This is a genomic window from Vespertiliibacter pulmonis (assembly GCF_013377275.1).
Lineage (GTDB): Bacteria > Pseudomonadota > Gammaproteobacteria > Enterobacterales > Pasteurellaceae > Vespertiliibacter > Vespertiliibacter pulmonis.
This window is the reverse complement of record NZ_CP016615.1, coordinates 346,030-576,715: the sequence shown is the minus strand read 5'-3', so window position 1 is coordinate 576,715 and position 230,686 is coordinate 346,030. Positions and strand designations below refer to the sequence as shown.

Below are 230,686 nucleotides of genomic sequence, written 5' to 3'. Positions count from 1 at the left end.
CAACAAGCGGTTAATGTTATCATTGGGATTGCACAAGCTTTTGCTGATTACCCATTTGAAGCTGAAGAAATATAGCTAGATTTCATATACCATAAAACAAGCGGTAAGTTTAGTGTGATTTTTTGCAACTGAAGCCTAGAGCGAGTAAACTAGCTCAATGCAAAATTTCATTTAAATTTAACCGCTTGTTATGTCTTTTACACTTCAATTTACCTTGCCACAATCAGACGGCAAATATCAAGATCACCAAACACTTGGCTCACTGGTTGGGCATTCTGATACTTTAGCGATTGCTCAAGCAAGTGAACAGTTTAACGGTTTAAGTGTGGTTGTTACGCCAGATACTCGTACTGCATTACGCCTTGAAAAGAGCCTACCGCAATTTTGTGATATGCCAATTCAGATTTTCCCTGATTGGGAGACGTTACCCTACGATAACTTCTCCCCCCATCAGGATATTATTTCTGCACGATTATCTGCACTTTTTCAGTTACAACAGAGTAGAAAACAGATTTTTCTATTGCCAATTAGTACCTTACTGCAAAAACTTTGTCCGCCTAGCTATTTAGCAAATAATGTTTTACTGATTAAAAAAGGCGATCGCTTTTCGATCGAAAAATTACGCTTACAGCTAGAAAATGCAGGTTATCGAGCGGTTGAGCAAGTTTTAGAGTATGGTGAGTATGCTGTGAGAGGAGCATTGCTTGATCTTTATCCAATGGGGAGTGAACTACCGTATCGGCTAGATTTTTTTGATGATGAAATTGATACAATCCGCACTTTTGATGTAGATAGTCAGCGAACGATTGAGGCTATTGACGAAATTAATTTGTTGCCCGCTCACGAATTCCCAACAGATAATCAAGGCATTGAATTTTTCCGAGGGCAGTTTCGGGAACAATTTGGTGAGATCCGCCGTGAGCCAGAACATATTTATCAGCAAGTTAGCAAAGGCATTTTGAATGCAGGGATAGAGTACTGGCAACCACTATTTTTTGAAAAAATGGCAAGTTTTTTCGACTATTTACCTAAATCAACCCTTTTTATCACTCTTGGGGATTTAGCATTTAAGGCGGAACAATTTGAGAAAGATACAGCACAACGTTTTGAAAGCCGTCGAGTTGATCCAATGCGTCCGCTGTTACCGCCCGATAGATTGTGGTTTAAATTTGATGAAATCAGCCGAGAGCTAAAAAATTACCCACGATTAAGTTTAACGTCAGATAAAGTACGAAAGTCAGCCAATAAACAGAATGCAAACGTGCTACCTTTGCCAGATATTGCGATCAATTCCCAGTTGAAAGAACCTTTTCAAGCCTTCCAACAATTTCATCAAACATTTAATGGCAACATTTTATTTTCAGTAGAAACGGAAGGCAGACGAGAAACACTCCTCGAGATCCTTGCTCCATTAGGAATAAAACCAACACAAATTCGCCATATTAGTCAAATAGAACAACGCTATTCTTTGATGATCGGGCAACTTGACCAGGGCTTTATTATTACTGAGACAAGCGGTCAAATCTTAGCTATTATTTGCGAAACGGATCTGCTTGGTGAAAAAATTCAACAGAGCCGTAGCCGTGATAAACGTAAAGCGGTAAACCCTGATACATTGATCCGCAATCTAGCAGAGCTAAAAATTGGGCAAGCCGTTGTCCATTTAGAAAATGGTGTTGGACGCTATGGTGGCTTGGTTACTCTTGATACGGGCGGTATTGTTGCTGAATATTTAGTCTTACATTATGCTAACGACGCTAAACTTTATGTACCGATTTCTTCGTTACATCTAATTAGCCGTTATATTGGCGGAAGTGATGAAAATGCTCCTTTGCACAAATTAGGATCGGAAGCGTGGGTAAAAACTCGTCAGAAAGCGGCAGAAAAAATTCGTGATGTAGCGGCAGAATTACTTGATGTGTATGCAAAACGAGAATCGCAGAAAGGCTTTGCATTTGAATATGACAGAGAGGCATTTCAACAGTTTAGTGCTACATTCCCTTATGAAGAAACCGAGGATCAGAAAATAGCGATCAATGCGGTAATCAGTGATATGTGCTTACCAAAAGCGATGGATCGGCTTGTTTGTGGTGATGTTGGATTTGGGAAAACGGAAGTGGCAATTCGTGCAGCATTTTTAGCCATAATGAATCAAAAACAGGTGGCAATTTTAGCACCAACGACTTTATTAGCCCAGCAACACTATGAAAATTTCAAAGACCGATTTGCAAATTTACCTGTTTATGTTGAGGTCCTTTCCCGTTTTAAAACAGCAAAAGAGCAGAAAGATATTCTAACAAGAGCGGAAGAGGGAAAAGTTGATATTCTAGTTGGAACGCATAAATTACTGCAAGATGATGTGAAATTTAGCGATCTTGGGTTATTAGTGATTGATGAAGAACACCGTTTTGGTGTGCGTCAAAAAGAGCGTATTAAGCAGTTGCGTGCGAATGTCGATATTTTAACTCTCACAGCAACGCCGATTCCAAGAACCCTCAATATGGCATTAAATGGAATGCGAGATTTGTCGATTATTGCGAGTCCACCTGCTCGCCGTTTATCGACCAAAACTTTTGTTCGACAAAACGATGATGTTGTTATTCGAGAAGCGATTTTGCGTGAAATTTTGCGTGGCGGACAAGTGTATTACCTACATAATGATGTCGCTACAATTGAAATGTGTGCAGAAAAATTAGCGGAACTCGTGCCAGAGGCTCGCATTGTGATCGGACATGGACAAATGCGAGAGCGTGACTTAGAACGAGTAATGTCAGATTTTTATCACCAACGTTTTAATTTATTAGTGTGTACGACCATTATTGAAACAGGTATTGATGTGCCAACCGCTAATACGATTATTATTGAACGTGCAGATAAATTTGGTTTAGCACAGCTACATCAGTTGCGTGGGCGTGTTGGGCGTTCACACCATCAAGCCTATGCTTATATGCTTATTCCAAATCCAAAAACATTGACGAAAGATGCTAAACAGCGGCTAGAGGCAATGAGTACAATTGATAATTTAGGCGCAGGTTTTGTGCTGGCAACCCACGATTTAGAAATTCGAGGTGCTGGCGAATTATTAGGCAGTGAGCAGAGTGGTCAGATTGAAAGTATCGGGTTTTCACTGTATATGGATCTTCTTGAAAATGCGGTTAAAGCATTGCAAGAAGGACGAGAACCAACGTTAGAAGAGATCACCCAACAGCAAGTCGAAATTGAATTGAGAATTCCAGCCTTATTGCCAGAAAGCTATGTTCCCGATGTAAATATACGTCTTTCTTTTTATAAACGTATTGCGAGTACGGAAAATGATGAGGCGTTGAATGTGTTAAAAGTGGAATTGATTGACCGCTTTGGGGAATTACCTGATGCGGCTAGAAATTTATTCCAAATCAATAAGTTACGTTATATTGCGAAAGATTTAGGGTTAAAAAAAGTAGAAGCGGGTATAAACGGTGGTTATCTTGAATTTAAACCAAATGCAACGCCTGATCCGCTTAAATTTTTGCAACTTATTCAAAAGGATAAAAATAGCTTTAAATTTGATGGTCCATTGAAATTTAAATTTATGCAACGGTTTGAAGATTCCGCAGAGCGGTTACAATTTGTTACTCAGCTACTGGATCAATTATCAAAAGATCATTAAACAAGCGGTTAGTTAAGACAAAAATTTTGCAAATTTTCAACAATAAGCGTGAATTTTCGGCTAATAGAAAATTTTTTGAAATTTCTGTTTGACAGCTAAATTTAATTCGTTAGAATACGCCACATCAAAACGCTACTAATTTGTAGCGTTTTTAGCGGGAATAGCTCAGTTGGTAGAGCACGACCTTGCCAAGGTCGGGGTCGCGAGTTCGAGCCTCGTTTCCCGCTCCAATTTTTAAATGAAAATTTAAAAAGCGTCTTGCCCGAGTGGCGGAATCGGTAGACGCAAGGGATTTAAAATCCCTCGCCTTTCGGGGCGTGCCAGTTCAAGTCTGGCCTCGGGCACCATTTTTATATAGTACCATCTCAATGCGGGAATAGCTCAGTTGGTAGAGCACGACCTTGCCAAGGTCGGGGTCGCGAGTTCGAGCCTCGTTTCCCGCTCCAATTTTTAAATGAAAATTTAAAAAGCGTCTTGCCCGAGTGGCGGAATCGGTAGACGCAAGGGATTTAAAATCCCTCGCCTTTCGGGGCGTGCCAGTTCAAGTCTGGCCTCGGGCACCATTTTAAAATTTATTTTACTAAAGACTTTTTGTTTTTATTTAATATTTAAGTTTGAACACCTACATTATTTCCTTTCTATTCTATTTTTCCTTCTCTTATTTCTATTCATAATTCAAGGTTTAACTTTATGGGTAAATAGAGTACAGTATTCTTTTTTCAGCTTTTACAACTTTAATGTTACGTAGATTTACTCAATTTTCTGCTTGGTCTGTTTATATTGCCGTGCTGGCACTTTATCTGTTTAGCCTATATTCGTTATTTGAATATCGGGCAGAAAGTTCTATCTGGTCTTTTGCTGATGTATATCCCATTCTGAAATATAGCCTGTTGCAAGCGGGTCTTTCTGCTATTTTTTCAATGTTATTAGGCGTTTTACTTGCTCGTAGTTTTTTCTATTTGAAATTTTTGGGGAAATCTTTTCTCTATAAAATCATTACTTTTGTATGGGCGTTGCCTGCATTAGTAGTGATTTTTGCTGTTATTGGTGTATGGGGAAATTCAGGTTGGTTAGTGCAACTATGGCAATATTGGGGTTGGGAATGGCCGTTTCAGCTTTATGGTTTGCAAGGGATTTTGATTGCTCATTTATTGTTGAATATTCCGTTAGTTGCTAAATATTGTTTAGAGGGGTTAAGTCTTATTCCGAGCAGTCAGCATCAGCTAGCCGCACAACTAGGGCTAAAAGGTTGGAGTTATTTTCGGATTGTAGAATGGCCAATATTAAAGAACATCATTCCCTATGCGTTCATTACGGTTTTTCTGCTCTGTTTTACCAGTTTTCCTATCGTGTTAATGCTTGGTGGTGGACCTAAATATAGCACACTGGAAGTGGCTATTTATCAAGCGGTTACATTTGAATTTGATTTTGCAAAAGCAGTTATGCTGATTATTATTCAAATTATTATCGGTATTGGTTTGCAATTTGTAATGGATCTTACGACCCGTTTGGGGTTTCAAAAACTGAAAAATAATTTAATGCCGATTGATACTATTTGGACAGCTAAACTTTCTGGCTGGCAGAAGTGGCGTATGCAAGCGGTAATTTGGGGAATAAGTTTTGTTATTGTTCTGCCATTAGTTAATGTCGTTTGGCGTGGGCTAACTGTGGAGAAGTTGGGGCAGAGGTTAGCCAATCCTCTATTATGGGAGTCAGTGTTATTTTCGTTGTTGTTGAGCTTGATTGCATCTTTCACTGTCATCGTTGTGGCATATCTTATTGCTCTTGAAACTCGCCAGCTGGCTTATCATCATCGAAAAGTCGCTCAAAGTATTTTGAGTAGTGTGAGCTTTTATCCTTTAGTGATGCCTATTTTTATGTTGGCTGTGGGGCTATTTTTATTGTTGATTGATATTGAATTGACACAATGGCATAAATTGATATTAGTGGGTATCTGTAATGGCTTGATTTTATTACCTTATATTTATCGGCTGATATTTGGTGCAATGTGGGACGTACTTATTACACAGGATAAATTGGCTCGAAGTCTTGGGCTAACAGGGATTCGCCGTTGGTGGATTGTGGAAAAAACATATTTGATCCGACCGCTTGCTAATGCATTTGCATTAGCTATGTCGTCAAGTTTAGGAAGTTTTGCGGTGATTGCATTTTTTGGCAGCCCTGATTTTAGCACTTTACCTTATCTACTTTATCAGCAATTAGGCAGCTATCGAATGGACGATGCAGCAGTAACCGCATTAGTATTGATGTGTTTTGCTTTTTTTCCTTTTCTACTGATTCAGAATAAAGAGGTTCAGTCGTGATTTATTTAAATGTAATTTTTCATTACCGTGAGTTTACAATGGATTTTCAGCTGAATGTGAAACAAGGAGAACGAGTTGCAATTATTGGTGAAAGTGGTGCAGGAAAAAGTACGTTATTAAATTTAATTGCTGGTTTTGATCAGGCTGATTCAGGCGAAATTTGCTTGAATGGCCAAAATTATTTTAATAGTGAACCCGCAAAACGCCCAGTTTCAATGCTTTTTCAAGATAACAATTTATTTCCACATTTAACCGTAAAGCAAAATATTGGGTTGGCCCTCGTATCGAGTTTGCGATTTAATGCAGATCAGTCTGAAAAGATTATGCAAATAGCCACTGAAATGGGAATTGATGATTTATTAGAACGGAGAGCAGATCAACTTTCTGGCGGACAAAAACAACGTGTCGCATTAGCTCGTACTTTACTACGAGATAAGCCGATTTTATTACTTGATGAACCATTTTCAGCCTTAGATCCGAACCGACGTAATGAGTTACAAAAAGCGGTTGCTAAACTCTGCCAAGTAAGAAATTTGACGTTGATTATGGTTACCCATCAGTTTAATGAAGTAAAGGGCTTGTTTGATTATGCCTTAAGGGTTGATCGAGGTAGAATTGTAGAGAGAATTAACTTAATTGAATTCTAAGTTTATTTATCACCATTCCTAGTCAAATGTCCTTTTTTTTAGTAGTATTCGTTGAAAATATTATCTGTTAGACATAGAGGTTATTGTGCCAAATCGTGATTACGCTGCTCGCTCTAAATCCCAAAAAAGTGGAAATAAACTGCTCATTTTGATGATTATTGTTTTATTGTTATTGCTAAGTGGAGTGGCTTTATGGTTCTTATCAAGTAAAGAACAACCACAAAAAAATATTGAAGTTAAGGCAGTTGTGGAACATAAGAATGAATTGCCGAGTAAACCAGAAGAAATTTATAGCTATATTCGTGATTTAGAAACCAGAGAAGTGCCAATTGATAAGAATTCAAAATTAGCTCAATTAACGAAAGAACAAGAGAAACAAATTCTGCAAAAGCAGCAGGAGGAAAAATTGAAGTTAGAACTGCAAGCACAACAAGCACAAGCAGTCTCGCCAATTTCAACTCAAGACACCGTTTCAGTTTCTAAAGCAAATACAGAAAGTAATGCAACTATGATTGTGTCTAAGCGTTCAGAGCTTACACCAGAGCAACAGGCGGAAAAAGTTGCAAAAGAGAAAAAAGCGTTAGAAGAGCGTAAGCAAGCTGACTTGAAAAAACAAGAGTTAGCGAAGAAAGCGGAAAAAGAAAAACAGAAAGCTCAAACCAAAATTGTAGCGGTCGCAAAACCTGCGTCGGAAGCACCAAAATCTATGGGTAAATATGGATTACAGTGCGGAGCATTTAAAAATAAAGCTCAGGCCGAAAATATGCAGGCACGTCTTGCAATGGCGGGCTACAACGCTCGTATTAATTCCAGTGCAGACTGGAATAGGGTTATTGTTGGACCGATTGGTGATCGAGCAGCAGCTTCTGCTGCTCAATCTAATGCTCGCAGTGTAGCAGAGTGTTTAATTGTAGGTATGTAAGGATAGATATGCAGTTTAAAGATTATTTAGCCAGTTTCCCTGATATTTCATCTTTGGCAGGAATAGATGTATTAGATGAAAAAGGTGAAGTTATTCATCATATCCCTGCGATCGAAGGTAAGCTAGGTTCATTGAAGTTATATAATGCGTTATTGGAACAGTTTGATCATCAGCTTAATGAAGAAGCTGCCCAACAAGGGTTAATATGGTTTGCAGAACATGTTGATGATGCTAAACAAAATGCAGGTAAACACCCTAATATTGATTTATTGTTTAAGGTATTAGAACATCATTATCAATGGCAGCTAAAAGCACTTCATAAATAATGATTAGTTGACCAAAAGAGAACAAGCCACTGGAATTCAGTGGCTTTTCTTTTGTTTATTAGAGGTATAGCAAGCGGTTCTTTATTACTATTTTTTGCATTCATTGATTTATTTAGTGTAATGATATGAGATATAAAAGAGAAACTAAATGTATGCAAGCAACAAGTTGGAATAGCTATTTTGCTAATGAAAATAATAAGAGAGGGCGTGAAACTACGCCCTCAGGATAAAAAATATTAGTAGCTTGAGTTGATTAACACTTCTTCGCCATATCCACCCGCTTGTGGGAATGGAGTGTAAGTAGAGTTCGTTGCACGTAATAAACGAATACCACGAATCCCTGCTTCTTTTGCCGCTAAAATATCATCATCACTATCGCCATAATGTAATTTCACGTTATTTTTCAAAATGCCTGCAGCTTTGTTATATTTAGTTTTTAACACATCTTGACCATGACCACCCATAAAGTTTACAGGGTGCATATTTTTAATGCCAAATGTTTTAGCTAATAGTGGGGTTACTTGATCGTCTTTTCCTGCGGTACGCCCAGTAATGAAGAAAATTTGATCGCCTCGTTCTTGGTGCATATTGATTAAATCACGAGCAGCCTGTTTTGGAATAGAGTATTTATCGCAACCAGCGTTAATTTCATCCCAAAATTCTTGATTTTTAAGGTAGCTAAAATCATTTGGAGAATATTTTTGTTGACCATAATAGAAACAGCCACTACTTGCAAGTACAGTATCATCAATATCAAAACTAACATTCATTGGTGGTTGATTTTTTAAGCTCTCTTTGATTTGTGCAACAGAAACCCAGTGGATTGGTGCTTGCTGTTCTTCTACTGCACGGGTGTTAAAGCCTGCTTGGGTATAAGGCTCTTTTGGAGATGCTTGAGCAGAAAATGCAACGAGTGTTGCCAGTAATGTCAATGCTGTTTTAGTGATTAATTTCATAAAGACTCCTTTAGTCGTGATTGAAACTATTGAAAAAACTGTATTTTATACTGAATTAGTCGTTAATTTGTAGAGAAAATGTGAGTTTTTTGATTTATTTAAAATACATCTATCGAAAAGTAATGTTACAAAGCGTAAAATAATGTCAATTTATTATTGGGTGTGAGGTTATTATGCTTTATTTTGAGTTTGTTCTATTACTTGCTTTTCTTTATGTTGGAAGCCGTTATGGCGGTATTGGGCTTGGTGTTGTCTCAGGTATTGGGCTATTGGTTGAGGTATTTGTGTTACGAATGCCCCCAACTTCCCCACCGATCAGTGTAATGCTAATTATTATTGCTGTAGTAACTTGTGCCTCGGTACTTGAGGCTGCAGGTGGTTTGAAATTTATGTTGCAAATTGCTGAGCGTATTTTACGTAGAAATCCAACAAGTGTTACTTTTTTAGGGCCATTAGTAACCTATGTAATGACGTTGATGCTCGGAACAGGGCACGCAGTTTATTCAATAATGCCAATTATTGGTGATATTGCATTGAAAAATGGTATTCGCCCTGAGCGTCCAATGGCAGCAGCTTCTATTGCATCGCAACTAGGTATTACAGGAAGTCCAATTTCTGCTGCAGTAGTCTATTATTTAGGGCAGATTGTTGAGTTGCAAGGCTTTGAGCATATCTCTTTATTAAGTATTGTGTTAGTGACTATTCCTGCGACATTTATCGGGGTTGTTGCATTATCACTGTGTAGCTTAAAACGAGGAAAAGAGCTACAAGATGATCCTGAATATCAACGCCGTTTACAAGATCCAATGTGGAAAGAACGTATTGCGACCACAACTGCTACATCATTAAATGAGCAACTTCCTACTTCAGCAAAACGTGCAGTATTGCTATTTTTACTTGCGTTGGGCGTGATTGTTGCGATTGCATTATTACCTGAAATTCGCACGATTGGTGATGCTAAAAAACCAATTGCGATGAGTGCAGTGATCCAAATGGTAATGCTAGCTTTTGGCGGGATTATTTTACTTGCAACAAAAACCGATGTGCAGAAAATTCCAAATGGGGTGGTTTTCAAATCGGGTATGGTTGCAGCGATTGCAATTTTTGGTATTGCTTGGATGAGTGATACCTATTTTACCTATGCAATGCCTTCATTTAAAAATGGTATTACAGAAATGGTGCATACTTATCCGTGGACATTTGCTTTCGCTTTATTTGCAGTCTCTGTCGTTATTAACAGCCAAGCAGCAACAGCCAAAATGTTATTGCCTGTGGGGATTGCAATGGGCTTGCCAGTACCATTATTGATTGGTTTATTGCCTGCAACTTATGGCTATTTTTTCATTCCAAATTACCCATCAGATATTGCAACTGTCAATTTTGATGTAACGGGTACAACAAAAATTGGAAAATATTATTTTAATCATAGCTTTATGATGCCGGGTTTAGTGGGAGTGATAACAGCCTGCTGTGTAGGTGTATTCTTAGCTAATATCTTAATTTAGAGCTAGTCCCCCCTGATGGGGTAGTGTGACAAAATTAGTGTAAAGGGTTATACTGATTATCTAAATGAATAAGACTAGGGGCAATTATGCGTATTGATACTTCTGAACTTTGTGATCTGTATTCCGATCAAGTTGATGTGGTTGAGCCAATTTTTTCAAGTTTTGGCGGGCGTTCAACCTTTTTTGGTAAAATTACCACAGTAAAATGTTTTGAAAGCAACGGATTGATTGCAGAAGTGCTAGAAGAAGAGGGGCAAGGACGAGTATTATTAATTGATGGCGGTGGTGCTGTTCGCCGAGCATTGATTGATGCAGAATTGGCCCAGCTTGCACTGGATAACGGATGGGAAGGCATTATTATCAATGGTGCAGTACGTCAGCTTGATGTGCTTGAGACGTTGGATATCGGTATTCAAGCACTTGCCCCGATTCCCGTAGGAGCTGATGATACGATGATTGGAGAGGTTGATACTCCTGTTAATTTTGGTGGAGTGAGTTTTCTGCCTGAAGATTATGTGTATGCAGATTTAACAGGAATTATTCTTTCGCCTGAGTTACTTGAAATTGAAAATATAAACTAGAAAGAACAGTTAATTAGGGGTAATTGTTAGGATTACCCCTTATTTTTTGCTAAAAATTGAGATAAAAATCTTGAGTTAGCCTTTTAAATTCTGAAGTATATTGGTTATTTTCTTGGTAAATTGTTACTGTTTTTTCAATATAGGATAATTTTGTAGGGCTAAAGGTAATAATTGCTCGTTTCGGTAATTTACTGATTTTAGTATAGACTAGCCATTTCTCAATACAATATAGCCCGAGAGATTGCGCTTGTTCAATGAGTTTTTCTGCTATATCAAGCGGTAAGATAAAGCAGATTTTTCCCTTCGTTGTGATCCAATTTGCAGCTTGTTTTAACCACGCAAAATTACTTTGTATTGCTTGGCGGGCAAGATTTCTCTGTGGGTTATTGCTATTTAGGCTTTGCTCAAAATAGGGCGGATTAGAGACAATTAAATCAAACTTTATTGCAAAATTTAGTTGGAAAATATCCGCTTGTTGAATAGTAATTTGTTTTCCAAAAGGACTATTTATTGCATTTCTTTTTGCTTGTTGAAAGGCATCTTCATCTAGTTCTACGGCAATAATATTGGCATTACAAGCGGTTCGTTGAGCTAACATTATTGCAATTAAACCAGATCCCGTTCCTAGATCGAGTATATTTTGTGCTTGCGAAATATTAGCTAACGCTCCGAGTAAAATACCATCAGTATTTACTTTCATTGCACAGCAATCGTGGGCAATAAAAAATTGCTTAAATTGAAAACCTATAGAATTTTTTGCCATTTTATTTTCGTAATTTGACTGTTTGAACAGCGTGATCTTCACCTTTAACTAAAATTAAATTTGCTCTCTCTCGGCTAGGTAAAATATTATTACGTAAATTTAGCCCATTGATCTCATTCCAAATTTTTGTGGCTATGCTAATTGCTTCTTGTTCGGATAATTTAGAGTAGTGATGGAAATAAGAGTTTGGATCAGAAAATGCACTGCGACGAAATTTCAGAAAGCGGTTGATATACCATTTTAATAAGAGCTCTTCATCAGCATCAACATATACTGAAAAATCGACAAAATCAGATACAAATATATTATGTGGATTACTTGGATAATGAATTCCTGCTTGTAACACGTTTAGCCCTTCTAAAATTACAATATCGGGCTGATCAATTTCATTAAATTTATCAGGAACGATATCGTAGGTTAAATGCGAATAGATAGGGGCTTTTATTTTACGTTTTCCAGCTTTAATATCCGAAATAAATTGAATTAATCGATGTGTATCATAAGATTCAGGAAAGCCTTTACGCTTAAGTAAGTTTTTTTCTTCCAAGATAGAAAGGGGGTATAAAAAACCATCGGTAGTTACTAAGGACACTTTACGTTCTGTGGGCCAGCTGGCAAGCAGTGCCTGTAAAATCCGTGCAGAAGTGCTTTTCCCAACAGAAACACTGCCTGCAATGCTAATAATGTAAGGGACTTTTGGAGAGGCTAAATCCAGAAATTTATGTAAAACTTGCTGACGTTGAATATTTTCATCAATGTAATAATTGATTAAGCGGACAAGAGGAAGATAAATTGTACGAATTTCATCAAGAGAAAGATCTTCATTAAAACCTAAGAGAGGCTTTAAGTCTTTTTCTGTTAGGGTAAGTGGAACAGATTTGCGTAATTCTGCCCATTGCTGGCGTTCAAAAGTTAAAAAGGGTGTGATTTTTGTGTTTTCGCATAAAAGCATTATGAATTTCTCAAAATTTGCACAGATTATAGAACTTAAGTTCTCCTAAGTTCCTATTTAAGGTGTGAAATATACAATAGAAATAGTGAAATCAGACAGACTATCCAAGAAAAATCATAGAAAATATCTAAAAAATAATCATCTTGATTGTTTTGACATCAAAAGAACGTTTTTTTTAAATTTTTTTGAAAAAAGTACTTGCAAGGTTTTTTGAAAACCCTATAATGCGCATCACTTGCTTACGACGCGCAACGCCGACTTAGCTCAGTAGGTAGAGCAACTGACTTGTAATCAGTAGGTCACCAGTTCGATTCCGGTAGTCGGCACCATTACTGCAAAGTAATCAAGTACTCAATTAATGTGGAGGGGTTCCCGAGCGGCCAAAGGGGGCAGACTGTAAATCTGTTGGCTCAGCCTTCGAAGGTTCGAATCCTTCTCCCTCCACCACTTCTTAATTGAGTCCTATGGGACAGACGAATTTAGAACAGCGGGCATCGTATAATGGCTATTACCTTAGCCTTCCAAGCTAAAGATGCGGGTTCGATTCCCGCTGCCCGCTCCAGCGCTGATATAGCTCAGTTGGTAGAGCGCACCCTTGGTAAGGGTGAGGTCGGCGGTTCAAATCCGCCTATCAGCACCATAAATTCTAGTTTCATCTCTTCCTTAGTTAAATAAATATTGTATTAATTTCTACATTTGGTTAATGTGGTAACGTACCATCGTAACCGTGTTTGTTTAGAGGGACTTTATAATGTCTAAAGAAAAATTTGAACGTACAAAACCGCACGTAAACGTGGGTACAATTGGCCACGTTGACCACGGTAAAACAACTTTAACCGCAGCAATTACTAGCGTATTAGCAAAACACTATGGTGGTGCAGCACGTGCATTTGACCAAATCGATAATGCGCCAGAAGAAAAAGCACGTGGTATTACTATCAATACTTCACACGTTGAATATGATACACCAACCCGTCACTATGCACACGTTGACTGCCCAGGACACGCGGACTATGTAAAAAATATGATTACAGGTGCGGCACAAATGGATGGTGCAATCTTAGTAGTTGCAGCAACTGATGGTCCAATGCCACAAACTCGTGAACACATCTTATTAGGTCGCCAAGTAGGTGTTCCTTACATCATCGTATTCTTAAACAAATGCGATATGGTAGATGATGAAGAGTTATTAGAATTAGTTGAAATGGAAGTTCGTGAACTTCTTTCACAATATGACTTCCCAGGTGATGATACGCCAATCGTACGTGGTTCAGCATTACAAGCATTAAATGGCGTAGCTGAATGGGAAGAAAAAATCTTAGAATTAGCAAGCCACTTAGATTCATATATTCCAGAGCCAGAGCGTGCAATCGACAAACCATTCCTATTACCAATTGAAGATGTATTCTCAATTTCAGGTCGTGGTACAGTAGTAACAGGTCGTGTTGAGCGTGGTATTATCCGTACAGGTGAAGAGGTTGAAATCGTTGGTATCAAAGATACAACGAAAACAACGGTAACAGGCGTTGAAATGTTCCGTAAATTACTTGACGAAGGTCGTGCAGGTGAGAACGTAGGTGCATTATTACGTGGTACAAAACGTGAAGAAATCGAACGTGGCCAAGTATTAGCGAAACCAGGTTCAATCACACCACATACTGATTTTGAATCAGAAGTGTATGTATTATCAAAAGAAGAAGGTGGTCGTCATACTCCATTCTTCAAAGGTTACCGTCCACAGTTCTACTTCCGTACAACAGACGTGACAGGTACGATTGAATTACCAGAAGGTGTTGAGATGGTAATGCCAGGCGACAACATCAAAATGGTAGTAAGCTTAATTCACCCAATCGCAATGGACGAAGGTTTACGTTTTGCGATTCGTGAGGGTGGCCGTACAGTAGGTGCAGGCGTAGTAGCGAAAATCATCAAATAATTAAATTAGATTATTGATAATTTACTAATAATTAAAAAGGCGTATCGAAAGATACGCCTTTTGTTTTTTCAAAGAGAAATTAATTTAGTATATTTAAGTAAATCTAAAAACTAAGTATGATACTACAATTTGAATTAGTATATTTTTTGTAACCTTGATTTATATTTAATCAAATTATTTTGAGATTTGTTGATTTAAATGAGAAATTTTGGTATAAATTACACAAGAAAGGCTTATGAGCCTTTTGTATACAAAAGGGGAATTTTCATTATAATGAAAATTCAAAAATTTAGAGTGTCTTTACTCAACTAACTCTTATATAAGGTTATGATTTTATGAACAAAAACACGTTTGTTAAATTTAGTTTAACGTTAGTATCAGCTGCTGTATTAGCAGCTTGTTCTTCAAGCGGTGGTGGTGATGATAATGCTGCTAAAGCTAAGCAACAAGAAATTGCTCAAAAGGCAGAAGTGGCTAAAAAAGCAGCAGAAAAAGCAGCAGCAGAAAAAGCAGCAGCAGCAGAAAAAGCAGCAGCAGAAAAAGCAGCAGCAGAAAAAGCAGCAGAAGAAAAAGTAAAATCAACTTTAGAAGTTGGTCATAAATTTGTACAAAAGAATCAATCTAATATGAACGTAGGTAAGGGGACTGAAGTTAACAATGATGCTTCTACATCAATCACCTCTATGCGTATTGATTTAGATCCAAGTTTAGATACTATCGTAGTAGCTATTCCATTAGATAAAAATGGTAATGCAGATCCTAAAGGGAAACAGGCATATTTAGAAGATTTTGATTTCCGTAAATCTGCCGAAGGTGCAGTTGCATCTAATAAGACAGGCTTTACTGTTCTTGAGCATATATATGTAGGTAAAAATACTAAAAATGGTGCTGTGCGTGACGTTGAAGTTCAACATTTAACGAAAACTCAAACTAAAGGTCAGGATAAGGGTGCAGCATTTGTATACGAGCAAGGTCGTTTAAATTATACTGATTATGAAGGTGATAATGTAGTTGATCCTAAATATAAACGTACTCAAGCAGTATTAAAATCAGCAGATGTTGATGGACGTGCTAATTATACTCAAGTGCAAGATGGAAGAGGTTCTGTAGCAGAAGTTTATGGTTATAGAACATTTGCTTTAGGTAATTCAGAAATTGATGGTGAAAAACAACCTGTAGTTGATGCTAAACTTAATAATGCGCCATTTACTCGTTTAGTGAATGAAAAAACTCAAAGCTATGCAGATGGACAATTAAAACATGTACAATATGGTCGTGTAACATCTGCTTTACATGCTGCTGATGAACGTAATTTTAAAGATGGTAAATATTTAGGCGATTTTGGTACTAAAGTTGCTGGTTTTGGTAAATATGGTTCTAAAGGTACTGAAAACCACTATTTCTATCGTGGTATTGATGATACTAAATATAGCGCAACTTTAGCTGCTGATTTGACTAAACATTACTATGGTGATAAAGCGAGCAGCGGTAGCTTACAATATCAAGGTCATGCTGTAACTTATGGTATTGATCATAAATTTAATGCTACAGATGGTATTCCAAATGCTATCGGTTACAAACAAGAGTTAGTATCTGGTACTCATGTGTTTGCTAATGTTGATTTAGCAACTAAATCTGTAACAGGTAATTTATATGATGTATGGCGTCATGGAAACCGTACAGATAAAGGATTCAAAACGGAGAAAGTTGAGCTTGCTAACTTTGATGGTAAATTAGAGAATAATGGTAGCATCGCTGGTAAATCTACTCGTAAAGCAGATGGCGATAAGGGTACATTTAATGCTAACTTATTTGGTGCTAAAGCTGAGGAGTTAGGTGGTGCAATTAGAAGTGAGAAAGGTGAGAAACATTGGGGGGCAGTGTTTGGAGCAGAGGTACAAAATGCTGCATATCAAGCACCTGCTAATAAACCAGTAGCTAAGCCAACTCCAGTTCCAGCTTGGGGTGAAAGTACAGACCAAAAAGATACTAATAGCCCAATTAAAAAATAATGGTTTATTTTATCTTTAAATAATTAATAGCAGTCCACTTCGGTGGACTGCTTTTTATGATTTAATAAGGAAGGTTTATGAAGACGTCAGTATTGTTATCTTTTGCATTATCTGCTCTTACAATTAATTTAGCTTATGCTAATAATATTATTAATAAAGATCCACGCCAAACAGATATAGATGCATCATCGTCTATTGATAAAGATTTACAGTCTGATTTATTAAGAAAACAAAAGTTATCAACATCCAATAGTGCTATTAATAATGATGTTGCTAGGCTTACAGGGAAAGAATTGGTTGAAAATCCAGCTATATTAGAAAACTTATTTTTAGAGGCATTAATTACGCCTAATAATAAAATCTTACCTATTTATATAAAATTATATAAATTAACACCAGATCCAGATTTATCGCTTATTGAATGGGCAGATGCTATTTTATTAAGAGATCAAAATTTGAATGATTCAGTTACTGCTTACCGTAAATTGCAATCTAATTTTCCTGAGAATGATTTTATTCGTTTCCAATTAGCTGAAACGTTATTTTATAATCAAGAATATAATGCATCTAAAACACAGTTTGAAAAATTAAGAGCTTCTAAAAATGTTTCTTCGGAAGATATTACAGTATTCGATAATTATTTACAGGCTATTAATAGTAAAGAGGACTGGAATTTTTCTTTTGGTACTTCATTTTTGAATGACAAAAATTTGTCGAATGCTGCTAAACAAGGAACTAAAGTTATTTTGCCTAATGGCAATATTATTTCTTATTCTTCTCCACAGCAAAAAGGACAGGGGATTTCTGCTTGGCTTGGTGCAAATAAGCAGTGGAGTTTAAGTGGTGGGAAATATTTAGCTTTTGATTCTAATGTGGCAAGTAAATATTATTGGGATAATAAATCTTATAATGAAATTAATGGACATATTGGGCTAGGATTAGGATATTCAGATGCGCGTTTAAATATATCATTTATTCCTTATATTGATAGACGTTGGTATGCAGGCGGTATTAACTCTGGAAAAGCATTAAAACGTTATTCAAGTACTTATGGGTCTGCTTTATCTTTCTCTTATTGGTTGAATCAAAGTATAAAGTATAGTTTTTTATATGATTATGGTTATGAAAAATATGATAGAAACGCATATAGTAGTCAATATGATGGCTCAATCCATACTTTAATTAATTCATTAACTTATATTCATAGTGCTACTCAGTATTGGTCTTTATCTTTAGATGCGAATAAAAAATTAGCCAAAGATAAATCAAATGCTTATGATAGATTAGGTTCTCGTCTTACTTGGGGACAGGAATGGCCTTTAGGTTTATCAACATCTTTAACATTTGGTATTGGTAAACGTAATTATAAAGATATTACATTTTTTGGACCTAAACAAAAAAATACAGAATATTCAACTTCTTTATCGTTATGGCATAAAAAAATTCATTTTTTAGGATTTACTCCAAGAATTACGTTTAATTATACTAAAACAGACAGTAATATTCCTATTTATTCTTATGATAAAAAACAGATCTTTTTTAATGTAGGAAAATCTTTCTAATCATATATAGAATATTTAATTTTAGAAATTTAATCTGGCTATTTCCTTATTTAAAATTTGTGTGTAAGTCAGATTAATTTTTAATTCTTTTCTGTTCAAATTTACTTATTCTTAAGCAATTTATTTATTAAATTTTACAAAATATTTCGTCTTAACAAATTATATAAAGATAATAGTATACGAGAATTAGTTTGAGTTAGTCTAAATTTTTTAGATTATTAAATAAGATTCTCAGATACTATTTATCTGATATGTCTATATTTAATATAAATCTTATTTTTATCATAATATTTTATACTTCTTTTAAGTTTATAAGTAATATTAGTAAACTAATAAAGGAATATTTTTAGGTTTTTGATGCTATATATTAAGGAATGAAGTAAGATTTTTACTATAAATTTATAAGGATAGTTAGGTATCTATTTATGAAAATAGATGTGCATAACTAAAATATTATTTAGCTAAAATTATGATTTAGTTGAAATGAATAGAGTATGTTCTTATATGGAAAAGTAAAAAAAACCTTTGAATAATCAAAGGCTTTTTTATCAAATTGATTGGCGGAATGGACGGGACTCGAACCCGCGACCCCCTGCGTGACAGGCAGGTATTCTAACCAGCTGAACTACCACTCCGCTGTGAACGAGACGTATAATAATAATTTCGTTTTTATTCGTCAAATGGTTTTTAGGTTTTTTTATGCGACTGCTTTTTTTATCTACAAGTCGTTGTTTTTTAGCTCACTGTTTGAGTAATACTTTGCTGACGGAGCATCCATAAACAGTTCCCTTTTGATTTTTTATCTAATAAAGAGAGGTATTCTAAATGAGCTTTGGATTCATCATCATCAGCCTGAAGTACAATAAGTTTATTGGTATCAATATCAAGTGAGATATCAATAATCTCTTCACTTACTACTTTTTTTTCTGGTTCTTCATCAACGAGTAGAGCAATTTGCCCCCCTGTCATTAGTAAGAATACATCTGCAAGAATTTCCGCATCAAGTAATGCGCCGTGTAATACTCGTTTGCTATTATCAATGCCTAAACGGTCACAAAGTGCATCTAAATTATTGCGTTTGCCGGGATACATTCGGCGGGCAAGTTGTAAGCTATCGGTGACCGTACACATTTCAGCTATTTTAGGTGGTGGTGTGGGTAATGTGGAACATTCTTGATCGATAAAGCCCACATCGAAGGGAGCATTATGTATAATGAGTTCTGCACCATCAATAAACGCTAGAAATTCAGGGGCGATTTCCGCAAAGGTAGGTTTATCGGCAAGCATTTCATTCGTAATACCGTGAACTTTTATCGCATCTTCATCAACGGTTCTTGGCGGTTTGATATAGACGTGATAAGTTTTGCCAGTTAAACGGCGATTAATGACTTCCACCGCCCCGATTTCAATAATATTGTGTCCAAGATGGGGAGCTCCACCGTTAAAATTCATTCCCGTTGTTTCTGTATCAAGCACGACTTGGCGTAATATTGGTTGTTCACTCATTTGAATGTCCTGTAATATTTCATTTCTGGAAGTATAGAATTTTAATGATCATCAATAAAGCACAAGCGGTTATGCTGCTTTTAATTCTTCAATAGCTTTTTTGTCAAAAAAGTATTGTGTTCCACAACATTCACATTGCATATCAATAACGCCATTTTTTTCTGCTAGCATTTCTGCGATTTCTTCATCAGGTAATAGCATAATAGCAGCACCAGAACGTTCACGAGAGCAACCACATTTGAATTCAGTATTTTGAGGTGGGTAGATCTCGACTGTTTCTTCGTGGAATAGGCGATAGAGTAATTCTTCTGCGGTAAGTCCAAAAAGTTCTTCATTTTTGATGGTGCTAGCCAAGGTTGTTAAATGTTCGAAATCATCAGGTGTGCCTGTACCATCGGGCATAATTTGCAATAGTGTGCCACCAGCAACGGGTTTTCCTTCAAATTCACCTATATGAATGGTTAAGCTTGTTGCAAGTTGTTCAGAGCGAGCAAAATAGTCTTCTAAGCATTCACTAATCGTTGGTTTATCTAAACTGATAACGCCTTGATAGCGTTCTCCTTGTGTTGGAATAATTGATATAACTAATACGCCATTACCTACCATTTCGTGTAAGCTCATTGTGTTGTTAATATCACCATCAACACGGGCAAGAGCACGAAATTGTTGTTCATCATTACCATTAACTACGGCGAGTTTTAATGGTCCATCACCTTGAATTTGTACAGTAATTGTTCCTTCAAATTTAAGGGTGGCAGTAAGCAAACTTGTTGCAACTAGCATTTCACCCAATAAATTTTGTACTGCTTTTGGGTAATGGTGGCTATTTAGTGTTTCGTTAAAGGTTTCGTTTAAGCGAACCCATTCACCCCGTACCGCACGGTCTTGGAATAAAAAGCGGTAAAGTTTGTCATTGTCTTGAGTGTAATTCATAAAGTTTCCGAGTTAATATGTTTAAAATTTACGAGATCTCGCCGTTCTTTTTTAGTTGGGCGGCGGTCTGGGTGTGGCATTGATAACGAATTTGCTTTGCGTGCAAATGCAATTTTCTCTCGTGTCGCAATACTTATCTCTGTTTCTTGATAAAGCGCTTGTGCCTCAGTGGCACCACGACGTTGGCTACTAAGCGAAATAACTTCAACTTCTTTCTCATCACTGCCTTGACGTAATTTAATTAAGGCACCAATTTCAACCAGTTTACTTGTTTTTGCTCGTTGCCCATTATAATGAACTTTTCCTCCTTCGATCATTGCTTTGGCTAAACTGCGAGTTTTATAAAATCGAGCTGCCCAAAGCCATTTATCTAAGCGGACTTCATTTTCATTGTGATCAACATTATGTTGCTTCATTTTTATTTCCTTTTCCTTATATCGGAAAAACGATAGCCAGTAAGATATGGTAACTTTTGCATTTTTCAAGAGTAATGTTAGAAACAAGCGGTTAGATGGAAGAAAAAGTTTGCAAATTAAAGAATTCTGCTGTATTCTTCAACACTCAATTCCCAACTAAAGTACTTAGTTAATTCCACTGAATTTATTCTTTGTAACCCAATCTCACATAAATAATAAAACATTTCTATGCATCTTACAGAATTAAAAAATACGCCTGTATCGGAACTTGTCCGTATTGGCGAAGAACAAATGGGGTTAGAAAATTTAGCCCGTTTACGTAAACAAGACATTATTTTTGCAATACTTAAACAACACGCTAAAAGTGGTGAAGACATTTTTGGACAAGGCGTGTTAGAAATTTTACCAGATGGTTTTGGTTTCTTACGTTCAGGTGATAGCTCTTATTTAGCTGGTCCTGATGATATTTATGTTTCACCAAGCCAAATTCGTCGTTTTAATTTACAAACTGGGGATTCTATTGGCGGTAAAATTCGCCCTCCGAAAGAAGGTGAACGTTATTTTGCATTGTTAAAAGTTGATCGTGTTAATGATGACAAACCTGAGGTTTCTCGCAGTAAAATTCTTTTTGAAAACCTTACTCCTCTTCACGCTAATTCTCGTTTAAGAATGGAGCGGGGAAATGGCTCAACAGAAGATTTAACTGCCCGTATTTTAGATTTAGCTTCTCCGATTGGTAGAGGTCAGCGTGGTTTAATTGTAGCCCCTCCCAAAGCAGGTAAAACAGTTCTTCTGCAAAATATTGCACAAAGTATCACCCATAATTACCCTGAATGTGTATTGATTGTATTATTGATTGATGAACGTCCAGAAGAAGTAACTGAAATGCAACGTTCAGTAAAAGGCGAAGTTATTGCATCTACATTTGATGAACCAGCTTCTCGCCACGTTCAAGTTGCTGAAATGGTGATTGAAAAAGCTAAACGTTTAGTTGAGCATAAAAAAGACGTGGTAATTTTACTGGATTCTATTACTCGTTTAGCCCGTGCGTATAATACGGTTACACCTGCGTCAGGCAAAATCTTATCAGGTGGGGTTGATGCAAATGCTTTACATCGCCCTAAGCGTTTCTTTGGGGCAGCTCGTAATGTAGAAGAGGGTGGAAGTCTAACGATTATTGCGACTGCACTTGTTGATACAGGTTCAAAAATGGACGAAGTTATTTTTGAAGAATTTAAAGGAACGGGGAATATGGAACTTCATCTTTCTCGTAAAATTGCGGAACGCCGTGTATTCCCTGCAATTGACTTTAACCGTTCAGGCACCCGTAAAGAAGATCTACTCACAACGCCAGAAGAACTCCAAAAAATGTGGATTCTTCGTAAAATTCTTAATCCGATGGGTGAAGTGGAAGCGATGGAATTTTTAATTGATAAACTTATGGTGGCAAAAACCAATGATGAGTTTTTTGAAATAATGAAACGATCATAAGATGAATAAAACGGCACATAACGTGCCGTTTTTTACATAGGAAGTTAAATGAGAGTTCTATTAATTTTTTTTAGTTATTTATTTGTTTTTTCTGCTCAGGCTCTTGAACCAGAGGCTAGAGTAATGCCTTCGAATGGCATTGATAAAGCCTTATTAGGGCAAATTCTCTTTTTTGATACAACGCTATCAAAGAATAACCGCTTAAACTGTGCAAGCTGTCATCATCCAGATCACGCATTCATTGATGTGAGAAAAAATAGTGCGGAGGGTATGGTTTCACAGGGTGATGATCCTTACCGCTTTGGAAGACGTAATAGCCCAACGATGCTTTATGCAAAATATACGCCAGAATTTCATTTTGATGAGGCTTCACAAGCTTATGTTGGCGGGTTATTTTGGGATGGACGAGCTAAAGATTTGCAACAGCAGGCGGGGAATCCTCCGCTTGATCCCGTTGAAATGGAAATGCCAGATAAGCGTTCTGTTGCTGAAAGACTATGGCAAAATCCAATGTATGCGAGATTATTAACATTTCATTACGGACAGGAAGTTTGGGATAGTGTGGAACAAGTTTATACAGCTATGGAAAATGCATTAGCTACGTTCCAGAGAGAGAAACCTTTACTTGCTCCTTTTGATTCAAAATATGATAAGTTTTTAAAAGGTGAAATAGCACTTACGCCATTAGAAAATCAAGGGCGAGCACTTTTTTTTGATAAAAACGGAGCAAATTGTGCGAGTTGTCATCAGTTACGGTCTACACAAACCGCAATGGAAGAAACTTTTACAAATTACCACTATTATAATATTGGCGTACCAAAAAATCGACAGTTACTCATTCATAACCATTTAGCAGAAAATACGGTAGATTTAGGGTTATTTGAAAACCCATTGGTAAATGGCGATGAAAAGCAAAAAGCAAAATTTAAGGTACCAACGTTGAGAAATGTTGCCGTTACCTCTCCTTATATGCATAACGGGGTATTTAAAGAATTGCGTACGGTACTGTTATTTTTAGATCATTTTAATCATTCAGATCGACAAATAAATCCTGAAACTCACCGCTTGTGGGACGAGCCTGAATATGCACCAACGGTTAATTATAATGAGTTAAAGGCAAAAGCGCTTACAGATCAAGAAATTGATGCATTAGAAGCCTTCTTAAGAACATTAACCGATGAACGGTATGAACCATTATTATCTCAATAGTTGGAGTATGGCTCTTTATTTAGGTGCTTAGCCAATTCCGTAAAATTTGTTCACCAAATTCAGTAATAAAAGATTCAGGGTGGAACTGTACGCCGTAAAGACGTAAATTCTGGTGTTTAACTGCCATTAGCACATTTTGGTCACAAAATGCGGTTGCAACAAGCGGTGTGTTTTCAAGGGAATTTTGCGAAATTGCCCAAGAATGATAGAGCCCGATATTAAATTGTTTGGGTAAGCCTTCGAATAATGGATTATCCAAAATTTGGGTGAGAGAGCGTTGTTGCCCGTGACGGACATTATCCAAGTTATACAGCGTTCCACCAAAAAATTCACATAACGTTTGGTGTCCTAAACAAACGCCTAAAATCGATTTCGTCTGTTGATAACGCTCTAGCATCGCAAAAAGTTGTGGATAAGCACTTGGTACATCAGGCCCAGGTGAAATCATAATGTGGCTGAAAGCATTGACTTCCTCTAAATTTAATGTTTCAACGGATACAACTTTCGTTTCAACCCCAATTTTACGCAGTAGATCGACTAAATTAAAGGTAAATGAGTCGTGATTATCAATCAGTAGTAGCATTTTGTTGCTCCTGTTCTATTGCTTTCTCGGTAACTAATGTAAGCCGTGTTGTGTCCCAATCGGTTTCAAGCAATTCTACTTGCGGAAGCACTTGGCTGGCTTTACTAGAAAGTTGTTGGAAGCGTTCTACTTTGCCAACAAGTCCTTGTTTGCCAACCAATGAAGTTACAGTTTGATTATATTGATTGCTCGCTGTACTGAGAGTGTTGCCTAATTTTGTTAAACGTTCAGCAATTACACAAACCTGGTTATAAATATCGCCTGCTTTTTCACTGATTTCCCGAGCTTCGACATTACCTCGCTCAATTCTCCATAGATTAGCAACAGTGCGTAAAATAGGCATTAACGTTGTATGAGATACTAAAATGACGTTACGTTCGTAGCCGTAGTTAAAAAGCTGTGGATCGTGCTTCATTGCTTCAATATAGGCAGGTTCAATCGGGATAAACATTAGCACAAAATCAGGACTTTTAATGCCAATTAAACGGCTATAATTTTTCTTAGAAAGTCCATCAATATGGTTACGCAAAGAACGGCAATGATCATCAAGGGCTTTTTGAATTGCAAAATTATCTTCAGATCTCACCGCTTGATCGTAGGCAACAAGCGATACTTTGCTGTCTAAAATCAAATGTTTATTATCGGGTAGTTTAACTACAAAATCAGGCGCAAAGCGTCTTCCTTCATCATCACGGTAACTTGCTTGAGCAAGATAGTGCTCGCCTGAAAGTAGCCCCGCCATTTGTAACGCACTCTCTAACTGAACTTCTCCCCAGTTCCCCGCCACTTTGTTATTGCCTTTTAAGGCTGTGGTGAGATTTTGAGCATCTTGTGACATTGAAAGCCCAATTTCAAGCACACGTTTGATCTCGGTTTCTAAATTAGCATTGCCTTTTACTGCTTCGGTATGTACTTCATTTACCCGTTTTTGAAAACCTTCAATTTGCTCTTTAAACGGTTTAAGTAGCATATCTAATGCCGATTGATTAGTTTGAGCAAACGATTTACTTTTTTCATCCAAAATTTGTTGAGCTAAATGTTGAAATTCAGCATTCAATTGCTGACGCATATCAAGAAAATTTTGTTGCTGTTGCTCAAAATTTTCCTGTTTTTCTGATAATGTTGTACGAAGTTTCATTAGCTCTTGCTGAACTTCTGAGAGTTTACTATACAGTTCCTGATTTTCATTTTCCTTCAATTCGAATTGATGGCGACTAATATTGAGCTGTTGGTTTAAGCTGTCTGCTTTGGCTTGTGCAGAGCCAATGCGTTCTTGTAAGTGATTGATATGTTCTTCTAGCTGATTTTCCTGTTCTTCAGCGTGTGTAATTTTCTGTTGTAGATAAGCGATATGGTTATTACGCTCAGTTAAACGCTCAAGGGTTGATTCGGCACGGGTTTGTTGCTGAATGGCGATTTGCTCTAGCTGATTTTTTTCATTGGAAAGTTGTTCATATTTTTGTTCGAATTGTGCAAGAGAATTTTTATCCCGTGATTGCAGTATAATGAGAAAAATTACAGCACAAATTAGCACAATAAGGGTAAGATAAAGCCAAAGATCGTCAGAATTCATAGGTACTATTCTCTTCTAAAATACTGTAAAAAATTATAGGTATTTTACCGATTAAATCGGCATTGTGAAGTGTAAGCGGTCGAATTCTTACAAGATTTTGTGATTTGTAGAAATTTTGGTGAAAGAATTAAAATGAAAACTGAGCATTTGCTCAGTTTTTCTAGATATGTTTATTTATTAGCAAGCAACATTGCCCGTAGATTAGCAATGTTATTTGAGACTTTTTGCTGTTTTTGTTGTTCAGTAAGTGGTGGTTTATCTCGTTCCCATTGCAAATCATCTTGTGGAAGCTCTAGTAGGAAACGGCTTACTTCGGGTTTAATTATTTCACCATACTGACGCCGTTCTTTACATAGTGAAAAGGTTAGTGTTTGTTGTGCTCGTGTAATGCCAACGTAAGCTAAACGGCGTTCTTCTTCTACATTATCTTCATCAATACTTGTTTGGTGAGGCAAAATGCCTTCTTCCATACCGATTAAAAAAACGTGGGGAAATTCTAGCCCTTTGGAGGCGTGTAGCGTCATTAGCTGAACTTGATCGCTTTCGCTATCACTTTCGCCTCGTTCTAACATATCCCGTAAGGTCAAATTAGCTACCACCTGGCTTAGTGTCATCGGTTCATTGAGTTCATCACCTTCCAGCATTTTTTGTACCCATTCAAATAGCGTTTGCACGTTACGGCTTTGCATTTCTGCGGCTTTAGGCATTGTCGCATTTTCATATAAATAGGCTTCATATTGAAGCTGTGCCAGCATTTCTTTAATGGCAGATTGTGGTTCGGATCTCACCGCTTGATCGGAGAGTTCCACAATCCAGTGAGCAAAATTTTGCAATGATTGATAAGGTTTTGGGCTAAGACGTTGAATGAGTTCAAAGTCAAAAATTGTTTCAAATAAACTAGTCTGTTTTTCATTAGCGAGTTGCCCTAATTTTTCGAGAGTTACTGCGCCAATTTCTCGTTTGGGCGTGTTTACAATGCGTAAAAATGCAGCGTCATCATCTTGATTAACTAATAAACGTAGATAGGCCAACATATCTTTAATTTCGGCTTTAGCAAAAAATGAAGTACCGCCTGAAATTTTGTAAGGAATTCGGTTGAGCATTAGTAATTTTTCAAGCAAGCGGGATTGATGATTGCCTCGATATAAAATAGCGTAATCTTTATATTTAGTCTTGCGTGAATAGCGGTGAGCAATCAGTTCGCCAATAATTCTTTCAGCTTCGTGTTCTTCACTTTTAGCTTCAATGACATTGAGTTTTTCGCCTTGTTCTAGTTGGGAGAAAAGGCGTTTCTCAAATAAGTGATCGTTGTTATCAATTAAAATATTGGCACAATGTAAAATCCGTTGGCTTGATCGATAATTTTGTTCTAATTTGATCACCTTGAGGTTTGGAAAATCTGTATTCAGCCGTCCAATATTTTCGGGTTTTGCTCCTCGCCACGAGTAAATGGACTGATCATCATCGCCCACAACGGTAAAATTACCGTGCTGAGCGACTAGTAATTTGATCAATTCATATTGGCTCGTGTTTGTATCTTGATATTCATCAACCAATAGATAGCGGATTTTATTTTGCCAACGAGCTTTAGCCTCGGGAAATTGGCGGAGCAATAACGTTGGAAGCATAATTAAATCATCAAAATCTAAGGCATTATAGGCTTTGAGCTGATTTTGATATTGAGAATAGAAATGGGAAAACACACGATCTCGTTCACTTTGAGCTTGTGCAATTACTTGTTCAGGGCTGAGTAGTGTATTTTTCCAATGAGAAATTGCTGAAATCAAATTTTTCAGTAAGTCTTTATCTTCCGTAACTTTTTCAGGCAGTAAATGCTTGAGTAGTGCAATTTGATCGTGTTCGTCAAACAGGGTCATTCCACTTTTATAGCCAAGTAGTTTATGCTCTCGTTTTAGAATTTCAAAACCAAGCGTATGGAACGTAGAAATAGTTAAGCCACGGCTATTTTCTCTGCCAATGGAATGGGCAACCCGTTCTCGCATTTCTCGAGCTGCCTTATTGGTAAATGTAACGGCGGCAATCTGTTTTGGTGAATAATTACCCTGAGCGATCAAATAGGCAATTTTATTGATAATGACCCGAGTTTTACCAGAACCCGCACCTGCAAGAACGAGGCACGCTCCCGTAATATATTCAACGGCTTGTTGTTGTTGTGTATTGAGTTTCATTGAGTATGAATGCTTTAGATATGTGGTGCTATTGAGCAATAGCATAACACGGAATGAGAAATGATAGGGGACGTTTTCTGCTCTCTAATAAGTAAAATAATGAATAAAACTGACCGCTTGCACAGAGAGTGATAAAATAGCAAAAAATTTCCTCTAAATGATATAACCAATGAATATTCTCAATCCAATCTCAATTCCTTTAAATCAAGCAAGTTTAATTGAAGCATCGGCTGGCACGGGTAAAACCTATACAATCGCAAATTTATATCTGCGTTTAATATTAGGCATAGCGTGTGAGCCGATGATGGTTGAGCAAATCTTAGTGGTTACATTTACTAAAGCGGCAACGCAAGAACTGCGGGATAGAATTCGCCTTAAATTAAAAGAAACTGCAAAAATATTTAGTGATCCAAACAGTGAAAAATCACAATTGGCATTTGCAAAAGATCCGTTTATGCAAGAACTTTATCAGTTGGTTGCGACAAATTTATCCGAAGCGTTGTTGCGATTAAGTATTGCTGAACGAGAAATGGATCTCGCAAGTATTTTTACGATCGACAGTTTTTGTCAAAAAATGTTATTTCAGTATGCTTTTGATTCAGGGGTTCGTTTTGATATTGATTTACAAGCAGATGAACGAGATCTTTTGATTCGGTTGAGTGAAGAAACGTGGCGGGAGCTTTTTTATCCTACTTCATTGCTTGAAGCACAGTTAGTTACAGATATTCTGAATTCACCTGAAAAAGTATTAGAGAAATTATCGGCCTATTTATCTGAAGAGCTACCGCCTTTGAACCCATCTCAACAACAATGGCTGGCGGAAGATTATATACAACAAGCGGTGAGATTTGAGCAATTTCTTGCAACCGCTCGGCATTACTGGAAAGAGAATGAAACGCAAGTTATTGAAATTATTCAACAGGTTTTTGATCGCCAGCGTGCAGAAGAAATTAAAATTTTAAATGGCACAAGTTATAAAGAAACGAGTTTCCAACAAAAGTGGTTACCCGAAATCAATCAATGGGTAGAATCGAAAGCATTATCTTTCCCAGAAAAAACGTTGAGTTATTTTAGCCAATCAATGCTGGAAGCTAAAGCAATTAAAGGGGCTGAAATTGTCCGTAGTTCTCATTTTGAGCGGTGGGATCAATTTATTGATGAATATCAGCAATTTAAAAATTTCTATTCACAAATTGAAGCTAAATTGCTTTACCGCTATTTACAGCATTTACGCCATAAACTTGCAGAGTATAAAAATAGCCATATAGAAAAGAATTTCAATGATATGTTGAATTATTTTCATCAGGCATTGACGGGTGAAAATGGTGATGAATTAGCCAAAAAAGTGCGTCAGCAGTTCCAATTTGCAATGGTTGATGAAACGCAAGATACCAACCTGATTCAGTACCAAATTTTTCAACGGATTTTTATTGATAATGCCGAATCCCACGGTTTTATTATGATTGGCGATCCTAAGCAGTCAATTTACAAATTTCGTGGTGCAGATATTTTTGCTTATCTTACCGCTTCACAGCGAGTGGCGGAAACTTTTACGCTATCGAAAAACTGGCGATCACTGCCGAATGTGGTTGAAGGTATCAATAGGCTGTTTACTTTACCTAAAGATCAACCGCCATTTCTTTATGATGATATTCATTTCTATCCTGTTGAAAGCAATGAAACAGAAACGAATTTGTTAAATGAACAGCAGGCGATAAATTTATACCTTTTGCAACAGGACTATAAAGCAGAGCAAGCTGCCGAACATTGTGCGGATCAAATTCAGCAAAGCCTTAGTCGAGCAATGCAAGGAGAGCTATTTATACAAGAAAAAGATGGGAATGGCGAAATTCAGCAACGTGTATTACAACCAAAAGATATTGCGATTTTAGTTCGTTCACATAGTGAAGCAGAGCAGATCAAGCGGTCACTTTCTGCAAGAAATTTGCAATCTGTATTTTTATCTGAACGGAAAAGCGTTTTTGAAAGTGAAGAAGCAAAAGATTTGGCGTTAATTTTAACAGCGTGTTTAACTCCGTTTTCTCAAAAAAATGTATTATCTGCATTAGGAACGGCCTTATGGGGGCTAACGGCACGAGACATTTATCAGCTTAAAAATAGTGAAAATATATGGGAAAACTATGTTGAACAGTTTATTGGCTATCAACAAATCTGGCAAACACAGGGTGTATTACCTATGTTACATCAGCTTTTTATTGAGCAACAGATTGTTGCTCGTTTAAATGGAGGACGTAATGCAGATCGCCGTTTGACTAATATTTTGCATTTAGCAGAGCTGTTGCAGGAAAAAATGGATAGCGTTGAAAATGAGTCAGCGTTATTACGTTGGTTTACGCAACAGATTAAAAAGCCAAGCAATAATAATGATGGGCAGATTTTACGTCTTGAAAGTGAAGATGCTTTGATTAAAATTATTACAATCCATAAATCTAAAGGCTTGGAATACCCCGTGGTATGGTTGCCATTTGTAGCAAAATCCGCTAAAAGAACCGACTCTAAAGCGATGACAATTTACCGTGATGAACAAAATAACCTTTGTTGGGATTTTAATAGTGATGATAAAAAGATTAAACAAGGGATAGAAGAAGCAGAGCGAGCGGAAGACTTACGTTTGTTGTATGTGGCTTTAACCCGTGCGAAATATCAGCTTCATTTGGTTTTACCAACACTGTGGAGTGATAAATGGAATGCACTGCTTTATTTATTAAGTGATGGGGATATTGTTAAAAATGGTTCAACGACAGATTATTTTAAACGTAAGGGGATTACATATAAATCTACGCCTTTAGCGGATCAGGCAGAGCAAACAGCTTTTGTGATGCCAAGTGGTGAGGAGCAGGAGATCACTGCAAAAGAATTTACAGGAACTATTCGGGAAATAGGGCAGATTACTAGCTTTACTGCTTTACAGGCACAGAATGAAAGGCTTAGAAATCCACTTAACACGGCATTGGGCGATACTGCACAGGATTATGATAGCGGTGTATTATTTGAAAATTTTGCAGAATTAACAGAGCAAGAAAACGGACATTTTTCGCCGTATAATTTCCCACATAGTACCCGAGTAGGGAATATTTTACACCGCTTTTTTGAAGTATTAGATTTTCAACAACCGTTGGAGACTAAAGCAATTCAGCAACTATGTGAACAATTTTCATTAAATGACGAATGGATTGAACCTGTTCAGCAATGGTTTGAACAAGTATTACAAACGCCATTTGGCGATAATTCGCTTTTTTGTTTAGCCGATATTCCACTTAACAAGCGGTTAAATGAATGGCAATTTTACCTACGTCTTAAAAATCCGAAGGCATTAGTTAAAATCAATCAGTTGTTGAGAAAGCATAGCCGATTAGCCAAGCGGCTGCCAGATCTTCAATTTTTCCAATTTGAGGGATATGTCCGAGGTTTTGTAGATTGTATTGTAGAAATTAATCAACAATATTATGTGCTTGATTATAAATCAAATTTTCTTGGCTATTTGACTCAGGATTATTCAATTGAGAAAATTGAAAAAACAATGGCACAGTATCGTTACGATTTGCAATATTTGCTATATACCCTTGCTGTTCACCGCTATTTACGTTATCGCTTAGGGGAACATTATGATTACCAGCGGGACTTTGGCGGTGTGGCTTATTTATTTTTACGAGGAATGAATGGCGCTGAAAATTCAGGGGTTTATTTTGATAAACCAAGTCTAGAATTAATTGAGGAACTTGATCAACTTTTTGGTTGATGAAGTAGATTTTTCTTTAACACTATTTTATTTGTATATTTTTTAGGACTTTTATGAAGAAATTACTTGGTGCATTTTTGTGTTATTCGCCGATTGCATTGGCAACGGTTTATTCTGATTCACTAACAACAACGCATTTATATGAGCTAACAGAAAATTATAATCTTATTGCCCCCAAAGGGTCGAAAGGTAAAACTCAGTTATGGATCCCTATTCCATTTAATAGCGATTATCAGAAGGTTAAATCAATCCAATTTGAGGGGGATTACCAGCAAGCATATATCACCGAAAATAATCAATATGGAGCCAAAACCTTATATGCAACCTGGGACGAAAAAGCTGATAAACGGAACTTAAATTTAACATTATTAGTTGAAACAAAAGACCGTGAGCCAATGCTTCAAAAAGCGTTAGCAGATTATAAAGTGCCAGAAAAAATTACCTATTCAATTGATGTTTTAGCGTATTTAAAACCTACGGCTCACATTAAAATTGATGGTATTGTGAAAACTTATGCGGATAAAATTGTGGGTACAGAAACAAACCCATTAAAAAAAGCAGAGTTAATACATCATTGGATCGTAAATAATATGGAACGAGATGAATCATCGTTAGGCTGTGGTGATGGTGATGTAGAAAAAATATTGACAACAGGTGTGCTTAAAGGAAAGTGTACGGATATAAATTCCGTTTTTGTCGCTTTAGCTCGTGCTGTGGGAATTCCTGCTCGTGAAGTGTTTGGGCTTCGTTTAGGACAAGCGGTTAAAATGGGTAAATTTTCGCAAAAAGCATTTGGAAGTGCGAATGAACAAGGAGTAGCGAATGTAAGTGGTGGGCAACATTGCCGAGCTGAGTTTTATCTAGCTGGATTTGGCTGGGTCCCAGTTGATTCTGCAGATGTCGCTAAAATGCGGTTAGTTGAGAAAAAAGTGGTGCAAGATCCAGAGGTGAAAGAAGTAGCTAATTATCTTTTTGGAAATTGGGAAATGAATTGGATTGGGTTTAATCACGCCCGAGATTTTGATCTCTATCCTACACCAGAAATTACCCCAATGAATAACTTTGGCTATCCGTATGCAGAAATTGGTGGTGATCCATTTAATTCTTTTGATGCGAATGAGTTTAAGTATGAATTTATCTCAGAACAACGCTAATCGAACATTTATAGCAAGCTGTATTACTGCAGTTGTAGCAGCGGTTAGTTCAACACTTTGTTGTGTTGCACCTTTAATTTATCTGCTATTTGGCGTATCTTCCAGTTGGCTGATCGAATTAAGTGAATTTGAATATCTGCGTATTCCAATGCTCATTGTCTCATTAGGGGCATTTGGCTATGGTTTTTGGTTATTAGTAGGATCAAAAAAAGTGATCTGCACAAAATATCTCTCTCGCCGAATGCTTTTAATTCTTTACTGGGTAATGTTTGCCATTATTTTATTTTTACTTTTTTACCCAATTTTATTACCTTGGATTTTAGAATGAAAAAATTTCTTAGTGTATTATTAATGTTTATATTATTTTCATCTGCACAAGCAAATGAACATCAAGCAGATGAAAAAAATGTAGTGATTTATATTAAAGAGATGAATTGCCAACTTTGTGTTTACCTTGTTAATAAAGAGTTACGCAATATTGATGGCGTAGTGTTTACTAAAGGTAATATTAATGATCATCAAGTTAAAATTGTGGCAAAAAAGACTGTAGATAATGAACAGTTAATACAGGCAATCACGAAATTAAAATATACCCCTGAAATTGTGCAGGTTCAGTAATATTAAAAAAGCACGCTTTTAAGCGTGCTTTTTTATATCTCAAATTAATTCGCAATACCTTTGTGTTTTAATAACGCATCTAGGCTTGGCTTTCTACCACGGAAACGTTCAAATAAAACCATTGGCTCTTCTGAACCTCCACGGGTTAGAATATTTTGTAGGAATGATTCCCCTACGTTTCGGTTAAAAATACCTTCTTCTTCAAAGCGTGCAAAGGCATCAGCAGACAGTACTTCTGCCCATAAATAGCTATAATAGCCAGCAGCATAACCGCCTGCAAAAATATGGCTGAAGCTATGTGGTGTACGCACGAATGTTGGAATTTCTACCACAGCAACTTGCTTTTTCACATCTCGTAGAATATCTAATACAATATTGTCGTAAGGGGCTGCCATATGTAGGCGGAAATCGAAAATCCCAAATTCTAATTGACGCAGTACAAACATTGCTGCTTGGTAATTTTTTGCCTTAAGTAATTGAGTTAGCTTCTCTTTTGGTAATGGTTCGCCTGTTTGATAATGCCCTGAAATAAAGGCTAAGGCCTCTTCTTGCCAACACCAGTTCTCAAGGAATTGGCTTGGTAATTCTACTGCGTCCCACGGCACGCCATTGATACCAGCGACATCTGCAACATCGATTTCAGTTAGCATATGATGAATACCGTGTCCAAATTCGTGGAATAGGGTAGTTACTTCATCGTGGGTGAAAAGCGCTGGTTTATCGCCAATCGGTTTATTGAAATTGCAGGTAAGATAAGCTACGGGTTTTTGTAGTGAGCCATCAGCAAGGCGTTTTTGTCCAATACAGTCGTCCATCCAAGCTCCACCTCGTTTATTCTCACGCGCATAGAGATCAAGATAGAAAGAGCCACGCAAACGGTCAGTTTCATCAAAAATATTGAAAAAGCGAACGCTTTCATCATAAACATCAACGCCTTTCTGTTCGACTATTTTCAGCCCAAATAAGCGCTTCATTAGCTCAAATAAGCCTGAAAGTACACGCTCTTCAGGGAAATAAGGGCGAAGCTCTTCATCATTGATGGCATATAGTGCTTGTTTTTGCTTTTCACTGTAAAAAGCAATATCCCACGGCTGTAAATCGGTTACATCAAATTCTTTTTGGGTAAAGGCTTTTAGTTCAGTCAGCTCTTTTTCACCTTGAGCTTTTGAGCGATTTGCTAAATCTTCTAGAAAATCAATTACTTGCTTAGGGTTTTCCGCCATTTTAGTTGATAAGGAATAATCTGCATAGCTTTCAAAGCCAAGTAAATTCGCCAGCTCTTGGCGAAGTTGCAGAATTTCTAACATAATTGCAGAGTTATCCCATTTCCCCGCATTTACGCCTTGATCAGAAGCTCGGGTATTAAAGGCTTCGTACATCTGTTGGCGTAATTCACGGTTTTCGCAGTAGGTCATTACTGGCAGATAGCTAGGAAATTCAAGAGTAAAGCGGTAACCCGTTTTTCCTTTACTTTCAGCAGATAATTTGGCGGCTTCTAAGGCAGATTCAGGTAAACCTTTTAGCTGTTCTTCATCGCTGATGATAATATCCCAACCCATTGTCGCATCTAAGACATTATTGCTAAATTGTGAGCTAAGTTCAGATAAGCGTAGCGAAATTTCCCCATAACGTTTTTGTTTTTCTTCTGGGAGAGAGATGCCCGATAGCTCAAAATCACGCAGGCTATTTTCAATCGCTTTTTTCTGAGCGAGTGAATATGTCGCAAATTCTGCACTGTTTTTAAGCTTTTCATAGCCTTGAAAAAGCCCTTTATGTTGCCCAACCCAAGTGCCGTATTCAGATAATAATGGTAAGCAAGATTGGTAGGCTTCACGCAGTTCTAGGCTGTTTTTTACGGCATTTAAGTGTCCAATGGGCGACCAAGCACGAGAAAGTTTATCACTTACCATTGCTTGTGGCAGGTAAAAGTTTTCCCACGTTGGGTTTTCAATTTGGGAAATTTGTTCGATAGTATCACGGCATTCTTGAATGAGTTTTGTAATTGCTGGTTGAATATGTTCAGGCTTAATGGCAGAGAATTGTGGTAAACCTGTGGTAGTTAAAAGGGGGGTAGACATAGTATTCTCCTAGATAAAGCCCCTTTTCAGGGGCAATATGATTATTTGGATTGTGTTGTTTGATGCTCTTTAGCTGCTTTTATAAAGCTCTCAAATAAGCGGTGTCCATCACGAGGCGTTGAGGTAAATTCTGGGTGGAATTGGACAGCAACGAACCAAGGGTGATTTGGTATTTCAATAATTTCAACTAATTTACTGTCTTCAGATAAACCAGACACTTTTAAGCCTGCTGCTTCAATTTGTGGTAACAGCATATTATTGACTTCATAGCGATGGCGATGACGTTCAAAAATCGTTTCTTGTCCGTAAATTTCACGAGCGAGGCTACCTTCTGTTAAGTGACAAGGCTGTGCTCCTAAGCGCATTGTTCCACCTAAATTTGAATCATCAGAGCGTACCTCAATATTCCCTTCTGCATCTTGCCATTCCGTAATTAAACCAACGACAGGATAAGGCGAATTGTGGTCAAATTCTGTGGAGTTTGCCCCTTTCATTCCAGCAACATTGCGAGCGTATTCAATTAAAGCAATTTGCATACCTAAGCAGATACCTAAATAGGGGATTTTATTTTCCCGTGCATATTTAGCAGTAAGAATTTTTCCTTCTACTCCACGGTAGCCAAAACCACCTGGTACTAAAATAGCATCAATCCCTTTTAATGCTTCGACACCTTTGCTCTCAACATCTTGTGAATCAATATATTGAATATTAACAGTTAAGCGATTTTTCAAGCCTGCGTGTTTTAATGCTTCATTGACCGATTTATAAGCGTCAGGTAATTCAACATATTTTCCCACCATTCCAATAGTAACTTCACCTGTTGGGTTGGCTTGTTGATATAATACATTTTCCCATTCAGAAAGATCGGCTTCTTTATAGTCGAGATGGAAACGTTCACAGATAAATTTATCTAAGCCCTGGGATTTTAATAATGCAGGGATCTGATAGATAGAACTAACATCTTTCAATGAGATAACAGCACGCTCGGAAACGTTACAAAATAGCGCGATTTTTGCTCGTTCATTGGCTGGAAGAGCACGATCAGAACGGCAAATCAGTACATCGGGTTGAATACCAATCGAAAGCAATTCTTTTACCGAGTGTTGAGTTGGTTTCGTTTTTACTTCTCCCGCTGTTGGAATATAAGGCACGAGGGTTAAGTGCATAAATAATGTTTTTTCACGCCCAACGTCCACAGCTAATTGTCGTAATGCTTCTAAAAATGGCAGAGATTCAATATCACCGACTGTTCCGCCCACTTCAACGATAGCGACATCATAGCCTTTACTGCCTTCGAGTACACGAGCTTTAATTTCATTCGTAATATGTGGAATAACTTGAATAGTTGCACCAAGATAGTCGCCACGGCGTTCTTTGCGTAGCACTTCTGAGTAGATCTTACCGCTTGTGAAGTTATTTGCTTTTGTCATTTTGGTGCGGATAAAACGTTCATAATGTCCTAAATCAAGATCAGTTTCTGCTCCGTCTTCGGTTACAAATACTTCACCGTGTTGCGTTGGGCTCATTGTGCCTGGATCAACGTTGATATAAGGATCTAGTTTCATCATCGTAACATTTAAGCCACGAGCTTCAAGAATAGAAGCAAGAGAGGCAGCTGCAATACCTTTCCCTAAAGAAGATACAACACCGCCCGTTACAAAAATATAATTTGTTGTCATTATTTTGCCTTGTGTGATTAGGTTAATTGGATTTGAAATCGGAATGGCAAATACCATTAGGACGGGAGCGTAGTTTACACGAAATCATTATTTAACGCTAGTCAGAGCAAGCGGTCAGTTCTTCGATCTTTTTGCAAAAAATAGGGATAACTGACCGCTTGTAAACAGCGGAATTAAAAGCTCTTACTAAAGTTTACAAAGACTCGGTGTTTGTCATAAGTGTAAAAAGCGTGGTTGCTTTTTGTCTTATTAAAACTATAAGTAAGCTGTGGAGTGATGCCTAAAAAATGGATTGCTCTATGCCACACGGAGGCTTGTAAACCGTATTCCCGATTGCGTTGGGTGATATTAAAAATTGGCATTGGGCCTTTATACCGTTTTTGTGCGAGGCTCATTGAGAGGCGAGTTGAAAGCCCTTTTCCCCACTCTTGCCCCCAACCGAAAGTAATTCCTCGGCGGAAAAAGCTATCGTCTGCATCTCGTGTGCTGGTACGGTTATAATTGATATTTGCAAACCAGTATTGCTTTGAGCTAGCTAAAAAACGTAATCCAGCAGAAACAAAGTGATAGTTGCCATTTAAATGTTTACGAGAGATATAGCGTTGTTCGCCATATTCGTAGTTGCTGGTAAGTAACCATTGAGGCGAGAGCCACTGGATAAATTCAACGGTTGCACCGCCTGTTTTTGAGAAACGTTTGAGAGTTTGGCTACCGCTGGTTCCATTGGCGTATAACACTTGTTCAATAAATGGCAGAACTTCAATAGAATATTTGCTATTTTGGAAGCCTAATCCTACTTTTCCTCGAGTAGTGAATTCATTATATTTTTTATTATTCCAATAATATTTGCCGTCAGTATCTAAATATAGGCTATTAAAAAAGCCATTTCCCCACGACCATTTTTTGCCAATATTGAAATTAAAGCCGACACCTTGTGCCGATTCAGATTTTGGGGCAGACCAGCGTCCGTAAGTTGTGCCAGATTTTGGAGCATTATTGATATTGGGGTCGTTTAAATAGGTCAGTCCACCACTGAATGCCCAGCGATCACGGTGTTGGATAGCTTGAAGATATTGTTCGCTAATTTTTTGTGCATTTTCATCGGGTTCAGCACGTAATTTTTGAAATTGATCTTCAGCGGCTTCTAACTCGTTATTTTCAAAAAGTGTTACGGCAAGTTGAAAGCGAACATTGATATCGGGCAATGCTGCTAATGTTTTACGGAATAAGCGGATAGATTCTGAATAATTTTGCTGTTGTTTCGCTAAAATCGCTTGGCTCCAAAGAGTTAATATAGGATCTTTAGCCGTTTCAGGGAGCTTCTGATAGATAGGGAATAGTATTTCAGTACTATCGGCATTTCCATAATGAACAGCGGAGTAAAGTGCTCGAAGAACAAGATCAGGGTGGTGGACTAGTTCTTCGGAAGACATTGAAATAGTGTGATTATCTTCTTTCTTCACTATATTTTTTTGTGGTTTATTGACGGTAGGTTGTGGTACAGCGGTAACCGTTGCTTCTGTTTGTACCCGTTGGTCATTTAATCGGTCATTAATTTTTTGTTGATCTTGATTGGCAAATGTTGCTATTGACAGGCTTAATCCAAGGCTAGAAATGAGATACTTTTTCATTATTTTTCGTTTAATAGAGGTTTACAATTATTTAATTTTGATGAGAACAGTTTACATTTTATAGCTTAATGGCGCAAATAACATTATTAGGTAATCGCTGTAGCTTATTATTATTTTTGCGATCAGTATCGTAAAAATAAAAAATTATTGTGTAGTAAAGAATGTAGAGTTTGTAGGGTAATGAGAGTAGTGGTTATATAAATGTGGAGAACAAATGTTTTGGGGATTTCGCTGTTTTCACTGTCATAAGCCGTTGTCGATAAGCTCTCACGGTTTTTGCTCTCGTTGTGTAAAATTAGTGGTAACTTCGCCTTATTGTGGGCGGTGTGGTTCTCCGCTATTGGAATATAGTATGAGTTGTGGAAATTGTTTATCTAATGAGCCTAAATGGCATCAATTAGTACAAATTTCTGGTTATAAACCACCGCTTGCACAATGGATTCACCGTTTTAAATTTCAACATCAATATCAATTAAATCAGGCATTATCTCGATTGTTACTATTGGCGATTTATAATGCTCGAAGGCAGTATAATCTGATTTTACCCGATGTGATTTTGCCTGTACCCCTGTTCTGGAAAAGACAGTGGCAACGAGGGTTTAATCAATCGGAACAGCTTGCTAGCCCTTTAGCTAAATGGTTGAATATTCCGTTAGATTGTCAAAGTTTGACCCGTATTCGTTCAACTTCACCACAACGAGAGCTTACAGCTCAACAACGGCGGTATAATTTAAGAGGAGCATTTCACTATCAGCCTATCCATACTTATCAACGTGTAGCGGTTGTCGATGATGTTGTTACTACTGGCTCTACGCTCAATGCAATTTGTTTGGAACTCCTTCGCCAAAATGTGAAACACATTCAAGTTTGGACATTAGCAAGGGCTTAATTATTTAGTTTTATTTTAGCCAAAATAGTTGATTGCTTTGTTGCCAAATACTTTCTGCGATTTGCTCTGAAGTTTCTTTGCGAAGTTCACAAAGTGAATTAAAGGTAATGACTAAACGTTCTGGACGGTTTGGTTTGCCTTGAAATCCTAGAACAGGCATATCAGGTGAATCTGTTTCAAGCAGTAGAGCATCAAGGGGTAATTTTGCAATCGCTTGGCGAGTTTTATTTGCTCGAGGGTAAGTAATTGTACCACCTACGCCGATTTTATAACCAAGATCGACAAATCGTTTTGCCTGCTCATAACTGCCTGCAAACCCGTGAACAACGCCTGTGCTAGTTAAATTCGCTTTTTTTAGAAAGACGAAAAGTTGATCGTGGCTTTTACGGGAATGTAAATTAACAGGCAGATCATACCGCTTGGCAAGGGCTAGCTGGCTTTCTAAAAATTGTTGTTGTTTGTACCAATATTCTGCTGTCGTAATATTTTCGATGGCTCGATCTAAACCAATTTCGGCAATAGCAGTAAAGTGGGAAGAACGGTTTGATAATTGGTTTTCGAGTAAATCAAGATCTGCAAGTTGATGAATTTGAATATAGAGAGGGTGTAAACCCAGCCCGTAAACAATATGTTCGGGTTCAGTTTGGCTACAAGCGATCACTTTATCAAAATTTTTTGCCATTACGGCAACAACTAAAATTCGTTCAACATTTTGTTGCTTAGCATTAGCTAGCAATTGGGATATAGAAAGCTGTGTATCATAGCTCAAATAGTCTAAGTGTGTATGGGTATCAAAAAATTGCATTGTGGTTTTATTTCATATAAAAAAATAAAAGCGAGATTTCTCTCGCTTTTAAAATAATTAGGCTTTGGTTATATCATCAACATTTATATCAGGATCAGAAGGACCTAATGGTTTAAGTAGAATGAAGAATAACACGAGGCATAATACTGTTAATCCTAAGCCGATATAAACTGAGAGTTGGTAGTCTAAACCAAATCCCATCGCTTTATTATAGGCAAGGAATGTAAAGGATACTGCACTAATGAATGCCGCAGGAATGGTACATACCCAGTGGAATTTCTTATAGCGGTATAAGTAAGCTGCAGCAGTCCATAGCATTACTGCGGCAGTGGTTTGGTTTGCCCAGTTGAAATAACGCCAGATGATATCAAATTTCACATTTGAAGCGATAATATAAAATGCAACAGCAAATAATGGAATTGAAATCAATAAACGTTTAATTAACGAACGTTGTTCAATATTAAAGAATTCAGCAATGATTAAACGTGCAGCACGAAATGCAGTGTCACCAGAGGTAATTGGGAGAACGACTACACCAAGAATAGCGAAAATACCGCCCACAAAGCCTAAGAAGTGAATAGATGAGTCATAGACTACTTTAGATGGTGTGCCTGCTGAGATTGCATCTTGTAACATTTGTGGATTTTCATAGAATGAAAGACCAACAGTACACCAAATTAATGCAATCACGCCTTCTGTAATCATTGCTCCATAGAAAATAAAGCGTCCTTCTTTCTCATTTTCAGCACAGCGGGCCATCAATGGTGTTTGTGTTGCGTGGAAACCTGATAATGCACCACAAGAAATTGTTAAGAAAAGGAGTGGCCAAATAGGAACATCACCTTTTACTTGGAAATTCTGGAAGAATTTATCAGCGGTAATACCATCAACGGTACGGAAAAATTCAATGGGGTCAGTCGCACTAAAGTGGCTTGAAACTAAACCGTATACCATACCCACAGACATAAATAGCAATAGTGCCCCAAAGAATGGGTAGATTTTACCAATGATTTTATCAATTGGTAAAAGTGTTGCTAATACATAGTAGCAGAAGATGAGAATCGTCCATACGGTAATGACAGTTGTTTGGTTCATTCCCCATACGGTTAGGCCGCCGTCTGTATCAGAGCCAAAGGATTCAACGGTAATTGAGCTTAGCAATTTAGCAGGGCTAATAACAAAGACAACACCAACAAGGAAAAGAAGAACGACTGCAAGCAGATTGATAAATAGTTTCACAGGTGAACCGAGGTATTTACCTGCTAGGTTTGGCATTGATGCTCCGCCATTACGAACACTTAGCATTCCGCAAAAATAGTCGTGTACTGCCCCTGCAAAAATACAGCCTAAAACAATCCATAGCATTGCAACAGGTCCATATAATGCACCTAGGATAGGGCCAAAGATTGGTCCTGTTCCTGCAATATTTAATAATTGGATAAGCCAAATACGGCTTTTCGACATTGGCATATAATCCACGCCATCTTGCATTGTATATGCAGGTGTTGCTTTTTTCGGATTAATAACAAAGATTTTTTCAATAATTGTACCGTATATGAAGTAACCAAGTACTAAGACGGCAATACAAAATAAGAACCACAACATAGTAGATGTCCTAAAAATAAGAGTAAAGTTTATGTAATACCTAGATAAAAGGTGAGCTATTTTAAAGATTTGTATGATTAAAGTAAATTAAGATTGATGTGAAATCATATTTCAATATAAAAAACGTGAAATTTATAGCTATTTTAATCGTTGCTATATTAGTTATCGGTGTATATAAACAAGGTTAGGTTAAAAAACAATCTGTTATTCGGGTTGTTTAGAACCTTAAAAATTTTTTTGTGTCTTATATTCAGTAAATTTATTGACTATAAGGTAGGAAAAATAATGAAAATGAAAAATAGTATGAAAAAAACATTGCTTGCCTCACTTATTTTGGGATTTGGTGCAATGGCTTTGCCGACAATTGTAGCTGCTAACTTACCGCTTGTCGTAGAAGGTCAAGAACTTCCTAGCCTTGCCCCAATGCTTGAAAAAGTTCGTCCTGCGGTAGTGAGTATTGCAGTGGAAGGGAAAACAAAAGTAGATAGACGGGCAGAGATAGATATTCCTGAAGAATTTGAATTTTTCTTTGGACCGGGTATATCAAGAGATCGTGCTCCTCGCCAATTTAGAGGGGAAGGTTCGGGCGCTATTATTGATGCAGATAAAGGGTACGTTATTACCAATAATCATGTCATTGATAATGCAGATAAAATCACCGTAAAATTAGACGATGGACGAGAATTTAAAGCAAAATTGGTAGGGGCAGACCCTCAATCTGATGTGGCATTATTAAAAATTGAAAATCCTAAAAATTTAACGGCAATAAAAATAGCAGATTCCGATAAATTAAGAGTGGGAGATTTTACCGTGGCTATTGGTAATCCTTTTGGATTAGGACAAACGGTAACATCGGGTATTGTCTCAGCGTTAGGGCGTTCAACAGGAAATAGTGATGAAGGCTATGAAAGCTATATTCAAACAGATGCAGCGGTAAACCGTGGTAATTCTGGCGGCCCTTTAATCAATCTAAAAGGTGAATTGATCGGAATTAATACGGCAATTATTTCACCGAGTGGTGGTAATGCAGGGATTGCATTTGCGATTCCAAGTAATATGGCAAATAATTTAGTACAACAAATTTTAGAATTTGGTGAAGTGAAGCGAGGTCTGTTAGGCATTAAAGGCGGCGAGTTAAATGCTGATCTAGCTAAAGAGTTTAATGTCGATGCGCAACAAGGTGCGTTTGTAAGTGAAGTGTTAGCCGATTCAGCTGCTTCCAAAGCAGGGCTAAAAGCAGGTGATGTTATCATAGGCATTAATGGACAAAAAATCCGTAGTTTTGCGGAACTGCGTGCTAAAGTTGCTACAACGGGATCAGGCAAGACAATTGAGCTAACCTATTTGCGAGATGGCAAAGAAACCACGACTAAGGTTACACTACAAGCAGATGAACAGAGTAAAACCAGTGCAAATAGCTTGCTCCCTGCATTAAAAGGCGCTGAATTTAGCAACTATAATAGCAAAGGTGTAAAAGGTGTTGAGCTGACAAAGGTTGAAAAAGGATCAGTTGCGGATAGTAGAGGCTTCAAAAAAGGCGATATTATTGTTGGTGTAAACCGCCGTGAGGTTGAGACGATTGGTGATTTACGAAAAGTATTAGATACAAAACCTTCAGCCGTTGCATTGAATATTTTGAGAGATGGCTCAAACTTTTATGTGATTGTGCAGTAAAAACCTCAATTTATTGATAAATAAAAATATATCAATTAAAAGGCTGGCTTTTGCCAGTCTTTTATTTTGAGCTATTTAAGAGAATTTAAATGGGAAAAGCGTAGCTATAAAAAATCCGATTAGCAGAACTAATCGGATTAAAATTTGGTGGAGATAAACGGGATCGAACCGATGACCTCTTGCATGCCATGCAAGCGCTCTCCCAACTGAGCTATATCCCCTATATAGTTTTATAATATGAGTTTAGATTTAAACTGTCAATCATAAAAATTTACCAAACTATTAAGTGGTCAAAAACTAGCTTACGTTAGCTTTAATGAAGGTGATAGCTTTTTGTATGCGAGTAAGTGTTCGTTCTTTACCGACTAATTTTGCCGTAATATCCATTGACGGTGATTGTCCAGAGCCTGTTACAGCAAGGCGGAATGGCATACCAACTTTCCCCATTCCAATCTCAAGTTCTTGAGCTGTTTGTTCCATTGCATTGTGGATATTTTCAACACTCCATTCATTACAAGCGGTCAGTTTCTCAAATAATTTTGTTAAGGGAGCAATCGCTTCGGTTTTGAAATTTTTAGCAGCTGCTTTCTCATCATAATGATCAAATTCTTCAAAGAAATAACGGCTTGCCGTTGCCATCTCTTTCAAGGTTTTGCAACGTTCACCCAACACAGTAACAATTTCAGGGAGTGCTGGACCATTGTGGTAATCAATTCCTTGATGTTGCATATGCCATTCTAAATGGCGAGCAACATAATGTGGATCAAGCGTGCGGATATAATGTTGGTTAAGCCATTGCAACTTTTCAGTATTAAAAGCACTAGCAGATTTGCTCACGGCTTCTAAATTGAATAATTCAATCATTTCTTCACGGGTAAAAATTTCTTGATCACCGTGTCCCCAACCTAAACGGACTAAGTAATTGACTAAGGCTTCAGGAAGATAGCCATCATCACGGTATTGCATTACGCCAACTGCACCGTGTCGTTTTGACAGTTTTTGTCCATCATCGCCTAAAATCATTGAAACGTGAGCATAGACAGGAATTGGTGCATTTAAAGCTTTTAAAATATTAATTTGGCGTGGAGTGTTATTGATATGATCTTCTCCCCGTACAACGTGGGTGATGCCCATATCCCAATCATCAACGACTACGCAGAAGTTATAGGTTGGTGAGCCATCTGTGCGGCGAATAATTAAATCATCTAATTCACTATTGCTTATCTCAATCCGTCCACGCACGGCGTCATCAAAAATTACTGATCCTTCCGTTGGGTTTTTAAAACGAACAACGTGAGGGGCATTGATATCTTTCGGCGGATTATGTAAACAGTAGCGATCATAACGTGGTTTTTCTTTGCTTGCTTCTTGTTCTGCTCGTAGTGCATCTAACCGTTCTTTAGAGCAATAACAGCGATAAGCAAGCCCTTGTTCAAGCATTTGATCGATTACTTGGTTGTAACGATCAAATCGTTTAGTTTGATAATATGGTCCGTGTTCCCATTCTAAATTGAGCCATTCCATACCTTCTAAAATAGCAGCAGTCGCTTCTGGTGTAGAGCGTTCTAAATCGGTATCTTCAATACGCAATACAAATTCACCGTGGTTATGTTTTGCATAGAGCCAAGAGTACAAAGCGGTTCTTGCTCCGCCAACGTGTAAGTAGCCTGTTGGACTAGGTGCGAAACGAGTACGAACTTTTACATTCGGGTCTAATGGGAAAAGGGGAGAGATCTTCATTTTTTATCCTAATTAATCCTAATATGCGATTCTAAATTTTTAGTGTATAAATCCTAACTATTTTACTCTTATGATGAGGGATTAGTAGCAAAATATTGTTACTTTGGGCGAAAAAAACAGCGAACAAGAAAATTTCGTAAAAAATTGTTTGACGATAATTTAAAGATCCCTATAATGCCCACACGCAACGCAAGTTGTAGAGTTTGAAAAGGGCGATTAGCTCAGTTGGGAGAGCACCTCCCTTACAAGGAGGGGGTCACTGGTTCGAGACCGGTATCGCCCACCACTTTTTAAAAGTACCAACTTTTCAAACTACCCAAATGTAAATTCTAAGTGGGCGATTAGCTCAGTTGGGAGAGCACCTCCCTTACAAGGAGGGGGTCACTGGTTCGAGACCGGTATCGCCCACCACTTACGATTTACATATCCGCTAATAAATAAAATGAATCTATTTTATTTTAAAGTGGGCGATTAGCTCAGTTGGGAGAGCACCTCCCTTACAAGGAGGGGGTCACTGGTTCGAGACCGGTATCGCCCACCACTTTAAACTTTCCTTACCTATAAATTCTTAATTAACTTTTATAAAATCCACTAATAAATTGTACTAACGATACTTTCTGTTCTTCGCTTAGTTTACTAATCATTTCAATTAAAACATCATCAACGGCTGAATAGCTTTTCTCTTCTGTTGTGCCATATCTTAGCCATTCAGGCTTTACGTTTAGCCATTTAGACAGCGTTTGAATTTTATCATTAGCAGGGATAGCTAAACTATTTAACCACTTATGAACAGCTTGTGGCGTAACAGCTTCATTTTCATATTGAAGATTAAATTTAGTCGCAATTTCGCTCGTTTTCATTTGCTGTGGATAGGCAGAAGAAATAGCTAGCTTAAGACGTTGGCTGAATTTTTCTTTTTCTGTTTGAATTTTCATATTGAAATTATCAGCGAAGAGAAAAATTAGTTGCCAACCATTATAGTTTTTATATAAACCGAAATGGTTTTAGTTAGTTGTTGTTACTAAAACATAATCTTTTATATTTTAACTTTATATTGAGGTAATTTATGTTTAAGAAAATTCTTACATTCATTCTTATTTTTACTGCGTTATCAGCATCAGCGTATGCAATTCGTAACTCTTACGATTCAAATATTAAATCAAGATGTAGTGATGGATCTTACTTAACGTCAAGCGGATCAGGTGCATGTTCTTGGCATGGCGGTATGCGTTAATGTATGAGTAAAATTTTAGTATTTATATTTATGACATTATCAATGAATGTGAGTGCAAATGAGTTTCTTAATAAATATAAGAAAGTTAATTATGAATATGATGTTCTTATAGCTGAGTTAAATAAGAATATAAATTGTTTTCATCATATTAAATTGATCAATCGAATTCAATAAAATTTCCGAAAGCTTACCGATTCAGTGAGCTTTTTTGCGATCGTGATCGAGAAATTGCAATCTTCAACTTTGCAAAGCAAGTAAAAATTACTAGCCTAATGAGGCGGACATCAGTAGAATTTGCACTCTTTTTATCAATGCAAAACTTACCTTTTGCCACAAACCGTGTAATAACGAGGCTTTTTAATGTCTGAACAGATTCAAGCAACCAATGTAGGTTGTCAAAGCGAACAAGAAATCTCTAAAAAAGAGAAAATTAATTTATTAAATCTAAATCGCCAGCAGATGCGGGAGCTATTTGCTGAAATGGGCGAAAAACCTTTTCGTGCAGATCAATTAATGAAATGGATTTACCATTTTGGTGAAGATAATTTTGATAATATGACGAATATTAACAAAGTACTGCGTGAAAAATTAAAACAAGTAGCGGAAATTAAAGCCCCAGAGGTTGCAGTAGAGCAACGTTCGGCAGACGGTACAATCAAATGGGCTATGTGGGTTGGTGATCAGCAGATAGAAACTGTTTATATCCCCGAAGATGATCGAGCAACATTATGCGTTTCTTCTCAAGTAGGGTGTGCGTTAGCATGTACATTTTGCTCAACTGCACAACAAGGCTTTAACCGTAATTTGAGTGTGTCAGAAATTATAGGGCAGGTTTGGCGAGCATCAAAAATTGTCGGTAATTTTGGTGTAACAGGCGTACGACCGATTACCAATGTTGTTATGATGGGAATGGGCGAGCCATTGCTTAATATGAATAATGTTATTCCGTCTATGGAAATTATGTTAGATGATTTTGCCTATGGGCTATCAAAACGCCGAGTTACCCTTTCTACATCGGGTGTTGTGCCTGCATTGGATAAAATGCGAGAGCAAATTGATGTGGCGTTAGCAATTTCGTTGCACGCCCCAAATGATGAATTACGAGATGAAATTGTACCGATCAACAAGAAATATAATATCAAAATGTTGATTGATTCCGTGAATAAATATCTCGAAGTATCAAATGCAAATCACGGTAAAGTAACGATTGAATATGTTATGCTTAATCAAGTAAATGATAGTATTGAACACGCTCACCAGTTAGCCGAAGTGTTAAAAAATACGCCGAGTAAAATTAATTTGATTCCGTGGAACCCGTTTCCTGAAGCGCCTTATGCGAAAAGTTCCAATACGCGTATTGATCGTTTCCAGAAAACGCTAATGGAGTATGGCTTTACCGTTACGGTACGGAAAACTCGGGGTGATGATATTGATGCAGCCTGTGGACAGCTTGCAGGTGATGTTATTGATAGAACCAAACGCACTCTTGAAAAACGTAAATTTGGCGAAGGTATTAGCGTCAAAGCACATTGATAAATTAAGGGTAAGGGTGGTTTCCACCCTTTTTTATTGGGAGAACAAATGAAAATTGCAATTTTTTTACGTTATCTTACCGCTTGTATTGTACTTTGTTACTTAAGTGGCTGTGTTAATTCTATTTCTTCTGAGCAACGTGAATTTAATCATTCACAAGCGGTTAAAGCACGAGTTAATTTAGCATTAGCTTATTTAGAACAGAATGATTATCCAAAAGCAAAAGAAAACATTGATAGGGCAATAAAACACGATTCAAATGATTACCTACCTTATTCTGTTCAGGCTTATTATTACCAGCAAATTGGAGAGCCACAAAATGCGGAGGCTAGTTATCAGCAAGCTCTTGAATTGAGTAAAACACAATCATTAGATAAACATCCTCGTCCTGATGTGCGTAATAATTATGGTACTTTTTTATGTAAGCAAGGGAAATTTGATGCTGCTGATATTCAATTTGAACAAGCCTTAAAAAGCCAATCTCACTACTATCATCAAGCAGATACATTAGAAAATCGAATATTATGTGCTTTACAGGCAAAAAATAATGAGAAATTAGTTCAGTTTCTTAATCAGTTAGAAAAGTTAGATCAAACAAGAGCTAGAGAGCTGAAAAAATTATTGCCTTAATCAAGCTACCTTAATTTTACAAGCGGTGCGTTTTTATAAATTTTTGCAATGAAATCATTGGTTAGCGGTTGTTTGAACAATCTGTTGAATTTGTTTTAAACCATTCAAACGAGTGCTGGTTAAATGTCGAGAAAGTTGCAACTCATCAAACAAGGCTTGAATATCAAATTGTTGTAACTGTTCGAGCGTTTTTTCAGAAAGAGCAATATTCAAAATAGCTAAAATACCTTGCATTAGACGAGCGTCGCTATATGCTGAAATTTGACGGGGTTCAAGGCTAAAGTTGAACCATAAACGACTTTCACAGCCGTGAATTTCAGGTAAGGTAGCGAGTTCTTCTTCACTCGGTTTAGATAATTGGCGGCTAAATTGAATTAACAAGCGGTGTCTTTCTTCCCAAGATTTGCTCGTTTTAAAAAGAGAATAGATTTCATTTAAAGACATAGAATTCACAGTAAGTACAAATTAGTCTATTTTAGCCTGATTTCTTGCTACTTTCTACATTCCCTAAATTTTGCTAAACTTATCCGAATTTATTAGGTAGAACTTATTTATATTAAGGAAATGCAATGTCAGTTATTCCAATGGTTGTAGAGCAAAGCTCTAAAGGGGAGCGTGCTTACGATATTTATTCACGTTTACTCAAAGAACGTATTATTTTCTTAAATGGCGGTGTGGAAGATGAAATGGCAAAGTTAATTGTTGCTCAATTACTCTTTTTAGAAGCCGAAGATCCAGAAAAAGATATTCATTTATATATCAATTCCCCAGGCGGATCAGTTACTGCGGGAATGGCAATTTTCGATACAATGAATTTTATCAAACCTGATGTGAGTACCGTGTGTATTGGACAAGCCTGTTCAATGGGAGCATTTTTACTCTCTGCTGGGACAAAGGGCAAACGTTTTGCACTTCCTCACGCACGCGTGATGATTCATCAGCCATTAGGTGGGTTCCGTGGTCAAGCGTCTGATATTCAGATCCACGCTCAAGAAATTTTAAAAATTAAGCAAACCTTAAATCAGCGTATGGCAGAGCATACAGGGCAGCCATTAGAAAAAGTCGAAAAAGATACAGATCGTGATAATTTTATGTCAGCAGAAGAAGCCCAAGCCTACGGCTTAATCGATAAAGTGGTTACACATAGAGATAATAAATAATGAGTAAAATTGAAAAAGAGCCACATTGTAGTTTTTGTGGTAAACGCCGTAATGAAGTTGATGCCTTAATTGAAGGAACAGAAGGGCATATTTGTAACGAATGTATTGAAGAATCTTATGCGTTATTGAATGGCGATGAAGAGATTTTAACAGAAGGTGATATACAAGACGCAGAAGTAGGCTTTTTTGATAAAGTCCCAACTCCCCACGAAATTCACGCTTATTTAAATGATTATGTTATTGGGCAAGATCACGCTAAAAAGGTACTTTCGGTGGCAGTTTATAATCATTATAAACGCTTGCGTAATGCATTTTTACCTAACCAAGATGATGAAAAAGTAGAGTTAGGGAAAAGTAATATTTTACTTATCGGCCCAACAGGAAGCGGTAAAACCTTGTTAGCTGAAAGCCTTGCGAATCGTTTAAATGTCCCGTTTGCCGTGGCTGATGCGACAACATTAACCCAAGCAGGCTATGTAGGGGAAGATGTTGAAAATGTGATTCAAAAATTATTGATGAAATGTGATTACGATCCTGAAAAAGCAGAGCGTGGTATTATTTTCATCGATGAAATTGATAAAATTACCCGTAAATCGGAAAATCCATCGCTTACTCGAGATGTATCTGGTGAGGGTGTCCAACAAGCGTTGTTGAAATTAGTGGAAGGAACAGTCGCAAATATCAATCCGCAAGGCGGACGTAAGCACCCGAAACAGGAGACAATTCCTGTTGATACATCTAAAATTTTATTTATTTGTGGTGGTGCTTTTGCAGGTTTAGATAAAATCATTGAGACCCGTACGAATAAACAAGGTGGTATTGGTTTTGGTGCAGAATTGAAAAAAGATAAAGATCGTCAAGCACTCACGGAATTATTTAAGCAAGTAGAGCCTGAAGATTTAGTAAAATTTGGTTTAATTCCTGAATTAATAGGGCGTTTACCGGTTATTACGCCGCTTGCAGAACTTGATGAAGCTGCATTAATTCAAATTTTAACTGAACCTAAGAATGCGATTATCAAACAGTATCAAGTGTTATTCAAAATGGAAGGTGTTGAGCTGAAATTCACTAAAGATGCGTTGATTGAAATTGCACGAAAAGCAATTTCTCGTAAAACGGGTGCTCGTGGTTTACGTTCTATTGTCGAAGATTTATTGTTAGATACAATGTATGATCTCCCTTCATTGAATGCTAAAAAAGTCACTGTGGGTAAAGCTTGTGTAGAAAAAGGCGAAAAACCAAAAGTGGAATAATATTCATTAGGCAACAATTTTGTTGCCTTTATTTTTTATAGATTATATGAAAATTTGGCAATCTCGAACAATTATTACTTGGCTATTGGCCCCTTTCTCGCTGCTTTTTTGGTTAGTTAGCCAATTTCGCCGTTGGTTATATTGTAAGAAAATCTTCTCATCTTACCGTTCTCCTGTGCCTGTGTTGATTGTGGGGAATATTTCAGTCGGTGGAAATGGTAAAACGCCTGTTGTTGTTTGGTTAGTTGAACAATTACAACAACGAGGGATCAAGGTGGGGGTGATTTCTCGTGGCTATGGCGGGAAAAATAAGCAGTTTCCTCAATTAATTACTCCCGAGAGTGATCCTGAACTTATGGGTGATGAACCTGTATTGATTGCACAAAGAACCAAAGCTCCTGTGGCTATTTCACCTAATCGTCAGCAAAGTATTGAGCTCTTACTAAGTCATTTTTCTTTGGATTTAATTATTGCCGATGATGGTTTACAGCATTACGCATTAGATCGAGATATTGAGTGGGTGGTGATTGATGGTGAGCGTTTATTTGGCAATGGCTTTGTTTTGCCTGCTGGCGGGTTACGAGAATTGCCTAGCCGTTTACAGTCGGTACAAGCGGTGATTTGCAATGGAAAAAGTGCAAATGTTGCGAATGAACATTTAATGCAACTTCTACCAGATAATGCTATCAATTTAAAAACAGGGCAAGCTAAACCTTTGGTAGATTTTACGGCACAAAAGGTCGTTGCATTAGCGGGTATTGGCTATCCTCCACGCTTTTTTTCAATGCTAGAAAACTATGGAATTTCATTGTATCAACAGCATAGTTTTGCCGATCATCAGTCTTATACAAAAGAGATGCTTGATCCATTATCTATGGGGGGGATTCCATTATTGATGACAGAAAAAGATGCGGTAAAATGTACTGAATTTGCTCAAGAAAATTGGTGGTGTGTTCCTGTTTCTGCAAAATTTTCCGAGCAATCAACCGCTTGTTTACTTGAGCCTATTCTTAATTTAGTGAGAAAATAAAATGAATGAAAAATTATTGATGACAATTGCTTGCCCGATTACCCATAATAAATTGGAGTGGGACAAAGAAAATAACCGTTTGGTGAGTCGGGAAGCAAAGCTTGCATACCCCATTGAAAATGATATTCCTGTATTATTACCAGAACGAGCTGAGTCTCTTTAAGGCTTGCAGTAAAACAAAACGGAAGCAGTTTGCTTCCGTTTGTTATTTCTAGGTTAATTATCTTGCACGGAAAATAATGCGACCTTTAGTTAGATCGTAAGGGGTCATCTCAACGGTTACTTTATCCCCTGTTAAAATACGAATATAGTTTTTACGCATTTTTCCTGAAATATGAGCAGTTACAACGTGTCCGTTCTCTAATTCCACACGAAACATTGTATTTGGTAAGGTTTCTAAAATTGTACCTTGCATTTCAATGCAATCTTCTTTAGCCATTTATTCCTCTGATTATGAATGATATAAGTATGCCATTCGGCAAAAACAGTTAGATATTATACTCTCACTTGACGGAATTACAATCATTTACGCCCAAAAGCACGACGGCGAGAGTGAAAACGCTGGGTTTGGCTTTTATTTTCGGCTTGTGCCAGTTTCAATGGCGTATGAATAATATGTACTCGCTTGTGAGTGAAATAGTAAAAGCAGCTGATAAAAAGCCCACCCGTAAGAAATAAGATGATTAGCTCTCCATAGAGAAGATGAAAGAGATCATTCACTTTGCTTTGTGTTGTTTGCCCATATTGTGAATCAAATGTAACCCGTAAAAAACCAACAAGGTTTTGTTGAGATAAAATAGGTTCTACGATTTGTTGAGTCTGCTTGTTAGACATATCTTGTGAGGTTGGAGTAAATTTGAGCGTATTGTGACTTTGTGCAATGAGTATACCCGTTGGAGCATAAAGGGTTGCATCTATTACAAACTCTTCTTTTGAAAATGTATCTAAGGCTTCAGCCAGTTCTTCTGTTTTAGCATTGCGGATTAGCATTAGTGAGAAGAGCTTAGCCTGTTGGCGAACCAGTAAGTGTGAAAGATTCGCAACTTGGTTGATCCCTGCTAGTTGTGAGCCAATTTTAAAATGATTGATACTGGTGATAATTAATGACACAGTTAGCAGGCAAGTAATCATTACACTGGCTAAAATTCCCATTTTCCACATTTTTCTGCTAATTTTTTGCATAATTTCTGTTGTTACCATTATGAAAATGCTGAGCCTAATTCTAGCTTGTAAATTTGTACGTAACAAGAAAAGGAGCGTGGACATTCCCGTTTTATTTTTTTATTATTTTAAAAGGCTTAACTAATTAGGTGTAAGAATGCCATTTTTTATCTATTCAAAAACACTTTCGACAGAAAAAATTACTGAATTTCAGCAACAAAATGCACTAAATTTATTGGGTATATGCTGTTATTTGGATTATCAAATTGCATTTTTTGATCAGCCTCTGACTGAGAATATTAAGCAAAATGCGTCATTGATGGCCTGTGATATTAGTGATCTAGATATTATTCCCGATCTTGAGCAGATGGGGTTACTTGTTATGGATATGGATTCTACGGCAATTAAAATTGAGTGTATTGATGAAATTGCTAAATTGGCGGGAACAGGTGAAATGGTCTCCACAATTACGGCAAGCGCAATGCAAGGCGAGCTTGATTTTGAGCAGAGTTTAAGAAAACGAGTGGCAACATTGAAAGATGCACCTGAAATAATTTTGCAAAAAGTACGTGATAGCCTACCGCTTATGGATGGTTTTGAGCAGATGGTTGAAATTTTGCAGAGTAAGGGATGGAAGTTGGCAATCGCCTCGGGGGGATTTAATTATTTTGCTGATTATCTTCAACAAAAATATAAGCTAGATGCTGCAGTATCTAATCAATTAGAAATTATAAATGGCAAATTAACGGGTAAAGTTAAGGGGAGTATTGTTGATGCAATTTATAAAGCAGAGAGTCTTAAACAGTTAGCCGAACAGTATGAAATACCTCAAAATCAATGGGTTGCAGTGGGTGATGGTGCGAATGATTTGGTAATGTTACAAGTGGCAAGTCTTGGAGTTGCTTTACACGCAAAACCTAAAGTTCAAGCACAAGCGAAGAATGTGGTAAACTTTGGTGATTTAACCGCATTGATAGTATTATTAAATGCAAAAAATTTATTTATGGAATTAGAAGGAAAATAGAATGCCATCTTTTGATATTGTTTCTGAAATTACAATGCACGAAGTACGTAATGCGGTAGAAAATGCAAATCGTGTGTTAAGTACACGCTATGATTTTCGTGGCGTTGAGGCAGTTATTGAGCTAAATGAAAAAAATGAGAGTATTAAAATTACTTCGGAGTCAGATTTCCAATTAGAACAGTTAAATGAAATTTTAATGGGGGCTTGTATTAAGCGGGGAATTGAGCATAGCTCATTAGATATTCCAAGTGAAAGTGAACATCACGGTAAATTATATAGTAAAGAAATTAAGCTTAAGCAAGGAATTGAAACTGAAATGGCTAAGAAAATTACTAAATTAGTGAAAGATGCCAAAATGAAGGTTCAAACCCAAATTCAAGGAGAGCAGGTACGTGTAACAGGAAAATCACGAGATGATCTTCAAGCGGTAATTTCGTTAGTAAAAAATGCAAATTTAGGGCAACCTTTCCAATTTAATAATTTTCGAGATTAGTATTGGTTTTTGTTGAAATAGCTAAAAAGAGAAGATACTAAAGATAAGGTGATGATATTTGAGTAAATTTTTAATAAGATTTGCAAAAATACATCACTTTGGCGACTATCTAGGCAAGTAGTAAAATTTTTCCAAAAAAGCGTTTGACATATTTTTATAAAATAGTAATATTCACGCCCACAGACACAGTGAGTGGTGAGATGGCCGAGCAGGCTGAAGGCGCTCCCCTGCTAAGGGAGTATGGGGTCAAAAACTCCATCGAGGGTTCGAATCCCTCTCTCACCGCCATTTACTTTATCACGCACCCGTAGCTCAGCTGGATAGAGTACTCGGCTACGAACCGAGCGGTCAGAGGTTCGAATCCTCTCGGGTGCGCCATTTATTTTTTATCTATCAAGAATAAATGGTAGCAATAAATACTAAGTTAAAGTAAACGTTTCTTATCAAATACGCACCCGTAGCTCAGCTGGATAGAGTACTCGGCTACGAACCGAGCGGTCAGAGGTTCGAATCCTCTCGGGTGCGCCATTTCACATATTATTCAAATATCTAATTCATTTCTTAAATAAATTACCTAAGTTTAAACGATAATTATGCTAAATTTTGCACATCAAGAACATATTCGTACTTACTATTCTGACACCCGTAATGAGAATGTTAAATATTCTCCATTAACTCACAATATTTCTGCGGATGTTTGCATTATCGGTGCAGGCTTTTTAGGGCTTTCAACAGCGATTGAATTAGCTGAAAAAGGTAAAAAAGTTGTGGTAATTGAAGGGGCTAGAGTTGGATTTGGCGCTTCTGGACGTAATGGCGGGCAGGCTATCAATGGCTTTGAGGAAGGCATTGATGAATATGTTGAACAAATGGGCATTGATAATGTGCGTAAACTTTGGGAAATGTCGTTAGAAGCGATTGACATTATTGATGAGCGTGTAAATAAATATCAAATTCAGTGTGATTGGAAAAAAGGTTATGCAACATTAGCGTTAAATTCTCGCCGTTTAGGGGATTTAATTGCTATTGAAAAAACTGCTCGGGAGCTATTTGGTTATTCCGTAATGACTTTATGGGATAAGCAAAAACTTCAGCAACATTTGGGCAGTGAAATTTATTGTGGGGCATTGTATGACCCACAATCAGGGCATTTACATCCGCTTAATTATTGCTTAGGACTTGCACGAGCTGCTCACACTCTAGGTGTAGAAATTTATGAGCATACGCCTGCCCTTGATATTCGTTCAAATGAGCAACAAGCGAAAATTATTACGCCTCAAGCTGAAATTACCGTACAAAATGTAGTATTAGCCGTCAATGCCTATATTGATGAAGAGTTGAATAAAAAAATTGGAGTAAAACTGGCTCGAAAAATTCTGCCCGTAGAAAGTTTTATTATTGCCACAGAGCCACTTGATCAAAATATAGCAGACAGTGTAATTAATAACGGTATGTCAGTCTGTGATAATAACCGCTTACTAGATTACTATCGTTTAACTGCAGATAACCGCTTATTATTTGGCAGTGATTCCAGCTCTAATGTCGATATGATGCAAAAAATGCGTCAAAATATGTTATATGTTTTTCCGCAGCTAGAAAATGTACGTATTGACTATGGCTGGGGTGGGCCGATTGATATGACCCTTAATTCAGCGCCGCATTTCGGCAAATTGAAATCAAATATTTATTTTGCTCAAGGTTTTTCTGGACACGGCGTGGCATTGACAGGACTTGCTGGCAGAGTGATTGCAGAAGCAATTGATGGTAACGAAGAACGTTTACGTTTATTTGAGCAGTTTAAAGTTCCAAGTGTTTACGGTGGGAAATGGGTTAAGAAATTAGCCTTAAAAATTGGTATCCCTTATTATCGTTTTTTAGATAAATATCGTTAAAAGCTTTTCAGTAAATAGAAATTAGTAAATCAATATTTTGTTAGCAATTTGTTTTTTAATTTATTAATGTTACTTGTAAGCTTTCCGCTAAATAGAACAAAATATTAATCATATAAGCACTTAATGGCTTTTCGGCACGTAATCCTGAAGATGTGCCAAAAGTATTTTATTTACTCGTTGCAAAGAAAAAACGGTGCGTTTAGTTAAAAATTGCAGGCAACGCCTCTTTTTCTATGTAAATTGGAGCGGCCAAATTATTATTTGGCTTACCGTTTATTGCTGAGGATTTAAAATAACAAAGCCGATACGGTGGCGATTTGAAATCCGCCGTTTTAAGCGATAAAGCCGTAAAATACGGTGTGATTTATTACTGTTTAGACGGCGAGTTCGTTGTCTTAATTTTCTCTTTCTAATCATTTCTTTACCTTCTTACTATTGTATTTTTACATTGTTGATGTGGTAGATTTTGTCAGTGGTTAATTTAATTTTGATTAAAGCTCTTGTGGTTGCTCTTCTTTTTCTAATGCTCGTTCTTTAATCCGTTGATAGTTGATAATGCTATGATAATAGCGGCGAATATTCTCAACATAATTAAATGCTTCAAAACCTCGAGCGTAGCCATATTTTAAACTATTGTAATAACGTTTTTCTGCCAATAAAGGCAAGTTTTTTTTCACATCTAGCCAATTATCGGGGTTGCCACCTAGCTGTTTGGTTAAACGTCTAACATCAATTAAATGCCCTAGCCCCATATTGTAAGCCGCTAATGCAAACCAAATTCTATCTTCGGGAACAATGCTATTTGGTAGTTGGTTAATGAGCAAATGTAAATAATCCGCCCCCGCTTTTATACTCTGTTCAGGGTTTGTTCTATCTTGTACATTCATTCGTTCAGCCGTATTCCGGGTTAGCATCATTATGCCTCTTACCCCTGTAGGTGAGGTGGCAGAAGGATCCCAATGAGATTCTTGATAAGCAATTGCGGCTAACATTTGCCATTCAAGTTCCCCTTGATATTTTTCAAAAAGAGGTTGGTATTTCGGTAAAGTATTTTCGATTGCTCGCAGATAGCTTGCAGTATCAACGTAATCAAAATTGGATAAATGGTTAAAATATTTCTCTTCAATGCGTGAAATTGTACTATTTTCATTAGCTTGATTCATAAATTCAAGTACAGCGGCTTGTAATTCGCTATATGCACTGTTTTGTAAATACCAAACAACGGGAGCTTCATCTGTTAGGTCAAAGCCCACTGCAATTTCAGGTTTGATATGCTGGGCTGCAGAAATATCGACAGAAACTGCAACGGTGTAAGGGATTTTTCCTTCTGCTACTTGGATTAACAACTCTTCTTGCGTGAATTTATCGGTTGTTTTCCAACGTAATTGAGGGTGAGTGGCTTGTAGTTGTTGTAGCAAAGGGAGCACGGAAGAGCTTGATGATACAAGCAATTCGGCATTGAGATCGTCAATTTTATAGGGGCGTTGTGTCCCTTTTTTATAGACAATTTGCCACGAAGTTGAATAGTAGCTTGCTCCAATTTGGAATTGTTTGGCCTGCTCTGGTTGATAAAGTAGCCCGGCAGCAGCAATATCAATCTCATTATTCTTTAGAGCATTAAATAGTGCTGCACTGGTATCAAAAGAGGTAATATTTAATGATACATTCAAGTAATTTGCAAACGCAGTTGCCAGATCATATTCAATGCCAGAATGACCTTCTACCCCAACAAAATAGCCTAGAGGGTGATTAATAACTCCTACTCTTAGCACTTTATCGTTTTGAATTTGCATATAATGATTTTGTTCTGCTCGCATTGTTTTTTGCCACGGAAAGCTCATATCCCAAGCCCATAGTAGCAAAGCAATAGCAGCCATTACTCGAATTGCTAAACCTTTCAAATTTTTTTCTCTCTATAAAATTAGAACCGAAGTGTAGCAAACTTCGGTTCAGATAAAAATAGTTAGTGAACGATCACAAGCGGTCAAATTTACCTGCTTTTTGTAATTTTATCGGCTGACAGTTATTCATATTCAGGCAAGAATCCACCGCTTTGGTGAGCCCAAAGTTTTGCATAAATGCCATGCTGAGCAAGTAATTCTTCATGAGTGCCTTGTTCTACAATACGCCCTTTATCCATCACAATTAAGCGATCCATTGCCATAATAGTTGAAAGACGGTGAGCAATTGCTACAACAGTTTTACCGCCCATTAGCTGAGTCAGATTTTCTTGAATAGCCGTCTCAACTTCAGAATCTAAGGCACTGGTTGCCTCATCAAGTAAGAGAATTGGAGCATCTTTAAGCATAACACGAGCAATCGCAATCCTCTGGCGCTGCCCGCCTGAAAGTTTTACCCCACGTTCGCCAACTTGTGCATCATAGCCTGTTCTACCTTGTGCATCGTGTAGTTGTGGAATAAATTCCGCTGCTGCAGCTCTTCGGGTTGCATCTAGCATTTCTTCTTCCGTAGCTGTTGGGCGACCGTACATTAAATTTTCGCGTACAGAACGGTGTAATAATGAGGTGTCTTGAGTAACTAAGCCGATTTGTGAGCGCAAACTTTCTTGGCTAACTTTACTGATATCTTGTCCATCAATAGTGATTGTGCCGTGCTGAACATCATAGAAACGTAGAAGCAGATTCGTTAGAGTTGATTTCCCTGCACCACTTCGACCTACTAATCCTACTTTTTCACCGGGTTTAATATGTAAATTAAAGTTATGTAAGAGTTGTTTTTGTTCATCATAGGCAAAATCAACGTGTTCAAATTTTATATCACCGTGTTGGACCTGTAAGGCTGTCGCATTTTGGTCATCTACTACGGTATGGGGTTTAGAAAGTGTTTCCATTCCGTCTTGAACTGTACCAATATGTTCAAATAGCCCTGCAAATTCCCACATAATCCATTGAGCAATCCCTTTTAAACGCAAAGCAAGTGCCGTAGCGGTCGCAATTGCACCGGCAGTAATCCATTCAAACGACCATAAAGAAAGCCCAATGCCTACGGTCATAAAAATGAGAATAAGTCCGTTGGCATAGGTAAAGAGATCAATTTGAGTAACTAACCGCATTTGTTTGTGTACGGTTACCATAAATTCTTGCATAGATTCTTTCACATATTCAGATTCTCGTTTACCGTGTGAGAAAAGTTTAACGGTCGTAATATTTGAATAGGCATCGGTAATACGTCCAGACATTAAACTACGAGCATCTGATTGTTGTTGTGAAGCAGCTGCTAAACGAGGTACAAAGAAGTAAATGCTAATGGCTAAACAGATAAGCCAAACAGCAAAAGGAAGTAGAAGCCAGCTATTAAATTGAGCGAGAATAACGCCAGATGTTATAAAAAATACGCTCACATATACGACCATTTCGATGAACGTCATTACTACATCACGTACAGCAAGCGCTGTTTGCATTACTTTTGCAGAAATACGACCTGAAAACTCGTCTTGGTAAAAACGCATACTTTGTCCTAGCATCCAGCGGTGGAAAAACCAACGCATTCGCATTGGGTAAACCCCTTGCATACTCTGAAAGCGAAGGCTTGCGTAGGCGTAAGTAGCAATGAGTCCGAGCAGAGCGAGTAGTACAATTTTGATAATATCGTCGCCTTTTTCCGCCCAAAGTTCAGCAGGTGAGTATTTATTTACCCAATCAACGATATTTCCGATAAATTGGAAAAGAATAGAATCGATCATTCCAATGATAACACTGAAGAAAATAGCTAAAAGCAAGTAAGGACGTAGTCCTTTGGTGGATTGCCAAATAAATGGAAGGAGGTGTTTTTTCGGTGGTTTAATGACATTATCGGGATAGGGGTCTATTCGATTTTCAAACCATTCGAATAATTTGTGTAACATTTTGCATTTCCTAAGTGAGTAAATAATAAGTGTATAGATCAAAGGACGCTGTTGCGTCCTTTACGGTTTTTTTATAACAAGCGGTACGATACAAAAAAATTTTGCAAATGACCGCTTGTTGTATCAACCCGTTAATGATTTTTCATCAAGTCCTAACTCTTCATTTAGGGTAATTCCAATATTCTGTTGGACAGAATATCTATTCTGCGACACCCTGATCCCAGCCTAACGCCCCTTCGGGGGTTTTACGTTGTAGGCGGAAACGTTGGTTTGCCTCTGCTTGTGGTTGGACAACGGTGCCAGATGGTGTTGAGAAAGTAATACCACCGTTTAAGAGTTGCGACATTGTACCTGAATTGATACTCGCACCACTTAGGCTAATATCCATTGTGTAACCAGAGGCTGCCCAAAATTGCGAATTTTTACGGACTAAATGGCGGTATTGGTTGCTAATTTTGGCATAAATCAGCACTCTGTCGCCGAGTTCACTTAAACTTAAACGTTGCACTGCACCTACTTGCATTCCACGATAAAGAATAGGCGCATCGGCGACGATACCATTTGCATTACTGGTTTCAATAATAATTGGAAATCCTGAAGTAAATTGTACTGAGCTATTATCTGTATTTGTCAGTGCAAATTGCGTTTGTGTTTTGCCATTACCGACTTGAATATTGATGTAATTTTGTAACACCGCATCAAGATTTTTTAGCCCTGTGGTGCTAATTTCAGGGGAAATTGCACTGAATTTACTGCCTGCTTTGGCAATGACTGGATAGTATTGACCGTTAATAAAAGCGGTCGCTTTTACCTGTTTTTTTGCATTATCGAGTGTTAATGTTTCAATTTTACCTACGGTTAATCCCATATATTTTAATGGCATTCCTTCACTCAGTTTACTCGCATCTTTTGCTGTTAAAGTAATATAAGTATTACCTGAATGAGCCTTTTCTACATTAGCATAGAGTGTTCGATTGTTTTTTGCCCCATTATTATCAAAGCTGATTGCCCCTTTTAGAGTTCGCATTAGCGGAGAAGCCTGTAAATTTAAGCCACGAGCAGAAAGATCAACTTGTACCGCAGGTTCAATCCAAAAACGGCTGTGCTCACTAACTAAATGGCGGTATTTTGGTTCAACAAAAATATCGACCTCAAAATTATTTTTCTGTGGACGAATGTTTAGCACTTCGCCGACTTGGAAATTGCGATACAGTAGTACCGAACCTTGGCTAATGCCCGAAAGTTCTTTGGCGGAAAGGGTCAAAGTTGTTTTCTTTTCGGTTGTTATGACTCCGTTTTCTGCACTTTCTACATCTTTATACAGTGGATATTGTGTTTTAGCTTCGCCTGTTGCGTTACCATCAAGTAAGCGTATTCCACCTTGGACCCATTGTGCAGGAGAACTGGCATTTAAGTGGAAACCGTCTAGTCCTACGGAAAGATCAAGATTAGAAACGGTAATAAATTTGCTATTCTCACCAATTAAATGACGATAATCTGGGAAAATAATTACACTAAATTTTACGTTATTGATGGTAAGATCACGTTTGAGGATTTCACCGATTTTAACATCGTGGTAGTAAACTCCTTGTCCTTGATCCACGCCATAAGATTGTGGAGAAGTTAAGCTAAATGAGAGATTTTCAGGGCGATTGAGCTGGTAGTCCTCATTTTTTTGTACAATAAAATCAAGCTTTGGTTCGCCATCGCCTGCAATAAGCTCAAGATAATTGCCACGGAAAAGCTCGCTAAATTTCTCTAATTGTTCTTTATTTAAATTAAATTTTGGCTGTTTTAATACAATTGCCGAATGTGATCGTAATAGATCTTGATAGTTTGGGTCGATCAATAATGTGCCTAGCCGCATTCCCTGATTATTTGGCGGTGTTTCTAGATTAGATAAAATACCAATTTGAACCCCTTGGTAAAACAGGGCTGTTTCATTTGGACTTAAAGCAATGTTTGTAGGAATTTTGAGATGAGCTTCAATGCCACGTTTAGCTGATTTTATATCAGAGAAGAGTTGATAAGTCTGCTCTTGTTTTGCCTTAACAGAATCAACGGGAGAATCAAAGGCAACAGCCCCTTGTACAACTGAAAGTAAGCTGTCCATTTCTAATGAAATACCGCTATTAAAATTTGCGTTAAATTTCAGCCCACTAATATTCCAAAAATGACTATCTTGTTTAACTAAATGTGTATATTTCTTATTGATCACAACATCAATTTCAACTTTTCTTTGATCATCAGTAAAGCGGTAATCAGCAATTGTTCCAACTGGCACTTTACGGAAATAGACATTCGCACCAACGGTAATAGAGCCAAGATCGTCTGCAATTAGTTTTATCAGTAGATCGCCATCATTAACGGGAACAAGTGGAGCTTCCGTTTCAGCAATAAATTCGTCTTCTTCTTCATTACTTTCTCCTGGTAGTAAGCTGATATAGTTGCCTGATACTAATGCATCTAATCCTGAAACACCTGCTAAAGACGCAGAGGGGCGAACGAGCCAAAATTTAGTATCTTTACGCAGAATATCTTTAGCTTCAGGGGAGATTTCAGCGGTTACTTCGACTTCACGCATTGCGTTAGTAAAGTTTACTTTTTTGACTAAACCAATTTGTAGCCCTTGGAATCGAATAGCTGTTTTACCCGCAGAAATACCCGCACCGTCTTGGAAACGAATAGTAATTTTTTCGCCTTGTTCTTGTAAAATTTGAAAAAAGAGCACGCTCCCTATGAGAAATGCGATTAAAGGTAATAACCAAAAAGGTGAGATTTTACGAGGTGGGCGTACTTTTGCAGGGATAATTTCTACGGTATTTTCTGACATAAATTTGATTCTTTTAAATAGACGTAAGCGGTGCGATATGCAAAAAATTTGCAAATCTCACCGCTTGATAAATGTTACATAGTGATAAGAAAGGGGAATTTAATCCTTTTCTTTCTCTTTTTCATCACATTGCTGAATGTTACTACATTTGCCATAGAGATATAAGCTGTGATTAGCTAATTCCATTCCGTGTTTTTGGCTAATTTCACGTTGGCGACGTTCCATATCAGGATCTTTAAATTCGAATACTTTTCCACAGTCCATACAAATAATATGGTCATGTTCTTGGTGTTGATTTAATTCATAGACAGATTTGTTAGTGTCAAAATTATGGCGAGTCAAAATTTCAACTTCTTCAAATTGGTTTAATACACGATAAACGGTCGCTAGACCAATTTCAGATTTCTGTTCTAATAGTAATTTATAAATATCTTCCGCTGAAAAATGTTGTTTTTCACTACGAATATTTTGCATCAACTCAAGGATTGTTAGCCGTGGTTCAGTAACTTTCAACCCTACTTTCTTTAGTAATTTAATATTTTCTTCAGACATTTTCTACTCCATCGTTGTCGTAGGATTAGGCTAATTCTGCCAAATACATTTCATCAAAAATTTGTTTACACCATCGAGCCACTCGATCGTCAGTAAGCTCTGGCTGGCGATCTTCATCAATACATAAACCGACAAAGGTGGTTTCATCAACAAGAGCTTGTGAGGCTTCAAAACTGTATCCTTCCGTTGGCCAATGACCAACAATAACACCGCCATTTGGTTCAATTACATCTCGTATTGTCCCCATCGCATCACAGAAATACTCGGCATAATCTTCTTGGTCGCCACAGCCGAAAATGCCTACAACTTTACCATTAAAATCAATCTCTTTTAAGGTCGGCATAAAGTCGTCCCAATCAGCTTGAGATTCGCCATAATACCAAGTTGGAATACCAAAAAGTAAGAAATCGTAAGATTCAATATCTTCACGGGTACTTTTTGCAATATCACGAATATCAATTAATTCTGCTCCAATTTGTTTTTGGATCATTTTAGAAATATTTTCTGTGTTTCCGGTATCTGAACCGTAAAATAAACCAACAACTGCCATTTGAAATTTACCTATTTTTATAATGAAATCAATGTGTTAATCATTGATATAATCACGTAATATCTGTTCAATTAACTGCCCACGAGAAAGCCCTTGAGCAAATGCTTGCTCTTCTAAGGCATGTACTAAATCGGAATGCAATTTTAACTCAACTCGTCTAAGCCCTGAGGAGCGATCTCGTTTGAGCTGATTGCGTTTATTGATTCGGATTTGTTGTTCTCGGCTAAGGGGATTGGTACGAGGCCGCCCAATTTTTGGCAGGTTTTCAAACAGATCCAGTGTAATGCAATCGGAATCTTGTTTTGCCATTTTCTGTCTTTGGGCATTAACTCATTCCCTAACTAGATGAGAATGATACGCTAAATTATAGGGAAGAACTATATCATAATCTCAATGGGTTGGGAATAATCGAAAGAGGATTTACTTTAGGTAAATTCATATAATATTTTGGGGAAATATACTTGCAAAGTAGCGTTCTGAATGCTTGTTCAGTATTAAATGCAAGTTCTTTTTACGACTTCTCGGGCAAAATTATGACTATTTGGATCGTGTTTATAGGAGAATGGTAAATAGAATATGTTACTGTTTTAAGCGCTTAATTACAGGTGTTATTAGTTCATATCCTTTCGTAAAAAGGGGAAAAAGAGTAGAATTGATGTTTATTTTGATGAGAGAGAAAGAAAATGGCAAGTATTCACTTAGCGATCGCCAGTGATTTTTTGTTGGCAGAAAAATTATTAGAAGCAGTAGAAAATAGCGAATTAAAGATTGAAAAGATTTCTGCTATTGAATTAGAAAGTTTTGGCGAAGAACATTCTTTACGGTTTGGAACAAAAGCAGTACCACAATTATCAGTTGAAGAAGTGGATTGGTCGCAATTTAGCCACGTTTTGTTTGCAGGAAAAATGAAAGAGGCGGAATTATTAGCGAAAGCAGTACAGGCTGGGTGCTTAGTGATTGATTTATATGGTATTACGGCTTTGATTAGTAATGTTCCAGTTATTGTGCCAAGCGTGAATGATGAAATGATTGCTAATGTGAGAGAGAGAAATATTGTTGCACTGGCAAACCCACAAATTAGCCAATTAGCTTTGGCATTGAAACCGTTGTTAGCACAGCCTATCTCGCAGGTTTTTGTTTCTTCACTCTTACCTTCTGCCTATTTTGGTGATGAAAAGGTGCGTGAGCTTGCGGGACAAACGGCACAATTATTGAATGGCATTCCGCTTGATGATGACAAGCCTCGTGTAGCTTTTGATGTCGTTCCAGCGAATGTTCAAGGAGAAGAAGCGAATTTACCGTTTTCTCGTGCTTTTGAGTTACAACTTGCAAAAGTATTACCAAATCTTACCGCTTGTGTTAGCTTTCACGCTATTCAAGTACCTGTTTTTTATGGTATTTCTCAAATGGTAACGGTTAAATCAGATTATATGTTAGATGTGGCGACTTTAAATGAGCAGTGGCAAACACAACGGTGGATATCATTTAACGACAATCAAGTGATGACAGCGGTCAAAAATGGTGAAAATGAAGATCAAAATGGTTTACAAATTAGTCAGTTATTAGCACAGAATGATAATAAAATTCAATTTTGGAGTGTGGCGGATGAGCAACGTTTTAGCCTTGCATTTTTAGCGATTGAATTATTACAGCAGGTATTGGAATATTAATCTGATTATAAAACTGTAAGTATATTGAGCGCTTAGATATTCTCTAAGCGTTTTTTTATGAAAAATTTATTTATAAAAACAAAAGCAAACGTTTGCCTTTTTTTAATCCCTTGATTAGAATATGTTTTTAAATTCACTAGGGGATTTTTATGTTAGACAAATTATTTCAATTGAAACAAAAAGGAACAACAGTAAAAACAGAGATTGTTGCTGGTATTACGACCTTTTTTACAATGGTTTATATTGTTTTTGTTAATCCGTCTATTTTAGGTGTAGCAGGAATGGACACACAAGTTGTGTTTGTAACGACTTGTTTGATTGCAGCATTTGGAACAATCGCAATGGGGCTCTTTAGTAACTTACCTATTGCCCTTGCACCTGCAATGGGGCTAAATGCTTTTTTTGCTTTTGTGGTGGTTCAAAAATTAGGCTATTCATGGCAAGTGGGAATGGGAGCTATTTTCTTAGGCTCAATTGGATTATTTTTGCTAACAGTTTTCCAAGTGCGTTATTGGTTTATGTCAGCAATTCCGTTGGCTTTGCGTGTAGGGATTGGTGCGGGTATTGGTTTACTGATTGCCTTAATTGGTTTAAAAAATATGGGGTTAGTCGTTGCCAATCCCGCAACATTGGTTGCACTAGGTGATTTACATGATCCAACAGTATTACTCGGTATTTTAGGATTCTTTATTATTGTTACACTGTCTGCTCGGGGCATTCATTCAGGTGTTTTGATTTCAATTACATTGATTACCGCACTTGCTTTATGGATTGACCCAAATGTGCAGTTTAATGGCGTAATTTCAACGCCACCAAGCCTTGATTCAGTCGTTGGGCAAGTTGATGTTGCAGGGGCTTTTGATACAGCATTACTTGGTATTATTTTTTCGTTTATGTTAGTGAATCTATTTGATTCATCTGGCACACTTATTGCGGTAACAGATAAGGCGGGATTTACGGATAAAAATGGGCGTTTCCCGAAAATGAAGCAGGCATTGTATGTTGATAGTGTTAGTGCAATGGTCGGTTCTTATATGGGAACATCTGCAATTAGCACTTATATTGAAAGTGGATCAGGTGTCTCTGTCGGTGGGCGTACAGGGCTGACGGCAATTGTAGTTGGGCTATTGTTTTTATTAACTATTTTCTTTTCACCATTAGCTAGTGTTGTACCATCTTATGCAACGGCTGGAGCATTGGTATTTGTCGGTATTTTAATGGCATCAAGTTTAATTGAAGTAAAATGGAGCGATTTAACGGAAGCTGCTCCCGCTTTTATCACAACCGCAATGATGCCATTTACCTACTCAATTACGGAAGGGATTGCCTTCGGATTTATTAGTTACTGTGTAATGAAATTAGCAACCGGGCGTGCAAAAGAGATCAATGCCCCAGTATTGGTTGTATCACTACTATTTATCGCAAAATTTGTATGGGTAGGATAATTTACTAGAACTAGCAAAATATAAGCGGTTAAATTCTAAGAAAATTTGCAAATATTTCTATGAATGTAACCGCTTGATTTATAAATTATTTATCTTTTCTTTGTATTATTTAAAAACTCACTAAAATATTTCTATTTAAAAAATAATAATATTGGAATTATAAAGGTTACAAATTTTTTCCTATTTATCTATTATATAAACTTTAGGTGTTAATCTATATTTATTAAATCATTTGATAGTGCAATAATTTTCCTCATCTCTAATGCCTTTAATTATTTAATTAAGTATTATCCTAAATTTAGCATTGTTCATTTAATCCTCTATCTAAGATTACCCTATTTATCGTTAAGTTTGTTTTGCTCTGCACTTTTAATAGGGTAAATTATTTTGCAATAAAAATTGATAATCATGAAGATATCAGTAAAATTGATCTTATATATCAAGGCTGATTTACTTGATCCTAGAGTATAAGTAAAAATAGCCATAAATTTTAAGTGTTGAAGGTATTTAATGATAACAAAATTGACCCCTGATGAAGCGATTGATATTGCGTATGATATTTTTTTAGAAATGGCGGGAGAGAATTTAGATCCTGCAGATATTTTACTGTTTAATTTACAGTTTGAAGAGCGAGGCGCTGTGGAAATGGTTGAAACCAGCGAAAATTGGGATCAAGAAATTGGTACATTGATTGACCCTGAGGCATTTGCTGAAGTGTGGGTTGGGCTGGTTAATGAAAATGATGTAATGGACGATATTTTTGCCCGTTTTTTAATTTCTCACGATGCAGAAAATCGTGAATATCATGTTGTTTGGAAAGAATAATAATGGCGGATTTTTCACAACAATTTCGTGATGCAATGGCTCATTTATCGGCGTCTGTACATATTGTAACCAGTAATGGTGAGGCAGGAAAAATAGGCATTACGGTTTCTTCCGTAACCTCTGTGAGCGATAGCCCTCCAACACTACTATTTTGTGTGAATCAGCAAAGCGAATTACACGATATATTAAAGCGAAATGGTGAGGTGTGCGTTAATGTGTTAAATCACGAGCAGGCTGATTTAGCTAAGCATTTTGCAGGAATGGAAAACAGCACAATGGAAGAACGTTTTTCGTGGGATATTTGGTCTGAAAATGAAAAAGGAATACCTAAGCTAGATACAGCGATTGCTAATTTAGAGGGAAAAATTGTAGAAATGTATGCTGTTGGTTCTCATACTATTTTTATTGTAGCGCTTTCAGCAATTCAATCTACTCCAAACCACAGTCTCGTTTATTTTGCCCGACAGTTTAAAACGGTAAAAATTTGATGATAATCAAACCGCTTGTAAAAGCCGACTAAAATAGTCGGTTTTTTTATTGTCTGTGTTAGCAATAAAAGGATATGATTAAGTGTAATTTTTCTTATAGGAGCAAGTATGCAAGATTTAATTTGCTATAAACAGATGCCAGTTTGGACGAAAGATAGCCTGCCACAAATGTTTCAAGAACAGCATAATACAAAGGCTGGAACTTGGGCTAAATTAACGATATTGCAAGGGGCAATAAGATATAGTGAGCTAACCGAGCAAGGTGAGATTGTTCAGCAGCAGGTGTTTGATGTGGATAATCAAAGCGCATTTGTTTCCCCACAAGTTTGGCATAAAGTTGAGCCTTTAACTGATGATTTAAGGTGCCAACTTGCTTTTTATTGTCAGCCACAGGATTATTTTGTTAAAAAATATAATTTGACGGTGACCCATTCAGAAGTCCTAAGTGCAGTTAAATACATTTCTTCGGGGACCGCATTAGATCTTGGTTGTGGGCGAGGTAGAAATTCACTTTATTTGAATTCACTTGGATTTGATGTAACAGCAGTAGATCATAGCAGTGAAAGTATTGGATTTTTAAATCGGATAATTACTCAAGAAGAGATTAAACATCTTCATACCGCAATTTATGATATTAACCAGGCTGATATTAGCGGGAGTTATGATTTAATTATTTCTACTGTAGTGATGATGTTTTTACAGCGAGATCGTATTCCTGCAATCATTAAAAATATGCAGGCTAATACTAAAATCAATGGCTACAATTTGATTGTATGTGCAATGGATACTGTAGAATACCCTTGTTCAATGCCATTTTCATTTACGTTTAAAGAGAATGAGCTAGCTGATTATTACCAAGGCTGGGAAATGATAAAATATAATGAAGAATTAGGGCATTTACATAAAACTGATGAAAACGGCAATCGTATTCAATTAAAATTTGTAACAATGTTGGCTAAGAAAATTAGCTAGCTAATCGTATAAATGCATAAAAAGGTTGCAGTAGAGCAACCTTTTTATGTTTTATTAGGAAAATAAGATTATCTTATTTTCAACTTTTTGCCTACTACGATTTTATTATCTTTAATCCCGTTTAACTGGCTCAATTTTTCAGGCGTAGTTTTATACATTCTTGCAATAGAGTAGAGCGTTTCATCTTGCCCTACAATGTGTTGCGTAGCATTTGGGTTGATAGTCTTTGTTTGTTCTTTCTTAGCACTTTCTTTATTTCTATTCTCTTTTACAGTAACCTCTTTTTTCGTTTTTGTTTCACTCAATACGGAAGTTTTTTCGTTAGTCGCTTTTCTATCTTGCTTTTTCGTTTTTTCTACTTGAGCATTTTTGTTGGTATTTACCGATTTATCATTAGTAGAAGGTTTAGCCTTTTCAGGTGTGTCTTCTTTAAAGACAGATTTTGGCACAACATAGCCTGAATATCGGCTACGATATTCTACTAGCCCGTTGTAAATAGCTCGAGCAATTTGGCGATGATAAGAGACTCTGGATAGTTTTTGTTCTTCGGTTGCATTCGATAAAAACCCCGTTTCAATTAAAATAGAGGGGATATCCGGCGAACGTAATACACTGAGGCTGGCGTGTTGTGGAACACTTTTTGCTAATGCGGTGATATTACTTAATCGGCGTAATACTGTTTTTCCTAGTTCATAGCCTGAACGTTGTGAGTGAGAAAACTGTAAATCTAGTACGGTTTGGCTTAAATAGCGTTCGTTAGTAGTTGATAATACTGAGCCAGCCCCCCCAAGTAATTCAGATTGTTTTTCGTGATCTTCCATCCATTTGCCTAGCTCATCATTAGCTCGTCTATTAGATAACACCCATACAGAAGCCCCTTTCATATCACTAGAATTAGGAGATGAATCGGCGTGAATAGAAACTAAATAGTTTGCTCGGGATTTTCGAGCAATTTCTGTTCTTTCAGGAAGTTGGATAAATTTATCACTATTACGAGTCATAATTGCTTTAAAATTAGGATCGGCATCAAGTAATGCTTTTAATTCTCTAGCAATAGAAAGGGTTACATCTTTTTCTTTTATACCTAAATTCTTACTCATTGCGCCCGGGTCTTTTCCTCCGTGTCCTGCATCAATAGCAATAATTGTGCGTGCGTAACTTTGAATACTAAAGAGTAACAAGGTAGTTGCACTTAGGCAGGTAAAAAATTTATTTCTCATAGTCTTCCTTTATTCTTTTATATTTTACAAGCGGTCTGATTGTTTAAAAATTTGCGAAATAGCTCATCTGCTTTAGCATTTTGTGGCAGAAGTTGTAGGTTACGTCCTTGTTCTGCATAATCTAATTGAATAATAAAATCAGCTGGGGGAATCATTCCGAGTCCACAGTTTGCCCATTCAAGTAAGCAGAGCGTTTGTGCTTTAAAATAATCACGAATCCCCATAAACTCAAGTTCTTCAGGATCTGCTAAACGATATAAATCAAAATGGTAAAGCGAAAATGGTGGAAGTATGTATTCTTCAACGAGAGTATAAGTCGGGCTTTTTACATTGCCTTGATGACCAAATGTGCGAACAATACTACGAGTAAGGGTCGTTTTACCTGCTCCTAATTCACCATTTAGGTAAATGACAAGAGAGTTGCTCGTGCTTTTGTTTAAATAATCACGAAATTGAATTGCAAGGCATTCCCCGAATTGGAGCAATGCTTCTTCATTTTTTAGATAGAACGTATTATTCATTGTCAGCCAAATTGATAAAGTGTGTACGATAAAATTTTAATTCTTCAATAGATTCTTTAATATCATCTAAAGCTAAATGGGTATTTTTCTTAGAAAATTGGTTGAATATTTCAGGTTTCCAGCGTGTGGCTAGCTCTTTTAATGTACTCACATCTAAATGGCGATAGTGAAAATAGTCAGCTAAATCAGGCATATATTTGTATAAAAAACGTTTGTCTTGAGCAATACTGTTGCCACAAATAGGTGAAGCGCCTTTAGACACCCATTTTTTTAGAAAATCTAAGGTTTGTAATTCAGCGGCACGTTCGTTGAGTTTGCTCTGTTTAACCCGCTCAATTAAGCCATTCGCAGTATGTGTTGTGGTACACCATTCACTCATTTTATTTAATAACTCATCTGGTTGATGAATAGCAAGTACTGGGCCTTCCGCAAGAATATTGAGATCTTTGTCAGTTACAATCGTGGCAATTTCAATAATACGTTCTTTTTCAGGATCAAGCCCAGTCATTTCAAGATCGATCCAAATTAAATTCTGTTTATTTTGACTCATTTTCTTTCCTTAATTCTTTTTCTTTGAGTGTTTCTAACGCTTGATAGACTGCATTTGGCACAAATTGTTCAACATTTCCGTGATGGCGGTAAATTTCTCGCACCATTGTTGAGGAGAGATGTCGCCATTCAATAGAGGGAGGAAGAAAAACGGTATCCAGTTTGCCTGCAAGCTGATGATTTAATTGAGCAAGCCCAATTTCATAATCAAGATCATTACTTCCACGAATGCCTCGAAGAAGTGCAATGGCATTATGTTGTAGGGCAAAATCAGCTAAAAGCTGTTCAAATCCCATAACTTTAATATTGGGGAGATGCTGGCAACTTTTTTTGACTAATTCAATACGTTGAGCTAGGTTAAAAAGCGGTTGTTTGCTTGGATTTTTTGCAACGGCAACGATGATCTGTTCAAATAATGCAGAGGCTCTCTGAATAATATCTAAGTGTCCATTGGTAATAGGATCAAATGTTCCTGCATAAATTATGGGTTTTGTCATTTTTTGTTGTTTGTTATCGTTCATTGATTGATTATAGCTTATTGTAAATAAGGTGCTAAATAATTTAGGTGGCGTTTTAATGCCCCTTGATTTTCTTTTAATACAGAAAAACCAGCTTGGCTGATTTTTTTGCCTAGCTCTGGGTGTGCAAGGAAATAATTTACAGCTTTGATAAGCTCTTCTTTCTCACTGCTAATTTCTACAACACCATTGACATTGCGTAATTTGGTAAATACTTCGGGGAAATTAAAGGTATGAATGCCTGAAATAACGGGCAGTTCAAAAGCAATGGGTTCAAGAGGATTGTGTCCGCCGTGTTTAACTAGGCTTCCGCCAATGAATGAAATTTTAGCTAAGCCGTAGAGTAGCATCATCTCCCCCATAGTGTCGCCAAGCAGCACTTGGGTATTTGGTAAAAGTGGCTGGTAATCTGAGCGCTTGATATAGGGAATTTGCATTTTTTTGAGTAAATCTTCAACGCTATCAAACCGTTCAGGGTGGCGAGGCACGAGGATCAGAACTAAATGGGGATAGTATTCTAGTAATGCCTGATGAGCTTCTAAAATTAGTTTTTCTTCTCCTTCGTGGGTGCTACCCGCAATCCAGACTGGGCGACCAGTCATATTTAAATCAATACGAGTTTGAATGACTTTCATCAGTAGCTCAGTCGTAATTTCTAAGTCGAATTTAAGATTTCCAGTATTAATTAAATGTTTTGGATTAAAGCCTAGTTCAAGATAACGTTCGGCACTTACGGCATCTTGGGCAAGTATCAGATCAATATTGTCCCACATTGATTTTAAATGTTTTTTTACCCAACCATAACGCTTTGCTGAACGAGGCGATAATCGAGCATTAGCAATAATAAAAGGAATATGGCGCTTTTTAATTTGATGAATTAAATTGGGCCAAAGTTCGGTTTCAATCACAATAAACAGTTTTGGATTAACGAAATTGAGAAAACGGTTAATGGCATCAGGTAGATCGTAAGGGAGATAAATATGAGAAACAGAATGGCCAAAAGCAGCTTTTACTTGCGTTGAACCTGTTGGAGTAACGGTGGTTACTGTGATTGATAAATCAGGGTATGCCTGCTGAATGGCTTTAACCAATGGGGTAGCTGCAATAACTTCTCCAACAGAGGCTGCATGGATAACGATTCCCCTTGCTTGCGGAGAAGATATATTGTAATAAAAGCCATAGCGTTCGAGTAACCGCTTGCGATATTCTGGTAATTTACGTCCCCGTTGGCACATTAATATTAAGATAAACGGCTGAAGTAAATAGGTAAGAACCGTATAGATATGGCGTAACATTTTATTTTTCCCTAATTATTTCTATTGTTAAAGCATCTGCTAACGTTATTCAAATTCAAGCTCTACGGCAGTTTCACCTAATAAATTTTTGAGTGAAGAGAGGAGTTCTTCTTTTGGCATAATACGCCATTCTACTCCACCACGCACTAATGCACGTCCATTTGGGCTATGATAGTAAAAATGTAGTGGTATAACACCATCTTTATGAGGTTGAATAAGAGCGGTGAGTTTGTTAATAAAATTCGGCGTTACTTGTTCTTGTGAGATAGCAAGAGCAAGGCTTTTAGCTTGTCCAATACGAGCATCATCTAATGAGAGAATTTCTCGAGCAGACATTTTTAGTCCCCCATTAAAATCATCAGTTTGGATTGAACCGCTTGCAATGATAATATTATCTTTTTGCAGTAAGTGACCAAATTTTTCGAGTGCTTCAGAAAAGAGCATAATATCTAGCTTACCTGAGCGATCTTCAATAGTTGCAATGCCAATGCGGTTTCCTTTTTTCGTCACAGTAATGCGAGATGACATTACCAGGCCGGCAACGGTTGCAGTTTGTCCTCGATAAGTTGGTTGAATTTCATTTAAACGGGTAGGGGCATAATGGGCTAGTTCTTTTAAGAAACGACCAATAGGGTGTCCACTTAGGTAAATTCCTAATGTAGATTTTTCTCCTTCAAGTACCGCTTGTTCTGTCCATTTGGGCGTATTGGCGTACGCATTTTGGACTTCTTCAGCGGTCTCGGTGAGTACACCAAACATATCGCTCTGTCCGAGCGCTTCCATTTTGCTATGTTGATCGGAGGCTTTAAGTGCATCTTCTAAATTTTTCATCAATGCAGCTCGGTGAGGCCCAAGTTTATCAAACGCCCCCGCCATAATTAAACTTTCAAAGGTCCGGCGATTAACTTTTTTCAAATCCACCCGAGCGGTTAGATCAAAGAGATCTTTGAAAATACCACCTTGATTGCGAGCGTCTAAAATGGCATCAATAGGCCCTTCGCCTACGCCTTTAATTGCGCCTAAGCCATACACAATTTCGCCTTTTTCATTCACACTAAAGCGGTGCTGCCCACTGTTGATATCGGGTGGTACAACTGTGAGTCCCATATTGATACATTCATCGTAAAAACCGACGATCTTATCGGTATTATCTAACTCGGAGGTCATTACCGCTGCCATAAACTCAGCGGGATAGTGGGTTTTTAGCCATAAAGTTTGATAAGAAACAAGAGCGTAAGCTGCTGAGTGTGATTTATTAAAACCATAGCCTGCGAATTTTTCTACAAGGTCAAATATTTTTTCTGCAAGCTCGCCCTTAATACCTTTTTTTTCTGCCCCTGTTTTGAAAATAGAACGCTGTGCTGCCATTTCTTCAGGCTTTTTCTTACCCATTGCTCGGCGTAATAAATCTGCACCACCTAATGTGTACCCAGCCAGAACTTGGGCGATTTGCATTACTTGTTCTTGATAGACAATAATGCCATAGGTTGGCTCTAAAATCGGTTGCAAACTTTCGTGCTGATTTTCTGGATCAGGGTAAGCAATAGGCTCTTTACCGTGTTTACGGTCAATAAAATTTTGTACCATTCCTGCTTCTAATGGACCAGGGCGGAATAAGGCAACTAGAGCGATAATATCTTCAAAATTACTTGGCTGTAGACGAGAAATAAGGTCTTTCATTCCCCGAGATTCTAGCTGAAAAACGGCTGTCGTTTTCGCCGCTTTTAACAGATCGAAAGATTTCTTATCATCAAGTGGAATACTTTCAATGCGAATAGGATCTTTCCCTTCTTGTGAACGGCGTTGATTGATCATTTCCAACGCCCATTTGATAATAGTCAGGGTACGTAAGCCTAAAAAGTCAAATTTAACAAGCCCCGCATATTCCACATCATTTTTATCAAAATGGGTAACAGGGTGTTGTCCTTGAGAGTCATAATAAAGTGGGGAAAAATCAGTAATAGTCGTTGGCGCAATCACCACCCCCCCAGCGTGCTTACCTACATTTCGTGTAACGCCTTCAAGTTTACGAGCCATATCAATTAAGGCTTCAACTTCTTCATCAGTATCATAGAGTTCTTGTAGTTTTGGTTCGGCATCAAAGGCTTTAGCCAGAGTCATTCCAGGATCTGGCGGAATTAATTTTGAAATGCGATCCACAAAACTATAAGGGTGTCCGAGTACTCGCCCAACATCTCGAATCACTGCTTTGGCAGCCATTGTTCCGAAAGTGATAATTTGTGAAACCGCTTGGCGACCGTAGGTTTCAGAAACGTGTTCAATAACTCGATCTCGTCCGTCCATACAAAAATCTACGTCAAAATCGGGCATTGAAACCCGCTCTGGATTCAGAAAACGCTCAAAAAGGAGGTCGAATTCTAATGGGTCAAGATCAGTAATTTTTAAAGCATAAGCAACCAAAGAGCCTGCCCCAGAACCTCGTCCTGGGCCTACTGGAATATTGTTATCTTTGGACCATTGGATAAATTCCATAACGATCAAAAAGTAGCCAGGAAAGCCCATCTGGTTAATTACATCAAGTTCAATTTGCAATCTTTCATCATAAACAGACCGCTTGCTTGCCCGAATTTCGGGATCGGGAAAGAGAAATTCTAATCTTTCTTCTAAACCTTCTTGGGATTTTTTGATTAAATATTCTTCTGTAGAAAGATCTCCAGTGGGGAAATTAGGCAGAAAATATTCGCCTAATCGAATAGTTACATTACAACGTTGAGCAATTAGTAGGGTATTTTCTAAGGCTTGCGGAATATCATCAAACAGCTGACACATCTCCTCTTCACTGCGAAAATATTGCTGTGGAGAGTATTTTTGTGGACGTTTTGGGTCGTCTAATGTGTAGCTATCGTGAATGGCAACACGAATTTCGTGAGCATCAAAATCGTCCGTGTGCAGGAAAACAACATCGTTTACGGCAACTACGGGTAATGCAAATTTATGGGCGAATTTGACCGCTTGTTGAATATACCGTTCTTCGTCTGAGCGTCCTGTTCGGCATAGGGATAAATAATAGTGATTAGGGAAATATTGTTGATAAAATTGCAGTAAATTTTCTGCTTCAGTTTGGTTTTCTTTCAGAAGTGCTTTACCAACATCACCGTTACGCCCGCCTGAAAGAATAATAATCCCTTCATTTAGTTCTGCAAGCCACGCTTTTTCAAGCAAAGGGAACTCAAAATAACCTTGTTGATAGGCTCGGGAAATCAGTAGTGTAATGTTGTGATAGCCTGTATTGTTTTTGGCAAGAAGCGTTAATTCATAATAATCTTCACTTTCAGGTGTTGGGCGAACCATTACATCAACACCAATAATGGGTTTAACCCCAGAACTTAGAGCTTCTCCGTAAAAGCGAACTAAGCCGTAAAAGTTAGTAAAATCTGTTAATGCCATAGCGACCATATTGTTGGTAACACAGGCTTTGATTAACGGTTTGACTTTAGCAACGCCATCGATCATTGAGAAATCGCTGTGAACTTTAAGATGAACAAAACGTGGTTGTGTCATATTTAACTATTATTATTCCTAAGTATTCCTAAGCAGCTTGACTTGTTATGGTCAGGCGTAAAGAAGAATGTGCAAAATTTTGGGTAAAACGACCGCTTGTTGGTTGAAATTGGGCTTTTCTTTTGTGATAAATCATCAAGAAGAAAAGCCATTGAGATTTAATCTCTTTTCTTACCTAACAGCCACCAGATGATGAGTAAGCAGAGTAAACTTGGGGTAATTGCCCCAACAGGCACTGGGATCCAAGAAACGACAAGGCTCAAATTGCCAAATACAATGTTAGAAACGTAAAATACAAAGCCTGCCAAAATACCAATCACAATTTTAGCGCCCATTGTACTGCTGCGAAGTGGTCCAAAAATAAATGAAATGGCTAATAACATCATAACAGCCATTGAAATGGGCTGAAAAATTTTATGCCAAAGGGTTATTTCAAAGCGTTTTGGATCTTGCCCTGTCTCTTTTAAAAAACCAACATAATCAGCTAAACCTGAAATGGATAAGGATTCAGGCTTGAGAGAAACTACCCCTAATTTACTTGGGGTAATAGTTGTTTGCCAAAGCTGTTCGGTGGTTTTTATTTGAGTGATCTGATCTTGCTCAATTATAGATTTTTCAATTTGCTTGAGTTGCCAGTGATTATCTTGATAAACCGCTTGTTTGGCTTTTAAAATAGATTTCAATGTGCGTTGATCAAATTCATAAATTAGCATTTCGTTAAGATGTTGTGGGTCGCTTATTTTTTGAATATAAATAAAGTTATTACCATCTTTTGCCCAAAAACCCCCTTTGGTAGAGAGCATTGTGCCTCCGCTTTGAGCAAGGGAACGCATATTGCGAGCAAATTGTTCTGTTTGTGGTACACCCCATTCACCAATAACCATCGTAAAAATAACAAGGGGAATAGCTGTTTTCATTACTGCAAGCCCAATCCGAAAACGTGAAAAACCTGAGGCTTGCATTACAACTAACTCACTGCGACTTGCTAATCCACCAAGTCCCATTAGTGAACCAAGTAGAGCGGCAATTGGGAAAAACGTTTCAATATCTTTAGGGATTGTTAAAAAAGTGTAATAGGCTGCGTGTAAGCCATCGTAAGATCCCTGTCCAACAGCACGAAATTCTTCGACAAATTTGATAATAGCGCCTAATCCTACCAGTAAAAATAGGGTGAGCAGTATTGAACCAAGGATAGTTTTACCGATATAACGTTCTAATACATTCATCTAAATTACCCCTTTTTTTGTAAACGATAACGTAGGGCGAACAACCATTTGCTGTTCCAACTATTAAGAAGTAGCCCTAAAATGAGGAAAGCAACAGAAACTAATGGCATCAGTAAATTAGTGTCGATTTTGCCTGCACTGCCTGCGGATTTGAGCGAGCTTTGCAGTAGAAAATAGATTAAATAGAGTAAAAGAGCAGGGAGTAATTTTGCAAATCTGCCCTGACGTGGATTGACGCTACTCATTGGCACAGCAAGTAATGCCATTATTGGAACGGCTAGAATTAGAGCAATACGCCACTGTAGTTCTGATTGTGCCTCGGGGGATTTGTTGTGAATTAAATTATTAAAATCAGCACGTTGAACTAATTTTTCATCGGTTTCTACATCTTGATAGCCTAAGTAAGCTGAATAATTATCAAAGCTAGAAATGCGGAAATCAGCAGTTTGTGGTGTGCCTTCGTAACGAGTGCTGTTAGTTAGCGTGAGTAATTGATCGCCATTTGGTAAACCTTGTAATTGTCCAGATTCTGCCACCACGACTGAGGGTTTATTTTTTTTCATTTGAGCTGGCTGAAAAATATAAATATCGTTAATGCTATTTTCTTTTATGTTGTCAATAAATAGCACATAGCCCCCTGCAGACATAAATTGTCCAGATGTTAGTGCAGTAAAACGTGGGTTCGCTTTAGCTTCTGCTAACATTTCACTTTGTTTATTGATTGCCCACGGTGTTAGCCAAAATACATTATAAACGGCTAGAGCAGTGGTAAAAAGTGAGAGAAAGAGAGCGACTTTCACTAATAGTGATTGCCCAACGCCACAGGCTCGCATTACAGTAATTTCGCTTTCGGTATAAAATCTGCCTAAAGTTAGTAAAAGTGCAATAAAAAGTGATAATGGCAACATCAGTTGTGCCATTGTTGGCATACCTAATCCAAGTAGGCTTAACACTAAGTCCGTAGGTACTCTCCCACTCACAGCGGAGTTCAATACACGAACTAATTGTTGGCTAAAAAAGATGACTAACAATATGAAAAGTATCGCTATTTGGCTTTTAAAAATTTCTTTCGTTAAATATCGGCTTAAAATCACAACATTGTTCTCAATTTAATAAATTAGTTCTTGCAATTTCAGTGTAAGAGCGTAGTTTTACGCCCCACAATTTATGTGCAAGTTCAAGCGGTTAGATTTAGAAAAATTTTTGCAAATTATTTGTTGCAAAGGGGCGCTTGTAAATATGCCATCATACCCTTTTATGTAAAAAAAATCACGGGAGGAATTATGGAATTTAGTGTGAAAAATGGATCCGTTGAAAAACAACGTACAGCGTGTTTAGTTGTTGGGGTCTACGAACCCCGCCGTTTATCATCTGCGGCAGAACAATTAGATAAGCTAAGTGAAGGCTATATCAGTGCTTTACTCAAAAAAGGCGATTTGGAAGGAAAAGTTGGGCAAACGTTATTGTTACATCATTTACCTAATGTTCCTGCGGAACGAGTGTTATTGGTGGGGTGTGGCAAAGAGCGAGAACTAACTGAACGACAGTATAAGCAAGTTATTCAAACTATGTTGCAGGTCGTTAATAATACGGGTTCGACAGAGATTGTATGTTGTTTAACTGAATTACACGTTAAAGCCCGTTCAATCTATTGGAATGTGCGTTTTGCCGTTGAAGCAATGCAAGAAGCAAGTTATTCCTATACTGAGTTTAAAAGCATAAAACCCGAAGTCCATCGTGAATTGCGTAAAGTAGCATTTAATATTGCGAGTCGTAAAGAATTATCTATTGCAGAGCAAGCGTTGGAGCAAGGTAAAGCGGTCGCTTCAGGTGTGATTTTTGCAAAAAATGTAGCAAATTGTCCGCCGAATGTATGTACCCCCGAATATCTTGCGAATTGTGCGAGAAAATTGGCGGAAAGCTACGAGAAAATAACAACGACAGTGGTCGACGAAGAAGAAATGAAAACATTGGGAATGAATGCTTACTTAGCGGTTTCTCAAGGCTCACAGAATCCTGCCTATATGTCACTTATTCATTATAATAATCACCCTGATCCTAAGGCAAAACCGATTGTGTTAGTCGGAAAAGGAATGACCTTTGATTCAGGTGGCATTTCGATTAAACCTTCAGCCGCAATGGACGAAATGAAATATGATATGGGGGGAGCGGCATCTGTATATGGAACAATGAAAGCCATTGCAGAAATGAAATTGCCACTAAATGTTATCGGTATTTTAGCTGGGTGCGAGAATATGCCCGATGGCAACGCCTATCGCCCTGGTGATATTTTAACGACGATGTCTGGGCTAACAGTTGAAGTATTAAACACTGATGCGGAAGGGCGTTTGGTATTGTGTGATGTACTAACTTATGTGGAGCGTTTTGATCCTGAATTAGTTATTGATGTCGCAACATTAACGGGTGCTTGTGTTGTTGCCCTTGGAATGCATACCACAGGGCTTATTTCAACGCATAATAGTTTAGCTCACGATTTATTAAATGCATCAGAGCAAGCCGATGATAGAGCTTGGCGTTTACCAATGGGTGAAGACTATCAAGAGCAACTTAAATCCAATTTTGCAGATCTTGCTAACATTGGCGGAAGCTATGGTGGTGCAATTACTGCAGGCGTATTTTTATCTAATTTTGCAAAAAAATACACCTGGGCTCATTTGGATATTGCAGGTACAGCGTGGAAAACAGGTGCGGCGAAAGGTGCTACGGGGCGTCCAGTACCAATGCTTTCTCAATTTTTGATAGAAAAAGCATTAGAAAAGTAAAATGAAGATTGCCTAGTGCCTAATAATGAAAAAGCCCCTATTTCAATAAGAAATAGGGGCTTTCAATAATCTGTATTTATAGCATTTTATATTTAGTGGTAACTTTTTTCATAAACTCACCGCTTGTTGATGCGCTATTTTGTCGATAAATGAAATTTTTTAATAAGAAAATTAAGTAATACGCCATAAAGGGGAACAAATAGTAGCAGGCTCACAAATAGTTTAAAGGAATAATCAACCGAGCCAATAGTAAACCAATGTTCCGCCATAAAAGGATCATCACTACGATAAAAAGCAACGGCAAAGAAAATAAAAGTATCAATTAAGCTACCGAATGTAGTTGAACTTGCAGGGGCAAGCCACCAGGCTTTTCCTTGACGTAATCGGTTAAATACGAAAATATCCATTAATTGTCCAACAGCATAAGCAAGAAAGCTGGCTAATGCTATTCGAAAAACAAATAAATTAAATGTGAGTAATGCGGAAAAGGTTTGGAATTGCCCTTCAAAAAAGAGTACAGAGATAATATAACTAATAATAAGTGCAGGAATCATCACCGTAAAAATAATTTTTCGGGCGAGCGAAGCACCAAAGACACGTACCGTTAAATCAGTAGCTAAAAAAATAAATGGGAAAGAAAATGTTCCCCAAGTCGTTGGAATAACTAAATCAGTGAAGGGAATTTTTATTTCGAAGGCAATTTGAACTAAATAATTACTCAATGTAATGATAAAAATATGGAATAAGGCTAATAAAATTAGCGAACGACGTTGTTCGTTTGAAAAGTGAAGTTTCATTGTATTTCCTTTTTAGTTAGGTTGTTGGGGTTAGGGAACCCAGAGTTAAACGGGGGCAGAATGATACAAGGTGAATAAAAAAGATCAAGAGGGCTCTGTAAAAATTGTGAGAAATAGACCGCTTATAGTGAAGCCCCCAGTATATTGGGGGCTAAAGGAATTAAAGTTTTGCTAAAAGCATAGCTTCTAATTTTTCTTGATCGATAGCGAATTTACGGATCCCTTCTGCTAATTTCTCTACAGCCATAGGATCTGAATTATGTTCCCAATAGAATTCTGCTTCGCTCATTGGTGTTGGACGTGCTTTTATTTCTCCAGTGAAAGAGAGTTTACGTACAAGTGGTTGGTTACTTTCTTGCAATTCTTTTAATAATGGCGGTGCAATAGTTAAACGATCGCAACCCGCTAATTCGGTAATTTCACCAACATTGCGGAAACTTGCTCCCATTACTACGGTATTATAACCATATTCTTTATAATAGTTATAAATAGATGTTACTGAGATGACACCAGGATCTTCTGCAGGGGAGAACTCTTTTGTGTCGCTATTGGCTTTGTACCAGTCAAGAATACGTCCAACAAATGGAGAAATGAGATATACGCCAGCTTCAGCACATGCTCGAGCCTGAGCTTGAGAAAAGAGTAGAGTTAAATTACAGTTAATACCTTCTTTTTCTAATTGTTCTGCAGCTTTGATTCCTTGCCATGTAGAAGCAATTTTAATAAGAATACGTTCGTTACTAATGCCAGCAGCATTATATAAGCTAATTAGTTTACGGGCTTTTAAGATAGTTTTTTCAGTATCATAAGAATAGCGAGCATCAACTTCAGTAGAAATACGCCCTTTAACGACTTTTAAAATTTCTAAACCAATATTAACGGCTAATTTATCTTCTGCATCAATAAGTTGCTGTGCTTTATCATTACTTTGAGCTTTTGCATAAGCGATTGCATCATCAATCAATGGGGAATATTGAGGAAGTGCTGAGGCACTTAAAATTAAAGAAGGGTTAGTTGTGGCGTCTTCAGGTTGGTAGGTTTTGATTGCATCAATATCACCTGTATCTGCAACAACCATTGTCATTCCGCGCAGTGTATCTAGTTGGTTCATAAGTAGTTCCTTTTAGTTTGTAGTTAATTTAAAAAGCGTAGTATCATAGCAAATTCAGTGTTGGAAGTAGTAGGAATTTTGTGAAGTAGATCACATTATTGTAGAATTACTCTAAAAATATATAAGATATTGAGAAATAATCTCACTTAAAAGTAATGCTCAGTATTAAATCGAATCAATTTGATTTATTTTTCATCTTTTGATGTAATTTTCAAATATTTTTGCAAAAAGTACTTGCGTGCGTTTTAGAAATATCTATAATACGCACCACACAACGACGCGCTGTTGTGAATTAATAAGATTGATTTGATAGTGCGTCGTTGTTTTGTTCTTTAATAATGTATCAGACAATTTGTGTGGGCACTTGTTGATGTTAATTTGTAGTTATAAGTATATAAAGACAAGACTTAATGAGTGCTAACTTGAAAATTCATAAAGAAGTAATAGAGTCAGTATTGATTGAGCGAAAAGATTAAATTGAAGAGTTTGATCATGGCTCAGATTGAACGCTGGCGGCAGGCTTAACACATGCAAGTCGAACGGTAACGGGTAAGTACTTGTACTTATGCTGACGAGTGGCGGACGGGTGAGTAATGCTTGGGAATCTGGCTTATGGAGGGGGATAACTACGGGAAACTGTAGCTAATACCGCGTATAATCGAGAGATGAAAGGGTGGGACCTTCGGGCCACCTGCCATGAGATGAGCCCAAGTGGGATTAGGTAGTAGGTGAGGTAAGGGCTCACCTAGCCGACGATCTCTAGCTGGTCTGAGAGGATGACCAGCCACACTGGAACTGAGACACGGTCCAGACTCCTACGGGAGGCAGCAGTGGGGAATATTGCACAATGGGGGGAACCCTGATGCAGCCATGCCGCGTGAATGAAGAAGGCCTTCGGGTTGTAAAGTTCTTTCGGTGATGAGGAAAGCTTGGGTGTTAATAGCACTTGGGTATGACGTTAGTTACAGAAGAAGCACCGGCTAACTCCGTGCCAGCAGCCGCGGTAATACGGAGGGTGCGAGCGTTAATCGGAATGACTGGGCGTAAAGGGCACGCAGGCGGTGACTTAAGTGAGATGTGAAAGCCCTGGGCTTAACCTAGGAATAGCATTTCATACTGGGTCGCTAGAGTATTTTAGGGAGGGGTAGAATTCCACGTGTAGCGGTGAAATGCGTAGAGATGTGGAGGAATACCGAAGGCGAAGGCAGCCCCTTGGGAATATACTGACGCTCATGTGCGAAAGCGTGGGGAGCAAACAGGATTAGATACCCTGGTAGTCCACGCTGTAAACGATGTCGATTTGGGGATTGGGCTTTGAGTTTGGTCCCCGAAGCTAACGCGATAAATCGACCGCCTGGGGAGTACGGCCGCAAGGCTAAAACTCAAATGAATTGACGGGGGCCCGCACAAGCGGTGGAGCATGTGGTTTAATTCGATGCAACGCGAAGAACCTTACCTACTCTTGACATCCAGAGAATCCTGTAGAGATACGGGAGTGCCTTCGGGAGCTCTGAGACAGGTGCTGCATGGCTGTCGTCAGCTCGTGTTGTGAAATGTTGGGTTAAGTCCCGCAACGAGCGCAACCCTTATCCTTTGTTGCCAGCGGGTTATGCCGGGAACTCAAAGGAGACTGCCAGTGATAAACTGGAGGAAGGTGGGGATGACGTCAAGTCATCATGGCCCTTACGAGTAGGGCTACACACGTGCTACAATGGCGTATACAGAGGGAAGCAAGATGGCGACATGGAGCGAATCTCACAAAGTACGTCTAAGTTCGGATTGGAGTCTGCAACTCGACTCCATGAAGTCGGAATCGCTAGTAATCGCAAATCAGAATGTTGCGGTGAATACGTTCCCGGGCCTTGTACACACCGCCCGTCACACCATGGGAGTGGGTTGTACCAGAAGTAGATAGCTTAACCTTCGGGAGGGCGTTTACCACGGTATGATTCATGACTGGGGTGAAGTCGTAACAAGGTAACCGTAGGGGAACCTGCGGTTGGATCACCTCCTTACCAACGACGAATTGCGTTAATAAGCGCTCACACAAATTGTCTGATAAGAGAATAATTAAGGTCATCCGTTGGGTCTGTAGCTCAGGTGGTTAGAGCGCACCCCTGATAAGGGTGAGGTCGGTGGTTCAAGTCCACTCAGACCCACCACTCGTAAGTGAGTGACAAACGGAAGATGGAATGGGGATATAGCTCAGCTGGGAGAGCGCCTGCCTTGCACGCAGGAGGTCAGCGGTTCGATCCCGCTTATCTCCACCAATTCATCATACTTAAGGTTATGTTGCTTATATACGTTTATATAAGAGATGATAAATAACATGAATTTAAGTATGATGATTAATTAACTTTAATTGTTATATCTGTTCTTTAAAAATTTAGAAACAAGCTGAAAATTGAGATTTTTTCAAGCGGTGTTGAGTAATCTACTTAATATATTATTAAGAGTTTTCTCATCACGCCAAAAAGTCTGAGTAAAGAAAAGCCTTGTGTGAACAAAAGCACACAAGCAAATAACCAGTTGTTTACCGATATCAACACAAATCCAAAATATTTGAGGTTGTATGGTTAAGTGACTAAGCGTACACGGTGGATGCCTAGGCAATCAGAGGCGAAGAAGGACGTGCTAATCTGCGAAAAGCTTGGATGAGTCGATAAGAGGCGTTTAATCCAAGATATCCGAATGGGGAAACCCAGTAGATGAAGAATCTACTATCCTTAGCTGAATACATAGGCTAAGGAAGCAAACCGGGAGAACTGAAACATCTAAGTACCCCGAGGAAAAGAAATCAACCGAGATTCTGTCAGTAGCGGCGAGCGAACGCGGAAGAGCCAGTAAGTTTTAGCAATAAATTAAGAGGAATCGTCTGGGAAGTCGAGCCATAGCGGGTGATAGCCCCGTACTTAAATAGTTTTTTGTGGAACTAAGCTTACAATAAGTAGGGCGGGACACGTGATATCCTGTTTGAAGATGGGGGGACCATCCTCCAAGGCTAAATACTCCTGATTGACCGATAGTGAACCAGTACCGTGAGGGAAAGGCGAAAAGAACCCCAGTGAGGGGAGTGAAATAGAACCTGAAACCGTGTACGTACAAGCAGTGGGAGCGGAGCAATCTGTGACTGCGTACCTTTTGTATAATGGGTCAGCGACTTATATTTTGTAGCAAGGTTAACCGAATAGGGGAGCCGTAGGGAAACCGAGTCTTAACTGGGCGATGTAGTTGCAAGGTATAGACCCGAAACCCGGTGATCTAGCCATGGGCAGGTTGAAGGTTGGGTAACACTAACTGGAGGACCGAACCGACTAATGTTGAAAAATTAGCGGATGACTTGTGGCTGGGGGTGAAAGGCCAATCAAACCGGGAGATAGCTGGTTCTCCCCGAAATCTATTTAGGTAGAGCCTTATGTGAATACCTTCGGGGGTAGAGCACTGTTTCGGCTAGGGGGCCATCCCGGCTTACCAACCCGATGCAAACTGCGAATACCGAAGAGTAATGCATAGGAGACACACGGCGGGTGCTAACGTTCGTCGTGAAGAGGGAAACAACCCAGACCGCCAGCTAAGGTCCCAAAGTACTAGTTAAGTGGGAAACGAAGTGGGAAGGCTTAGACAGCTAGGATGTTGGCTTAGAAGCAGCCACCATTTAAAGAAAGCGTAATAGCTCACTAGTCGAGTCGGCCTGCGCGGAAGATGTAACGGGGCTAAAACTAGTCACCGAAGCTGCGGCATCAGACGAAAGTCTGTTGGGTAGGGGAGCGTTGTGTAAGCGGATGAAGGTGAATCGAGAGGTTTGCTGGACGTATCACAAGTGCGAATGCTGACATAAGTAACGATAAAACGAGTGAAAAACTCGTTCGCCGGAAGACCAAGGGTTCCTGTCCAACGTTAATCGGGGCAGGGTGAGTCGGCCCCTAAGGCGAGGCTGAAAAGCGTAGTCGATGGGAAACGGGTTAATATTCCCGTACTTGGATAAACTGCGATGTGGGGACGGAGAAGGTTAGGTTAGCAGACTGTTGGATGTCTGTTTAAGGCGGTAGGTGGAGAGACTAGGCAAATCCGGTCTCTCTTAACACTGAGAACTGATGACGAGTGTCTACGGACACGAAGTAACTGATACCACGCTTCCAGGAAAAGCCACTAAGCTTCAGGTTTATCTAAACCGTACTGAAAACCGACACAGGTGGTCAGGTAGAGAATACTCAGGCGCTTGAGAGAACTCGGGTGAAGGAACTAGGCAAAATAGCACCGTAACTTCGGGAGAAGGTGCGCTTATGGTAATTGTAGTCCCTTGCGGACGAAGGTGAAGTAAGTCGAAGATACCAGCTGGCTGCAACTGTTTATTAAAAACACAGCACTCTGCAAACACGAAAGTGGACGTATAGGGTGTGATGCCTGCCCGGTGCTGGAAGGTTAATTGATGGTGTTATCGAAAGAGAAGCTCCTGATCGAAGCCCCAGTAAACGGCGGCCGTAACTATAACGGTCCTAAGGTAGCGAAATTCCTTGTCGGGTAAGTTCCGACCTGCACGAATGGCATAATGATGGCCAGGCTGTCTCCACCCGAGACTCAGTGAAATTGAAATCGCCGTGAAGATGCGGTGTACCCGCGGCTAGACGGAAAGACCCCGTGAACCTTTACTATAGCTTGACACTGAACATTGAATTTTGATGTGTAGGATAGGTGGGAGCCTTTGAAGCAGTGACGCTAGTCATTGTGGAGGCGTCCTTGAAATACCACCCTTTAACGTTTGATGTTCTAACGAAGATTACGAAACGTGGTCTCGGACAGTGTCTGGTGGGTAGTTTGACTGGGGCGGTCTCCTCCCAAAGAGTAACGGAGGAGCACGAAGGTTTGCTAATGACGGTCGGACATCGTCAGGTTAGTGCAATGGTAGAAGCAAGCTTAACTGCGAGACAGACAAGTCGAGCAGGTGCGAAAGCAGGTCATAGTGATCCGGTGGTTCTGAATGGAAGGGCCATCGCTCAACGGATAAAAGGTACTCCGGGGATAACAGGCTGATACCGCCCAAGAGTTCATATCGACGGCGGTGTTTGGCACCTCGATGTCGGCTCATCACATCCTGGGGCTGAAGTAGGTCCCAAGGGTATGGCTGTTCGCCATTTAAAGTGGTACGCGAGCTGGGTTTAGAACGTCGTGAGACAGTTCGGTCCCTATCTGCCGTGGGCGTTGGAGAATTGATTGGGGCTGCTCCTAGTACGAGAGGACCGGAGTGGACGCATCACTGGTGTTCCAGTTGTCTCGCCAGAGGCATTGCTGGGTAGCTAAATGCGGAAGAGATAAGTGCTGAAAGCATATAAGCACGAAACTTGCCAAGAGATGAGTTCTCCCAGTCTATAAGACTGTAAGGGTTGTTGGAGACTACGACGTAGATAGGTGGGGTGTGTAAGTGTAGTGATACATTGAGCTAACCCATACTAATTGCCCGAGAGGCTTAACCATACAACCTCAAGTGTTTTGGGGTTGATGTAGGGTAAAGATTGGTTATAGAAGATAACGAAAGACGAATGAAGAAAGGTTCAGACAGCTTGTTTTTAGAGAAATAAAGAAGAGACTATGCGTTACATCGAGTAATAGTAGAATAAGTAACGTGATAGAAGAAAGAATAGATAGACGGAAAGAATTTTCCTGATGGCCAGAGTGCTGTGGTCCCACCTGACTCCATACCGAACTCAGAAGTGAAACGCAGTAATGCCGATGGTAGTGTGGGGATTCCCCATGTGAGAGTAGGGCACCATCAGGGTTTTATAGATAACCCCAAGGTTGAGAGACCTTGGGGTTTTTGCTATGGGAAAAATAAGAAAATAGCAACGGAAATAAGCTCTCAGTTAATTTCTAACTTTTTTAAATATTCATCTATCGTTTACTCATTTATTTGTAATAAAAAATGAAATTCATGGTTACATTTAAAAATGTATTTTCTTATCTTAATGTTCGTTGATAACTTTCTTCCTATTTTGGGCTTATCACCGTATAATCTAAACTAATTTTTATTTGAAAATGTAATAAAGTTCATTAAATGAAGTTAATTCGTGGTATTCATAATTTAGCAAATCAATCGGCATTAAAGAATGGTTGTGTGCTAGCTATAGGTAATTTTGATGGCGTACATTTAGGCCATCAACAAATATTACAGAGATTAACTGAAAAAGCATCTTTGTTTAAGTTACCTTCTGTTGTGATGATTTTTGAACCTCAGCCTCGAGAGTTTTTTGCAAAAAATATTCATTCAAATGAAATCCCTGCACGTTTAATGCGTTTACGAGATAAAGTCTGTGAGCTTGATAAATTAGGCATAGATTTTGTTTTATGTAGTCGTTTTAATAGGAAATTTTCCTCACTTTTACCTGATCAGTTTATTCAACAACTTTTAGTGAATAAGTTGCATATCCGTTATTTAAGTGTAGGTGATGATTTCCGTTTTGGTATGAAACGTCAAGGTGATTTTGAAATGTTGAAACAGGCAGGACAAAAATTTGGTTTTGAAGTTGAAAATAGTCAAAGCTATTGCTTAGATAAAGATCGTATTAGTAGCTCATTAATTCGTCAAGCGTTAGCTTGTGATAAGATTACATTAGCGGAACAATTATTAGGTAAGACTTACTCTATTCGGGGTAGAGTTGCTCACGGTAATAAATTAGGCAGAACTATTGGTTTTCCGACTGCAAATATTATGCTTAATCGTCTTGTTACACCTATTCAAGGTGTTTATGCAGTACGAGTTATCTTAAATGGGCAAGTAGTAAATGGTATTGCGAATGTAGGGAATCGTCCAACAATTAATGGTACGCAACCATTGCTAGAAGTACATTTATTTGATTTCTCCCGAATGATTTATGGGCAGACACTTGAAGTTTGTTTCGTAGAAAAAATTCGGTCTGAAATTAAATTTGCTTCAATAGATGAATTAAAAAAGCAAATAGAACAAGATGTTCAACAAGCTAAAATTTTTTTGAATATGGAACATTAAAATGGCTTGGATATATTTAATTTTAGCGGGGTTGATGGAAGTTGGTTGGCCCATAGGATTAAAAATGGCACAGCAGCCTGAGAGTAGAATTTTAGGAATTATTATTGCGATCAGTTTTATGGCTGCAAGTGGTGGTTTGTTGTGGATAGCACAAAAAACAATTCCTATCGGTATTTCCTACGCTATTTGGACAAGTATTGGTGCTGTGGGAACATTTCTTATTGGAATTTGGTTTTATGGAGATTCTGCAAGCCTTAGTAAGTATCTCGGTATATTGCTAATTATTTCTGGAATGGTTATATTGAAATTGTCGCATTAACATCTTATAAGCGGTGAGTTGTGAGAGATTTTTGCATTTATGCTAAAAGATAGCAAAAAATTGTAATTTATAATTGGAATAAAAAATGACAGACTACAAAAACACTTTAAATTTACCTGAAACAGGTTTTCCGATGCGTGGTGATCTTGCAAAACGTGAGCCTGCAATGTTACAAAATTGGATGGATAAAAAGCTTTATCAGCAAATTCGTGAGGCAAGAAAAGGGAAAAAATCATTTATTTTGCATGATGGGCCTCCTTATGCGAATGGCAGTATTCATTTAGGTCATGCAGTAAATAAAATCTTAAAAGATATTATTATTAAATCTAAAACGGCTTTTGGCTATGATTCACCTTATATTCCTGGCTGGGATTGTCATGGTTTGCCGATTGAATTAAAAGTTGAAGGGCTTATTGGTAAGCCGAATGAGAAAGTCTCTGCGGCAGAATTCCGTGAAGCTTGCCGTGTTTATGCAAAAGAGCAAATTGAAGGACAAAAAGCAGATTTTATACGTTTAGGTGTACTAGGTGATTGGGAAAAGCCTTATTTGACAATGAATTTTGATACGGAAGCAAATATTATCCGTACATTAGGTAAAGTCATTAAAAATGGTCATCTATATAAAGGTTCAAAACCAGTTCATTGGTGCTTGGATTGCGGTTCATCACTTGCTGAAGCGGAAGTCGAATATGAAGATAAAGTATCGCCTTCTATTTATGTAAAATTTTCGGCGGTTGATCAAGATGCTGTGGCTAATCTATTTGGAAATAAAGGTCACGGTAAAATTTCAGCTGTAATTTGGACAACGACACCTTGGACGTTGCCTTCCAACCGTGCGATTGCGGTTAATCCTGATTTGGAATATCAGTTAGTACAAGTTGGAGATGAGCGTCTTATTTTAGCGGCAGATCTTGTTGAATCTGTAAAAAATGCAATTAAAGTTGAAGAGATTGAAAGATTAGGAACGGTGAAAGGTGAAGTCTTAGAACTTATACGCTTTAACCACCCATTCTATGATTTTAGTGTGCCGATTATTTTTGGTGATCACGTTACTACTGATGGTGGAACAGGTCTAGTGCATACTGCCCCTGATCACGGTCAAGATGACTTTATTGTAGGACGTAAATATGGCTTAGAAATGGCATGTTTAGTAGGTAATGATGGTAAGTTTATTTCGACTACACCATTTTTTGCTGGTAAAGGCGTATTTGAATCAAATGATTTAGTCATCGAAAAGTTAAAAGAAACGGGGACATTGCTTAAATTAACAAAAATTAAACACAGTTATCCTCACTGTTGGCGTCATAAAACACCAATTATTTTCCGTGCAACGCCACAATGGTTTATCGGTATGGAAAAACAGGGGTTACGTCAAAAGGCATTATCTGAAATTAAGCAAGTTCGCTGGATTCCAAGTTGGGGTGAAGCACGTATTGACACGATGGTTGCAAATCGCCCTGATTGGTGTATTTCTCGTCAGCGGACTTGGGGCGTACCGATGACAATGTTTGTGCATAAGGAAACGGAAGAGCTACACCCACGTACATTAGAAATTTTAGATGAGGTAGCAAAACGTGTTGAACAAGCAGGTATTCAAGCTTGGTGGGATCTTGATCCGAAAGAAGTATTAGGCGAAGAAGATGCAAAATTATATCGTAAAGTGCCGGATACATTAGATGTATGGTTTGATTCAGGCTCAACTTACGGTTCTGTTGTTGATGCACGTCCTGAATTTAATGGTCATTCCGCAGATATGTATTTAGAAGGTTCAGATCAACATCGTGGTTGGTTTATGTCTTCATTAATGCTTTCAACGGCAACAAGTGAGAAAGCACCTTATCGTCAAGTTCTCACTCACGGATTTACCGTTGATGAGAATGGTCGGAAAATGTCCAAATCATTAGGCAATGTGATTGCACCAAGTGAAGTATGGAATAAAAATGGGGCAGATATTTTACGCTTGTGGGTTGCTTCAACGGACTATACAGGCGAAATTACGGTTTCTCACAAAATTTTAAACAGTGCAGGCGATACTTATCGTCGAATTCGTAATACCGCACGTTTCTTATTGGCGAACTTAAATGGATTTGATCCACAGCGGGATCTGGTTCAGCCTGAAGAGATGATAAGCCTTGATCGTTGGGCTGTAAGTTGCGCATTAGAAGCACAAAATGAAATTAAAGAAGCCTATGAAAATTATCAGTTCCATACAGTTGTACAGAGATTAATGCGTTTTTGTTCAATTGAAATGGGATCATTTTATCTCGATATTATCAAAGATCGTCAATATACAACCAAAGCAGATAGTCTTGCACGCCGTAGCTGTCAAACTGCACTATGGCATATTAGTGAAGCTTTGGTGCGTTGGATTGCGCCTATTTTATCCTTTACTGCTGATGAAATTTGGGGATATTTACCGAAAGTAGAAGGGCGTTCAGAATTTGTATTTACAGAAGAATTTTACGAAGGCTTATTTAGTTTAGGTGAAAATGAACAGCTTGATGATAGTTACTGGCAAAAACTTTTGCTTGTACGAGCAGAAGTAAACCGAGTGCTTGAGCAGGCCCGAAACGATAAATTGATTGGTGCAGGTTTAGAAGCAAAAGTTATTGTATATGCGGATGATCAATTACGTCCGTTGCTTGAACAGTTAGGAAATGAATTACGTTTTGTCTTGATCACATCACAAGCGGTCGTTAAACCATTAGCTGAAGCAGATATTTCTGAAGGCGAACTTACTGGGCTGGCAGTTAAAGTAGAGCGAGCAGAGGGGGAAAAATGCCCTCGTTGTTGGCATTTCGCAACGGATATTGGTAAAAATGCAGAACATCCACATATTTGTGGACGTTGTATTGAAAATGTATATGGTGAAGGCGAAAAACGCAATTTTGCGTAATTAATTTAGCCTGATTTCTTAGTTACTCTCTTTATTTAGTTTAATATTTTAGATAAAGAGAGTAACTTTTATTTTTAGTATTGAATGGTAAATTGTTACTATCAATAAAATTGCAGTTTATTTTTAATGGCTTTTTAATTTATGTTAAGATTTTCTCATTATAATAAATTCGCAAACATTTGAAAAAACTCACCGCTTGTCATAGCGAACGGGAGTCCTTAATTATGCTTACATTAAATAAATTAACTCGAGCAAAAAAATATTTAGCAAATTTGACTTTTTTGCCTCAAGAGGTCGATAAGGTAGATTTCCTTGCAAATAGTGCAGAATTTAAAGCACGTCTTTTATCGTTAATTGCACAAGCTAAATCTCGTATTTATCTAACGACACTTTATTTTGAAAAAGATGAAGCAGGGCAAGATATTTTGAATGCGTTGTATCAAGCTAAATTAGTAAATCCTGACTTAGAGATTAAAGTACTAGTCGATTGGCACCGAGCACAGCGTGGGCGAATTGGTGAGCAGGCTCAAAATTCAAATGCCGACTGGTACACTCAGGTGCGTAATGAGTATGGGCTACCTCCAGAAAATGATATTGCTTTTTATGGTGTGCCAATTAATGTTCGTGAAGTTTTTGGCGTATTGCATTTAAAGGGATTTGTATTTGATGATACGTTGTTATATAGCGGAGCAAGTATTAATAATGTTTATTTGCAACAATTTGATCGTTACCGTTATGATCGTTATCATCAAATTACAAATCGGGCATTGGCAGATAGTTTTGTAGCATTTATTCAGCAACATATTTTGTCTAACCCTGCTGTGTCTCGTCTGGATATTGAACATCGACAAAAAAGAAATGAAATCCGACCGCTTGTAAAAGCATTCCGTAAGGAACTTAGCCAACAAGTTTATCAATTTGATGGGCAATCAATGTTAGATGATCAGCTAATGGTTGCTCCGATTATGGGATTAGGGCGAAAAAATTGCTTAAATAAAGTGATTGAAGCTTTGTTTTATCAGGTGGAACAGAAATTAACGATTTGCACCCCTTATTTTAATTTTCCTCGTTCGTTACGTCAGCGAATTTCGTGGCTATTAAATGACGGAAAGCAGGTGGAAATTATTGTAGGAGATAAAACAGCCAATGACTTTTATACTCCACCGGATGAAAAATTTACAATGGCTTCGGCATTACCATATTTATATGAAAAAAATTTACGGGCTTTTAGTAAGCGTTTTGATCAATATATTCAAAATGGGCAGCTTACTATTCGTTTATGGAAACATGCTAATAATAGCTATCATTTAAAAGGCGTATGGATTGATCAGCGATATATTCTATTAACAGGTAATAATTTAAATCCACGAGCTTGGGGACTTGATGCGGAAAATGCGATATTAATTTCTGATCCTAATGCGGAATTAGCTCAAAAAGCTGATCAGGAGCTTTGCCAAATAAGAGAGCATACACAAATATTAAATCATTATAGTCATTTAGAAATGCAAAAAGATTATCCATCGCAAGTTCAAAATTTATTAAAGAAATTTGGGCGAGTGAAATTAGATAAAATTGTTAAAATGTTATTGTAGTATATACAAAAATAATAAGAAAAAGACCGCTTACCTTAAGACAAGCGGTCTTTTTAAATTAAACTTTTACAGTTTAGCTAAATAATTTAGCGGTAAAGTTATTGTGCCATTTTATCAACAACTTGCATAAATCCATCGGCTGTTGTGTAAACGCTCTCTTTTCCCTGTGATTTTAAGATCATATCAGATAATTCTCGGAAGGCGGCGTGTCCACCTGAACGAGTAAGAACAAAATCAGCTTTTTGTTTGATGTAATCAAAGGCATCACCGACAGCAACAGCTAGTCCACAGACTTCAAAAGCTGGGAGATCGAGCGTATCATCACCTAAAAAAATAGTTTGTTCAGCAGTAACGCCTGCTTGTGCCATTAGATCTAAGCAGGCTTGGCGTTTAGACATTTTCCCAAGCTGAAATAATGGAATACCTAAATCAGTTATTCTTCTGCGTAAAATAGGAGTATCGCCCCCCGAAAGGACTGCAACTTGAATACCGCAGGCAAGTAACATTTTGATGCCCAGTCCGTCTTTTACATTAAAATATTTTAATGCCTCGCCATTTTCATTGTAGTACAGGCTACCGTCTGTCAGCACGCCATCTATATCCGTAATGACTAATTTTATATTTTCAAGTTGTTGCATTCGATTTTCTCTTTCTATTGCTTTTCCTTGTTTTTCTACAAGGGGAGTTTTATCATTCCTGTATTATAACTTTTTGGAGATGAGAATGTCGATTGCAGATAATCTAGTAATGATTAGACAGAAAATTCAGCAAGCTAGTCAGGCTTATCAAGGTGATTTAGATAGTGTTAAATTATTGGCGGTAACAAAAACGAAGCCGATTGAAATGATTGAACAGGCAATCGGTGCTGGACAACGAATTTTTGGTGAAAATTATGTCCAAGAAGGGGTAGAAAAAATACAGTATTTTGCGCATTATCCAGATTTAGAGTGGCATTTTATTGGTGCATTGCAATCAAATAAAACGAAACTTGTTGCAGAGCATTTTGATTGGGTACAAACAGTTGATAGACTTAAAATTGCACAACGTTTAAATGAACAGCGTCCTGACTATTGTTTACCGCTCAATGTGCTTATTCAAATCAATATTAGTGATGAAAATTCAAAAGCGGGTATTGCTCCGTCAGAAATGTTACCGCTTGCACGCCAAATTAGTTTGCTTCCTAATCTTACTTTACGAGGGCTAATGGCTATTCCTAAACCTGAACAAGATCCCGAGAAACAGCAAGTAGCGCTTTTAGAAATGCAACAGTTATTTTTACAACTAAAAGCCGAATTTAGCGAAGTAGATACTTTATCAATGGGAATGTCTGATGACCTCATTTCAGCAATAAAATGTGGTTCAACAATGGTAAGAATTGGTACAGCGATTTTTGGTTCACGTTCGCCTTAATCAATGACTTTCCCCTTAAATTACAATATACTTACATCACGAATTTATTCTGACAAAGACCTAAGGAAATGCTATGCAGCCTAAAGCAAAATTTAGAAAAGATTATCGTCAGCCAGATTTTACGATTACTGATATTTACCTTGATTTTCAATTAGATCCTGAACGAACTCTTGTTACTTCAACCTTAACAGTACAACGTAAAAATACGCAGACGAATCATTTGCGTTTAGATGGGCATAGTTTTGAATTTTTAGCATTAAAATTAAATGGTGAGCCATTTTCGTCTTATAAAAAAGATGATGAATCTTTAACTTTAGACTTAACAAATTTTCCAAATGAGCAATTTCAACTTGAAATTCAGACCTGTTTGCAACCGTCTAAAAATGTTTCTTTACAAGGGTTATATCAATCTGGAGAAGGATTATGTACCCAGTGCGAGGCAGAAGGTTTTCGTCAGATAACTTATATGTTAGATCGCCCTGATGTCTTAGCAAAATATCGAACTAAACTCACCGCTTGTAAGAGTAAATATCCTTATTTGCTTTCTAATGGTAATCGAATTGCTCAAGGTGAGCTTGAAGATGGTCGCCACTGGGTGGAATGGCAAGATCCTTTCCCAAAACCAAGCTATCTTTTTGCCGTAGTCGCTGGGAATTTTGATTTACTAAAAGATCAATTTACCACAATGAGCGGGCGAGAAGTTGCACTCGAAATTTATGTTGATAAAGGAAATCTTGACCGTGCAACTTGGGCAATGGAAAGTTTAAAGCGGTCAATGAAATGGGACGAGCAACGTTTTGGCTTAGAATATGATCTTGATATTTATATGATTGTTGCCGTTGATTTCTTTAATATGGGAGCAATGGAAAATAAAGGCTTAAATATTTTCAATTCAAAATTTGTGCTAGCAAATCCACAAACAGCGACTGATGATGATTATATGAATGTAGAAAGCGTAATTGCTCATGAATATTTTCATAATTGGACGGGTAATCGCATCACTTGCCGTGATTGGTTTCAACTCTCATTAAAAGAGGGACTAACAGTTTTCCGTGATCAAGAGTTTACATCAGATTTATGGTCCCGTTCGGTTAAGCGGATAGAAGATGTTCGACTTTTACGTACGGTACAATTTGCGGAAGATGCAAGTCCTATGGCTCACCCAATTCGCCCTGAAAAAGTAATTGAAATGAATAATTTCTATACGGTTACAGTCTATGAAAAAGGGGCAGAAGTGATCCGAATGATCCATACTTTATTGGGAGAGGAACTCTTCCAAAAAGGAATGAAACTTTATGTTGCAGAAAATGATGGTAAAGCTGCAACTTGTGAAGATTTTATTTCGGCAATGGAACGTGCATCAGGAATTGATTTACAGCAATTCCGCCGTTGGTATAGCCAATCGGGTACACCAGAATTAACGGTGTCTGATGATTATGATGAAAAACGTCAAATTTATCGTTTGCATATTTCACAAATGACACAACCTACGGCAGATCAAGTTGAAAAAGTGAGTCTTCATATTCCTGTAAAAGTTGCGCTCTATGCTGAAAATGGGCAAAAATTAAATCTTCAATATGAATTATTTACGATTAGTGATGTGTTAGATGTTATCCATGAACATCAAACCTTTGAATTCCATAATATTTCGCAACGCCCAGTACCGGCCTTATTATGTGATTTTTCTGCTCCTGTGCGTGTAGATTATAACTACACTACGGATCAGCTTTTAACCTTAGTCAAATTTGCAGAAAATGACTTCATTCGTTGGGACGCTGCTCAAACGTTATATATTAATGAATTGCGTGAAAATTTAGGGCGTTATCAACAAGGTGAAACACTGAAATTTTCATCGGCATTGTTAGAGGCACTAACGTTTGTCCTGGAAAATGCAAATGTTGACCCAGAACTGACCGCTTTAACCTTAACACTGCCAACAGAAACACAATTTGCGGAATGGTTTAAAACGATTGACCCAACAGGTATTTCGGTTGTGCGAGATTTTATGCAAGTATCCATTTCTGAAGCTCTGAAAGACCGGTTACTTGTAACTTACAACCAGAATAAATTAGCGAATTATTGTGTGGTTGCTGAGGATATGGCAAAACGGGCATTACGCAATGTTTGCTTATCATACTTAGCATTCTCAGATATTGGTAATACATTAGTTTATAAACATTACTATCAAGCTGATAATATGACTGATACTCTAGCAGCACTTTCGGCGGCAACTAAAGCACAATTACCGTGTCGGGATCAATTGTTGGCGGATTTTGAGGAAAAATGGCATCACGATGGATTAGTAATGGATAAATGGTTTGCTTTACAAGCCACACGCCCTGATGAAAACGTACTTGAGATTGTTCAACATTTGTTAAATCATCGCAGTTTTAATATGAATAATCCAAACCGTGTGCGTTCGTTAATTGGTTCTTTTGCAATGGCTAATCCAAAAGCATTCCATACTCTTGATGGCGCTGGTTATCGCTTTTTAGTTGATATGTTGATCAAATTAAATAGCACTAATCCACAGGTGGCAGCAAGGTTGATTGAACCATTAATTAAATTTTCTCGTTACGATGCACAACGTCAAACATTAATGCGCCGTGGGTTGGAGCGTTTAAAGGGACTTGATAATTTATCTCGTGATTTATATGAAAAAATAGAAAAAGCGTTGCAATAATGATTTGGTATAACGCACTTTTCTCATTTCAAGGTCGCTTAAACCGTAAGGGCTTTTGGCTCGGATTGCTGCTTAATTTTGCTTTTTTATTTTTGTTTGCAAATTTTGTATTAAATCCGACCGCTTACAGTTGGATTAGCCTTTTACCATTACTGCTTTGCTTATATAGCTTATCAGCTGTTATTGTAAAGCGATTGCACGATCGTAATCGCTCGGGGAAAGCCTTATTGATGATCGTTGTACCGCTCATTTGCTATGGGGGTTCTCTTGGCACAACAGGTACAATGGCATTACTATTGGGCATCATTATGCCTTGCTTTATCGGTACAATGTTACTGCTAGAGTGGGGTGTGTTCGCAGGAAATCCTGAACCTAATGCCTATGGAAACAAAGGCCTATCAATTAAATTCAAATTATAATGACAGAACATAAACTTAACTATCATAAAACACATTTCTTAATGTCAGCACCTGATATTCGCCATCTACCTGAAGAAAGTGGCGTAGAAATTGCCTTTGCTGGGCGTTCTAATGCAGGAAAATCAACGGCTTTAAATGCCTTAACCAATCAAAAAGGGTTAGCAAGAACCTCAAAAACACCTGGCAGGACTCAACTTATCAATTTATTTGAAGTTGAACCAAATTGTAAATTAGTTGATTTACCAGGTTACGGCTATGCCGCTGTGCCTGAACAGATGAAAATCCAGTGGCAAAAATCATTAGGGGAATATTTACAAAAAAGAGAATGTTTACGAGGGGTTGTTATTTTAATGGATATCCGCCACCCTTTAAAAGATCTCGATCAACAAATGATTGAATGGGCTGTGTCATCACAATTACCTATTTTATTGTTATTAACAAAAGCGGATAAATTAAGCCAAGCCCAACGAAATAAGCAAGTTAAAATGGTAAGAGAAGCAATTTTACCTTTTCAAGGTGATATTCAAGTAGAAGCTTATTCAGCTTTAAATAAAATTGGGATTGATAAATTAGCACAGAAATTAGATTTATGGTTTGGCGAAGTATATCAAAATGGCTAATATAGTAACAAAAAATGTTGAAGTGTATTTAGATTATGCAACGATTCCTAGTCTGAATTATTTCTTACATTTTGTAAAAAATAAAGACGATATGGAAACAATTCGTCTATTTGGATTATCTCGATTTACTATTCCAGACTCAATTGTTAATGCTTATCCTGAAGGAATAATTCAATATTATCCTGTAAAAACAGGTGATCAAGATAAGTTCAATCAAGCCTTTGCTTGTTTGATTTCGGAAAGTTCTACGAAATTGAAGTTTAATATTCATTTAAACTTATTTCATAGTTTGATGATGTTTGTCCCTTTATTACAGATTTGTAATCAATATAGTGATAAAGTTGAAGAGATTAAATTAAATTTTTATGATGATGGTGCAGAAGGGATTAGTTATTTATATAGCTTATCAAAAATGGATATAGATTTAATAAAAGAGGTTGATTTTCACTATTCAATATTATCTAAGCTAAATGAAACACGAGAAATTAAATTTAATTTTCTTAATATTTTACGATATCTTTGGAATGCAAATTTCTCAAGCCATTATTATTTGATGCAATCAAATTATTTAGATATAGCTCAGTTAAGTCCATTGAAAGAAAAACTGAATGGCTCCTATTCAGAAATGGATTTAACACGTTATTCATCTTTGTCGGTAGAACAGTGGCAAATGATTTTAGCGATACTAAATTTACCGTTAGATTTAGTTAATAGCTATATAAAATTGAGTTCAGAATACAAAGTTTTTGTTTTTACAGGGACAACTATTTTTGATGGTAATGAAACAGTTTTAGAGAAATTACATATTAAACTATTATTACAATATTTAGATCCTAAAAGTAAGTATTATATCGGTGATAATTATCTTATATTTTATAAAGGACACCCTAATTCTCCAGAAATAAATAAAAAGGTAGATGATATATTCAAATCAGTTATTAGATTGCCAGATAATATTCCATTAGAAATTCTTTTTTTATTGGGTTTTAAAGCAAAGAAACTTGGTGGATTTGCAAGTAGCCTCTATCTCTCTTTAGATTTAAAGAAAAGAGAGGCTGAAATTGAAAGTTTAGCTTTTTTAACTTCAAATGAAGATAAAACTAAGCATAGTTTATTTGAAACACAATATAATTTAGCACAATTAATGATAGATTTAGGCTATGTAACGTCTAATCAAATTATTTATTATACTGATATTTAATAAAGGAATGATAAAAATGAATTTAGCAGAATTACGAAAAGAAACCGATCAAATTATTGATGAATTATTACAAAATGGATCTGATCCAGAAGCTCTTTATATTATTGAGCATCATATTGCACATACTGATTTTGATAAATTAGAAAAGTTAGTTGTTGATGCGTATAAATTAGGCTATGAAATTTCTGAAGCAGAAGAAATTGAGGAAGAAAATGGTAAAATTATTTTTGTATGCGACATTGTCAGTGAAATTGAACTCAATGGTGATTTAATTACTGCTCAACAAAAAGAATTATTGCCGTTAATTGAAAAATCAGGAGCAGAATACGAAGGCTGGGGAACCTATTTCGAAGATCCAAATAGTGATGAAGATGAATATGGTGAAGATGGCGAGTTTTTTGATGATGAAGATTTCGAGGAAACTCGTCACTAATAAATAATAAGCGGTCAGATAGTTGGTAATTTTACAACGGATCTGACCGCTTATTTTTTTACTTATAACCCTTTCTTTATCCAATACTGGTAAGGGATAATAGTAGTTTGGCTTTTAATAAGTTGATGATCCATAAATTGGCAAAAACTTGGAATATCTCGAGTTGTTGCAGGATCATCAGCAATAATAAGTAATACTTCCCCTTCTTGCATTTGACGAATGGTTTTGCGGGTTAGCATCACTGGTTCAGGACAACGTAGTCCTAGGGTATCTAATGTTTGGTTTATAGTTAATTTAGTCATTAAAATCACTTAAATTAGGGAATGATATGCAATCACTTTTTACTCAACATTTAGCACAAGTGCAAAAAACAGTGCAACAGGCATTGGAGCTTTCTCGTTTAGACGGACTATGGATATATGCAGGAGAAACTAAGCCATATTTTTTAGATGATCAACACTCACCATTTAAAATTAACCCCTTATTTAATTATGTTTTTCCCGATCCAACCGCTCAACGAAGCTGGCTTTACCTTGATGGTAAAAATCGTCCGAAGGTCTATTTCTATGCACCTACTGATTATTGGCATATTACGCCTAATCCGCCGATTGATGCGTTTTTTGCTGAAGCGTTTGAGTGGCAAATTTTGACGGATTGTGAGCAAATTACCCAATATATTCAGCCAGCACACTGTGCTTTTCTTGGAGATAATGAGCTGTTAGCAAATAGCTTAGGCTTTGAGCTAATTAATCCGAAAAAGGTGTTAAATGTACTTCATTTTGCCCGTTCTTGTAAAACAGAATTTGAAATAGCCTGTATTTATCAGGCAAATTTGATTGCAATTAAAGGACATTTAGCGGGTAAGCTGGCTTTTTTTGAGGGGAAAAGTGAATTTGAGATTAATCTTGCTTATCTTAATGCAACATTACAGTCAGATAATAACGTACCTTATAGCAATATTGTGGCAATAAATCAACATAGTGCAGTGTTGCATTATACAGATCTAGTGACTCAACAGCCAAAACAGCCACAGAGTTTTTTACTTGATGCTGGTGCGAGTTATTTAGGTTATGCGTCTGATATTACTCGTAGTTATGCTTTTGATGAGCGGTGTGAGTTTGCTGAATTGATTACCAGAATGGATTGCTATAAATTAGAGATTATTGATAATCTACAAGTCGGATTTAATTACTTGAGCTATCATACCCAAATGCACCGCTGGGTTTCACAATTACTTTCAGAGTTTGATTTAGTGAAATTACCTAGCGAACAAATCTTTGAGGAAGGTATTAGTCGTTGCTTCTTTCCTCACGGTCTAGGGCATAATTTAGGTTTACAGGTTCACGATGTGGCAGGATTTCAGCAGAATATTAGGGGAACACATAAAGCCCCACCAGAGGTTTACCCGAGTTTACGTTGTACTCGAGATTTAGTAGAGGGAATGGTTTTAACGATTGAGCCGGGTTTCTATTTTATTGAAATGTTGCTAAATTCTTGGCGGAACTCACCGCTTGCACGTTTTTTTAATTGGAAAAAAATTGAAGAATTCAAGCAATTTGGCGGAATTCGTACAGAAGATAATGTTGTCATTCGAGCCCAAGGGGCAGAAAATTTAACAGCGAAAGCAGAAAGTTTTTTGGCTACGGTTCAATCATAATTTAGAGAAGGTACTAGAAGTATTAAGGCATAGCTAAAGCGTATTTGTTTATAACAAGCGGGCAGTTTTAGCCTATTTTTACATTTTTACAAAAGAAGGGAAAGTTTATGGCACTTTGGGGCGGGCGATTTACACAGGCTGCGGATCAACAATTCAAATACTTTAACGACTCTTTACGATTTGATTATCGTCTTGCTCTACAAGACATTGAGGGTTCTATCGGTTGGGCAAAAGCCATTCATTCTGTCGGAGTGATTGATACCGAAGAACTTCAGCAATTAACGAAAGCACTGACTGAATTAAGAGCAGAGATAGCGCCGAATTTAGCGATTATTTTGCAAGATAATGCGGAAGATATTCATAGTTGGGTTGAGCTAAATTTAATTAAAAAAGTGGGAGATCTTGGTAAAAAATTGCATACAGGCAGAAGCCGTAATGATCAAGTTGCCGTGGATATAAAACTTTGGTGTAAAGCCCAAGTATTAATGCTTCAACAGGCAATACAAGAATTACAGTTAAAATTAGTTGCCACGGCAGAAGTAAATCAGCAAGCAATAATGCCTGGTTATACCCATTTACAACGTGCTCAACCGATTACTTTTGCACATTGGTGTATGGCATATTATGAAATGTTAGCGCGAGATTATAGCCGTTTAACAGACGCTTATCATCGTATGAATACTTGTCCTCTAGGATCGGGTGCATTAGCTGGTACTGCCTATGCAATCGATCGAGATAAGTTAGCTCAAGATCTTGGCTTTGCGGTGGCAACACGTAATAGTTTAGATAGCGTGTCAGATCGGGATCATATATTAGAACTGCTAGCTATAGCATCGATCAGTATGGTACATCTTTCTCGTTTTGCGGAAGATCTGATTATTTTTAACAGTGGTGAATCTCATTTTATAGAGTTATCTGACAGAGTTACATCAGGTTCTTCGTTAATGCCACAGAAAAAAAATCCTGATGCTTGCGAATTAGTTCGAGGAAAATCCGGACGTGTTTTTGGTGCGTTAATGGGGCTATTGACAACGTTGAAGGGGCTTCCTTTAGCATATAATAAAGATATGCAGGAAGATAAAGAGGGAATTTTTGATGCTGTTGAAACGTGGCAGGCTTGCCTTGCTATTTCAACGTTAGTGCTTGAAGATATTCAGGTCGATACTCTACGAACCAAAGAAGCTGCTCAACAAGGCTATGCGAATGCAACCGAATTAGCAGACTATTTAGTCGCAAAAGGCGTTCCATTCCGTGAGGCTCATCATATTGTTGGCGAAACTGTTGTCTATGCGATGAGCCAGTGTAAAGCATTAGAAGCATTAAGTTTAACTGAGTTTAATCAATTTCATCAGGCTATTGCAGACGATGTTTATGCAATTCTTTCGCTGGATTCGTGTTTATCTAAGCGTTGTGCGAAAGGCGGAGTAAATTTAGAACGAGTTAATGAAGCAATTTTACAAGCAAAACACGATTTACAAAAATAGTGGAAATCTGACCGCTTGGGTTTACTCTTATATAATGGGGTACTGATAGCCGTTTAAATTATGTTATTATCTGCCAAAGTATGGCTATGCTAATGGCAGTTTTAGAGATGGAAAAAGAATTATGACAATGTTAAAAAATGATCGCTATTTAAGAGCATTATTACGTGAACCTGTGGATATGACGCCAGTATGGATGATGCGTCAAGCAGGGCGTTACTTACCTGAATATAAAGCAACGAGGGCGGAAGCAGGTGATTTTATGTCGTTATGCCGCAATGCTGAACTTGCTTGTGAAGTAACTTTGCAACCTTTACGTCGTTACGATTTAGATGCCGCTATTCTTTTTTCAGATATTTTAACTATTCCTGATGCGATGGGGCTGGGGCTGAGTTTTGGCGCTGGAGAAGGACCAAAATTTGCTCGTCCAATTGAACGTAAAGCAGATGTTGATAATTTGCCTATTCCTGATCCTGAACAAGAATTACAGTATGTAATGAATGCAGTGCGAACCATTCGCCGTGAATTGAAAGGTGAAGTACCATTAATTGGTTTTTCTGGTAGTCCGTGGACGTTAGCAACTTATATGGTTGAAGGGGGGGCATCAAAGGCATTTACGAAAATCAAAAAAATGTTATATACCGACCCAGCGTTATTACACGCACTATTAGAAAAATTAGCCGATAGCGTTATTCTCTATTTAAATGCACAAATTAGAGCAGGGGCACAATCGGTGATGATTTTTGATACATGGGGCGGTGTACTGGCTCATCGAGATTATCGAACCTTTTCATTGCAGTATATGCACAAAATTGTTGATGGGTTAATTCGTGAAAATGAAGGACGAAAAGTGCCAGTAACTCTTTTTACTAAAGGGGGAGGATTATGGTTAGAAGCGATTGCTGATACGGGGTGTGATGCAGTGGGGCTAGATTGGACGGTTGATATTAGCGAAGCAAGAGCAAGAATTGGCAACAAAGTAGCGTTGCAAGGCAATATGGATCCTAGTGTGTTATATGCGTCAGCTGAACGCATTGAGCAAGAAGTCGCAACTATTTTAGCAGATTTTGGCAAAGGAACAGGACAGGTCTTTAATTTAGGGCACGGTATTCATCAAGATGTACCGCAAGAGAGTCCTAAAATTTTTGTTGATGCAGTACATCACTTATCTAAGCCTTATCATCAGGAGAAATAATGCGAAATCCGATTCATAAACGTATGGAGCGTTTTGAAAGTTGGCAGCACCTTGTTTTTATGGCTTGCTTATGTGAACGTATGCTACCGAATTTTCAGCTATTTTGTGAGGTAAGCAAGCGGTCAGATGATGCAAAAATTTACCAAAATATTCTCAATTTAGCTTGGGAGTTTTTAACGGTAAAAGGAGCAAAAATTAATTTTGAAAATCAGCTTGAAAAGTTAGAAGCTATTATCCCCGATGTAAATCAATATGATTTTTATGGCGTTTTTCCAGCACAAGATGCTTGCCAAGCTCTTTCGGAGTTGCTCCATGCAATTATTGCTGGGGAAACACTAGAGCAAGCGATAAAAATAAGTCAGCTTTCCCTTGCAACAGTAGCTACTTATATTGAAACTGAGCAAGATCGTGAATTGAATGAACAAGAGCTTAAAAATTGTGCAGAAATTCAAGAAGAGCTTGATGTACAGTGGCAAATTTATCGTTTATTGAATGAATGTGAAGAACGAGATATTGAGCTTATTTTAGCTTTAAAAAATGAGTTAAAGGAGAGTGGCGTAAGTAATATCGGATTGAATTTTAATCAGTGAATGTGAAATAGCTAACAATTTTTGCATTATTTGCTTTGAGAATAAGCGTGTTTGAATTAAGCTATGAAAACATTTAAAGCAGAATTTGAGTTCACACTTGAATTTAGGCACTATTGCCTTGATCACTATAATCTTTTAGAGGATAAAACAATGAATAAAACTGAGTTAATTGATGCAATCGCAGCGGGTGCAGAGTTAAGCAAAAAAGATGCTAAAGCTGCTTTAGAAGCGACATTAAATGCAATTTCTGATAGCCTTAAAAAAGGCGATTCTGTACAACTTATTGGGTTTGGTACTTTTAAAGTAAATCACCGTAAAGCTCGTACTGGCCGTAATCCAAAAACTAATGAAGCGATTGAAATCCCAGCAGCTAACGTGCCAGCATTTGTTGCAGGTAAAGCTCTAAAAGATTTAGTAAAATAATCATTGTTAAAATGACAAAAAAGCCTAGAGAATCTCTAGGCTTTTTGCGTTTATGTGGCTTGTCCGTTACAATACAACTATTATTTATTAACTGTTATTTGAAAATCAATGAAACCATCTATTATTGCCAAATTAGAAAGTCTGAGTGAACGCCAAGAAGAGTTACAAGCTCTGCTAGGTGATGCTTCTGTTATTAGTGATCAAGATAAATTTAGAGCCTATTCAAAAGAATATTCACAATTAGAAGAGGTTGTTAGCGCCTTTAATCGTTGGAATAAACTTCAACGTGATATTGACGATGCACAGCTTCTGTTAGACGATCCTGATATGAAAGAGATTGCAGCAGAAGAAATTGAGCAAAATAAAGCAGAAATGATTGAGGTTGAGCAACAGCTACAAATATTATTACTGCCGAAAGATCCGAATGATGAATACAATGCTTACCTTGAAATTAGAGCGGGAACAGGTGGAGATGAAGCGGGTATTTTCGCAGGCGATCTCTACCGTATGTATAGCCGTTATTGTGAAGGTAAGCGTTGGCGGATTGAAGAGCTAAGTGCGAATGAAAGTGAGCAAGGTGGATATAAAGAGATTATCGTTAAAATCAGCGGTGAAGGCGTTTATGGACAACTTAAGTTTGAGTCTGGAGGGCATCGAGTGCAACGTGTTCCAAAAACAGAATCACAAGGACGTATTCATACATCGGCTTGTACGGTTGCGGTAATGCCAGAATTACCAGAATCAGAAATGCCAGAAATTAATCCATCAGATCTTCGAATTGATACTTATCGTTCATCTGGCGCAGGTGGACAGCACGTTAATACGACAGACTCTGCGGTGCGTATTACCCATTTACCAACAGGTATTGTGGTTGAATGCCAAGACGAACGTTCACAGCATAAAAATAAAGCGAAAGCACTATCAGTATTAGCCTCTCGTATTGTGCAAGCAGAGCAAGAAAAGCAAGCACAGGCACAGGCAGATACTCGCCGTAATTTATTAGGATCGGGCGACCGTTCGGATAAAATTCGTACTTATAATTATCCTCAAGGAAGGGTAACTGATCACCGTATCAATTTGACGGTTTATCGTTTAGACGAAGTAATGAATGGTAAAATTGATGAGCTAATTCAGCCGATTATCAATGAATATCAAGCCGATCAGCTAGCGGCTCTTGCTGATTAGATTACATAAACAAGCGGTTATTTTATTTAAAAAATAACCGCTTGTTTTTTATTTATTCTTTTTCAAGTTAGCAACTTTTTGTGAACGATAAATGGCATTGATTGCGTGAATTAAGGCCCGAGCAGAAGATTCAACGATATCTGTTGCAAGTCCTACACCGTGGAAACGGCGGTTTTTATGTTCAATAACAATATCTACTTGCCCTAATGCTTCAGCACCTTCTCCTTTAGCAGTAAGATTGTAGTTGAGCATTTTAATTTCCATTCCTGTAATGTTTAAGATTGCATTAAAAGTCGCATCAACAGGTCCATTTCCGCCTTGTGAAACTTGGCTAACACGTTCGCCATCAAGCTCAACTTGTACAAAAGCGGAAGCAGGCAAACCACTAATTAATTGAGTGGTAATTACATCGAGTTTTAAGCGATCTTCACCACCTTGTTGCATATCAATGAAAGCAAGGGCTTCCAAATCATAGTCAAAAACTTGTCCTTTTTTATCAGCGAGTTGCAAAAATGCTTGGTAGAGTTTGTCTAAATCATAGTCTTTTTCTTGATAGCCCATCTCTTCCATATGGTTTTTCACTGCGGCACGACCAGAGCGAGCGGTCAAATTCAATTTTTCTTTTTTCAAGCCAATCGTCTCAGGAGACATAATTTCATAGGTATTTTTATTTTTTACCATACCGTCTTGGTGAATACCTGAAGAGTGAGCAAACGCATTTGAACCAACGATTGCTTTATTAGGTTGGATAGGCATATTACAAAGTTGGCTGACCATTTGACTCACACGATGGATTTCTTGTGTATGAATACGGGTATCTGCACCATTAAATATATCTTGTCGTGTTTTAATTGCCATTACTACTTCTTCCAGTGCCGTATTACCTGCTCGTTCACCAATACCATTGATGGTACATTCGATTTGTCTTGCCCCATTTTGTACAGCAGTTAATGAATTAGCCGTTGCCATTCCTAAATCATTGTGGCAATGTACTGAAATAATTGCTTTATCAATGTTTGATACACGATTTCTAACATTGGCAATAATGTCGCCGAATTGATTTGGTAAACAGTAGCCAACGGTGTCTGGAATATTTACTGTTGTTGCTCCCGCATTGATCGCAGCTTCAACAATACGGCAGATATTATCAATTCCTGTTCTTCCCGCATCTTCACAAGAAAATTCAACATCATCGGTGTAGTTTCTTGCTCGCATTACCGCTTTGATTGCCATTTCTACTACATCATCAAAGGTACGGCGAAGTTTACTCTCAACGTGGAGAGCGGATGTCGCAATAAAAGTATGGATACGAAAAGTTTCAGCGACTTTTAGGGCTTCGGCTGCAACATCAATGTCTTTATCAACCGCACGGGAAAGAGCACATACTCGACTATTTTTGATATGGCGGGCAATAGTTTGTACGGATTCAAAATCGCCTGCAGAAGATACGGGGAAACCCACTTCCATTACATCAACACCTAAGCGTTCTAATGCCAATGCTATCTGTAATTTCTCTTTTACGGTAAGGCTTGCTTTTAAAGATTGCTCACCATCACGCAAGGTAGTATCAAAAATAATAATATTGTTGTTCATTGGCATCTCCTAGGATTTGCATAATTTAAGAATAAAAAAACCCGCAATATAATATGCGGGTAAGTGTGGATAGTGACTTTTTCTTTCGCTTAGCTCATACCGCACATATCAATGTGTATAGGTTCAGGGATAAGAGAAAAGAAATAAGTTTTACCATTTTTGTGTTTTATGTTTGCATTATTATTCGGGAGTGAAGACATATTAGCGGTAATCTAAATGAAGTCAATAGTATTTTTAACTGTGTGCAAACGATTTCCTAGTGTTATTTAAATAATAATTTAGCATTTTATATCGTATTTCATAATAAAACTAGATTATAAGGCTTATTTAACTATTATTTAACAAATAAAACATATGAATTACGTATAAAATCATTTTTATATAAACTTAAACTGAATTACTATTTTTTGAACAATTCTTTCAAAGAAAAGGATTTTCTTTGAACTCATCACATAAATTTGTTAGCCTTTCTCAATAATTATCTATAAGGATTTCCTATGAAAAAACCATTTCAAGCTGTTATTTCTGATTTAGACGGGACGTTATTAAACGGTGAACACAGACTAGCCCAATTTACGATTGAAACGCTAGAAAAATTAGCTCAGCAGGGCATTGATATTTTTATTGCCACAGGACGTAGTTTACCTGATGTGTCAAAACTGATGGGGAAGTTAGAGATTAAATCGGCAACCTTGGTAACCAGTAATGGTGCAAGGGCGAATAATTTAGATGGGAATTTGTTGGCTAGCCATTACTTGCCTGAAGACATTGCGAATGATTTAATGCAGAATGTACCTTTTGACCCTTTCAGTGTTTGCTTGAATACTTATCAAGGTGATGAATGGTTTATCAATGTTGATGTAGAACAGCTACGGAAATTTCATCAAGAATCAGGATTTATGTACCAAGTAGTTGATTTTAAATGTCATCACCCTCGCCAAACCGAAAAAATATTTTTTATTGGCAAAACATTAGCGTCATTAAGCTCAGTTGAGCAGTTTATTCGTAATAAATATAACGATGAGGTACAAATTACCTATTCAACCCCACAATGTCTTGAAATTATGGCAAAAAATGTATCAAAAGCAGCAACACTAGCTCAATTAGTTCAACAACGAGGATATAGCTTAGAACAGTGTATAGCTTTTGGTGATGGAATGAATGATTTGGAAATGCTTTCACAAACTGGAAAAGGCTGCGTAATGGAAAATGCCGATCCTCGTTTGAAGCTAGCATTACCAAATAATGAGGTGATTGGGAATAATCATGAGCAAGCGGTTGCACGTTACTTACGGGCAACATTTGCTATTCTTTAATTAAAAGACAAGCGGTGTGTTATGGCATAAATTTTGCAAAATTTTTACTTAACTCACCGCTTGTTCTCACCTATTTTTTATTATCAGATAGCGTAAAAATCATAGCTAAAATAGGGCCTGAAATATTATGCCATAAGCTAAAAACTGCACTCGGCACTGCAATGATGGGGTTAAATTTAAAATGTAGGGCTGCTAATGCTGCGCCTAATCCTGAATTTTGCATACCAACCTCAATCGAAATTGCTCGACTATCGGGGGAAGATAAGCGGAATGCTCGAGAAATTCCATAACCTAAAAGGTAGCCTAGTATATTATGTAGAGCAACGATACCAAAAATTAGTAAACCAGATTCAATAATTTTATCTTTACTCACCGCAACTACCGCACACAAAATCAGAATAATCGCAATTACAGAAATAAGTGGCATTATTTGGCTAAAGTTCTCAATTTTTTGCTTGAATATGGAGCGAATGAGTAGTCCTACAAAAATAGGTAATAAAACAATTTTCAAGACCGATATAAACATTGATGAAGCATTGATATCTAGCCATTGACTTGCAAAAAGATAGAAAACTGCGGGTGTTAGTATCGGGGCAAGTAAGGTGGAAATAGTGGTACAGGCCACAGAGAGAGCAGTATTTCCCCGAGCCAAAAATGTAATAACATTGGAGGATGTGCCTCCAGGACAAGCGCCCACTAAGATGACGCCAATCGCTAAGTCAGCAGGAAGTTGAAATATCTTGGCTAAGAAAAAAGCAATCATTGGCATTATTACGAATTGAGCAATAACTCCAATGATTACGCCTTTTGGATTACGGGTAATTTCTGTGAAATCTTTAAAGGTGAGTGTTAGCCCCATTCCAAGCATAACAATCCCGAGAAGATATGGAATCCACGGGACAATCAATTTGAAAATATCTGGGAATTGTGTCGCAATGATAGCGAACATAATCACCCAAATAGCAAAGGTTTTACTGATAAATTGAGATAATTTTATAAATAGCGACATTAGATTTCCTTAATAAAATAAGCAAGATTTTTTCAAGATAGCGGAAATATTAAGAAAAATAAAGTGAAGTAAGCGGTAACTTTGTCGCTATTTTTTGCAAAAGTTTGCTAGAATCTAACCGCTTATAAATTTAAAGAGGACATCTTATGGTAATGCAGATAACACTTTCATCGCAACCAGCTACTGAAAGCTGGGGTAATGGGGCAATTATTTCAGCAACGGATCTTGGAATGTGTATTCATCTACAGCAAGATGCGTTGGTAAGTATCCAAAAAGCAGCTAGAAAAATTAAAGGATTGGGGATTTTAAATGTTGCATTAACGGGAGAAGGCTGGGGAATAGAGCAATGCTGGGCATTTCAGCAGGGATTTACTAGTGTAAAGAATACGGGTTCTATTCAATTTCCACCTTTAGAAAATCAAGCTGAATTTGAGGCTCGTTTAGCGTGTTCGGATTTTACTCGTAGTATTATCAATGAACCGTCTGATACTTTAACACCTGAAGTATTAGCCCATAAAGCTGCGGAATTTATTGTTCATCAAGCCGATAAATGCGTGGGAAAAGGTAAAGTTTCCTATGAAATCATTGCTAGAGAAGCGTTGAAAGATCGAGGTTATCATGGTATTTGGACGGTAGGAAAAGGTTCGGCGAATTTACCAGCAATGTTACAGCTTGATTTTAATCCAACGGGCGATCCCAATGCACCTGTGTTAGCTTGCTTGGTTGGTAAAGGCATTACCTTTGATACGGGCGGTTATAGTTTGAAGCCAAGTGAAGGCATGTCTACAATGCGTACTGATATGGGGGGAGCTGCTTTAGTAACAGGCGCATTAGGTTTAGCTATCGCACGAGGATTATCGCAACGTGTTAAATTATACCTCTGCTGTGCTGAAAATATGGTGAGCAGTAAGGCATTCAAATTAGGTGATATTATTCGTTACCGAAATGGTGTGAGTGCAGAGGTTCTAAATACCGATGCCGAAGGGCGTTTAGTACTGGCAGATGGTTTGATTGAAGCTGATAAACAAAATCCACAATTTATTGTTGATTGTGCAACTTTAACTGGGGCTGCAAAAATTGCGGTAGGTAATGACTATCACTCAGTGTTATCAATGGATAATGCCTTAGTTGAGAAGCTTATTACATCAGCTCAAGCCGAAAATGAGCCATTTTGGCGATTACCTTTTGAAACATTTCATCGTTCACAAATTATCTCGAGTTTTGCGGATATTGCGAATACTAGCACGGTACCTGTTAGTGCTGGAGCGAGTACTGCAACAGCGTTTTTATCTTATTTTGTAAAAAATTATCAGCAAAATTGGTTACATATTGATTGTTCTGCTACATTTAGAAAAAATGCTAACGATCTCTGGGCGGTGGGTGCAACAGGAATTGGCATTAGAACATTGGCAAATTTATTGATCGCTCATTAAAATTTCGTTTATTTTTAGAACCAATAGCTGTAATAATTTACAAAAAAATAGATTTTCTTCATTGACACTGTGTGTTTAAACAGTAAAATACAACTGTATAAACACACAGATTATTGGGGAATATTATGGCACATCTTAGATCATTAACTCGTGAACGTCCTTATCAACCTATCCCACTATACCGAGATTTTAACAGTCAGCGTTCAATTAAGTTAGATTTGAATTCTCTTTGTATTCGCCGTCCCAAAGAAACTTTTTTTATCCATGTAAAAAATCCAAATTTAATTGCCTGGGGAATTGAATTAGATGACCTACTTATTGTTGAGCAGAGCGATGATATTGTTATTAATGATTTGATCGTATTAGAAAATGCAGGCGAGTATAAGTTTTATCAATTTTTGAATGAAATTAATTCAGAAAAGATTTTATTATCCTTAGATGTAAGTGAGCCTAACTTGCGTGTGCAAAATTGGCAGGAAATTCACTTTGCTGGAGTAATTATGAATGTTGTTCATCAAATGCGACATCGCACTGTGCCTGTGCAGTATGTCGCATAGTCGCTCAGTTTATAAAACTCGGCGAGATTGTGTATAGTTCTTTGACCAGTAGTGATCTGAGAGTGAGCTGGTTGTTACCCCGCGGCTTGAGCTTGCGTGAACAAATTTTCCATTACCGATATATACTCCAACGTGGTGATTTTTTCGGAAAAAGACGAGATCGCCAGGACGAAGATCTGCTTTAGGAATAGAGTGGCCAACATATTTCTGTTCAGATGTAGAGCGAGGAAGATGGAGATTGAAAGCGTTATCCATTGTTGCTCGTACAAACGCAGAACAGTCAATCCCCGCTCTGGTTGTTCCACCTAAACGGTAGCGAGTACCAGCCCATTGATGGTAAGCAGAAAGGACTTTAGTGAGATCGCTTTGGTGGCTTTGTGTACGTTGTTGATATATTTGACTGCTAGTAGCAGGCTTTGAACTTAAACTTGCATCAACTTTTGAAGAACAACCCACTAATGTTGCGAAAATGGCGGTATAAAAGAATGATTTTATAAAAATGAAAAAAGGTTTCTGCATAATAATTACTGTCTCGCCAGAACAAAAAAAGCGACACTCTCCTAGTTAGTAATAAAATTAAAATGGGGCTCTACGTATTACAATAGAGTTTTACTACAGTTATCCGACTATAATTATTTAATTTTGTTCCAAAGAACGTAAAAATTTTATTTCATCTGCCCAATTCTCAGGCTGAATAGTTTCTAAAATCATCGGAATATTATCAAAACGGCTGTCTTGCATAATATATTCGAATATACCTGTTCCTATTGTTCCATCTCGTAAAATGTGGTGGCGATCGACTCGGCTAGCAAGCGGTGTTTTTGAGCCATTTAAGTGCATTCCCCGTAAAAATTCAAAGCCTACAATATTGTTAAATTCAGTAAAAACCTGTTCACTTTTAGAAAAAGAGCCAATATCGTAGCCTGCTGAAAAGAGATGACAAGTATCCAAACAAACGCCTACTCGGTTTTTGTTTTCGACCTGTTGGATAATTTGGGCTAAATGTTCAAAACGCCAGCCTAGATTAGAGCCTTGCCCTGCGGTATTTTCAATTACTGCTACGACATTTGGCACGGCATCAATAGCAATATTGATAGACTCTGCAATGCGTGCCAAACAATCTTGCTCTGAAATTTTATTCAAATGGCTACCGGGGTGGAAATTGAGTAAGGTTAATCCAAGTTGATCGCAACGCCTCATTTCATCAATAAAAGCAGCTCGAGATTTTGCTAAGTTTTCCGATTCAGGATTGCCTAAATTGATTAGGTAGCTATCGTGAGGCAGAATTTGCTCTGCTGAAAAATGATGAACTTGGCAAAAACGCTTAAATTTCTCAATGGTTTCAGCTTTTAATGGTGGAGCTTGCCATTGCCGTTGATTTTTAGTAAAGAGGGCAAATGCATTTGCACCAATTTCTACGGAACGCAGAACTGCATTTTCTACGCCACCTGCTGCACTCACGTGTGCACCAATATATTTCATCTTATTTTCCTTCTTTTTGCTGGTTGGTGTAACATACACTTTTTTATATTTGAGAAATGTATGAGCAACACCACAATTAACGATTTTTCACTACTTTGTCGCCTTTTTGGCAATCTTTTTTACCGTACACCACAAGATCCTATTTTAGCAGGGACATTTAGTTGGCTACAACAGGGTAATTTACGTTCAAATTGGGCATTATCAACGGATACGCAAAGTGAACAGGCCCTTAATATCGTAGAAAAAGAGGCTTACCCTACGCAACTTGAAAGCCATTATCAAGCACTTTTTGGGGAAAATGGAGCTGTTTCTATGGCAATATCTGCTTATGGGGTATCTGTTGATGAATTTCTAATGTTTCGCCAGCAAAGAGCGATGCCTGAAATCGCTGATATTGATAATGTTGCTTTATTGTTGCTGACGGCTTCGTGGATTGAAGATCATATTGATTCTACAGAGGCACAAAAAACATTATTTGAACATTTTTTATTGCCTTGTTTGAGTAAATTTTTAGGACAGGTTGAAACATTTGATCACGGTTTTTATAAAGCACTGGCCCAATTAACCCGAGATGCCTTAAGTGCAATGGCTGACGAGTTAGAAGAAAGTGAAAATTTAGCAGAATAATTGCAAAAAAATCACTAAATTGACCGCTTGTTGGCTTGCTCAACCCGCTCAAAAAGCGTAATAGATTCCAAATGTGCGGTATGTGGGAACATATCAATCATTGCACAGCGAGAGATATGATAGCCTTCTGTAATCAGTTTTTCCGTATCTCTCACTAAGGTTGCAGGGTTGCAAGAGACATAGACAATTCGCTCTGGTTGAAGTTGACAGAGGTGATCAAGAGCAAAAAGTGCCCCTTGGCGAGCAGGATCAAGTAAAACTTTATTAAATGCGTCTTTTGCCCAAGGTTTATCAATAAAAGATTGATCAAGGTTGGCTTGAAAGAATGTGGCATTATTTATTTGATTAAATTCAGCATTGAATTTTGCTTGTTCAACCATTGCTTCCACACCTTCAATACCAACAACTTTCCTTACTTTTTGAGCTATTGGTAAGGTAAAGTTCCCCATTCCGCAAAAGAGATCGAGAACGTGATCTGTTGAATGTAGATCAAGCCAATCAAGCGCAGTAGAAACCATTTGGTTGTTAAGATTTGCGTTAATTTGAATGAAATCTCTAATCGAAAAATAGAGTTTTAAACTATCAATTTGGTAATAAGGCCGCTCACCTAGCCAATGTTCAATCTGATCGTGTTCAGTCATAACAAATAATGAGAGTTTATGTTGTTGTGCAAAGCTTTTTAATTTATCACTGTCTTGTGGAGCTAATGGTGCAATGTGGCGTAATAGTAAGCAGATTGTATTGTCTGCTCGCACCAATTCTAAATGTCCAAGCTGTTTTTTATTCTGCCAATGAGAAAAAAGTTGTTGTAATTTAGGTAAAAGGCTAGATAGTTCTGGTTCTAACACTTCACAAGCAGAAATGGTAATAATTTTTGAGGAATGCGCCTGACGAAAGCCAAAGTATAAAGTATTTTTATCCCAATATAGATGCAATTTTGCTCGGCGGCGGTAACCCTGTGGCTCACTGATAATCATCGGGCAAAAACTGATTGGTGCAGTTTGTAGCCGTTGTAAACGTTGAAAAAGGGCTTTCTGTTTTGTCTCACGTTGCAGTTGGATTGGAATATGCTGTAATTGACACCCCCCACATTGTTCAAATAATTTACAACTTGGTTTTTGTCTATCCAGTGATTTTTGTTTGAACTGGACTGTTTTAGCTTTTCCATATTGGCGTTTTTCTTCCAAAATCGTTGCTTCTACCACTTCTTGTGGTAACGCATTTTCTACAAACCAAGTTTTTCCATTTACTTTAGCAACCCCTAGCCCTTGATAATCGAGATCTTGAATAGTGAGATTAAGTAAAGTGGTGGTTTTTGCTGATTTTTTTGCTGAACGGTTGGAATAGAAAAGTGCCATTGAATAATAGTTGAGAGAAAAAAGTAAGCGTATTATAGTGTAATAAGCCTAGTGCGAGAACTGTCTTATGCAGAGTTTTATATTTAGGTTAAATTTTATTCGGTAAAAATAAGGGGAATATAATGAATAATGAGATTTGGATAGCCCGTTTTTTGCAGGATAAGCAACGAGAGAGTGATCACCGTTCGCCTTTTCAGCGAGATCGTGGACGAATTTTACATTCAGAAGCCTTTCGCTGTTTGCAAGCAAAAACACAAATTCACGCCGTAGGCGAAGATGATTTCTACCGCACCCGTTTAACCCATTCCCTTGAAGTTGCACAGATTGGCAGTAGCTTGCGGGCAAAGCTCAATGAAGATAAAGCAGGGTTTCAAGCGGTCTGTTCTGCTAAAAATTTTGCATATTTTAGCCAAGATCTTACCGCTTTACTGCCTTCCCGTAGCTTGATTGAATCGCTCTGTTTTGCACACGATATTGGGCACCCACCATTTGGACACGGTGGAGAAATGGCATTGAATTATAAAATGCGTGAACAAGGTGGCTTTGAGGGCAATGCACAATCTTTTCGCATTATTACTCAGCTTGAACCTTATACGAAAAATGCGGGAATGAATTTAACTCGCCGAACATTGCTCGGTATTATTAAATATCCTGCTTTATTAAGCGAAACTGCACCGAGAGAGCCAAAGCAAATTTCCTCAAGTCGTTTTATCAATTTACACGAAATGAAAATCAGCAAAGGGATATTTGATGATGATGCTCATTTTTTTGATTGGGTATTGCAACCTCTATCCGTAGAAGATCGTATGTATTTTTGCCACGTTAAACAGAATAAAGATCCATCTTTGCCAAATCTCACCCGCTATAAATCACTAGATTGTAGCATTATGGAATTGGCAGATGATATTGCCTATGGAGTACACGATCTTGAAGATGCGATTGTAGGCGGAATGGTTACGCCGTTATCGTGGCAGGTTGCGGAAAAGAAATTGGCAGAGTGTGAATCTCGTTGGATACAAAAAATATTGCCTGAAATGGGCAAAAAATTGTTCTCAACTTACCGCTATGAACGTAAAGATGTGATTGGCGCATTAGTAAATTATTTTGTTACCCACGTTCAATGGCACGAATTACCGTTTTTTACTGAGCCATTATTGCGTTTTAATGCTGTTTTACCTGATGAGGTAAAAGCAGTTCTTAATGTATTAAAAGAGTTTGTTTTTCAATATGTTATTTGTGATGTAAAAACACAACGCATTGAACATAAAGGACAGCGAATTTTAATGGATCTATTTGATATGTTATCTAGCGATCCGACCCGTTTATTGCCAAAAAATATAGCGGATCTTTGGCAAGAAACACCAGAAAATAAACGTTCAAGAGTCATTTGTGATTATTTAGCCAGTATGTCAGATGGGCAAGCGTTTAAATTATATCAATTATTATAGTTATTATCGTACTGTTATTTTTATAAAAAATAATAATTTATGCACTGTCTTTATTTAGAAAAAAGTGAGAAAACAGATAAACTAAAATAATTCCATTAAAAATAAGGAAAATAAAAGGAATTTGTTCGATATTAAACAATGAACTAACAGTCAATAGAATTGTGCCAATAATACGGCTATTCATATCAATTAAGCTAATCATACTGCTTTGATTATTTAAGTGAGAAAATTTATCACAACTTTTAGCAAAAAAGAGATTAGACGTTAGCCCACAGAAAGCAACAAAAATAATGAAGTTTAAAGTAATTATTATTTTATTGAGTAAATTGTAATGGTTAATAGTTAAAAATAATAATAAATTTAATAAAGAGAAAATAAATACCCCTGATAAACTTATCAAAACTGCATATTTTGATAAATTGAAGGTAAATTTTCGAGATAAAAATGAGAATAGCCATTGTCCGCTTAACATTAACGCTAAAATATAGCCTAAGTAGTTATTTTCTATATTCAAATTCTTCGCAAAAAAGATTGCCCAATATTGGTAGATAATTTGCATACTGCCAACAAAGATAATTGAAAAAAGTAGTTGTGTATCTGCTTTTTTACAAAATGATTTGAGATCAGTAAAAAAAGCACTTTTTAGTATATTGGCTATTTTTCTATTAGAATAAGGATTATTTTGTGGTGTTATTATGTAACAAATGATCGCTAATATCATAAATAGAATACTGAAATAAAGCGCCTGATTGAAATATAACCCGCCTATTATGCTTGCAATAATAGATGAGATAAAAAATAATTCAGCACTACGAGAAATGAGCGTAAAGCTGTTTTCTTTCTTATTTTTAAATTCAAAAATCCACGCTTCATAAGCACCCATATAAAATGCAATACTAAGTCCATTAAATAATTCACCAAATAAAACTGTTATATTTGTTGGGTTTAATATCAATAAAAAATAAATTAGAGAGCATAAACAAGAAATAAGAATAGCGGTTTTATAACCAAAGCGATCAGATATTTTCCCTGCGGGATAATTCATTACTACACTCATAAAAAGTTGTAATGATTTTGCAAGAGCAATAGTGGTTAAGGTAATTTGATTATTTAATAGATAAACAATAAGTACTGCCCCAATAAATGCACGGGATAGATTAAAAAAACTATGAGATATTAAAATTCTAAACATTATTATGTTACTTATTATTTATTCATTGCTACGTTATTATCATTTTTTTATATAATTCTCAAGGGAATTTTATTAGATTTCATTGCAAAAATTTATGTTGATCTTACCGCTTGTTATCGCAAAATCAGGTAAAATAGCGATTTAATTATCTAGGGATATAAAGAGGATAGTATGAGCTTTGTTGTTGGGCAACGTTGGATAAGCGAATCAGAAAATAATTTAGGGCTTGGAGTTGTATCGGCGGTGGATAATCGCACAGTGACCATCAGTTTCCCAGCCTCAGATGAACAGCGTGTTTATGCAATTGCCGTTGCTCCTTTAGCTCGAGTTCAGTTTCAAATTGGCGATACAATCACAAGTGTAGAAGGCTGGCAACTTGAAGTCGAAGAACGAGTGGAAAATCAAGAGGTTGTGATTTATTTAGGAAAACGATTGGATACGCAAGAAGATGCGGTTTTGCCTGAAATGTTTCTTGATCATAAAATTAGTTTTAGTAAACCACAAGATCGGCTTTTTTCGGCACAAATTGACCGCTCTGACCGCTTTTCTCTACGTTATCGGGCGTTGCAATATCAACAAGCTCAATTTCAATCGGAGCTACGAGGTATGCAAGGCATTCGAGCAAGCCTAATTCCGCATCAATTACATATTGCAAAAGAAGTTGGGCAACGTTTTGCACCTCGAGTGTTACTGGCTGATGAAGTGGGCTTAGGTAAAACGATTGAAGCAGGAATGGTTTTACAGCAACAACTGTTTTCTGGCAGGGTAGAGCGTGTTTTAGTCCTTGTGCCAGAGAGTTTACAACATCAATGGCTAGTGGAAATGCTACGCCGTTTTAGCCTAAATTTTTCATTATTTGATGAAGAGCGTTGCGCAGATTTCACTAAAAAAGATGATAACGACAATGATATTAGTGAAAATCCGTTTGAGAGTGAATCTCTTGTGATCTGTTCGATTGATTGGCTAGCTAATAGCCCAAATCGGGCGAAGCAAGTGCTTGAAAGCCAGTGGGATATGTTGATCGTTGATGAAGCCCATCACCTTGAATGGAATGAACAAGCCCCAAGTATGGCTTATCAGTTTGTTGAACAGCTTGCGAAACAAATTCCTGCCATTTTATTACTCACCGCAACGCCTGAACAACTTGGGCAGGAAAGCCATTTTGCTCGTTTGGCGTTGCTTGATCCCGATCGTTTTTATGATTATCAGGCGTTTGTGGCAGAGCAACAGCAATACCAGCCCGTTGCTGATGCCGTTGCTACGCTATTAAATGATCAGCCTTTGAGTGTGGCAGAGCAAAATAGTATCAGTGAATTATTATCAGAAGAAGACGTTGAGCCAATGCTACGCATTATCAATGCAAGTGAGGTGAGCCAAGAGCAACGATTAGAAGTCCGTCAAGAGCTTATTAAAGAACTGATTGACCGACACGGTACAAGCCGAGTGTTATTTCGTAATACCCGTCAAGGAGTAAAAGGTTTTCCACACCGTGTTTATCATCAAATCAATCTTGAAATGCCAAAGCAGTATGCCAATGCGTTAAAAGTAATGGGAATGATGGGGGGAGTAAATCAGCAAGATCTGCTGTATCCTGAGCGTTTGTTCCAGAGAATGAACCCGAATGCACAATGGTTTGAGTTCGATCCCCGCATTGAATGGTTGATAACGTTTTTGAAAAATCACCGAGATGACAAAGTCTTAGTTATTTGTAAGCACGCCGATACTGCCATTCAGCTTGAACAGGTGCTACGAGAAAAAGAGGCAATTCGTTCTGCGGTATTCCACGAGCGAATGTCGATTGTGGAACGAGACAAGGCTGCCGCTTATTTCGCCCAACAAGAAGAAGGCGCACAAGTGCTGATTAGCTCAAGTATCGGTTCAGAAGGGCGTAATTTCCAATTCGCAAGCGATCTGATTTTATTTAATTTACCCGACAATCCTGATTTATTAGAGCAGAGTATCGGGCGTTTAGACCGCATCGGGCAGAAATTTGATATTCAAATTTATGTTCCTTGCTTTGAAAATTCAGCCCAAATGGTGTTGGCAGAATGGTATCACAAAGGTTTAAATGCCTTTGAAGAAACTTGCCCAATGGGGGCAACGCTTTTTAGCGAATTTGGTGAGACGTTAGCCCAATTTTTGCAAAAACCAGTGCAAAACGAACCGCTTGTCGCCTTTATTGAGCAAACTCAAAAGCGTCAGAAACAGCTAAAACAGGCATTGGAAAAAGGGCGAGATCGTTTGTTAGAGCTAAATTCTAATGGCGGAGAAACGGCTCAACAGCTAGCACAAGCAATTGCCGAGCAAGACAGCAAACCGCAGTTAGTTAATTTTGCGCTAAAATTATTTGATGTAATCGGCTTAGAACAGGAAGATTTGGGCGAAAAAAGCATTGTGATTAGCCCAACAGGACATATGCTAGTGCCAGATTTTCCAGGGCTTGCGGAAGAAGGCAATACCGTTACCTTTGACCGTGAAATTGCCCTTGTGCGAGAAGATGTGCTGTTTTTAACGTGGGATCACCCGATGATTCGCAATGGTATAGATTTGCTTACCGCAGGTGATATCGGTAAAACGGCAATTTCCCTATTGATCAACAAAAATCTACCTGCAGGCACGGTGTTGCTTGAGGCTATTTATGTGGTAGAAGCCCAAGCGCCAAAAGGGTTGCAATTAACTCGTTTTCTACCACCAACGCCAATTCGTTTGCTCATTGATAGTAAAGGCAATGATTTAGCCGCTCAAGTGCCATTTGCAGGCTTGGAAAAACAGCTCAAACCTGTGAATAAACAGATGGCAAACAAAATTGCCAAAATGGCGAGGGCAGAAATTGAGAAATTGATAGCCTTTAGTGAAGTGAAAGTAGCTTCACAAGCGGAAAATATTATTGCCCACGCTAAGCAGGAAGCAGATCATATTCTAAGTAGTGAATTACACCGTTTAACGGCGTTGCAAGCGGTCAATAAAAATATCCGAGCAGATGAAATTCAAGCCCTTGAACAGCTGAAAGCACAATCTCTCGAACATCTCGCCCAAGCTACTTGGCGGCTAGATAGCCTACGAGTAATTATTAGCAACCAGCAGTAACTACAAGCGGTTCGATTACGCAAATTTTTTGCAAAATAAAAGCTCAAAGAATACTTTGAGCTTTTATTTATTTCTATTCAATTATAATCAATGTCCCAAGCGGGATTTTCTTCACGGGTTTTTTCTAGATCGAGAGGATAATCTATATAATAGAGATGTTTAATTTTATTATCTTGTTTATCGATAACTCGAATACGTATTTCTTTATCTTCTTTATTTACGCTATTATAAAGAATAATACCACCTTGAGATTTAATGCTATCTAATATTTCAGTAGAGTTTGTTTTATTATCAATAATACTTCCTGTAAATGTGATAGCAGCTGATAGCATAGTGTTTGATAACTTAACGCCTAATAAGTTAGATTCTTGTAAATTAGCCCCTTGTAAATTAGCCCCTTGTAAATTGGCCCCTTGTAAATTGGCCCCTTGTAAATGAGCTTTTTGTAAATTAGCTTCATGTAAATCACTCTTGTATAAATTAACCTCTTGTAAATCAGCCCATTGTAAGTCAGTCTTGTATAAATTAGCCTCTTGTAAATCAGTCTTGTGTAAATTAGCATCTTGTAAGTGAGCCCCTTGTAAATGAGCCCCTTGTAAATGAGCCCCTTGTAAATGAGCCTTTTGTAAATTAGCACCTTGTAAACCAGCCCCTTGTAATATAGCCCCTTGTAAATCAGCCTCTTGTAAATGAGCCCTTTGTAAATGAGCCCTTTGTAAATGAGCCCCTCGTAATATAGCCCCTCGTAATATAGCCCCTCGTAATATAGCCCCTAGTAATATAGCCCCTTGTAATATAGCCCCTTGTAATATAGCCCCTTGTAATATAGCCCCTTGTAAATCAGCCCCTTGTAAATTAGCCCCTTGTAAATTAGCCTTTTGTAAATTAGCCCCTATTAAATTAATACTTCGGCAATTTTTAGCTTTTTTAAATAGGGTTAATACCTTTTTATCTAGCCCAGGTAGGTGAAAATCCATTCCTGCTAAATTAAGATTAGGGAAAACTCCTGGGAATTTCAGGAGATTATTTCCGCCATCAGAGAGTAATACTTCAGTAAGAGCAATACCGATAGGGGATTTCGCTTTTTGCCGTATAATTTTAATTTGATTGTTAAATTCTCGTTTATTTTCAAATATATTTATTTGTTCTAGTTTTAACACTTCCTTTTGTTGCAGTGCTAGCCAAGCAGAAGTCAGCAGGTTAAGGGCAGGTTTGCGGAAGTCTTCGCCGTGTTTGCCTTGGAAGAAGGGTAATAGGTTATAAATGGCGGCGATTTGTAGCCCAACAGCCCCATCTCGTTTACTAAAGGTTGGGATAGATTGTTGGCTATTCGGTTGAGTATATTTAATGGTTTGTTCTGTGAGTTGCGTATTTAAAATATTTTCTGAGGTGTTTGTTAGTTTATCTGTAATTTCCTCTTCAATTAAATGTGCACCACTTACCCATTCGGCAATTTTTTGGAACTCTTTTAAATTGATGTCTTTACGTTGGTTTTCGATTTGTTGGGTTGCATTTTGATCTCGAATATTCCAAATAATAAATAATGTAGGTAAAGATATTAGCAATATAGCAAGGTTCCATATACCAGGCGATTTTAATATATTTAAAATATCTTCTTGATTAAATTTTATAGTATCGGTTGTAATTAAACTTGCAAAATCTATATCTTTTATAAAAAAATAAATCGTACTTGCTGTGATTATTACAGAAAATATGACAGCAATTACATTTATTCTAAAAAACTTTTTCATAGAAAAGCCCTAAATATTTAGTATATTTTGTTATTCTACAAAACTAAGCGGTTAGTTTAAATAAATTTTTGCAAATAAAAAACGGGCAATGCCCGTTTTGTTGTGTGATTAAAATATTTAGTTTTCTGCTTGTTTTTCAAGCTGTTCGACTAAGGCTTCGTCAAGTTTGAGTGCGTCTGCGAGCTGTGATAAGAAGATAATCTCTTTGCGAGAGAGATCTTTGCACACTACTCGAGCAGCGAGATACACTTGGCTGGCAAGGGCTATGTTATTGCCAACAAGTTGGGCGATTTCAGTAATCGAAATTGGGTGTTGAATTTCATTGATGAGCCACTGTTGTAATTGTGGATCGTTGCCTGCTTCACGTTCAATTAACGCTTGTTCGTTATCATCAAGTTCTCCGTCTGATAAGGCGGCTGCGATCATTGTGCGTAAAATCAGTGTGCTTTTTTCTTCAGAATGTACTGTATTTTGTTCAAAATCAGTTGCCGTTAAATGCTGGCTGTTTGCTTGGTTTTGTTGGTATGCTTGATAGGCTTGGTAAGCAATGTTGCCAAGTACGGCTAATGAACCAAGTTTGGTTAAACTTGCTCCGCCATTTCTGCCTAAAATCATAGATAAAATACCGACTAATGCCGTGCCTCCACCTATTTTATTGATAGTATCTGCCGTATTTTCGCTCGGTTTACGCATATTTTCCGCTGATTGTTTAGCAGTGTTTAGCACTGTTGATAAAATGTCGTTAAAATTCATAGGGTTTCCTTTTGAGTGAATAAAAAATAGAATTACATAACAGATAATTATTTGACTAAGCATTAGTCGGAATGTTCCTTAGCTGTTGTGATTTTGTTTGAGATTCTGTTTTATTTCTATGCTAGAATTACGCCAATTTACCAACTAGAAATTCTATGGCACTCATCGAATATAATCCCCCAACCGTTCCTTGGTTAGATGAAGTTTATCGTGATAATCATATTTTAGTGTTAAATAAGCCGAGTGGCTTACTTTCTGTACCGGGTAATCGCCCTGAATATCAAGATAGTGCAATGGTGCGGGTGCAACAAAAATATGGTTTTACTGAGCCAGCTCATCGGCTCGATATGGCAACAAGCGGTATTTTACTGTTTGCATTAAGCAAAGTGGCAGAAAAAGAGCTGAAACGTCAATTTCGGGAGAGAGAACCGAAAAAGCATTATCAAGCATTATTATGGGGGAAATTAGGCGATAAAGTTGGCGATGTTGGTGAAATTAATTTCCCGTTGATTTGTGATTGGGAAAATCGCCCTCGCCAAAAAATTTGTTTTGAGCGGGGCAAACAAGCGGTTACTTTTTATGAAGTGCTTGCCCATTATCCGAATAATACAACCCGTGTGAAATTAACGCCTTATACAGGGCGTTCGCATCAACTACGTGTGCATAGTTTGGCGTTAGGACACCCTATTTTAGGCGATAAATTTTATGCAAATCCGTTGGCTCGCAGTCTTGCTCCACGGTTATGTTTGCACGCTGAATCACTCTCCATTACTCACCCTATAACGGGTGAGCCGATGACATTTAGTGTTTCTCCTGATTTTTAAAATAAAGAGAAAAATATGAATTTTCAATGGCAAAAATATCCTGAAAATACGAGGAATTTACTTAAATTATCTATTCCAATTTTAATTTCACAACTTGCGACATCGGGAATGGGATTATCCGATATCATTATGGCTGGGCTTGTGAGCGATGCTGATGTGTCAGCGATTGCGGTAAGTAATTCTATTTATTTCCCGCTTTTCCTTTTTGTATTAGGGATCTTAAATGCGATTACCCCAACCGTCTCTTATTTAAATGGTGCGGGTCGCCGAGATTTAATTGCACATCAAATTCGGCAAGGCTTTTGGATTGCCTCTTTTTTTGGCATTCTATTGTTAGTGGTCTGTTTAAACAGCCATATTTTCTTAGATTTTATGAATGCCCCGAAAGATTTTTCTGGTAAAGCACAGCAGTATTTAGCCGTTTTATGTATTGGAGTTATACCTGCACTCTTATCTGTTAATTTGCGTTGTTTGAATGATGGATTAGCGAATCCGAAACCAGCAATGATGATTACCTTCTTTGCTTTACTTTTAAATATCCCGCTAAACTATATTTTTATTTTTGGTAAATTTGGCTTACCTGCAATGGGGGCTGTTGGGTGTGGTGTTGCAACGGCAATTGCAAATTGGGTAATGTTTGGGTTAATGTTGCATTATTGCTATGTGAATAAAGCTCAGAGAGATATTAAATTATTTGATAAATGGTTAGAGATGCCAAGTGTTATAACGCTTACCAAACTCTTTAAGTTAGGGCTGCCTATTGGTTTTGCATTGCTCACAGAGGTTATGTTATTTTCTGCTTCTTCACTCGTAATCTCTCCGCTTGGTTCACAAGCAGTGGCTAGCCATCAGATTGCGTTGCAAACAAGTTCATTCTTTTTTATGTTACCGCTTTCATTTGGTATTGCGACCACTATTTTAGTAGGGAAAACACTTGGTAAAAAGCAACTGGAGACAGCTAAATGTTTAAGCTATCACGCCATTTTTACTGGTATCGCAATGTCGTTAATTATGGCATTAATTATGTTGGTATTGAGAGGAACGATTCCAAAGGCATTTACAAGTGATCCAACTTCAGTACTAATGGCTTCGGGATTACTAGTATTTGCTGCGATTTATCAGATCCCAGATGCAATTCAAGTGGTATGTAATGGCATTATGAGAGGCTATAAACATACGAAACCAACGTTAGTGATTACATTGCTATGTTATTGGGGATTGGGCATTCCATTTGGTTATGTGTTGTCTATGACTAATTGGATTGTTGAGCCAATGGGCGCAGCAGGGTTTTGGTTAATGTTTTGTATTTGTTTAACGTTAGCAAGTGGATTACTATTTTACCAAATGCGTAAAATTCAATCTATTCCTGAACAGGAATTGATTGCGAAATTAGAATCGATTAGATAGGCTAATAAGTAATAAATAAGCGGTTAGATTTGAGTGAAATTTGCAATTTTTTCATTTATCTGACCGCTTGTTGCATTCTATATTTGGCTAGCTATTTTTCTCATACCAAATTTTATTGACGTAAAGTGTGATTTTTCCCGAAGGCACTTCAACGTGAATTTCATCATCAATTTGTTTACCAATTAACGCTCTAGCAACAGGGGAGTCAATTGAAATCCAATTTTTTGCAGGATCAAATTCATCCGTGCCTACAAGACGATGCTGTTTAATTTCTCCATCTTCATTTTCTAGTTCCACCCACGCACCGAAAAAAACTTTACCCTCTTGGCTGGGGTGATAATCAACAATTTTTAATACCTCTAACCGTTTACTGAGAAAGCGTACTCGGCGGTCTATTTCTCGCAGTCGGCGTTTACCGTAAATATATTCAGCATTTTCACTGCGGTCGCCGAGGGCTGCGGCATCAGATACCGCTTGAGTAACTTTAGGACGTTCTTCTTTCCAGAGGTATTTTAGCTCTTGGTCTAAGGCTTGCCAGCCTTGGCGAGTGATGTAGTTTGATTTTGCCATTAGCTTGAAAATTCCACAATACCTGTTACTTTGCCTTGTTCATCAACAGCAATGAGTGAATGGATATGTTTTTCTTTCATCAATTCTTCAGCGTGGGCTAAAAACGTGCTATCTAAAATAGTTTTAGGTTGATGTGTCATTATTTCTTTTGCCGTTTTTTGTAAGCTATCAGCTCCAAATTGAGCCAGCGTTCGTCTAATATCACCATCGGTAATTATTCCAAGTAATCTATCCGCTTGCATTACTAGTGCAACGCCCATTCTTCCTTCATTCATTACGTTAAGGCAGTCGCCAAATAGGCTTTCTGGTGGGGTAGTTGGTAGCTTACGTTGCATGACATCACGCACTCGACAAAGTAATTTTCGTCCTAAACTACCGCCTGGGTGATAGCGTGCGAAATCTTCACTGCGGAAATCCCGAGCTTTGATAAGTGCAATGGCTAACGCATCACCGAGTGCCATTGTTACAAGGCTTGATGTAGTTGGTGCAAGATTATTTGGACAGGCTTCTCGTTCTATATTTATATTGAGAACGATATCGGCATAGCGAGCAAGTGTTGAATTTTCATTGCCCGTCATTGCAATGATTTTATTGCCAAAATTTTTCAGGCTTGGGATAAGTTTATTGACATCATCAGTTTCCCCACTATATGAAATTAAAATCACGATATCAACGGGCTTGAGCATACCTAAATCACCGTGAAAAGCTTCTGTTGGGTGTAAGAAAAAGCTAGGTGTACCTGTTGAGGCAAATGTAGCAACCATTTTTTTGCCAACTAGCCCTGACTTACCGATACCTGCAACCACAATTCGACCTTCACAATGTAGAATCATTTCAACAGCATGGTTGAAATTTTCATTTAAGTTTTGGTTTAAACGAAGAATTGCTTGAGAATAGAGTCCTAAGGTTTCTTGGGCGGAAGATAAGTGTGTCATACGATTCCTTAATCAATAAAATAAGGAGAAATTTAGGCTATTATACGTTAATTCGAGTAAATAAAAAAACGGGATAGTGTTTATCCCGTTTTTTGAAAATTAGTTTCACTGAAATGAGCTAAAATTACGCTTGTTTAGGCTTAATAAGGGCATAGCTAAAACCCGTAACTAATGAACCAATAGCAATGGCAGCTAAATAGTAGAGAGGTTGAGACACAAATGGGATAACGAATAACCCACCATGAGGTGCTTGTAAGCTAATATCTAGCCCTAAAGAAATTGCACCAGCCGTAGCACCGCCTAAAATAGAGGTAGCAATAACTCTCACAGGATCAGCAGCAACAAATGGTAATGCCCCTTCTGAAATAAAACATAATCCCAACACAAATGAGGCTTTTCCTGCATCTCGTTGATTCGTGGTAAATTTATTGCGTGCAATCCAAGTTGCAATTGCCATTCCGATAGGGGGAACCATACCTGCTGCCATTACGGCAGCCATTGGTGTGCTTACGTTAGAAGCTAACATTCCGACTGAGAATGTGTAGGCAGCTTTATTAACTGGACCGCCCATATCAATACACATCATTGCCCCTAAAATAATACCAAGTATGATAGCGTTTACATCGCCCATTGATTTTAGCCAGCTAGATAAACTTTCCATAATGGCAGAAACAGGCGGATTGATGAGATAGATCATTGCTAAACCGACAATTGCACTGCCTAATAGCGGTAAGATTAAAATAGGTTTTAACGACGTTAAACTTGGCGGAAGTTGGATTTTATTATTCAGGAATTGCACCACATAGCCTGCGAGAAAGCCTGCAATAATACCGCCTAAAATACCAGCTCCTGCTGTTGTCGCTAACATACCACCGATGAAACCCACTGCTAATCCAGGTCGATCTGCGATTGAGTAGGCAACATAGCCTGCAAAGACGGCAATCATTAAATGGAAAGCTGAACCGCCACCAATATCCATTAACGCTTTAGGTATTCCGCCTGCGATGCTTGCATCTTCAAAGGCTTTAATCCCAAACATAAATGAAATCGCAATAAGTAATCCACCTGCAACGACAAGCGGTAACATATGGGAAACGCCTGTCATTAGGTGTTTATAAATCCCTTTACGTTCGTTATTTGTTACTTCAGTTGACGTTGTTGCATTACTACTACTGCTTTGGTAAATAGTGGCCTGTTTGAAAGCGTTATCAAATTCTTGAGCCGTTTTTTTCAATGCTAATCCTGTTGAGGTTCGATACATTGGCTTGCCTGCAAATTTGTTTAGATCGATATCAATATCGGCGGCCACAAAAACTAAATCTGCTGCGGCAATCTCTTCTGCACTGATTGCATTGCCCACGCCAACTTGCCCACGGGTTTCAACTTTGATATTCCAACCTTGTGCTTTCGCATAATTTTCTACGGCTTCTGCTGACATAAATGTGTGTGCAACGCCTGTTGGACAAGCGGTAACTGCCACAATGTTTTTTACTGTTGAAAGTGGTTCTGCAAGATCTTGATGAGTCGCTTGCAAAGTTTGAGCAGAATTCACCGCTTGTTGTAAAGAGGTTTCTGGCTGTGTAAAGGCGTGTTCAAGGTTGATAATTGCCCCTTGCTTGCCTGCAATATTCGCTGGAATTTGTTGATCAAATAACACAACGAATTCCGCTTGTTCTGGTGTAACAACTGTATAGCCTTGCTGTTTTGCTACAGTTGATAATACTTCATTGATCAGAAAAGTACGTGCTTTTCCAAGCTGTGGGGGGAATACAAATGAAATTTTCATTATTGAGTTCCTATATTTTAAATAATAAGTCTAAGTTAAAGATGCGAGATTAATTGCACCTGCTCTAAAATTGGATTAAGGGCTGTAATATCTGCAATGCCAACATTGCTTTGGGAAACCGCTAAAGCGGATACGGCACTTGCAAATTTCAATGTATCTGCTTTGCTCCACCCTTGAGATAGCCCATAAATCAGACCTGCAACCATTGAATCACCTGCTCCTACAGTGCTAACAATATTAGAACACTTAGGTGGTTGAGCTTGCAAAATACCTTCGTGGTTAATCCAAATTGAACCTTCCGCTCCCATTGATATAATGACATTTTCGATGCCTTCAGCTTGTAATTGTTGAGCAGCCGTAATAATTTCATCAAGAGTTGCAAGCGGTCGCTTTGCCCAAATTTCTAGCTCTCGCCGATTTGGTTTTACTAACCACGGTGTTGCTTTTAGCCCGTAGCTTAAAGCATCATTGCTACTGTCTAGCACAATTTTTAACCCTTGAGCTGAAAGTGAATTGAGCCATTGTGCAAATTGTTCGGGTAAAATACCTTTTGGTAAAGAGCCACAAATGGCAACGAGATCAAAATGTTCGTGCCAATGTTGAGATTGTTGGCAAAAGCTTTGCCAATCTTGAGCAGAAACGTCAAAACCTAAAAAATTGAGATCCGTAACATCGGCTTCTGTTTCAGTAATTTTTACATTGATCCGTGTTTTCCCTTGAATACGGTAAAAGCGATCGGTTAGCTGATTTTGTTGGAAGTGTTCTACAAAGTCGCTTTGATTTTGCTCACCTAAAAAACCAGTTACGCTTAAATTAACACCAAGATCGGCTAATACTTTAGCTACATTAATTCCTTTTCCTGCTGGGTAAATGCCGAGTGTTTCAACGGTATTTACTTCACCAATTTCAATGCGAGCTAACCGGCCGACTAAATCAAAGGCTGGGTTAAGCGTTACAGTTGCAATGCGTAATTGTTGTGCCATTATTTATTCTCCAAGCCCTGTGCGGATTGCTTCTCCAATGCCATCTAATGCTTTTTGTGCTTCTTCGCCTGTGGCAACAAAGCGTAAACGGTGACCTTTCTGTACACCAAGAGCAATAATTTTCATTAAGCTTTTCGCACTAATAAGTTGGCTCTCACGGTCAAGATTTTGTACTTGAATTGTCGCATTATATTTTTTAACTTCATTGACTAATACTGCACTTGGACGAGCGTGTAGCCCGTGCTCATTTTCAATAGTAAAGATAGCCTCTATCTGATCACTATTTTCAGTAGAAGTAGTTGTTTGTGGTGCAATATTTGGTGTAGAACTTACCGCTTGTTGATTAGTATTTTCAATACTATCAGCGGTTTCAGGTACAAAAGTTATATTTTCGCCTAACCCTTCAGCAAAGCCTTTTGCCAAGGCTTCAATCGCTTGTTGAGCATCTGGACCTTCAGCAATAAAGCGTAAGCGATGAGCTTTGGTAGCTCCGAGTGAAACAATTCGCATTGTGCTTTTTGCATTAACAGCCGGGCTTGGTCGGTCAAGATTTTCTACGCTAATTTTGGCTTCAAATGGCTTTAATGTTTGTACTAATACTGCACTTGGGCGAGCATGTAAGCCGTGTTCGTTGCGAACGGTAAATGTACCAACAACTTGACCATTTGAGTTACTAGCGGGTATTTCAGTTGTACTCTTTGTTTCTTTATTTGCCGAATTATTTGCAAGTTCGACAAATCCTTGTGCTGATAATGTGGTTAATTGTGAGCGATGTTCTGGTTTGATAAGTTGAGTGAGTAGAGGAATGAAATTGTCATCAGTAGCAGAAACAGTAATCAGTATTTTTCCTTGTTGGCTACGAGCGAGGGCGATGCCTGTTGCAAGATTGCCTTTAGGGCTATCAACTAAATAAACATTATTACTCAACATAAGAGGTGTACTAGCTAGAACATCACTAATAAATGATTGATTCACATAGCCTTTCTCTTGGAGCTTGGCGGCGTTGATTGCTGATAACGTGAGTAGGCTTGAGGTATCAATATTGAGTGAAATGAGATCCGTGGTTAACGGCATCAGAGTAGATTTACCACTTAAGAGAGCAATAAATTGCTCAATGTCTGTTGTTTTAGCGAGTGTTTCTGCAATTTGTTCATCACCAACAATTGTGGTGAGTTGGCGAAGTAAATTGAGGTGTTCATCGGATTTTGCCGCAATGCCAATAACAACATAAGCAATATTACCTTCTCCCCATTCTATCCCATTGGGAAATTGATAAATTTGTACGCCTGTATTTAGTACTAAATCACGGGTATCAAGTGTGCCGTGCGGAATAGCAATTCCATTGCCGAGAAAGGTTGAAGTTTGTGTTTCTCGAGCAAGCATTCCTGTTTCGTAGCCAGTGGCAACATTCCCATTGGATACTAAGCCTTCTGCAACAAGATGAATAGCTTGTTCTTTGTTTTGTGCTGAAGCATTGAGTTGGATATTTTTTGCTGATAAATTTAGCATTTAAACTCCTATGAGGGTAATTTTTAAATTAAGTAATGTTAGCGATTGTACTCCATTTTGGGAATAATCTTTAGCTAAATTGCTCTAATAGGAATAAATCTTGGAGAAGAAAAGCGTTAAGAAGCCCCATTATCAAAGCGTAATGGGGTAGTAGAGATTGATTAAGCCATTATTTCATTTGGAGTAAAAAAATAGGCAATTTCTCGTTTAGCAGAGATTTCGGAATCAGAACCGTGTACTGTATTTTCACGGTAGCTCAACGAATAACGAGCTCGAATAGTGTCTTTTTGGCGTTTTTCAGGATCGGTTGCGCCCATAAGATCTCGATAGCGAGTGATAGCATTTTCTCCTTCGATAACGATAACGACAATCGGGCCTGAAATCATAAATTCAACCAATGATTCAAAAAATGCTTTTCCTTGATGCTCAGCGTAAAATCCCTCCGCTTGTTCTTTCGTTAAGTGCACCATTTTTAGTGCTTTAATAACGAAATTATTTTGTTCTAAAATAGATAAAATTTCGCCAATTAAGTGGCGTTTTGTGGCATCAGGTTTTATGATTGAAAGTGTTTGTTGAAGCATCATTTTCTCCTAAGCGTTAGGGGCATTGGGCGATCTTTATCGTAAAGAGGCTCACGATAAAGATCGCTAGAAAGTTATTTTACTTGCATACCTGCCTGCACACCTGAATCAGCAGAGAGTAAAAATAGATCAGCACCGCCTGTTCCTGCTGATAAAATCATTCCTTCTGACATTCCGAAAGACATTTTACGAGGGGCTAGGTTAGCGATCATAATGACAAAGCGTCCTTCTAGTTCTTCAGGCTTATTATAAGCAGCCTTGATGCCAGAGAATACTTGGCGAGTATGATCTCCTAGATCGAGTTCAAAACGCAGTAGTTTATCTGATTTTGGTACGGCCTCGCATTTCAGTACTTTTGCTACTCGTAAATCTAGTTTGGCAAAATCATCAATCGTAATTTCTGGTGCAATAGGTTCAATTTGTGTTTTACTAGCGGTCATTTGTGTTCCTTTTTTTGCAATTTTCTCAGCTTCAGCGAATAGGGTTTTAGTTTCGTCAATCACCGCATCAATCTGTTTTTTCTCAAGGCGAGAGAATAGCGCTTTAAACGGCGTGATTGTATGGTTAAACAATGGCGTATCAATGTTATCCCAACGTAATTGGGCGTTGAGAAATGTTTCTGTTTTTTCTGCCAGTATTGGCATTACTGGTTTGAGATAGCTCATTAATACTCTAAACATTTCTAAACCCATTGAGCAAACCGCTTGCAATTCAGCGTCTTTGCCTTCTTGTTTAGCGATGACCCACGGTGCTTTTTCATCAATATATTTATTGGCTTTATCAGCAAGGGCCATAATTTCACGGATAGCTTTGTTAAATTCACGTTGTTCATAATAGCTTGCGATCTGATCTGCTTGGGTAACAAATTCTGAAAAGAGTTGGGGATCGGCTAATTCACTGGCTAATTTACCGTCAAAACGTTTCGTGATAAAACCTGCGGTGCGTGAAGCTAAATTCACTAATTTATTCACAATATCGCTATTTACTCGTTGTACAAAATCGTCTAGGTTAAAATCAAGATCTTCAATTCGATTATTTAATTTTGCGGCATAGTAGTAACGTAAACATTCTGGGTTTATGTGTTTTAAATAGGTACTTGCTTGAATAAAAGTACCACGAGATTTAGACATTTTTTGCCCATCAACGGTAACATAACCGTGAGTAAAAATATTGGTTGGTTTACGATGATCTGTACCGTCTAAAATAGCAGGCCAAAATAGGCTATGGAAATAAACAATGTCTTTACCGATAAAGTGGTATAGCTCGGTGCTAGATTCTTTTTTCCAGTATTCATCAAAATCAAGCTGGGTACGGTTGCATAAATTTTTAAATGATGCCATATAGCCAATAGGGGCATCTAGCCAAACATAGAAAAACTTGTTGTCTGTATCAGGAATTTTAAAGCCAAAGTAAGGCGCATCACGGCTAATATCCCATTGTTGCAAACCGCTTTCAAACCATTCTTGCATTTTATTCGCAATTTCAGGTTGGAGAGAACCTGAACGAGTCCACTCTTTTAACATTGTTTCAAATTCAGGTAAATCGAAGAAGAAATGTTCTGATTCTTTAATAATCGGTGTTGCTCCAGAAATAGCAGAATGTGGGTTGATTAAATCCATTGGGCTATATGTTGCAGCACAGACTTCACAGTTATCGCCATATTGATCTTCTGCGTGACATTTTGGACAAGTGCCTTTTACGAAACGGTCGGGCAAAAACATATTTTTTTCTGGATCAAAGAGTTGTGAAATTACACGGCTTTTAATAAAACCTTTATTTTTCAATGTGGTATAGATTTGTGCAGTAAGTTCACGATTTTCTTCACTGTGGGTGGAATAATAATTATCAAAACTAATATTAAACCCTGCAAAGTCAGCGATATGATCCGCTTTGGCTTTTTCGATAAGCTGTTCAGGTGTAATGCCAAGTTTATCAGCGTTAAGCATAATCGGTGTGCCGTGAGCATCGTCAGCACAGACAAAATGGATTTCGTGCCCTCGCATACGTTGGAAACGCACCCAAATATCGGCTTGTATATGTTCTAGCATATGACCCAAATGGATTGCGCCATTAGCGTATGGCAAGGCGCAGGTTACTAATATTTTTCGTTTGTTGTTTGCTTGAGCTGACATTGTATTCTTTCCATCATCATTGATTATGCTAGAAATTGTAGCGGAAATGCGTGAAATTGTGTAGGGAAAGCGATACAAGCGGTGAGATTTAGGTGATTTTTTGCAAAAATATTATGAAATCTGACCGCTTGTTGGAGGTAATTATTGAGAAAATTACGAGAAAATATTGTGATTTTGTATTTGGTTACGCTTAAATTGGCTGAGTATAATCAATACAAGAAGTACAAAATAAAACGCAAAAACACCGATAAGCCATTGAGGCATTGATAACCCTAAAAATTGCCAGTCAATCTTACCGCAATCGCCTGAGGCTGCAAATATTTGTGGTAGCCATTTGTCTAAAGGCAGTGTTTCAGGAAAATCAACAAAGGGAGAACATTGGTTCCACGGACCTGGGTGTAGCTGGTAATCTGTGTGCTTTAATGCAAGCATTATCCCTTTGATTGAACCGACTAAACCTAATAACAGGGCGATCCAACGAGTGAGTATAAATCTTGGTGCGAGATAACCAATTAACCCTGCAATTAAAATGACGAAGAGAGCAACTCGCTCATATATGCACATTACGCAAGGTTTTAATCCCATACCGTGTTGAAAATAGAGTGCCGTTCCTTCTAACGCAAGGCAACTGATTGAAAATAATAGCCAAGCACTACGGCTGTATGAAAGTGCTTTAAAAAAATTAAGCATAACAATCCTTGATTAACGTTGAATAATCCAACCCCAGTCTAACATTAATTGAGTTAATGGCGTAAGGAAATATTCCAGTGTTAAAAATCCAATTAATGAAAGTACAACAGTATATGGCAATGCCATATAAACCATTCGTCCATAAGAAAGTTGAATAAGTGGAGCGAATGATGAAGTTAATAAAAATAAAAATGCAGCTTGCCCGTTTGGTGTCGCAACGGAAGGTAAGTTTGTTCCCGTGTTGATAGCAACAGCAATTAAATCAAATTGAGGGCGATCAATAATTCCTGATGTTAGTGCATTTTTTGCTTCATTCATATAAACCGTTCCAACAAAAACGTTATCGGAAATAGATGACAATACCCCATTAAAAATATAAAAGAGTGTAAGTTGTGAATTTTTCTCTGCGGATAATACGAAATGAATAATTGGATCAAAGAGTTTTAAATCTACAATCACTGCAACAACGGCAAAGAAAACGACTAATAATGCTGTAAAAGGCAGGGACTCTTGAAAGGATTTCCCAATAGCATGTTCATCTGTAATGCCACAAAATGCGGTACAAAGAATAATAATAGTTAAGCCGATGATTCCGACATCTGCTAAATGGAACGCTAAACCAATAATAAGCCAAATACCAGTGAGGGCTTGAACAAGTAATTTCAACCGATCTTGAGTTGTCATTTCTTGCTCTTTTTGACTGTTGTATTGTTCTAAAATTGTACGAACTTGCTGAGGCAAGCGGTCGCCGTAGCCAAAAATTTTGTATTTTTCTAGTAAATAGCAGGTTATAAGACCACAGAATAAAACTGGTACGCTAATAGGAGCTACTCGGATTAAAAATTCAATGAAACTCCATTCAGCTTGTGCGGCGATAATAAGATTTTGTGGTTCGCCAACCATTGTCATTACGCCACCTAAGGCACTACCAACCCCTGCGTGCATAATTAAACTGCGTAAAAAAAATCGAAATTGTGCGGTAATTTGTGGATCTTCTGTATTGTTCTCTTGAATGACAGTTTGATAAACCGTATAGAAACCAACGCCTACACTGATAATTACAGCAATCACAGTTAGAGCATCAAGAAATGCAGAAAGAAATGCTGAGCTTAAACAGAATGCAAGAGAAAGAGTAATTTTAGATCGTACGCTTAAAATGAGTTTAGTAAAAAGATAAAGCAATAACAGCTTCATAAAATAGATACCTGCAATCATAAACATTAAGAGCAAAATAACGTCAAAATTATTCATTATTTCGTGTTTAAGATGATGAGGTGTTGTCATTCCAATAGCTACTGCTTCTATGGCAAGTAAGCCACCTGGTTGAAGTGGATAGCATTTTAATGCCATTGCTAAAGTAAAAATAAATTCAATAACTAAAGCCCAGCCAGCAATAAAAGGATCAACCCAGAAATAGAGAAGGGGATTAATAAGTAAGAAGACGATGATACAGATTTTGTACCAGTTAGGTGATTGGCCTAGAAAATTTTTAAAAAAAGCATCAAGATTTTTCATTGAGTTTTTGTTTTCATCTAAAATAAAGCGTAAAATTTATTGAATTGTAATATACTTTGCCGGTTAACGATAATAGAAAAAAATGTGATTTTAGTGAGAAATCAATGATTTTTGAGAAAAATCATATTTTAAAATCTAATTGAAGTATAAGTAGAGTAATAGCCTACTGATTTGGAATAAAGATTAAATGGATAAAGCTGATATTTTAAAAGCCCAAAGTCCTGCGGCATTAGCAGAAGAGTATATTGTAAAAAGTATTTGGAATAATCGTTTTCCTGCGGGATCAGATTTGCCTTCAGAACGTGAATTGGCAGATATTATCGGCGTTACTAGAACGACTCTAAGAGAAGTATTGCAACGTTTAGCTCGAGATGGTTGGCTAAATATTCAACATGGAAAGCCAACTAGGGTGAATAATGTTTGGGAAACGGCAGGACCAAATATCATTCAAACGTTGATTAAACTTGATCGTTCTGCAATGCCATTGATTATTGAAAATGTCGTTTCTTTGCGCACTCGAATGGCAGAATATTTTATCCCAGAAGCTATTCGTCTTGATGCAAAAGCATCTCTCGTCCTTTTTGGTAAGCTCAGTGAGTTAGAAAATACTGCTCAATCGTATGCAGAATTTGACTATTATATCTATCGTAGCTTTACTTTCGTAGCAAACCGACCTGTTTATGGGCTAATTTTGAATAGTTTCAAAGACCTCTACATACAGATTGCTTCATTATTTTTTGCCCAAGAAAAATCTCGACAGGTTACATTGCAATTTTACCAACAGTTAAGAAAATGTTGTGAGCAAAATGATTACGGTCAAGCAGTTGAATGTATGGCGGTAAACCGTGAACGAAGTACGGCTATTTGGCGAGAAATGCTAAAAACGTTCCCTACAAATTTTGGAGAATAATTTTATTCTTCTGTCTCTAAAGGCATTATTTAATGCCTTTTTTCATCAATTATTCTCTAGATAAAACCGCTTGCTTCACTTGGCTAAACCGCTAAAATTTGTTACTCTAGTGGTAAAAAGTGGCGTTTTGTGGAGAAAATTTCCATTTCGCTTAAGCAGATAAAAAATTAATGAATTAAAGGTTGAATATGTTTCGAGGTGCAACATCTGTAAGCCTAGATAGTAAAGGGCGTTTGGCAATTCCAACGCGCTATCGTGCAGAGTTACTTGAAAAGCATCACGGAAAATTAGTATGTACCGTTGATATTCGCCAGCCCTGTTTGTTGCTTTATCCTTTATTTGAATGGGAAATTATTGAACAAAAACTACTCGCACTTTCAAACTTTGATCCAGCACAACGCCGTATTCAGCGAGTAATGCAAGGCTTTGCCACAGAATGTGAGATGGATTCTACTGGGCGAATTTTACTCAGCCCTGTATTACGCCAACATCGGCAATTAGAACAGCAAATAATGCTTGTTGGGCAATTGAATAAATTTGAGATTTGGCAGGATAAGCAGTGGCAAGCACAAATTGCAGAAGATTTAGCTTTAGAAAATTCAGCAGAATGGCTAAATTGTGACGCTTTAAAAAATTTCTCGTTATAACTAAATGGTAAACATCGAATGACTAATGCTCCAACACATATCACTGTATTGCTCAATGAGGCAGTCGAAGGATTAGCAGTTAAACCAAATGGCATTTATATTGATGGCACTTTTGGGCGTGGAGGGCATTCTCGTCTTATTTTAAGCCAGTTAGGGGAAAAGGGACGGCTAATTGCCGTTGATCGTGATCCCCGAGCAATTACAGAAGCAAAAACGATCAATGATTCTCGTTTTCAAATTGTTCATTCGGCTTTTTCAGCCATTCCTGAAATTTGTAATGAATTGGGATTAGTAGGCAAAATTGATGGAATTTTGCTTGATCTTGGTGTGTCTTCTCCACAATTAGATGAAGCGGAACGTGGTTTTAGCTTTATGCGTGATGGGCCTTTAGATATGCGAATGGATACAACTAAAGGCTTATCCGCAATGGATTGGCTTGCGCAAGTCTCTGTTGATGATTTAGCTTGGGTATTAAAAGAATTTGGTGAAGAACGCTTTGCTAAACGAATTGCACAAGCGGTCGTTTCTTATAATAAATCTGCAAATGAGAAAATTTCTCGTACCTTACAGTTGGCAAAAATTATTGAACAAGCTGTGCCGTTTAAAGATAAGCATAAGCACCCTGCTACTCGTTCATTTCAGGCAATTCGTATTTTTATTAATAGTGAACTTGATGAATTAGAACAAGCACTTAATTCAGCATTGAGTGTACTTGCTCCACAAGGGCGATTGTCTATTATCAGCTTTCACTCCCTTGAGGATCGAATGGTTAAACAGTTTATGCGCAAACAAAGTAAAGGTCTTGCTGTACCAAAAGGATTGCCTATTTTAGAAGCGGAGTTACTAAAAAATATCCCTTTAAAAACAATAGGTAAAGCAATAATGCCGAGTGAGGTAGAGATCATGCAAAACCCACGATCACGCAGTGCAGTATTAAGAATTGCGGAGAAAAAATAATGGCAAATGAACGTTATCCATTACGACAAATTATTTTAGATGATCTTACAAACCATAATAAAGTTGCAATTATATTATTGGTGTTGATCGTTATTTCTGCATTAGGAACAATATGGATTACCCATCAAACCCGTTTGTTAGTGGCTGATCAAGGTAAACTTATTGCTGCTAATCAGAAATTAGAAAATCAGTATATTCATTTGCAATTAGAAGAAAATTCTCAAAGTCAGAAATGGCGGATTGAATCAGTAGCAGAAAAATTACAGTTACAAGCAGTTAAAAAAGAACAAGAAGTTATTTTGGTGAAGTAGATGAAAAAATTGGTAAAAACTAAGCCTAGCAAACAAAAAGAACCTAAAGAAAAAGCTAAACTCTCTACGATAAATCACCCGAGCTTTTTAGTTACTCGTTTTCGTGTTGTTTTAGGTATATTGGCATTGGGGGCTGTGGCGTTATTTTTGAAAAGTGTTTATTTGCAAATTGATGATTCTGAGCGGTTAATTAAAGAGGCAAATAAACGTTCTCTTCGTGCGAGTGAATTACCCTTTACTCGTGGGAAAATTTTAGACCGAAATGGCAGAATGCTTTCAACTAGTGTGCCAATGTATTCAGTCACCATTGATCCTAAAGAATATTTTGATACCCAATTACGGCGGAATAAAGCCCGTTGGCGGAAACTCTCATTCGAGATGGGCGGATCAAGCAGTAAAATTGAAGCGAGTGTTAATAAATTTATAAAAAGTAAACGAGCCGAAAATAGTAAGCAAAAAAAATACGATCCTAGGGCATTATTTAATATAGATAGTGATGATTATTGGCATTTATTAGCTCTTGCTACAGGGTTGGATTACAGTGATTTAATCGTTAAGGTACGAAATAATCCTAATTCAGCATTTGTGCAGGCAGAATCTGATGCAATTTCACTCGAAATTCAGAAAATGAAAGCGTTGGCAAGTAGTGTGGGTATTAAATATAACGATTTAATGGATAAGTTATATAAGGCCTCTGAGCAACGTTTTCTCTATATAGCACGTCATCAATCGGAAGTTACCGCTGACTACATTGTGGGTAAAATTGATGAAAAAGGTGAAAAAGTCAAAGCCCATCAAGGTTTGCATATTGATGCCATTATGCTAAAAAAAGAGACTCGTCGGGTTTATCCATTAGCAGAAGAAGTAGCACAACTTATTGGGTTTACTGATCAAGATAACCGTAACGGAGCAGAAGGGCTAGAGCGGAGTTTTAACTCGTTACTTATTGGCAAAAATGGTAAACAAGTTATCCGTAAGAATGCTAAAGGCGAAATTATAGAGCGCATTCGTGATGAGAAGCAGTATGATCCACAAGATGTTATGCTTAGTATTGATGAAGAATTGCAATCCATGGCATATCGTGAGATTAAAAAAGCGGTAATTGATAATAAAGCAGAATCTGGAACGGCAGTGTTATTAGATATTCACACGGGGGAAATTTTAGCAATGGCGAATGCCCCGTCTTATAATCCAAATAACCGCAGTGATTTTAAACCTGAACTTGCCCGTAACCGTGCAATTACTGATACTTTTGAGCCGGGTTCAACGGTAAAACCATTGGTAGTTTTAACGGCTTTACAAAATAAAGCAACATATTTAGGGGAAGTCATCAATACTCGCTCTTTTATCGTAAATGGTTTTCCAATTAAAGATGTTGCTCCTCGGGAGAGTTTGACTTTAACGGGAATTTTGCAGAAATCAAGTAACGTAGGCGTAAGCCGTTTGGCGTTAAGAATGCCATCGACTGCATTGATGGAGACCTACACTAAAGTTGGTTTCGGGAAAGATACAGGGCTTGGGCTTGGTGAAGTGAAAGGAACAAACGGTGATCGTAAAATTTGGTCTGATATTGAAAGAGCAACGGTTGCTTATGGTTATGGTTTAACCGTAACGCCTTTGCAATTAGCGAGAGCTTACGCAACGCTGGGCAGTTTTGGTATTTATCGTCCACTTTCAGTAACAAAAGTTGATCCACCTGTGATCGGCGAGCGAGTGCTACCAGAAAAAATTACCCGAGATGTGGTACATATGATGGAAAGTGTGGCACAAAAAGGCGAAGGTGGGCAGAAAGCTGCAGTCGATGGTTTCCGAGTTGCAATTAAAACGGGGACAGCCCGTAAATTGGAAAAAGGGCGATATGTAGAAAAATATATTGCTTATACAGCAGGAATTGCACCAGCAAGTGATCCGAGATTTGCATTAGTGGTATTAATTAACGAGCCGAAAGCAGGGGCTTACTATGGCGGTGCAGTTTCTGCACCATTGTTCTCAAAGATTATGGGATACACTCTCAAAACATATAATATTCGACCAGATAATTTAGGCACAGATAATCATAACGCTGTTCGTGAAATTAACCATTAGATAACGAATTAAATGAGAAAATAATGAAACGCTTACTTAAATTTTTACCAGAATTACCGATTTGGGCAACATTAAAATCGTTAAATGAAATGCGATTAGATAGTCGTCAAATAAAACAAGATGATCTTTTCGTTGCCTTAAAAGGCCATCAAATCGATGGGCGTCATTTTATTACTCAGGCAGTTGAACAAGGTGCGGGATTGGTATTGAGTGAGGCAGATGACGGTGTAGCTGAAGCAGAATTATCGGGTGAATTTGCAAAATTTAATCTCGATCCAACCGCTTGTAAAGTGATCAGCATACCTAATTTAGCCCAAAATTTATCTGCTTTGGCGGGTACTTTTTATGATAGCCCATCAAATAAACTTACATTAGTTGGTATTACTGGCACAAATGGTAAAACAACAACGGCTCAATTACTTGCGCAGTGGAGAAATTTACTTGGTGGAAAAGCAGCAGTAATGGGTACGATTGGTAATGGGCTATACGGGCAGGTACAAGAATCCGTTAATACCACAGGATCAGCGATTGAAATTCAACAGAATTTAGCCAGTTTTGTAGCTCAAAGTGCGGATTTTTGTGCAATGGAAGTATCTTCTCACGGTTTGGCACAATATCGAGTAGAAGATTTAGATTTTGATTTAGCTATTTTCACCAATTTAAGCCGTGATCATCTTGATTATCATCGCACAATGGAAGAGTACGCGGCTGCAAAATTCCGTTTGTTTAGTGAGTTACAGACTAAATATCAAGTTATTAACGCTGATGATAAAACAGGTAGAGAGTGGTTAGCCGTTTTACCACAAGCTGTTGCTGTGAGTTGTGATCCTAATTTATCCCTTAAACAAGGGAAATGGGTACAAGCGAAAAATATTAGTTACAGCTTACAAGGCGTAACGATTGAATTTTCTTCTTCGTGGGGAAATGGTGTATTAGAAAGTCGTTTGATTGGAGCATTTAATGTGAGCAATTTACTCACGGCTTTCGCAGGGTTATTGACCTTAGGTTATGATTTTAAACAATTAGTCGAAACTGCCCCGAAATTGACAGGTGTTTGTGGACGAATGGAATGTTTAGTTAGTGAAAATGAACCTGACGCTAATCCAATGGTCATTGTAGATTATGCCCATACACCAGATGCCCTTGAAAAAGCCTTGCAAGCGGCTCGTTTACATTGTGATGGAAAATTATGGTGTGTGTTTGGTTGCGGTGGTGATCGAGATACAGGTAAACGCCCACTGATGGCAAGTATTGCAGAGGCCTATGCTGATAACGTAATTATTACAGATGATAATCCAAGAACGGAAGATCCCGATATTATTTTTGCAGATATGATGGCAGGCTTTAAAAAGCCAAAAAATGTACAGAAAATGCACATTCGCCAATATGCGATTGAGCAAGCAATTAGCCAAGCAGACAGCAATGATGTTGTGCTAATCGCAGGAAAAGGGCACGAAGACTATCAAATTATTGGCAATAAAAAATACCATTTTTCCGATCAGGAAGAAGCCAAAAAAATTTTAGGATAATCAATGATAAAACAAACCACACAGCAGATTGCCGATATTTTAAATGCCAAATTAGTCGGTGATGGTAATGTTACTGTTGAAAATGTGAGTACAGATACCCGTCAAGCGGTGAGTTTTGGGCTATTTTTTGCATTAAAAGGTGAGAAATTTGATGCTCACGATTATGCACAAAAAGCGGTTGAACAAGGCTGTGTTGCCTTGGTGGTAGAGCGTCCGCTCGCTATTGATGTGCCACAAATTATTGTGGCAGACACTCGGTTAGCATTAGGCGAATTAGCGAAATGGTTGAAAGCTAAATTGAATCCAAAAACTGTCGCAATGACTGGCTCATCAGGTAAAACAACGGTTAAAGAGATGACAGCAAAAATCTTGCAACAAGTTACCGCTTGTGAAGATGAAGTGCTTTATACTTTTGGTAATTTAAACAATGATTTAGGTGTGCCATTAACCTTATTACGTTTAACTGATCAACATAAATTTGCTGTTGTTGAATTGGGAGCAAATCATCTCGGTGAAATTGCTTATACCACAGCAATTACACAGCCCGATGCTTGCTTAGTCAATAATGTTGCCTCTGCTCATTTAGAAGGCTTTGGTTCTTTAGCGGGCGTGGCTCAAGCAAAAGGTGAAATTTATCGAGGTTTGAAAAAAGATGGCATAGCGATTGTTAATTTAGCTCACTATTTTCCTGAATGGCAAAAAGAAATTGGTAAGCACGAATTACAATCATTCAGCTATACAGGACAGGATAAAGATTCCTATGCCGATTTTTGGGCGGAAGATGTTGTACTGAATTTAACGGGTTCGCAATTTATTTTGCACAGTCCGCAAGGGGAGGTGGAGATAAATTTACCCTATTTAGGTAAACATAATGTTAGTAATGCTTTAGCGGCCGCCTCACTCGCTATGGCAGTGGGAGCTGATCTAAATTCAATTAAAGCAGGATTAGAACAACGTTCTCAAGTCAAAGGACGACTATTTCCGATTGAAATTAACCCAAATTTATTACTGATTGACGATAGCTATAATGCTAATGTTGATTCAATGAAATCGGCGGTAGCCGTTTTACAGCAATACCCAGCATTTCGTATTTTTGCCGTTGGTGATATGGCTGAATTAGGCGTAGAAAGTTTGGCGTGTCATCAAGAAGTAGCAGACTTTGTTGCGCAGGCAGGTTTAGATTTAGTAGTTTCATTTGGGCAGGAAAGTGCAGTGATTAGTCAAAATTCGGCGCATCATTTTTCCAATAAAGCTCAAATGGTAGATTTTTTATATCCACTTATATTGCAAAAAATAGCGGATAACCAACCGCTTGTATTATTAGTAAAAGGCTCTCGCAGTCAAAAAATGGAAGAGCTATTAGATGCTCTTATCTTAAAATTTAATGTTTCTTAAGGAATAGCAAATGTTAGTTTGGTTAGCTGAATATTTAGTTCAATTTAACACCATATTTAACGTGGTATCATATATCACTTTTCGTTCAATTATGGCGTTATTAACGGCATTGATTATTGGATTATGGATTGGGCCAACCGTAATTCGCCGTTTGCAAGTTTTAAAATTTGGACAAGAAGTCCGCCACGATGGACCAGAAAGCCATTTCAAAAAACGTGGTACCCCAACAATGGGGGGAATTATGATCTTATTTTCCATTGGTGTTAGCGCATTGTTATGGGCGGATTTGTCAAACCCTTATGTCTGGTGTGTATTATTTATTTTAATGGGCTATGGGATCGTTGGTTTTGTTGATGATTATTGGAAAATTGCCCGTAAAAATACTGATGGTTTGATTGCTCGTTGGAAATATTTTTGGCTATCAGTGATCGCGTTAATTTCTGCGTTTACTATGTATGCGATTGGCAAAGACACGGCAGCTACTCAGCTTGTTGTGCCATTTTTTAAAGAGGTAATGCCTCAGCTTGGGGTATTTTACATCGTTCTTACTTATTTTGTGATTGTTGGGACAAGTAATGCTGTCAATTTAACCGATGGCTTAGACGGCTTAGCAATTGTTCCAATCATTATGGTCGCAGGGGCATTTGCATTGATTGCGTGGGCGACAGGTAACTATAATTTTGCAGAGTATTTGCATATTCCCTATATCAAATATAGCGGTGAGTTAGTTATTTTATGTACAGCGATTGTTGGGGCGGGGCTAGGATTCCTTTGGTTTAATACTTATCCTGCTCAAGTTTTTATGGGCGATGTTGGCTCGCTTTCCCTTGGCGGAGCTTTAGGAGTGATTGCTGTGTTAGTTCGCCAAGAATTATTATTGGTGATAATGGGCGGTGTTTTTGTGATTGAAGCGCTTTCAGTTATTTTACAAGTTGGCTCGTATAAATTACGTCAGAAACGAATTTTCCGAATGGCGCCGATTCATCATCATTTTGAATTGAAAGGTTGGCCAGAACCTCGTGTTATTGTTCGTTTTTGGATTATTACCTTGATGTTAGTGTTAGTTGGATTAGTAACATTAAAATTACGCTAAAGGGCATTATGTTGTCTTATTTATCAAGCAGAGTGGAATTAGGTTTTACTTATTATCGTTATTATAGAGAATAAAAATGCAATCTTTATATCAAGGCAAGCAAATTACGATTATTGGTTTAGGGGCAACAGGGCTTTCTTGTATTGAGTTTTTTGCGGATAAAAATGCGAACTTACGTGTAATTGATACCCGTAAAAATCCAGCAGGAGTAGATAAACTACCGAAAGATATTCCTTTACACACAGGAAGTTTAAACCTTGAATGGCTACTCAGCTCAGATTTAATTGTAAGTAGTCCAGGGCTAGCACTAGCAACCCCTGAAATTCAGCAGGCAATTAACGCTGGTATTGAAGTTATTGGTGATATTGAATTATTTTGCAGAGAAGCTAAAGCCTCAATTATTGCAATTACGGGATCAAACGGCAAAAGCACAGTAACGGCATTAACAACCGAAATGGCGAAATTAGCGGGCGTGAATGTCGGAATGGGCGGAAATATTGGTGTACCAGCTTTAACCTTATTGAAAGGTAATTACGATTTATACGTTTTAGAATTATCGAGCTTTCAACTTGAAACGACAAGATCTCTTAGAGCGAAATCTGCCACGGTACTAAATATCAGCGAAGATCATATGGATCGCTATCCTAATTTAGAGGCTTATCGTCAAGCAAAATTGAAAATTTATCATAATGCAGAAAATATCATTGTAAACGGTGAAGATCGTCAAACATTGCCTGAACAAGCAGTAAGTTCGTTGTCGATTTTTGCTGAAAATAGCGGGGAATATCGCTTGCAAGATAACGCATTATGGAGTGGCACTGATAAAATTTTAGATACTGCTGAAATGAAATTAAAAGGTCGCCATAATGAGATGAATGCGTTGGCAGCGGTTGCTTTGGCGGAAAAAGCAGGTATTGGGCGTGAAGGGATTATTCAAGCGTTAAAACATTACTCGGGGCTTGAGCACCGTTTTCAGTCAGTTGAAACGACTGATGGCGTGCGTTGGATTAATGACTCTAAAGCAACTAATGTAGGTAGCACCGTTGCTGCTTTAACTGGTTTACAGGTGGACAAAACTCTCTATTTATTATTAGGGGGAGATGGTAAAGGTGCAGATTTTTCAGAATTAGCACCGCTTGTTAACCAGCCTCATATTGTTTGTTATTGCTTTGGACGAGACGGTGCAATGCTTGCAGCATTAACTTCACAAAGCGTGTTAGTTGAAACTATGCAACAAGCCATTGAGTTAATTCGTCCAAAATTAAAAACGGGCGATATGGTCTTATTATCGCCTGCTTGTGCAAGCCTTGATCAATTTCCGAATTTTGAAGTTCGAGGTAAGGAATTTATACAATTAGCACAGGGAGTTAAAGCTTGATCTTCACTAAAAAAATCAAAGAAGGGTGGGAAAAATGGGGAACTTTAACTCCAAGAAATGCTCGTTATGACCGAGGGCTGATTTGGTTATTTTTCAGTTTATTGATGATTGGTTTTATTATGGTAACTTCAGCATCAATTCCTGTTAGTACACGTTTATATAATGATCCCTTTTACTTTACGTTACGTGATGCGTTGTATGTTGCCGTAGCCATTATTATGTTTTTCACTTTTATTCAGATTCCAAGTGAACAATGGGAAAAATGGAATTTGAAGTTATTTGCGATCTCGTTGTTACTGTTATTACTGGTTCTTATCATTGGACGAAATGTAAATGGATCAACCCGTTGGATTCCAATTGGACCGATAAATTTCCAACCAGCGGAATTAGCCAAATTAGCACTTATTTGTTATTTTTCTAGTTTCTATGTGCGTAAGTTTGATGAAATTAGGATTGCGGGTTGGAGTTTTTTCCGCCCTGTTTTGGTAATGATTTTATTTGGTGTTTTTTTAGTATTGCAGCCTGATTTGGGAAGTACCGCTGTACTGTTTATTATTACCTTTGCGATGTTATTTTTTGTTGGTGCAAAATTACTCCAATTTCTTGTATTAGGTATCTTGGGCGGTTTTGCATTTATGATTTTAGTATTGACATCGGAATATCGTTTAAAACGGGTAACATCATTTATGGATCCTTTTGCAGATGCCTATGGTGATGGTTTTCAGCTTTCAAATGCACAAATGGCATTTGGACAAGGTGAATTCTGGGGAGCTGGGTTGGGTAATTCAATCCAAAAATTAGAATATTTACCTGAAGCTCATACCGATTTTGTAATGGCTGTGATTGGCGAAGAGTTTGGTTTGTTTGGTATTAGTATTGTGATTTTGTTATTAACAGCTTTGACGTTAAAAGCTTTTTATATTAGTCGTCAAGCACTAAATCTTGAACAGCGCTTTAAAGGCTTTTTCGCTTTTGGTATTGGTGTTTGGATTTTTTTACAAGGTTTTGTCAATTTAGGCGTTGCTTCAGGATTATTACCTACAAAAGGATTAACCTTTCCATTAGTAAGTTATGGTGGATCAAGTCTAGTAATTATGGCTGTTGCTGTTGCAATTTTAGTAAGAATTGATTATGAAAATCGACTTGAAAATGCAGGCCAAGCAACTTTAAAAGAGTATGAGTAATAATAAGTAAAATTGGAAATAATTATGTATAAATATGGGAAATTATAGGGTAAGGGAATGGCAAAGAAATTATTGGTAATGGCAGGGGGAACGGGTGGACACGTTTTCCCTGCAATTGCGGTTGCTCGAGAATTGCAACAGCAAGGCTGGGAGATACGTTGGTTAGGGACAAAAGATAGAATGGAGGCCGAGCTTGTTCCTAAACACGGTATAGATATTGATTTTATCGAAATTTCGGGGATCAAAGGTAAAGGAATTAAGGCTCTATTAAAAGCGCCATTTGCTATTTTTAAAGCGATATTGCAAGCTCGCAAAATTATCAAAGCCTATCAGCCTGACGCAGTGTTGGGTATGGGGGGCTATGTCTCTGGGCCAGGTGGTGTTGCTGCAAAATTATGTGGCGTTCCCGTTATTTTGCACGAACAAAATGCTGTTGCTGGGCTAACAAATAAATGGCTATCCAAAATTGCTCGTAAAACATTGCAGGCGTTTCCAACGGCATTTACAAATGCAGAAGTAGTTGGTAATCCTGTTCGCCAAGATCTTTTCCAAATACCTAGCCCAGAGCAACGTTTTGCTCAAAGAAATTACCCAATCAATATTCTTGTGATGGGGGGGAGCCAGGGGGCAATGGTTATCAATGAAACTGTGCCCGAAGTAGCAAAACGGCTTAATAATCAAGTATTTATTAGCCACCAAGTGGGTAAAGGAAAATTGGAAGGCGTGGCTGAAATTTATCAACAGTTAGGAAATGGATCTGCCAGTGAATTTATTGATGATATGAAATCAGCTTATGAATGGGCAGATTTAGTTATTTGCCGTTCAGGCGCTTTGACGGTTTCTGAAATTGCAGCCGCAGGTTTACCCGCTATTTTTGTGCCATTTCAACATAAAGATCGCCAACAGTTCTATAACGCAGAATTTTTAGCAAATAATGGAGCTGCAGTGATAATTGAGCAAGCTGATTTTACGGCAGAAAATCTTTTAACAGTGTTAAGCCCTTTGTTATTGGATCGCCAAAAGCTAACGGAACTGGCAATTAAAGCAAGAGAGAAAGCCTCGCCATTAGCGGCAAAACGCGTTGCTGATGTAATTGTGAAAGAGGCAAATGAGTAAAAAGTAGCACAGATAACAAGCGGTCAGTTATAAGAAAAATTTGTAAAAAATAAGCGGAACTAACCGCTAGTAGTCTATATTTTAAACTATATTGTTTATGGATAAGCAGGAAAATAAAAGGTTTTAGTAATGAAGAATTTCCAAGATAAAGTGAAAAAATTAGTACCTGAAATGCGTCGAGTGAGCCAAATTCATTTTGTAGGTATTGGTGGTGCTGGAATGAGTGGCATTGCCGAAGTATTATTGAATGAAGGCTATCAAATTAGTGGTTCGGATATTAGTGATGGCGTAGTAACACAACGTTTAGCTAAGGCGGGTGCAAGTATATTTTTTGGACATCATAGGAATAATGTGAAAGGGGCGAGTGTTGTTGTTATTTCCAGTGCAATCACCGACGATAACCCAGAAGTTATTGCTGCAAAAGAGGCAAGAATTCCTGTTATTCAGCGAGCCCAGATGTTGGCAGAAATTATGCGTTTTCGTCATGGCATTGCAGTTGCTGGGACGCACGGTAAAACAACAACAACGGCAATGTTGTCAATGATTTATACGGAAGCAAAACTTGATCCTACTTTTGTAAATGGAGGATTAGTAAAATCAGCAGGAAAAAATGCACATTTAGGGGCCAGTCGTTATTTAATTGCTGAAGCTGATGAGAGTGATGCCTCTTTTTTACATCTTCAACCAATGGTTTCCGTAGTAACCAATATTGAGCCTGATCATATGGATACCTATGAAGGCGATTTTGAAAAAATGAAACAGACTTACGTTAAATTTCTGCATAATTTGCCGTTTTATGGTTTAGCTGTAATGTGTGTTGATGATGACGTGTTAATGGAACTTGTGCCACAAATTGGGCGACAAGTTCTTACTTATGGGTTTAGCGATCGAGCAGATTATCGTATTACCAATTATCGCCAAGCTGGTTTTCAAGGATATTACACGGTAATTTGTCCAAATGGCGAAAAAATTGAGGTATTGCTTAACGTACCTGGTAAACATAATGCGTTAAATGCTACGGCAGCATTGGCTGTTGCTAAAGAAGAAAATATTGAAAATGAGGCAATTTTAAAAGCATTAGCAGAATTTCAAGGAGCAGGTCGCCGTTTTGATCAGTTAGGCTCTTTTGTTCGTCCAAATGGAACAGTAATGTTAGTTGATGATTATGGTCATCACCCAACGGAAGTTGATGTAACAATTAAAGCAGCTCGAGAGGGCTGGGAAAATAAACGTGTAGTAATGGTATTTCAGCCTCACCGTTATTCACGCACCCGAGATCTGTTTGATGAGTTTGTGCAAGTGCTTTCGCAAGTAGATAGTTTGATTATGTTGGAAGTTTATGCCGCAGGGGAATCCCCTATTGTTGGGGCTGATAGTAAAGCATTATGTCGTTCTATTCGTAATTTAGGCAAAGTTGATCCAATTTTAGTATCAGATCCTAATTTATTGGGAGAAGTGCTAGATCAAATTCTGCAAGATGGCGATTTGGTATTAGCTCAAGGGGCTGGTAATGTGAGCAAGCTTTCCCGTGATTTAGCGGAAAGTTGGAGAAATTCATCTCTTTAAGAGATAGAGAATATTTATCATTAAAAGAAAGCGGTCGTTTGACTGTAAATTTTGCAATGACCGTGTTTTATCCGTTAAATAAAACCGAATGGAGTAAAGAGAATGAGTTTGAAAAATGAAAAAATTGCCGTCTTATTCGGTGGGGATTCAGCTGAGCGTGAGGTGTCTCTCAATTCGGGTAAAGCTGTATTGGGGGCATTACAACAATTGGGCTATGATGTAGAAGGTATTGATACACAATCTTTTCCAATAGAAAAATTAAAAGAGAAAGGTATTCAGCGAGTATTTAATATTCTACATGGAGGAATTGGTGAGAATGGTGTTTTACAAGGAGCATTAGAACAGCTGGGTATTCCTTATACAGGTTGTGGTGTAATGGCTTCAGCAATTACACTGGATAAATTTCGTACTAAATTGCTGTGGAAATCAGTCGGTTTACCTATGGCTGAAATGGTGGTTGTTCAACGTGGGCAAGCGGTCGATTATGATTTAATTATTGCAAAATTAGGTTTACCTTTATTTGTAAAACCAGCAAGTGAAGGCTCAAGTGTTGGTGTTAGTAAAGTGAAAACTGCAGATCAGCTGTTACCTGCGATTGAGCAAGCATTGAAATACGATACGATTGTTTTAGTCGAAGAAAACTTAGCTGGAGCTGAGTATTCTGTGCCAGTTTTAGATGGAGAAGTATTACCAGCAGTGCAGATTATTCCTGATGGCGAGTTTTATGATTATCATGCCAAATATGTTTCGGACAATACCCAGTATATTTGCCCAATATTGAGTGATGAGCGCCAAGCAGAAGTCGCAAAATTAGTGAAACAGGCATATGATGTGGTTGGCTGTAAAGGGTGGAGTCGCATTGATGTTATGGAAGATAGCAAAGGTCAGTTTCGGTTAGTGGAAGTGAACACTAGCCCGGGAATGACAAGCCACAGTATTTTTCCGAAATCAGCGAAAGTGGTTGGCTATAGTTTTGAAAGATTAGTTGAACGTATTTTGGAGCTGAGTGTCTAATGGCAACTGCCTTTCGCAAAAAGCCTACACCTACATCGGTTATTCGTACGCCTGCAAGTAAGCCTGATTATCCTATTAGTTGGAGGTTGTTCGTTAGACCTATTTTACTATTTTTGGCATTATTATCAGTATATATTGCATATAGTAATTGGGCGAGTTGGTTGTCTTTACTCGATAAAACACCGATTAAAGCTTATGCTTTAACGCATAAAACTCAGTTTACAACTAATGCGGACATTCGTGAATTGCTATCGGCAGAACCGAAATTAAAAGGCTATTTTGAACAGGATATTCAGCAGATTAAAGATAAATTTCTGACTATTCCGTGGGTTAAAGAAGTTGCGGTACGTAAGGTATATCCCGACCGTTTAAGTGTTACATTAGTAGAGCATCACCCCGCGGCTATTTGGAATGATCAGTTTTTAGTTTCTGATCAAGGTGAGGTATTTAGTTTACCTAGAGAGCGTTTTGAGCGTGAGGGGTTGCCTAAATTATACGGGCCTGATTCAGAATCAAAGAAAGTATTGGCTGCTTGGTATAAAATTCAAAAGGATTTAGAATCTAGACATTTGGTCTTGAAATCGGTAAAGACAGATATTCGTGGCTCGTGGAGTATAGTATTAGACAATAATATAGAATTACGGTTAGGAAGAGGTGATTGGTTACCTAAAATTGACCGCTTTGTACTAATTTTCCCTGAAATTGAGGTGCCAGAGGGTAAACGTTTGGCTTATGTGGATTTACGCTATGAACACGGCGCTTCCGTTGGTTTTCGTTCAAAATAAATTTTTAGCTGAGAAATAGAAATAACATTATGACAAAAATAGCAGAATCTAAAATGGTCGTGGGGCTAGATGTTGGCACTCACAAAGTTGTTGCCGTAGTTGGCGAAGTGCTACCTGATGGAGTGATTAATGTACTGGGTTCAGGTGTTAGTCCTTCAAAAGGAGTTCAAGGTGGTGGAGTTGTTGATCTTGATGCAGCAGTCAGCTCAATTCAACGGGCTATTGAAGAGGCTGAGTCTATTTCAGAAGGCGAAATCAATGCAGTAATGTTAGCATTGTCTGGAGCCCATGTTGCTGGTTTAAATGAGAGTGGTACAGTTTCTCTTTCAGGGACGGTTGAATCTGAAGATTTAGATAGTGCAATTCATATTGCCCGTTCAATAAAATTGCCAGATGGGCTAGAAACGTTACATATTATTCCGCAAGAATATAAAGTTGATAATCTTCCAGCGACTAAAAATCCGTTAGGGTTGTCGGGAATGCGATTACAAGCTCAGGCGCATTTGATTGCTTGCCATAATGATTGGTTACGAAATTTAAAAAATGCGGTAGAACGAAGTAAATTAAAAATTGATCAGGTTGTTTTCTCTGGGCTTGCGTCAAGTTATTCAGTATTAACAGAAGATGAAAAAGAATTAGGTGTTTGCTTAATTGATATTGGTGGCGGCACAATGGATATTCTCGTCTATACTGATGGAGCTTTGCGTTTTAGTAAGGTTATTCCATTTGGTGGCAATAATATTACAGATTATATTGCACAAATTTTTACAACGTCTCGTCAAGATGCAGAAAAGATTAAGGTGCAATATGGTAGTGCAATGTATCCACCAAGCCATTTTCCTGAGAAGAAAATTGAAATGCCTGGTTTAGGCGGTCGAATGCCTCGAACTTTTACCAAAGAGCAGTTGTCAGAACATACTAATCGATGTTACAGCGAACTTTTTACTATTATTGCTGATGAATTAGCTAAACTACGGGTTGAATTATTCCAAAAAGGCATAAAACAAGAATTAATTGCGGGAATTGTGCTAACGGGTGGTGGTTCTCAAATAGAAGATATTGTAGAATGTGCAAAATCTGTCTTTGGTTTACAAGTACGTGTTGGTAGCCCTTTAAATATTACTGGGCTAACAGATTATGTGAATAAGCCGCAATATGCTACCGTGTTAGGATTACTACAATATAATCACTATAATGACGTAGAAAGTACTATCAGCATAGGCAATAGTGGAAATGGTAGTCGTATTATTGATGCAATAGCAAGTGGTGTGAGAAAAGCCTATGGTTGGGCGAAGAAAAGTTTTTAAAAGAAGTGCTATTAGTTGATTAGCGCTATTCAGGAGAATCAAAATGTTTGAACCTATTTATGAATCTACGCAAGATGCGGTGATTAAAGTCATTGGTGTTGGCGGTGGCGGCGGTAATGCCTTAAATCATATGGTTAGTACTCAATCAGAAGATGCAGGAAGCGTAGAATTTTTTTCTGTAAATACAGATGCTCAAGTTCTACGTAGTAGTGCAGTACGTAATACTATTCAGATTGGTGCAACGGTTACAAAGGGTTTAGGGGCAGGAGCCGATCCAAATGTAGGTCATCAAGCAGCAGAAGAAGATAGAGATGCTTTAACGAATATGTTAGCTGGTGCTGATATGGTTTTCATCGCAGTTGGTATGGGCGGTGGTACAGGCACGGGAGCTGCACCAGTTATTGCAGAAATTGCCAAGAACCAAGGTGCATTAACAGTCGGTATTGTAACCAAACCTTTTTCTTTCGAAGGTAGAAAACGTTCAGGCTATGCTGAGCAAGGTATAAAAGAACTTGCTAAACATGTTGATTCTCTAATTATTATTCAAAACGATAAATTATTAAAAGTATTACCTAAAAATGTAAAATTCAGTGAGGCTTTTGGTGTTGCAAATGATGTATTACGTAATGCAGTATTAGGTATTACGGATATGATTACATCTGAAGGTTTAGTGAATGTGGACTTTGCAGACGTGAAAAAAGTAATGTCTGAAATGGGGCGTGCAATGATGGGAACAGGAATTGCCGAAGGTGAAAATCGTGCAGAAAATGCAGCAAAAGAAGCCGTTGCTAGCCCATTATTAGAAGATGTTGATTTATCAGGTGCAAAAGGTATTTTAGTAAATATTTCTTCTGGATTTGATATTGAACTTGCTGAAGTAAACACCATTATGGAATATGTTACTAGCTTTGCCGATCCAGATGCTGTAATTATTTTAGGTTCTGCATTTAATGCAGAAATGGAAGGTAAAATTCGAGTAACATTAGTTGCAACTGGAATTGGGCAGCCAGAAGATATTACTCCACCACGAGTAACGGGATTTCAAAATCAACAAGGTTTTGTGAATGCTGCACCACAGCCACAGCAGACAGCACAAACGACACAGCCAAATCAACCACAGTTTGTGAATACAATGGGTGGATATCAGCAACCAACACAGTTTGCACAACAGCCAGCCCAATTTGCTCAACCGCAACAAACGGCAGCAAAACCACAACAAGTAGATAGTTCACAAGTATTTTCACCAACTTCAATTATTCCTGGCTTTATGCGTAATGGGCAATAATCTGTGGGAAAATAAGGAAACGATATGATAAAGCAAAGAACTCTTAAACAAGCAACAAAAGTAACTGGAATTGGTTTACATAGTGGTAAAAAGGTAACGCTAACGTTACGCCCCGCACCAGCTAATACAGGAATTATTTATGCTCGTACGGATCTTGATCCTGTCGTTTATTTTCCTGCAAGTGCAGATGCTATCCGTGATACAACACTTTGTACCTGTATGGTCAATGATGAAGGAGTTCGTATTTCAACAGTAGAACACTTAAATGCAGCAATGTCTGCATTGGGTTTAGATAACTTAATTGTAGAAGTTGATGCTCCCGAAATTCCAATTATGGACGGAAGTGCAAGTCCTTTTATTTATCTTTTACTTGATACTGGTATTGAAGAACAAAATGCATTGAAGAAATTTATTCGTATCAAAGAAACTGTTCGAGTTGAAGAAAATGATAAATGGGCAGAGTTTAAGCCTTATCATAATGGGTTAAAGTTGGATTTTACAATTGATTTTAATCATCCGATGATTAATAAAGATGTTCGTCATTATCAAATGGAATTTTCAGCACAAAATTTTGTTCAACAATTAAGTCGTGCTCGTACCTTTACTTTTATGAAAGACGTTGAATATTTGCAGTCTATTGGTCTAGCATTAGGCGGTAGTTTAGATAATGCGATTGTATTTGATGAATTCCGTGTACTAAATGAAGATGGCTTACGTTTTAAAGATGAATTGGTTCGTCATAAAATGTTAGACGCTGTTGGTGATTTATTTATGTGTGGTTATAATATTCTAGGCGATTTTACTGCATATAAATCAGGGCACGGGTTGAATAATAAATTACTAAGAGCTGTATTAGCAAATCAAAATGCGTGGGAATTTGTAACCTTCGATGATAAAGCTATTGTGCCACAAGGTTATCAAGCTCAAGAACAAGTATTTATCTAACTTTATAAATGAGATAAATAAAAATGCCGAATATATTATTCGGCATTTTTTATAGCCTTTTATTACTCACAAGCGGTGAGAATGGGCATTAATTTTGTGCTTAGGCTTTATCACCAATTAGTACTGATTCTAATGCAATTTCAATCATATCATTGAAAGTTAATTGGCGTTCTTCTGCGGTTGTTTGCTCATGAGTACGAATATGATCAGAAACGGTACAGATAGATAAGGCTTTTGCTCCAAATTCTGAGGCTACACCATAAATACCAGCGGCTTCCATTTCAACTCCTAAAATGCCATATTTTTCCATTACATCAAACATTTCAACGTCTGGTGTATAGAATAGATCGGCTGAATAAAGGTTACCTACACGAACGTTAATCCCTTTTTCTTTTGCTGCTTCGACTGCCGCAACTGCCATATCAAAATCAGCAATAGCAGCGAAATCATTATCTTTAAAACGGATACGGTTGACTTTTGAATCAGTGCAAGCTCCGATACCGATAATTACTTCACGTAGTTTTACATCTGGGCGAACTGCACCACAAGAGCCAACACGGATAATTTTTTTCACTCCATATTCAGTAATCAGCTCTTTTGCATAAATTGAGCAAGATGGGATACCCATTCCGTGCCCCATTACAGAAATTTTGCGCCCTTTATAGGTGCCGGTATAGCCGAACATATTGCGGACATCGGTAACTAATTCAGCATTCTCTAAAAATGTTTCTGCAATATATTTTGCTCTAAGTGGGTCGCCTGGCATTAAAACAACATCAGCAAATGCACCAGCAGGTGCGTTAATATGTGGAGTCATTGAAGTGTCCTCTTATTTACTTATAGGAAGGCACCGAAAGGTGCCTGTGGGTTATTTATTAAAATCAATAATTGTAGAGCCATAATCCATTGGTGATAGGCTAAAGTAATTTGCGATAGTCTGTCCGATATCAGCAAATGTTTCACGGCGACCGTAAGATTGTTTTGCAACATCTTTGCCGTAAAGTAGGATTGGTGTATGTTCACGAGTATGATCTGTTCCTTGCCATGTAGGATCACAACCGTGATCGGCCGTAATGATAAGTAGATCTTCATCTTGAATCAATGCCAGTAATTCAGGTAAGCGGCTATCCCAATATTCAAGTGCATCTGCATAGCCTGCAACATCACGGCGATGGCCAAAATCAGAGTCGAAGTTTACGAAGTTAGTAAATACAATGGTGTTATTTCCGGCAGCTTTTACTTCTTCTAAGGTGCGATCAAAGAGTTCAGGCAAGCCTGTTGCTTTGATTTTACGAGTAATACCTGTATGGGCGTAAATATCGGCAATTTTACCGATAGAAACAACTTCGCCACCTTTTTCTTCAACTAATTTTTGTAATACCGTCGCTGAAGGTGGTTCAACTGCATAATCTTTACGATTACCTGTGCGGCTAAATTCACCAGCCTTTTTTCCAATGAATGGACGAGCAATAACACGCCCAATATTATAGCCTTCTAATTCTTCACGTACAATTTGGCAAAGTTCATAGAGTTTTTCTAAACCATAGGTTTCTTCGTGGCAAGCAATTTGGAACACTGAGTCAGCAGAAGTATAGAAAATAGGTAAGCCTGTACGCATATGCTCTTCACCTAGCTCATCTAAAATAACGGTGCCTGATGAATGGCAGTTACCTAAGTAACCTTTGAGATTAGCTCGTTTTACAATCTTATCTAATAGTTCTTGTGGAAAGCTATTTTGATGTTCAGGGAAATATCCCCAATCAAATAGAACTGGTACACCAGCAACTTCCCAGTGGCCAGATGGAGTATCTTTTCCTGATGAAATTTCTTTTGCATGGCAATATCCACCTGCAAGTTGTACATCTTGTGTCAGTCCTGCTGGGTATTCACCGCTAGATTCTTTTGCAGCTAAACCTAAACCTAATTTATTCATATTTGGTAGTTTTAAAGCACCTGAACGGCGGTGATCATCGGCTTTGCCTTCGGCACATTGTTGTGCAATATGTCCTAGTGTGTTTGCCCCTTTATCACCAAATTTTTCAGCATCTTCGGTATAACCAATACCGAAAGAGTCGAGCATCATAATAAATACACGTTTCATTTTTTGTTCCTTTCTATTGATAAATTAAGAAATGGATAAGCGGTTAGATTAGATAAATTTTTACAAGATCGAACCGCTTGTGAGTTAATAACCAGCAGTTTCAGTGTTTGTTTGCTGATCGTTTAATGTTGCTAATAAGTTATCTAATAAACTTGATGCGCCAAATCGGAAATGTCTAGTATTGATCCATGTATCTCCGAGGGTCTGTGCTGCAATCTCCAAGTATCTAGCTGCATCTTCTGTTGTTTTAACACCACCTGCGGCTTTAAAGCCTACAGTTTCTGCAACATTAAGATCACGAATTGTTTCAAGCATAATACGTGCGGATTCAAGTGTTGCATTAACAGATACTTTACCTGTTGAGGTTTTAATAAAATCGGCGCCTGCTTTAATGGCAATTTCACTTGCTTGGCGAATAAGTGTTTCAGTTTTTAGTTCTCCCGTTTCAATAATCACTTTTAGGACAACATTTGCTGTATTGCATACCGCTTTACATTGGCTAACAAGCTCAAAACCTACTTCACTATTGCCTGCAATGAGTGCTTTATAAGGGAGGACAACATCAACTTCATCTGCACCATAAGCAATGGCTGCTTTAGTTTCAGCCACTGCAATTTCAATATCTTCATTCCCATGAGGAAAATTTGTAACAGTTGCAATTTTAGTGTGATTATTACCCTGTGCTTGTAATGTTTTCCGAGCAATTGGAATAAAGCGAGGATAAATACAAATTGCAGCGGGTGAACCAAATTTAGTATTAGCTTGTTGACAGAGCGAGATAACTTTTTCATCTGTATCATTATCATTTAATGTGGTTAAATCCATTAAAGACAAGGCTTGTTGTGCAATTTTTTTTAAATTCATTTTTCTATTTTCCTCTTACTAAAAGCAAATGTAAACGCAATCGTTTAACTTGCCCTAAAAAGACAACACCACAGTTTCCTGTGGTGCTGATAAGATTAAATCAGGTTTACAGAATAGCTCCGCCTATACCGATAAATAATCCAGCAATTGCCGCACTCATTAGGTTTGATAGTGTTCCTGCAATAACTGCTTTAATTCCCATTCGGGCTACATCGCTACGGCGATTTGGAGCCATACCCCCTAATCCACCAATTAAAATAGCAATTGAACTAAAGTTAGCGAAACCACATAGTGCAAAAGTAATAATTGCTTTTGTTTTTTCGCTTAATATAACGGCGCTGTCAGGTTTGAGATAGTTGATAAAATCAGCATAAGCAACAAACTCATTGATTACTAATTTTTGTCCAATTAAAGAGCCAGCTACTTGAGACTCTTCCCAAGGCACACCAATAACCCAAGCAAGCGGTTGGAATACATAGCCTAAAAGTGATTGGAGTGTGACGTCTGTATATCCAGCTAGTCCAGCAACCCAACCAATGAAGCCGTTAAGCATTGCAATTAATGCGATAAATGCTAATAGCATTGCACCTACGTTCATTGCAAGTTGCATACCAGAGAATGCACCTACTGCGGCAGCTTCAATCACATTAGATGGTTTTTCTTCTACGTCATCTTCATTTAATTCATCTTTGAATGCTTCAGCTTGTGGGTAAAGAATTTTTGCAAATAGTAAACCACCAGGTGCAGCCATAAATGATGCGGCGATTAAGTAAGTCAATGGTACGCCCATTCCTGCATAACCAACCATTACCGCACCAGCAACAGAAGCAACGCCTCCACACATTACAGCAAATAATTCGGAATTTGTCATTGAGCGAATATATGGCTTAATTAGTAATGGTGCTTCCGTTTGACCAACAAAAATATTGGCAGCCGCAGACATTGATTCTGATTTTGAAGTACCTAATATGCTTTGTAATGCACCACCGATTAATTTAATAACGATTTGCATAATGCCAAGGTAATAAAGCACAGAAATTAAAGCAGAAAAGAAGATGATGGTTGGAAGAACTCGAAATGCAAAGATGAAGCCACTGCCACCAAATAATTCGAACATTTTATCACTGACTAAACCAGCAAATAAGAAGTTTATACCATTATTACCATAATTAATCACAGCATTTACGCCTTCAGCAGCACTGAGTAGTGCTTGGCGACCTTGTGGTACGTAAAGGATTAATGCCCCAATACCAATCTGTATAATTAATGCACCAAAAACGGTACGTAAATTTATTGCTTTTTTATTATTGGATAATAAAAAAGCAATGAAAAGGAGTACGACAATGCCAAGTAGGCTGATTAATGTATCCATTTTGAAACCTCAAAGTGTGAAATAGATATTGATTTTATACAAAAAATCAATGGAAAATCCCCAATACTATACCGATTTTTTTTGTCAAAATCTTCAGTTTTTTGCAGTTTTGTCGAGTAAACTTCAAGATGAAATATAATTATTTGATCTAGATCGCACTTTTATTGTCGCTAGCTTGTATGATTTTAGCTAACCTATTACTCTTTGGAGTTAATATTCATTGTAATTTATATTGGTGAAGTTTTATGTCAAAATTGACGAAAGATCAGATTTTATTGAAGCTTAAAAATGGCTTGATCGCTTCTTGTCAGCCTGTAGATAATGGTCCAATGGACTTTCCTAATATTGTAGCGGCAATGGCTCAAGCTTCTATTAACGGTGGGGCTGCTGGTTTACGTATTGAAGGTATTGAGAATTTAAAAGCAGTACGGAAAGTGGTTGATGTACCAATTATTGGTATTGTTAAACGAGACCTTACCGATAGCCCTGTAAGAATAACGCCTTTTTTACAAGATATTGACGATTTATTTTACGCAGGGGCGGATATTATTGCTTTTGATGGTACGGATAGAGTTCGTCCAACAACGATAGACGCTTGTGTCCAGCGTATTAAAGAGTTAGGAGCTATATCAATGGCAGATTGTTCCACGTTAGAGGAGGGGCTTTATTGTCAGCAACTTGGTGTGGATTTAATTGGTAGTACAATGTCGGGGTATACGGGGGGAGCTATTCCCGCAGAACCTGATGTAAAATTAGTACGAGATCTTGTTTCCAAAGGATGCCGAGTGATGGCTGAAGGGCGGTATAATACTCCTGAACTAGCTGCAGTAGCAATTGAAAATGGTGCTTATGCAGTAACAGTTGGATCAGCCTTAACTCGTCTAGAACATATTGTGGGTTGGTTTGTTGGTGCGATTAAGGATTGCAAAATTGGAGCATAAAATGACCGCTTGTTTAGCTATTGATATTGGCGGAACAAAAATTGCAGCGGGATTGGTGATATTGGGTGGAATGGATATTCAGATTGAAGGAAGAATACAAATTCCGACACCACAAAATCCGAGTGCAGAAAGATTAAAGCAGTCTTTATCAGACATTATTGCAACTTTTCAAGGGCAATTTGATATTGTTTCGGTAGCTTCAACAGGTATTATTCAAAATGGTATTTTAACGGCTTTAAATCCTAAAAATCTAGGCGATTTAGCTTTTTTTCCTCTTGAGCAGAGTATTGTAACTTATACGGATAAACCCATTTATTTATTGAATGATGCACAAGCGGCAGCTTGTGCTGAATTTTTGCATTATCAGGAACAGATTGATAATTTCGCTTTTATTACGGTTTCAACGGGTGTTGGCGGTGGTATTATTTTAAATCGGCAATTATTTACAGGCACAAATGGGATTGCAGGACACATCGGGCATACGTTATCAGACCCTAATGGAGAACGTTGTGGCTGTGGAAGAATTGGCTGTGTTGAAGCGGTAGCATCAGGGAGGGCAATTGCTAGCGCTTCATTAAGATGGGAAAAACCTTGTGAACCCAAAGAGGTTTTTGAGAGATTTAGGCAAGGAGATTTGCAAGCGGTCAGCTTAGTTGATAAATCTGCTAAAGCGATTGCAAATTTAATTGCTGATCTCAAAATAAGTTTAGACATTCAGTGTGTTGCACTTGGTGGCAGTGTTGGGTTGGCAGAAGGATATTTACAACGCATAGAATATTTTCTTTCACAAATGCCAGAAATATATCGGCCTAAAATAGTTTTAGCAAAGTATCAACAAGATGCGGGATTAATTGGCGTTGCTTGGTGGGCAGAAAATCAACAACGATAATTACAAATTTATTACATAATCAGACCGCTTGTTAGGTTATAACAAGTGGTCTGATTAATTTAAATTTTTATAATTTAGGATTTAACGCCAAGCTTTATATTGATTGATTAAACCATTGGTTGAACTATCGTGGCTAGTGATTTCATTATCATTTTCTAATTCAGGTAGAATACGATTTGCAAGCTGTTTACCTAGTTCTACACCCCATTGATCGAAACTATAAATGTTGAAAATCACGCCTTGAACAAAAATTTTGTGTTCGTACATTGCGATCAAAGCTCCAAGAGTGAATGGTGTAATCTCTTCAACTAAAATAGAATTAGTTGGTTTATTCCCCGTAAATACTTTAAATGGAATGATTTCTGCAACTTCTGTCAGAGATTTACCCGCTTGTAAAAATTCTTGTTCTACTATCTCTTTTGATTTTCCGAAGGCTAAAGCTTCAGTTTGAGCGAAGAAATTTGAAAGTAATTTTGCATGGTGATCGTCTAACGGATTATGTGTTTTTGCAGGTGCAATAAAATCACAAGGAATTAATTTTGTACCTTGATGAATGAGCTGATAGAAAGCGTGTTGCCCATTTGTTCCCGGCTCTCCCCAAATGATAGGGCCTGTTTGATAATTTACTGTATTACCATCACGTCCAACATATTTGCCATTTGACTCCATATTTCCTTGTTGAAAATAAGCTGCAAAACGGTGCATATATTGATCATAAGGTAAAATGGCTTCGGATTCTGCTCCTAAGAAATTATTATTCCAAATTCCAATAAGAGCGAGAGTTGTTGGAATATTTTTTTCAATCGGCGTATGTAGGAAGTGTTTATCCATTGCATAAGCACCTTCAAGTAATTGTTCAAAATTCTCAAAGCCGATAGAAAGTGCAATAGATAAACCAATGGCTGACCAAAGAGAATATCTGCCACCTACCCAGTCCCAAAATTCAAACATATTGGCAGTATCAATACCAAATTTAGCGACTTCAGTTGCGTTGGTTGAAAGGGCGACAAAATGTTTAGCTACAGCAGTTTCATCTTGTGCAAAAGAGAGTAACCATTTACGAGCTGAGTGAGCATTCGTCATTGTTTCTTGTGTCGTAAATGTTTTTGAAGCAACAAGTACAAGGGTCGTTTCTGGATTGACTTTGCGTAGTGTCTCAGCGATATGAGTGGCGTCAATATTAGATACGAAGTGCATTGTTAGTTGGTTTTTATAAGGACGTAGTGCTTCTGTAACCATATAAGGCCCGAGATCTGAACCACCAATACCAATATTAATTACATCAGTAATCGCTTTACCTGTATAGCCTTTCCATTCTCCAGAAATGACTTGATGACAGAATTGCTTCATTTTTGCTAATACTGAATTGACGTCAGGCATTATGTCTTTTCCATCAACTTTAATAGGTGTATTTGCACGGTTCCGCAATGCCGTGTGTAAAACAGCACGGTTCTCCGTACGATTAATTTCTTCACCATTAAACATTGCATTAATTGCTGACTGTAAAGCACATTCATCTGCAAGTTGGCGAAGAAGCGTTAGTGTCGTTTCGTTAATGGCATTTTTTGAAAAATCAACGAGTATTTTATTTTCAAAAAAGAGTGAATATTTATTAAAACGTTGTGAATCTTGTAAGAAAAGTTGGGGGATTGTGTAATTCTCTGCTTTATGTTGTTCAAGTGCGTTCCAAGCAAGAGTTTGGGTCGGGTTGATTGTTTTCATTTTATACCTGATTAAGTTGTACAATTAGTTTTCATCGTTATTAGTTTCGATATTATTTTTTTCAGCAAGCTTATTTAAGCGTTTTTCCAATTCATTAAGTTTTTCACGAGTACGTAATAAAACTTGTGATTGCACATCAAATTCTTCACGAGTAACGACATCTAATTTGGCGAGCTGAGCTTGTAGTATCTGTTTAAATTTTTCTTCTAGATCAGAGCCAACATTTTTTAAGCTTTGAGGTAGGACATTATGAAGCTGTTGAGCGATAGATTCTAAATTTTTAGGATTAAGCATAGTATTCTCCGATATATTGTTTTAATGATTTTAAAGAATTTTAGTTAAAATCGAAAGTAAAGAATCGGAAAATTTTAGCTATTAAAATAAAAAGAATGATTAGATAGATTGGCTGGAGTACTAGGATTCGAACCTAGGAATGCTGGGATCAAAACCCAGTGCCTTACCGCTTGGCGATACTCCAAAACGAAAAAACTAACACGAAGTTAGCTAATATGATGTAATAAAAGTGGCTGGAGTACTAGGATTCGAACCTAGGAATGCTGGGATCAAAACCCAGTGCCTTACCGCTTGGCGATACTCCAGTCGTTTTATTTGCTAAGCCATAATGGTGCGGGACGAGGGACTTGAACCCACACACCTCTCGGCGCCAGAACCTAAATCTGGTGCGTCTACCAATTTCGCCAGTCCCGCAATGGTGGCTACAGCGAGATTCGAACTTGCGACCCCAACATTATGAGTGTTGTGCTCTAACCAGCTGAGCTATGTAGCCATTGCGTACCATATCGGCTTGCGGGCGTATTATGCTGATTTCAATCTAGCTCGTCAAATACTTTTTTTCTAAAATCTTTCTTTTTTAGTTTGTTTGGATAGAGATTCAACAAATTGTAATAAAAATCGACTTTTTTATAATAATTTGCTTATTCTTAAAGAACTAATGATGATCTTCTAGCTTTCCATTTCAGATTTTAATTGAGCAAGTACAGGAGAAATTTCAGGTAGAATACCTTCCCAAAGCTCAAATGCATAACTGGCTTGACCAACTAACATCCCTAGTCCGTCTTGACATGCTTTTGCACCCTGTGAGTGTGCGTAATTTAAAAATGGAGTCTGCATATGAGGCGCATATTGCATATCATAGATGTTAGCATTGCACAGAATAGTTTGTGGTAGCTCAATATATTTTCCTTGTAGCCCTAGAGATGTTGCATTGATAACTAGATCGAAAGGCTGTTGAGAGAGTTCATTAAAGCATTTAGCATCAACTTTCCCTAGTTTTGCAAATTTATTAGCTAAACTAACCGCTTTCTTGTGGGTTCGATTATATAGCGTAATTTGTTGTTTTGAATGTAATAAATGAGCAAGTACACCTTTTGTTGCACCGCCTGCGCCTAAAATGAGGATATTCTGATGGGGTTTAAGCCAACCTAAGCGAGTAAGATCGCTGATAAGCCCTAAACCGTCAGTGTTGTCTGCATATAAACGCCCATCATCTAATCGTTTTAAGGTATTGCAGGCCTCTGCTTGTAAACAATGTTCACTATGGATATCTGCAAGGGCAAATGCTTTTTCTTTAAAGGGGGCTGTAATGTTTGCCCCTTTTGCTCCGTTTTCAAAGAATGCTAGGAGATGTTGTTCAAATAGCCACTCATCAGTGAGTTTTCGTTGATAACAGATTTGTTTCTGAGCTTGTTGGGCAAAGAGTTGGTGAATTTGTGGAGATTTACTTTGGGCGATAGGATTGCCCCACACAGCATAGTGGTTCATTTTTTATCCTTTTCTGAGAATGTGTTGTGTAAAGATATCTCGAATTTCAGAGGGATTATCTTTGCCTCCCGTTTTTTCATTAAGAATTGGGAAGGTCTGACCAAATTGTGCGATAACTTCAGTGGCTGTTCGGCAAGGTGGTTTTCCTGTTAAGTTAGCACTGGTCGAGGTAAGTGCAAATCCTGAGGCATTGCAAAGTTCAATAACAGCAGGAACTTGGCATAATCGTACAGCGACACTATTAAATTTTCCTCTTATATAGCTGGGAATATTGTTTTTAGCAGGGACGATCCAAGTAGTGGCTCGATCTGAAGGTTGTACAAGCCGTTGCCATTCTGTGATAGACAGCTTTGTTTCATCAATATAAGGACGAAGAAATTCTAGCGTGGGTGCAATAAGTATTAGCCCTTTTTCTTCAGGGCGCTGTTTTAATATGAGTAAAGTTCTTACTGCTTGTTCACTATTAGGGTTACAGCCTAAGCCAAATACCGCTTCAGTTGGATAGGCAATGACTTGATCTTTTTTTAGTTTTTCAACAATTTGGGCAAATGTGTACATTAAATTTTGTTATTAGGTTCAATATTAAAGGTGTATTGGCAGTGTTTATTCGCACATATTAGCAAGGATTTACCTCGTACCTTTTTTTCAATTGCCATTGGATAGTGGCATTGAGGGCATTCTTGCAAGATTGGCTTACTTGGCAAGGTAAATGTACATTCAGGGTAGCCGTTACAGCCATAAAAATATTTTCCTGAACGTCCGATACGTTCTACTAATTTATTTTTTTTACATTCAGGACAATCAAATTCTTCGGCGATTGTAGGTTCGTTTTGAACCGTAAAATCACAATCAGGATATTGGCTACATCCGATAAAAATACCGAAACTACCTTGTTTTAATTGTAAAAATTGTTGGCATTTTGGGCAAGGTTCATCAAGGGTTTTAATAATATGGTAAGCACTTTGTAAAGGCTTAATAAATTGGCATTTCGGGTAGTTAGTACAACCTAAAAAAAGCCCTTGTTTACCTCGCTTAATTTGTAAGGGAGATTGGCATTCAGGACAAATCTCTGATTGTTTTGTAGATTTAAATAGGCTCATCGATTAATTTAAATTCAATCACAAAAAATATATTTTCTTCGGGATAAATTTCACGAATAACTCGTTTGAGTTGTTCTAAACTCATATTTTCTTGTTTGGCGTGTTGGTGATTGAGGTCACCAAATTGAATTGGGGTAACGGAAATGACTTCAATATGAGCAAACAAGCGGTCAGTTTCATTTGTAAAAACAGCAAGTCGTTGAGCTGGCTTAAAGTGAGATTCTGATTTATCTCGAATTGTAATGGTTTTCTTACCTGCTACAATATCGGGTTCAAATCGGCTAAAAAAAGTAATTTTATTCATATTCTGCATAGTCTATGTCCATTAAATGACTAAAGTGATCGCTATAAAATCCGTGACTTATCATATAACGCCACATTTTTTGTTTAGTTTTAAGATTCCAATCGGCTGGACGCTTTTTTTCAAAAAGACATTCAGCTAGATCAAACCAATCAATTTCACTATTTTCGAGTTCTTGGCTAATTATTCTTTCTGATACACCTTTAAATCGTAGCTCTTGTTTTAAACGATTAGGTCCATAGCCTTGCTGTGAGCGGTAGCGTATAAAGTGTTGGCAAAATCGTTCATCACTTTGCCAATTTTGTTGTTGAGCTCTTTCAATGGCTTGATCGATTTCTTGAGGTGTATATTCTTTTTGCTTTAATTTTTGGCGTAGTTCCCGTTCACTATGGTCTCGTCGAGAAAGGAGATAAACAAGATACTGTATTGCTGTAGATTTTGTTTTCATTTAAAAGTGTAAAATGCGGTATGAATATTACCGCATTTTATCCTTATATTTTATAGTTCTTCGTCAAATTGCTCGTCACTATCGTTATCGCTATTTTCATCTTCTGAAACTGCTAATTTAGATAATGCTTTTTCTGGGTTGGCGGCTAAAGAAGCACGGATTGCTTGATCGATTTTCTCAGCTTGTTCTGGGTTTTCTTTTAGCCATTTTACAGCATTATTTTTACCTTGGCCGATTTTTTCTCCTTCGTAAGAGAACCATGCGCCTGATTTTTTGATCAGATCATTGGTTACTGCAAGCCCTAACAGTTCACCCATTTTAGAAATGCCCTCGCCATACATAATATCAAATTGTGCTGTGCGGAATGGCGGTGCAACTTTATTTTTAACGACTTTAACTTTTGTTTCGCTACCTAAAATTTGATCTCCATCTTTTACAACACCTGAGCGACGGATGTCTAAGCGGACAGATGCGTAGAATTTTAACGCATTACCACCTGTTGTTGTTTCTGGATTGCCAAACATTACACCAATTTTCATACGAATTTGGTTGATGAATACCACAAGACAGTTAGTTGTTTTTACATTACCAGTTAGTTTACGTAATGCCTGAGACATCAAACGAGCTTGTAAACCCATATGTGAGTCACCCATTTCACCTTCAATTTCTGCTTTTGGTGTTAAGGCTGCAACTGAATCTACAATAATAACATCAACAGCCCCAGATCGAACTAAGGCATCACAAATTTCCAAGGCCTGTTCACCATTATCGGGCTGAGAAATCAGCAATTTATTTGTATCAACCCCTAGTTTTTGTGCATAAATAGGATCTAGAGCGTGTTCAGCATCAATAAATGCACAAGTTTTATCTGATTTTTGTGCTTCAGCAATAAGAGAAAGTGTCAAAGTCGTTTTTCCTGAAGATTCAGGTCCAAAAATTTCAACAATACGTCCCATAGGCAAGCCACCAATACCGAGTGCTAAGTCTAAGCCTAAAGAACCTGTAGAAACAGATTCAATATCTAGTTGCTGGGTTGAACCTAACGTCATAATTGAACCTTTGCCGAATTGCTTTTCAATTTGGGTTAAGGCTGCTTCAAGTGCTTTTTTCTTATTTTCTGGCTCTGTATGTTTTACAACTGCAGGGGCTTTTGATTTTTTCTCTGCCATAGAACTATCCTTTGAATGGGGTTAAGTAACATTTATAATGAAGGTATTATACTGTTTGAATATACAGTTTCAAGTGTTTTTTTCAGTTTTACGATCTATTTCGCAAAATTAGTTAAAATAGTCTGCTGGTTGATTGGAATTGCTCGTTGTTCATTAAATGGATTTAATGCATTTATCATCATTATTTTTTCATAATTAAAGAGATCTGATTTTGTTATTGGAACTAATTTAATTTTATTTTCTAGTAATAAATAAGTTAATTGTGTTCCTTTTAATAAATAATGCGTTGGGCTATACCATTTATTTTTTTTAAGAAATATTAGGTTTCCAATTGTACAGTCACTGATAAAATTATTATTGATAATAATAATTTCATCGGGTTGGTAATTATTAAGAGAATCTAACCGCTTGCGATCACTATATTTAAATTGGTAATCTAGGTCTTTAGTTTCAATACAATGGAATTTAGCTATTTTTCTTGGCATATAAGAGAAGAAATTTACGGAATTTTTTTCGGAGCTATAATCAATTCGGCAGCGGAAAAAACCAGATTGGTATTCTTTGGGGATATGGATATCTTTTAAAAATAGAGAACAAGTTTTTTTAAAATAATATTTAAATGAATATTGTATGCGTTGTTGATGTAATTCGATATGTTGAATATTGCCATCAATAACGGCTAATGTTTCAAAGAGTGGATAATGGTACATATATTTTTTCTAAAATTTCATTATATTCTGTATTGAGTTCACTTAAAGCTGTAATACCCCCGCCACTGCGGAAAAAATAGGTTTCTTCTTGTTTCTCAATATAACGAATAGCAACTGCACTGTCTAAGTAATTACCATCAAAATAACCAAAAATACCGGTGTAATACCCTCGTTCTTGTTGTTCTGCTTGTTGAATAATTTCTACAGTTTTGAGTTTTGGGGCACCACTAATTGAGCCTGCGGGAAGTAATTTTGCTAATATTGTACCGATGTTTTGTTGCCAAGTTTTATCTAATGTGCCGCAGATCTCTGAACTGGTTTGATAAATTGCCCCACGATGAGTAGTTATTTTTTCTATATAGCGATATTTTGTTACTTGGATATTATTAGCTACTAATGCAAGATCATTTCGAATAAGATCAATAATTGTATTATGTTCAGTAAATTCTTTTTGAGAATTTAATAATAGTTGTTGTGCATTTTGTACATCTGCATTAATTGTACCTTTCATTGGATACGAATAAATTTTATTATCTTCTATTTTAATAAAACACTCAGGGGAAAAACAGACAAATTGATCTGCTAAATAGCATTTATATTTAGCAAGACTTGATAAAAATAATTCATTTAGAGTGTAATTAATATTAATTTTTGTTTTTTCTGTCAGGTTGAGTAAATAACTATTTCCTGCTTGAATTTGTTGTTGAATAAATTGAAAGCGTTTGGTGTATTGTTGAAAATTTATTGGCTCAATATTAATTTTAAACGGCTTATTTATTGCTTTATGAGAATGATCTTTTTTATGAGGAAATTCAAATTTAATTTGACTATTTTGAATTTCGCTAAGCGGGTAGATCAATGGATTTTTTTGCTCAAAATCAATTAAAAAGAAAAAAGGCGTTTTCTGTTTTCCAAATTGGTTTGCAGTTTGAATAAATTTTTGCATTTTAATAGATATTAAACCTTATAATTTATAAATTATTTTATAATAGCACTTAAAAATGATGAGCCAACTTATTGGCTTATCGCTTTCTGCCATGTTGCGAGCCACTGTTTTACCACGGTTGTATCAGGTTGAGTAAATTCTAATGGCGAATAATTTGGCAACTGGTTAAATTTAGATGTATTAAGTTTAATCACGGGTTTCATTACATTATGATATGCGATGATCTCCTGCGCTTCTGGTTGTTGTAAAAAATGTAAGAATTCTCGTGCAAGCGTTGGGTTTTTACTTGTTTTAGTAATAGCTCCAACTTCGATTTGCAGTAAATGCCCTTCTGAGAATGGGGCGGCAATTTTGCTGTTATCTTGCTCGTGCCACTGATGATAGAGTGGGGACGTAGTGTAGCTGAGAACTAAATCCGCTTCACCTTTTAAAAATGCACTGTATGTTTCAGACCAGCCTTTGCCAATGGTAACTGTGTGTTTTGCTAAGGTTTTCCACGCTTGTCCTGCATTTTGACCATAAACTTGATTGATCCAAAAAAGTAGGCCACGTCCAACAGTACTTGTACGAGGATCTTGATAGATGATTTTTAGATCTTGTCGCCCTACTAGTTCCTTTAAACTCTGTGGTGGTGTTATTACTTTACGTTTGTCATAAATAAAAGCGTATTCGCTGTAATCATAGGGAACAAACGTTTTGTTTTGCCAAGTTGTTGGTAGATTGAGTGAGTTTTGGTCTAAATTATGTTCGATAAAAAGACCTGAGCGTTCAGCTTCGGAGATTAAAAAGTTATCAATTCCAAGCATTACATCAGCTTTGCTTTTTTTGCCTTCAAGGCGAATACGATTAAACATCGTTACCCCATTTTCAAAGGGGATAAATTTGAGATCGCATTGACATTGTTGTTCAAAAAGTGGTTCGAGTTTTTTAGCCGCTCCCCAGCTATTGGCAAAGGAATTATAGGTATAAACAGTAAGAGTAGGTTGGCTTGCGAAGCTGTTTAGGCAAAGCCCAAGACTAGAAAGGGCAAGTATTGTTTTTAGTTTCATAAAATTTCCTTCTAATTAGATGATATAGAAGGATTTAAAACACGAAAGGCTCTTGTCTCAAATCCCTACGCTGGTATTATTCAGATCAGGTTCTATGGGTATTTCTCAGCTAAGCATTACTTGCACCCCAATGAGAACAGTGAAATTATACCGCTGCTAATAAAGTATTAGCAAGCGGTGGTTTAAGGCAGAAATTTACATTTAATTTTTTTCAGAGGAAGATGGTTCATTTTCGTTATTTATTTGTAATTGCTGCTCATTCTTTTCTTCCAATTTAACCATTGCACCATGAATTGTTTGTTGAATTTCAAGGGAAATTAACCCTTTTAAGAGTGATTTTATATCTTTCACTTTTCCAACAATAGTATTGTTTTCATCATCAAAATATCCCTGTGTTTTGAGGGTATTGCTAAAGGTTGAAAATAGTGCTTTATCAAAAAATTCAGGCGCATTAATTCCGTGTAAAACTGATAAGCGTTGTGCAACAGAACGACTCTCTTTTTCTAAGTTATTACGGCTAATGTTAGGTTGTTCAATTAAAATCGTTAAACTAATGTAATAACGTTGGAGAATTTCACGCACGGTTGCTGCGTGAAGTTGTAATGAACGGATACGATGACGGTTAATCATCATCATTTCGCTTTCGTGTTTAATGAGTTGTTGGCGGGTAAATTCCGCTAAAATTTCATCAATTTGTGTGTAAAGTTCGTTTTCGGTAAAGTGTAAAAATAGCTCAGCTTTTAAGAATGGATAAAGCTGCTGTACACTTTTTAAAATGATATCTTTAGAAATTGCTTCGTGATGGAGAATGATACTTGCAATTAATGACGGTAAAACAAAAAGATGTTGAATATTATTGCGGTAATACGTCATTAAAATAGCAGAATGACGCTCTAAACGAATAATTTCACCAAAGTTGTCTTTTTCTAATAGTACGCCTGAACGAGGTAGGTGGATAACGTGTTCTAACATCTCGTTAGCAGAATCTGCTGGTAGAGTAATATCTTGAGCATAGGGAACATTTTTAAATAGTTCAATGTAGCTTTCGACTTGTTCAATGAGCTGTTCTCGGGTAAGTGAGCGTTGGCGAGAAGCAAGTAGAACAGAGCCAATTAAGTTTTTAGCATTAACAGCAGCCGCATTATTGATATTAACCATTACTTGATGAGAAATAGCTTCAACCGCTTCGTTGAGCCATTTTGGACGTTCATTTTCAGCAAGCGGTTCTTTCCATTCGGGAAAATGTGAATTAAGGTAGTTATTTAGTGGGATAGGCTCTCCAAAATTGACAAAGCCTTGTCCAAGATTGCGCAATTTTTTAATGACTCGGAAAACAAGCCCTGCATTTTCTTTCTCTTTTTGTGCTCCACGTAGTTCTTTGGCGTAAGTATCTACTTCTAAAACGTGTTCATAGCCAATATAAACAGGAACAATACTGATAGGGCGAGTTAAACCACGCTGCAAAGCTTGCAGTGTCATTGACATCATACCTGTTTTAGGATCGAGTAAACGCCCTGTGCGTGAACGCCCACCTTCAATAAAATATTCAACAGAATAGCCTCGATAGAACAATTCGGCTAAATATTCACGGAAAATAGTGGAATATAAACGGTTACCTTTGAACGTTCTACGGATAAAGAATGCGCCCCAGCTTCTAAATATTGGACCTGCTGGCCAGAAATTTAAATTAATTCCCGCAGCAATATGTGGTGGAACAAGCCCTTGATGATAGAGAATATAAGAGAGCAGTAAGTAGTCCATATGGCTACGGTGGCAAGGCACATAAACTAATTCATGCCCTTCTAAGGCTAGTTTTCGTACACGATCAGCATAATGAACATTAATGCCTTGATAGAGCTTATTCCATAACCAACTTAATAAACGATCAGCTGTTCGTAGACTTTCGTGGCGAACATTTGCGGCAATTTCTTCCAGTATTTTCTCCGCTTCTTTACGAGCTTTTATTGGTGAGCTTTTCGATTTTTTAGCTTCTTCATCAATGGCTGCTAAAATCGTTGGAGATTGCAATAATTTATTAAACATTGCTTGGCGATTAGGGAGACGTGGTCCCATTGCTGAATAGCGTTGTTTAGAAAAGTGTATTTTAGCTACACGAGCTAATTTTTGTGCGATACTTTCATCTGCGCTATGAGTTGTAATCATATAACGTAAAGATACTGCTTGTGAAAATCGAACGAAATTATCTCGCCCAAACCAAAGCATTAGCCACAAGCGTTGAAATCGCCCTAAAAATCGCAGAACAGGTAAACCTTTTTCTTTCCCCGGAGCTCTTCCCCATAACACAGAGACAGGAATAATTTGAACATCAAGAGTTTGATTTTCGTGGTGTAGATCAAGATAACGATAAAAAAGTGATTCAGTTTCGCTTTTTGCCCCTTTTGATTTAAAAAATCGACGACCTTCGTCTAAAAAGACATAACGAGCTAAATTATTCCCTGAAATAGTGTTTGGTTCTAAAGGATCGGGTAAATTGAGTGCTAAACAATTTTTCTGCAGGATAAGTAGATCAGTTTGTGAAGTATAAGGAAGAACATAGACCATAGGTTGATCAGGATTTAAATTCAATTCTTGAATAGGATTAGTCGGAATTGAACGAGATTTTACTAATAAAGAAAGCGGTAAATTCAGCAATTTACGATAAAGATTCAATAAAATAGTCATTTTTATATTCTTCTTAATAGGAATCAATAGGTTAAATTTTCTGAATTTTAACATAATTTTTATGAATAAAATTGAATTTATTAGTTACAAATATGAGTTTGCTGTATATAATGACACTATTTCTGTATATAAAGACAGTGAGGCATCATGAAACGTCAGCATTTAACGGCACGCCAGCAAGAAATCTTTGATTTCGTTAAACATCATATTGAAAATACGGGTATGCCCCCAACACGGGTTGAAATTGCTCGAGAAATAGGATTCAAATCGCCTAATGCAGCAGAAGAACATTTAAAAGCATTAGCTCGTAAGGGCTATATTGAAATGCTTTCTGGTACTTCTCGTGGTATTCGTATTTTAATTGAAGAGGAAGTTGCAGCAAATGATGATGGGCTTCCGTTAGTTGGTAAAGTTGCAGCGGGTTCGCCTATTGCCGCTATTGAGCATATTGAAGGACATTACCCCATCAACGGAGAAATGTTTTCACCTTCTGCCGATTATTTACTAAGAGTTGAAGGTAATTCAATGGAAAAAATCGGTATTTTAGATGGCGATTTATTGGCAGTGCATAAAACAACATCTGTTCGTAATGGGCAAGTTGTCGTTGCTAGAGTTGATGATGAAGTTACTGTAAAACGTTTAGAGCGTAAAGGTGATTTGATTTATCTTCACCCTGAAAATGATGAGTTAAAAGCGATTGTTGTTGATCCTCGTACTTCTTTTATTGAAATTGAAGGAATTGCTGTTGGTGTAATCCGTAGTAATGCGTGGATGTAACTAAAAATTTTCTTCTTTTTAGAAGAACTTCAAGCAGTTATTTTCTTGAGATTTTTGCATTTTCTCAAAAGTAAAAAATAGTTTCTCTTCTGAGAAACTATTTTTTTATCTTTAAGATTTTAATTAGTTAGAGCTAACTTGTGACAAGTAGGCTTGGCGAGATTGTTCATCAAATAATTGGTGTTGTTCATTTAATACAAATCCACCCATTGATTGTGCAAAGCTTTCTACTGTGCGAATCATTAAGCGTAGATTAACTACATCATTGCCAGTGGAAGGTAATTGCATAAAGAAAGCAAGTCCAACGGTCGTAAATTGCGTAATATTATTCAGATCAAATATACCGGGTTGCATCATATTAGCAACGCTAAATAGAATCGGGCTAGATGCGTTATCAATATGGCGGTGGAAAATTTGATATTCACCGTATTGGAAGCCTAAGTTTTCTAAATGTTGAACAATATTTTCTCCGTAGAATTGTTGTCCTTCAGCAGCAACAACATAAAGGGTAATAATTTGAGGAATACTATTCGGGGATACTGATTCTTCACTTTGAACATTTTCATTTTGAGTAGGTTGTGGTTGCTCTAGCGGTTGCTGAGTTGAAATACTATACTCGGAAGTTGCTGTTTCTCTAATAGGTTGTGCTGAAACATCAGTTGAGTGTTGAGCTGATAATTGGCCAGAAAAGGTCGCTTGCTCTTCCCCAGGTAAGCTAATTTTGATATTACTGATACTCTGTTCGATTTCTTCTCGCTGAGATTGAGCAAAATGAGCAGTAAGTTGCTCATTATTTTCTGAGTGGGGTGTATTAAGTGACGTATTAGAAAAATTAGGTACTATTTCATTATCTTGTTCACTGTTAATTGGCGTTGATGGTGGTCTAGTGGAAAATGTATTAGAAAAAATACGTGATTTTTCACGGCGAGCTGACCAAACAGTTGCACCAATTAGCACTATAATCAGTAATCCAGCTAAAATAAAAAATAGAATATGTGTTTCCATTGTTACCCCTTGCTCAAAAAAACAGTGAAAATATCATTTCGCATATTGCGAAAAACTGCATATAGCTTACCATATTTCTTTTTTCTTTAGAAATGTTGATATTAAGAGGGCGTTATGAGTAAACCATTTTCAACTCACGAAAGTCAAGTGAGAGCAGGTTTTCACTACTTTATCTATGGCTGGCGATTGCTTTTGCAACGTAGCTTAATGCCTTTTGTTGTTTTACCCGTCATTATCAATACATTAGTGATGGTCGGGTTGATTTGGCTATTTTTTTCTAATGTGGGCAGTTGGTTTGAAGTCATTTTACCTTCTTGGCTTGAATGGTTACGCTTTATTTTGATTCCACTGATTTTCTTGATGATGTTAGTCATTTTTTATTTTGCTTTTACTACATTGGCTAATTTTATCGCAGCACCTTTTAATGCATTGTTGGCAGAGAAAGTTGAACAACAATTAACGGGTGAAAATTTAACAGAAATGACAATGGCAGAAATGATGAAAGATGTACCAAGAATGCTAAAACGTGAATGGCAAAAAATGTGGTATAGCATTCCACGTTTAATTGCTCTTTTTTTGTTGAGTTTTATGCCCGTATTAGGGCAAAGTGTTGTGCCTGTATTGACCTTTATGTTTGGAGCGTGGTTATTAGCCATTCAATATTGTGATTACCCGTTTGATAATCACAAAATCAGTTTTATGCAAATGCGTAATGCATTGCTACAACAGCGAACAATGAATTTTACCTTTGGTGCTTTAGTCAGTCTATTTACAATGGTACCTTTTCTAAATTTAGTGGCAATGCCTGTTGCAGTATGCGGTGCCTCTGCAATGTGGGTCAAAGAATACCGAGATTTTTTCCTTGGCAGAACATCTGGCGAATTTTTTGGGGCAGATTTTACTCAAAAAAGGACTGAAGTGAGTACAGGAACTCGCCGTGGTGATATTACAACTAAATTGTAAGAATTTGGAAAATAATAAGCGGTAAGATGAGAAAATTTTTTCCGTGTGGGATAATTTTTTAGATAATAAGGGAAATTAAAATGAAGAGCAAAATACTTATTTTATTATTGAGTATGGTAGTAACAGGGTTTGCTAGTGCTGATGATTTAATCCGTTTAGGATCAGTGTCTACGAATTGGAAGGCATTAGGAAAAAATGATCGAATTGAGGTCGTTGGATTTAAAGATAAAGATCTAAATGTAACCTGCTATCTTTCCTATGCAGAAAAAGGGGGATTAAAAGAAGTGGTTGGCTTGGAAGAAGATTCTTCTGATGGTTCAATTCACTGTATTCAAACAGGAAAAATTGAAATTGCTGATTTGGAAAAAGTAGCGAAAAAAAGTAAAAAAGAAGAAGTATTTAAGCGTAGAACATCATTAGTGTTTAAATCAATGCAAGTTGTGCGTTTTGTTGATCTTGAGAATAAAGCGATTGTTTATTTGAATTATTCAGATCGTTTAATTGAAGGCTCACCGAAAAATTCAATTTCCGTAGTAAGGGTAATGAATTAGTGGTAACAAGCGGTGAGAGAGCTTAGTAATTTTACAAAAAATTAGCGTAATCTCACCGCTTGGAGTTATAAAGAGCTATCGCCCTTTATTTAATTATTCTGAATATTCAATTATACATCATAAGTTGTTGAGGCTGTATTGCCCCCACGTCCTGTCCAGTTAGTATGGAAGAACTCACCTCGAGGCTTGTCCGTACGTTCATAGGTGTGAGCACCAAAGTAATCACGTTGCGCCTGTAGTAAGTTTGCAGGCAAGCGAGCAGAAGTGTAACCATCTAAAAACGTAATTGCAGATGCCATACACGGCATTGGGATACCGACTTCAATAGATTTTGCAACGACTTTACGCCATTCAGAGAGTGCTTTTTCTAAAATATTTTTGAAATAAGTATCTGATCCTAAGAAAATTAAATCAGGGTTTGTTTCATAAGCATCACGAATATTACTTAAAAAACGGCTACGGATAATGCAGCCTTCACGCCATAAAAGTGCTGTTGCACCGTAGTTAATTTCCCAATTAAAATTTTCTGAAGCTTCACGAATAAGCATAAAACCTTGTGCATAAGAGATAATTTTTGAAGCAAGTAAGGCTTTACGCACAGCTTCAATCCAGACTTGTTTATCGCCATCTACTTTACCTATTGTTTTATTAAATAATTTAGATGCTTCAATACGTTGTTCTTTGAATGAAGAAACACAACGAGCAAAGACAGATTCCGTGATGAGTGTGAGTGGAATGCCGAAGTCTAACGCATTGATTCCCGTCCATTTGCCTGTACCTTTTTGCCCTGCGGTATCTAGAATTTTATCTACGAGTGGTTCGCCATCTGTATCTTTATAGCCAAGAATATCCGTAGTAATATCAATGAGATAGCTATCTAATTCCGTATTACGCCATTCATTAAAGGTAGCTTGCAGTTCTTCATTGGTTAAACCAACGCCTTCTTTTAGGAATTGGTAGGCTTCACAAATTAACTGCATATCGCCGTATTCAATACCGTTGTGTACCATTTTGACGAAATGACCTGCACCTTCTTTTCCAACCCAATCACAGCAAGGCTCACCTTTATCTGTTTTAGCGGAAATAGCTTGTAAAATAGGTTTAACGTATGGCCAAGCTTCTTCATTACCACCAGGCATAATTGATGGCCCGTGGCGAGCGCCTTCTTCACCGCCTGAAACGCCCGAACCAATAAAACGAATGCCTTTTTCAGCGAGTGCTTTAACACGGCGGTTAGTGTCTGGATAGTTTGAATTTCCACCATCAATAATGATATCGCCTTGTTCTAAATAGGGGAGGAGTGAGTCAATGAATTGATCAACCACTTCTCCTGCCCGCACCATTAACATCACTTTGCGTGGTTTTTCTAATTTATTGGCTAAATCTTCTAAAGAATATGCCCCAATAATGTTAGTTCCTTTGGCTGCACCTGCTAAAAATTCATCTACTTTAGCCGTTGTACGGTTGTAAGCTACGACTTTAAATCCGTGATCGTTCATATTCAGAATTAAATTCTGCCCCATTACCGCTAATCCGATAACGCCAATATCGCCTTTTGCTGACATGTTTTGCTCCTATTAAAATTATTATGAGTTATTTAGTATTTTGGAACCATCTTGAAGTTTTGGCTTATTTTTGTGATACCATTCTATGGCGTAAAAAAATTGATTTCGTTTATCGATATAAAAAAGTAACCCGAATTCAATAATAATCATTATTGATGCGAAGATAAAGAAGCCAAATTTTGAATTTACTAATTTAAAATATTCGAATGTTGCTAAAGATAGTGATGAAATTATTAAGAATATAGCCATCATAATCATAGTGAACCACGATGGTTTTACTTTTAAATTTTTTTGTCCTTTTTGTTTTTGGTAATTACTATTGATATACTTAGCTTTTATAAGAATATGTAATTTTTTAAAAGCATTAAGATCTATATTATTATTCTGTAATGTATTATAAATATGTTCAAATGTAATTCCTTTAAATATAGATACAGTATTACATAACATTTGTTGGATAATTATATGTTCTTTCTTAAAGGAGTCGATTTTATCAGATAAAAAGTATTTACTTATTTGCTCAAAGTCTTGTATCTCTTTTTTATTGAATGTATCAATATAATATTTTTTGATCCCAAATACTATTGAAATAATAGAAAATAAAAAACTAATATTTTTAATATCAAAAAAAGAAAAAAATTCTGCACTCATTGTTTCTCCTGTTTATTTATATAATAAATATTTGGCGTCTTTATCTAAATACCACTCGGTAATACCATTTTTAGCTTTAATTTTAGCCGCAGGATAGGGCAAATCTTCTGAATTTGTGGTTTGAATTTCCTTTAAAATATTGGCTTTACTTTCACCCGTTACTAAATAGGTAATCCGTTTGGCTTTTTCGATTAAATAAGCCGTTTTTGAAATACGGATTTGCTGTGTTTCTGGGTGATGAGCAATCACTGCTAAATGTTGATCGGTGAAATCAGTTTGATAAGGAAATAACGAAGCGGTGTGTCCATCAGCCCCCATTCCTAAAATAATCCAATCAAATTCGAGGTTTTGCACACAAGCGGTGAGTTCTTGAGAAAATCTTGCAAGTTCTTCTTCGGCAGGAGATTCCCCACGAATACGGTGAATATTTTGTGTAGGAATTTCAATATGATCAAATAGCAGTGTTTGAACTTCACCGTAATTACTTTCAGGATTGGTTGGTTCAACCATACGTTCATCGCCCCACCAAAAATGCAGATTTTGCCAGTTAATTTCGGTATTAAATGGTGATTGAGCGAGGGTTTTAAACAGCAATTTGGGGGTTGAGCCACCAGAAAGTGAAATGTGAATAGGACGGTTTTGCTGGCTGTAGGTGATAAATTCCTGTGCAATTTTTTCTACGGCGTGTTGAGCGGTATCGAAAATAGTTGTTTGCATTGTTATTCCTTCATTGAGTGAGATATGCTTTCTCAGAAATATATTTACTTGAGAAAGCATATAAAGGGAAATTAAACTTTCTTTGTCATTACACCAGAAGGTTTACGCCATACCTTACCGTGTTTTGCGATAAGTTTATCGGACTCTGAAGGCCCCCAAGTGCCAGCCTCATAGTCATAAATTCTACCATTTTCGGCTTTATAATCTAAAATAGGTTGAACGAACTTCCAGCAAGCGTGCACAGCATCCGTACGAGCAAATAATGTTGCGTCTCCTTTCATTGCGTCTAATAAAAGTCGTTCGTAGGCAGTTAAAAGGCTTGGTGAAGCAAGATCTGCATAACGGAAATCCATTGAGACTTCCTTTGATTCAAAGCCAGCACCTGGTTTTTTCAAGCCGAAACGCATTGAAATTCCCTCATCGGGTTGAATCCGAATGATCAATTTATTCTCTGGCGCATTTTGACTGAAAACAGGGTGGGGGGTCGTTTTAAAATGAATAACGACTTCTGTTACTCGTGTTGGTAGGCGTTTACCTGTGCGAACATAAAACGGCACTCCAGCCCAACGCCAGTTATCAATTTGGCAACGCAATGCCATAAAAGTTTCAGTGTTGGATTCAGGTGGAACACCTTTTTCTTCTAGGTAGCCTTTAACTTCTTTGCCATTTTCAATACCACGGGTATATTGCCCTAATACTAAATTATTTTGAATATCGTCATTAGAAAGTGGGTGTAGGCAGTGTAGCACTTTGGCGACTTCATCACGCATTGAGTCAGCATTGATAATCGCAGGTGGTTCCATTGCTACCATTGCAAGCACTTGAAGTAAGTGATTTTGGAACATATCACGCATTGCACCTGAGCCATCATAATAACCGCCTCTATCTTCTACGCCGATAGTTTCTGCCCCTGTAATTTCAACATAATCAATAAAATTACGGTTCCAAAGTGGCTCAAATAAGCCGTTGGCGAAACGTAAAACGAGTAAATTTTGTACGGTTTCTTTGCCAAGATAATGGTCGATACGGTAAATTTGATGTTCTTCAAAAAAGCGGTGAATTTGAATATCAAGTGCTTCAGCTGTTTTAATATCGTAGCCAAATGGTTTTTCAACAATAATCCGTTTCCAGCCTTGTTGCTCGGTATTTAGCCCGTGTTTTGCTAAACATTCAGGAATTATAGCGTATAGGCTTGGCGGGGTAGAAAGATAGTACAGCGTGTTACCGCCAGTATTGTACTGTTCATGTAATTGAGCTAAGCGAGGGACAAGTTTTCCATAGTCTGCGGAGTCAGAGGTATTGATTGCTTGATAGTAAAGATGTTCGCAAAATTTTTCGAGAATTTCACCGCTTGCATTCTCATTTTTGATCAGCGTTTCACGCATTTTTTCACGGAATGTTTGATCATCTAAAGGGCTACGGGCAACGCCTAATACAGAAAATTCTTCACTTAAACGCCCAATTTTGTAGAGATTATAGAGGGCAGGAATGAGTTTGCGGTGGGTCAAATCACCAGACGCACCAAAAATGACGATACAGTTATTCATTTGTAAAGAGTCCTAACTTAAAATAAAAAAGTGGAGTAACAGCTATTTTGCATTATTTTTGTTAAATCAGCTAATCAATAAATCTAATCAAATTGGAAAATTGAGTGCCACGGTTCGGCCTTATTTCCTACCATAACAAAATGCGGATTGACTAACGTTTCACGTTTGTTGTAGCTGAGAGGTTGAAATTGGGTATCAAAAATGCTTCCTCCGCATTCACGTAAGAGAATATCTGCTGCTGCAGTATCCCACTCTCCCGTATCACCTAAGCGAACATAGCAGTCAGCTTTGCCTTCGGCAACTAGCCCTGCTTTTAAACTGCTGGAGCCGTATTTAAGAAATTCACTTTGATAAGGGGATTGTAGGCTATCTGAAATACGTTGGTTATTTGATGAGCCAATGGTGATTTTCAAGCGGTGGGTTTCTGATAAATTTTGCATTGGCGGTTGTAAGGAGATGCTTTTACCATTTTGGCTTAAGAAAGCACCATTTGCCTGCATAGCGTAATAGGTTTTATGTAAAATAGGGGCGTGAATAACGCCAAGAACAGGGCAATTTTGTTGAACTAAGGCAATAATTACCGAAAATTGATCGGTTCGATTGATAAATTGTTGTGTGCCATCTAGGGGATCGATAATCCAGTACTCTTGCCATTTTTTTCGTTCTTCAAAGGGAATGTGGCAACTCTCTTCGGATAGTACTGGTATATGTGGAGTAAGTTGTGTAAGTTGCTCTGTAATAAATTGGCTAACGAAAAGATCGGCCTCAGTAAGCGGTGTATTATCGGCTTTGATATGAATTTCAACGTTTTTTGCATAAAATGCGGTTAAATGTTCACCTGCTTGATATGCAATTTTTAATACGTCATCAAGAAGTTGGGGACTAAGCTGTTGCATTGGCACTCCGTTGTCATCATAAATAATAGGCTCAATAATACGCTAGCGAAAAAGTAAATCAAATGTTCTTTGGTAAAAATATCCGTAAAATGACCAGCGAATACATAATAGCCGTTAAGGCAAACATTAAGGCGTAAGCAATAATAGCAATTGTATTTTCCCAAAGAGAAATTTGTGTTTGTAATGGCTCGATTGCAGATAATATCGAGAAAAAAATCAGTGTGTTGAGAAAATTGATTGCACCAGACCAAAAGGCAATTTGAATGAGATTACGTTGATGAAATTTGTATCGCAGACAAACTAACGCAAAGTAAAATGCAGGTAAGGTGGCAAATAGAGCAATATACCCTAAATTACTGAGGGTGAAGCTATTAAAAAATGGTAGAAAGAGGGTTAAAACCAGTTGTGTCAGTAGTGGAAAAAGCCAGAGAATGCGTTTATTTTCCATTGAGAAATTCCTTTAACAGAAATAGGGCAGAAAGGTTGCGAGATTCAGAAAAATTTGGATCAGCGAGAAGTTTATCTATATCAGCTAACGGGTAATAGATAATTTCTAATGGTTCAGGTTCATCGCCAGTGAGTTTCGCAGGATAGAGATCTTGTGCAATAAATAGATGTAGTAAACCATACATATGGCTTGGTCCACTATACAAGGAGCGTAGTGGCTGTAAGTTTTTTGCGCCGAAGCCAATTTCTTCTTGTAATTCACGGTTGGCACTTTCAATTGGTTGTTCGCCGTGATCAACAAGCCCTTTCGGAAAGGTTAATTCGTAACGTTCCGAGCCTACCGCGTATTCTTTGATAAAAATAAGTTGGTCATTATAAATCGGAATAATCATCACAGATGAACGGCGTTGTGGTGTTAAGCGTTCGTAGGTACGTTCTTCCCCATTTGAAAAACGTAAATCAACCGCTTGTACTTCAAAAATCTTGGTTTTAGCAAGGGTTGAGATGTTGAGAATTTCAGGTAACTGTTTTGACATTGGTATTTTCTCACAATAATAAGTCGTTTGATTATAGTTGTTTAAGGCAGGAATGTCGCTATACCCCACCATAAAAGCCCATAACGGATCGCTTTACCTAGTGTGATAAATAATACACTTTGCCAGAAATTAAGCCGTAACCAACCAGCAACACCGCATAGAATATCACCGATAACAGGCAGCCAACTCAATAGTAATAGCCACCCCCCATATTTTTCACTTTGTTGTAATGCCCAGCGTACTGTAGTGCTTTCATTTAGCGGTTTAGGAATAAGGCGAGCCATTAAATAAGTGGTTAAACTCCCTAAGCTATTGCCTACGGTGGCTATTATAAAGAGCGTAAGCGTTAGGTTGTTTTGTCCGATAAGTAAATGTTGAGTCAATAATGTACTAAAAATAATTTCGGAATTTCCTGGCAAAATAGTGGCACTTAAAAAAGCGCTGAGAAACATTATCCACAGTTGATTTTCTGCAGAAAAGAATAAGCTAAAAAAAGAAGTGAAGTAATCAAGCATTGGTTTGTAATATCTCTGTAAAATTTATGTTTGAGTTTAGTATGTTTATTATTTATTCGGTAGGCTAATTTTGATGTAAATCAAAAGAAGTGTCTAGTTTATTTATTTTATGAGAGTAAGTTATTTAATGAGTAGGATTACAGATCTATAATTCAACAAAATTTATAAAATTTCAAATTTATTATGATTTGTGTTTTTTTAGTATTGGAATCCTTTGTGATATCAATTTTACTCTAACTTACCGTTTGTATCCCTAATTTACTCACTTTAAATAAAGGACTTAAAATGACTCAATTAACAAAAGCACAATTACAGGCTTGGGAAGGCTTCGCTCCCGGCGAATGGCAAACTAGCGTTAATGTGCGTGATTTCATTCAAGCAAATTATACGCCTTATGAAGGCGATGAATCTTTCCTTGCAGATGCAACCGAAGCAACTCAACAGCTTTGGGCAGAAGTGATGGAAAAGATTAAGGTCGAAAACAAAACGCACGAACCTTATGATATTGATAGCGAAACACCTTCTACTATTACTTCTCACGGCGCTGGTTATATCAATAAAACCTTAGAAAAAATTGTCGGGTTGCAAACAGATGCTCCGTTAAAACGAGCCATTATGCCATTTGGTGGGATCAATATGGTGAAAGGCTCGTGTAACGTTTATAACCGTGAATTAAGCCCAGAGATTGAAAAAATTTTCACAGAATATCGTAAAACCCACAATCAAGGGGTATTTGATGTTTATACTCCAGATATTTTACGTTGCCGTAAATCAGGAATAATTACAGGTTTGCCTGATGCTTATGGTCGTGGGCGTATTATCGGTGATTATCGCCGTATGGCGCTGTATGGTGCAGATTTCTTAATGCAAGATAAATTAAACCAATTTAATTCCTTGCAGGAGAAATTAGAAAGTGGTGAAGATATTCAAGCGACTATTCAACTGCGTGAAGAAATTGCAGAGCAGCACCGTGCATTAGGGCAAATGAAAGAAATGGCAGCAAGCTATGGCTTTGATATTTCTCAACCCGCAATGAATGCGCAAGAAGCGGTTCAGTGGACTTATTTTGCTTATCTCGCTGCAGTAAAATCGCAAAATGGAGCGGCAATGTCGTTTGGGCGAGTTTCCACCTTCTTAGATGTGTACATTGAGCGTGATTTAAAACTCGGAAAAATTACTGAGCAAGATGCTCAAGAATTGATGGATCATCTTGTAATGAAATTGCGTATGGTTCGTTTCTTACGCACCCCTGAATATGATCAACTTTTCTCTGGCGATCCAATGTGGGCAACGGAAAGTTTTGCAGGTATGGGGTTAGATGGGCGTACGTTAGTAACGAAAAACAGTTTCCGTTTACTGCATACTCTGTACACAATGGGGCCATCACCTGAACCAAATTTAACCATTCTTTGGTCTGAAAATTTACCTGAAAGTTTTAAACATTATGCTGCAAAAGTTTCTATTGAGACATCATCGGTGCAATATGAAAACGATGATTTAATGCGTCCTGATTTCCAAAGTGATGACTATGCAATCGCTTGCTGTGTAAGCCCAATGGTTGTTGGTAAAATGATGCAATTCTTCGGGGCAAGAGCAAACTTAGCTAAAACCTTATTATACGCAATCAATGGTGGTGTAGACGAGAAATCAGGCGATCAAGTTGGTCCTAAATCAGAGCCGATAATGAGCGAATATTTAGATTATGATGAGGTAATGGCTCGCTTAGATAGCTTTATGGATTGGCTGGCAAAACAGTATGTAACGGCATTGAATATTATCCACTTTATGCACGATAAATATTGTTATGAAGCGGCATTGATGGCACTGCACGACCGTGATGTATTCCGCACAATGGCGTGTGGTATTGCAGGACTTTCAGTGGCAGCAGATTCACTTTCTGCGATTAAATACGCTAAAGTTAAACCTGTGCGTGGCGATATTGAAATCAAAAATAAAGCAGGTGAGGTTGTTGGTATCGCAAAAAATATTGCGGTGGATTTTGAGGTTGAAGGGGAATACCCACAATTTGGTAATAACGATAATCGTGTAGATGATATTGCCTGCGATTTAGTTGAACGCTTTATGAAGAAAATCCAAAAATTAGGCACTTACCGTGATGCAACGCCAACGCAATCGATCTTAACGATTACTTCAAATGTGGTCTATGGTAAAAAAACAGGTAATACCCCAGATGGTCGCCGTAGCGGTGCACCATTTGGACCGGGCGCAAACCCAATGCACGGGCGTGATCAAAAAGGGGCAGTATCCTCTTTAACTTCAGTGGCTAAGTTACCATTTGCCTTTGCGAAAGATGGTATTTCTTATACTTTCTCAATCGTACCAAATGCGTTAGGTAAAGATTTAGAGGCACAAAAACGTAACTTAGCAGGGCTAATGGACGGTTATTTCCACCACGAAACGGACATTGAAGGCGGACAGCATTTAAATGTAAATGTAATGAATCGTGAAATGTTGTTAGATGCAATGGAAAACCCTGAAAAATACCCGCAATTAACGATTCGTGTATCAGGCTACGCTGTGCGTTTTAATTCTTTAACTAAAGAGCAACAACAAGATGTCATTACTCGGACGTTTACTCAAAGTATTTAATTATTGTAAATAAATTTAAAACCGCTTGTTTATAAGCGGTTTTTTTATGATGGGATAATTCAAGAAATAAATGTATCTAGTAAATTATCTATTTTAGTTGATAGTTCCTAGAGTATTGATAAGTATGAATTTGTAGTAGACTATTATTGTTCTTAAAGTAAATAGGGGGTAATAACAATGTACAAAAACTTTTCTGCTGAACTTGCGTGGGCTGAATTAAATATGGTGAGAACAAAATGGGCTGTTGAAAAATTGCCTGATCTTTCTCATATCCGTTTAGCCTGTAATATGCACTTAGATTTAAAAATGGCACCGCTTGTAAAAGGGCTGTTAGATAAAGGGGCGAAAGTATTTTTAACTACCTGTAATCCAACCACGGTGCAAAATGATGTTGTGGATTATTTGGTAAAATGTGGGGCAGAGGCGAAAGCTTGGAGAAATATGAGCCAAGAGAATTGGCACGAGAGCTTTCGTGAAGCGATAGTGTGGAACCCGACCCATTTATGTGAAATGGGAGCAGATCTTACAACGTTAATTCATTCTGAAAAATTACAAACCAATGTTAAAGCAGGGCTGGAAGCCACAGGGTCTGGAGTGAGTCGGTTGAATGGTTTAACGCCAAATTATCCAATTTTTAACTGGGACGATTTACCAGTTAAAGAGGGGTTGCATAATCGCCATATGGTAGGGCTGACTGCGTGGCATACCTTTTTTGATACTACCCATTTAACCTTACACGAAAAAACAGTCGTAGTAATTGGTTATGGGCTTGTTGGGCAAGGTGTTGCGCATTCCGCTAAAGCCTATGGTGGAAAAGTGATTATTGCTGAAATTGATAAAGCTCGAGCTTTACAAGCAGAATATGATGGTTGGCAGGTAATGCCATTAGAACAAGCGGTCGGTTTAGCTGATATTATTGCAACGGCAACAGGAGCAAAAAATGTACTGTCAAAAGCCTTACTAGAGCAGGCAAAATCGGGGGTATTTATTTTAAATGTTGGACACGTTGCAGAAGAAGTGGATGTGGCATTCTTAAAAAATTATCCAATGTCTGAGCCGATGCCGTATATCAATGCCTATCAAATTGAGGGAAAAATTATTTATTTGTTGGCAGATGGATCAATGTTTAATTTAACGGCAGGCTATGGTGATAGTTTAAATGCATTTGACGTAACTTTAGCCGTAATGGCAAGTGGGATAGGTTATATTGTTGGGGCAGGTGAGCAAGCTGAAAATGGAGTTTATTTATTACCAAAAAAAGTATGGGAAACCGTTTTATAACTGTTTTATCACTAGCAATAGCCAATACAAGCGGTGAGTTTACAATGATTTTTTGCATAGCTTTTGATATAGCTAAGGAAAATATATGTCAATAGGGCGTTATCACTCTTTTGAATCTGCAGGGACGGTTGATGGTCCTGGTATTCGTTTTATTCTTTTTTTACAAGGTTGTTTAATGCGTTGTAAATATTGCCATAATCGAGATACGTGGGATCTTGATGATGGAAAAGAAATCAGCGTAGAAGAATTGATGAAAGAGGTTGTAACTTATAAACATTTTATGCGAGCAACAGGTGGAGGCGTAACTGCATCAGGAGGAGAAGCGGTGTTGCAAGCAGAATTTGTGCGAGATTGGTTTAAAGCCTGTAAAGCTGAGGGGATAAGCACTTGTTTAGATACGAATGGTTTTGTGCGTCATTATAATGACGTCATTGATGAAATGATTGACTATACGGATTTAGTCTTACTAGATTTAAAGCAGCTGAATGATGAAATTCATCAAGATTTGATTGGTGTACCAAATAAGCGTACCTTAGCTTTTGCTCGTTATTTAGAAAAACGTAATCAGAGAACGTGGATTCGTTATGTTGTTGTACCAGGTTATACAGACGATGATGATTCCGTTCATCGTTTGGGAAAATTTATTGAAGGAATGCGGAATATTGAAAAAGTAGAGTTGCTCCTTTACCACCGCTTAGGGGCTCATAAATGGGAAACATTGGGCTATGAGTATGAACTGAAAGACGTTGAACCACCATCAAAAGAGAGTTTGGAGCATATCAAGGGAATTTTAGAAAGCTACGGACATACGGTAAAATATTAATCGAGAAATAAGCGGTAGGATAAAGGTTAACATTGCAAATATTGCTCAATATCTTACCGCTTGCTTTTATTAGTAATAAGAATGTTCTCCGTGTTGGTGTTCGGTTACATCTTTTACGCCCACTAATTCCTCAGGGAAAAGGCTAAGCAACTGCTTTTCGATCCCTTCTTTTAAGGTTACATCAACCATTGAACAGCCATTGCAACCACCGCCAAATTGTAGAATTGCATATTTATCATCGGTTACTTCAATTAAGGTAACACGCCCACCATGTCCTGCTAATTGCGGGTTGATTTGGGTTTGAATTACATAATCTAAACGCTCAATAAATGGGGCATCATCGGAGACTTTTTTCATCTTCGCATTAGGGGCTTTCATTGTTAGCTGGGTCCCCATTGTATCGGTAACGTAGTCAATTTCGGCATCTTCTAAAAATGGTAAGCTGACATCATCAATAAATGCAGAAAAACGTTCAAACTTCATCTCAGTATCAGTTTCTTCCACTGCATTTGATGGGCAGTAAGATACGCCGCATTCAGCACTTGGCATACCAGGATTAACGACAAAAATACGAATATTTGTGCCTTCTTCTTGTTGGTCTAATAAATTGCGGAAATGTTTTTGTGCCGCTTCTGAAATAGTAATATTCATCTTGAAATCCATTGTGTAGGGAATTTTCAATATTCTACTCCGAAGTAAATTTTTTGACTAGTATCAAATTTTTAGGAAAATAAGAAAAGATAATTATACTTAATGGACTTTACAAAATTTGAAATAAGTCAAACTTTCTCATATATTTTAGTGATAAATGTTAAAAAAATGTGGTTAAACTAGAATTTAGAGGTATTTTTCTAGTATAATAAAACGTTATTTTTTATCTCTACACGATGAGAGAGGTAAAAGCAGAATTTGAGAACTTAACGTAGCAAGTAGAAATAAGTGGGGACATCAACATTTATTTTTAATTTAGCTATGACTCAATAGAGCGATTGCAGTTTTCTGCAATCATATTTTTTAACCCAAAAAAGTAGTGCATACAATATGATTACAATAAAAAAAGGCTTGGATCTCCCTATTTCGGGAAAACCTGAGCAGGTAATCCATAACGGAAATTCTGTTAGTGAAGTTGCTGTGCTTGGTGAAGAGTATGTGGGAATGCGTCCTTCAATGAAGGTTCGTGAAGGTGATGTAGTCAAAAAAGGCCAGGTTCTTTTTGAAGATAAAAAGAATCCTGGGGTTGTTTTTACTGCACCTGCAAGCGGTACGATTGTTGCGATTAATCGTGGTGAGAAGCGTATTCTTCAGTCAGTTGTTATTAAAGTTGAAGGTGATGAGCAAATTACCTTTAGCCATTATAAAATGGAAGATCTTGCATCTTTAACTGGCGAACAAGTAAAGCAGAATCTTGTGGAATCTGGTTTGTGGACGGCATTTCGTACGCGTCCATTTAGCAAAATACCTGCATTAAATACTGAACCATCATCAATTTTTGTTAATGCAATGGATACGAATCCACTAGCTGCAGATCCAATGGTGGTATTAAATGAATATAAACAAGATTTTGTAAATGGTTTAACTGTATTAAGCCGTTTATTTAATGGTGAAAAAACAATTCATCTTTGTTCAGCACAAGATCTGAATGTTAATGTGGCAAATGTAAAAAATACAACGTTTACTGGTCCACATCCTGCAGGATTAAGTGGTACGCATATTCATTTTATTGATCCTGTAAACGCTAACAAACAAGTTTGGTATTTAAATTACCAAGACGTAATTGCTATTGGTAAGTTGTTTACTACAGGGCAATTAGATGTTGAGAGAATTATTTCTCTTGCAGGTCCTCAAGTGAAAAATCCACGTTTAGTTCGGACTAAATTAGGTGCAAAAGTATCGGGTATTGTCGCTAATGAGTTAAAAGATGGTGATAATCGTGTGATTTCAGGATCTGTGTTAAGTGGTGCGAAAGCTACAGGCGTTCACGATTATTTAGGGCGTTATGCGTTGCAAGTTTCAGTGATTGCGGAAGGTCGTGAAAAAGAATTTTTTGGTTGGATAGCACCAGGTACAGATAAATTTTCTATAACTCGTACTGTATTAGGGCATTTCAGCAAGAAATTATTTAATTTCACTTCGGCAGTCAATGGCGGGCATCGTGCAATGGTACCAATTGGTTCTTATGAGCGTGTTGTACCATTAGATATTATTCCAACCCTATTGTTACGTGATTTATGTGCAGGAGATTCTGATTCAGCACAATCTTTAGGCTGCTTGGAATTGGATGAAGAAGATTTAGCACTTTGTACTTTTGTTTGTCCTGGCAAAAATGAGTATGGTCCTCTTTTGCGTCAAACATTAGATAAGATCGAGAAGGAAGGTTAAAAATGGGTTTAAAACATCTTTTCGAAAAAATGGAACCTGCGTTTTTACCTGGGGGAAAATATGAAAAGTGGTATGCATTGTTTGAAGCAACTTATACGCTTTTTTATACACCAGGAACAGTAACCCATAAAGATTCTCATGTTCGTGATGCGATTGACTCAAAACGTATGATGATTATTGTATGGCTTGCATTATTTCCAGCGATGTTTTGGGGAATGTATAATGTGGGATCTCAGTCTATTCTTGCATTGGGAATGGGTGATTTTGCACAAAACGTAGCAAATAATATCAATGATAACTGGCACTTTGCATTGGCAAATACTTTTGGTGTATTACACCAAGATGCGGGTGTTTTGGCAAAAATGTTGCTAGGCGCAATTTTCTTCTTACCAATTTATGCAATAGTATTTATTGTAGGTGGTTTCTGGGAAGTATTATTTGCCGTTATTCGTAAACACGAAATTAATGAAGGTTTCTTTGTTACTTCTATACTTTTAGCCTTAGTGTTACCGCCGACTGTGCCGTTATGGCAGGTTGCTCTTGCTTCAACATTCGGTGTTGTTGTTGCAAAAGAAGTCTTTGGTGGAGTAGGTAAGAACTTTATGAACCCAGCGTTAGCAGGGCGTGCATTCTTATTCTTTGCATATCCAGCACAAATTTCTGGTGATCTTGTTTGGACAGCTGCTGACGGTTTCTCTGGTGCTACGGCACTTTCACAATGGGCAACAGGCGGTCAATCAGCACTAAAACACGTTGCAACAGGCGATACAATCACTTGGATGGATGCATTTTTAGGTAATATTCCAGGCTCTATTGGTGAAGTTTCTACCCTTGCATTAATGATTGGTGCAGCAATTATTGTTTTTGCTCGTATTGCTTCTTGGAGAATTATCGCTGGTGTAATGATTGGTATGGCTGCAACTGCAACCTTATTCAATCTAATCGGTTCAGAAACAAACGCTATGTTCTCTATGCCGTGGCATTGGCATCTTGTTTTAGGCGGTTTTGCTATTGGTATGTTCTTTATGGCAACAGACCCTGTTTCAGCAGCCTTTACCAATAAAGGTAAATGGTGGTATGGTATTTTAATTGGGGTAATGTGTGTGATTATCCGTGTCGCAAACCCAGCATATCCAGAAGGTATGATGTTAGCAATTTTATTTGCGAACTTGTTTGCACCGATTTTCGACTATTTAGTAGTTCAAGGTAATATCAAACGTAGGAAGGCACGCAATGGCTAAGTTTAATAAAGATAGCGTTGGCGGGACTCTCACCGTCGTTGTAGTATTAAGTTTAATTTGTTCCTTAATTGTTGCGGGTGGCGCGGTATTATTAAAGCCTGCTCAAGAAGAACAAAAAGCCTTAGATAAACAAAAAAATATTCTGAGTGTCGCTGGTTTATTGAATGCAAATACACCGAAAACTCAGATTAAAGAAATTTATGCTAAAAACATTGAGCCGAAAATTGTTGATTTAGCAACGGGTGAATATGTTGAGGGTATAAATAATTTTGATGCTAAATTAGCTGCGAAAGATCCTGCACAAAGTGTTGCAATTTCACCTGAAGTAGATAAAGCAGGTTTACGAACACGAGCTAAATATGCTGAAGTATATCTAGTTAAAAATCCAGATGGGCAACTTAATCAAGTAGTTATTCCAATTTATGGAACTGGACTATGGTCTGTTATGTATGGTTTTGTTTCTGTTCAACCTGATGGTAATACTCTCAAAGGTATCACGTTCTATGATCATGGTGAAACACCAGGATTAGGCGGTGAAATTGAAAACCCTCGTTGGCAAGCAAATTTCATTGGCAAAAAATTGTTGAATGAAAAAGGTGAGTCAGCAATTACGATTGCTAAAGGGGCATCTATAGATAAAGAGCATGGTATTGATGCATTATCTGGAGCAACTTTAACTTCAAAAGGGGTTGATGGAACATTTAAATATTGGTTCGGTCAAAACGGCTTCGGTCCGTATTTAGCAAAATTAAAAGCGGGAGCTAACTAATGGCTAAAGAAAATCTTAAAAAGTTATTATTTGGACCAGTAATTCATAATAACCCGATTGCTTTACAGATATTAGGTATTTGTTCAGCATTAGCGGTTACCACAAAACTCGAGACTGCAATTGTAATGGGGCTTGCTGTAAGTCTTGTAACGGCATTTTCTAGTTTTTTTATTGCGTTAATTCGTAATTATATTCCAAATAGTATTCGTATTATTGTTCAAATGGCGATCATTGCATCTTTGGTTATTTTAGTTGACCAAATTTTGCGAGCTTATGCTTATGATCTATCAAAACAACTTTCTGTTTTTGTTGGTTTGATTATTACAAACTGTATTGTTATGGGACGAGCGGAAGCCTTTGCAATGAAATCAACGCCTGTTGAAAGCTTCGTTGATGGTATTGGTAATGGTTTAGGCTATGGTGCAATGCTAATTGTTGTTGCATTTTTACGCGAACTAATTGGTTCAGGGAAACTCTTTGGTATTACGATTTTCCAAACTATCCAAGATGGTGGTTGGTACCAAGCAAACGGTTTATTCTTATTAGCACCAAGTGCGTTCTTTATTATTGGCTTCATTATCTGGGGCTTAAGAACGTGGAAACCTGAACAAGTGGAGAAATAGTCTATGGAACATTATATTAGTCTATTTGTTAAATCCGTATTTATTGAAAATATGGCGCTTTCTTTCTTCCTTGGAATGTGTACATTCCTCGCGGTATCAAAGAAAGTTTCAACAGCATTTGGCTTAGGTATTGCAGTTGTTGTTGTGTTAGGTATTTCTGTACCTGCAAACCAGTTGGTTTACGAACATATTTTAAAAGATGGTGCATTAATTGAAGGTGTGGATTTAACATTCCTTAACTTCATTACGTTTATTGGTGTAATCGCGGCAATCGTACAAGTGTTGGAGATGATTTTAGATAAATTCTTTCCAGCTCTTTACAGTGCATTAGGTATCTTCCTACCATTGATTACCGTAAACTGTGCAATTTTCGGTGGCGTATCATTTATGGTTCAGCGTGAATATAATTTCGCTGAATCTGTTGTGTATGGTATCGGTGCAGGTACTGGTTGGATGTTAGCTATTGTAGCACTTGCAGGTTTAACTGAAAAAATGAAATATTCAGATATTCCAGCGGGCTTGCGTGGATTGGGTATTACCTTTATTACTGCAGGCTTAATGGCGCTTGGGTTTATGTCTTTCTCAGGCATTCAATTATAAGGAGCGTATCGAATGGATAATTTTATTTTCGGTATTGTGGTATTTACTGCCCTTGTATTAGTGCTTGCAGTACTTATCTTAGTTGCTAAATCTAAATTAGTAGATTCGGGCGATATTACTATTTCTATTAATGATGATCCAAGTAAAGCAATTACGCTGCCAGCAGGTGGTAAATTGTTAGGAGCTCTTGCGAGCAAAGGTATTTTTGTTTCATCAGCTTGTGGTGGCGGTGGCTCTTGTGGACAATGTGTGGTAAAAGTAAAAAGTGGAGGCGGTGAAATTTTACCGACTGAGCTTTCACATATTACCAAACGTGAAGCGAAAGAAGGCTATCGTTTAGCGTGTCAAGTGAATGTAAAAAACAGTATGGACGTTGAATTACCAGAAGAAATTTTTGGTGTGAAAAAATGGGAATGTACTGTTATTTCTAACGATAATAAAGCAACTTTTATTAAAGAATTGAAATTGAAAATTCCTGAAGGGGAAGAAGTGCCTTTCCGTGCAGGAGGATATATTCAAATTGAAGCGCCTGCTCACGTTGTAAAATATGAAGATTATAAGCCGCTGATTGATGAAGAGTATCATGAGGATTGGAATAAATTTAATCTTTGGCGTTATGTTTCTAAAGTTGATGAACCGATCATTCGTGCTTATTCAATGGCCTCATATCCTGAAGAGAAAGGGATTATTATGTTGAATGTGCGTATTGCAACACCTCCACCTAATAATCCAGATGTACCACCTGGTCAAATGTCTTCTTATATTTGGTCATTAAAACCAGGTGATAAAGTAACTATTTCAGGTCCTTTTGGTGAATTCTTTGCAAAAGATACTGATGCAGAAATGGTCTTTATCGGTGGTGGTGCAGGTATGGCTCCAATGCGTTCACATATTTTTGATCAGCTCAAACGTTTAAAATCTAAACGTAAGATGACTTTCTGGTATGGTGCTCGTTCAAAACGTGAAATGTTCTATGTTGAAGATTTTGACGGCTTACAAGCTGAGAATGAAAATTTCAAATGGCATGTAGCGCTTTCTGATCCGCAACCGGGTGATGATTGGGAAGGTTATACTGGATTCATTCATAATGTACTTTATGAAAATTATTTGAAAAATCATGAAGCACCAGAAGACTGCGAATATTATATGTGTGGTCCTCCAATTATGAATGCTTCTGTGATTAAAATGTTGAAAGATTTAGGTGTTGAAGATGAAAACATCTTACTTGATGATTTCGGTGGATAATCACTAATAGTTAATTATATAAGCGGTCAGATTTTGCAAAAATTTGTAAAAAATGACCGCTTCAATATTGAATGTATAGTCTAAAAAATAGCTGAGAATGTATCAAAACTAGGTATTTTCTCACCTATTTTTTATAAATTTTTAAGGGGTTTATTTTGAAAATCAAAATATTATCAACTTGGTTTGTGTCTGCTTGTTTAGCTATTCTTCTTAGTGCTTGTGAGAAAGAACCACAACAAATTAAGTTAGAAGGCAAAACAATGGGGACAACCTACCACATTAGCTATATTGATGATGGAAAAATAGAGAATTTACCAAAGCCTATTGAAGTTAAAAAACAATTAGATGAGTTATTGAAAGAAGTAAATAATGAAATGTCTACTTATCAGAATGACTCTGAAATTTCTATATTTAATCGTTCGCAAGATGTAGATCGTCCTTTTATTGTGTCTGATGATTTTGCTAGAGTAGTAAAAGAAGCAATTCGTTTAAATAAAGTAACAGAAGGGGCGCTAGATGTTACCGTTGGGCCTTTAGTTAATTTATGGGGATTTGGTCCAGATAAGCGATTAAATAAAGCACCAACGCCAGAGCAAATTGAGGAACGTGCAAAATCTGTTGGGATTGAAAAAATTCGAGTAGAAGAGCAGAATAATCATCAAATCTTGCTTAAGAAAGATCCGCATCTTTATCTTGATCTCTCATCAATTGCTAAAGGGTTTGGTGTAGATAAGGTTGCCGAACATTTACATAAATTGGGGTTGCATAATTATTTAGTTGAAATTGGTGGTGAACTGCGAGGTAAAGGATTAAATATTGTGGGAAAACCATGGCAAATTGCGATTGAAAAACCTACTTTTGAGCAAGGATCATCAGCAGAAATTGTCGTGCCTCTAAGAAATCAGGCGTTTGCAACTTCGGGCAATTATCGTAATTATTTTGAAGATGAGCAGGGTAATCGTTTATCGCATATTATTGATCCAAAAGAGCTTAAACCTATTCACCATAATTTAGCATCAATTACCGTGATTGCAGATACAGCAATGACAGCAGATGGGCTATCTACGGGGCTATTTGTTCTTGGAGCTGATAAAGCACTTGAAGTCGCAGAACGTGAAAAATTAGCAGTATTTTTGATTATTAAGAAAGGTCAAGAATATGAAACTAAAATGTCGAGCGAGTTTAAGCGATTAGAGAGTAATTAAATTTTACTTGGATTAAAAATTTTAAATATTATTAAGGAAAAAATATGGAAACGATTTTATTAACTTTTGGTTTTTTTGTGGCTATCGTATTTATGATGTCGATTGGTTTTATTGTTAAGGGTAAAACGATAAAGGGCAGTTGTGGCGGTATTTCTGCTTTAGGTATGAAGAAAATGTGCGATTGTGAGGAGCCTTGCGATAATTTAAAAGCAAAATTAGATGCAGGTGATAAAAAAGCACAATTAGAATATGATCAGAAATTTGCTAGCAAAAGTATGCCTCAATTTTATGAGGTAAAATAATGGGAGTGATGTATGCCGTATGTTAATATTAAAGTAACAGGTGGTATTGAAGCCCCAACTGCTGAACAGAAAGCAGAAATTATTCAAGAAGTTACACAATTATTACAACGAGTATTGGGTAAAAATCCTGAAACAACAGTTGTAGTTATTGATGAAGTATCAATGGATAATTGGGGCATTGGTGGTAAAACGGTTACAGAAATACGGCATAAGAAAACTTAGTCAATATAAATTTTGGTGGAACTTGATTTTTTCAGTTGCACTATAATTAGAGGATAAAATTTATTTTTATTATAAGAGCATAATGAAATCAATAACTTATACAAAATATTTTCCACAATTAAATGCAGAACAATTAGCTGAAAATAGTACAAAAAAAGTAATTTGTGGAATGTCTGGTGGGGTTGATTCATCCGTATCTGCTTTTATTCTTCAGCAACAAGGCTACCAAGTTGAAGGGTTGTTTATGAAGAATTGGGAAGAAGATGATGATACTGATTATTGTACTGCTGCCGCTGATTTGGCCGATGCACAAGCAGTATGTGATAAATTAGGTATTAAATTACATAAAATTAATTTTGCCGCTGAATATTGGGACAATGTTTTTGAACATTTTTTGGCAGAATATAAAGCAGGAAGAACCCCGAACCCTGATATTCTATGTAATAAAGAGATCAAATTTAAAGCATTTTTAGAATATGCGATTGAGGATCTTGGAGCGGATTTTATTGCGACAGGACATTATGTTCGCCGTACAGCATTAAATGAACCAGCTAAATTATTACGAGGATTAGATCGTAATAAAGATCAAAGCTATTTCTTATATACATTAAGTGAACAGCAGGTGAGTCAAAGTTTATTTCCTGTTGGCGAAATTGAAAAACCAATTGTGCGTGCTATTGCCGAAGATATTGGTTTAGTAACGGCGAAGAAGAAAGACTCAACAGGGATTTGCTTTATTGGAGAGCGGAAATTTAAAGATTTTCTGGCTCGTTATTTACCAGCTCAAGCAGGTGATATTAAAACGATTGATGGGAAAGTTATTGGGCGTCACGATGGATTGATGTATCACACGTTAGGGCAACGTAAAGGGCTTGGTATCGGTGGAGTTAAAGGCGCTGATGAGAATGCGTGGTATGTAGTTGAGAAGGATTTGATCAACAATGTGCTAGTTGTCGCTCAAGGGCAGGATAATTCTGCATTACTTTCAATAGGAATGATGGTGAGCCAGCTAGATTGGGTTGATCGCCAATCACTCACTGAACCTTTACGCTGTACGGTTAAAACTCGTTACCGACAAGCGGATATTTCTTGTGAAATTCAACCGCTTGATGATAAAAATATTCGAGTAATATTTGATGAACCACAAATTGCTGTTACACCAGGGCAATCTGCAGTATTTTATCAAGGTGAAATATGTTTAGGCGGGGGAATTATTGAGCAACAGCTCAAATAATAAAAGCTGTGGATTTAAAAGGGAGCGAGCAATCGCTCCTTTTTTATTGTGGATAGTGGATTATTCAGGTGTAATCCAGCTTACAGACCAGCTACCTATTCCTTCTGGCACTAAAACATTAGTGAGATAAGGTAGAATTTTTTTCATCTGCTGTTCTAATTGCCAAGGCGGATTGATAACAATCATACCGCTTGCGGTCATTCCTCGCTGATCGGAATCAGGGCGGACAGCAAGTTCAATTTGTAAAATTTTACGAATGCCAGAGGCCTCTAATCCTTTTACAATACGTTTTGTATGTTGGCGTAATACAACAGGATACCAAATAGCATAAATTCCTGTTGCAAAACGTTTGTATCCTTCAATAATAGCTTTCACGACTAATTCATAATCTTCTTTTAATTCATAGGACGGATCAATTAACACTAAGCCACGCTTTTCTTTGGGCGGCAGGGCAGATTTAAGCTGTTGAAAGCCATTTTCTCGTTTAGTATGCACATTAGGAATAGTGGCAAACTCATTGCGGAGTAGAGGGAAATCATTCGGGTGAAGTTCTGTCAATAATGCTCGATCTTGTGGGCGAAGTTGTTGAACGGCAAGTAAAGGCGAACCCGTATAAAAACGTAATTTCCCTTTGTTGATTTTTTTTAGTTCAGCTAAATAAGGTTTAATTTCTTCAGGGATATCATCACGTTCCCATAAGCGGGCAATACCCTCAATATATTCGCCTGTTTTTTCGGCTTCGGCACTGAATAGGCTATAGCGCCCAACGCCTGAGTGAGTATCTAAATAAAAGAAGCCTTTTTCTTTCTGTTTTAGTGCGGTCAAAATTAGGGTGAGGACGATATGTTTTAAAACATCGGCGTGATTGCCTGCGTGAAAACTGTGGCGATAACTGAGCATTGTGGTTCTCTTTCTAGTAAAATAGCCTATTCTAACGTATTTACCCCATTTAAACTATGCACAATTTGAAGATCGAACAAGGTTGGTTAAACCAAAAACGAGTAATTTCCCCCCATTTTAGTGAACGCCCACAAAATGATGATATTTCGTTATTAGTTATTCATTATATTAGTTTGCCGCCAGACGAATTTGGCGGCGATTTTATCGATCGCTTTTTTCAAGGAAAGCTTGATCCGACATTACACCCTTATTTCGCCGAAATTAAAGAGCTAAAAGTTTCTGCACATTGTTTAATCAATCGTCAAGGAGAGATTACTCAATATGTTAATTTTAACCAAATGGCTTGGCACGCAGGCTTATCTTCTTTTGAAGGACGGGAGAAGTGTAATGAATTTTCAATCGGAATTGAATTGGAAGGGAGTAATAATCAGCCTTTTACCGAACAGCAATATCACACGTTAGCAAAGCTAACTTGCCTATTGATGAAGTGTTATCCTAATATTACGATAGAAAGAATTGTTGGGCATAGTGATATTGCCCCAGGGAGAAAAATTGACCCAGGGCAATATTTTGATTGGACATATTACCGATCATTATTGAAAGCAGAATAGTATCAAGCGGTAAGATTTGCCAATAATTTTGCAATAACACGGCTCACCGCAAAGAATCCGAATGTTGCTGTTACCATAGTAACTGCGCCAAATCCGTTGGCACAATTCATTGTGGCGGATATTTCACACCCCTCAGATGTTTTGGGAAAAATGAGTGGCTGGGTTGAAAAGACACAATCAATACCAAATTTCCGTTTCGGATTTTGGCTAAAGTGATATTCTTTACGTAATAAACTACGAACTTTAGAGGCAAGTGGATCTTGAATAGTCTTACTCAAATCAGCAATTTGGATTTGAGTGGGATCGGTTTGTCCACCCGCACCACCCGTTGTAATAATACGAATTTTATTACGTTTACAAAAAGCGATGAGAGCCGCCTTCACTCGTACACTGTCGATGGCATCAATTACATAGTCGTAGTTTTTCAGTAAATAATCGCTTAAATTCTCTGTGGTGAGAAAATCATCAATAATGGTTACTTCGCATTCGGGGTTAATTTGAGCAATTCGCTCTTTCATTACCTCTGTTTTTAGTTTACCGATCTGCCCTGATATTGCGTGGATCTGGCGGTTAATATTGGTTACACAAATATCGTCCATATCAATAAGAGTTAGCTTTCCAATTCCAGAACGAGCGAGTGCTTCTACCGCCCACGAGCCAACGCCCCCAATCCCAATAACACAAATATGAGTTTGGCGTAAAATGGCTAGCCCTTCGGGGGTATAGAGTCGTCCAATTCCCCCGAAACGTTGTTCATAATTATCTAATCTGGTCATTTTTTCCTTAGTAATACATAAATGTTTAGCTCGTTGTGCCGTTTTGGATACGCTCTAACATTTCCCAACGCTCAAAGGCTTGTTCTAACGCAAGTTCAGCATCGGCTAATTTTTGTAGCTGAATTTGAGTATAACTTGGTTCTTTGCTGAAAAAATCAGCACTATTCATTTCTGCTTGCAGATTTGCAATTTCGACTTCAAGTTGTTCCATTTTTTCAGGGAGAGTATCGAGTTCTCGTTGTTCTTTATAAGAGAGTTTAACTTTTTTTGCAGGCTCTATTTTATTTTTTGTGCTGTCTGCAAGCGGTGATTTACTCTCATTTTTTTGCAATAAAGCAGATTTCTGTTCTTGCGTTGCATAGTAGTTCGCTTGCTGTTGTTTTGCATCGTGATAGCCTCCGATATATTTATTGACAATACCTTGACCTTCAAAAATAAAGCATTCGGTAACGGTGTTATCAATGAATTGTCGGTCGTGGCTCACAATAAGTAATGTGCCTTGATAATTCGTTAGCATTTCCTCCAATAATTCAAGAGTTTCTACATCTAAATCATTGGTAGGTTCATCTAAAATGAGTAAATTATTGGGCTTAAGTAATAATTTGGCGAGTAATAAACGGTTACGCTCCCCACCCGATAAGGCTTTGACTGGGGTCATCGCTCGTTTCGGTAGGAAAAGAAAATCTTGTAAATAGCCGAGAACGTGGCGTTTTACTCCATTCACTTCTACATCTTGTTTTCCTTCAGCAACGTTATCCATTACCGTTTTTTCTGGGTCTAATTCTGCTCGATATTGATCGAAATAAGCAACTTCTAGTTTCGTACCACAACGCACTGTACCAGATGTTGGTTGAATTTCACCCAGTAATAGTTTGATTAACGTTGTTTTACCAATTCCGTTCGCACCGATAAAGGCAATTTTATCACCTCGTAAAATGGTGGTACTGAAATTTTTAAGTAATACTTTGCCATCTATTTCATAGCTTGCATTTTCGACTTCAAATACGATTTTTCCAGAACGAGCGGTCTGATCAAGCTGAATTTTTGCATTACCTAGTACATCACGGCGATTACGGCGTTCTTCTCGCAATGCTTTTAATGCACGTACACGTCCTTCATTGCGAGTTCGGCGAGCTTTGATACCTTGGCGTATCCAAACTTCTTCTTGAGCTAATTTTTTATCAAAAAGATCATTTTGGAGAGCCTCAACACGGAGATCTTCGGCTTTGGTTTCAAGATAGAGATCATAGTTACTCGGATAAGAAACTAATTTGCCACGATCTAAATCCACAATACGAGTTGCCATTTTTCGGATAAATGCACGGTCGTGAGAAATAAAAATAATACTGCCTTTAAATTCTAATAATAGATTTTCGAGCCATGCAATGGCATCAACATCTAGATGGTTAGTCGGTTCGTCAAGTAATAAAACATCGGGGTTGGCAACTAATGCTCTAGCGAGTGCTGCTCTGCGAACCCAACCACCAGAAAGTTCACATAAACGTTTATCTGGGTCAAGTTCAAGTAGTTTTAGGGTATCTTGAATTCGATTTTCAAATTGCCAGCCATTAGAATGTTCTAATTGGTTTTGAACTTCGGTGAGCTGCGACATCAATGTATCGTTATATTCCGTGAGCATTTGTTGTGAAATATGATGGTATTGTTTTAATAAATTACTTAAATGGGCAATACCTTCTGAAACATAATCAAACACGCTTTCTTCAACGTGGCGGGGAGGATCTTGCTCTAAACGGGCAACGACAATATCTTTTTCAAAAATAAGTTTACCATCATCAAGTTGAATTTCGCCAGCCAGAATTTTCATTAAAGTAGATTTGCCTGCACCGTTACGTCCTACTAAACAGACCCGTTCGCCTTGTTCAATATGCAGTTCAGTATGATCTAGTAGTGGATGATCGCCAAAGCCTAAAAAAGCATTGGAAAGATTGATTAAAGCCATAATATGTTATCCTAATAAAAATTTGACAAATTCTAACAGCTTTCAACTTATTTGTAATTGATGAAAATTTTACAAATAGTGAGTAGCGTACTAACATAGGCTTTCTTTAACTGAAACTGATATATTATGAAATTAAAACGCCAATTTGAAACGATTGCGATTGTTGGAAAACCTCGGCACGAGATTGCACTAGAAACCCATCTAGCTGTTTATAATTGGCTAAAAGATCGCCATTATAATTTATTGATTGAAGTGAATATTGCTCAGCAATTAAATTTGCCGAATGGCAAAACAATTAGCGAAATTGGTGAATTAGCAGATTTAGTTATTGTTATCGGTGGTGATGGCAATATGTTAGGTATTGCTCGTCAGTTAGCCCAATATCAAGTGCCATTAATTGGTATCAATCGTGGTAATTTAGGCTTTCTAACGGATATTGCTCCCCAAACAGCATTTGAACAGCTTTATAGCTGTTTAGAGTTGGGAGAATTTATTATCGAGGAACGCTTTTTATTAGAAGCAAAAATTGAGCGAAATGGTAAAATTATTGAGTCAAATAATGCCTTAAATGAAGTGGTAATTCACTCTAGCCAAATTGCTCGCACGATTGAATTTGAAGTGTGTATTGATGGTAAATTTGCCTTTTCTCAGCGTTCAGATGGTTTGATTATTGCAACGCCAACAGGTTCTACGGCATATTCTCTTTCAGCTGGCGGTCCTATTTTAACGCCTAATCTGAATGCGATTGCGTTAGTACCAATGAATCCCCACAGTTTATCTTCTCGTCCGTTGGTAGTTGATGGCGATAGCCTGATTTCGTTACGTTTTGCTCAACATAATCAGCCCGATTTAGTCGTGGGTTATGATAGCCAACGGTTATTGCCATTTAGTGCTGAAGAGCGAGTGCTTGTGCAGAAAAGTGCAGATACACTGAAATTGTTACACCTTAAAGATTATAATTATTTCAATGTGTTAGGTACAAAATTAGGGTGGCTAAGTAAATTATTTTAAGCGATAAAATGCAAAATTATTTTGCTATCCCACCGCTTGTTGTGTTTATTTCGCTTTTATGGTTAAGATGATTTTCGGTAAATATTCACATTGTATTCGTGATCACCAATTTTTTCGCCGTTTTTTAGTGTATCGATGTAGGTAAATCCACAGCGTTGGGCAACTTTATTACTGCGTTCGTTATGGACGGCACAACGTAAAATATACTCGGAGAAAGCGTGGTAAGTCGTTTTGGTTATTGCATTGACACTTTGAGTGATGATCCCTCTCCCTTGCATTTCTGGAGAAATCCAGTAGCCAATCTCTGCTCGGCGGTGTTGCCAGTCAATTGGTTTATTAAAACTGATTGTGCCAACAGCGTGAAATATTTTGCTGTTTTCATCTTGTACGCAAATTGCCCAAACAAATGATTCGCCTTGTTTTGCTTCTTGTTCACAAAGTTGGATAAATTGTAGGGAATCATTGAGTACTTTGGTAAAACGTGGCCATTGTGCATAGTTGGAAAGATAATCACGGTGGCGATCAATTTGTGTAAAAATATCTTCGCTATGGCGTGGAGCTATTTTTTCTAACCGAATGTGTGGAGTAATATTGATTATTTCAGAAAATTCAACCATTTTTTCTCTCCCTTTCTATCAAATTTGTCTGTCTACAGTTTATGGTTAGATGAATTTACGTTGGAATTTTAGGCAAGACAAGTCACAAGCTGTTTTTTTACAAAAAAATTTGTAAATTTTTCGGCTTTACTCTTGAAATTATCAATCTAATCACAAAATAAATTGCTGTCCCCTAATGTCGGGGGAAATAAAGTATCTCAAATCAAATTTAGGAGCTATATCAATGAATATTCGTCCATTACACGACAAAGTTATTTTAAAACGTGAAGAAGTTGAAACAACTTCTGCAGGCGGTATTGTTTTAACCGGTTCTGCAGCTCAGAAATCTACTCGTGGTAAAGTATTAGCCGTAGGACACGGTCGTATTTTAGATAATGGCACTGTTCACCCAATGCACGTTAAAGTCGGTGATGTGGTTATTTTTAATGAATTTGGTGCAAAAAGCGAAAAAATTGATGGTGAAGAAGTGTTAATTCTCTCAGAAGACAATATTTTAGCCATTGTCGAGTAAATTATCATCAAATAAGATTAATATCATAAGTGCTCGCATAGTATAGCGAAAGAAAATAGAAATAATTTAAGGAAACATAAAATGGCAGCAAAAGATGTAAAATTTGGTAATGACGCACGTGTTAAAATGTTAAATGGCGTGAATGTACTTGCCGATGCAGTGAAAGTAACCCTTGGCCCTAAAGGTCGTAATGTAGTATTAGATAAAGCCTTTGGTGCACCGACAATTACGAAAGATGGTGTGTCTGTTGCCCGTGAAATCGAATTAGAAGATAAATTCGAAAATATGGGTGCACAAATGGTGAAAGAAGTTGCATCAAAAGCTAATGATGCAGCAGGTGATGGTACAACAACAGCAACTGTGCTTGCTCAATCTATCGTTAATGAAGGTTTAAAAGCCGTTGCAGCAGGTATGAATCCAATGGATTTAAAACGTGGAATTGATAAAGCCGTTGTTGCTGTTGTCGCAGAGTTAAAAGCATTATCAAAGCCGTGTGAAACTTCAAAAGAAATTGAGCAAGTTGGTACAATTTCTGCAAATTCAGATACGGTTGTTGGTAAATTGATTGCAGATGCAATGGAAAAAGTGGGTAAAGAAGGTGTTATTACTGTTGAAGATGGTACAGGTTTAGAAGATGCCCTTGATGTGGTTGAAGGTATGCAATTTGACCGTGGTTACTTATCGCCTTATTTTATCAATAAACCAGAAGCTGGCACGGTTGAATTAGATAATCCGTATATTTTATTAGTGGATAAAAAAATCTCAAATATTCGTGAAATTTTACCTGTTTTAGAAGCAGTTGCAAAAGCAGGAAAACCGCTACTTATTATTGCGGAAGATATTGAAGGTGAGGCATTAGCTACCTTAGTTGTAAATACAATGCGTGGTATCGTAAAAGTAGCTGCAGTAAAAGCACCAGGCTTTGGTGATCGCCGTAAAGCGATGTTACAAGATATTGCAATTTTAACTGCGGGTACTGTTATTTCAGAAGAAATTGGTATGGAGCTTGAAAAAGCAACTTTAGAAGAGCTAGGTCAAGCAAAACGTGTAGTGATTTCAAAAGATAACACAACCATTATTGATGGTATTGGTGAAGAAACACAAATTAATGGTCGTATTTCACAAATTCGTCAGCAAATTGAAGAATCAACATCTGATTACGATAAAGAGAAGTTGCAAGAACGTTTAGCAAAATTATCTGGCGGTGTTGCTGTTATTAAAGTAGGTGCAGCAACTGAAGTTGAGATGAAAGAGAAAAAAGATCGTGTTGATGATGCACTTCACGCAACCCGTGCAGCAGTAGAAGAAGGTGTTGTTGCTGGTGGTGGTGTTGCATTAGTGCGTGCAGCAAGTAAAGTGGCTGCCTCACTAAAAGGGGATAATGAAGAGCAAAACGTAGGTATTCGTTTAGCATTAAGAGCAATGGAAGCACCATTACGTCAAATCGTTGCGAACGCAGGTGAAGAAGCATCAGTTGTAGCTCGTAATGTTAAAGACGGAAGCGGTAACTATGGTTACAATGCATCAACTGAGCAGTATGGCGATATGCTTGAAATGGGTATTTTAGATCCAACTAAAGTTACACGTTCTGCATTACAATTTGCCGCATCTATTGCAGGCTTGATGATTACCACAGAATGTATGATTACTGATTTACCAAAAGATGAAAAAGCTGACCTAGGCGCTGGAATGGGCGGCATGGGTGGAATGGGCGGAATGATGTAATCGTCCCACATCATTTAATAAAAGGCTCTGTTTTGCAGAGCCTTTTTTAATGGGATAGATATACGAAGAACAAGCGGTTTATTTACTGATTTTTTTGCATTTCTATCAAAATAAAAGCCATTACTGACAAAAAGTAATGGCTTTTTAGTTTAAGAAATAAATTTAATTATTGTGCACGAATAACAACACGGCGGTTTGGTTTTAAACACTCTTTAAGTTTTGCTGAATTTACATTGTTACACGCTTTAACTTGGTTTGCTTTACCACGACCAGTTGCTTTAATGTTTGCTTTCACCCCTTCAGATTGTAAGTAGGCTTTCGCTGTGTTAGCACGAGCTTTTGAAAGTTTTAAGTTATAAGCAGCTGAACCTAAACGGTCAGTGTAGCCTACAATACTAACCTGTTTAGCACCAGATGTTTTAATTTCTTTTGCAATGTGATTTAATGTTGTTTTACCTTTGGCACTTAGATTTGATTTATCAAAATCGAATAAGAAATCACCGCTTAATACATATTCTTTTGCTTTTGCAGCGTGCGGTTTAGCCATTGGTGCTGCTGGCGCTTGTGGTTGAATCATCGGTGCTTGTGCCGCATAGTTAGGGCTAGACGCAGAGAAACAACCAGCTAATAATGCTGTAGCAGAGATTGCCGTAGTAAATTTAATAATGTTTTTAATCATTTCAGGTTCCTTATAAAATCCAAAAAAGCTACTTATTATTGAGTAACAGAGCAAATATTAAATTTTTATGCTCTAAAAGACAATAAAAAAGCGTATATTCTCATCAATTCTTTCTAAATTTCAGTAATAGTTTTTTTATTTTTTACAAAAAATCCTCCCATTTCACCGCTTGTAAGCTATAATGCGATGATTTTACTGTATAAAAGAACAGAAGGCAGAGCGATGGATTTTTCTTTATTACTTGATGGGCTAAATGATAAACAGCGTGAAGCTGTTGCTGCACCACTTGGCAATTATTTAGTGCTTGCTGGAGCTGGCAGTGGTAAAACTCGTGTGTTAACTCACCGTATTGCGTGGCTTGTGGGGGTAGAAAATGTTCCAGAGTCTAATATTTTAGCGGTAACCTTTACTAACAAAGCTGCAAGCGAAATGCGTCATCGTATTGAATATACTTTATCGCAATCAGGATCGAATCGTTTATTTGGAATGTGGGTTGGTACTTTTCATAGTATTGCGAATCGCTTGTTGCGTTCTCATTATCTTGATGCAAAATTGCCTCAAGATTTTCAAATTATGGATAGCGAAGATCAACAACGTTTGATTAGACGTTTATTGAAGTTACATAATATTGATGAAAAATATTTTCCCGCTAAACAAGTGGCGTGGTTTATCAATGCCCAGAAAGATCAGGGGCTACGAGCAGATAAACTTTCTCAATTTGATGACGAGAATGGCAAAAAATTAGCTCAAATTTATCAAATCTATCAAGATGCCTGTGATCGAGCAGGTTTAGTTGATTTTGCGGAATTATTAATCCGCACTTATGAACTTTTAAAAAATAACCCATTAATTCTGCAACGTTATCAACAACGTTTTAATCAAATTTTAATTGATGAATTTCAAGACACAAATAATATTCAGTATCACCTTATTCACTTACTTGCAGGGGCGAACGGTAATGTAATGATTGTGGGTGATGATGATCAATCTATTTACGGTTGGCGTGGTGCTCAAGTTGAAAATATTCAACGTTTTTTAGATGATTATCCTAAAGCACAAACTATTCGCCTTGAGCAAAATTATCGCTCGACAGGACATATTCTAAACTCAGCCAATGCACTTATTGCCAATAATAATGATCGACTAGGTAAAAATTTATGGACGGATAATGGTGATGGTGAGCCAGTTGATGTTTATTGTGCATTTAATGAATTAGATGAGGCTCGTTTTGTTGCCGCACAAATTAAGCAATGGAAAGAAGATGAAGGCGATTTAGGCGAATGTGCGGTACTTTATCGTAGTAATAGTCAATCACGGGTGATTGAAGAGGCACTTATTCAAGCTAATATTCCTTATCGTATTTATGGTGGTATGCGGTTTTTTGAACGCCAAGAAATTAAAGATGCCCTAGCTTATTTACGCTTAATTGCCAACCGTCAAGACGATGCTGCTTTTGAGCGGGTTGTAAATACTCCAACTCGTAGCATTGGTGAACGTACTTTAGATATTTTGCGTCAGCTCACACGTTCTCGTCAAATTACGCTTTGGCAGGCTATTCAGGTGGCAGTAAATGAAGAGCAACTATCGGGGCGTGCAGCCAATGCGTTATTGCGTTTTGTTGAGCTTATCAATGCACTTGATCAAGAAACAGAGCAAATGCCGTTATTTGAGCAGGCAGATTTTGTGATAAAAAAATCGGGTCTATATGAAATGTATAAACAAGAAAAAGGCGAGAAAGGCGAGGTGCGTATTGAAAACTTAGAAGAGTTAGTTACGGCTGCTCGCCAGTTTACTAATCCTGATGAGGCAGAAGAAATGAGCGATTTGACCGCTTTCCTAACCCATGCTTCGCTTGAGGCGGGCGAAGCACAAGCCTCACCTCATCAAGATTATGTTGAACTGATGACGCTTCATTCGGCAAAGGGGCTGGAATTTCCCCGTGTATTTATGGTTGGCATTGAAGAAGGAATTTTTCCAAGTGGTAAGAGTTTTGATGAGGGACGTTTACAGGAAGAACGTCGTTTAGCGTATGTTGGGATTACCCGTGCGAAACGTAAATTGACCATTAGCTATGCAGAAAGTCGGCGTTTATACGGTAAGGAAGAGCGCCATATTCCTTCCCGTTTTATTGCTGAATTACCTGAAAATCATATCCGTGAAGTACGTTTGCGTGGCAACATCAATTTGCCCGCAAGCTTTATTAGCAAAAATTCTTTAAAAAAGACCGCTTGTTTAGAGAATGATGATGGCTGGAAAATGGGACAAAAGGTTAAACACCCAAAATTTGGGCAAGGGACAATTATTAATGTTGAGGGAAGTGGGGAGCAGACACGTTTACAAATTGCTTTCGTTCAGCAAGGTATTAAATGGCTAATTGCAAAAGTGGCAAAATTGGAGCAGCTATAATGCAAATGAGTATTTATGATAATCCTGTCTTTTTTGAACGTTATTTAAAATTAAGAGAAAATCCTCATAGTGTAAATGAATTGATTGAGAAGCCAACAATGTTCGCCCTATTACCTGATTTAAAAGGGAAGTCAGTGCTTGATCTTGGCTGTGGAGTGGGTGATCATTTGCAACAATATTTAGCATTAGGGGCCAGAAAAGTGGTTGGATTGGATCTCTCAAAGGCAATGTTGTCGCAAGCGGAACAGAATTTTGCAAAAAATAGCAGGGATCTTACCGCTTACCGCTTTTATAATTTACCAATGGCAGACTTAGATCAAGTTGAAGAACAGAATTTTGATCTTATTACTAGCTCTTTTGCTTTTCATTATGTGGAAAATTTTCCTGATTTATTGCAGAAAATTCGGAAAAAATTAAAGCCACAGGGAACATTGATTTTTTCTCAAGAACACCCGATTGTCACTTGCTATCGTGGTGGAGAACGCTGGGAAAAAAATGCTGAAAAGGAACAACAGGCATATCGTTTAAATTATTATCGAGAAGAAGGGAAACGTGAACGAAATTGGTTTCAGCAGTCTTTCACGACTTATCACCGTACATTATCCACAATTTTAAATCAGCTTATGCAGTCAGGTTTTATATTAGATCGAATTGAAGAGCCAATGCTTACTGAACAAACGCAATGGCATAGTGAATTTAAAGATCTATGCCATCGACCGCCGCTATTAGTTATAAGATCACATTTATAGGATAGTTTTCTGCAAAAATACGGGATTTTATATCCACATAATCTGTGGATAACTTTGTGGATTATTAAGTTGAAAATCTTGTAATCCATTGTCCTATCTAGGATCTTCTTACTCTCTTTACAATTGGTTGCAAAATGGCATTTCTTTATAAATCAATTAGTTATGATTTGGCTAGAGATTGTCAGCAAAAAAATTAAATTTTTTTATGTGTTTCCTACTTGACAATCTCAGGCTGTGTAAAACTTTGATAAGTTTCTTATTTTTTAACCTTTATTATTGGTAATTGGCGGAAGTTCAGTCATTGCCCAACGAGGCTTAACACTTACTGAAAGATCCGTTTGCTCACCATTTTTAAGGCGTAAAAAACCTGCGTAAGCAATCATTGCCCCATTATCAGTACAAAATTGAGGGCGTGGATAGAAAACTTGTCCGCCTACTTGCTCCATTAAATGAGAAAGATCTTGGCGTAATTGAGTATTCGCACTTACGCCACCTGCAATTACTAAACGTTTGTAGCCTGTTTGTTGTAAGGCTCGTTTACATTTAATGATCAAGGTATCAATAACTGCTTGTTGGAAAGCGTGAGCAATATCACAACGAGTTTGTTCATCTAATTGACCTTGTTCATTGAGGTTGGTATTAATGGTATTGGCGGCAAAAGTTTTTAGCCCTGAGAAGCTGAAATCAAGCCCTGGGCGATCGGTCATTGGGCGTGGAAAATGAAAGCGCCCAGCAGTCCCTTTTTCGGCTAATTTAGCTAATGCAGCTCCGCCTGGGTAGTCTAAACCAAGTAATTTTGCTGTTTTATCAAAGGCTTCCCCTGCGGCATCATCAATAGACTCACCTAATAATTCATAATGTCCCACGTTTTCAACGCTGACTAATTGGGTATGCCCACCAGAAATAAGCAGGGCAACAAAAGGAAATTCAGGTGCTTTTTCTTCAAGCATTGGGGCAAGTAAATGCCCTTCCATATGATGTACGCCAAGAGCTGGTACATTCCACGCATAAGCAAGGGAACGAGCAATTGTTGAGCCAACGAGTAATGCTCCAACTAGCCCCGGGCCTGCGGTGTAGGCAATAGCATCAATATCACAAGCGGTGAGATTTGCTTCTTTTAATGCTGTTTGGATCAAGGGAAGAGTTTTGCGAATATGATCTCGTGAAGCGAGTTCTGGCACAACGCCACCGTAGTCAGCGTGTATATCTATTTGGCTATAAAGTTGGTTGGCGATTAGCCCCTCATTTTCATCATAAATTGCAACGCCTGTTTCATCACAAGACGTTTCAATACCTAAAACTCTCATCTTTTTCTCTTTCTTTGAATAATTAAAATGGGAAAGGGGCGAAGTCGCCCCTTTAAATAATGCAAAAAATATTATTATCCTATCGATTGTTAAAATTGAGCGGGATACTCTGGTTTTACGATTTCAGGGAAAGTTTTATCTTTCGATTTTTCGATCATATCATCGACTTTTTTTGCTGAGTCATCAATATTGATTGCTTCGAAAGATTTCTTAAGTAATGGTAATGCTTTATAGGCAGCTTCTGAATCTGGATAGATGCGTAGCATTTCCTCAATACGATTGATGACCGCAACGTAGGCATCACGTTTCATATAAAATTTTGCAATATCTAATTCGTGGTTGGCAAGGCGATTTTTCATATACACCATCCAATTTTGAGCATCTTGTACATATTGGCTTTGCGGATAGTGCTGTATCAGTGTTTGGAAGTTGCCATAAGCGTTACGCACATTATCCACGGCTCTGCCTGCTGGATTGATACGGAACTTATTTTGAATCCAGTTATCTGCTAAACGAGCGTTACTTAATCCTGCTAAATAGAATACATAATCCATTGATGAACTACTTGGATAGCTACGAGCAAAGCGTTCTGCTGCATCTAATGCTTTGTAATATTCACCGAGTTTATATTGGGCATAAATGACGCTGAGTTGAACTTGTTCGCCGTAAGCGGTTTGTTTAGTACGGACATCTACCGCTTCTAAATAGCGAATAGCATTGTTGTAATCGCCATCTTGTAAGTAATTTTGCCCTTTACTATAAAGCTCTTGGGCGGGAATGCCTTCAAATTCATTTTTATTTGAGTTAGAGCAGGCGGTAATCGCTAAACTTGTTAATAAAATAGAGGCTAATAAGCTCAATTTACGCATAATGTTTTACCTATAAAAAGTGTCTGCGATGAAAAGTTAATGTACAATACAGTTCGACTTAGTATTATTCATAAAGTTCATCGGAATAATCGCCCTATTTTATAGGACATTGCCCGATAAGAAAACAACTAAAAATAAAGTGTGGAATTAAAATTCGAATGACTCAACAAATTACATTAGAAACAGAAGTGACTTCTGATTTATTAGGCGCAAGGCTTGACCAAGCGTTAGCACAACTTTTTCCAGATTATTCACGTTCACGGATTAAAATATGGATAGAAAATGATCAAGTTAAGGTGAACGGCGTTATTGTCAATAAAGCACGAGAAAAGGTGTTTGGCGGTGAATCAATTGAAATTCAAGTAGAACTTGAAGATGAAGTTCGTTTTGAACCAGAAAATATCCCATTAGATATTGTGTATGAAGACGATGATATTTTAGTTATCAATAAGCCAAAAGGCTTAGTTGTTCACCCAGGGGCGGGAAATCCGAGTGGGACATTGCTGAATGCGTTACTTTATCATTATCCGCAAATTGCAGAAGTACCTAGGGCTGGTATTGTTCATCGTTTAGATAAAGACACAACGGGCTTAATGGTTGTTGCTAAAACCATTCCTGCTCAAACTCATTTAGTCAATGCATTACAAAAACGTGAAATTACCCGTGAATATGAAGCAGTTGCAAGCGGTATTATGACGCAAGGGGGTAAGGTTGATGAACCAATGGCTCGTCATTCTATTAAGCGTACAGCAATGGCCGTTCACCCAATGGGAAAACCAGCAGTAACCCATTATCGAATTATGGAGCGTTTTCGTAATTATACTCGTTTACGTTTACGCTTAGAAACAGGAAGAACTCACCAAATCCGTGTGCATATGGCTCATATTGCTCACCCTTTATTAGGTGATCAACTTTACGGCGGTCGTCCACGGCCACCGAAAGGGGCAAGTGCTGAATTTCTAGCGGTATTAAGAGGCTTTAAACGTCAGGCTTTACACGCAGCAATGCTACGATTAAATCACCCTATTACAGGAGAATTGATGGAATGGCACGCACCTTTACCAGATGATTTTGTGGAGCTCATCAAAGCATTGAAAGAAGATTATCAATTACATAAAGATCAATTAGATTATTAAATTAAATAAGATAAATAGACAAGCGGTCAGATTGGCGAAAAGTTTGCAGAATGCAAAAAACTCTTTGAATTGACCGCTTGTTTTTTTATTTACTATAAGCAAAAGATTAAATTTAATCTCTTGCTAATGCATTGATCGGGTTAAGCTTTGCCGCATTTCTAGCTGGCATATAACCGAAAATAATACCGATAAGAGTTGAGCAAATAACGGCTGAAATAATTGAAAAGCTAGAAAAAATCATCGTAAAATTATTGCCTAGACTGTTAAATAATAGCCCAATAGCTAAAGCAAATAAAATTCCTGTAATACCGCCGATTAAACAGATTAAAATTGCTTCAATAAGAAATTGTTGCAGAATATTAGATTGACGAGCACCGATTGCCATTCTAATTCCTATTTCTTTGGTTCGTTCGGTTACTGAAACCAACATTATATTCATTACACCAATTCCTCCTACAACTAAAGAAATAAGTGCAATAGATGAAATCAGTAATTTCATTGTGTTAGTAGTACTTTCAATCGTCTGTTTTATAGTATCAGTATTCATCATAAAGAAATCTTTTTTACCGTGGCGAAGGGTAAGTAGTTGTGTTAGATCCTTTTCTGCTATTTGAGTGTTAATTTCATCTTTGATTTTTACTGTAATTGAATCAATTTTATTATTGCCAGAAATTTTATTCATTGCCGTTGTGTAAGGAATCCAGATATTGAGGCTGGTATTTGTATTCATACCATTATTGCTTGCAATTCCAATGATTTTTAATGGCTTTTTATTGATCATAATAATTTTACCAAGCGGTGAGATGTCGGTAAAAATTTGCTTTTGTGTATTGAAGTCGATTACTGCAACTTGTTCATTATGTTTTACATCATTGGCGGTAAATAGCGAGCCTTGCTGTAGTTTAATACCTTTTACATCAAAAAATTGATCGCTTACGCCTTTTACTTGGGCTGTATATTCTTTACTGCCGTAGGTCAGCGTACCGTTTACGGCACTATTTGGTGTAGTACTTTCAATATAGCTCTGTTGAGTAAGTGCTTGTGCATCATTCAGCGTTAGATTTTGCATTTTTGCCGCACGCCGATCGCCAAAGCCTGTACCATTATAGATATCTATGGTATTTGTGCCGAGTGAACTGATATTCGATAAAATTTGTTGTTGTGAGCCGTTACCGAGAGCGATAACGGAAATGACAGAAGTAATCCCAATAATGATACCAAGCATTGTTAAAAGCGAGCGGAGTTTATGGGAAATAATCGCTTTCACAGACATTTTGAAGGATTCAATGAGCTGATCTTTATAGAACTGGAAGTATTTTTTGGGTTCAGATAAATGAGAGAGTTTATTATTCACGGTCTCTGACTTTTTATGATCAGCAATAATTTGCCCATCTTTGATTTCAATGATGCGATTAGCAAATTCGGCGACTTGTTTATCGTGGGTAACTAAAATAATAGTATGTCCTTCACGATGTAGTTCTTGTAAAATTGCCATTACTGTTTCGCCACTTTTTGAATCTAACGCCCCTGTGGGTTCATCTGCTAAAATAATTTCCCCGCCGTTCATCAAGGCTCGGGCAATACTCACACGTTGTTGCTGTCCTCCAGAGAGTTGGTTTGGTTTATTAGATAAGCGGTCGCCTAGTCCTAATTTTTCTAATAGGTGTTTGGCGCGAGTTAAGCGATGTTTTTGTTCAATACCTGCATAAATTGCAGGTAGAGCAACATTTTCTAAGGCTGTTAAGGTCGAAAGTAAGTTATAGCGTTGGAAAATAAAACCAAAAACTTTTTGACGGAGATCGGATAAGGCATTGCTATCTAATTGACTGACTTCAGTATCTGCAATTTTATATGAGCCAGTGCTTGCGGTATCTAAACAGCCAATAATATTCATTAGGGTTGATTTGCCAGAGCCGGAGGCCCCGATAATCGCAATAAATTCTCCTTTTTTGATATCAAGATTGATATCTTTGAGAATTTGAGTATGGTTTTCACCTTGGTTAAAAAATTTATTCAACGCACGAATTTTTATAATATTCATAATTTCTGACCGCTTGCGATTAAAACATTCTGACACGGCGAGGAGAATTACCTATTTTTTCGCCCTCAATTATTTGAGATGAAACGACTTTTTCACCTTCCGCTAGCCCTGAAAGAATTTGTGAACGAGCCTCATCATTTTGCCCAATTTGTATCTGACGTTTTTCAATTGCTCCATTTTTAAGTACATTGACGAAAGTTTGGGAGCCTTCTCGTTTAATGGTTGCCGTTCGAATGAGTAACGTATTTTTAATGTTAGCAACTGAAATTTGTGCTTGAGCAGTCATTCCAATACGAAGCTGATTGGTTGGGTTATCCACAATACTATTAGCGTAGAAGTAGACTGCATTAGTTGTTGCAACAGATTCTTTATATTCATTATCGCTTAGGGTAGTAAGAGCAGGATCAACAGAATTAATTTGGCTATGAAATTTATGATCAGGGTCAGATAATGTTGAAAATTCTACCTTCATTCCCGGATGGATTTTAGTAATATCACCTTCAGATATTTCTAAGCGAATTAATAATTTAGAAAGATCGGCAACTTGAATAATGGTTGGGGTAATTTGATTAGCGTTTACAGTTTGTCCTTCTGACACAGGGATAGAAATCACTGTACCATCAATTGGTGAGTGAATTTTAGTATAACCTAAATTAGTTTTAGCAATCTTCACTTCAATTTCTGCTTGTTTAATTGAAGCGGTAATTTCTTTAATGGCGGCTTCTGCATTTGCTAAGCTGTTTTTTGCATTGTCTAGTTCATTTAAACTGGTTGATTTTTGGCTATATAATTTTTGTATGCGGAGGAAATTAGATTTTGCGACATCATAACTTACATTTTTTGCATTGAGCTGTGCTTGGTAAGAACTAAGTCTTGCTTGAGCCGTTTCTAAAGCATTACGTTGATTTTGTGAATCAATCTCGGCAATTAAATCACCTGCTTTGACTTGTTGTCCAAGGCTTACCCAAATTTTTTCAATTCTTCCTGAGGCTTGAGCCCCAACTTCAACTCGTTTTAATGCACGGATTGTGCCGGTGGCTACGACATTTTTTTGTAGATTACCACGTTCTACTATTTCGGTTAAATAGGTAATATTTTCTGATTTATTCTGTTGATAGAAATAAATTCCACCAATAATAAAAGACAGAAACAAAAATAAAATAATGTATTTTTTCATCAAGGATAGCCCATTATGTATAAGATATTTTAAAATTAAGAAAAGATTAAGCAGAAAAAGAAAAGGGCAATGATTGGGAATTCTAATAACCCAATTTGTTTAATGGTTAATTTTCTTGTTGGAATTATTGTTGCACGTAAGCTCGCAAAGAAATAGGCGAGAGCGATTAGTAATGCCCCTTGTGTAAGATATAAGAAAAATATTCCCCAGTGAAACGCAATACTTACAGTTAAATAGCGTGGATTTTTACGCTCTCGTGCCACACTTTTAATATACAGGGTAGTAGCAATAAAAAATAGGCTGGGGTGGAATAAAATAGCGAAGTTATACTGCTCGGTTGCGAGATAAAAACTTGCCATTCCGATAATACCAAAGCTGATAATAGCAGAAATTGTATTGAGTAAATTCCGTTCATCTCGCTTTTTAGCATAATAAATCTGTATCCCAACAAGCGGTAAGATCCAGATAAAAAATTGCAAAATAGCAGGTTGCATAATAAGTAAAGGAAAGATAGTTAGTCCTGCAAATATTGCGTAGATAATCGCCCATTTCTGATATTTTTCTTTCTTTTTTTTATAAAAAAGGGAGAAAAATGGATAAGAAAAAAGATAGAGAAATAGCCACGATAACCCTAGCCAATAGTGTGCATTGACCCAATGGCTGGCACTTATTCCATAAAAATAGGGAATAAATGCCATTACAAATGCACCATGTTGGTTAGAAATTATTGGTTTTTCATTTAATGCCATAGTGTTATTCGTGAAATATATGTTGAAATTACTGTTTAGTGAACTTTTTAAATATCAATACTGTGATGATTGATCTTTAGCTGATGAAGTATCAATTTCTACTTCAACAGACATTCCAGCTAGAATTTTATCCAGATCTGCTTGATCAGGGGTAAATTCAATTTTAACAGGAATTCGTTGAGCAATTTTCACAAAATTACCTGTGCCACTATCCGCCCTGATAATGCTGAATTCAGAGGCCGTCGCAGGAGAAATTTCGACAACTTTACCGTTAAATTGTTGGTGGTTTAAAGCATCAACACTTAATTTTACGGCTTGCCCAATGTTTACATTTGCCATATCCGTTTCTTTGATATTGGCAATGACCCAGCGTTTAGGTGGAACAATAAACATTAGCTGGCTACCTACGCTAACGAATTGCCCTTTTTTAACTGAAATTTCGCTCAGTGTTCCTGCAACGGGTGCTTTGACTAGGGTATTTTCTAAATCTTGTTGAGCTAAATTCAACATTGCTTCTGCACTTTCTACTCCGGCAGTTAATTTTTCATTATTATCATTGACGTTTAAGCGGTTTTGCTCAGCAATAGTATATTGCTGGCGGGCTTGTTGTAATGCTGTTTCTGCTTGAGTTAATGCTGCTACTGCTTGATCTTGTTCTCGTTTAGAGGCTGAATTTGTTTTAATTAATTGATTGATACGGTTGAATTCAAGTTGTGCTCGATGTAATTGTGCTTTGGCATTTTCAATAGCTGATTTACTAATTTGAATATTGGCGTCAGCAGATAAACGGCTTTGAGCTATTTGTTTTAGTGCAGCTGATTGTCCTAATAGGTTCGCTTTTGCTTGAGCAACTTTTGCTTGATAAGGAGCTTCATCAATTTGAATTAGAGCTTGATTTTCCCCTATTTGATTAAAGTCTTGGACAAACACTTCTTTTACATAACCACTTACTTTGGCACTAATTAGTGTAGTTTGCCCACGTACATAGGCGTTATTACTGTAAACGGTATTAGTATTAAAGGGAGGTAAATGCCAAGCGTAAAGAGTGGCAATAACACCGCCAATAATAGCACTGATAAAAACTAAACGTCCAAAGGTGCTATGTTTCTTAGGTGACCATCTAGTTGGTTTATTCGGTTGTTCTGCTGGCTGATTTTGTTCCATTTTATTGATTCCAGTTAGATATTATTTAGGCATAGATTGCATTAAAACGGCAAGTTCTTTGCCAATGATATTGATTTTATGATAACGATAATATATTCGAGAAATGATACTATAAATGAACGCGATACTTGCTCCGACACCAATGATAATGAAAAGATCATTGTATGCTAGCACTTGAGCTTCTAAACTTGTTTGACGAATGAGCAACGTTGTTGCTTGACTTTGTAAGATAATTGGATCGGTCGTTAAAGGGGAAAATATAGCGGATAGTTGTTTTAACCCAAGGGTAACTTGGGGATTTGTTAGGCTGAGATAGCTTGTCATATCGGCTAAATGTTCTTTGGTACGGTAAGTTATAAATTGACTAAAAAGAGCTGCGCCCCCTAATCCCCCTAAGGTTTGAGATAGACCAAAAATGGCTGAGAAACTCATTATATGAGATGGCCCTTTAGCTAATGCTCTGATTAACCCTTCTAACATCATTGGTCCCATAAAATAGAGGGCAGAAAAAGCAATGATTGCTTGGCTAATGTAAAGTTGTTCGGGGCGAGTTTGTACGCCTACACCAATATCAATGAATGAGCCGATAGCAATACCGAGTAAAGCAATGGAAATAGGCTTACGGATATCTAGAATATTGAAAGTAATTACACTTAGTATAATTCCTACAATAGAAGCAATAAATGTTACCGTATAAAATGTAACCATCTGATCGTTATTCATTCCTAAGCTTTTCATTAAGCCTGCTGCACCAACGGTTTGCTCTGAAATGAGCATTCGCACAATCGCCGACATTAAACCGAAAGTAATAATTTGCCTAGTTGTGAGCCATTGCCAATCAAGTATAGGAGACTTCCTTTGAGATTCAATTAAAATAGCAATACCAATACAAATTATGCTGATAATAAGTAGATAACCGATCCAAGGTGTATCCCACGAAATAGTTCTACCTTGGGTGAAGAAAGCACAGAGTGTTGCAATACCAATGGCAAATAAGCTGAAACAGATTAGATCTAGCCAACTTAAGGCTTTAGTATGCACTCCAGGAGGAATTGGGAGCCAAATTACTAGACCTATACAAAGTAAAGTAAGAGAAAGCTGAAACAGCGTTATAGTATGAATATTCCCATCGCCAGCGATAAAAGGAACGGTGATTTGTGCAAGTGGCGTACCTAATTGCATTAGACCTGTAGTTAAAGCGAGGGCAATTAGTTTTCCATTCCCTTTCATTGATTGTAGCAGATAGAACATTCCTAGTACCATCAAACCACTTGCGGCAATACCTGAAATTCCCCTTGCAATTATTTCTACGGTAAAACTGATATTTAAGGCTTGTAATACATTAGCAATGAGCAGTAAAAAAAGCACTGTACGAACAAAATGCTGTAATCCAAAATGTTGCCTAAACTTAAAAAAGAAAATACTCATACAAGCGTAGGTCATATAATAGCTAACTTGGATCCAACCAACTTGATCAACCTGTAAAGCAAGGCTTGCTTGTAATTGTGGCATTGCTGCCATTAATATTCCATTTTGTAAGCCAGCAGTAACTGAAAGTAAAACGCCGATCAGAAAATAAAAAATTCTACGTCTAACAGGGTGATCAGGCGATGCGGGCGAACCTGCCATAAATGGCATTTCGTGTGGTTTAAAGGTATAGCCGTTTGATTCTAAAGACATAAGGTGATTTTTCAATCAATAGTGTAGAATAAAAAGTAAGATTTTCTTTGAATGAAGAATAGTACTGTTTTTTATTTAAGCAAGAATTAAATCGAGTAATGTAGGATTTTAGCATATATAAATAAAAATTTCATTCAATGAATGTCGTTGTTTTCTATACTGAAAAAGGGTATTGGATACTTGGATGGTATTCATAACCTTCAACTTTAAAATCATCAAGTGTAACCCAACGTTCAAGATCATCTAAGGTTTTTATATCAGGGTTAATATGTAGTTTAGGCGGCGAAAAAGGAGTACGAGATAATTGTACATCTCGCATTAGTTCAAATTGATCTTCATAAATATGAGCATTGACAATTTTGTGAAATGCTTGCCCTGCTTGATGCCCAGTAATTTGAGCCATTAGCGCTAAAAAAGTGTAGCATTGAATCATATTCCAATTTAAACCAAGTGGAACATCTGCAGAGCGTTGTGTACTATTAAGATATAAAGTACCGTCAAGTAATGAAAAATGATGACTATGTAAACAAGGACGTAAACAGCCTAAATGAAATAGCCCAGGATGGTAAAAAGTATAAATTTCACCACGATTATCAATACCATTTTTTAAATCATTAACGATTTGGCGTAAGAGATCAATATTACCTGAGCCATCACCTTTCGGAAAATTTCTTCCGACTGCACCGTAAACCCAGCCCATATCATCTTCACCTTTACGATGTGGATTTGCTAACCAATCATTGTTTTGATTAGCATTAGCGTCCCACGATTTTGTCCCTAGTTTGCGGAAATCTGCTGCATTATGATAGCCTCGTATATAGCCTAATAATTCAGCAATAGCTGATTTCCAAAAACTTTTTCGGGTAGTAACTAATGGAAATTCACCTTTAGCAACATCATAGGTGAGATCGGCATTGATAACGGTTAAACACCGCTTGCCCGTACGTTCATTTTCGACCCATTTTCCCTGTGCAACAATTCGTTGGCATAATTCTAAATACTGCTTCATTATGTTATTCCATTAGTAATTTGACTTTTGATTGGGTAGAATAATACCCAAATTTTCGTGAATAAAGGAAGTATATATGAAATCAATTGTAAAGTCTTTGAGCTTAGCTGTCATTGTTGCAGTGTTAGCTGGCTGTAGTGCTAGTAACACAAGTACTTGGAAACGGCTAGCGAATAGTGAAATTGACCAAAAATCTTATGCGGTTGCATATAGTGCTACGGCACAAACTTATCAAGATAGGGTTAATGAAAGTTACGATATTGAATCATTTATGCGAGGAGCAGACGATTGGTATAGCAAAAAAGTAACCTTACCGATTGAACAAATTAGAGCTAGTCTGTTAAACCGAATGTTAGATCACAATGTTTACGCCTATTACAGTGGTGTACTTTATGCTTCTGAATTACAGCATAATGCAACACGGCTTAGCCCGAAATGTTGGGAAATTTTCCAGCCAGCAAGTATGACACAAGGCATTTATGATGCAATGATTGATTTACAAAAACATAAAGTGCGTGATGATGAATATTTAAATAATGGCACAGAACAGATGCTACATTTATGTGTAGAACAGGCGGAAACTGATCATAAGTTAGACAAGGCTACCAATGCTATTCCTAAAAGTAAGGGAAAAAGCAAACACAAAAAATAGCCTATTTTGAGTAGTTTTAGTTAGAAATTATTCGTTACAAGCGGTTAGAGTAGCAAAAATTTTGCAAAACTGACCGCTTGAGTAATAAATTATTACTATGTCTCAATTCCATTCTAACAACTTTGTAAAATATGGTATGTTTATCTTGCAGTTTGGCATATGTTTACTAGAATGGTATATCCCTAGTTAGAACTGATAACATAATAATGAAACTCAATATTCCAACCTATTTAACGATTTTCCGTGTGGGACTAATTCCGCTTTTTATTTTAGCATTTTATTTACCTATCCCTTATTCGGCTGAAATCACAACATTTGTTTTTTTTATTGCGAGTATTACCGATCTATTTGATGGTTATTTAGCTCGTAAATGGAATCAGACTACTCGTTTAGGCGCATTTTTAGATCCCGTGGCAGATAAAGTCTTAGTGGCGATTGCATTGGTGTCGGTGGTTGAGTATTACCATACGTGGTGGATAAGCATTCCTTCAGGTATTATGATTGCTCGTGAAATTATTATTTCCGCTCTGCGTGAATGGATGTCTGAAATTGGTGAGCGAGCAAATGTTGCGGTGTCTATCTGGGGAAAAGTGAAAACAATGGCACAAATGTTAGCGCTTGGAGGGCTACTATGGCGACAAAGTCAAACAATGGAGGTGTTAGCAATTATCCTCTTGTATATGGCTTCAGGACTAACGATTTGGTCTATGTTACAGTATCTCAAAGCCTCTAAAAGTAGTTTATTACAGCATTAATTTCTGTATATAAGCGGTCAGATCACAATTAAGATTTACTAATGTCTAAATTCGATTCCAAGCAGTTTCTTGCTAAAGCCCCCCATCAATCGGGGGTTTATCGTATGTATGATGATAAAGGAACGATTATTTATGTAGGTAAAGCGAAGGATCTAAAAAAACGGTTGTCTAGCTATTTTCGATCTAATTTATCAAGCCGTAAAACAGAAGCATTGGTCGCTCAAATTGCCCATATTGATATTACGATTACCCATTCAGAAACAGAAGCATTACTTCTTGAGCATAATTATATTAAGGAAAATCAGCCTCGTTATAATGTTTTATTACGTGATGATAAATCTTATCCCTATATCTTATTAACAAAACATTCATATCCTCGTTTGGCAAGTTTTCGTGGCAGTAAAAAATTAGCAGGTGAATATTTTGGGCCTTATCCAAATGCTGGAGCGGTACGAGAAACATTAAATTTACTGCAAAAATTGTTCCCTATTCGTCAATGCGAGGATTCTTACTATAAAAACCGCTCTCGTCCTTGTTTACAGTATCAGATTGGGCGATGTTTAGCCCCTTGTGTAGAGGGTTATACATCTCAAGAAGAATATGGGCAACAAGTACAATTTGTCCGTCTTTTTTTACAAGGAAAAGATCAGCAAGTCATTGAGCATTTGATTGCTAAAATGGAAAAGGCAGCGAATGATCTTGATTTTGAAACGGCAGCTCGTTTTCGGGATCAAATTCAGCAGGTTCGTGCCGTAATGGAAAAGCAGTTCGTTTCTAATGATCGCCTTGATGATCTTGATATTATTTCGATTGCTTATCAGCACGGCACGGCTTGTGTGCATATTTTGTTTGTCCGACAGGGGAAAATTTTAGGAAACCGCAGTTATTTTCCTAAAGTACCTAACCATACAGAACTGGCAGAATTAAGTGATACATTTATCGGGCAATTTTATTTGCAGATGAACCAACATCGCACAATCCCGAATCAAATTGTAATTGATTGCCCTGTTAGTGAGCAGAAATCCTTAGAAGATATCTTGAGTGAACAGGCAGGACATAAAGTAACTATTCAAGATAGAGTTAGAGGTGAGAAGGAACGTTATTTAGCGTTGGCTCGTACGAATGCGCAAGCAGCATTAGCGTTACAGCTTCAGCAAGATTCTCGCATTCATCACCGCTATCAAGCCTTAAAAGAATTACTTGGTTTAGCGGAAATTCACCGAATGGAATGTTTTGATATTAGCCATACAATGGGCGAGCAGACCGTTGCCTCTTGCGTTGTCTTTGACCAAAATGGGCCATTAAAATCAGATTACCGCCGTTTTAATATAGAAGGAATTACAGGGGGAGATGATTATGCTGCAATGGAACAAGCGTTGTTAAAACGATATGATAAACCACTTACAGAAGAAAAAATCCCTGATATTATTTTCATTGACGGTGGAAAAGGGCAATTAAATAGAGCGATAGAAACCTTTGAAAATCTGAATGTAACGTGGGATAAAACTAAACCACTGTTAATTGGAGTAGCAAAAGGGGTTGAACGTAAAGCGGGTTTGGAAACCATCATTATTAGCCGAACAGGAAAAGAACTACATCTACCGCCAGATAGTTTAGCGTTACATTTAATTCAGCATATTCGAGATGAGTCTCACAACCACGCTATTAGTGGACACCGTAAAAAACGGCAAAAGGCATTTACAGAAAGTGGCCTGGAATCTATTGCAGGAGTTGGGGCAAAACGCCGTCAAGCATTGCTCAAGTATCTAGGAGGAATGCAGGGGGTTAAATCAGCAAGCCTTGAAGAAATTCAGTCTGTACCAGGGATTTCAAAAGCGCTCGCTGAAGTCATCTTTGACACGCTACAAAACAGCTAACAAGCGGTAAGATCTTAAATTATTTTGCATTATTCACAGCGAAAGTTTTTACCTAGTATTTCCGTTAGTCCTTGATAATGGCGGAAATTATAAATAAGCGGTTTCTATTTTTGTGGATCAATTTTGTTTTCTGTGAGAAGTAGTTCAGCTTGTGCGTGAACCTGTACAATTTTTAGTTCAATAATCGGCATAGCCTGCCCGTTCGTTAATTTTTTCTAACCCCATTTCCGCCTGTAAGGGGCATTCTAAAATACGAGAAGGCTGAATAAGGCTAGAAGGTTGTTCAGTAAAGTTACCTCGGCTAAATAGATGAAATGGGAGAAATGTTTGTTTTTCCGTATTTATCGCAGGTTGTTAGCAAGATGACAGGAAACCCATAGTAAAACATCTGTGGTGCAATCATTTGATGCATATTTTCCTTTCTTAATTTATATGATTGAAAATACGCTAAAGGGTAGCTGAATAAGTATAAAATATCAACAAAACTTACCGCTTGTACTGACTTTCCGTTATAATTCAGCAAATTTTCAACTTAAAATAAATGAATGACAACCCAAACAACTTATTTTGCAACAACGGCTCGAGGTTTTGAAGAGCTATTAAAAACAGAATTAGAACAGATCTGCCAGGCAGATTGTAAAATTGCACAAGGCGGAGTGCATTTCACCACGACTCAAAAGGGCGTGTATCAAGCGTTATTACATAGCCGTTTGGCATCTCGAATTTTACTTCCTCTCATTTCTACTAAAATTTTCAGTGATATGGATCTTTATGCGTCTATTGTTGGGTATAACTGGCTCGATTTATTTGATGTGAGGGAGACGTTTTTTATTGATTTTAATGGTACAAACCGAGAAATTAGACATACTCAATTTGGTGCAATGCGGGTAAAAGACGGCATTGTGGACTATTTTGAGCGTAAAGGTTTTGCTCGACCAACGGTTGATAAATTAAACCCTGATGTGCGTATTCACGTTTATTTAGACCGTGAGAACTTAATTGTTTCTCTTGATTTAAGCGGTGAAGCCTTACATATCAGAGGCTATCGTGAAGAAACAGGTAAAGCACCTTTAAGAGAAACACTTGCCGCAGCAATTGTGCTTCGTTCAGGCTGGCATAAAAATACACCATTGGTTGATCCAATGTGTGGTTCAGGGACATTGCTGATTGAAGCAGCGCAGATGCAAGCCAATATCGCACCGCAACTTACTCGTCAAAAGTGGGGCTTTGATTTCTGGAAGGGACATCAGCCAGCCGTTTGGCAACAGGTTGTTGAAGAAGCGAAAGCCTTGCAAAAAACGGGCGAAAACTCACCGCTTGTAACTTTCTTTGGTTTTGATTTAGACCATCGAGTGTTAGACAAAGCGAAAAAAAATGCCGAAAATGCAGGGGTTGCTCAGTTTATTCAATTTAAACAAGGGGATATTTCTGCATTAAAAAATCCTGTAATTGAACAAGTTGGTACCATTATTTGTAACCCCCCTTATGGAGAAAGGCTTGGCACAACGCCTGCATTGATTGCGCTATATACTGTTTTTGGTCAGCGATTAAAACAGCAATTCTCGGGTTGGAATGTGTCGGTATTCAGCGCTGAACCTGAATTACTGAATTGTTTACGTTTACGTTCTTTCCGTCAATTTAAAGCTAAAAATGGACCTTTGGATTGCGTACAGAAAAATTATCAGATCAGTGAGCGAAGTGCGGAGCAATCCGCAGAATTGTCGATTGAAAGTAAGGCAAACGTAGCGCCTGATTTTGCTAATCGGCTAGCAAAAAATATTAAAAAGGTTGAAAAATGGGCAAAACAGCAAGGGATTGATGCTTATCGTTTATATGATGCCGATCTGCCCGAATATAATGTAGCAGTAGATCGCTATGGTGATCACATAGTGGTACAAGAGTATGCCGCGCCTAAAAATATTGATGAGCAAAAAGCTCGTCAGCGTTTGCTTGATGCAGTATCTGCAACACTTTATGTAACAGGTATTGAAACTAATAAATTGGTTCTCAAGGTTCGCCAAAAACAGAAAGGGACAAATCAGTATGAAAAATTAGCCAATAAAGGCGATTATTTTTTTGTGAATGAATATGGCGCAAAATTATGGGTGAATTTAACTGATTACCTTGATACAGGATTATTTCTTGACCATCGTTTAACTCGAAAAATGGTTGGTGAAATGGCAAAAGGCAAAACCTTTTTAAATTTATTTGCTTATACAGGCTCAGCAACTGTTCACGCAGGTTTAAATGGAGCGAAATCGACTACAACTGTTGATATGTCTAATACTTATCTAAATTGGGCGGAACAAAATTTAGAGCTTAATGAATTAAATAGCAGAAATAACCGCTTGATCCAAGAAGATTGCTTGCAATGGCTTGCAAATTGTCGTGAACGATTTGAACTGATTTTTGTTGATCCACCTACGTTTTCCAACTCAAAGCGAATGGAAAATACTTGGGACGTTCAACGGGATCACCTTGAATTGATGCGCCAGCTTAAAAGAGTTTTAACGCAAAACGGTACAATTATTTTCTCAAATAATAAACGGGGATTTAAAATGGATATTGAAGGTTTA

General features: G+C 37.5%; 198 protein-coding genes, 22 tRNA genes, 3 rRNA genes and 1 riboswitch (2 of these 224 running past the window's edge). Of the genes, 123 read left to right on the top strand and 100 right to left on the bottom strand.

The genetic code is table 11. The features are described from left to right. The 10 genes from pepT to A6B43_RS02820 form a co-directional block, all read left to right on the top strand. Window positions 1-75, top strand: partial view of a peptidase T gene (pepT, locus tag A6B43_RS02865; RefSeq protein WP_124211489.1) — the 3' portion only. 1,185 nt of this gene lie to the left of the window's left edge; the window shows 75 of its 1,260 coding nt (coding positions 1,186-1,260); its start codon lies off the left edge, out of view; the stop codon is at window positions 73-75. A gap of 115 nt (window positions 76-190) precedes the next feature. After that, window positions 191-3,649 carry a transcription-repair coupling factor gene (mfd, locus tag A6B43_RS02860; RefSeq protein ID WP_124211488.1) on the top strand — a complete coding sequence of 1,153 codons (3,459 nt, stop codon included), beginning with the start codon at window positions 191-193 and terminating at the stop codon, window positions 3,647-3,649. Between the two features lie 154 nt (window positions 3,650-3,803). Further along, a tRNA-Gly gene (locus A6B43_RS02855) sits at window positions 3,804-3,879 on the top strand. Between the two features lie 30 nt (window positions 3,880-3,909). Further along, window positions 3,910-3,996: transfer RNA gene (locus A6B43_RS02850), tRNA-Leu, on the top strand. A 23-nt stretch (window positions 3,997-4,019) separates the two neighbouring features. Further along, window positions 4,020-4,095, top strand: a tRNA-Gly gene (locus A6B43_RS02845). Between the two features lie 30 nt (window positions 4,096-4,125). Beyond that, a tRNA-Leu gene (locus A6B43_RS02840) sits at window positions 4,126-4,212 on the top strand. A 135-nt stretch (window positions 4,213-4,347) separates the two neighbouring features. Then, window positions 4,348-5,973 carry a thiamine/thiamine pyrophosphate ABC transporter permease ThiP gene (thiP, locus tag A6B43_RS02835; RefSeq protein WP_257792860.1) on the top strand — a complete coding sequence of 542 codons (1,626 nt, stop codon included), beginning with the start codon at window positions 4,348-4,350 and terminating at the stop codon, window positions 5,971-5,973. Beyond that, entirely contained in the window at window positions 5,970-6,620 is a 651-nt protein-coding gene (gene thiQ / locus A6B43_RS02830) for a thiamine ABC transporter ATP-binding protein (RefSeq protein ID WP_124211486.1), read from the top strand. The genes thiP and thiQ overlap by 4 nt, the downstream gene beginning before the upstream one ends. An 85-nt stretch (window positions 6,621-6,705) precedes the next feature. After that, window positions 6,706-7,542: a cell division protein FtsN gene (gene ftsN, locus A6B43_RS02825; RefSeq protein WP_124211485.1), complete on the top strand. Its 837-nt coding sequence runs from the start codon at window positions 6,706-6,708 to the stop codon at window positions 7,540-7,542. A gap of 8 nt (window positions 7,543-7,550) precedes the next feature. Further along, window positions 7,551-7,868, top strand: coding sequence for a DUF2322 family protein (locus A6B43_RS02820; protein WP_124211484.1), 318 nt, complete (start codon window positions 7,551-7,553; stop codon window positions 7,866-7,868). Window positions 7,869-8,104: 236 nt separating this feature from the next. Here the strand turns inward: A6B43_RS02820 and aphA are convergent, their stop codons facing one another. After that, a complete protein-coding gene (gene aphA / locus A6B43_RS02815; protein WP_124211483.1) occupies window positions 8,105-8,824 on the bottom strand; it encodes an acid phosphatase AphA in 720 nt (239 codons plus the stop codon). A 173-nt stretch (window positions 8,825-8,997) separates the two neighbouring features. Here aphA and A6B43_RS02810 point away from each other — a divergent pair, with 173 nt between their 5' ends. After that, window positions 8,998-10,329, top strand: coding sequence for an anaerobic C4-dicarboxylate transporter (locus tag A6B43_RS02810; protein WP_124211482.1), 1,332 nt, complete (start codon window positions 8,998-9,000; stop codon window positions 10,327-10,329). Between the two features lie 86 nt (window positions 10,330-10,415). Beyond that, a complete protein-coding gene (rraA, locus tag A6B43_RS02805; protein WP_124211481.1) occupies window positions 10,416-10,910 on the top strand; it encodes a ribonuclease E activity regulator RraA in 495 nt (164 codons plus the stop codon). Window positions 10,911-10,959: 49 nt separating this feature from the next. Here the strand turns inward: rraA and A6B43_RS02800 are convergent, their stop codons facing one another. Both A6B43_RS02800 and coaA read right to left on the bottom strand, forming a co-directional pair. Continuing rightward, complete coding sequence (locus tag A6B43_RS02800) at window positions 10,960-11,673, bottom strand: tRNA1(Val) (adenine(37)-N6)-methyltransferase (RefSeq protein WP_124211480.1); 714 nt, start codon at window positions 11,671-11,673, stop codon at window positions 10,960-10,962. Window position 11,674: 1 nt separating this feature from the next. Next, window positions 11,675-12,625, bottom strand: a complete 951-nt coding sequence (gene coaA, locus A6B43_RS02795) for a type I pantothenate kinase (RefSeq protein ID WP_124211479.1) — start codon at window positions 12,623-12,625, stop codon at window positions 11,675-11,677. 253 nt (window positions 12,626-12,878) lie between these two features. Between coaA and A6B43_RS02790 the strand changes: the two genes are divergently transcribed. The 7 genes from A6B43_RS02790 to A6B43_RS02760 all read left to right on the top strand — a co-directional run bounded on the left by A6B43_RS02790 (window position 12,879) and on the right by A6B43_RS02760 (window position 18,135). Beyond that, window positions 12,879-12,954 (top strand) — tRNA-Thr (locus tag A6B43_RS02790). 33 nt (window positions 12,955-12,987) lie between these two features. Next, window positions 12,988-13,072 (top strand) — tRNA-Tyr (locus A6B43_RS02785). A gap of 40 nt (window positions 13,073-13,112) precedes the next feature. Further along, window positions 13,113-13,187 (top strand) — tRNA-Gly (locus tag A6B43_RS02780). A 2-nt stretch (window positions 13,188-13,189) separates the two neighbouring features. Then, a tRNA-Thr gene (locus A6B43_RS02775) sits at window positions 13,190-13,265 on the top strand. Window positions 13,266-13,376: 111 nt separating this feature from the next. Next, a complete protein-coding gene (tuf, locus tag A6B43_RS02770; protein WP_176672521.1) occupies window positions 13,377-14,561 on the top strand; it encodes an elongation factor Tu in 1,185 nt (394 codons plus the stop codon). Between the two features lie 335 nt (window positions 14,562-14,896). Next, window positions 14,897-16,573 carry a transferrin-binding protein-like solute binding protein gene (locus tag A6B43_RS02765; protein ID WP_170152445.1) on the top strand — a complete coding sequence of 559 codons (1,677 nt, stop codon included), beginning with the start codon at window positions 14,897-14,899 and terminating at the stop codon, window positions 16,571-16,573. Between the two features lie 77 nt (window positions 16,574-16,650). Continuing rightward, window positions 16,651-18,135 carry a surface lipoprotein assembly modifier gene (locus A6B43_RS02760; protein WP_124211770.1) on the top strand — a complete coding sequence of 495 codons (1,485 nt, stop codon included), beginning with the start codon at window positions 16,651-16,653 and terminating at the stop codon, window positions 18,133-18,135. A 558-nt stretch (window positions 18,136-18,693) separates the two neighbouring features. Here A6B43_RS02760 and A6B43_RS02755 read toward each other — a convergent pair. The 4 genes from A6B43_RS02755 to hslR form a co-directional block, all read right to left on the bottom strand. After that, window positions 18,694-18,770 (bottom strand) — tRNA-Asp (locus A6B43_RS02755). A 100-nt stretch (window positions 18,771-18,870) separates the two neighbouring features. Further along, complete coding sequence (gene dnaQ, locus A6B43_RS02750) at window positions 18,871-19,641, bottom strand: DNA polymerase III subunit epsilon (RefSeq protein WP_124211769.1); 771 nt, start codon at window positions 19,639-19,641, stop codon at window positions 18,871-18,873. A gap of 69 nt (window positions 19,642-19,710) precedes the next feature. Then, window positions 19,711-20,574, bottom strand: a complete 864-nt coding sequence (hslO, locus tag A6B43_RS02745) for an Hsp33 family molecular chaperone HslO (protein WP_124211768.1) — start codon at window positions 20,572-20,574, stop codon at window positions 19,711-19,713. After that, a complete protein-coding gene (gene hslR / locus A6B43_RS02740; protein ID WP_124211767.1) occupies window positions 20,571-20,990 on the bottom strand; it encodes a ribosome-associated heat shock protein Hsp15 in 420 nt (139 codons plus the stop codon). The genes hslO and hslR overlap by 4 nt, the downstream gene beginning before the upstream one ends. A 228-nt stretch (window positions 20,991-21,218) precedes the next feature. Here hslR and rho point away from each other — a divergent pair, with 228 nt between their 5' ends. Together rho and A6B43_RS02730 are read left to right on the top strand one after the other, a co-directional pair. Then, complete coding sequence (gene rho / locus A6B43_RS02735; RefSeq protein WP_124211766.1) at window positions 21,219-22,481, top strand: transcription termination factor Rho; 1,263 nt, start codon at window positions 21,219-21,221, stop codon at window positions 22,479-22,481. 48 nt (window positions 22,482-22,529) lie between these two features. After that, entirely contained in the window at window positions 22,530-23,690 is a 1,161-nt protein-coding gene (locus A6B43_RS02730) for a cytochrome-c peroxidase (protein WP_124211765.1), read from the top strand. A 19-nt stretch (window positions 23,691-23,709) separates the two neighbouring features. On the opposite strand, the gene A6B43_RS02725 is transcribed toward A6B43_RS02730, so the two are convergent. The 3 genes from A6B43_RS02725 to rep all read right to left on the bottom strand — a co-directional run bounded on the left by A6B43_RS02725 (window position 23,710) and on the right by rep (window position 28,035). Further along, window positions 23,710-24,273, bottom strand: a complete 564-nt coding sequence (locus tag A6B43_RS02725; RefSeq protein WP_124211764.1) for an anthranilate synthase component II — start codon at window positions 24,271-24,273, stop codon at window positions 23,710-23,712. Next, on the bottom strand, window positions 24,257-25,846 hold the full coding sequence (locus A6B43_RS02720) for a DNA recombination protein RmuC (RefSeq protein WP_124211763.1): 1,590 nt from the start codon (window positions 25,844-25,846) through the stop codon (window positions 24,257-24,259). The genes A6B43_RS02725 and A6B43_RS02720 overlap by 17 nt, the downstream gene beginning before the upstream one ends. Window positions 25,847-26,016: 170 nt before the next feature. Beyond that, window positions 26,017-28,035: a DNA helicase Rep gene (gene rep / locus A6B43_RS02715; RefSeq protein WP_124211762.1), complete on the bottom strand. Its 2,019-nt coding sequence runs from the start codon at window positions 28,033-28,035 to the stop codon at window positions 26,017-26,019. A 169-nt stretch (window positions 28,036-28,204) separates the two neighbouring features. Here rep and recB point away from each other — a divergent pair, with 169 nt between their 5' ends. From recB to A6B43_RS02695, 4 genes are read left to right on the top strand one after another with little or no spacing between them, the layout of a single operon-like run. Then, window positions 28,205-31,795 carry an exodeoxyribonuclease V subunit beta gene (gene recB / locus A6B43_RS02710; protein WP_124211761.1) on the top strand — a complete coding sequence of 1,197 codons (3,591 nt, stop codon included), beginning with the start codon at window positions 28,205-28,207 and terminating at the stop codon, window positions 31,793-31,795. Window positions 31,796-31,848: 53 nt separating this feature from the next. Next, window positions 31,849-32,949, top strand: coding sequence for a transglutaminase-like domain-containing protein (locus A6B43_RS02705; protein WP_124211760.1), 1,101 nt, complete (start codon window positions 31,849-31,851; stop codon window positions 32,947-32,949). Beyond that, window positions 32,924-33,277 carry a mercuric transporter MerT family protein gene (locus A6B43_RS02700; RefSeq protein ID WP_124211759.1) on the top strand — a complete coding sequence of 118 codons (354 nt, stop codon included), beginning with the start codon at window positions 32,924-32,926 and terminating at the stop codon, window positions 33,275-33,277. Before A6B43_RS02705 ends, A6B43_RS02700 begins: the two co-directional genes overlap by 26 nt. Continuing rightward, window positions 33,274-33,567 (top strand): heavy-metal-associated domain-containing protein, encoded by a 294-nt coding sequence (locus A6B43_RS02695; RefSeq protein WP_124211758.1) that lies wholly within the window; start codon window positions 33,274-33,276, stop codon window positions 33,565-33,567. Before A6B43_RS02700 ends, A6B43_RS02695 begins: the two co-directional genes overlap by 4 nt. Window positions 33,568-33,611: 44 nt before the next feature. On the opposite strand, the gene prlC is transcribed toward A6B43_RS02695, so the two are convergent. The 3 genes from prlC to A6B43_RS02680 all read right to left on the bottom strand — a co-directional run bounded on the left by prlC (window position 33,612) and on the right by A6B43_RS02680 (window position 38,955). Then, on the bottom strand, window positions 33,612-35,645 hold the full coding sequence (gene prlC, locus A6B43_RS02690) for an oligopeptidase A (protein WP_124211757.1): 2,034 nt from the start codon (window positions 35,643-35,645) through the stop codon (window positions 33,612-33,614). A 41-nt stretch (window positions 35,646-35,686) separates the two neighbouring features. Beyond that, window positions 35,687-37,324, bottom strand: coding sequence for a CTP synthase (locus A6B43_RS02685; protein WP_124211756.1), 1,638 nt, complete (start codon window positions 37,322-37,324; stop codon window positions 35,687-35,689). A gap of 173 nt (window positions 37,325-37,497) precedes the next feature. Then, complete coding sequence (locus tag A6B43_RS02680; RefSeq protein ID WP_124211755.1) at window positions 37,498-38,955, bottom strand: porin family protein; 1,458 nt, start codon at window positions 38,953-38,955, stop codon at window positions 37,498-37,500. Window positions 38,956-39,169: 214 nt separating this feature from the next. On the opposite strand from A6B43_RS02680, the gene A6B43_RS02675 reads away from it, so the two are divergent. Beyond that, window positions 39,170-39,844 carry a double zinc ribbon domain-containing protein gene (locus A6B43_RS02675; RefSeq protein ID WP_124211754.1) on the top strand — a complete coding sequence of 225 codons (675 nt, stop codon included), beginning with the start codon at window positions 39,170-39,172 and terminating at the stop codon, window positions 39,842-39,844. 10 nt (window positions 39,845-39,854) lie between these two features. Here A6B43_RS02675 and A6B43_RS02670 read toward each other — a convergent pair whose 3' ends face one another. After that, window positions 39,855-40,649, bottom strand: coding sequence for a TatD family hydrolase (locus A6B43_RS02670; protein ID WP_124211753.1), 795 nt, complete (start codon window positions 40,647-40,649; stop codon window positions 39,855-39,857). A 57-nt stretch (window positions 40,650-40,706) separates the two neighbouring features. Then, a complete protein-coding gene (locus A6B43_RS02665; protein WP_124211752.1) occupies window positions 40,707-42,254 on the bottom strand; it encodes a carbon starvation CstA family protein in 1,548 nt (515 codons plus the stop codon). A 291-nt stretch (window positions 42,255-42,545) separates the two neighbouring features. Here A6B43_RS02665 and A6B43_RS02660 point away from each other — a divergent pair, with 291 nt between their 5' ends. Continuing rightward, the gene (locus tag A6B43_RS02660; RefSeq protein ID WP_124211773.1) at window positions 42,546-43,928 is read left to right on the top strand and encodes a DegQ family serine endoprotease; all 1,383 of its coding nucleotides are present in this window, start codon (window positions 42,546-42,548) and stop codon (window positions 43,926-43,928) included. Window positions 43,929-44,073: 145 nt separating this feature from the next. On the opposite strand, the gene A6B43_RS02655 is transcribed toward A6B43_RS02660, so the two are convergent. After that, window positions 44,074-44,149 (bottom strand) — tRNA-Ala (locus A6B43_RS02655). Between the two features lie 76 nt (window positions 44,150-44,225). Beyond that, window positions 44,226-45,668, bottom strand: a complete 1,443-nt coding sequence (gene gltX / locus A6B43_RS02650) for a glutamate--tRNA ligase (RefSeq protein ID WP_124211751.1) — start codon at window positions 45,666-45,668, stop codon at window positions 44,226-44,228. A 210-nt stretch (window positions 45,669-45,878) separates the two neighbouring features. On the opposite strand from gltX, the gene A6B43_RS02645 reads away from it, so the two are divergent. The 3 genes from A6B43_RS02645 to A6B43_RS02635 all read left to right on the top strand — a co-directional run bounded on the left by A6B43_RS02645 (window position 45,879) and on the right by A6B43_RS02635 (window position 46,209). Next, window positions 45,879-45,954 (top strand) — tRNA-Val (locus A6B43_RS02645). Window positions 45,955-46,003: 49 nt separating this feature from the next. Then, a tRNA-Val gene (locus A6B43_RS02640) sits at window positions 46,004-46,079 on the top strand. Window positions 46,080-46,133: 54 nt separating this feature from the next. Continuing rightward, window positions 46,134-46,209: transfer RNA gene (locus A6B43_RS02635), tRNA-Val, on the top strand. A 31-nt stretch (window positions 46,210-46,240) separates the two neighbouring features. On the opposite strand, the gene A6B43_RS02630 is transcribed toward A6B43_RS02635, so the two are convergent. Further along, window positions 46,241-46,603, bottom strand: a complete 363-nt coding sequence (locus A6B43_RS02630; protein ID WP_124211750.1) for a transcriptional regulator — start codon at window positions 46,601-46,603, stop codon at window positions 46,241-46,243. Between the two features lie 659 nt (window positions 46,604-47,262). Here A6B43_RS02630 and rlmN point away from each other — a divergent pair. Next, complete coding sequence (gene rlmN, locus A6B43_RS02625) at window positions 47,263-48,435, top strand: dual-specificity RNA methyltransferase RlmN (protein WP_124211749.1); 1,173 nt, start codon at window positions 47,263-47,265, stop codon at window positions 48,433-48,435. 48 nt (window positions 48,436-48,483) lie between these two features. Beyond that, window positions 48,484-49,065 carry a type IV pilus biogenesis/stability protein PilW gene (pilW, locus tag A6B43_RS02620; RefSeq protein ID WP_124211748.1) on the top strand — a complete coding sequence of 194 codons (582 nt, stop codon included), beginning with the start codon at window positions 48,484-48,486 and terminating at the stop codon, window positions 49,063-49,065. Between the two features lie 54 nt (window positions 49,066-49,119). Here the strand turns inward: pilW and A6B43_RS02615 are convergent, their stop codons facing one another. Next, window positions 49,120-49,509 carry a SufE family protein gene (locus tag A6B43_RS02615; RefSeq protein ID WP_124211747.1) on the bottom strand — a complete coding sequence of 130 codons (390 nt, stop codon included), beginning with the start codon at window positions 49,507-49,509 and terminating at the stop codon, window positions 49,120-49,122. 125 nt (window positions 49,510-49,634) lie between these two features. Between A6B43_RS02615 and clpP the strand changes: the two genes are divergently transcribed. The 4 genes from clpP to A6B43_RS02595 are packed head-to-tail and all read left to right on the top strand — an operon-like array spanning window position 49,635 to window position 52,671. Then, window positions 49,635-50,225: an ATP-dependent Clp endopeptidase proteolytic subunit ClpP gene (gene clpP, locus A6B43_RS02610; protein ID WP_124211746.1), complete on the top strand. Its 591-nt coding sequence runs from the start codon at window positions 49,635-49,637 to the stop codon at window positions 50,223-50,225. Continuing rightward, the gene (gene clpX, locus A6B43_RS02605; protein ID WP_124211745.1) at window positions 50,225-51,478 is read left to right on the top strand and encodes an ATP-dependent protease ATP-binding subunit ClpX; all 1,254 of its coding nucleotides are present in this window, start codon (window positions 50,225-50,227) and stop codon (window positions 51,476-51,478) included. The genes clpP and clpX overlap by 1 nt, the downstream gene beginning before the upstream one ends. Window positions 51,479-51,524: 46 nt before the next feature. After that, complete coding sequence (gene lpxK / locus A6B43_RS02600; protein WP_124211744.1) at window positions 51,525-52,508, top strand: tetraacyldisaccharide 4'-kinase; 984 nt, start codon at window positions 51,525-51,527, stop codon at window positions 52,506-52,508. Window position 52,509: 1 nt separating this feature from the next. Next, window positions 52,510-52,671 (top strand): Trm112 family protein, encoded by a 162-nt coding sequence (locus A6B43_RS02595; RefSeq protein WP_124211743.1) that lies wholly within the window; start codon window positions 52,510-52,512, stop codon window positions 52,669-52,671. A 57-nt stretch (window positions 52,672-52,728) separates the two neighbouring features. On the opposite strand, the gene infA is transcribed toward A6B43_RS02595, so the two are convergent. Together infA and A6B43_RS02585 are read right to left on the bottom strand one after the other, a co-directional pair. After that, a complete protein-coding gene (gene infA, locus A6B43_RS02590; RefSeq protein WP_077557709.1) occupies window positions 52,729-52,947 on the bottom strand; it encodes a translation initiation factor IF-1 in 219 nt (72 codons plus the stop codon). 83 nt (window positions 52,948-53,030) lie between these two features. After that, complete coding sequence (locus tag A6B43_RS02585; protein ID WP_237306917.1) at window positions 53,031-53,708, bottom strand: YtjB family periplasmic protein; 678 nt, start codon at window positions 53,706-53,708, stop codon at window positions 53,031-53,033. A 118-nt stretch (window positions 53,709-53,826) separates the two neighbouring features. Between A6B43_RS02585 and serB the strand changes: the two genes are divergently transcribed. From serB to A6B43_RS02555, 6 genes are all read left to right on the top strand, one after another. Then, the gene (gene serB / locus A6B43_RS02580) at window positions 53,827-54,693 is read left to right on the top strand and encodes a phosphoserine phosphatase SerB (protein ID WP_124211742.1); all 867 of its coding nucleotides are present in this window, start codon (window positions 53,827-53,829) and stop codon (window positions 54,691-54,693) included. A 1-nt stretch (window position 54,694) separates the two neighbouring features. Beyond that, the gene (locus A6B43_RS02575; RefSeq protein WP_124211741.1) at window positions 54,695-55,186 is read left to right on the top strand and encodes a YajQ family cyclic di-GMP-binding protein; all 492 of its coding nucleotides are present in this window, start codon (window positions 54,695-54,697) and stop codon (window positions 55,184-55,186) included. 194 nt (window positions 55,187-55,380) lie between these two features. Further along, window positions 55,381-55,474: transfer RNA gene (locus tag A6B43_RS02570), tRNA-Ser, on the top strand. Window positions 55,475-55,487: 13 nt separating this feature from the next. Beyond that, window positions 55,488-55,564 (top strand) — tRNA-Arg (locus tag A6B43_RS02565). A 73-nt stretch (window positions 55,565-55,637) separates the two neighbouring features. Continuing rightward, window positions 55,638-55,714 (top strand) — tRNA-Arg (locus A6B43_RS02560). Window positions 55,715-55,779: 65 nt separating this feature from the next. Beyond that, entirely contained in the window at window positions 55,780-57,078 is a 1,299-nt protein-coding gene (locus A6B43_RS02555) for an NAD(P)/FAD-dependent oxidoreductase (protein ID WP_124211740.1), read from the top strand. Window positions 57,079-57,351: 273 nt separating this feature from the next. Here A6B43_RS02555 and A6B43_RS02550 read toward each other — a convergent pair whose 3' ends face one another. The 7 genes from A6B43_RS02550 to ybfE all read right to left on the bottom strand — a co-directional run bounded on the left by A6B43_RS02550 (window position 57,352) and on the right by ybfE (window position 65,187). Next, entirely contained in the window at window positions 57,352-57,495 is a 144-nt protein-coding gene (locus A6B43_RS02550; RefSeq protein ID WP_170152444.1) for a hypothetical protein, read from the bottom strand. 74 nt (window positions 57,496-57,569) lie between these two features. Then, window positions 57,570-58,979, bottom strand: a complete 1,410-nt coding sequence (mltF, locus tag A6B43_RS02545; protein WP_124211739.1) for a membrane-bound lytic murein transglycosylase MltF — start codon at window positions 58,977-58,979, stop codon at window positions 57,570-57,572. Between the two features lie 122 nt (window positions 58,980-59,101). After that, entirely contained in the window at window positions 59,102-60,943 is a 1,842-nt protein-coding gene (locus A6B43_RS02540) for an ABC transporter ATP-binding protein (RefSeq protein WP_124211738.1), read from the bottom strand. A 199-nt stretch (window positions 60,944-61,142) separates the two neighbouring features. Beyond that, window positions 61,143-63,776 (bottom strand): PqiB family protein, encoded by a 2,634-nt coding sequence (locus tag A6B43_RS02535; protein WP_124211737.1) that lies wholly within the window; start codon window positions 63,774-63,776, stop codon window positions 61,143-61,145. A 99-nt stretch (window positions 63,777-63,875) separates the two neighbouring features. After that, window positions 63,876-64,328 carry a ferric iron uptake transcriptional regulator gene (gene fur / locus A6B43_RS02530; protein ID WP_124211736.1) on the bottom strand — a complete coding sequence of 151 codons (453 nt, stop codon included), beginning with the start codon at window positions 64,326-64,328 and terminating at the stop codon, window positions 63,876-63,878. 25 nt (window positions 64,329-64,353) lie between these two features. Beyond that, window positions 64,354-64,878: a flavodoxin FldA gene (gene fldA / locus A6B43_RS02525; RefSeq protein WP_124211735.1), complete on the bottom strand. Its 525-nt coding sequence runs from the start codon at window positions 64,876-64,878 to the stop codon at window positions 64,354-64,356. A 36-nt stretch (window positions 64,879-64,914) separates the two neighbouring features. Next, window positions 64,915-65,187, bottom strand: coding sequence for a LexA regulated protein (ybfE, locus tag A6B43_RS02520; RefSeq protein ID WP_124211734.1), 273 nt, complete (start codon window positions 65,185-65,187; stop codon window positions 64,915-64,917). Between the two features lie 374 nt (window positions 65,188-65,561). On the opposite strand from ybfE, the gene A6B43_RS02515 reads away from it, so the two are divergent. The 5 genes from A6B43_RS02515 to tehB all read left to right on the top strand — a co-directional run bounded on the left by A6B43_RS02515 (window position 65,562) and on the right by tehB (window position 70,278). Then, window positions 65,562-66,548: an oxidoreductase gene (locus tag A6B43_RS02515; protein WP_124211733.1), complete on the top strand. Its 987-nt coding sequence runs from the start codon at window positions 65,562-65,564 to the stop codon at window positions 66,546-66,548. Between the two features lie 149 nt (window positions 66,549-66,697). Further along, window positions 66,698-67,993, top strand: coding sequence for an NCS2 family permease (locus tag A6B43_RS02510; protein WP_124211732.1), 1,296 nt, complete (start codon window positions 66,698-66,700; stop codon window positions 67,991-67,993). 513 nt (window positions 67,994-68,506) lie between these two features. Continuing rightward, complete coding sequence (locus tag A6B43_RS02505; RefSeq protein WP_124211771.1) at window positions 68,507-68,818, top strand: HI1450 family dsDNA-mimic protein; 312 nt, start codon at window positions 68,507-68,509, stop codon at window positions 68,816-68,818. Continuing rightward, complete coding sequence (gene hpaC, locus A6B43_RS02500; RefSeq protein ID WP_418902978.1) at window positions 68,794-69,306, top strand: 4-hydroxyphenylacetate 3-monooxygenase, reductase component; 513 nt, start codon at window positions 68,794-68,796, stop codon at window positions 69,304-69,306. Before A6B43_RS02505 ends, hpaC begins: the two co-directional genes overlap by 25 nt. A gap of 108 nt (window positions 69,307-69,414) precedes the next feature. Then, complete coding sequence (gene tehB / locus A6B43_RS02495; RefSeq protein ID WP_124211730.1) at window positions 69,415-70,278, top strand: SAM-dependent methyltransferase TehB; 864 nt, start codon at window positions 69,415-69,417, stop codon at window positions 70,276-70,278. Window positions 70,279-70,346: 68 nt separating this feature from the next. Here tehB and A6B43_RS02490 read toward each other — a convergent pair whose 3' ends face one another. The 8 genes from A6B43_RS02490 to lptF all read right to left on the bottom strand — a co-directional run bounded on the left by A6B43_RS02490 (window position 70,347) and on the right by lptF (window position 80,223). Continuing rightward, window positions 70,347-71,498, bottom strand: a complete 1,152-nt coding sequence (locus A6B43_RS02490) for an N-acetylmuramoyl-L-alanine amidase (protein WP_124211729.1) — start codon at window positions 71,496-71,498, stop codon at window positions 70,347-70,349. Window positions 71,499-71,515: 17 nt separating this feature from the next. Further along, entirely contained in the window at window positions 71,516-72,019 is a 504-nt protein-coding gene (tsaE, locus tag A6B43_RS02485; RefSeq protein ID WP_124211728.1) for a tRNA (adenosine(37)-N6)-threonylcarbamoyltransferase complex ATPase subunit type 1 TsaE, read from the bottom strand. Continuing rightward, the gene (gene orn, locus A6B43_RS02480) at window positions 72,012-72,569 is read right to left on the bottom strand and encodes an oligoribonuclease (protein ID WP_124211727.1); all 558 of its coding nucleotides are present in this window, start codon (window positions 72,567-72,569) and stop codon (window positions 72,012-72,014) included. The genes tsaE and orn overlap by 8 nt, the downstream gene beginning before the upstream one ends. Next, the gene (coaD, locus tag A6B43_RS02475; protein ID WP_124211726.1) at window positions 72,556-73,065 is read right to left on the bottom strand and encodes a pantetheine-phosphate adenylyltransferase; all 510 of its coding nucleotides are present in this window, start codon (window positions 73,063-73,065) and stop codon (window positions 72,556-72,558) included. Before coaD ends, orn begins: the two co-directional genes overlap by 14 nt. 38 nt (window positions 73,066-73,103) lie before the next feature. Next, a complete protein-coding gene (gene waaA / locus A6B43_RS02470; protein WP_124211725.1) occupies window positions 73,104-74,381 on the bottom strand; it encodes a lipid IV(A) 3-deoxy-D-manno-octulosonic acid transferase in 1,278 nt (425 codons plus the stop codon). Window positions 74,382-74,426: 45 nt separating this feature from the next. Next, window positions 74,427-77,903, bottom strand: a complete 3,477-nt coding sequence (gene dnaE / locus A6B43_RS02465) for a DNA polymerase III subunit alpha (protein WP_124211724.1) — start codon at window positions 77,901-77,903, stop codon at window positions 74,427-74,429. A 158-nt stretch (window positions 77,904-78,061) separates the two neighbouring features. Further along, complete coding sequence (lptG, locus tag A6B43_RS02460; RefSeq protein WP_124211723.1) at window positions 78,062-79,129, bottom strand: LPS export ABC transporter permease LptG; 1,068 nt, start codon at window positions 79,127-79,129, stop codon at window positions 78,062-78,064. Window positions 79,130-79,134: 5 nt separating this feature from the next. Beyond that, window positions 79,135-80,223: an LPS export ABC transporter permease LptF gene (gene lptF / locus A6B43_RS02455; RefSeq protein WP_124211722.1), complete on the bottom strand. Its 1,089-nt coding sequence runs from the start codon at window positions 80,221-80,223 to the stop codon at window positions 79,135-79,137. A gap of 189 nt (window positions 80,224-80,412) precedes the next feature. Here lptF and pepA point away from each other — a divergent pair, with 189 nt between their 5' ends. Continuing rightward, window positions 80,413-81,912, top strand: a complete 1,500-nt coding sequence (gene pepA / locus A6B43_RS02450) for a leucyl aminopeptidase (RefSeq protein WP_124211721.1) — start codon at window positions 80,413-80,415, stop codon at window positions 81,910-81,912. A 134-nt stretch (window positions 81,913-82,046) separates the two neighbouring features. Here pepA and A6B43_RS02445 read toward each other — a convergent pair whose 3' ends face one another. Both A6B43_RS02445 and tal read right to left on the bottom strand, forming a co-directional pair. Further along, window positions 82,047-82,709, bottom strand: a complete 663-nt coding sequence (locus tag A6B43_RS02445; RefSeq protein ID WP_124211720.1) for a 7-cyano-7-deazaguanine/7-aminomethyl-7-deazaguanine transporter — start codon at window positions 82,707-82,709, stop codon at window positions 82,047-82,049. Between the two features lie 160 nt (window positions 82,710-82,869). Further along, complete coding sequence (gene tal, locus A6B43_RS02440) at window positions 82,870-83,820, bottom strand: transaldolase (protein ID WP_124211719.1); 951 nt, start codon at window positions 83,818-83,820, stop codon at window positions 82,870-82,872. A 474-nt stretch (window positions 83,821-84,294) separates the two neighbouring features. On the opposite strand from tal, the gene A6B43_RS02435 reads away from it, so the two are divergent. From A6B43_RS02435 to pssA, 9 genes are all read left to right on the top strand, one after another. Then, a 16S ribosomal RNA gene (locus A6B43_RS02435) occupies window positions 84,295-85,835 on the top strand. Window positions 85,836-85,905: 70 nt separating this feature from the next. Continuing rightward, a tRNA-Ile gene (locus tag A6B43_RS02430) sits at window positions 85,906-85,982 on the top strand. Between the two features lie 32 nt (window positions 85,983-86,014). Next, window positions 86,015-86,090 (top strand) — tRNA-Ala (locus A6B43_RS02425). A 304-nt stretch (window positions 86,091-86,394) separates the two neighbouring features. Then, window positions 86,395-89,292: ribosomal RNA gene (locus A6B43_RS02420) — 23S ribosomal RNA — on the top strand. Between the two features lie 185 nt (window positions 89,293-89,477). Then, window positions 89,478-89,593: ribosomal RNA gene (gene rrf, locus A6B43_RS02415) — 5S ribosomal RNA — on the top strand. The 16S, 23S and 5S rRNA genes sit together here with 2 tRNA genes alongside, the layout of an rRNA operon. Before the next feature lie 276 nt (window positions 89,594-89,869). Continuing rightward, window positions 89,870-90,820: a bifunctional riboflavin kinase/FAD synthetase gene (ribF, locus tag A6B43_RS02410; RefSeq protein WP_124210993.1), complete on the top strand. Its 951-nt coding sequence runs from the start codon at window positions 89,870-89,872 to the stop codon at window positions 90,818-90,820. A gap of 1 nt (window position 90,821) precedes the next feature. Continuing rightward, window positions 90,822-91,139, top strand: coding sequence for a DMT family transporter (locus A6B43_RS02405; protein WP_124210992.1), 318 nt, complete (start codon window positions 90,822-90,824; stop codon window positions 91,137-91,139). Window positions 91,140-91,224: 85 nt separating this feature from the next. Beyond that, window positions 91,225-94,035 (top strand): isoleucine--tRNA ligase, encoded by a 2,811-nt coding sequence (gene ileS / locus A6B43_RS02400; protein ID WP_124210991.1) that lies wholly within the window; start codon window positions 91,225-91,227, stop codon window positions 94,033-94,035. 224 nt (window positions 94,036-94,259) lie between these two features. Then, window positions 94,260-95,627 carry a CDP-diacylglycerol--serine O-phosphatidyltransferase gene (pssA, locus tag A6B43_RS02395; protein WP_124210990.1) on the top strand — a complete coding sequence of 456 codons (1,368 nt, stop codon included), beginning with the start codon at window positions 94,260-94,262 and terminating at the stop codon, window positions 95,625-95,627. Window positions 95,628-95,725: 98 nt separating this feature from the next. On the opposite strand, the gene A6B43_RS02390 is transcribed toward pssA, so the two are convergent. Then, window positions 95,726-96,265, bottom strand: a complete 540-nt coding sequence (locus A6B43_RS02390) for a KdsC family phosphatase (protein ID WP_124210989.1) — start codon at window positions 96,263-96,265, stop codon at window positions 95,726-95,728. A gap of 85 nt (window positions 96,266-96,350) precedes the next feature. On the opposite strand from A6B43_RS02390, the gene A6B43_RS02385 reads away from it, so the two are divergent. From A6B43_RS02385 to rraB, 6 genes are all read left to right on the top strand, one after another. Next, entirely contained in the window at window positions 96,351-97,037 is a 687-nt protein-coding gene (locus tag A6B43_RS02385) for a YggS family pyridoxal phosphate-dependent enzyme (RefSeq protein WP_124210988.1), read from the top strand. 73 nt (window positions 97,038-97,110) lie between these two features. After that, on the top strand, window positions 97,111-99,720 hold the full coding sequence (pepN, locus tag A6B43_RS02380) for an aminopeptidase N (RefSeq protein WP_124210987.1): 2,610 nt from the start codon (window positions 97,111-97,113) through the stop codon (window positions 99,718-99,720). Next, window positions 99,720-100,139: a DUF805 domain-containing protein gene (locus A6B43_RS02375; protein WP_124210986.1), complete on the top strand. Its 420-nt coding sequence runs from the start codon at window positions 99,720-99,722 to the stop codon at window positions 100,137-100,139. Before pepN ends, A6B43_RS02375 begins: the two co-directional genes overlap by 1 nt. Further along, window positions 100,139-100,759 (top strand): ribosome biogenesis GTP-binding protein YihA/YsxC, encoded by a 621-nt coding sequence (yihA, locus tag A6B43_RS02370; protein ID WP_124210985.1) that lies wholly within the window; start codon window positions 100,139-100,141, stop codon window positions 100,757-100,759. Before A6B43_RS02375 ends, yihA begins: the two co-directional genes overlap by 1 nt. After that, a complete protein-coding gene (locus A6B43_RS02365) occupies window positions 100,752-101,960 on the top strand; it encodes a hypothetical protein (RefSeq protein WP_124210984.1) in 1,209 nt (402 codons plus the stop codon). Before yihA ends, A6B43_RS02365 begins: the two co-directional genes overlap by 8 nt. A gap of 16 nt (window positions 101,961-101,976) precedes the next feature. Then, the gene (gene rraB / locus A6B43_RS02360) at window positions 101,977-102,393 is read left to right on the top strand and encodes a ribonuclease E inhibitor RraB (protein ID WP_124210983.1); all 417 of its coding nucleotides are present in this window, start codon (window positions 101,977-101,979) and stop codon (window positions 102,391-102,393) included. A gap of 62 nt (window positions 102,394-102,455) precedes the next feature. Here rraB and tusA read toward each other — a convergent pair whose 3' ends face one another. Then, a complete protein-coding gene (gene tusA, locus A6B43_RS02355) occupies window positions 102,456-102,695 on the bottom strand; it encodes a sulfurtransferase TusA (protein WP_124210982.1) in 240 nt (79 codons plus the stop codon). Window positions 102,696-102,721: 26 nt separating this feature from the next. On the opposite strand from tusA, the gene pepQ reads away from it, so the two are divergent. The 6 genes from pepQ to prfA all read left to right on the top strand — a co-directional run bounded on the left by pepQ (window position 102,722) and on the right by prfA (window position 108,924). Then, window positions 102,722-104,050: a Xaa-Pro dipeptidase gene (gene pepQ, locus A6B43_RS02350; protein ID WP_124210981.1), complete on the top strand. Its 1,329-nt coding sequence runs from the start codon at window positions 102,722-102,724 to the stop codon at window positions 104,048-104,050. Between the two features lie 107 nt (window positions 104,051-104,157). Next, on the top strand, window positions 104,158-105,534 hold the full coding sequence (gene argH / locus A6B43_RS02345; RefSeq protein ID WP_124210980.1) for an argininosuccinate lyase: 1,377 nt from the start codon (window positions 104,158-104,160) through the stop codon (window positions 105,532-105,534). Between the two features lie 121 nt (window positions 105,535-105,655). Beyond that, window positions 105,656-106,726 carry a uroporphyrinogen decarboxylase gene (gene hemE / locus A6B43_RS02340; protein WP_124210979.1) on the top strand — a complete coding sequence of 357 codons (1,071 nt, stop codon included), beginning with the start codon at window positions 105,656-105,658 and terminating at the stop codon, window positions 106,724-106,726. Next, complete coding sequence (locus A6B43_RS02335) at window positions 106,726-107,316, top strand: YjaG family protein (protein WP_124210978.1); 591 nt, start codon at window positions 106,726-106,728, stop codon at window positions 107,314-107,316. Before hemE ends, A6B43_RS02335 begins: the two co-directional genes overlap by 1 nt. 63 nt (window positions 107,317-107,379) lie before the next feature. Further along, entirely contained in the window at window positions 107,380-107,739 is a 360-nt protein-coding gene (locus A6B43_RS02330) for an HU family DNA-binding protein (protein WP_257792857.1), read from the top strand. Window positions 107,740-107,847: 108 nt separating this feature from the next. Further along, window positions 107,848-108,924 (top strand): peptide chain release factor 1, encoded by a 1,077-nt coding sequence (gene prfA / locus A6B43_RS02325; protein WP_124210976.1) that lies wholly within the window; start codon window positions 107,848-107,850, stop codon window positions 108,922-108,924. A 48-nt stretch (window positions 108,925-108,972) separates the two neighbouring features. Here the strand turns inward: prfA and leuA are convergent, their stop codons facing one another. Further along, window positions 108,973-110,517 carry a 2-isopropylmalate synthase gene (gene leuA, locus A6B43_RS02320; RefSeq protein WP_124210975.1) on the bottom strand — a complete coding sequence of 515 codons (1,545 nt, stop codon included), beginning with the start codon at window positions 110,515-110,517 and terminating at the stop codon, window positions 108,973-108,975. 497 nt (window positions 110,518-111,014) lie between these two features. On the opposite strand from leuA, the gene A6B43_RS02315 reads away from it, so the two are divergent. Next, complete coding sequence (locus tag A6B43_RS02315) at window positions 111,015-111,833, top strand: Cof-type HAD-IIB family hydrolase (protein WP_124210974.1); 819 nt, start codon at window positions 111,015-111,017, stop codon at window positions 111,831-111,833. A 70-nt stretch (window positions 111,834-111,903) separates the two neighbouring features. On the opposite strand, the gene A6B43_RS02310 is transcribed toward A6B43_RS02315, so the two are convergent. Further along, window positions 111,904-112,842 carry a bile acid:sodium symporter family protein gene (locus tag A6B43_RS02310; RefSeq protein WP_124210973.1) on the bottom strand — a complete coding sequence of 313 codons (939 nt, stop codon included), beginning with the start codon at window positions 112,840-112,842 and terminating at the stop codon, window positions 111,904-111,906. 152 nt (window positions 112,843-112,994) lie between these two features. On the opposite strand from A6B43_RS02310, the gene pepB reads away from it, so the two are divergent. Then, window positions 112,995-114,275, top strand: coding sequence for an aminopeptidase PepB (gene pepB / locus A6B43_RS02305; RefSeq protein ID WP_124211043.1), 1,281 nt, complete (start codon window positions 112,995-112,997; stop codon window positions 114,273-114,275). Window positions 114,276-114,400: 125 nt separating this feature from the next. Then, entirely contained in the window at window positions 114,401-114,832 is a 432-nt protein-coding gene (locus A6B43_RS02300; RefSeq protein ID WP_124210972.1) for a LexA family protein, read from the top strand. Between the two features lie 9 nt (window positions 114,833-114,841). On the opposite strand, the gene A6B43_RS02295 is transcribed toward A6B43_RS02300, so the two are convergent. After that, window positions 114,842-115,354: an NlpC/P60 family protein gene (locus A6B43_RS02295; RefSeq protein ID WP_418902977.1), complete on the bottom strand. Its 513-nt coding sequence runs from the start codon at window positions 115,352-115,354 to the stop codon at window positions 114,842-114,844. A 114-nt stretch (window positions 115,355-115,468) separates the two neighbouring features. After that, window positions 115,469-116,314, bottom strand: a complete 846-nt coding sequence (nfo, locus tag A6B43_RS02290) for a deoxyribonuclease IV (protein ID WP_124210970.1) — start codon at window positions 116,312-116,314, stop codon at window positions 115,469-115,471. Window positions 116,315-116,374: 60 nt separating this feature from the next. Between nfo and A6B43_RS02285 the strand changes: the two genes are divergently transcribed. Then, a complete protein-coding gene (locus tag A6B43_RS02285) occupies window positions 116,375-116,941 on the top strand; it encodes a TorD/DmsD family molecular chaperone (RefSeq protein WP_124210969.1) in 567 nt (188 codons plus the stop codon). Between the two features lie 14 nt (window positions 116,942-116,955). Here the strand turns inward: A6B43_RS02285 and rlmD are convergent, their stop codons facing one another. Continuing rightward, window positions 116,956-118,299 (bottom strand): 23S rRNA (uracil(1939)-C(5))-methyltransferase RlmD, encoded by a 1,344-nt coding sequence (gene rlmD / locus A6B43_RS02280; protein ID WP_124210968.1) that lies wholly within the window; start codon window positions 118,297-118,299, stop codon window positions 116,956-116,958. A gap of 122 nt (window positions 118,300-118,421) precedes the next feature. Here rlmD and A6B43_RS02275 point away from each other — a divergent pair, with 122 nt between their 5' ends. After that, window positions 118,422-119,747, top strand: coding sequence for an anti-phage deoxyguanosine triphosphatase (locus A6B43_RS02275; protein ID WP_124210967.1), 1,326 nt, complete (start codon window positions 118,422-118,424; stop codon window positions 119,745-119,747). Window positions 119,748-119,784: 37 nt separating this feature from the next. On the opposite strand, the gene A6B43_RS02270 is transcribed toward A6B43_RS02275, so the two are convergent. Beyond that, on the bottom strand, window positions 119,785-120,939 hold the full coding sequence (locus A6B43_RS02270) for an MFS transporter (RefSeq protein WP_124210966.1): 1,155 nt from the start codon (window positions 120,937-120,939) through the stop codon (window positions 119,785-119,787). A gap of 171 nt (window positions 120,940-121,110) precedes the next feature. Here A6B43_RS02270 and rapA point away from each other — a divergent pair, with 171 nt between their 5' ends. After that, on the top strand, window positions 121,111-124,026 hold the full coding sequence (gene rapA, locus A6B43_RS02265) for an RNA polymerase-associated protein RapA (protein WP_124210965.1): 2,916 nt from the start codon (window positions 121,111-121,113) through the stop codon (window positions 124,024-124,026). A 77-nt stretch (window positions 124,027-124,103) separates the two neighbouring features. Here rapA and A6B43_RS02260 read toward each other — a convergent pair whose 3' ends face one another. Both A6B43_RS02260 and A6B43_RS02255 read right to left on the bottom strand, forming a co-directional pair. After that, the gene (locus A6B43_RS02260) at window positions 124,104-125,777 is read right to left on the bottom strand and encodes a pentapeptide repeat-containing protein (protein WP_124210964.1); all 1,674 of its coding nucleotides are present in this window, start codon (window positions 125,775-125,777) and stop codon (window positions 124,104-124,106) included. 117 nt (window positions 125,778-125,894) lie between these two features. After that, entirely contained in the window at window positions 125,895-126,530 is a 636-nt protein-coding gene (locus tag A6B43_RS02255; protein ID WP_124210963.1) for a tellurite resistance TerB family protein, read from the bottom strand. 155 nt (window positions 126,531-126,685) lie between these two features. On the opposite strand from A6B43_RS02255, the gene rluA reads away from it, so the two are divergent. Both rluA and A6B43_RS02245 read left to right on the top strand, forming a co-directional pair. Then, window positions 126,686-127,354, top strand: coding sequence for a bifunctional tRNA pseudouridine(32) synthase/23S rRNA pseudouridine(746) synthase RluA (gene rluA / locus A6B43_RS02250; protein ID WP_124210962.1), 669 nt, complete (start codon window positions 126,686-126,688; stop codon window positions 127,352-127,354). A gap of 15 nt (window positions 127,355-127,369) precedes the next feature. Then, a complete protein-coding gene (locus A6B43_RS02245) occupies window positions 127,370-128,761 on the top strand; it encodes an MATE family efflux transporter (protein ID WP_124210961.1) in 1,392 nt (463 codons plus the stop codon). An 87-nt stretch (window positions 128,762-128,848) separates the two neighbouring features. Here the strand turns inward: A6B43_RS02245 and greB are convergent, their stop codons facing one another. The 9 genes from greB to nhaB all read right to left on the bottom strand — a co-directional run bounded on the left by greB (window position 128,849) and on the right by nhaB (window position 139,462). Beyond that, entirely contained in the window at window positions 128,849-129,331 is a 483-nt protein-coding gene (greB, locus tag A6B43_RS02240) for a transcription elongation factor GreB (RefSeq protein WP_124210960.1), read from the bottom strand. Continuing rightward, window positions 129,331-130,266, bottom strand: a complete 936-nt coding sequence (locus A6B43_RS02235; protein ID WP_124210959.1) for a KpsF/GutQ family sugar-phosphate isomerase — start codon at window positions 130,264-130,266, stop codon at window positions 129,331-129,333. The genes greB and A6B43_RS02235 overlap by 1 nt, the downstream gene beginning before the upstream one ends. A gap of 124 nt (window positions 130,267-130,390) precedes the next feature. Continuing rightward, a complete protein-coding gene (locus A6B43_RS02230) occupies window positions 130,391-132,052 on the bottom strand; it encodes a fructose-specific PTS transporter subunit EIIC (protein WP_124210958.1) in 1,662 nt (553 codons plus the stop codon). A 35-nt stretch (window positions 132,053-132,087) separates the two neighbouring features. Beyond that, on the bottom strand, window positions 132,088-133,035 hold the full coding sequence (fruK, locus tag A6B43_RS02225) for a 1-phosphofructokinase (protein ID WP_124210957.1): 948 nt from the start codon (window positions 133,033-133,035) through the stop codon (window positions 132,088-132,090). 3 nt (window positions 133,036-133,038) lie between these two features. After that, complete coding sequence (gene fruB, locus A6B43_RS02220) at window positions 133,039-134,544, bottom strand: fused PTS fructose transporter subunit IIA/HPr protein (RefSeq protein ID WP_124210956.1); 1,506 nt, start codon at window positions 134,542-134,544, stop codon at window positions 133,039-133,041. A gap of 161 nt (window positions 134,545-134,705) precedes the next feature. Next, entirely contained in the window at window positions 134,706-135,125 is a 420-nt protein-coding gene (ndk, locus tag A6B43_RS02215; RefSeq protein WP_124211042.1) for a nucleoside-diphosphate kinase, read from the bottom strand. A 74-nt stretch (window positions 135,126-135,199) separates the two neighbouring features. Then, the gene (gene metG / locus A6B43_RS02210) at window positions 135,200-137,257 is read right to left on the bottom strand and encodes a methionine--tRNA ligase (protein ID WP_124210955.1); all 2,058 of its coding nucleotides are present in this window, start codon (window positions 137,255-137,257) and stop codon (window positions 135,200-135,202) included. Window positions 137,258-137,410: 153 nt separating this feature from the next. Beyond that, entirely contained in the window at window positions 137,411-137,947 is a 537-nt protein-coding gene (gene dsbB, locus A6B43_RS02205; RefSeq protein ID WP_124210954.1) for a disulfide bond formation protein DsbB, read from the bottom strand. Between the two features lie 12 nt (window positions 137,948-137,959). After that, window positions 137,960-139,462 (bottom strand): sodium/proton antiporter NhaB, encoded by a 1,503-nt coding sequence (gene nhaB / locus A6B43_RS02200; RefSeq protein ID WP_124210953.1) that lies wholly within the window; start codon window positions 139,460-139,462, stop codon window positions 137,960-137,962. A 187-nt stretch (window positions 139,463-139,649) separates the two neighbouring features. Between nhaB and fadR the strand changes: the two genes are divergently transcribed. From fadR to lpxC, 17 genes are all read left to right on the top strand, one after another. Next, window positions 139,650-140,372, top strand: a complete 723-nt coding sequence (gene fadR / locus A6B43_RS02195; protein WP_124210952.1) for a fatty acid metabolism transcriptional regulator FadR — start codon at window positions 139,650-139,652, stop codon at window positions 140,370-140,372. A gap of 188 nt (window positions 140,373-140,560) precedes the next feature. After that, the gene (gene mraZ, locus A6B43_RS02190) at window positions 140,561-141,019 is read left to right on the top strand and encodes a division/cell wall cluster transcriptional repressor MraZ (RefSeq protein ID WP_124210951.1); all 459 of its coding nucleotides are present in this window, start codon (window positions 140,561-140,563) and stop codon (window positions 141,017-141,019) included. 18 nt (window positions 141,020-141,037) lie between these two features. Then, a complete protein-coding gene (rsmH, locus tag A6B43_RS02185) occupies window positions 141,038-141,976 on the top strand; it encodes a 16S rRNA (cytosine(1402)-N(4))-methyltransferase RsmH (RefSeq protein WP_124210950.1) in 939 nt (312 codons plus the stop codon). Continuing rightward, entirely contained in the window at window positions 141,973-142,287 is a 315-nt protein-coding gene (gene ftsL / locus A6B43_RS02180; RefSeq protein ID WP_124210949.1) for a cell division protein FtsL, read from the top strand. The genes rsmH and ftsL overlap by 4 nt, the downstream gene beginning before the upstream one ends. Next, complete coding sequence (locus A6B43_RS02175) at window positions 142,288-144,372, top strand: penicillin-binding transpeptidase domain-containing protein (protein WP_124210948.1); 2,085 nt, start codon at window positions 142,288-142,290, stop codon at window positions 144,370-144,372. A gap of 23 nt (window positions 144,373-144,395) precedes the next feature. Further along, a complete protein-coding gene (gene murE, locus A6B43_RS02170; RefSeq protein WP_124210947.1) occupies window positions 144,396-145,901 on the top strand; it encodes a UDP-N-acetylmuramoyl-L-alanyl-D-glutamate--2,6-diaminopimelate ligase in 1,506 nt (501 codons plus the stop codon). Window positions 145,902-145,904: 3 nt separating this feature from the next. Further along, the gene (gene murF / locus A6B43_RS02165; RefSeq protein WP_124210946.1) at window positions 145,905-147,296 is read left to right on the top strand and encodes a UDP-N-acetylmuramoyl-tripeptide--D-alanyl-D-alanine ligase; all 1,392 of its coding nucleotides are present in this window, start codon (window positions 145,905-145,907) and stop codon (window positions 147,294-147,296) included. A 10-nt stretch (window positions 147,297-147,306) separates the two neighbouring features. Then, entirely contained in the window at window positions 147,307-148,389 is a 1,083-nt protein-coding gene (gene mraY, locus A6B43_RS02160) for a phospho-N-acetylmuramoyl-pentapeptide-transferase (protein WP_124210945.1), read from the top strand. A gap of 76 nt (window positions 148,390-148,465) precedes the next feature. Then, window positions 148,466-149,767, top strand: a complete 1,302-nt coding sequence (gene murD / locus A6B43_RS02155) for a UDP-N-acetylmuramoyl-L-alanine--D-glutamate ligase (protein ID WP_124210944.1) — start codon at window positions 148,466-148,468, stop codon at window positions 149,765-149,767. Then, complete coding sequence (ftsW, locus tag A6B43_RS02150) at window positions 149,764-150,951, top strand: putative lipid II flippase FtsW (protein ID WP_176672520.1); 1,188 nt, start codon at window positions 149,764-149,766, stop codon at window positions 150,949-150,951. The genes murD and ftsW overlap by 4 nt, the downstream gene beginning before the upstream one ends. A 57-nt stretch (window positions 150,952-151,008) precedes the next feature. Further along, the gene (gene murG, locus A6B43_RS02145; protein WP_124210943.1) at window positions 151,009-152,067 is read left to right on the top strand and encodes an undecaprenyldiphospho-muramoylpentapeptide beta-N-acetylglucosaminyltransferase; all 1,059 of its coding nucleotides are present in this window, start codon (window positions 151,009-151,011) and stop codon (window positions 152,065-152,067) included. A gap of 129 nt (window positions 152,068-152,196) precedes the next feature. Continuing rightward, window positions 152,197-153,633: a UDP-N-acetylmuramate--L-alanine ligase gene (murC, locus tag A6B43_RS02140; RefSeq protein ID WP_124210942.1), complete on the top strand. Its 1,437-nt coding sequence runs from the start codon at window positions 152,197-152,199 to the stop codon at window positions 153,631-153,633. Window positions 153,634-153,735: 102 nt separating this feature from the next. Beyond that, window positions 153,736-154,647 (top strand): D-alanine--D-alanine ligase, encoded by a 912-nt coding sequence (locus A6B43_RS02135; RefSeq protein ID WP_124210941.1) that lies wholly within the window; start codon window positions 153,736-153,738, stop codon window positions 154,645-154,647. After that, window positions 154,647-155,432 carry a cell division protein FtsQ/DivIB gene (locus A6B43_RS02130; protein ID WP_124210940.1) on the top strand — a complete coding sequence of 262 codons (786 nt, stop codon included), beginning with the start codon at window positions 154,647-154,649 and terminating at the stop codon, window positions 155,430-155,432. Before A6B43_RS02135 ends, A6B43_RS02130 begins: the two co-directional genes overlap by 1 nt. 29 nt (window positions 155,433-155,461) lie before the next feature. Further along, window positions 155,462-156,739, top strand: a complete 1,278-nt coding sequence (gene ftsA / locus A6B43_RS02125; protein WP_124210939.1) for a cell division protein FtsA — start codon at window positions 155,462-155,464, stop codon at window positions 156,737-156,739. A gap of 43 nt (window positions 156,740-156,782) precedes the next feature. Then, window positions 156,783-158,024, top strand: a complete 1,242-nt coding sequence (ftsZ, locus tag A6B43_RS02120; protein ID WP_124210938.1) for a cell division protein FtsZ — start codon at window positions 156,783-156,785, stop codon at window positions 158,022-158,024. Window positions 158,025-158,048: 24 nt separating this feature from the next. Further along, window positions 158,049-158,969, top strand: coding sequence for a UDP-3-O-acyl-N-acetylglucosamine deacetylase (gene lpxC, locus A6B43_RS02115; protein ID WP_124210937.1), 921 nt, complete (start codon window positions 158,049-158,051; stop codon window positions 158,967-158,969). Between the two features lie 100 nt (window positions 158,970-159,069). On the opposite strand, the gene deoD is transcribed toward lpxC, so the two are convergent. The 4 genes from deoD to A6B43_RS02095 all read right to left on the bottom strand — a co-directional run bounded on the left by deoD (window position 159,070) and on the right by A6B43_RS02095 (window position 163,306). After that, window positions 159,070-159,786, bottom strand: a complete 717-nt coding sequence (deoD, locus tag A6B43_RS02110; RefSeq protein ID WP_124210936.1) for a purine-nucleoside phosphorylase — start codon at window positions 159,784-159,786, stop codon at window positions 159,070-159,072. 51 nt (window positions 159,787-159,837) lie between these two features. Beyond that, window positions 159,838-161,070, bottom strand: a complete 1,233-nt coding sequence (locus A6B43_RS02105) for a phosphopentomutase (RefSeq protein WP_124210935.1) — start codon at window positions 161,068-161,070, stop codon at window positions 159,838-159,840. 84 nt (window positions 161,071-161,154) lie between these two features. Further along, window positions 161,155-161,934 carry a deoxyribose-phosphate aldolase gene (gene deoC, locus A6B43_RS02100; RefSeq protein WP_124210934.1) on the bottom strand — a complete coding sequence of 260 codons (780 nt, stop codon included), beginning with the start codon at window positions 161,932-161,934 and terminating at the stop codon, window positions 161,155-161,157. 106 nt (window positions 161,935-162,040) lie between these two features. Beyond that, complete coding sequence (locus tag A6B43_RS02095) at window positions 162,041-163,306, bottom strand: NupC/NupG family nucleoside CNT transporter (protein ID WP_124210933.1); 1,266 nt, start codon at window positions 163,304-163,306, stop codon at window positions 162,041-162,043. 245 nt (window positions 163,307-163,551) lie between these two features. Here A6B43_RS02095 and A6B43_RS02090 point away from each other — a divergent pair, with 245 nt between their 5' ends. Then, window positions 163,552-164,247: an N-acetylmannosamine-6-phosphate 2-epimerase gene (locus A6B43_RS02090; RefSeq protein ID WP_124210932.1), complete on the top strand. Its 696-nt coding sequence runs from the start codon at window positions 163,552-163,554 to the stop codon at window positions 164,245-164,247. Between the two features lies 1 nt (window position 164,248). Continuing rightward, window positions 164,249-165,136: an N-acetylmannosamine kinase gene (locus tag A6B43_RS02085; RefSeq protein WP_124210931.1), complete on the top strand. Its 888-nt coding sequence runs from the start codon at window positions 164,249-164,251 to the stop codon at window positions 165,134-165,136. Window positions 165,137-165,217: 81 nt separating this feature from the next. On the opposite strand, the gene pgi is transcribed toward A6B43_RS02085, so the two are convergent. From pgi to plsB, 16 genes are all read right to left on the bottom strand, one after another. Further along, window positions 165,218-166,858 carry a glucose-6-phosphate isomerase gene (gene pgi, locus A6B43_RS02080; protein WP_124210930.1) on the bottom strand — a complete coding sequence of 547 codons (1,641 nt, stop codon included), beginning with the start codon at window positions 166,856-166,858 and terminating at the stop codon, window positions 165,218-165,220. A gap of 24 nt (window positions 166,859-166,882) precedes the next feature. Further along, window positions 166,883-167,152, bottom strand: a complete 270-nt coding sequence (ubiK, locus tag A6B43_RS02075) for a ubiquinone biosynthesis accessory factor UbiK (protein ID WP_124210929.1) — start codon at window positions 167,150-167,152, stop codon at window positions 166,883-166,885. A 109-nt stretch (window positions 167,153-167,261) separates the two neighbouring features. Further along, window positions 167,262-167,336 (bottom strand) — tRNA-Gln (locus tag A6B43_RS02070). 46 nt (window positions 167,337-167,382) lie between these two features. Then, window positions 167,383-167,457, bottom strand: a tRNA-Gln gene (locus A6B43_RS02065). Between the two features lie 24 nt (window positions 167,458-167,481). Next, window positions 167,482-167,566, bottom strand: a tRNA-Leu gene (locus A6B43_RS02060). 2 nt (window positions 167,567-167,568) lie between these two features. Then, a tRNA-Met gene (locus tag A6B43_RS02055) sits at window positions 167,569-167,645 on the bottom strand. Between the two features lie 176 nt (window positions 167,646-167,821). Continuing rightward, a complete protein-coding gene (aroE, locus tag A6B43_RS02050; RefSeq protein WP_124210928.1) occupies window positions 167,822-168,640 on the bottom strand; it encodes a shikimate dehydrogenase in 819 nt (272 codons plus the stop codon). Between the two features lie 3 nt (window positions 168,641-168,643). Continuing rightward, entirely contained in the window at window positions 168,644-169,198 is a 555-nt protein-coding gene (gene tsaC, locus A6B43_RS02045; protein WP_124210927.1) for an L-threonylcarbamoyladenylate synthase type 1 TsaC, read from the bottom strand. Next, the gene (locus A6B43_RS02040) at window positions 169,198-169,740 is read right to left on the bottom strand and encodes a DNA topoisomerase family protein (RefSeq protein ID WP_124210926.1); all 543 of its coding nucleotides are present in this window, start codon (window positions 169,738-169,740) and stop codon (window positions 169,198-169,200) included. Before A6B43_RS02040 ends, tsaC begins: the two co-directional genes overlap by 1 nt. Then, a complete protein-coding gene (gene yqfB, locus A6B43_RS02035) occupies window positions 169,727-170,044 on the bottom strand; it encodes a N(4)-acetylcytidine aminohydrolase (protein ID WP_124211040.1) in 318 nt (105 codons plus the stop codon). The genes A6B43_RS02040 and yqfB overlap by 14 nt, the downstream gene beginning before the upstream one ends. After that, complete coding sequence (gene recX, locus A6B43_RS02030; protein WP_124210925.1) at window positions 170,037-170,489, bottom strand: recombination regulator RecX; 453 nt, start codon at window positions 170,487-170,489, stop codon at window positions 170,037-170,039. Before recX ends, yqfB begins: the two co-directional genes overlap by 8 nt. Before the next feature lie 50 nt (window positions 170,490-170,539). Then, a complete protein-coding gene (recA, locus tag A6B43_RS02025) occupies window positions 170,540-171,658 on the bottom strand; it encodes a recombinase RecA (protein ID WP_124210924.1) in 1,119 nt (372 codons plus the stop codon). A gap of 95 nt (window positions 171,659-171,753) precedes the next feature. Beyond that, complete coding sequence (locus A6B43_RS02020; protein WP_124210923.1) at window positions 171,754-172,368, bottom strand: aminotransferase class IV; 615 nt, start codon at window positions 172,366-172,368, stop codon at window positions 171,754-171,756. Further along, window positions 172,346-173,314, bottom strand: a complete 969-nt coding sequence (locus A6B43_RS02015) for an aminodeoxychorismate synthase component I (RefSeq protein ID WP_124210922.1) — start codon at window positions 173,312-173,314, stop codon at window positions 172,346-172,348. Before A6B43_RS02015 ends, A6B43_RS02020 begins: the two co-directional genes overlap by 23 nt. 68 nt (window positions 173,315-173,382) lie before the next feature. Then, on the bottom strand, window positions 173,383-174,363 hold the full coding sequence (thiB, locus tag A6B43_RS02010) for a thiamine ABC transporter substrate binding subunit (protein WP_124210921.1): 981 nt from the start codon (window positions 174,361-174,363) through the stop codon (window positions 173,383-173,385). 44 nt (window positions 174,364-174,407) lie between these two features. After that, window positions 174,408-174,503: riboswitch (TPP riboswitch) on the bottom strand. Window positions 174,504-174,564: 61 nt separating this feature from the next. Beyond that, window positions 174,565-177,045 (bottom strand): glycerol-3-phosphate 1-O-acyltransferase PlsB, encoded by a 2,481-nt coding sequence (gene plsB, locus A6B43_RS02005; RefSeq protein WP_124210920.1) that lies wholly within the window; start codon window positions 177,043-177,045, stop codon window positions 174,565-174,567. Between the two features lie 147 nt (window positions 177,046-177,192). Between plsB and lexA the strand changes: the two genes are divergently transcribed. Further along, window positions 177,193-177,822, top strand: coding sequence for a transcriptional repressor LexA (gene lexA / locus A6B43_RS02000; RefSeq protein ID WP_124210919.1), 630 nt, complete (start codon window positions 177,193-177,195; stop codon window positions 177,820-177,822). 123 nt (window positions 177,823-177,945) lie between these two features. Here lexA and zipA read toward each other — a convergent pair whose 3' ends face one another. Continuing rightward, the gene (gene zipA / locus A6B43_RS01995) at window positions 177,946-178,827 is read right to left on the bottom strand and encodes a cell division protein ZipA (protein ID WP_124210918.1); all 882 of its coding nucleotides are present in this window, start codon (window positions 178,825-178,827) and stop codon (window positions 177,946-177,948) included. Between the two features lie 114 nt (window positions 178,828-178,941). On the opposite strand from zipA, the gene cysZ reads away from it, so the two are divergent. Both cysZ and A6B43_RS01985 read left to right on the top strand, forming a co-directional pair. Continuing rightward, window positions 178,942-179,790, top strand: a complete 849-nt coding sequence (cysZ, locus tag A6B43_RS01990) for a sulfate transporter CysZ (RefSeq protein WP_124210917.1) — start codon at window positions 178,942-178,944, stop codon at window positions 179,788-179,790. Between the two features lie 80 nt (window positions 179,791-179,870). Next, on the top strand, window positions 179,871-180,341 hold the full coding sequence (locus tag A6B43_RS01985) for a CreA family protein (RefSeq protein ID WP_124210916.1): 471 nt from the start codon (window positions 179,871-179,873) through the stop codon (window positions 180,339-180,341). A 110-nt stretch (window positions 180,342-180,451) separates the two neighbouring features. On the opposite strand, the gene gnd is transcribed toward A6B43_RS01985, so the two are convergent. The 8 genes from gnd to A6B43_RS01945 form a co-directional block, all read right to left on the bottom strand. Continuing rightward, on the bottom strand, window positions 180,452-181,906 hold the full coding sequence (gene gnd / locus A6B43_RS01980) for a decarboxylating NADP(+)-dependent phosphogluconate dehydrogenase (protein ID WP_124210915.1): 1,455 nt from the start codon (window positions 181,904-181,906) through the stop codon (window positions 180,452-180,454). 21 nt (window positions 181,907-181,927) lie between these two features. Continuing rightward, the gene (locus A6B43_RS01975) at window positions 181,928-182,557 is read right to left on the bottom strand and encodes a hypothetical protein (protein WP_124210914.1); all 630 of its coding nucleotides are present in this window, start codon (window positions 182,555-182,557) and stop codon (window positions 181,928-181,930) included. Window positions 182,558-182,569: 12 nt separating this feature from the next. Next, a complete protein-coding gene (gene pgl, locus A6B43_RS01970; RefSeq protein ID WP_124210913.1) occupies window positions 182,570-183,274 on the bottom strand; it encodes a 6-phosphogluconolactonase in 705 nt (234 codons plus the stop codon). A gap of 71 nt (window positions 183,275-183,345) precedes the next feature. Continuing rightward, on the bottom strand, window positions 183,346-184,821 hold the full coding sequence (gene zwf / locus A6B43_RS01965) for a glucose-6-phosphate dehydrogenase (protein ID WP_124210912.1): 1,476 nt from the start codon (window positions 184,819-184,821) through the stop codon (window positions 183,346-183,348). 83 nt (window positions 184,822-184,904) lie between these two features. Next, window positions 184,905-185,717, bottom strand: a complete 813-nt coding sequence (cysQ, locus tag A6B43_RS01960; protein ID WP_124210911.1) for a 3'(2'),5'-bisphosphate nucleotidase CysQ — start codon at window positions 185,715-185,717, stop codon at window positions 184,905-184,907. Window positions 185,718-185,775: 58 nt separating this feature from the next. Further along, the gene (locus A6B43_RS01955) at window positions 185,776-186,165 is read right to left on the bottom strand and encodes a hypothetical protein (RefSeq protein ID WP_124210910.1); all 390 of its coding nucleotides are present in this window, start codon (window positions 186,163-186,165) and stop codon (window positions 185,776-185,778) included. Next, a complete protein-coding gene (nudE, locus tag A6B43_RS01950; RefSeq protein ID WP_124210909.1) occupies window positions 186,155-186,700 on the bottom strand; it encodes an ADP compounds hydrolase NudE in 546 nt (181 codons plus the stop codon). The genes A6B43_RS01955 and nudE overlap by 11 nt, the downstream gene beginning before the upstream one ends. 41 nt (window positions 186,701-186,741) lie before the next feature. Then, window positions 186,742-187,215, bottom strand: coding sequence for a YqaA family protein (locus A6B43_RS01945; protein ID WP_124210908.1), 474 nt, complete (start codon window positions 187,213-187,215; stop codon window positions 186,742-186,744). A gap of 285 nt (window positions 187,216-187,500) precedes the next feature. On the opposite strand from A6B43_RS01945, the gene pflB reads away from it, so the two are divergent. The 3 genes from pflB (at window position 187,501) to pflA (ending at window position 191,929) form a co-directional block, all read left to right on the top strand. Next, the gene (gene pflB / locus A6B43_RS01940; protein ID WP_124210907.1) at window positions 187,501-189,825 is read left to right on the top strand and encodes a formate C-acetyltransferase; all 2,325 of its coding nucleotides are present in this window, start codon (window positions 187,501-187,503) and stop codon (window positions 189,823-189,825) included. 177 nt (window positions 189,826-190,002) lie between these two features. Beyond that, entirely contained in the window at window positions 190,003-191,106 is a 1,104-nt protein-coding gene (locus A6B43_RS01935) for an adenosylhomocysteinase (protein ID WP_124210906.1), read from the top strand. A gap of 85 nt (window positions 191,107-191,191) precedes the next feature. Then, a complete protein-coding gene (pflA, locus tag A6B43_RS01930) occupies window positions 191,192-191,929 on the top strand; it encodes a pyruvate formate lyase 1-activating protein (protein ID WP_124210905.1) in 738 nt (245 codons plus the stop codon). 69 nt (window positions 191,930-191,998) lie between these two features. Here the strand turns inward: pflA and nfuA are convergent, their stop codons facing one another. Then, window positions 191,999-192,580: a Fe-S biogenesis protein NfuA gene (nfuA, locus tag A6B43_RS01925; RefSeq protein WP_418902973.1), complete on the bottom strand. Its 582-nt coding sequence runs from the start codon at window positions 192,578-192,580 to the stop codon at window positions 191,999-192,001. Window positions 192,581-192,970: 390 nt separating this feature from the next. Here nfuA and A6B43_RS01920 point away from each other — a divergent pair, with 390 nt between their 5' ends. The 10 genes from A6B43_RS01920 to mnmA all read left to right on the top strand — a co-directional run bounded on the left by A6B43_RS01920 (window position 192,971) and on the right by mnmA (window position 201,749). After that, a complete protein-coding gene (locus tag A6B43_RS01920; RefSeq protein ID WP_124210904.1) occupies window positions 192,971-194,308 on the top strand; it encodes a Na(+)-translocating NADH-quinone reductase subunit A in 1,338 nt (445 codons plus the stop codon). Between the two features lie 2 nt (window positions 194,309-194,310). Then, on the top strand, window positions 194,311-195,549 hold the full coding sequence (locus A6B43_RS01915; protein ID WP_124210903.1) for an NADH:ubiquinone reductase (Na(+)-transporting) subunit B: 1,239 nt from the start codon (window positions 194,311-194,313) through the stop codon (window positions 195,547-195,549). After that, complete coding sequence (locus A6B43_RS01910) at window positions 195,542-196,318, top strand: Na(+)-translocating NADH-quinone reductase subunit C (RefSeq protein ID WP_124210902.1); 777 nt, start codon at window positions 195,542-195,544, stop codon at window positions 196,316-196,318. Before A6B43_RS01915 ends, A6B43_RS01910 begins: the two co-directional genes overlap by 8 nt. Continuing rightward, entirely contained in the window at window positions 196,318-196,941 is a 624-nt protein-coding gene (locus A6B43_RS01905; protein WP_124210901.1) for an NADH:ubiquinone reductase (Na(+)-transporting) subunit D, read from the top strand. Before A6B43_RS01910 ends, A6B43_RS01905 begins: the two co-directional genes overlap by 1 nt. 3 nt (window positions 196,942-196,944) lie before the next feature. Beyond that, a complete protein-coding gene (gene nqrE, locus A6B43_RS01900; RefSeq protein WP_124210900.1) occupies window positions 196,945-197,541 on the top strand; it encodes an NADH:ubiquinone reductase (Na(+)-transporting) subunit E in 597 nt (198 codons plus the stop codon). Between the two features lie 12 nt (window positions 197,542-197,553). Further along, window positions 197,554-198,786 (top strand): NADH:ubiquinone reductase (Na(+)-transporting) subunit F, encoded by a 1,233-nt coding sequence (gene nqrF, locus A6B43_RS01895; RefSeq protein WP_124210899.1) that lies wholly within the window; start codon window positions 197,554-197,556, stop codon window positions 198,784-198,786. 161 nt (window positions 198,787-198,947) lie between these two features. Then, window positions 198,948-199,991: an FAD:protein FMN transferase gene (locus A6B43_RS01890; RefSeq protein WP_418902976.1), complete on the top strand. Its 1,044-nt coding sequence runs from the start codon at window positions 198,948-198,950 to the stop codon at window positions 199,989-199,991. A 44-nt stretch (window positions 199,992-200,035) separates the two neighbouring features. Continuing rightward, the gene (gene nqrM / locus A6B43_RS01885) at window positions 200,036-200,293 is read left to right on the top strand and encodes a (Na+)-NQR maturation NqrM (protein WP_124210898.1); all 258 of its coding nucleotides are present in this window, start codon (window positions 200,036-200,038) and stop codon (window positions 200,291-200,293) included. Between the two features lie 12 nt (window positions 200,294-200,305). Next, window positions 200,306-200,515, top strand: a complete 210-nt coding sequence (locus A6B43_RS01880; protein WP_124210897.1) for a tautomerase family protein — start codon at window positions 200,306-200,308, stop codon at window positions 200,513-200,515. Window positions 200,516-200,597: 82 nt separating this feature from the next. After that, complete coding sequence (gene mnmA, locus A6B43_RS01875) at window positions 200,598-201,749, top strand: tRNA 2-thiouridine(34) synthase MnmA (RefSeq protein WP_124210896.1); 1,152 nt, start codon at window positions 200,598-200,600, stop codon at window positions 201,747-201,749. Window positions 201,750-201,809: 60 nt separating this feature from the next. Here the strand turns inward: mnmA and A6B43_RS01870 are convergent, their stop codons facing one another. Next, a complete protein-coding gene (locus A6B43_RS01870; RefSeq protein WP_124210895.1) occupies window positions 201,810-202,649 on the bottom strand; it encodes a 23S rRNA (adenine(2030)-N(6))-methyltransferase RlmJ in 840 nt (279 codons plus the stop codon). Window positions 202,650-202,705: 56 nt separating this feature from the next. Between A6B43_RS01870 and ampD the strand changes: the two genes are divergently transcribed. Beyond that, window positions 202,706-203,260 carry a 1,6-anhydro-N-acetylmuramyl-L-alanine amidase AmpD gene (ampD, locus tag A6B43_RS01865; protein ID WP_124210894.1) on the top strand — a complete coding sequence of 185 codons (555 nt, stop codon included), beginning with the start codon at window positions 202,706-202,708 and terminating at the stop codon, window positions 203,258-203,260. A 2-nt stretch (window positions 203,261-203,262) separates the two neighbouring features. On the opposite strand, the gene tcdA is transcribed toward ampD, so the two are convergent. Both tcdA and A6B43_RS01855 read right to left on the bottom strand, forming a co-directional pair. Continuing rightward, window positions 203,263-204,036 carry a tRNA cyclic N6-threonylcarbamoyladenosine(37) synthase TcdA gene (gene tcdA / locus A6B43_RS01860; RefSeq protein ID WP_124210893.1) on the bottom strand — a complete coding sequence of 258 codons (774 nt, stop codon included), beginning with the start codon at window positions 204,034-204,036 and terminating at the stop codon, window positions 203,263-203,265. A gap of 25 nt (window positions 204,037-204,061) precedes the next feature. Then, complete coding sequence (locus A6B43_RS01855) at window positions 204,062-205,996, bottom strand: ABC transporter ATP-binding protein (protein ID WP_124210892.1); 1,935 nt, start codon at window positions 205,994-205,996, stop codon at window positions 204,062-204,064. Window positions 205,997-206,122: 126 nt separating this feature from the next. Between A6B43_RS01855 and A6B43_RS01850 the strand changes: the two genes are divergently transcribed. Beyond that, window positions 206,123-207,007 carry an NAD(+) kinase gene (locus tag A6B43_RS01850; RefSeq protein WP_418902972.1) on the top strand — a complete coding sequence of 295 codons (885 nt, stop codon included), beginning with the start codon at window positions 206,123-206,125 and terminating at the stop codon, window positions 207,005-207,007. Window positions 207,008-207,069: 62 nt separating this feature from the next. Here the strand turns inward: A6B43_RS01850 and A6B43_RS01845 are convergent, their stop codons facing one another. Then, the gene (locus A6B43_RS01845; RefSeq protein ID WP_124210890.1) at window positions 207,070-207,624 is read right to left on the bottom strand and encodes a GNAT family N-acetyltransferase; all 555 of its coding nucleotides are present in this window, start codon (window positions 207,622-207,624) and stop codon (window positions 207,070-207,072) included. 223 nt (window positions 207,625-207,847) lie between these two features. On the opposite strand from A6B43_RS01845, the gene A6B43_RS01840 reads away from it, so the two are divergent. Further along, a complete protein-coding gene (locus A6B43_RS01840) occupies window positions 207,848-208,135 on the top strand; it encodes a co-chaperone GroES (protein WP_124210889.1) in 288 nt (95 codons plus the stop codon). Window positions 208,136-208,216: 81 nt separating this feature from the next. Further along, the gene (groL, locus tag A6B43_RS01835; protein ID WP_124210888.1) at window positions 208,217-209,860 is read left to right on the top strand and encodes a chaperonin GroEL; all 1,644 of its coding nucleotides are present in this window, start codon (window positions 208,217-208,219) and stop codon (window positions 209,858-209,860) included. Between the two features lie 166 nt (window positions 209,861-210,026). Here the strand turns inward: groL and A6B43_RS01830 are convergent, their stop codons facing one another. Then, window positions 210,027-210,539, bottom strand: a complete 513-nt coding sequence (locus A6B43_RS01830; RefSeq protein WP_124210887.1) for an OmpA family protein — start codon at window positions 210,537-210,539, stop codon at window positions 210,027-210,029. 222 nt (window positions 210,540-210,761) lie between these two features. On the opposite strand from A6B43_RS01830, the gene uvrD reads away from it, so the two are divergent. Continuing rightward, on the top strand, window positions 210,762-212,945 hold the full coding sequence (gene uvrD, locus A6B43_RS01825) for a DNA helicase II (RefSeq protein WP_124211037.1): 2,184 nt from the start codon (window positions 210,762-210,764) through the stop codon (window positions 212,943-212,945). After that, complete coding sequence (locus A6B43_RS01820; RefSeq protein WP_124211036.1) at window positions 212,945-213,694, top strand: class I SAM-dependent methyltransferase; 750 nt, start codon at window positions 212,945-212,947, stop codon at window positions 213,692-213,694. Before uvrD ends, A6B43_RS01820 begins: the two co-directional genes overlap by 1 nt. A 263-nt stretch (window positions 213,695-213,957) precedes the next feature. Here A6B43_RS01820 and tsaD read toward each other — a convergent pair whose 3' ends face one another. Continuing rightward, on the bottom strand, window positions 213,958-215,001 hold the full coding sequence (gene tsaD / locus A6B43_RS01815) for a tRNA (adenosine(37)-N6)-threonylcarbamoyltransferase complex transferase subunit TsaD (protein ID WP_124210886.1): 1,044 nt from the start codon (window positions 214,999-215,001) through the stop codon (window positions 213,958-213,960). Between the two features lie 89 nt (window positions 215,002-215,090). Beyond that, entirely contained in the window at window positions 215,091-215,870 is a 780-nt protein-coding gene (locus tag A6B43_RS01810) for an outer membrane protein assembly factor BamD (protein ID WP_124210885.1), read from the bottom strand. A 158-nt stretch (window positions 215,871-216,028) separates the two neighbouring features. On the opposite strand from A6B43_RS01810, the gene rluD reads away from it, so the two are divergent. After that, a complete protein-coding gene (gene rluD, locus A6B43_RS01805; protein WP_124210884.1) occupies window positions 216,029-217,006 on the top strand; it encodes a 23S rRNA pseudouridine(1911/1915/1917) synthase RluD in 978 nt (325 codons plus the stop codon). 112 nt (window positions 217,007-217,118) lie between these two features. On the opposite strand, the gene A6B43_RS01800 is transcribed toward rluD, so the two are convergent. The 6 genes from A6B43_RS01800 to A6B43_RS01775 all read right to left on the bottom strand — a co-directional run bounded on the left by A6B43_RS01800 (window position 217,119) and on the right by A6B43_RS01775 (window position 224,826). Next, window positions 217,119-219,047: a MacB family efflux pump subunit gene (locus A6B43_RS01800; protein WP_124210883.1), complete on the bottom strand. Its 1,929-nt coding sequence runs from the start codon at window positions 219,045-219,047 to the stop codon at window positions 217,119-217,121. Window positions 219,048-219,066: 19 nt separating this feature from the next. Then, complete coding sequence (locus A6B43_RS01795; RefSeq protein ID WP_124210882.1) at window positions 219,067-220,224, bottom strand: efflux RND transporter periplasmic adaptor subunit; 1,158 nt, start codon at window positions 220,222-220,224, stop codon at window positions 219,067-219,069. A 35-nt stretch (window positions 220,225-220,259) separates the two neighbouring features. After that, window positions 220,260-220,973, bottom strand: a complete 714-nt coding sequence (locus A6B43_RS01790) for a YwiC-like family protein (RefSeq protein ID WP_124210881.1) — start codon at window positions 220,971-220,973, stop codon at window positions 220,260-220,262. A 54-nt stretch (window positions 220,974-221,027) separates the two neighbouring features. Further along, window positions 221,028-222,137: an HlyD family secretion protein gene (locus tag A6B43_RS01785; protein WP_124210880.1), complete on the bottom strand. Its 1,110-nt coding sequence runs from the start codon at window positions 222,135-222,137 to the stop codon at window positions 221,028-221,030. Window positions 222,138-222,158: 21 nt separating this feature from the next. Then, entirely contained in the window at window positions 222,159-223,817 is a 1,659-nt protein-coding gene (locus A6B43_RS01780; RefSeq protein WP_124210879.1) for an MFS transporter, read from the bottom strand. A gap of 154 nt (window positions 223,818-223,971) precedes the next feature. Further along, window positions 223,972-224,826, bottom strand: a complete 855-nt coding sequence (locus A6B43_RS01775) for a thymidylate synthase (RefSeq protein ID WP_124210878.1) — start codon at window positions 224,824-224,826, stop codon at window positions 223,972-223,974. Window positions 224,827-224,902: 76 nt separating this feature from the next. On the opposite strand from A6B43_RS01775, the gene A6B43_RS01770 reads away from it, so the two are divergent. From A6B43_RS01770 to rlmKL, 4 genes are all read left to right on the top strand, one after another. After that, window positions 224,903-225,478, top strand: coding sequence for a hypothetical protein (locus A6B43_RS01770; protein ID WP_124210877.1), 576 nt, complete (start codon window positions 224,903-224,905; stop codon window positions 225,476-225,478). Between the two features lie 206 nt (window positions 225,479-225,684). Further along, a complete protein-coding gene (pgsA, locus tag A6B43_RS01765; protein WP_124210876.1) occupies window positions 225,685-226,233 on the top strand; it encodes a CDP-diacylglycerol--glycerol-3-phosphate 3-phosphatidyltransferase in 549 nt (182 codons plus the stop codon). Window positions 226,234-226,274: 41 nt separating this feature from the next. After that, the gene (gene uvrC, locus A6B43_RS01760) at window positions 226,275-228,110 is read left to right on the top strand and encodes an excinuclease ABC subunit UvrC (protein ID WP_124210875.1); all 1,836 of its coding nucleotides are present in this window, start codon (window positions 226,275-226,277) and stop codon (window positions 228,108-228,110) included. A gap of 545 nt (window positions 228,111-228,655) precedes the next feature. Then, window positions 228,656-230,686, top strand: partial view of a bifunctional 23S rRNA (guanine(2069)-N(7))-methyltransferase RlmK/23S rRNA (guanine(2445)-N(2))-methyltransferase RlmL gene (gene rlmKL, locus A6B43_RS01755; protein WP_124210874.1) — the 5' portion only. 117 nt of this gene lie beyond the right edge of the window; the window shows 2,031 of its 2,148 coding nt (coding positions 1-2,031); its start codon is at window positions 228,656-228,658; its stop codon lies off the right edge, out of view.

Coding starts and splice junctions, on each gene's coding strand:
- mfd (WP_124211488.1), top strand. CDS start 191: ATGTCTTTTACACTTCAATTTACCTTGCCACAATCAGACGGCAAATAT.
- A6B43_RS02820 (WP_124211484.1), top strand. CDS start 7,551: ATGCAGTTTAAAGATTATTTAGCCAGTTTCCCTGATATTTCATCTTTG.
- aphA (WP_124211483.1), bottom strand. CDS start 8,824: ATGAAATTAATCACTAAAACAGCATTGACATTACTGGCAACACTCGTT.
- A6B43_RS02810 (WP_124211482.1), top strand. CDS start 8,998: ATGCTTTATTTTGAGTTTGTTCTATTACTTGCTTTTCTTTATGTTGGA.
- rraA (WP_124211481.1), top strand. CDS start 10,416: ATGCGTATTGATACTTCTGAACTTTGTGATCTGTATTCCGATCAAGTT.
- A6B43_RS02800 (WP_124211480.1), bottom strand. CDS start 11,673: ATGGCAAAAAATTCTATAGGTTTTCAATTTAAGCAATTTTTTATTGCC.
- coaA (WP_124211479.1), bottom strand. CDS start 12,625: ATGCTTTTATGCGAAAACACAAAAATCACACCCTTTTTAACTTTTGAA.
- tuf (WP_176672521.1), top strand. CDS start 13,377: ATGTCTAAAGAAAAATTTGAACGTACAAAACCGCACGTAAACGTGGGT.
- A6B43_RS02765 (WP_170152445.1), top strand. CDS start 14,897: ATGAACAAAAACACGTTTGTTAAATTTAGTTTAACGTTAGTATCAGCT.
- A6B43_RS02760 (WP_124211770.1), top strand. CDS start 16,651: ATGAAGACGTCAGTATTGTTATCTTTTGCATTATCTGCTCTTACAATT.
- dnaQ (WP_124211769.1), bottom strand. CDS start 19,641: ATGAGTGAACAACCAATATTACGCCAAGTCGTGCTTGATACAGAAACA.
- hslO (WP_124211768.1), bottom strand. CDS start 20,574: ATGAATTACACTCAAGACAATGACAAACTTTACCGCTTTTTATTCCAA.
- hslR (WP_124211767.1), bottom strand. CDS start 20,990: ATGAAGCAACATAATGTTGATCACAATGAAAATGAAGTCCGCTTAGAT.
- rho (WP_124211766.1), top strand. CDS start 21,219: ATGCATCTTACAGAATTAAAAAATACGCCTGTATCGGAACTTGTCCGT.
- A6B43_RS02730 (WP_124211765.1), top strand. CDS start 22,530: ATGAGAGTTCTATTAATTTTTTTTAGTTATTTATTTGTTTTTTCTGCT.
- A6B43_RS02725 (WP_124211764.1), bottom strand. CDS start 24,273: ATGCTACTACTGATTGATAATCACGACTCATTTACCTTTAATTTAGTC.
- A6B43_RS02720 (WP_124211763.1), bottom strand. CDS start 25,846: ATGAATTCTGACGATCTTTGGCTTTATCTTACCCTTATTGTGCTAATT.
- rep (WP_124211762.1), bottom strand. CDS start 28,035: ATGAAACTCAATACACAACAACAACAAGCCGTTGAATATATTACGGGA.
- recB (WP_124211761.1), top strand. CDS start 28,205: ATGAATATTCTCAATCCAATCTCAATTCCTTTAAATCAAGCAAGTTTA.
- A6B43_RS02705 (WP_124211760.1), top strand. CDS start 31,849: ATGAAGAAATTACTTGGTGCATTTTTGTGTTATTCGCCGATTGCATTG.
- A6B43_RS02700 (WP_124211759.1), top strand. CDS start 32,924: ATGAATTTATCTCAGAACAACGCTAATCGAACATTTATAGCAAGCTGT.
- A6B43_RS02695 (WP_124211758.1), top strand. CDS start 33,274: ATGAAAAAATTTCTTAGTGTATTATTAATGTTTATATTATTTTCATCT.
- prlC (WP_124211757.1), bottom strand. CDS start 35,645: ATGTCTACCCCCCTTTTAACTACCACAGGTTTACCACAATTCTCTGCC.
- A6B43_RS02685 (WP_124211756.1), bottom strand. CDS start 37,324: ATGACAACAAATTATATTTTTGTAACGGGCGGTGTTGTATCTTCTTTA.
- A6B43_RS02680 (WP_124211755.1), bottom strand. CDS start 38,955: ATGAAAAAGTATCTCATTTCTAGCCTTGGATTAAGCCTGTCAATAGCA.
- A6B43_RS02675 (WP_124211754.1), top strand. CDS start 39,170: ATGTTTTGGGGATTTCGCTGTTTTCACTGTCATAAGCCGTTGTCGATA.
- A6B43_RS02670 (WP_124211753.1), bottom strand. CDS start 40,649: ATGCAATTTTTTGATACCCATACACACTTAGACTATTTGAGCTATGAT.
- A6B43_RS02665 (WP_124211752.1), bottom strand. CDS start 42,254: ATGTTGTGGTTCTTATTTTGTATTGCCGTCTTAGTACTTGGTTACTTC.
- A6B43_RS02660 (WP_124211773.1), top strand. CDS start 42,546: ATGAAAAATAGTATGAAAAAAACATTGCTTGCCTCACTTATTTTGGGA.
- gltX (WP_124211751.1), bottom strand. CDS start 45,668: ATGAAGATCTCTCCCCTTTTCCCATTAGACCCGAATGTAAAAGTTCGT.
- A6B43_RS02630 (WP_124211750.1), bottom strand. CDS start 46,603: ATGAAAATTCAAACAGAAAAAGAAAAATTCAGCCAACGTCTTAAGCTA.
- rlmN (WP_124211749.1), top strand. CDS start 47,263: ATGTCTGAACAGATTCAAGCAACCAATGTAGGTTGTCAAAGCGAACAA.
- pilW (WP_124211748.1), top strand. CDS start 48,484: ATGAAAATTGCAATTTTTTTACGTTATCTTACCGCTTGTATTGTACTT.
- A6B43_RS02615 (WP_124211747.1), bottom strand. CDS start 49,509: ATGTCTTTAAATGAAATCTATTCTCTTTTTAAAACGAGCAAATCTTGG.
- clpP (WP_124211746.1), top strand. CDS start 49,635: ATGTCAGTTATTCCAATGGTTGTAGAGCAAAGCTCTAAAGGGGAGCGT.
- clpX (WP_124211745.1), top strand. CDS start 50,225: ATGAGTAAAATTGAAAAAGAGCCACATTGTAGTTTTTGTGGTAAACGC.
- lpxK (WP_124211744.1), top strand. CDS start 51,525: ATGAAAATTTGGCAATCTCGAACAATTATTACTTGGCTATTGGCCCCT.
- A6B43_RS02595 (WP_124211743.1), top strand. CDS start 52,510: ATGAATGAAAAATTATTGATGACAATTGCTTGCCCGATTACCCATAAT.
- infA (WP_077557709.1), bottom strand. CDS start 52,947: ATGGCTAAAGAAGATTGCATTGAAATGCAAGGTACAATTTTAGAAACC.
- A6B43_RS02585 (WP_237306917.1), bottom strand. CDS start 53,708: ATGGTAACAACAGAAATTATGCAAAAAATTAGCAGAAAAATGTGGAAA.
- serB (WP_124211742.1), top strand. CDS start 53,827: ATGCCATTTTTTATCTATTCAAAAACACTTTCGACAGAAAAAATTACT.
- A6B43_RS02575 (WP_124211741.1), top strand. CDS start 54,695: ATGCCATCTTTTGATATTGTTTCTGAAATTACAATGCACGAAGTACGT.
- A6B43_RS02555 (WP_124211740.1), top strand. CDS start 55,780: ATGCTAAATTTTGCACATCAAGAACATATTCGTACTTACTATTCTGAC.
- A6B43_RS02550 (WP_170152444.1), bottom strand. CDS start 57,495: ATGATTAGAAAGAGAAAATTAAGACAACGAACTCGCCGTCTAAACAGT.
- A6B43_RS02540 (WP_124211738.1), bottom strand. CDS start 60,943: ATGTTACACAAATTATTCGAATGGTTTGAAAATCGAATAGACCCCTAT.
- A6B43_RS02535 (WP_124211737.1), bottom strand. CDS start 63,776: ATGTCAGAAAATACCGTAGAAATTATCCCTGCAAAAGTACGCCCACCT.
- fur (WP_124211736.1), bottom strand. CDS start 64,328: ATGTCTGAAGAAAATATTAAATTACTAAAGAAAGTAGGGTTGAAAGTT.
- fldA (WP_124211735.1), bottom strand. CDS start 64,878: ATGGCAGTTGTTGGTTTATTTTACGGTTCAGATACCGGAAACACAGAA.
- ybfE (WP_124211734.1), bottom strand. CDS start 65,187: ATGGCAAAACAAGATTCCGATTGCATTACACTGGATCTGTTTGAAAAC.
- A6B43_RS02515 (WP_124211733.1), top strand. CDS start 65,562: ATGGCAAGTATTCACTTAGCGATCGCCAGTGATTTTTTGTTGGCAGAA.
- A6B43_RS02510 (WP_124211732.1), top strand. CDS start 66,698: ATGTTAGACAAATTATTTCAATTGAAACAAAAAGGAACAACAGTAAAA.
- tehB (WP_124211730.1), top strand. CDS start 69,415: ATGCAAGATTTAATTTGCTATAAACAGATGCCAGTTTGGACGAAAGAT.
- A6B43_RS02490 (WP_124211729.1), bottom strand. CDS start 71,498: ATGAGAAATAAATTTTTTACCTGCCTAAGTGCAACTACCTTGTTACTC.
- tsaE (WP_124211728.1), bottom strand. CDS start 72,019: ATGAATAATACGTTCTATCTAAAAAATGAAGAAGCATTGCTCCAATTC.
- orn (WP_124211727.1), bottom strand. CDS start 72,569: ATGAGTCAAAATAAACAGAATTTAATTTGGATCGATCTTGAAATGACT.
- coaD (WP_124211726.1), bottom strand. CDS start 73,065: ATGACAAAACCCATAATTTATGCAGGAACATTTGATCCTATTACCAAT.
- waaA (WP_124211725.1), bottom strand. CDS start 74,381: ATGTTACGCCATATCTATACGGTTCTTACCTATTTACTTCAGCCGTTT.
- dnaE (WP_124211724.1), bottom strand. CDS start 77,903: ATGACACAACCACGTTTTGTTCATCTTAAAGTTCACAGCGATTTCTCA.
- lptG (WP_124211723.1), bottom strand. CDS start 79,129: ATGAATGTATTAGAACGTTATATCGGTAAAACTATCCTTGGTTCAATA.
- pepA (WP_124211721.1), top strand. CDS start 80,413: ATGGAATTTAGTGTGAAAAATGGATCCGTTGAAAAACAACGTACAGCG.
- A6B43_RS02445 (WP_124211720.1), bottom strand. CDS start 82,709: ATGAAACTTCACTTTTCAAACGAACAACGTCGTTCGCTAATTTTATTA.
- tal (WP_124211719.1), bottom strand. CDS start 83,820: ATGAACCAACTAGATACACTGCGCGGAATGACAATGGTTGTTGCAGAT.
- ribF (WP_124210993.1), top strand. CDS start 89,870: ATGAAGTTAATTCGTGGTATTCATAATTTAGCAAATCAATCGGCATTA.
- A6B43_RS02405 (WP_124210992.1), top strand. CDS start 90,822: ATGGCTTGGATATATTTAATTTTAGCGGGGTTGATGGAAGTTGGTTGG.
- ileS (WP_124210991.1), top strand. CDS start 91,225: ATGACAGACTACAAAAACACTTTAAATTTACCTGAAACAGGTTTTCCG.
- pssA (WP_124210990.1), top strand. CDS start 94,260: ATGCTTACATTAAATAAATTAACTCGAGCAAAAAAATATTTAGCAAAT.
- A6B43_RS02390 (WP_124210989.1), bottom strand. CDS start 96,265: ATGCAACAACTTGAAAATATAAAATTAGTCATTACGGATATAGATGGC.
- A6B43_RS02385 (WP_124210988.1), top strand. CDS start 96,351: ATGTCGATTGCAGATAATCTAGTAATGATTAGACAGAAAATTCAGCAA.
- pepN (WP_124210987.1), top strand. CDS start 97,111: ATGCAGCCTAAAGCAAAATTTAGAAAAGATTATCGTCAGCCAGATTTT.
- A6B43_RS02375 (WP_124210986.1), top strand. CDS start 99,720: ATGATTTGGTATAACGCACTTTTCTCATTTCAAGGTCGCTTAAACCGT.
- yihA (WP_124210985.1), top strand. CDS start 100,139: ATGACAGAACATAAACTTAACTATCATAAAACACATTTCTTAATGTCA.
- A6B43_RS02365 (WP_124210984.1), top strand. CDS start 100,752: ATGGCTAATATAGTAACAAAAAATGTTGAAGTGTATTTAGATTATGCA.
- rraB (WP_124210983.1), top strand. CDS start 101,977: ATGAATTTAGCAGAATTACGAAAAGAAACCGATCAAATTATTGATGAA.
- tusA (WP_124210982.1), bottom strand. CDS start 102,695: ATGACTAAATTAACTATAAACCAAACATTAGATACCCTAGGACTACGT.
- pepQ (WP_124210981.1), top strand. CDS start 102,722: ATGCAATCACTTTTTACTCAACATTTAGCACAAGTGCAAAAAACAGTG.
- argH (WP_124210980.1), top strand. CDS start 104,158: ATGGCACTTTGGGGCGGGCGATTTACACAGGCTGCGGATCAACAATTC.
- hemE (WP_124210979.1), top strand. CDS start 105,656: ATGACAATGTTAAAAAATGATCGCTATTTAAGAGCATTATTACGTGAA.
- A6B43_RS02335 (WP_124210978.1), top strand. CDS start 106,726: ATGCGAAATCCGATTCATAAACGTATGGAGCGTTTTGAAAGTTGGCAG.
- A6B43_RS02330 (WP_257792857.1), top strand. CDS start 107,380: ATGAAAACATTTAAAGCAGAATTTGAGTTCACACTTGAATTTAGGCAC.
- prfA (WP_124210976.1), top strand. CDS start 107,848: ATGAAACCATCTATTATTGCCAAATTAGAAAGTCTGAGTGAACGCCAA.
- leuA (WP_124210975.1), bottom strand. CDS start 110,517: ATGAACAACAATATTATTATTTTTGATACTACCTTGCGTGATGGTGAG.
- A6B43_RS02315 (WP_124210974.1), top strand. CDS start 111,015: ATGAAAAAACCATTTCAAGCTGTTATTTCTGATTTAGACGGGACGTTA.
- A6B43_RS02310 (WP_124210973.1), bottom strand. CDS start 112,842: ATGTCGCTATTTATAAAATTATCTCAATTTATCAGTAAAACCTTTGCT.
- pepB (WP_124211043.1), top strand. CDS start 112,995: ATGCAGATAACACTTTCATCGCAACCAGCTACTGAAAGCTGGGGTAAT.
- A6B43_RS02300 (WP_124210972.1), top strand. CDS start 114,401: ATGGCACATCTTAGATCATTAACTCGTGAACGTCCTTATCAACCTATC.
- nfo (WP_124210970.1), bottom strand. CDS start 116,314: ATGAAATATATTGGTGCACACGTGAGTGCAGCAGGTGGCGTAGAAAAT.
- A6B43_RS02285 (WP_124210969.1), top strand. CDS start 116,375: ATGAGCAACACCACAATTAACGATTTTTCACTACTTTGTCGCCTTTTT.
- rlmD (WP_124210968.1), bottom strand. CDS start 118,299: ATGGCACTTTTCTATTCCAACCGTTCAGCAAAAAAATCAGCAAAAACC.
- A6B43_RS02275 (WP_124210967.1), top strand. CDS start 118,422: ATGAATAATGAGATTTGGATAGCCCGTTTTTTGCAGGATAAGCAACGA.
- A6B43_RS02270 (WP_124210966.1), bottom strand. CDS start 120,939: ATGTTTAGAATTTTAATATCTCATAGTTTTTTTAATCTATCCCGTGCA.
- rapA (WP_124210965.1), top strand. CDS start 121,111: ATGAGCTTTGTTGTTGGGCAACGTTGGATAAGCGAATCAGAAAATAAT.
- A6B43_RS02260 (WP_124210964.1), bottom strand. CDS start 125,777: ATGAAAAAGTTTTTTAGAATAAATGTAATTGCTGTCATATTTTCTGTA.
- A6B43_RS02255 (WP_124210963.1), bottom strand. CDS start 126,530: ATGAATTTTAACGACATTTTATCAACAGTGCTAAACACTGCTAAACAA.
- rluA (WP_124210962.1), top strand. CDS start 126,686: ATGGCACTCATCGAATATAATCCCCCAACCGTTCCTTGGTTAGATGAA.
- A6B43_RS02245 (WP_124210961.1), top strand. CDS start 127,370: ATGAATTTTCAATGGCAAAAATATCCTGAAAATACGAGGAATTTACTT.
- greB (WP_124210960.1), bottom strand. CDS start 129,331: ATGGCAAAATCAAACTACATCACTCGCCAAGGCTGGCAAGCCTTAGAC.
- A6B43_RS02235 (WP_124210959.1), bottom strand. CDS start 130,266: ATGACACACTTATCTTCCGCCCAAGAAACCTTAGGACTCTATTCTCAA.
- A6B43_RS02230 (WP_124210958.1), bottom strand. CDS start 132,052: ATGAAAATTTCATTTGTATTCCCCCCACAGCTTGGAAAAGCACGTACT.
- fruK (WP_124210957.1), bottom strand. CDS start 133,035: ATGGCACAACAATTACGCATTGCAACTGTAACGCTTAACCCAGCCTTT.
- fruB (WP_124210956.1), bottom strand. CDS start 134,544: ATGCTAAATTTATCAGCAAAAAATATCCAACTCAATGCTTCAGCACAA.
- ndk (WP_124211042.1), bottom strand. CDS start 135,125: ATGCTTCAACAAACACTTTCAATCATAAAACCTGATGCCACAAAACGC.
- metG (WP_124210955.1), bottom strand. CDS start 137,257: ATGTCAGCTCAAGCAAACAACAAACGAAAAATATTAGTAACCTGCGCC.
- dsbB (WP_124210954.1), bottom strand. CDS start 137,947: ATGCTTAATTTTTTTAAAGCACTTTCATACAGCCGTAGTGCTTGGCTA.
- nhaB (WP_124210953.1), bottom strand. CDS start 139,462: ATGAAAAATCTTGATGCTTTTTTTAAAAATTTTCTAGGCCAATCACCT.
- fadR (WP_124210952.1), top strand. CDS start 139,650: ATGGATAAAGCTGATATTTTAAAAGCCCAAAGTCCTGCGGCATTAGCA.
- mraZ (WP_124210951.1), top strand. CDS start 140,561: ATGTTTCGAGGTGCAACATCTGTAAGCCTAGATAGTAAAGGGCGTTTG.
- rsmH (WP_124210950.1), top strand. CDS start 141,038: ATGACTAATGCTCCAACACATATCACTGTATTGCTCAATGAGGCAGTC.
- A6B43_RS02175 (WP_124210948.1), top strand. CDS start 142,288: ATGAAAAAATTGGTAAAAACTAAGCCTAGCAAACAAAAAGAACCTAAA.
- murE (WP_124210947.1), top strand. CDS start 144,396: ATGAAACGCTTACTTAAATTTTTACCAGAATTACCGATTTGGGCAACA.
- murF (WP_124210946.1), top strand. CDS start 145,905: ATGATAAAACAAACCACACAGCAGATTGCCGATATTTTAAATGCCAAA.
- mraY (WP_124210945.1), top strand. CDS start 147,307: ATGTTAGTTTGGTTAGCTGAATATTTAGTTCAATTTAACACCATATTT.
- murD (WP_124210944.1), top strand. CDS start 148,466: ATGCAATCTTTATATCAAGGCAAGCAAATTACGATTATTGGTTTAGGG.
- murG (WP_124210943.1), top strand. CDS start 151,009: ATGGCAAAGAAATTATTGGTAATGGCAGGGGGAACGGGTGGACACGTT.
- murC (WP_124210942.1), top strand. CDS start 152,197: ATGAAGAATTTCCAAGATAAAGTGAAAAAATTAGTACCTGAAATGCGT.
- A6B43_RS02135 (WP_124210941.1), top strand. CDS start 153,736: ATGAGTTTGAAAAATGAAAAAATTGCCGTCTTATTCGGTGGGGATTCA.
- A6B43_RS02130 (WP_124210940.1), top strand. CDS start 154,647: ATGGCAACTGCCTTTCGCAAAAAGCCTACACCTACATCGGTTATTCGT.
- ftsA (WP_124210939.1), top strand. CDS start 155,462: ATGACAAAAATAGCAGAATCTAAAATGGTCGTGGGGCTAGATGTTGGC.
- ftsZ (WP_124210938.1), top strand. CDS start 156,783: ATGTTTGAACCTATTTATGAATCTACGCAAGATGCGGTGATTAAAGTC.
- lpxC (WP_124210937.1), top strand. CDS start 158,049: ATGATAAAGCAAAGAACTCTTAAACAAGCAACAAAAGTAACTGGAATT.
- deoD (WP_124210936.1), bottom strand. CDS start 159,786: ATGACTCCACATATTAACGCACCTGCTGGTGCATTTGCTGATGTTGTT.
- A6B43_RS02105 (WP_124210935.1), bottom strand. CDS start 161,070: ATGAAACGTGTATTTATTATGATGCTCGACTCTTTCGGTATTGGTTAT.
- deoC (WP_124210934.1), bottom strand. CDS start 161,934: ATGAATTTAAAAAAAATTGCACAACAAGCCTTGTCTTTAATGGATTTA.
- A6B43_RS02095 (WP_124210933.1), bottom strand. CDS start 163,306: ATGGATACATTAATCAGCCTACTTGGCATTGTCGTACTCCTTTTCATT.
- A6B43_RS02090 (WP_124210932.1), top strand. CDS start 163,552: ATGTCAAAATTGACGAAAGATCAGATTTTATTGAAGCTTAAAAATGGC.
- A6B43_RS02085 (WP_124210931.1), top strand. CDS start 164,249: ATGACCGCTTGTTTAGCTATTGATATTGGCGGAACAAAAATTGCAGCG.
- pgi (WP_124210930.1), bottom strand. CDS start 166,858: ATGAAAACAATCAACCCGACCCAAACTCTTGCTTGGAACGCACTTGAA.
- ubiK (WP_124210929.1), bottom strand. CDS start 167,152: ATGCTTAATCCTAAAAATTTAGAATCTATCGCTCAACAGCTTCATAAT.
- aroE (WP_124210928.1), bottom strand. CDS start 168,640: ATGAACCACTATGCTGTGTGGGGCAATCCTATCGCCCAAAGTAAATCT.
- tsaC (WP_124210927.1), bottom strand. CDS start 169,198: ATGTACACATTTGCCCAAATTGTTGAAAAACTAAAAAAAGATCAAGTC.
- A6B43_RS02040 (WP_124210926.1), bottom strand. CDS start 169,740: ATGAGCCTATTTAAATCTACAAAACAATCAGAGATTTGTCCTGAATGC.
- yqfB (WP_124211040.1), bottom strand. CDS start 170,044: ATGAATAAAATTACTTTTTTTAGCCGATTTGAACCCGATATTGTAGCA.
- recX (WP_124210925.1), bottom strand. CDS start 170,489: ATGAAAACAAAATCTACAGCAATACAGTATCTTGTTTATCTCCTTTCT.
- recA (WP_124210924.1), bottom strand. CDS start 171,658: ATGGCAGAGAAAAAATCAAAAGCCCCTGCAGTTGTAAAACATACAGAG.
- A6B43_RS02020 (WP_124210923.1), bottom strand. CDS start 172,368: ATGTACCATTATCCACTCTTTGAAACATTAGCCGTTATTGATGGCAAT.
- A6B43_RS02015 (WP_124210922.1), bottom strand. CDS start 173,314: ATGCAAAAATTTATTCAAACTGCAAACCAATTTGGAAAACAGAAAACG.
- thiB (WP_124210921.1), bottom strand. CDS start 174,363: ATGAAACTAAAAACAATACTTGCCCTTTCTAGTCTTGGGCTTTGCCTA.
- plsB (WP_124210920.1), bottom strand. CDS start 177,045: ATGACTATTTTATTGAATCTTTATCGTAAATTGCTGAATTTACCGCTT.
- lexA (WP_124210919.1), top strand. CDS start 177,193: ATGAAACGTCAGCATTTAACGGCACGCCAGCAAGAAATCTTTGATTTC.
- zipA (WP_124210918.1), bottom strand. CDS start 178,827: ATGGAAACACATATTCTATTTTTTATTTTAGCTGGATTACTGATTATA.
- cysZ (WP_124210917.1), top strand. CDS start 178,942: ATGAGTAAACCATTTTCAACTCACGAAAGTCAAGTGAGAGCAGGTTTT.
- A6B43_RS01985 (WP_124210916.1), top strand. CDS start 179,871: ATGAAGAGCAAAATACTTATTTTATTATTGAGTATGGTAGTAACAGGG.
- gnd (WP_124210915.1), bottom strand. CDS start 181,906: ATGTCAGCAAAAGGCGATATTGGCGTTATCGGATTAGCGGTAATGGGG.
- A6B43_RS01975 (WP_124210914.1), bottom strand. CDS start 182,557: ATGAGTGCAGAATTTTTTTCTTTTTTTGATATTAAAAATATTAGTTTT.
- pgl (WP_124210913.1), bottom strand. CDS start 183,274: ATGCAAACAACTATTTTCGATACCGCTCAACACGCCGTAGAAAAAATT.
- zwf (WP_124210912.1), bottom strand. CDS start 184,821: ATGAATAACTGTATCGTCATTTTTGGTGCGTCTGGTGATTTGACCCAC.
- cysQ (WP_124210911.1), bottom strand. CDS start 185,717: ATGCAACAGCTTAGTCCCCAACTTCTTGATGACGTATTAAAAATTGCA.
- A6B43_RS01955 (WP_124210910.1), bottom strand. CDS start 186,165: ATGGAAAATAAACGCATTCTCTGGCTTTTTCCACTACTGACACAACTG.
- nudE (WP_124210909.1), bottom strand. CDS start 186,700: ATGTCAAAACAGTTACCTGAAATTCTCAACATCTCAACCCTTGCTAAA.
- A6B43_RS01945 (WP_124210908.1), bottom strand. CDS start 187,215: ATGCTTGATTACTTCACTTCTTTTTTTAGCTTATTCTTTTCTGCAGAA.
- pflB (WP_124210907.1), top strand. CDS start 187,501: ATGACTCAATTAACAAAAGCACAATTACAGGCTTGGGAAGGCTTCGCT.
- A6B43_RS01935 (WP_124210906.1), top strand. CDS start 190,003: ATGTACAAAAACTTTTCTGCTGAACTTGCGTGGGCTGAATTAAATATG.
- pflA (WP_124210905.1), top strand. CDS start 191,192: ATGTCAATAGGGCGTTATCACTCTTTTGAATCTGCAGGGACGGTTGAT.
- nfuA (WP_418902973.1), bottom strand. CDS start 192,580: ATGAATATTACTATTTCAGAAGCGGCACAAAAACATTTCCGCAATTTA.
- A6B43_RS01920 (WP_124210904.1), top strand. CDS start 192,971: ATGATTACAATAAAAAAAGGCTTGGATCTCCCTATTTCGGGAAAACCT.
- A6B43_RS01915 (WP_124210903.1), top strand. CDS start 194,311: ATGGGTTTAAAACATCTTTTCGAAAAAATGGAACCTGCGTTTTTACCT.
- A6B43_RS01910 (WP_124210902.1), top strand. CDS start 195,542: ATGGCTAAGTTTAATAAAGATAGCGTTGGCGGGACTCTCACCGTCGTT.
- A6B43_RS01905 (WP_124210901.1), top strand. CDS start 196,318: ATGGCTAAAGAAAATCTTAAAAAGTTATTATTTGGACCAGTAATTCAT.
- nqrE (WP_124210900.1), top strand. CDS start 196,945: ATGGAACATTATATTAGTCTATTTGTTAAATCCGTATTTATTGAAAAT.
- nqrF (WP_124210899.1), top strand. CDS start 197,554: ATGGATAATTTTATTTTCGGTATTGTGGTATTTACTGCCCTTGTATTA.
- nqrM (WP_124210898.1), top strand. CDS start 200,036: ATGGAAACGATTTTATTAACTTTTGGTTTTTTTGTGGCTATCGTATTT.
- A6B43_RS01880 (WP_124210897.1), top strand. CDS start 200,306: ATGCCGTATGTTAATATTAAAGTAACAGGTGGTATTGAAGCCCCAACT.
- mnmA (WP_124210896.1), top strand. CDS start 200,598: ATGAAATCAATAACTTATACAAAATATTTTCCACAATTAAATGCAGAA.
- A6B43_RS01870 (WP_124210895.1), bottom strand. CDS start 202,649: ATGCTCAGTTATCGCCACAGTTTTCACGCAGGCAATCACGCCGATGTT.
- ampD (WP_124210894.1), top strand. CDS start 202,706: ATGCACAATTTGAAGATCGAACAAGGTTGGTTAAACCAAAAACGAGTA.
- tcdA (WP_124210893.1), bottom strand. CDS start 204,036: ATGACCAGATTAGATAATTATGAACAACGTTTCGGGGGAATTGGACGA.
- A6B43_RS01855 (WP_124210892.1), bottom strand. CDS start 205,996: ATGGCTTTAATCAATCTTTCCAATGCTTTTTTAGGCTTTGGCGATCAT.
- A6B43_RS01850 (WP_418902972.1), top strand. CDS start 206,123: ATGAAATTAAAACGCCAATTTGAAACGATTGCGATTGTTGGAAAACCT.
- A6B43_RS01845 (WP_124210890.1), bottom strand. CDS start 207,624: ATGGTTGAATTTTCTGAAATAATCAATATTACTCCACACATTCGGTTA.
- A6B43_RS01840 (WP_124210889.1), top strand. CDS start 207,848: ATGAATATTCGTCCATTACACGACAAAGTTATTTTAAAACGTGAAGAA.
- groL (WP_124210888.1), top strand. CDS start 208,217: ATGGCAGCAAAAGATGTAAAATTTGGTAATGACGCACGTGTTAAAATG.
- A6B43_RS01830 (WP_124210887.1), bottom strand. CDS start 210,539: ATGATTAAAAACATTATTAAATTTACTACGGCAATCTCTGCTACAGCA.
- uvrD (WP_124211037.1), top strand. CDS start 210,762: ATGGATTTTTCTTTATTACTTGATGGGCTAAATGATAAACAGCGTGAA.
- A6B43_RS01820 (WP_124211036.1), top strand. CDS start 212,945: ATGCAAATGAGTATTTATGATAATCCTGTCTTTTTTGAACGTTATTTA.
- tsaD (WP_124210886.1), bottom strand. CDS start 215,001: ATGAGAGTTTTAGGTATTGAAACGTCTTGTGATGAAACAGGCGTTGCA.
- A6B43_RS01810 (WP_124210885.1), bottom strand. CDS start 215,870: ATGCGTAAATTGAGCTTATTAGCCTCTATTTTATTAACAAGTTTAGCG.
- rluD (WP_124210884.1), top strand. CDS start 216,029: ATGACTCAACAAATTACATTAGAAACAGAAGTGACTTCTGATTTATTA.
- A6B43_RS01800 (WP_124210883.1), bottom strand. CDS start 219,047: ATGAATATTATAAAAATTCGTGCGTTGAATAAATTTTTTAACCAAGGT.
- A6B43_RS01795 (WP_124210882.1), bottom strand. CDS start 220,224: ATGAAAAAATACATTATTTTATTTTTGTTTCTGTCTTTTATTATTGGT.
- A6B43_RS01790 (WP_124210881.1), bottom strand. CDS start 220,973: ATGGCATTAAATGAAAAACCAATAATTTCTAACCAACATGGTGCATTT.
- A6B43_RS01785 (WP_124210880.1), bottom strand. CDS start 222,137: ATGGAACAAAATCAGCCAGCAGAACAACCGAATAAACCAACTAGATGG.
- A6B43_RS01780 (WP_124210879.1), bottom strand. CDS start 223,817: ATGTCTTTAGAATCAAACGGCTATACCTTTAAACCACACGAAATGCCA.
- A6B43_RS01775 (WP_124210878.1), bottom strand. CDS start 224,826: ATGAAGCAGTATTTAGAATTATGCCAACGAATTGTTGCACAGGGAAAA.
- A6B43_RS01770 (WP_124210877.1), top strand. CDS start 224,903: ATGAAATCAATTGTAAAGTCTTTGAGCTTAGCTGTCATTGTTGCAGTG.
- pgsA (WP_124210876.1), top strand. CDS start 225,685: ATGAAACTCAATATTCCAACCTATTTAACGATTTTCCGTGTGGGACTA.
- uvrC (WP_124210875.1), top strand. CDS start 226,275: ATGTCTAAATTCGATTCCAAGCAGTTTCTTGCTAAAGCCCCCCATCAA.